Genomic DNA, 229,319 nt, shown 5'->3' on the forward strand with positions numbered 1-229,319 from the left:
CCGGCGGCCCCGGCGGCCCCGGCGGCCCCGGCGGCCCCGGCGGCCCCGGCGGCCCCGGCGGCCCCGGCGGCCCCGGCGGCCCCGGCGGCCCCGGCGGCCCCGGCGTTCCCGGTGTTTCCCGCGTTCCCGGCGGGCGGGCCGGCGCTGCCGGCGCCGCCGTTCGCGGACTCGGCGAAAGACCCCATCACCGGTCCTCCTTCGGCCTCGGCGGAACGACGTCCAGTCGTTCCAGGAAGTAGAAGAACGCGTCGGCCATCGGCTCGTCGCCGCAGGCCCGGCGCACCCGGTCCCAGTCGACCCTCTCCCGGAGCACACGGGCGACCGGCAGGACCGCCCCGAAGTCGCAGTGGTGCTCGGAGAAGGCGGCCACCCGGCTGTGCACCAGGTCGGTCGGCGACAGGACCGGCATCAGGACCGAGTCGACGGAGAGCCGTTCGGCCCGCTCCAGCAGCTCCGTGTCGACCGGCCGGTGGGCCAGTTCGAAGATGAGGTCGACCTGCTGGCCGAGGCAGCCGGCCTTCAGCAGCCAGTCCTCCGGCGGCTCGTACACCGTCAGTCCCGCCTCCCGCAGCGTCTCGGCGACGGCCTCCGCGTCCTCGGGACGGATGGCGAAGTCGACGTCGTGCTGGAGGTTCTGGGTGCCGCCGTGGGCGTACACGGCGACGCTGCCCGCCAGGGCGAACGGGTGCCCCTTGCGCTTCAGGAGGGAACCGATCTGCTTGGCGGCCTGGAGGATCGCCTGGTTGCGGTCGAGCGGCAGCTCCTGCGCGGGCGCGTCGTCCGGTGGGACGGGATCCGGTCCTCCCGCCGCCAGCCGCAGTTCCGCGACGCCCGCGGGCTGATCCAGAGCGTCGTCGTCCGCGTGCTGCGTCATCACTGCCCCCTTGTTCCTGGACGGTCCGTCACCCGGCGCGTCCGGCGGGCCGGGTCCACAGGACCGTGACGTCGAGATCTCCGGGTACCCGGCGTGACGCCGTCGACACGAGTGCCTCGCGGGGGCCGGGCCTCAGACGCCGTGCCCCTGCCCCGCGAGCCAGCGGTGCACGGCGTCCTTGTCGGCCGGGGTGATGCGGGCCGGCCCGTCGACGTGCGGGCCCTCGTCCTCGTTGAAGCCGGTGTCGGTGACCCTCGCGGTGACCCAGGTGGCGAGGTCCTCGGCCGTGCGGGCCGACAGGGAATCCCGCTCCCACTCCGTCCGGGCCCGGCGGGCCGCTGCCGGATCGTGCCGTTCGGTCTCCGCCAGCCAGGCCGGGACCAGCCGCTCCACGACGTCGCGCTCCTCGGACGGGGGGACCCGCCGCGAGCCCCCGCCGTCCCCGCCGTCCCCGCCGTCCCCGCCGTCCCCGCCGTCCACGTCGTCCATACCGCTCACGTCCGTCCGCCCTTCCCGCTCCCCGCGCTCCTCATGTCCTCCACGAGGTCCGCGTCGCGCGTTCCGTTCACGTCGTTCACGTCGTTCACGCGGGCCGGGTGCCCAGAAAACGGCGTGTCCCGCGTCCGTCTTGCCCGTGCCCCGCCCCTGGCGCACGCTGGACGCATGGGTGCGCAGGGCGGGCCGACGCTGATCACGTCCGTCCAGCGGGCCTTCCGCCTGCTGGAGGCGGTCGGCGCGCACGAGAACGGCGCCCCGGCGAAGCAACTCGCCCGCGAGACCGGCCTGCCCCTGGCGACCGCCTACCACCTGCTGCGGACGCTGGTCCACGACGGCTACGTGAGCAAACTGGAGGACGGCGGCTTCGTCCTGGGCGACAAGCTGCGGACGCTGCACTCGACGGGCCGCGGGCAGGCGCTGCTCCACCGGGTCCGCCCCGTGCTCGCCGCGCTGCGGGACGAGCTGGCGAGCGCCGCCTACCTCACCTTCTACGAGGACGGCGAGATCCGGGTCGCCGAGATCGTCGACGGCCCCCGGACGCCCCGCGTCGACCTCTGGGTGGGTTTCGAGGACGCCGGGCACGCCACCGCGCTCGGCAAGTCCGTCCTGCGCGAACTCGACGACGCGGCCCGCCGCGAGTACCTCTCCCGCCACCACCTGCGCGACCTCACCCCGAGGACGGTCACCGATCCGGCCGAACTGCTGCGCCGCCTGGACGCCGCGCCGATGGCGCCGGCCGTCACCGACCTGGAGGAGTACATCCTCGGCACGGTCTGCGTCGCCGTCCCCGTCTACAGCGGGGACACCCTCGGCTCGCTCGGGGTCTCCCTGCCGGCGGACCGGCTGCACCGGCTGGGGGACATCAGGGAGCGGCTCATCCCGACGGCGGGCCGCGTCACCAGGGGGCTGTCGCTCACTATCTGAAAACCCTCTCCTTGTGACGCGCGGGCCGAACCCGTATTCCTGGATGAAACAGGCGTTCCGGGGGCGATCCACTCCTGCGCGGATCCGCAGGCACGGATCCCCCCTGCACAGACGAGGACTGCGGACACCCATGAGCCAGGCCCGAGACCGCCGTGACGGCCACCGGACCGCTCGGCCCCTCGCGAGACGCGTGCGGGTCCCCGGGGCGCCGGCGGTCAGGCGGGCCGCCGCGTGGGCGGCCGCGGTGGCGGCCGTACTGCCGGTGCTGCTCGTGACCGTCGTCGTGCTGGCCGTGGACCTCGCCGGCGGAGCCGGGGTGATCTGGCTGTCGCTGCTCGCGGCCGGGCCCGCGCTGGCCGCCACCACCAACGGTCCGCGCGGTGTCCTGTGCGTCGGCCTGCTCGCCGCGGTGCTCGGCGTGGTCCACGGCCTGCGGCACGGGGTGCCGGGAGGCGATCTGGCCGCCGTGCTCTCCGTCCTGGTCGCCGTCACCCTGGCGAGCGGTCTTGCCAGCGTGCTGCGCGGACGCCGGGAACGGGTCCTCGCCGCCGTGCGCTCGGTCGCGGAGACCGCCCAGCACGCGCTGCTCGTGCCGGTGCCGCCCACGGTCGGCCCGTTCCAGGTCGCCGTCCGCTACAGCGCCGCCGCGGCCGAGGCCCGGATCGGCGGCGATCTCTACGCCCTGGTGCCCACCCCGTACGGCGTCCGCCTGATCGTGGGCGACGTGCGGGGCAAGGGACTGCCGGCCGTGGGTACGGCCGCGCTGGTGCTCGGCGTCTTCCGGGAGGCCGCGCACGACGAACCGGACCTCCTCGCGGTCGTCGACCGGATCGAGCGCAGCCTGGCGCGCAACCTCGGCCCCGACGACTTCGTGACCGCCGTGGTCGCCGGGTACCCGCGTCCCGGACAGCTGGAAGTGGTGAACTGCGGACACGCACCCCCGCTGCTGGTCCCCGCGTCCGGCGGCATAGTCCCGGTGGTACCGCCGAGTCCGGCCCCGCCGCTCGGCCTGCGCGCCCTCACGGACCAGACCCCCGACCTGCACGTCCTGCCGTTCACCGACGGCGACCAGTTGCTGCTCTACACCGACGGCGTCACCGAGGCGCGCGACCGCGACCGCGAGTTCTACCCCCTCCACGACGGGCTGGCGCGGACGCTGACCGAGGAACCGGCACGCACCCTCACCGCGCTCCACGACGATCTGCTCGCCCACGTGGGCGGCCACCTGCACGACGACGCGGCGCTGATCCTGATCCGCAAACCGCTCCTGCCCCACCAGTCGGCTCACGCGTCGGCGCGCGGCGGTCGGGGACCCGTCGCGCGGGTGGCGGACTGAAGGCCGGCGGGCCTTGCCGCGTAGCGCGCCGGAAGGGGCCGCCGGCCTCGGGGCGCGAGGTGGTCACGTCAGGACGTGGGCGGGCCGGCGGCGCGGCGTCGACCGGACGCCCGGCGGGAGCGCGCTGAGCCGCTCGACGGCCTCACGGTCGCCGGGAGTGACTCCCCCGCCCCGGCCCCCGGTTGCGGTACGCCGCCGGAACCACCCGGACGCGGGGGGGGGGCCCCCCCCCCCGGGGGCGGGGGGGGGGGGGGCGCCCCGCCCCGGGGGCCGGCGGGGGCGCCGCGCCCCGCGCGGCCCCCGGCGCGGGGGGGGGCGCGGGGGGCGCCCCCCCCCCGCCCCCCGGGGGGGGGGGGGCCCCCCCCCCCCCCCGGCCCGGGGGGGGGGCCCCCCCCCCGCGTCCGGGCGTCCGGCCGGCCCGGGACGCCCGGGACGCCCGGGACGGGGCGGCGCCGTCGCCGCCCGACCGTCAGTGGTGGGCGTGGACGACGGCGTGGCCCTTGCCGCGGCCGATCATCCACTTGTTGACCGGAGTGGTGATCAGGAAGGCGACCGCGAAGCCGCCGAGCAGGGACGACCAGAACAGCCCCTCGGACAGGTGGGCGTCCATCGCGCCGGGGACGAGGGCGATGATGCCGTTGTCGACGAGCTCCATCACGGCGATGGAGACGGTGTCGGCGGCGAGCGCCACCTTGACCGCGCTCCCGAGGCCGAGCCCGGCCCGGACGACGGCGAACAGGGTGAAGGAGTAGCCGAAGAGGAACGCCAGCGCGATCGCCAGGACCATGGTGGCCACGTTGCCCCACATCAGGGCGGTGCCGATGACCATGCCGAGGATCTCGCCGACGGCGCAGCCGGTGAGGCAGTGCAGGGTCGCCCTGACCGCCGTGCTCCAGGACGCCCCCGGGCCCGTGTGCGGTCCGTGATCGGCGTGGTCCGCACGGCCGTGGTGGCCCTCGTGCGGCGCGTGGTGCTGCCCGGTCGTCGTGTGGTGAGCGGTGTGGTCCATGACCGTCATCCCCCTTCCCGTCGGGTGCGGCCCGTCTTCCGGAGCCCCACAGCCATCGACTGTATACCCCCAGGGGGTATATGGCAAAGGGGTTCCGGAGGCTTGCCGCCCTGCTCGCGCGACGTCTTCGCGCGACGTCTTCGCGCGACGTCCTCGTACGGCGCACTCGTGCGGCGGCTCAGTGCACGTGCGGGACCCCGCTCGTCCGCGGCCTGCCGCGCGGTACGAGCACCGCGGCCGCCGCGGCGCTTCCCGCCGCCGCGAGGGCGCAGACGGTGAAGGCGTCCGTGAAGCCGTCGGCGGAGCCGGACTCGATGCCCGCGGCGGCGACCGTGGAGACGACCGCGACGCCGATCGAACCGCCCACCTCGTGGAAGGTGTTGACCACTCCGGAGGCGAGACCGGCCTCCTGGGGGTCGACCATGCCCAGCGCGGTGGTGGTGGCGGTGACGAAGACCGCGCCGAGGCCGAACGAGGCCACCGCGAAGCCGGGCAGCAGGCCCGCGTACACGCCGCCCTCGGCGGACAACCGGGTCAGCGGCACGGAACCGAGGCCGGCGACGGCCATGCCGGCCACGGCGACGAGGCGGCCGCCCACCCGGCCGACCAGCCGGGCGCCGAGGTGGGCGCCGAGGCCGGTCGCCACCGCCGCGGGCAGGAACAGCAGGCCGGTCCGCAGCGGGCCGAAGCCGCGGAGGTGCTGGAGGTACACCGACCCCAGGAAGAAGTACGCGATCAGCAGCGCGGTGGCCGCCAGCATCAGGAACGCGCCCGCGAGGACCGGGCGCCGGGTGAACATCCGCAGATCCATCAGCGGAGTGCGGGTGGCCCGTTCGACCGCGGCGAATCCCGCGTAGAGGACCGCCGAGGCGACGAGCGGCAGCAGGGCGCGCGGCGCGCTCCAGCCGGAGTCGCCCGCCTCCACCAGGCCGTGGACGAGCGATCCGGTGCCCGCGGTGACCAGGAGCGCGCCCGGGACGTCGAGTCGGGCCGGCCGCGGGGCGCGGGCGGGGACGAACGCGGGCAGGACGGCGAGGACGGCCAGGCCGACCGGCACGTTGACGAAGAAGACCCACTGCCAGCCCGGCCCGCCGGTCAGGACGCCGCCGGCCAGGACGCCGACCGCCGCCCCCGAGCCGCCGATCGCGGCCCACACGCCGAGCGCCCTGGTGCGTTCGGGGCCGTGGAAGGTGGTGGTGACGATGGACAGCGCGGCGGGGGAGAGGAGGGCGGCTCCCACCCCCTGGGCGATCCGGCCGCCCAGCAGCGTGGTGGCGTCCTCGGCCAGTCCGGCGACCAGGGACGCGGCGGTGAAGAGGGCGAGCCCGGCGAGAAGGGTGCGGCGGGCACCGAGGGCGTCGGCGAGGCGGCCGCCGAGCAGCATCAGCCCGCCGAAGCACAGGGTGTACGCGGTGACCACCCAGGTCAGCGTCGCCCGGTCGAGGCGCAGGTCGGCGGCCATGTCGGGCAGGGCGACGTTCACCACGGTGACGTCCAGGACCAGCATGAACTGGGCGACGCAGAGGAGCGCGAGGGCCGTCCAGCGCCGAGGGTCCGGCGCCGGGTCGTCGAGGTTCGGGGCCCGGTGCAGGTGACCGGCGGGGTGCGTCATGGCGCGTCCTGTCCGTGAGGTCCGTGGAGTTCGTGAAGTCCGTGAGATTCGCGGGACTCATGAGGTTCATGAGATTCGCGAGATTCGCGAGAGGGGAGGGCGGTGGCGGGTGCCGTCCACCGAAGTGAACTGTACTGCTCAGTTCATGTGAACTCAACTGTTCAGTTCAGTCGATTGCTAGGATCGGTCCATGAGCGTGGAGAACGGCAGACGGCCCCCCAGCGGCCCCCGGGCCGAACGGAAACGGCAGGCCATCGTCCGGGCCGCGCGCGAGCTGTTCCTGCGCGACGGCTTCGCGGTCGGCATGGACGCCATCGCCGCCGGGGCGGGCGTGTCCAAGGTGACGGTCTACAACCACTTCGGCAGCAAGGAGGCGCTGTTCACCGCGGTCATCACGAGCGCGCTCGACGAACCGCTCGGCCATGCCTCCTCGGCGGCCCTCGCGGGGCTGCCGGACGCCGAGGACCTGCGCGCGGCCCTCGTCGACGCCGCCCGCACCTGGGTGCACGCGGTCAGGACGAACGAGGACGTCATCGCCCTGCGCAACCTGGTCGCCGCCGAACAGCACCGTTTCCCCGAACTCGGGCAGGCCTGGCACGGCCGCGGTCCGGAGGTCCACCACCCGGCCGTCGCCGGCGCCCTGCGCGCCCTGGCGGACCAGGGGCGGCTGGTCATCCCCGACCTGGAGGCCGCGATCATCCAGCTCTACGCGCTGCTGGTCTTCCCCCACATGGTCTTCAGCACCTATGGCACCCACGTCGACGACGGACTCACCGACCGCCTCGTCGTCAGCGGGGTGGACATGTTCCTCGGCTACTACGGTCCGGGGCGGGACGGCTGAACTCCGCGACGGGGCGGGCCCGCGACGGGACGGCTGGACTCCGCGACGGGGCCGGCCGCGCCCGACCCGTACGCCGCCGCCCGGCCCCGTCCTGGAGGACGGCGGCCGGGCGGCGGTGAGCAGGCGGCGGTGAGGGTGAGTGCGGGCGCGGGCGGCTACCTGAAGGAGCGCAGCCGCAGGCTGTTGGTGACGACGAAGACCGACGAGAAGGCCATCGCGGCGCCGGCGATCATCGGGTTGAGCATCCCGAAGGCCGCGAGCGGCAGGGCGGCGACGTTGTAACCGAAGGCCCAGAACAGGTTGCCCTTGATGGTGGCCAGGGTCCTGCGGGAGAGCCGGATCGCGTCCGCCGCCACCCGCAGGTCGCCCCGTACGAGGGTCAGGTCGCCCGCCTCGATCGCCGCGTCCGTGCCCGTGCCCATCGCCAGACCGAGGTCGGCGGTGGCGAGGGCGGCCGCGTCGTTGACGCCGTCGCCGACCATGGCGACCGTACGGCCCTGCGCCTGGAGCCGCTTGACGACGTCGACCTTGTCCTGCGGCAGCACCTCGGCGATCACCTCGTCGATGCCGACGCTCCGGGCGACCGACTCGGCGACGAGCCGGTTGTCCCCGGTCAGCAGCACCGGCGTCAGTCCCAGCCGGCGCAGCTCGGCCACCGCGGCGGCGCTGGTCTCCTTGACCGCGTCCGCGACGGTCAGGACACCGCGCGCCTCGCCGTCCCAGGCCACGGCCACCGCCGTGCGCCCCTCGGCCTCCGCGGCGGCCTTGGCGTCGGCCAGTTCGCGCGGCAGCTCGATCGCCCACTCCTCGAGGAGCTTCTCGCGGCCGACGAGTACGGCGTGCCCGTCGACGACGCCCTGGACGCCGAGACCGGCGACGTTCTCGAAGTTCTCCGGCACCGGCAGATCTCCCGTCCGGTCCGCGGCGCCGGCGGCGACCGCCTGTGCGATCGGGTGCTCGGAGGCGTGCTCCAGCGCGCCCGCGAGGCGCAGCAGTTCGTCTTCGCGCACGCCCGGTGCGGTGAACACGTCGTGCAGCCGCATCCGGCCGGTCGTCACGGTGCCGGTCTTGTCGAGGACGACCGTGTCGACCCGGCGGGTGGACTCCAGGACCTCGGGCCCCTTGATCAGGATGCCGAGTTGGGCGCCGCGGCCGGTGCCGACCATCAGGGCGGTCGGCGTGGCGAGACCGAGGGCGCAGGGGCAGGCGATGATCAGGACGGCCACGGCGGCGGTGAACGCGGCGGTGGCATCCCCGGTGGCGCCGAGCCAGGCGCCGAGGGTGACGACGGCGATGAGCAGGACGGCGGGGACGAAGACGCCGGAGATCCGGTCGGCGAGGCGCTGCACCTCGGCCTTGCCGGTCTGGGCGTCCTCGACGAGCCGCGCCATCCGGGCGAGCTGGGTGTCCGCGCCGACCCGGGTCGCCTCGACGACGAGTCGGCCGCCGGCGTTCACCGTCGCCCCGGTCACGCTGTCGCCGACGCCCACGTCCACCGGTACGGATTCGCCGGTCAGCATGGAGGCGTCGACCGCGGAGATCCCCTCGACGACCGTCCCGTCGGTCGCGATCTTCTCGCCCGGGCGCACCACGAAGCGGTCGCCCGGCACCAACTGAGCCACGGGGACGCGCACTTCGGTGCCGTTCCGCAGCACGGAGACGTCCTTCGCGCCCAGTTCCAGCAGCGCCCGCAGCGCCGCGCCGGCCTTGCGCTTGGACCTCGCCTCCAGGTAGCGCCCGGCGAGGATGAACGTCGTCACGCCGGCCGCGGCCTCCAGGTAGATGGAGGACGACCCGTCGGAACGCGAGACGGTGAACTCGAAGCCGTGCCGCATGCCCGGCATGCCGGCGGTGCCGAAGAACAGGGCCCACAGCGACCAGCCGAGGGCGGCGAGCGTGCCGATCGACACCAGTGTGTCCATGGTCGCCGCGCCGTGCCGAGCGTTGGTCCAGGCGGCCCGGTGGAAGGGGAGCGCGCCCCAGACCACGACCGGGGCGGCCAGGGTCAGCGACAGCCACTGCCAGCTCTCGAACTGCAGGGCCGGGACCATCGCCATCAGCACCACGGGCACCGAGAGGGCCAGCGACACGAGCAGACGCTGCCGCAGGGCGGCCGACTCGTGGTCGACGGCGGGCGCGGCGCCGTCGGCCTCGTCCTCGCCACCCGGGGGAGCGGGCGGGGGTGGGGCCGCGGCCGTGTAGCCGGTCTTCTCGACCGTGGTGATGAGGTCGGCGACCTCGATCCCGTCCGGGTAGGAGACCTTCGCCTTCTCCGTGGCGTAGTTGACGGTCGCCGTGACGCCGTCCATCCGGTTGAGCTTCTTCTCGATGCGGGCCGCGCAGGAGGCGCAGGTCATGCCGCCGATGGAGAGCTCGACCTCGGAGACGGGCGAGGGTGCCCGGCCGGGAAGCGTCTTCTCGGGAGCCGTGCTGGTCATGGAGGTACTCCTGGGGAGGGCCGGGACGTGCGGCGTCCGTATCAGCGGAGCGGCACGCCCCGGCGGGGAGGAATGCGCGTGCTCCGGGGCCGTCGGGCCCCGGACGGGCTCATGCCGTGCCGGCGAGCTCGTAACCGGCCTCGTCGACGGCGGCGCGGACGGCCTCCTCGTCGAGCGGGGCGGCGGAGGTGACGGTGACCTCACCGGTCCCGGCGACCGCCGTGACCGCGGTGACGCCGTCGAGTGCGGAGATCTCCCGCGAGACCGCGCCCTCGCAGTGCCCGCAGGTCATGCCGGACACCTGGTAGACGGTGGTGACGGCGCCGTCCTGGGTGCCGGCCGCGGCGCCGGAGTGGCACGAGCCGTCGGTGGAGCAGCAGGAGCCGGAGTTCTTCGGGTCGGTCATGGCTTCTTCCTCGCCTGTCGATGTACGGGTCGCTTCCGGAGGGGGTGATCCACCCTCTCCCGACAAGACCGACTCTATACCCCTGGGGGGTATATCGGAAGTCGGGGGGTGCGCGGTGTCGATCTGCTTGCTCCTGGATCCGGTAAACCGGCCGTGGCCGTAGCCGAGAGCCGGGAGCCGCCCATACGGGATCCTGGTGTCCGGCCGGTGCCGGCCGTCACCTCTCCGGCCGAAGGTCGTTGCTGCCGGTACCGGCTGATCTCCGGGCCCGGGGCGGGGCGTGCGACTGGGGACGCCCGTGCTGTTCTGCCGACGGCAGAGCAGCGGCCGGACCGGGCTCGACGATCACTACAGTCCGGTCTCATGACGAGGATCACGACGCGTACGGTCGAGTACCCGGCCGACGGTTCGACGATGACCGGGCACCTCGCGCTCCCGGCCGGTGTCGGCCGTCGGCCCGCGGTGCTGCTCGGACCGGAGGGCATGGGGCTCAGCGACGTCGAGCGCCGCCGGGCCGATGCTCTCGCCGGGCTGGGATACGTAGTGCTGGCCTTCGACCTTCATGGCGGGCGCTATTTAGGAGACCCCGAGGAGATGCTGGCCCGTTGCCTGCCGCTGCTCGCCGACCCCGACCGGATGCGGGGGATCGGCCATGCGGCGCTCGACGTGTTGCGCACCGAGCCCCGGGCCGACCCCGACCGGATCGCCGCCGTCGGCTACGGAACCGGGGGCGCCGTCGGGCTGGAACTCGGGCGCGACGGCGTCGACCTGCGCGCGATCGGGACGGTCAACGCACTGACCACGGGCCGACCGGGCGAGGCGGCGCGCATCCGCTGCCCGGTGTGGGCCGGGGTCGGGTCGGAAGACCCGATCATGCCGCCCGCGCGACGCGACGCGTTCACCGCCGAGATGCAGGCCGCGGGCGTCGACTGGCGCCTCACGGTGTACGGCGGCGCCTTGCACGCCTTCCACCACCCGCCGGTCGACCACCCCACGGTCCCCGGCGTCGGCCACCACCCACGCCACGCGCAGCGCGCCTGGCGCGATGTCGTCGACCTGCTCGCCGAGTGCCTGCCCCTGACGGAGGACCTGGGGGCATGACCCGGGCGAACCTGCTGGTGCCAGGCCTGGTCGGCGTCGCGCACCGGCAGCCTCCTCCCCCGAGCCCTCACAGCGGACCCGCATGCGGACGGTTGTGCGGTCACGGAGGCGTACTACCGACTACCGCATTTCCTGCCGGATCCACGGCGACGGAGCCCTGGCCGTGCCCGTCGCGACCTGCGGCGGACCGTTCCGGGTGTCGCACAGCCGGGCGGGTCGGACGGTGATGGTGCAGAGGCGCTTGGTGGCACGGGTCAGGGCTACGTACAAGTCCCTTTCCCCGCCGGGGCGGGCCGTGGTGATCTCCTCCGGGTCCATGACGACGACCCCGTCGAATTCCAGGCCGCGCGCTTCGGACGCCGGCACGATGCGTGCGTGGTGGGCGATGCCCCGGGCCGTCAGCTCGCTCACCCTGGTGTCCGCGCAGATCACCCCCAGAAGCTCGCCCGGGTGCGCGGTGCTCTGGGCGCGGAGTTCCCGAACGGCCGCGGTCACCAGTGCGTCCGGAGGCGTGGTCACGGTGCGGGGGCTCTCGCCGCTTCGCAGTGACCGTGTGGGCTTCTGGTCCGGAGCGATCCGCGTGAGCAGGTCCCGGACGCTCTCCAGGATCTCCTGCGTGGTGCGGTAGCTGACGGTCAGGTGGTGCAGTGCGAACCGCGGTCCGACGTGGGGGCTCAGCGCTTCCTTCCAGTCGCGTGCCGTCGCGACCGGGCCTGCCTGGGCGAAGTCGCCCACCAGCGTCATCGCCCTTGCCGGGCAGCGGCGGACGATCATCCGCCACTGCATGGCGGTCAGTTCCTGCGCCTCGTCGACGACGACGTGCCCGTACGTCCGCTCGGGAGGACCGTCGACCAGGCACGCCGCCTCGTCCAGCAGCGGCACATCGGCATCGGTCCACGGGCCGTCCGGACCGCGCAGCAGAAGGGACCGCTCCTGCGCGGTCAGACGGGGCAGGCGTTCGGCGAGGGCACCGGCGTCCGTCAGGAGCGCCTTCACGAGGTCACCGGGCACCAGCCGCGGCCACAGCTCCTCGACCGCTCGGTCCACGCCGGCGTCGTCGAGGAGATCGGCTCGGACGGCGTCCAGGTCCAGCTCGTGGGCCGGACGCGGGGCGGCCGCGCCTTCGGTACGGTGCCGGGCGGCTCCCGTGAATCGGTCGAGGTCGATGCCCGTCATCCTTTCGGCATCGGCGTCGATCTGCTCCAGGAGGTCGCCCAGGTCCCGTCGCATCGCGTCGGTGACGGCGTCGACCAAGAGCTCTTTGAACACCTGGCGCGCGGGGTTGTGCCCCGGTGCGGCCGCCACGGCCGCGTCACGTGCCGTGGCGACCTCCTCGTCGGAGAGGCGAACCGGTTCCCGTCCGACCCGCACGGTGAAGTCACCGGCGGGGGCCTGGTGGACGCGCAGCAGGCCGGCCAGGGCGCCGGCGAGGCCGGAGCCGCCCTTGAGGCGCGCCGTGCCGAACGGGTCCACCGCGTCCGTGGACACTCCGGCCAGTTCCCGGCAGGTCGCCAGAACGACGTCGTTCTCTCCGAGCGAGGGAAGGACCTGGGAGATGTAGTCGAGGAACCGGGCGTTCGGGCCCACCACCAGGACGCCCTCCTCCGCGGCGCGCGGGAACGCGTACAGGACGTAGGCCGCCCGGTGCAGGGCGACCACCGTCTTGCCGGTGCCGGGCCCGCCCTGCACCACGGTCACCCCGCGGTGGGCGGAGCGGACGATCTCGTCCTGCTCGGCCTGCAGCGTCGCGACGGCCGCGTGCATCCTGCCCGTACGCCGCGCCGACAGGGCCTCGGCCAAGGGGCCGTCCCCCACGACGTCCTCGTCGGTCGGGGCGGTCCCGTCCAGCAGTTCGTCGCTCACCGAGACGACCGTGCGCTCCTCGAGGCACAGGTGCCGGCGCCGCCGCAGGTCCATCGGGTGGACCGGTGTCGCCTCGTAGAAGGGCCGTGCCGCGTTCGCGCGCCAGTCCACGAGCAGAGGCAGGTCGTCCTCCTCCGTGTGCAGTCCGATCCGCCCGATGCGCAGGGCCGTGCCGTCCGTCCGGTCGATGCGCCCGAAGACCAGCCCCTTCTCGGCGCCCTCCAGCCGGCCGATCTCCTCGGCCAGGCGCTCGGCGGCGATTTCCCTCTCGTATGCCTCGCCGGCGCTGTCCGCCGGGGCCTTCAGCACGCTCGCTCGGTTTGCTCGCGCCTCGGAAAGCCGCTCGGTGAGCAATTCGTATAAGGAGGACACGTAATCCCGCTCCGATTCAACCGCACGCACAGCGGGATCATTCGTTTTCGACAACAGGGGGCTCCTTCGATTCGAGCCACACCATACGGTCAAAGCTCTCTGAAGGTAAGTCTTGACTTACTTGGGGCGTCATGGCCCTGTGGCCGAATCCATGACGGCTGACCGTATGGCATATCGCGCGTTCCGCTGTTCCGTATATCGCCGATTGCGTTTTCGGCGCCCGCCTGCCTTGTGGGCGAGTCCGCTCCGGGACGCCGGCGATGTTTTGCCGTGCCCGGGAAAGGACCGAACGGGGCAAGCCCTCGACCGGCCCACCAGTGCCCGGCCGGCTCGTCGCCCGGCCCGTGCCGACGGCCCCGTCTCGGACCGCGGCACCCCGCCGTCGTTGGTCGCCGTCGACCCGGAGAACGGATCGGTGGACTCCCACCCCGTTCGCCGCCGTGACGCCCGACGGCAGGCCCGCCCGTGCCCGGAGCATCCGGCCCGGCCCCGCCCGGCCTGAATTCGCTCGACCCGGAGCCGCTCGGCCTGAATTCGCTCGACCCGGAGCCGCTCGGCCTGAATTCGCCCGGCCCGGAGCCGCCGGTCTTCTTCCTCCGCGTCTTCGACGTCGTCAAAGGAACGAATGCCGGCAGGCGCGGCGGGTGTCCAGCGGACCCGGGCTTTCCGGGGGCCGGCGGCGGAGCCGATTCCATCAGATCCGGTGACGGCCGATGATCGGAGGGGAGACGGGAACAGGCGTTCCGTTTCCCGGGTCCCCGCCCGGCCGGAGCGTCTGGCTCGCGGCCAGCTCGCGGTAGAGGGCGCTGCCCGCCAGCAGTTCCTCGTGGCGTCCGGAGGCGCCGGCGCGGCCGTCGTGCAGCACGACGATGTGGTCGGCGTGCTGCACGGTGGACAGGCGGTGCGCGACGACCAGCAGGGCGCACTCCTGGGCGACGTCCTTCATGACGGTGGTGAGGGCCGACTCGTTGATCGCGTCGAGGTGGGAGGTGGGCTCGTCCATCAACAGCAGGGCGGGGCGCGCCAGCAGGGCGCGGGCGATGGCGACGCGTTGCCGTTCGCCGCCGGAGAGGGTGCTGCCGCGCTCACCGACGACGGCGTCCAGGCCGCCGGGGAGCCGGTCGACGACCTCCTCGAGGCGGGCCAGTTCCACGACGCGCCGGATCTCCGCTTCCGGAGCGCCGGGCACGGCGTAGGCGATGTTGTCGCGCAGGGTGCCGCGGACGACGTGGGCGTTCTGGTCGACCACGGCCATGCGGCGGCGGCACTCCGCACGGCTGAGCCTGGCCGCGGGCACCCCGTCGAAGAGGAGGTGGCCCGCGTCGGGCTCGTAGAACCTCGCCACCAGGGCGAACACCGTGCTCTTGCCGGCTCCGGACCGGCCCACCAAGGCGACGTGCTGCCGGTGCGCGACGGTGAACGAGACGCCGCGCAGGACCGGCCGGCCGGGATCGTGTCCGAAGCGGACGTCGCGCAGCGCGAGCGCCGGCTGATCGGGAACGGCGAACGCGGACGGCGAGAGGGCGGGGGACGGTGACGGGGAGTGGGAGGGGGACGGTGACGGGGAGAGCGACGACGAGGGCGAAGGTGAAGGGGACGGGGACGGCAAGGGCGAGGGGGCGTCTGCCTCCGGCAGCCGGGGTGCGGTGGGTTCGACGGGCAGCCGGAGGGCCTGGTCGATGCGCCGGTAGGCGCCCATCCCGCGTTGGATCAGGCCCACGGCGTGGAAGACGGAGGACAGCGGCAGCGCGAGGTACGAGGCGTACAGCAGGAAGGCGACGAGGTCGCCGAGGGAGCCGGCGTGGCCGTTGACGCGCAGGCCGCCGACGACCAGGACGACGAGGAAGGAGCCCCGGACGGCGAGTTCGACGGCGGGGCTCATGATTGAGGCGAACGTCGCGGTGCGCACCCCCGCCCCGTAGGCCGCGTCGACGCGTGCGCCGACGACCGCCGCCTCGCGCTCCTCGGCGCGGTGGACGCGGACCATCGGCAGGGCCCCCAGGGCGCGTTCGAGGTCGGCCGCGACGGCGCCCACCGCGTCCTGCATGCGTTCGGACGCGCACCGGATGCCCTTGAGCAGGGAGGCCACGACCAGGGCCGCCGCGGCCACGACGGTGGCGACCAGGAGCAGCAGCAGGGGGTCGAGCCACGCCATGAGGACGATCGCCCCGGCGGCCACGAGGCTGCCCGTCACCAGGTCGACCAGGGCCTGCGACACGACCTCCCGGAGCAGGGTGGTGTCGGTGGTCACCCGGGAGATGAGGTCGCCGCGCCGGTGGCGGTCGTACTCCCTCATCTCCAGCCGGAGCAGCCGTCCCACCAGCCCGTGCCGCAGTTGCCGTACGACGCCTTCGCCCGTCCGTTCCAGGAGGAAGCGCCCCGCGGCTCCCGTCGCCGCCTCGGTGACGAACAGCGCGCCGAGGAGCGCCAGCGGCGGCCAGAGGACCTCCCCGCGGCCGCTCGCGTCCACGACGTTTTTGGCGACGAGCGGCTGGGCCAGTCCCAGGGCGGAACCCACCAGGGTCAGCACGGTGGCGACGGCGACCGCGCCCCGGTGCCCGGAGACCAGCCGGCACATCGTGACCACCGCCGCCCGGGTGGATCTGTCCCCCTCCGAGGCCGCGCTCCGGCCGTCGTCCGGGTCCGGCGTGCCGGTCATCGGTCCGTCGGCCGGGACGGCGGGGCGACGGCCACCAGCCGGGCGAAGTAGTCCTCCGGCACGCCCTCGCCCACCGGGCGGCCCTCCGCCTCGATCCAGGCGTGCGCGGTGAAGGGCGGCACGACGCGTACGCCGGTGCACCAGGTCGGCCACGACCCGCCGAGCCGGCACAGCAGCACCGCTCCCAGGGAACGCGGCAGGCACCCCTTCGGGCCGGCGCAGTGCAGGCTGGCCGCGCACATGGCGTCGCGCGCCCTCTGCGCCTGGAGGGCGGTGGCGGGAGCGGCGCCGCGTCGCAGGAAGCCGAGCACGGCGCGGATGCGACGGGGCGGCAGGAGCGCGAGGACCACGGCCGGCAGCAGGACGAGGCGGGCGGCCAGGCGCCGGGCCCGGGGGACGCCGGTGGGCCGCTCCAGTGCGCTGGGCGTCGTCACGAGGCGAGCCCCGAGTCCCGCAGCTCACGTACGAGCGCCTCGACGTCCGTCAGCGCCTGCGCCCGGTCGATGTCGAACTCCCGGACGAGGGCGGCGGCCGCCTCCGCCTCCGCTCCGCCGTCGAGCAGCGTCCGCACGATCAGGGTGGCGGTCGGATTCAGCTCCCAGTAGGCGCCCGCTCGTTCGTCCAACAGGACCGTTCCGTAGTCGGTCTCGGCCGTGGAGACGTCGTCACCGAACCGCAGGGTCATGGGAAGGCCTTTCTGCCGGGTCGCCGTGGGGCGGGCGTGATCAAGGGGGACGTGGTCGGTACGGGTGTGGTCGGCACGGGTGTGGTCGGGGGCGGACGTGGTCAGGGGCGGGGTGCGCGGGCGTGGCCGGGGGTGAGGCCCCGCAGCCAGACCTCGGCGGCGATCGTGGAGTAGAGGACGGCGTCGGACAGTCCCGGAGAGGCGGGCCGCCGGGCGAGGCGGCGCAGTGCGGCGCCGTCGACCAGGCCCAGCGCCTCCAGCCGTGAGTCCTCCCACAGGGCCAGCAGGTCGGCGCGGTGTTCCCGCAGCCCGTTGGCGGCGTCCATGGAGGCCGCGGCCTTGTCGGCCCGCCGCAGACACGCCTCGGGCACGATCCCGCGCATCGCGGCGCTCAGGACGGGCTTGTACGTCCAGGGCGAGACGCGCTCCCCCGGACGGACCGCGAGGCAGGCCTCGATGACGCGGTCGTCGAGGAAGGGCGAGGCCATCGGCAGACCGGCGCGGGCCGCCATCCGGTCCCACTGGCGGATGACGCGGGTGCACGAGCGGATCTGCTCCAGGTCGCTGTGCATGCCCCGGTCCGGATGCAGCGGCGAGACCCCGGCCGCGGACGTGAGCAGCGCCCGGCGGGCCATGCGTTCGGCCTCGGGCGTCACCCAGTCGAACAGGCGCGGGGCCCTGCCCCAGCCGAGGCCCGTCGCGACGGACGGCGGCGACGGGGCGCGCAGCCGGCCGGCCGCGTCGGCGAGCCACTTCCCGTACGGCCGCGAGTCGGCGAGGGCGCGGACCGTGCCGCCGAGCGGCCACTGCCACAGCGCCCGGAACCCGCGCAACTGCCGTACGGCCAGCAGGGGGCGGGTGCGCAGCAGCCGGTGGTAGTACGCCTCGGAGCACCACGCCACGTGGTCGCCCCCGATGCCGGTCAGGTGCAGCCGGCTGCCCCGTGCGGCCAGACCGGGCAGGTGGTGCAGGACCCGGGAGCGGTCCATGACGCCGATGGTGGGCTCGTCGAGGAGGTCGTCGACGGTGAGCAGGTCCTCGTAGACCAGCGGCGAGGCGTCGGCGTCCCAGACCACGTGCTCGACGTCGGGCAGGTGCTCCATCGCCCTCTCGGCCCAGCGCAGGTCGGTGTCGGCCGGATCGCGTCCCGGCCACGTGCTGGCCAGCACGCGGGCGGGGGAGCGGTCGGCGAGGAAGCAGACGGAGGTGGAGTCGAGGCCTCCGGAGAGGTCGCAGCTGACCACGCCGCCCTGCCGGGTACGGGCGTCCACGGCCTCCCGCAGTGCCTCGCGGATCAGGGGCGCGGCCTCGGCGAGCGGCCGGTCCGGCTCCGGCGGTGTCCACCAGCGGGTGTGCCGGACGGTGCGCCCGTCCGGCGCGACGATCACGGCGTCCTGCGGGGGAACGGCGGTGACCGCACGCCACAGCGACGTCTCGGACAACGGGTAGGGGGCGGGCCACAGCAGCCTGACGGCCAGCTCCTCGACGTCGGGGTCGAGTCCCAGGACGGCGGCGAGCGTGTCGGCGCGGGTGGCGGCCACCCGTACGCCGTCGATCTCCGCGTGGAAGACGAGCCGCAGCCCGGAGGCGGTGCCCTGCACCCTGACCCGTCCGTCGAGGGCACAGACCAGGTGGAAACTGCCGGGAAGGGACCGGGCCAGGGCGTCCAGCTCCGCGAGGTCCCGCAACCGTGCGGTCCGGCGTTGCAGTTCGTCGGCGTCGATCGGACAGCAGCCGACCACGGCGAGCCGGACGCCGCCGGCGGACGCCGTGACGACCTCGTCGTCGTGCCAGTGGCCGACCAGCCAGGGCCGGCCCGACGCGTGCGCGAGGGTCCGGCTTCCGGGACGGGCGAAGGAGCGGGCCACGGCGGCCGCGTCCGCACGGTCGGTGAAGACCGCGAAGTGCGCGTCGCCGGGGCCCGTCCCCGCACTTTCGTGCAGTTCAGTCATGACGTCGGGTCAAGGACCGTCGCTCGTCAGTTCTTGCTCAGGATCAGCCGGTCGTTGCCGGAGTGTCCCAGGAGCCCCGTCTCCTTGCGGAAGGTGCCGAGCCGGACGAGCGTCGGCGCCTCGTAGGCCTTCTTCATGGCTTCTCCTCACGTACGGATCTTCTTCCGCCGACTTCCCCGCCCGGCGGCCCCGGGACCGCCCGGTGTGCCGCCGGCCCGACCGAGGGTTCGTCCGGAACCCGGTCCAGGAAGTGGGCGCAGCACATAGCTAGCTGCAGACCGTGAGCGCCGGGCAAGAGCGTTCCCGAAGCTCAGCTCATATGAAGAAACTGGATTCCGTCGGGTTCACGTCTCGCCGTTTTCCTCCGTTCCCCTCCGTTTCTTCGATGAGTTGTTCGGCGATCGGGTGTGCGATGAACTGCAGGAACGTTTCGACCTGCGGCCGGCCGCGCGCTCGCCACTCCGCTCGGACACCCCGGACGGCGGGCGGGGGCGGCGCCGCCAGGCGCACTTCTCGCCCCCGGCCGCGCGCCGTTTGCCACGGTCCGCACCACCACCGACTCCGCGGACACCGTCACCGGCCGGGGTGATGTCCCCGCCCGTCCGGCGACCGTCCCGTCCGGCGACCGTCCCGTCCGGTGGCGGTCCGGACCGGTGGCGGTCCGGACGGGTGCTCACGGGGCGACAGGGGGCGAGGTTCCGTAGCCTGAAGGAACGAGGGCTTGAAGGAACGGGGGCCTGAGAGAACGAGGCGCGCGAAGGCCGTGGGACAGCAGGTGCGCCGGGCTCGTCCCCGGCACGGGCGGCCTCCGGGGACCCGCGTGGCCATGACAGGCGACCGGATCCGCCGGCCCGTCGCCCTCCCCGGCCGCTGCCCGCCGGACCGCGCCGTTCGTCCGGCCACCGGGAGCCGCCGGGCCGAGCGCCGTCCCCTTCGACTTCGACGCAGCCGCGCCCGACCCGGCGAGGAGGAGATCGTGACCACGTTGACCCAGCAGGTGCACGACGAGCACGCGCACCTGCTGCCACACATCGAAACCCTGCGTACGGTCGCCGACACCGTGGGCCGCACGACGCCCGAGGAACTCGGCGCCGCGCTCGTCGACCTCCGGCGTTTCCTGACCGGTCACCTCGTTCCGCACGCGGAGGCCGAGGACCGGGTGCTGTATCCGGCGGTCGCCCGGGTGATGGGCGCCGCCGAAGCGACCGCGACGATGTCCAGGGAGCACGTCGAGGTCGGCCGGCTGGCCCGCGAGCTGGACACCCTGCACGAGGCGATGGACCGGGAGGGCCTCGACGACGGACGGCAGGCCGCGCTGCGACGTGTCCTCTACGGCCTGTACGCGCTGCTCAAGGTCCACTTCGCGAAGGAGGAGGAGATCTACCTGCCGCTGCTCGAGGCGAGGCTTCCCGGCCCGGAGGCAGAACGGCTCCTCGCCGAGCTGGCCCACGCCGGTCACCACGGGTGAAGTCCCGGGCCCGCGCACGGGACAGGCCGAGCCGTTGCCCGGAGGGCCCGCCGCTCGGAGGATTCACCGCCGGGAGAACCCACCGCCGTGAGAACCCGCTGGTCGCCGCTTCGGTTGTCGGTCGCCCGTCGCCCGTCGCCCGTCGCAGGCCACAGGCCACAGGCTGAGGAGGGCGGTCCGGGTGGCGTCGCCGGGCCCGACGAGCGACGCTCGGGGTGTGAGCGAACACCGCGTCGCCCTCGGGCCGGCCACTGTCACCGCCGCCGTGGTCGCCTCCGCGGTGCACGGCCTGGTCCTGCGGCCGAGGATGCTGGCCCGGGGCGCGACGCGGGAGGAGGCCGCGCGTCCCCTTCCCGGAGACGATCTCGTCCCCGGTGCCGACAGCCGCTCGACCATGGCCACGACTCTGCCCGCGCCCCCTTCGCGGGTCTGGCCGTGGCTGGCCCAGATGGGCTGTGACCGGGGCGGCTGGTACAGCTGGGACCGGCTGGACAACCGTGGACGACCGAGCGCGGATCGCCTCGTCCCCCGGTGGCAGGGCGTGGAACCGGGGCAGCGCCTCGCCTCGGTACCCGGCGGCAGCGCCTGGTTCACGGTCGCGGTCCTCGTGCCCGAGCGGACCCTCGTGCTGCGGGCCGACATGCGCCTGCCGTCCGGCCGCCCGTTCGACCCCCTCCACGAGCCGACGCCACCGGCGTTCGTCAGCTCCGTCTGGGGCTTCCACCTCGAACCGGCCGGCACGGAGACCCGCCTCGTCGTCCGCACGCTCGGTCGCAGCCGCCCGCGCCTGCTCACCAGGCCGATCGACCTGCTGTTCTGGGAACCCGCCCACCTCGTCATGCAGAGCCGTCAGTTCCGCAACCTGCGCGTGCGGCTCGTCGGAGCCGCGTGACCACGTGCTCACGCCGCCGGATGCCCTGGCCGGGCACAGGTCGTAGCGGCTGTCCTGCCATGTCCCTTCGGTCCGGGACATCCGGGACAGGGGCGTGACCCCGGATCAGGACGCTCCCGTCCGAGGACCGCGTGCCGCCGCACTCCTCGGCGTCGAGGCGGGTGCCGTGCGGTGTCGTGGAGCGCCGTGCGATCTCGTGCCGTGGGGCGCCGTGCGGTGCGGGATCCGCGTGGAGAGGAACCGGCGGATCCTCGCCCACCGCCTCGACCCGGCCGGTGCCCTCGTGGCCGAAGAGCATCGGGGTGAGCCGCCGGGGCCAGGTGATGTCCAACGCCCTGGCGCTGGACGCCGCGGTGGAACTGCCCCCGCACGTCGAGCACATCTGCTATCTGCCCTTCGCCCACATCGCCGAGCGGATGCCGGGCATCCACCTGCCCTGCCACCGGGCCTCGCACGTCCCTCTCTGCACCGACCCGACGCGCGTCGGCACGATCCGCCGGGCGGGTCCTAATCGCGGGGGAGGGTTCCGACGACGACCGTGCAGTACATCTCGTCGCTCGTCGACACGCGCGGGACGAGCCCGTGGTCGGCCATCGCCCGCGCCGTGAGAGGCGCCTGCTCCTCGCTGGTCTCGATCAGCAGGCTGCCGCCCGGCGCCAGCCACGCCGGTGCGCCGGCGGCGACCCGCCGGTGCATCCCGACACCGTCGGCGCCGCCGTCGAGCGCGTGCTTCGGTTCGTGGTCGCGTGCCTCGGGCGGCATCATCGCGATCTCGTCCGTCGGCACGTACGGCGCGTTGACGACCAGGACGTCCGTGCGGCCGCGCAGCGAGTCGGGCAACGCGTCGTAGAGGTCGCCCTCGTACACGTGGGCGTCGGGGCCGACGTTCAGCCGGGCGCAGCGGACCGCCTGCGGGTCGACGTCGGCGCACGAGAGGTCGATCCCGGGGACCCGCGCGGCGACGGCGGCGCCGATCGCTCCGGTCCCGCAGCACAGGTCGACGACGACCGCGCCCGGCCGGGCCAGCTCCACCGCGAGGTCGACCAGGAACCGGGTGCGCTGACGCGGGACGAACACACCGGCGTCCACCCGGACCCGCAGGCCGCAGAACCCGGCCCAGCCGACGATGACTTCGAGCGGTTCGCCTACGACGCGACGGCGGACCAGCGCGTCCAGTTCGGCGGGCGTCGCGGCGGCCTCGAGGAGAAGCCGCGCCTCCTCCTCGGCGAACACACATCCGGCGGCTCGCAGTGCCGTCACCGTGCGTGACAGCACCTCGTCGGCAGGAGTGAGCGACATCGAAGCCTTTCGGGAAGGAGACCGGCCGGGCCGCCGGCCGCGGACGCGCCACACGCCGTCAGGCCCGGGACGAGGTATGCCCGTCAGGCCCGGGACGAGGTATGAGGGAACGCCGACTCACGGTGATCGGCGGACGACCCGGGCAGCTTAGCAGGGGAGGTCAACGGGGCTGATGAACACGAAAGTTGGCGCCGCCCCGTCGCCTGGACCGGGCCCGGCCGGCTCACCACGCCGTCAGGAGCGCGGCGAGGCACCGTCCCGGTCCACGACGGTGGCGGAGACGGCCGGCCCCGCTCCGGCGGGACCACCGGCACCACCGGGACCGTCCTGTTCCTTCAGGGCCTTCGCCTCGCTCTTGAAGATCCGTGCGGCCTTGCCCGCCGAGCGCGTCAACTCGGGCAGTTTCCTGATCCCGAGGACGACCACCACGACGAGGAGGATCAGGGCCAGTTCACTCATGCCGAACATCGTGTGCTCTCTCCCGGGGTTCACGGCGGCCGATCGGCGGACCGGTGACGCACGGAAATCTACGTTGCTGTAGAAGTCTCTCCTGGGGCAGGACCGCTCGACAAGTCCGCCTTCCAGCCCGCTCGGCCGAGACCGTCACCCCGCACCGGGAGCAGGGACAGCAGGATGCAGGACCGCTACGACCCCACCGCCGACACGGCGGCCCAGCCCGCCCGTCCGGAGCTCGCCCACCGCTGCCGCGCCCTCACCGAGGCCCGCTGGTTCGCCCTCACCGGCCTCGAGGTGTCCCGCTGGAGCCTCGTCTGCTACGCCTCCTACGTCCTGATCGCCTCCTTCGTGCTGGTCAACGTCCTCATCGGGGTGGTGCTCACCTCCCTCGAGGAGGCCAAGGAGGGGGAGGACGAGGAACCGCGGCCCCTCCCGGAGGAGCGGGCGTCCGGCGACGGAGCCCCGCTCCTGGACCGCATCACCGCGGCCCGCCACGCCCTGGACGAGCTCGAACGGGAACTCGCCCGGACCCCGTCGCCCCGCTCCCGGAACCGACGGCGGAGCGCGGAGTCCGAACGCCCACCGGGACCCTTTGCGGGGAACCGCGAAGGCGCGGGGCACACTCTGCTTGTCGTAGTCACTTTGAGACAAAGGAATGAGCCACACATGATCACCCTCACCAAGGAAGACGGCCCGGCCGACCTGGACGGAGTGACCCACCTGTCCATCGGGGTCTCCTGGGACCCCACCGCCGGCAGCAGCGGTGGGGTGCTGGGCAAGCTGCGTCGCAACACCGGCACCGACCTCGACCTGATAGCCGTCGCCATGCAGGGCGCGGACCCGGTGCGCCTCGCCGGGCTCGACTCGCTCGACCCCATGGGCAACGGCTCGCTGGTCCACAGCGGCGACAACCAGACCGGGCGCGGTGACGGGGACGACGAGACGGTGACCGTCGAGTTCGCCCGGGTACCGCCCAACGTCACGTCGATCGTGTTCGTCGCCGCCGCCTACAAGAAGGGCAGCTCCTTCCAGAAGGCGCGCAACATCAGCTTCAAGGTCTACGACGGGACCGGGGGCAGCTCCCAGCAGGTCGCCGACATCTGGCCGAGCCTGCTCACTCACGACAACGGCTGTGCCGTGGCCAAGGCCGTCCGGGTCGGCGGCAGCTGGAAACTCGAAGTGATCAACGTGACGGGCAAGATCAAGCAGGGCGACGAACACGCCCTGATGCGTTTCGCCGTCAGCAAGTGACACCTGACCGCGGCGGCCCCCCACCGAAGCGGTGTCCGGGCTCCGGGGAACGACCCGCGCCGCCGGTCGACGGCGCTGTGCGACGCCGCGACGGCCGCCGCGAGCGCTCGGCGCGCTTCCCCCCGCCGCGGTACGCCGGCGGGCGGCCGGCCTTGCGGAGCCGGCCCCGGGCGGGGGCACGCCGTGCCCGGGGCCGGGCGGATCCTTCGCTGTCGGCTGTCGGCTGTCGGCTGTCGGCTGTCGGCTGTCGCTGTCGGCGGGAGCGGCGTTCCGCGTCCGTCGGTGTCCCGCGTCCGTCGGTGTTCACCGTGCCCGGCTCCGCCGTGCACGGTGAACCCGCGCGGGGGTTTTCCCGGTCGGCCGCCCCCGTGGTGGCGTCCCGCCGGGGTGTGTGAGGCTGGGACCGGCCGGACCGGCCACGTACGTACGGGGGATGGTGTTGAGCCAGGTGCTCTATGGCGAACGGTCGTGGAATCCGCTGGCGCGGACCGTGGAGTTGACCGAGGACCGACTGCGGATCGGTGGCAGGACGATGCCGCCGCACGAGCTGAACCTCGGCGCCATGGCCGAGGCGTTCCAGCGGGGACGCTGGCTCGGGGGCGGCGGGACGGAACGCCCGCTGGAGCAGCTGCCGGAGGGGACCGGGGTCGTCCCGGTGACCCGTGCCACCGGCACCACCAGGCCGGTGAGGGTGCGGCAGGCCGCCGGGTTCGCCCGCGCGCTGGGGGAGCTGGCGACACGGCGGTGCGGCGGGCCCGGCCAAGTGGCCGCCCTGGCGGACCGGGCCCGGGCCGAGGGCGTACCGCTGTGGATCGCACGGCGCTTCGCGCCCGGCCCCGCCGGGCCGATCACCGTCGCCGTGGACCGGCGCCTGGTGCGCGTGGACGTCTGGGGACCGCACGCCCCCGTCGTACGGATCCGGGCGTCACACGGCTTCCACCGCGACGCACCCGGACCGTCCGGGGGCCTGCGTCTGACGATCGGTGACGCCACGGCGGAGGTCGTCCTGAAGAAGAAGCTGCGCAGGTCCAAAAGTTCCGTGGAGGTGCTACTGGCCGGGCAGCACTGGGTGCTGCGGCGGGAGAACGCGGTGAGTTCGTGGCTGCTGCGCGGCGAACGGAGAGTGGCGCTGCTGACGCGCCCCCCGCGCCGCCCGGTGCCCGAGCCGGGCTCGGTACTGCTGCCGTTGGGCCCCGTGCGCCACGAGAGCCCCGATCCGCTGGATGCCGTCATGGCGCATGCCTTCGCCGTTTCGTTCGGACTCGGCGACACGACGGGCCTGGCACGGTTCCGATCGCAGCGGCGCCCGGCGAACGGGGACGAACCGATCGCCGCCGACGAGATGTGGAACCGACCCTGGTTCAGCAACCTCGGGCAGGGGAGGGACGACAACGAACCCGGCAACGGCCACGGCGACGGCTGGGGCGCGGACGGCGGGGACGGCGGAGACGGCGGCGGAAGCGGCGGAAGCGACGGCGGCGGGGGAGGCGACGGCGGCGGGGGAGGCGATTAGGGCCTGCCCGACGTCCGTCCACGGAACGGCAGAAGACGCGGGCGGATGCGCCCCGGCCCCGACGGGTACGGCGCGGCGCGGCGGCACCGGTTCGGCGTGCGTGCCCGTCCGTGGGAGCGGCGTCAGCCCCTCCGGGCAGCACAGGGGCCGATCGGCACCCGTCTGCCGGTCGGTCGCCCCGGGGCTGCCCGGGACCGGCGGACCCGGGCGCGCGCCGATGCCCTGAACGCTTCCGCGTGACCGACGCCCGAGGTCTCTGCCCGCACGGCCTTCCCCACCGGCAGAGACGTTCGCCTACTGCGGCCCGTCGGGCTGGTCCTTGGCCCACCACAGGAACGCGGCGGAGTGCTGCTGGTTGGCGAACCCTTCGCCGACGAGGGCACGCAGGAGGTCGTTGCTCCAGAGGATGAGCCGGCCGAGCGTCCAGTTCACCGACTCCGGCGTCGGCAGCTCCAGACCGTAGACCAGCCGCGCGATCTCGCGCTTGCCGCCCGCCTCCGTCGTGTACTTGAGGATCGACAGGAACCGTTCGGGCTCCGTCACGCAGAGAACCCTCGTGAGGAGGGCTTCCTTGAAGCCGGTCATGGCGAACGGCTGGGTGCCGCTCAGGAGTTGCTGCAGCCGGTCCTCGACCGGGACGTCGGCAGGCCCGTGCAGGAGGTACGCGATGGTCTTGCTCGTGGCCTCCCCGGCCGCGGTGTCCCCCATGGCGTTCCAGGCGGAGTTGAAGGTCGCCTGGTTGCCCGGGTGGGCTCCGACGTCGGAGTTGGCGAAGTCCTTGAGGAGCCTCGGGTCACTCGTCCGCAGCCCCTCGGGAGAGAAGATCTGCCGGTACTTCGCCCAGTAGGCCGCCACCTCGGGGTCGAAGCCCGGTCTGGTGGCGAGGTACCGCTCCTTGAGCCGGGCCGCCCGTTCCCGCCACCGGGGCTCGACGTCCTCGGGCTTCGGGAAGCGGGCCTTGAGGTCGCTGAAGGAGCGGGGGGAATTCCCCCGGGGGGTGACGGCGACCCGGTGCTTCCACTCGAAGCCGCACCGGTGTCTGACGAGTCGGCGTCCGTCGTCGAGGACACCCACCATCTCGACGTCCTCGTCGTCACTGCACAACGGACACATGACCACCGCCATGGTTACCCCCGACTCCCGACGCGGCCCGTACCTCGGCGCGAGCCCGTGCGTGTTCGCTCAAGGACGGCATTCTCGCACCCGACCCGACCCGACCCGACCCGACCCCGGCAGCCCCGTGGGGACCCGGCCTCGAGGGCGGCGATGGCGGACGACGCGCTCTGTCCGAACACCGAAGGGTCGACAGCTCCTCGGACCTCCCGCCCCCCGGGACCGAGTGGCTCCGGGCACATCCGGACGAGGGCCGTGATGCGGCTCCGGACGTCGCCACCCCGCCCCTGCCGGTTCCCCGACCGGTCACGCGAGAGTCGACGAACCGGTGGGCGACACCGGTGCGGTCAGCACCTGTGATGCCACCACGCCGACTCCGTTTCTTCTGACGGCTCGTGATGCGTTCGCCCGAGGAGCACCGCGTCCAGGCGCTCGACCTGCACCCGAAGTTCGCCGGCGGCCCTCGGCGGAAGCATGAACAGAGCGTCTCGCAGCTTGTCCCGGGCCCAACCCTCACCGCAGCAGGGGCAGGTGAACTCCGTCTCCGCTTGTCTCCACCGGCGCCTCGTGCCGTGGACGCGCACGGACCACACGCTCAGCGCCACCGCCACGATGCCCGGAGACAACCGCTCCCGTTCGAGCACACGGACAGCGGCATTCGCCGCTCCCGACAGACCCGGGACATCGCGACACCGCACCCAGGGGCTGCCCCAGCCGCGTTCCCGCGGCCGAAGTGAAGCCGGTGTTCTACGAGGCACGGCCCCTTCGGATGTAAGCCACGGGCGGCATCCTCCCACAACCCGGGATCGGCCGGACGGAACCCGGAAGAAGCCCGGCTTCTTCGGCGAGTAGGACACCAGAGGGTTCTTCGTCCGCCCGTGCTGCACGCTCGCCGCCGCCCCTGACCTGCGGCAAAGGGGGGAATCGTTTGCCGCTGAGCCGAGTCGGCCGGCACCTGGTCCGGATCGAGCACGGGAAGCCCCGTCGGGGCAGGGTGGCCACATGGGTCCCCTGCCCCGACGGGGCTCGGTCGGCCGGGCGGCGGGTCACCGGCGCCCGGCCGAGGCCGGTGCCGTGTGCGGCGCTCCCCGGCTCAGCCGAAGTTCACGTCGCTGCACCACATGTAGGCCTGGTCGAGGTGCGAGGCCTGCCAGATCACGAACAGGACGTGGTGTCCGGTGTAGCCGGAGGTCTGGACGGGGAACGTGATGTCCTGCGCCGGGGCGAAGCGGCCGGTCTGCGTGATGAAGTCGAGGTTGCCCCATCCCAGTTTCTGGGTCTTGGGGTCGAAGCCCTGCTTGCTCACGTAGACCTTCAAGTAGTCGGCGCCGTGGGACGCCTGGTCGTGCAGGTGGACCGAGAAGTTGTTGCCGACGTTGGTGGTCCTCCACCGCCCGGGCTTGTTCAGGCTGTCGTTCCTCGAGAGGTTGTTGCTGCAGAGCGTCCCGTCGGGGGTCCGCGCCTGGAACTGACCACCGAGACCGTCGCGGAGCGCGCTCATCCAGTTCCACATGGTGTCGGAGTTGGCCTGGAAGGCCTGCCAACACATGGGGTCCTCGGTCTGCATGGCCGGGTTCGTGTGGTTGCTGCCCCACGTCTTCCAGCACTGGTACGCGCGGGAGGCGGGGTCGACGACGGTGCCGTGGGCTTGGGCGGGGGCCGACCAGGTCAGTGCGCCGGCAACCACGGCGAACAGCATGACGAGCGCCTGGAGGGGCCGGCGGAGGGGCGACCGTGAACGCCCGGCTAACGAAATCTGTTTGCGCATGTGGGGGGAACTCCTTCCAGTGGCAAGCTGTTATGGGAGCGCTCCCAACATGAGGGTCTCCGGATGAAATGTCAATGAAACGGTCAAAGTTGATCACAGGGGTGGGCGGTGAGCAGGGAATCTGCCGCGAGTCGGGAGTCCGACCCGGGGCTCGCGAGTTGCGCAGGGCGGCCTGTGCGGCCCCGCACGCGTCCCCGCGACCCGAACGGCAGGCAGAGGACCGGTCCCGTGCCGCCCGCCCGCGTGCCGCCACGTTCCTTGACGGTCTTCGGAAGCAGGCGAACCGTTTCATTGAGCGGTCCACGAACGAGTGGCGGCGCGTCGACCAAGGTGACGTACCCGGGGGGCGGACCGGGAGCGTGGTCCGCGACTGGTCCGGAGGCACTGGCCGGGAGGGGCGCGACCGTGGGAGGAACCAGGAGCCGGCGCACGAGCCGGGCCCGGTCGGGAACGGGCCCGGCGAAGGGCGCCTGACGGGTCAGAACCCAGGTCGGGCGCCCTTCCCGCGCGTCCAGAAGAAGCCCGGCTTCTTCGGCGAGTACGACACCGGCAGGTTCTTCGTCTGCTGGGGGTCAGAGCTCGGACGTCGCTCGACCAGCAGGAAAGCCGCGGTCGCCGCAAGCTGCGGACGGCTGGTCCGGACATGGTCCGGATCTGGGTTCGGCAAGCCGTGGGGTCGAGTGCCGCTCGCGACGGGTGGATCACCACCGATCCGTCACAGGCGCTTCCTTGAGGGCCGAAGGTTCCACTCGTGGCTCGCGAGATCGTGACCTGACATCCGGTGGGGCTTCTCGTCGGTGAGGAACCGCACTGTCGGCAGTCGAGGCGCCGTCCACGCGGAAGCTGCTCACCCTCTCGATGAGCGGACATGGCGTTTTGCGCCATGATCAAATGAGGCCCTGATGCCCGCGGAAGGCTGGTTTGTTCTGCGCTCGACTGTCGCTCCGCCCGGAACGATTGCGCCACCGTCGCACGGTGTTGACTTTCGCTTGCGGGAGATCCCTTCCAGCGCTTCTGCGGTCGGTCCGCTTCGGACGACTCGATCTTGACCTCGTGAGCGGCCCGAGGCCTATGAGCGGATCCTGGGGCTGTGCCCCGTCGCGGGGCGGGTTTCCCCTAGGATGGACCTCTCCGATGGGGGGGGGAACGGGAATGTATGCTGCTGGATACTTCTGGTCCAATGATTCCTTGAACATGCTTTTCTCTTTTATTGGTGGAATCATAGTGGCGCTCCTCAGTGGGTGGTGGGCCTATGTGGCCACCAATCCTCGACGGCGGATCTCTTGGCAGGTCAGCTCGGGGACCTCCTTGCTGCCCGATGACGCGCCGAATGTCCAGGTGTTCAGCGACGCCGTGCGAGTGGAGAAACCCAGGTTCTGCCGCCTCTCCATAAAGAATGACGGGCGCAAGGCGATCACGCCGGGTGACTTTCATAGCGGCGATGAATCGTTGATATTCGATTTGGGGCAGCCTGTCATTTCAGTCACTCCTGAAGTTCTCCCGGTCTCTGCGCCGACGCCGCCCATCCTCTTTTCGCGAAGTTGTCTACGGATCGGGCCTTCACTCATTCAGCCCAAGCAAGTGATTCACCTCTTGGTTCTCCTTGATGGGGACAGGGGGAGCGTGCATTGCACTGCTTCGCATATCGTCGAGACCCGGGTGGTGAAGAGCCTTAGGGAGATAACCGATGATGTCTCGTCCAAGCTGATGATGCTGAAAATCATCGGGAGTGCTTTCTCTCTTGTCGTCGCGGCTTTGATTTTATGGCTGTATGTTCCCTCCTCCGGTGAGAGAACGTGTTGGGCTGAAACGCCGGAAGGCGAAAAGGTTGAAATCGTGTCGCAGGCGTTCGGATGCGAAAAGGACTGGGACTGGCCCTGGTGAATGCGCCGGCCGCGATCGACGGCGCAAGAATTTGGGGCCGGCGCCCAGCGAGTTCGTCAGCGTCGGACTCCATGCGGTCACCGTGGACACCGTCGCGTACGTCCAACGGTGCGAGAGGTCTGACGGCGGACAGCTCTTGCAGCACGTGCCCGAGGTGGACGGGAAGAACGACTGCGACCACTGACGAGTACGACATCGGATCCGGCGCTTGCGGAGGCCGGCGCGGGTTCCTCGGTCCGGCCCTACCGCCGTGGCACTGTCCTCGCCCGCGACGACACCGCGTTGATCAAGTCCGGGGCGGCGCGTGAAGCGCAAGCGCATCGCCCGAGTGATGCGGGAACGCGGCATCCGTGGCGTCACCCGCCGCAAGCGGCGTTCGCTGCGTGGAGAAGGACGTCAACGACAGCCTGCTGGTGTACTTCAAGCTCATCGCGGCACAGGCGGCCGCGGCCCGCACCCCGCGGATCGGCCTGACCGTCGGCCCTATCGGCGGCCGGCCCCAGGTGAACGTCAACTCCTGGACGTCCTCGGCGCCCGCCGCATCGACGCAGCCCTCCACCCGCTCGTGAACCCGCTGCGCATCGGGCGGGTGCCGGTGGCACCCTCATCACGACAACCCGGGCGCGGCGCCCCGCCGGCTGCCTCGCCCGGGCGGATGCCGATGCCCGGACGGCCCACCCCCTGGCGTGCCGCCGGTCGCCCGACACCTCGGACCGCTAGCTTTCTGCGCGCCGCCACCAAGCGGCACGGTTTCCGGCATGGCCGGACGATCCGGAGAAGAGGTCGGCATGGTCTTCTTGAGCACCCGTCTGCTGGCGATGGGGTCGGTCTGCGCGGTGGCCGCTTCGTGTCTCGTGCTCGGCGCCGAAGCCTCCCGGGCCGCCGGGCGGACGAAGGGCGCGACGGCGGCCCCCGTGCCGGGTCCGTTGAACGCCGTCACCGACGTCCCCGGCATCAGGGTCGGTCAGGTGCAGTCCACCCGACCGCCCTACCTCACCGGATCGACCGTCGTCCAGATGCCGGACAAGGCGCTCGCCGGCGTCGACGTACGCGGCGGATCCCCTGGAACGTGGACGACCGACACCCTCGACCCCGTCAACGCCAACCCCGGTGTCGACGCGATCGTCCTGACCGGTGGCAGCGACTGGGGCCTGGACGTCGGCGTCGGCGCGATGCACTGGCTGGAGGACCGGAAAGGGGTCTCGCTCCCCATCGTGCCGGGAGCGGTCATCTACGACATCGGACGAGGGGGCAGCAACCGGGCACGGCCGACCGCCTCCTGGGGATACCGGGCGATGGAGGCGGCCGAGGACGGCCCGGTGCGCCAGGGCACCGTGGGTGCCGGAACAGGAGCCCTCGCCGCGGCGAGCACCCTCAAAGGAGGCGTGGGAACGGCCAGCGTCACACTGGCCGACGGGACCGTCGTCGGGGCACTCGTCGTGGTCAATGCCCTCGGAAGCCCCGTGGACCCGAGGGACTGCACCCTGCTGGGAGCCGCACCGGGCATCGGCGACGAGTTCGCCGGACTGCGCAGGCCCTCCCGCGCGGAGTGTCGGCCGGCCCCGGGGGTGCCGCAGACCGGGGCGGACCGGGGCCGCAACACCACGATCGCGGTCGTCGCCACCAGCGCGGGGATGGACAACGCGGCGCTGACCAGGATGGCCGCCGCCGCCCAGGACGGACTGGCCCGGGCGCTCAACCCCTCGCACACCCTCTCCGACGGCGACACGATCTTCTCCGTGTCCACCGGCACCGGCCGGCGCCTGTCGAACGACGAGCCGGACGACACAGGCGCCCTCACCCGGATCGGCTCTGCGGCGGCCGACACCCTCTCCAGGGCCGTCGCGCACGCGATGCTGGAGGCCACGTCCGTGCGGCAGTACAAGAGCTACTGCGACACCTACCCCTCGGCCTGCGCGCACCTGCGGCGGAAGCAGCCGTGACAGCAGGGGAGTCCCCATCGGTACGTGTACGGTCCGGGGAGGCTCGTTCGACGGTCGCGCACTCACTCTAAGTGTTGATGTCGTGACGCAAAGTAAGTGCTGTGGAAGTTGCCTGGAGGGCGATCGCGGCTCCAGGCAAGCGATGTGAGTCCTAGAAGAAGCCCAGCTTCTTCGGTGAGTACGACACCAGCAGGTTCTTCGTCTGCTGGTAGTGCTCCAGCATCATCTTGTGCGTCTCGCGGCCGATTCCCGACTGCTTGTAGCCGCCGAACGCCGCGTGCGCCGGGTAGGCGTGGTAGCAGTTGGTCCAGACGCGGCCCGCCTGGATGGCCCGTCCCGCGCGGTACGCCGTGTTGATGTCCCGTGTCCACACGCCGGCGCCGAGGCCGTACGGCGTGTCGTTGGCGATCTTGACGGCATCCTCGAAGTCGTCGAACGAGGCCACCGAGACGACCGGGCCGAAGATCTCCTCCTGGAAGATCCGCATGCGGTTGTCGCCCTCGAAGATGGTCGGCTGGACGTAGTAGCCGTCCTTCAACTCGCCGTCGTAGTCGGCTCGTTCACCACCGGTGAGGATCTTCGCGCCCTCCTGCCGGCCGATGTCGATGTACGAGAGGATCTTGCTGAGCTGGTCGCCGGACGCCTGGGCGCCGATCATCGTGTCGGTGTCCAGCGGGTGTCCGGGCCTGATCAGTTCGGTGCGGGCCACGGCGGCCGCCATGAACTCGGAGTAGTTGCCGCGCTGGACCAGCCCGCGCGACGGGCAGGTGCACACCTCGCCCTGGTTCAGCGCGAACATCGTGAAGCCCTCCAGGGCCTTGTCGCGCAGGTCGTCGTCCTTCTCCCAGACGTCGTCGAAGAAGATGTTCGGCGACTTGCCGCCCAGTTCCAGCGTGACCGGCTTCAGGTTCTCCGCGGCGTACTGCATGATCAGCCGCCCGGTCGACGTCTCACCGGTGAACGCGACCTTCGCCACCCGCGGGCTGGACGCGAGCGGCTTGCCCGCCTCCTCGCCGAAGCCGTTGACGATGTTCACCACGCCCGGCGGCAGCAGGTCCGCGACCAGACTCATCCAGTAGTGCAGCGACACCGGCGTCTGCTCGGCGGGCTTGATGACCACCGCGTTGCCGGCGGCGAGGGCCGGCGCGAGCTTCCACGTCGCCATCAGGATGGGGAAGTTCCACGGGATGATCTGCGCGACCACCCCGAGCGGCTCGTGGAAGTGGTACGCCACCGTGTCCTCGTCGAGTTCGCTGAGGGAACCCTCCTGCCCTCGGACCGCCCCCGCGAAGTAGCGGAAGTGGTCGATGGCCAGCGGGATGTCCGCCGCCAGCGTCTCGCGGACCGGCTTGCCGTTCTCCCAGCTCTCCGCGACCGCGAGCGGCTCCAGGTGGGCCTCCATGCGGTCCGCGATCTTCAGCAGGATGTCGGAGCGCTCGCTCGCCGACGTCCGGCCCCAGCCCGGCGCGGCCGCGTGCGCCGCGTCGAGCGCCCGCTCCACGTCCTCCGCCGTGCCGCGGGCCACCTCGGCGAACGGCTGCCCGTTCACCGGGGACGGGTTCTCGAAGTACCGGCCGCGGGCCGGAGGCACGTACTCGCCGCCGATGAAGTGGTCGTAACGCGTCTGGTAGGAGACGATCGCGCCGTCGGTTCCGGGCGCCGCGTAACGGGTCATGGTGGAGGGCCTCCCTCAGCAGCGCTGCCCGCCGTTGGACAGCTCTGTGCGCGAGGCTAGGCAGGCCGACGTTGCATGCACGTTGCGCGGGGCGCGGCCGCGACCGGACCGGGGCGTTCCGGTGGAGTGTCCGCCGACCGTGCCGGAGCGGGCGGGCGGCCGGTGATCAGCGGCGCGTCCACGACGCCGGCGCCGCCAGCTCCGACTCCAGGGCGGCCAGCCGGGCCCGTACCGCGGCCGTCGGTCGTGCCGCTGCCAGCGCCCGCCACACGTCGATGTCGTCCTCGCCCCACGGCGCGTGCGCCCAGTCGGCGAGCAGGTCGGGGTCCCGGCCGGCCAGCAGGGCGGCGCGCAGACCGTCGGCCAGGCGGCTGCGGAGCCGCACCACCGCCGGTGCCCGCGACGCCGGCAGCGGCGGCCCGGTGTACGCCGTGATCGCGGCCGTGACCGCCCCGGCCGCCAGCCGCCGTTCCACGACGGTGACGTCCGACTCGACGGGGACGGTGAGCCGGTACGGCCGCGAGGCCAGCAGTCCCGGCCCCAGCACCCCGCGCAGCCGGGCGAGTTCGACCCGCAGCGTCACCGGCGTCACCGACTCGTCCTCGTACAGCGCGCACAGCAACTCGTCCCCGGTCAGGCCCTCCGGATGGCGGGCCAGCAGCACCAGGATCTCGCTGTGCCGTCGGCTGAGCCTGATCCGCCGCCCGCCCGCGGTGAGGTACGCCTCGTCGCGCCCCAGCACGGTCAGCTCGGGCGGGTCGGTCTCCGGCCGCTCCGGGGCGAGCAGCGCGAGGTGCGACTCCGCGGCCCGCGCGACCGCCTGGACGAAGCCCAGGCTGTGCGGATGCGCCAGCCCGTCGCCGCCGGTGATGTCCACCGCGCCCAGTACCCGCCCGGTCCGCGGATCGTGCACCGGCGCCGCCGCGCACGTCCACGGCTGCACCCGCCGGATGAAGTGCTCGGCCGCGAACACCTGCACCGGCCGGTCCACGGCGACCGCCGTCCCCGGCGCGTTCGTCCCCACCGCGGTCTCCGACCACCGCGCGCCCGGCACGAAGTTCATCCGCCCCGCCCGCCGCCGTGTCGCCGGGTGACCCTCGACCCAGAGCAGCCGGCCGTGCGCGTCGCAGACCGCGAGGAGATGTTCTCCGTCGGCGGCGAACGTGCCCATCAACTCCCGGAACAGCGGCATCACCCGCGCCAGCGGATGCTCGGCCCGGTAGGAGCCGAGGTCCGCGTCGGTCAGCTCCACGTCCGCGGTGCCGTCCGGCCCGACGCCCGCCCGCGCCGACCGCCGCCACGAGTCGGCCACCACGGACCGTACCGGTCGCGGCACCCGGCCCGCCTCGGTGAACGCGTCGTGCGCCCGCCGCAGTGTCCGTACACGTTCGGCGGGGTCGGCCCCCGGTTCCAGGGCCACCCAGGGATCGGTCACGTCGTCCTCCGGAGGCGATGCGGCTGGGGACATCGTCACGCCGGGGGTGCGTCCCGACAACCGTTTGGACCGGGGTCACCCGAAAGAGGGAGAGGGGACGAGGGGGAGGCGCAACCCCAGAGAGACGCCCGAGGGAGACGAGGGGAAACAGGAAGGGGACGCCGCCCGTGGGGACTCCCTCACCCTCCGGCCCTGTCCGCACGGCGGGCAGCGGCAGGCGGCAGGAGCGGCGGGCGACAGGCGGCAGCGGACCGTGCTGGACGACCCGGCGGCCGTGCTGGAAGACCCGGCGGCAGGCGGCAGGCGTCGGGCCGCGGCCCCGGGTGCTCAGCCCCGTCCCGCCACTCCCGCCGGGTCGTCCAGCACCGCCCGCACCACGGAGTGCGCCGCGCCGAGCAGCGGGCCCTCCGGCCCCAGCAGGGAGACGGACACCGGCCAGGGCGGGCCGGCCGTGCGCCGGGCGAGTTCTGACTCCAGGGACGGCAGCAGCCAGGGCGCCAGCCCGGCGAGGGCCCCGCCGAGCACGACGGCCTCCGGGTCCAGCAGGTTGAGGGCCCCGGTGAGGGCGACGCCCAGCGCCGTGCCCGCCTCGCGCAGCGCCCCGCGCACCTGCTCGTCGCCGTCCGCCGCGCGTCGGGCCAGCAGTCCGACGCGGTCCTCGTCCGGTTCCAGGCCGGCCGCGCGCAGGACCGCCTCCTCGCCGGCGTACTGCTCCAGGCAGCCACGGCTGCCGCACCCGCAGTCCGGCCCGTCGGGACGGACCGGAACGTGCCCGAGCTCCCCGGCGAAACCGCGGGTCCCGCGCAGCAGGCTGCCGTCGACGACGAGTGCGGCACCGATGCCGATCTCCGCCGAGACGTGCAGGAAGTCCCGCGGCGTGTCCGCGCCGAGCCAGAGTTCCGCGAGACCCCCGAAGTTGGCCTCGTTGTCCACCGTCAGCGGGAACTCGTCGGGCAGCAGGGCGCCGAGATCGACGTCCTGCCAGTCCAGGTTCGGGGCGCGGACGACGGTGCGGGCGTCCCGGCCCACCAGGCCGGGGACGGCCACCGCGAGCCCCGCCGGCCACAGCCCCTCACGCTCCCCGTCGGCCACGACCCGGCGCACGAGCGCGGTGAGTTCCCGCAGCACCGGTCCCGGGGCGCGGCCCCGGTTCGTGCCGTGCCGCACGGCGCGCGCCCGCACCTCGCCGCGCAGGTCGACGGCGCAGACCGCGAGGTGGTCCACGCCGATCTCCGCGCCGATGCCCGCCGGGCCGCGCCCGCTGATCGCGAGTGCCGACCCGGGCCGGCCCACCCTGCCCGGCCGCTCGGGGCCGAGTTCCTCGATCAGGCCGGTGCGTATGAGTTCGTCGACGAGCGTCGAGACCGCCGCACGGGTCAGACCGATGTGCGTGGCGACCGCCGCCCGTGACAGCGGTCCCTCGGCGCTGACGGCGTGCATCACCCGGGCGAGGTTGCGGCGGCGCATGCCCTGCTGGGTGTCGGGCAGCGTCCGCCCGGGACCGGCCGGGCGGGCCTCGTGCGGCGGTGCGCTCATGCCTGCGTCGATCCTCAGTGGGTGTCCGTGTCCCGCTCCAGCAGCGGGGACGCGTCGGAGAGTACCCCGGCGATCCTGGCCAGGGCCGCCTCGTCCCGCTCCACGGCGTCGAGCACCGGGCCCCGCGCGATGTTCCAGCGCCGGGCGACGGCGGCCGGGTCCTCCCCGGTCAGCAGGCCCGCCGCCTGTGCCGCGGCGCCCAGGGCCACGAGCTCCTTGGCGTCCGGGATCTGCACGGGCCGCCCGGACAGCCGTCGCACGGTCTGCTGCCAGGCCGCGCCGCGGGCGCCGCCGCCGATCAGCAGCAGCGGGGCGGAACGGTCCGCGTCCTCGTCGAGGACCAGGTCGAGCGCGCCGAGCAGGGAGTGCACGGCACCGTCGTAGGCGGCCTGGAGCAGCTGGCCGGCGGTGGTGTCGTGGCGCAGGCCGTGCAGCAGGCCGGAGGCGTTCGGCAGGTTCGGGGTGCGCTCGCCGTCCAGGTAGGGCAGGAGCGTCAGACCGGCGGCGGGCTCGACGGCCTCGCGGTCGAGGCCGAGCAGGGCGGCGACGCGGTCGACGGCGAGGGTGCAGTTCAGCGTGCACGCCAGCGGGAGCCAGGCGCCGTGCGCGTCGGCGAAGCCGGCCACCGTGCCCGTCGGGTCGGTGGGGCGCCGCTTCGAGACGGCGTACACCGTGCCCGAGGTGCCGAGGCTCAGGACCGGGGCGCCGGGGCGCAGTCCGAGGCCGAGCGCGGCCGCCGCGTTGTCGCCGGTGCCCGCGGCGACCAGGGTGCCCTTGGAGAACGGCAGGTCGTGGCCGTCGCGCACGGTGCCCGCCACCTCGCCGGGCCGCACCACGCGCGGCAGCAGGGCCGGGTCGAGGCCGACGTGGGCCAGGATCCCGTCGTCGTACGCCTCGGTCGCGGACGCCCACCAGCCGGTGCCGGAGGCGTCACCGCGGTCGGTCGTGCCCTCGCCCGTGAGCCGTTCGGTGAGGTAGTCGTGGGGGAGGCGTACGGCCTTGGTCGCGCGCAGGGCCTCGGGCTCGTGCTCGGCGAGCCACGCCCACTTCGTGACCGTGAAGGAGGCGGCCGGCACCGATCCGGTGCGCTCCGCCCAGAACTTCGCGCCGCCCAGCTCCTCCGTCAGCCTGCGGGCCTGCGGGGCCGAGCGCACGTCGTTCCACAGCAGCGCCGGGCGCACCGGTTCGCCGTGCCCGTCCAGCGTCACGAGCCCGTGCTGCTGTCCGCCGATGGACACGGCAGCCGCTTCGCGGGCCGCGTCACCGCACTGGCGCAGGGCCTCGTGCAGGGCGTCCCACCACTGGCGCGGGTCGCTCTCCCGGCCGGCGCCGGAGGTCACCGTGTGCGGTGCCTGGCCGCTCGCGACGACCTGGCCGGTGGCCGCGTCGACGACCAGCACCTTCGTGGACTGGGTGGACGTGTCCACGCCGACGACGAGCGGACCCTCGGCTGCTGACATCGGGATCTCCCTAACTTTTTCCGCGGCTCCGCGGGATCTGACTTCCCAGAGATGCTTCCGCATACTAATTTGTAAACGGCCATGACGAAATAGTCAGCGAGTCAGTCTTCAAGCAAGGAGCCGCGGCATGAGCTACCAGCCCACCCCCGATGACAAGTTCACTTTCGGTCTGTGGACCGTCGGCTGGCAGGGACGCGACCCGTTCGGTGACGCCACGCGGCGCGCCCTGGACCCGGTCGAGACGGTGCGGCGCCTGGCCGAGCTGGGCGCGCACGGCGTGACCTTCCACGACGACGACCTGATCCCCTTCGGGTCCTCCGACAGCGAGCGCGAGGAGCACGTCAAGCGCTTCCGCCAGGCCCTGGACGCCACCGGCATGAAGGTGCCGATGGCCACCACCAACCTCTTCACGCACCCGGTCTTCAAGGACGGCGCGTTCACCGCGAACGACCGCGACGTGCGCCGCTACGCGCTGCGCAAGACGATCCGCAACATCGACCTGGCCGCCGAGCTGGGTGCGAAGACCTACGTGGCCTGGGGCGGGCGCGAGGGCGCGGAGTCCGGTGCCGCCAAGGACGTGCGCGTCGCCCTGGACCGCATGAAGGAGGCCTTCGACCTCCTCGGCGAGTACGTCGTCGAGCAGGGCTACGACCTGCGCTTCGCCATCGAGCCCAAGCCGAACGAGCCCCGCGGCGACATCCTGCTGCCCACCGTCGGGCACGCGCTGGCGTTCATCGAGCGCCTGGAGCGCCCGGAGATGTACGGCGTCAACCCCGAGGTCGGTCACGAGCAGATGGCGGGCCTGAACTTCCCGCACGGCATCGCCCAGGCGCTGTGGGCGGGCAAGCTCTTCCACATCGACCTCAACGGCCAGTCCGGCATCAAGTACGACCAGGACCTGCGCTTCGGCGCCGGTGACCTGCGCTCGGCGTTCTGGCTGGTCGACCTGCTGGAGAGCGCCGGCTACGAGGGCCCCAAGCACTTCGACTTCAAGCCCCCGCGCACCGAGGACCTCGACGGCGTGTGGGCGTCGGCCGCGGGCTGCATGCGCAACTACCTGATCCTCAAGGAGCGTGCGGCCGCGTTCCGCGACGACCCCGAGGTCCAGCAGGCCCTGCGCGACTCCCGTCTGGACCAGCTGGCCCAGGCCACCGCCGCCGACGGGCTGCAGGCCCTGCTCGCCGACCGTTCGGCGTTCGAGGACTTCGACGCCGACGCGGCCGCCGCCCGCGGCATGGCCTTCGAGCGCCTCGACCAGCTCGCCATGGACCACCTGCTCGGCGCCCGCGGCTGACGGCACGCGCGCGTGGGTGCGCCCGGGCCCTTCCCGGCGCCCTCACGCGCGCCGCGCGTCCTGCTGCGCGCGCGTGCGGCCGACCAGGTACGCGCGCGTCGCTCATGACGACGTCATCACGTACGCGCGTGCGCCGTCGAGGCACATGCGCGCGCGTGCCGTCGAGTACGCCGTGCCGGTGGCCTCCGCGGTGAGCACGTCGTGTCGACGGCCTCCGTGGTGCGCACGTCGTACCGGTGGCCTCCGTGGTGATGACGCCGGAACGGTGCCGTCCACGGCATGAGCCGGTATCAACTTCCGTGCGGGGGTCGCGCGTCGGCGCGCCCACCGCGATCCTGGACGCCATGGCCATGCCGCCCGTACCGCCCCAGCCGCCCGGTCCGCCGGGTGACACGCCGCCTCCGGGCGGCTTCGGACCACCCTCCCCGGGCTTCGGCCCCGACCACGGCTCGGGAGGCGGCGACCGGCCGCCGCCCCGGCCGTCCTCCGCGCCGCCCGGTCCTCCCGGTGGCCCCGGAAGGCGCAGGAACCCGCTCTTCGCCGTACTGGCGCTGCTGGTCGCCGCCGCGGCCGTCGTCACCGTGGTGCTGATGACCTCCGGGGACGACGATTCGCCCGACGGCGACGCACCGGCGGGCACGGGCTCCTCGCCCGCCCCCTCGTTCCGCCTGCCGAGCGGGCTGCCGAGCGGCCTGCCCAGCGGGTTGCCGAGCGGCTTCCCGACCGAACTGCCGTCCCGGCTCCCCACCGGGCTCCCCGACGGGCTGCCGACCGTGCTGCCGAGCGATCTCGAGTCCCTCCTGCCGTCCGTGGGGGAGCTGCTCCCCTGAGCCTGCCGTCGTACGGCGCGCATGAGGCCGCGTGCCGCATCGCGTGTCGCCGCACGCGCGGGAGGGAGGCCTCACACCGCATCACGCGTGACGGCGTGTGCGGCACACGCGCGTGCCGCACACGCACACCGTCGCCGCCCGGCCGCGTGCCGCCCGGTCCGGTGTCACCGGTCGGCCGTCACAGCCCCCTCGGCAGCCGCACGTACGTCACCTTCGTCTCGATGCCGCTGTCGACCAGCCGGCCCCGGGCGTCGAACGCGCCCGCGCCGTCCGTCATCCCGAAGTCGTTGTCGTTGATCAGGGCGAGTGTGTCGCGGTTCACGAGCGCGACGCCCTCGATCTTGCCGGGCACTCCGGCGACCGTGCCGAGGTCGACGACCAGTCGCTTGGAGAGCACCGGGACGCCCGCGGCCGCCGGGTCCGCCAGCTGTTCCAGCGACGGCGACGTCGCCCCGTCGTCCCAGCGGTCCCCCAGGATGTCCGCCCCGCGGTCCAGCCGCACCAGGTGCAGGCGGGCGGCCTTGTCGGTCCGCTCCTCGACCAGCAGCCGGTCACCGCCCGCCGCGACGACCGAGGAGATCTTGAGTTCGGAGGTGTCGTCCTCGCTCGGGTCGACCACCGCCACCGGGTCGAAGCGGTACGCGTACTCGGCGGTGACCGCCTTCTTCTTCGGCGAGAAGCGCAGCAGGCGCACCGTGCGCGAGGCCTCGCCGGCGTCCTTGTCCGGCAGCGACAGCGGGCTCTGCACCGCCAGCACGAGGTCGCCGCCCGGCAACTGCGCGAGCCCCTCGAATCCGCGGTTGACCTTGCGGTGCAACAGCACCCCGGGCAGCGCCTCCACCACCGGATAGTCGGCCCCCGTCAGGTTCAGGCCCTCGGGCACGTAGCGGGTGAGGACCCTCCCGCGCGCGGAGACGTGCACGAGCGAGGGCCCGTACTCGTCGACGAGCCAGAAGCCGCCGCCCGCCGCCGGCACGACGCCCTCGGTGTCCAGCCCGTTCGGATCGAACGGCAGCGGCGTCCGCGCGTCGTGGGAGTACGGCGCCTCGTCGCGTTCCGCCTGGTTCGGCAGGCCCGTCACGGGCTTGCCGGACGAGGTGGTGAGCGGGATCGACCGGAGCACCCTCACGGTGTCCCCGGACACCTTGATCCGCACGATCGCCGGATCGAAGCCGGGCACCGGGAACGTCCGGCGCTTCGTACCGTCCACCTTGATCTGGCCGTTGGGACCGCGGTCGGTGACCGTCCAGTACTCGCCCTCGCGGCCCACCGGGTGGATGTCGCTGCCGATGCCGCCGAGGTCCACGCCCCGGTCCTCGGCGACGGTGCCGGGCAGGAGCGCGTTGCTGAACGTCCCGAGCGGGATGTCGCCGAGCGTCGCCGTCGCGATGACGCGCGCCTCCCCGGGCCGCGGGTGGGCGGACGCCGGGTCGGCGGCCGTGAGGGCGGTCAGCACGGCGAGCGGTACGACCGCCGCGACGGAACGCCGGACCGCGCGTCGGCCGGTGGCATGCGGGGACATCGAGCCTCCTGGGGAACAACGGTGGTGACAGCGGACAGCGTCGGTTCACCCGCGGAACGCCGTGCGACGCCCCGGTGAACGCGTTCCGTCCGACGACCGTCGGTCCCGCCCGCACGCCTCCACCGGAGCGGCCCTCACCTCAGCAGGGCTCTCCCGCCCCGTCGGACCCGACGGCGGCCAGGGCCGTCGCCGGATCCCCGGCCGCGCCCCCGGCTGGAACCCAGCGCCCGCGCTCCTTGCGATACGGCCACCAGCGGCCGTCCCGCCCCAGACGCAGCTGAGCGGCCGACCCGGCCACCGTCCACCGGTTGCCCCGTGCCCGCAGCGCCGGCCGCTCGTCCTCCGCCCAGGCGGCGTCCAGAGCGGCACGCGCGCGTGCGAGGGCCTCGCCCTCGACGGTCCACTCCTCCTCGAGCACCGCCAGCGCGGCCCCACCGCCGATGCGCCAGGCCCGGACGGCCAGTTCCAGCTGCTCCCGGTCACGCCCGGAGCCGGCGGCGAGCCGGTCCGACACGGGGCGCGGCGGCCCGGCGTCTCCGGGACCGTCCGCCGCCAGCCGCACCGCGTCCTCCCCGACCGTCAGTGCTCCGGCCGGAGCCCGCCGTTCCGTCCCGCCCCGCAGGGCCTCCGCCAGCAGGGCGCGGGCCCGTACGGCCGTGCGGGCGGCCAGGAGTTCCAGGGCGGCCGGTTCCACCTCGCCGACGGGCGGGACCCCGGTGTGCAACGAGGGCGGCACGCCGGGCCGTCCGGGCAGCTCGGGGACGGCGGGCAACGGGGGCAGGACGTGCCCGGCGAGGTACGCCTCCAGCGCGTCCACGCCTTCCCGCGGGGCGGGCGCGGTCGCGGCCGGTGCCGCGGCGGTGCTGCGGTCCTGGAGGCCGGCGAGGAGGGCCCGTTCGGCGCCGCCGCGCAGGAGCAGCAGGACGAACGGATCCTCGTCGAGCAGTCGCGCCACCTGATAGCACAGGGCCGCCGTGTGGCCGCAGTGGTCCCAGGCGCCGCAGCCGCACTCCGCCTCCGGCTCGCCCGGTCCCGGCAGCAGGTCGACACCCGCCGTCCCCGCGTCCTCGACCAGGTGCGGCGGCAGTTCACGGTCGAGCAGCGCGGCCACGTGCCCGGCCCTTTCCACGGCCAGGTCCAGGAACCGGTCCCACTGGCCGTCCGTCAGGACGTCGAGCAGCACATCGGCCCGGTACCCCGTGCCGTCGCGGTCCCTGACCACGGCCGTGACGCGCCCCGGCCGTACCGACACGGCGCCCACGGCCCCCGCGCGCGCGAGCCCGCGGCCCGTCCGCATCGGTTTCTCGTCCAGCGCCCCGTCCTCCAGGGCGGCCAGCCACGCCCGCCCCCACCACGACCGCGCGAAACCCTTTCCCCGCGGGGGTGGTGGCGGCTGGAAGACACGTTCCCGCTCGCTGTCGTACGACGTCATCGCGTTCCCCCTCGCAGTTCCACCAGCTCGGCCAGTTCGGCGTCCGACAGCTCGGTGAGCCCCGCCTCCCCGGAGCCGAGCACGGCGTCGGCGAGTTCGCGCTTGCGGCGCAGCATGTCGGCGATGCGGTCCTCGACCGTGCCCTCCGCGATCAGCCGGTGCACCTGCACCGGCCGGGTCTGCCCGATGCGGTGGGCCCGGTCGGTGGCCTGTGCCTCGACGGCCGGGTTCCACCAGCGGTCGTAGTGCACGACGTGCTCCGCGCGCGTCAGGTTGAGTCCGGTCCCGGCCGCCTTGAGCGACAACAGGAACACGGGCACCTCGCCGTCCTGGAAGCGCGCCACCATGGCCTCGCGCTCCGCGACGGGAGTGCCGCCGTGCAGGAGTCGGGTCGGCACGCCCCGCGCCGCCAGATGGCGCTCGAGAACCCGCGCCATGCGCACGTACTGCGTGAAGACCAGGACGCTCGCCCCCTCGGCGAGGATCGTGTCGAGCAGCTCGTCCAGCAGTTCGAGCTTCCCGGAGCGCCCGGCGGTCCTCGGCCGTTCCTCCTTGAGGTACTGCGCCGGGTGGTTGCAGATCTGCTTGAGGTCCGTCAGGAGCTTCACGACCAGTCCGCGCCGTGCCATGTCGTCCGCCCCGGCGATCGTCGCGAGCGTCTCGCGCACCACGGCTTCGTACAGGCCCGCCTGTTCCCCGGTCAGGGACACCGGGTGATCGGTCTCGGTCTTGGGCGGCAGCTCCGGCGCGATGCCCGGGTCCGACTTGCGGCGGCGCAGCAGGAACGGGGTCACGAGCCGGGCGAGCCGTTCGGCCGCGGCCGGGTCCCCGCCCTCCTCGACCGCCCGGGCGTACCGGGCGCGGAACGTGCCCAGCCGGCCCAGCAGTCCGGGGGTCGTCCAGTCCAGGATCGCCCACAGTTCCGACAGGTTGTTCTCGACCGGCGTTCCCGTGAGCGCCACGCGCGCGCGTGTCCTGATCGTGCGCAGTGCTCGCGCGGTCTCCGCGTACGGGTTCTTCACGTGCTGCGCCTCGTCCGCCACCACCAGCCCCCAGGACACCCCGCCGAGCCGGCCCGCGTCCGTGCGCAGGGTGCCGTAGGTGGTGAGGACGAACTCCCCGTCGGCCAGGTCCGCGAGATCGCGGCGCGGCCCGTGGAAGCGGCGCACGGGTGTGCCGGGGGCGAACTTCTCGATCTCCCGCTGCCAGTTGCCCATGAGGGACGTCGGGCAGACCACCAGGGTGGGGCCGGCGGCCGAGGGATCCGTCCGGCGGTGCAGGTGGAGGGCGATCAGCGTGACGGTCTTGCCGAGGCCCATGTCGTCGGCCAGGCAGCAGCCGACCCCCAGGGACGTGTTCCTGGCCAGCCAGCCGAGGCCGTACCGCTGGTAGTCGCGCAGCGTCGCGTGGAGCGCGGCGGGCTGTTCCACCGGTTCCTGGTCCTGCGGGCGCGTCAGACGCTCCCGCAGGACCGCCAGCCATCCGGTGGGCCGCACCTCGACCAGACGGCCGTCGACCTCCGTGGAGCCCGTCAGGGCGGCGCCGAGCGCGTCGACCGGGGTCACCTCGCGGTCCCGCCGGTCGTGAGCACGGCGCACCTCCCGGGGGTCGATCAGCACCCACTGGTCGCGCAGCCGCACGAGCGGCCGGTTCGCCTCGGCGAGGCGGTCCAGTTCCTCGCGCGTGAGGCGACGGTCGCCCAGCGCGAACCACCAGCTGAGGGTGAGGACCGCGTCCGCGGACAGGAACGACGGCGTGTCCGAGGCGGCCCGGTCCGGCCCGGCGGCGTCGTCGGGCGGGCCCACCACCGCGCGGGTGGTGAGCGTGCGTGCCAGCTCCCTGGGCCAGTGCACCTCGACTCCCGCCGCGGCCAGCGCCCGCGACCCCTCTCCCAGGAGTTCCGAGACCTCCTCGTCGACCAGGTCGACGGCGTCCGGTACGGCCGTCGACAGCAGGGGCGTGAGGGCGGGCCACGCGCGGGCGGCGCGGCGCAGGGCGAGGAGCGCGTCCCGCCGCGCGCGGGGGCCGAACGCCGTCCGGTCGGCGCCGGAGTCCCGCCAGATCGCGGTGGCGTCCGCGACGAGCGCGGGATCGCTCACGCTGTGCACCTGCGGCACGGCGCGGAAGGACGGCGCCGCTCCCTCGGCGTCCCGGGTGAGCCCCGAGACCTCGATCCGCAGCGAGACCCGTACGCCGGCGTCGTGGCCGGCCGCCACGTCGGCGGCCCAGGCCCGCAACCGCGGCACGTGCAGGGGCTCCGGGGCCGCGTAGGCCGGTCCGCCCGCCAGGAGCGGTGCGGCGGGGGAGCGGGGGAGGGTGTCCGCGACCGCGTCCAGGAAGGCCCGCAGCAGTCCTTCCCGGTCCGGCAGCCGCAGGGGCGGGACGTGGTCCAGCGGCAGGGCGTGTGCCTCGGGAGGCATGGCGGCGGCCAGCCGGCGCACTCGCTCGACGTCGTCCGGTCCCAGGGGGCCCGCGCGCCAGGCGTCGTGATCGTCGGGGGACAGACCGGGCAGCAGCAGCCCGCGCGCGGTGAGGTCCAGGGCCGTCAGGGCCGCCGCGCCCCAGAAGGCGACCGCCCGGTGCGCCTCGCGCACGGCACGCGCGCGCGTGAGGAGGGTCAGGGCCTCGTGCACCGGAAGCAGCACGGCCGGTACGCGCACCAGCGCCACGCCCGCGCCGGAGGGCCGCACGACGGACAGGTCCTCCGGCGAGCCCGACCCGGGAAGGGGCGGGGCGTCGCCGTCGTGCTGCCAGAAGGCGAAACGGCCGGTGCGCGCGGGCACGCCGGGCACGAACACGGCGGGCCGGCGCGCCAGTTCCTCGATCTCGGACGGTGTTCCCGCGGAAACCCACTGCACAGAGATGCCTGCTCCTCAAATTTGACTACTGGTGTCGGCGGCCGAGGGTACAGCACTCCGCCCCCCGGCGTGTGCCACTGCCGGAAGGACTCCCGGAGGAGGCGCGGCCGAGGGGGTCTCAGGGGCATCTCGGGGTGGACGTCAGGGACGTCTCAGGGAGGATGCTGGAACCGGACACCGCGCGGAGCCGTTCTCACATCAGAGAGCGGCAGTGGCCGCGGAGGAGGCGACGCACATGTCGAAGAACGCGAAGATCGCCGCAGGGGGAGTGGCCGTAGGGCTCCTGCTGCTGATCTGGCTGCCCCTGTGGGCGGTTCTGCTGATCGTGCTGGGGGTTCCGGCCGTGGCGTACCTCACGCTGGATCCCTCGCAGCGGCGCAGGCTGCGCCGGGTCACGCGCAAGGAGATCGGCCGCTGATCCGCGGGGGCCGCGTCGCGGCCCCCGCCGTCCGGCATGCGTCCGGGCTCCGCCGTCCGGGTTCAGCTGGGCCGTACGGCCATCTTGTCGAGCGCCTCGAGCAGGCCGGGCAGTTCGGGTCCCCGCCCGACCGGCAGCACCTCGCCCGGTTCGTCGTCGAGCAGGACGAAGGCGATGTCGTCGGTGCGGGCCACCAGCGACCAGCCGGGACCGTCCGCGCGCAGCGTGCGCGCGTCACCCGCGGCGAACGACGAGCGCACGCGTCCCGGCGGAGGCGGTGTCTCCACGTAGGCGCGGACCTCCGCGAGGACACGTCGTACGCCACCGTGTCCCGCCGTGGCGTCCCCGCCGTCCTCCGCCCCGCCGTCGCCCGGCCCGGCCGCCTCCGTCCCGTCCGGTGCGGGCGCGAACTCGGAGTCGTCGATCTGCTCCCGCCACAGCGCCCACTGGAGCGCGATCTCGTCGGCTCCCAGCCGCCGCTGCGCGGGGCCCCAGGCGGTCGTGTCCGGCGGGCGCAGAGCGGGACCGTCCGTCTCCTCCGGTCCGGGGTCGTGAGGCGCCGGCACGCCGGGCGCCGCGACGGCCACCGCCAGGGGCCAGCCGGGCAGGGCGGCGACCACCGTCCGCTCGTCGGGCGACAGGTCGTACTCCATGCCGCAGTCCCACGACGCGATGGCGACGGCCACCAGCGACACGTCGTCGATGACGACCGTCCACCGAGCGCCCTCACCGTCCTGGCCCAGCACCAGGCCGTAGCCGTCGGCCAGCGGCGCGAGGCCGAGCGCCGCGCAGGCCTCCGGGTAGTCGTCGCCCAGCACACTCGGGAACTTCGCCGGCGTCAGCAGCACCGCCGTGAGCACGTAGAGCGCATCGTCGGCGGCGGCGACGGCGTCCTCTTCCGTCCCTGCCATCCCAGCCTCCCCATCGGTTCGTCCGTCGGCGCGCACCCTAGTGCGGCGAGAAGGTGCTTGTCACGACTCCCCGACCCGCCCGGAGCTGCAGTTCTCCCACCGGACGGGGGCGAATCGCCCTCAGGTCGCCCTCAGGTCGCCGACAGCGTCACGCCGGCGGCAGCCCGAGAAGGGCCCGCGCCACCGCCCGCGGCGACTCGTCGCGCTCACGCGCGAGTGCGATCACCGCCCGGCACGCCAGTTCGTTGACCCCGAAGGACAGCGCCTCGGGGGACACCCAGCCCGCCGCCTCCTCCATCCCGTCCTGATCGTCCTCCGCGCACGCCGCCACGTACGCGGCGGCCGCCTCGAACAGGTTGGGCGCGCGCCCCGTGCCGGATCCCCGCGGCTTTCCGGCGGGACGCGCGTCGCCCGGCCGCGGCCGCCCGCGCGTGGCGCCGAGCAGCCGCTCCCGGATCCTGCCGACCGAGTCGAACATCGCCGACCGCCTTTCCTCACATGGTTGCGCCGACCGAGCGTCCACCGGACGTCACTCACAGTAGAGTCGTGGTTCCGGCGGCAGAAGGGGGACGGAGCGGTGAAGCGCTACGAGCGGCTCGGACGGATCCGGCGCATGGACCCCGTGACGGAGGCCTCCGAGATCTACCGGCTGACCGTCGCCCACGAGTTCCCCTGGGACTTCACCCGAGCCCTGGAACTCGCCCTCTACCGCACCTACGCGGTGCCGAGCATCGGCGGTCTGCTCGCCCGCACGGCGGAACTCACGGAGCGTTCCCAGAAGCGCTACGACGACACCGCGCTGCTCCTCGACGCCGTCGTCGAGCACGGATTCGACAGCGAACAGGGCCGGACGGCCGTGCGCCGCATCAACCGCATGCACCGCAGCTACGACATCAGCGACGACGACATGCGCTACGTGCTCTGCACGTTCGTCGTCGTGCCCAAGCGCTGGATCGACGCCTACGGATGGCGCAGGCTGTCCCGCCACGAGATCGTCGCCTCCACCGTCCACTACCGCACCCTCGGACACCGGATGGGCATCAAGGACATCCCCTCGTCCTACGAGGAGTTCGAAGCCTGCCTCGACGCCTACGAGGAGGCCCACTTCGGCTGGGACGAAGGCGCACGGGCGGTCTCGGACGCCACCCTCGACCTGATGGCCTCCTGGTACCCGAGGCCGCTCGCCCCCGTGCTGCGCACCACCACCCTCGCCCTGCTGGACGAACCGCTCCTGCGGGCCTTCCGGTACACCCCGCCCGGCCCCCTCACGCGCGCGCTGGTCCGCCGGGCCGTACGCGCGCGCGGACGTGCCGTCCGTCTCCTCCCGCCGCGCCGCGCACCGCACTTCGCGCGCCAGAACCGGGAGATCAGGAGTTACCCGCAGGGCTACCGCCTCGAGCAGTTGGGCACCCGGCCGACACCCGGCCTGCGGGGCTGCCCCGTACGGCACGGTGACGGCTCGGCCGCCCGGTGACGTCGGCGTCCCGCGCGCGGGACCGTGCCGGCCACCGGGCACGACGCCATGTCCGACGGCCCCGACGGCCCCGACGGCCCCGACGGCGTCGTGAGGGCGGTCGCCGAGGACGCGTGGGGCTCAGCCCTCGCGCACGGCCAGCGCCAGGAACCGGGCGTCCTCGTCGACGTACGACGTCATGCGCCACCCCGAGCCCGCGAGCAGCGACCGCAGGTTCGGCTCGGCGCGCAGGTCGTCCGGGGTGACGCCACGCCCCTGGCGTGCGGCGAGGGCCGCCCTGCCGATCGGATGGAAGAGCGCCAGCGCGCCGCCGGGGCGGACCACCCGCGCCAGTTCGCGCAGGTCCCGCGAGGGGTCGGGCAGATGGGCGACGAGACCGGCGGCGAACACCGCGTCGAGCGAACCGGAGCGCAGGGGGAGCGCGGTGACGTCGACGAGCAGCAGGTGCCCGGCCCGGTCACGCCCGGCTCGCGCGGCGGCCTCCAGCATCGCCGGGGTCAGATCCGCCCCGACGACGACCCCGGAGGATCCCACGGCGCCGCGCAGCGCCGGCAGGGCCCGTCCGGTGCCGCAGCCCGCGTCCAGCACGCGGTCGCCCTCGCGCAGACCGAGTTCCGTGACCGCGGCCGCGTAGGCGGGGCCGTCGTCGGGGAACCGGCTGTCCCAGTCCGCCGCGCGCGGGGTGAAGAACTCCTGGACGTGTGTGTGGTCGTCGCTCATGTTCCGCATGATCCCCCACCGGCGCGGAGGGCGTCTCGGACCGAGCGGGCCGCCCCTCGCGTCAGTCCGCCACGGCCTTCTGCGCCAGGACCTTCTCGATCCCGACGCGGACCACCAGCTCGCCCGGGACCCCGTTGCGGGCGCCGAACGCCTCGGCCCGGTCGTCCCCCATGTACCGCGCCGCGATGCGGGTCGCCCACAGCCGCACCTGGTCGAGGTCCTCGGAGATCCGGGCGCGCCCCCGCAGCACGACGAAGTCGAACGGCGGCCGGTCGTCGTCCACGCACAGGGCGACCCGGCCGTCCCGCGCCAGATTGCGCCCCTTCACCGTCTCCTTGCCGGTGTTGAACACCACCTCGTCCCCGTCGAGCAGGAACCAGACGGGCGCCACGTGCGGGCTTCCGTCGGCCCGTACCGTCGACAGCTTCGCGGTGCGGGTGCCCTGCGAGACGAACGCCCGCCATTCCTCGTCGGTCATCTTCTGTGCCATGCCCCCATCCTCCTTGCCCGGCGGCCGGAGGTGGGGAAGGCTGGCGGACGGACCTGTCGGCCAGGCGGGCACACCACGCGGGGAACATCACACGGGGAACGTCACGGGGAGACGGAACATGGCACAGAAGCAGAGCCTGGGGTGGCTGCTGGACGACCTGACCGAGCGCGTCGAACAAGTGCACCACGCCCTGGTCCTGTCCACCGACGGACTGGTGGCGGGCGCGAGCACGGGACTGCGCAGGGAGGACGCCGAGCACCTTGCCGCCGTCGCGTCCGGACTGCACAGCCTGGCCAAGGGATCCGGCCGTCACTTCGGTGTCGGCCGGGTGCGCCAGACGATGGTCGAGTTCGACGACGCGGTGCTGTTCGTCACGGCCGCCGGCAGCGGCAGCTGTCTCTGCGTGCTCAGCGCGGCCCAGGCCGACATGGGACAGATCGCCTACGAGATGGCCCTGCTCGTCAATCGCGTCGGAGAGCACCTCACCGTCGACGCGCGGCGACCCGGCAGCGACCCCCACCCATAGCTCTGACCTGGGCTTCCGTCCCTCCGGTGGACTTATCCACAGGCCGCCAGGAGTTTCGCGAACGGGGCTACGGTTCTTCCCGAGGCCACCGCGGACGGCGCGGGGCCCTTCACTCCACGGGGGAGACCGGCCATGTCGGACCACACCGTCGCGCCACCGCGCGCCCTCTTCTGCACCTACAGCCGCGCGGCCCGGGAACTGGGCATCGGGCGGCGTCAGTTCGACCTCGCCGTGCACCTCGGACGCATCGGGACCGTGCCCGACGAGGGAGGAGGGGGCCGGCGGGTGGCCCGTGCCGAGATCGACCGCCTGCGCGCGGCGCCCGGCTTTCCCGACGCCCTGACCAGGAGCGTCGAGGCCGTCGGCACCACCGAGGCGGCGGCCGTCATGCGGGTGCCTCCGAGCCGGTTCACGCGCCTGGCGAGGATGGGGTTCCTGGTGCCCGTGACGTTCTACCTGAACCGTTACCGCGCCGTCGTATGGCTCTACCTCGCCGATGAACTGCGGCAGTTCACCGCCGACGAGGGCAACGCGACCCTGCTGACGGGCCGTGCGCCCGAAGGGACGCGGGACCGGTTGGCCGCCGGACTGGACCTACGGGCCCGGAACTGGCGCGGGCGGCACCTCGGAGCCCTGCTGCGGCAGGCCGAGGACCCCTGGCAGCGGGCGGGCGCCCTGGCCGCCCTCCTGGACCCGGCACAGATCGCCGACATCGCCGGGGACCCCTACGAGCGTTCCCACCTGAACCGTTTCCGGCCCGGACCGCCGACGCACGGCGCCCCGGGTTCACCGGCCGCGCTGCTGGCGGAGAGGATCACGACGGCGGCCGACCCCGACGAGATCGCCCGGCTGCGCTCCGACCTGGCCCACGCCCTCGACCAGGCCCGCGCACACCGGCCGGCCCCACGGCCCACCGCGAAGCCCGCCCCGCCGCGGCCGGCCGGAAACCCGGAGCGGACCCCGCGGGCCGAGCGGCCCGGGACCGGACTGCTGGGCCGGCTGCTCCGCAGAGGCGTCCGGGGCGCCGGGGCCTACAGCTTCCGGAACAGCCCCTCCTGCACGACGGACACCAGCAGCCGCCCCTGAAGGTCGTAGATCCGCCCGCGTGCCAGACCGCGGCCCCCGATCGCGACGGGTGACTCCTGGTCGTAGAGGAACCACTCGTCCGCGCGGAACGGCCGGTGGAACCACATCGCGTGGTCCAGGGACGCCATGTCGAAGTTCCGGGGCCCCCACAGCGGTTCGACCGGAAGGCGCACGGCGTCCAGGAGAGTCATGTCGCTGGCGTACGTCAGGGCGCAGGTGTGCACCAGCGGATCGTCACCCAGCGGACCGACGGCACGCATCCACACCGCGCTGCGCGGCTCGGCGTCCTTGATCTCCTCGGCACTCCAGCGCAGCCGGTCCGCGTACCGGATGTCGAAGGGCTGCCGACGCGCCATCCGCTCCAACTGCTCCGGCAGCGCGCCCAGGTGCGTCCGGACCTCCTCCGTGACCGTCGGGAGGGACTCCGGATCCGGCACCTCGCGGGCCGGCGGCAGCTGGTGCTCGAAAGGACCTTCCTCGGGCTTGTGAAAGGAGGCGGTGAGGTTGAAGATCGTGCGTCCCTGCTGCACCGCGGTGACCCGGCGCGTCGTGAACGACCGCCCGTCCCGCACCCGTTCGACCTGGTACACGATCGGCACCCCCGGCCGGCCCGGCCGCAGGAAGTACGCGTGCAGCGAGTGCACGGGCCGGTCGCCCTCCGTCGTCCGGCCGGCCGCCACCAACGCCTGGCCGGCGACCTGTCCGCCGAAGACCCGTTGCAGTGACTCCTGCGGGCTGCGGCCGCGGAAGATGTTGACCTCGATCTGCTCGAGGTCCAGCAGGTCCACGAGGCTCTCGGCCGGGTTCGTCATGTGTGTGCTTCTCCTGTGCCGCGTCCGTCCGTTCCCGTGCTCACAACTGACCGACGTCGGTGACGCGGACCACCGCGCGACCCTCGGCGTCCGACGCCGCCAGGTCGACCTCCGCGCTGATGCCCCAGTCGTGATCGTCGTTCGGGTCGTCGAAGATCTGACGCACCCGCCACAGCCCGTGCCGCGGCTCCTCCTTGATGACCAGCAGCTTGGGACCGCGGGCGTCCGGACCGGTACCGAGGTCGTCGTACTCGTCCCAGTACTTGTCCATCGCCTCGCCCCACGCGTCGGCGTCCCAGCCCGACTCGCCGTCCATCTCGCCCAGCTCGTCGACGTGGTCGAGGGCGGCGAGTTCGACCCGGCGGAACATGGCGTTGCGCACGAGGACGCGGAAGGCGCGCGCGTTGGCGGTGACGGGCTTGACCTCGTCGGCCTTCTCCTGGGCCTCCTCGGCGGTCATCTCCTCCGGGTTGGCCAGCTGCTCCCACTCGTCCAGCAGACTGGAGTCGACCTGCCGCACCATCTCGCCGAGCCACTCGATCAGGTCCTGCAGGTCCTCCGACTTCAGGTCGTCCGGGACCGTGTGGTCGAGCGCCTTGTAGGCGCTCGCCAGGTAGCGCAGCACGATGCCCTCGGTGCGGGCCAGTTCGTAGTGCGACACCAGCTCGGTGAACGACATCGCCCGCTCGTACATGTCGCGGACGACCGACTTCGGCGACAGCGGATGGTCACCCACCCACGGATGGCTCTTGCGGTACGTGTCGTACGCGTGGAACAGCAGCTCCTCCAGCGGCTTCGGGTACGTGATGTCCTGGAGGCGCTCCATACGCTCCTCGTACTCCACGCCGTCCGACTTCATCGCGGCCACCGCCTCGCCGCGCGCCTTGTTCTGCTGGGCCGCGAGGATCTGCCGCGGGTCGTCCAGCGTGGACTCCACGACGGAGACCATGTCGAGCGCGTACGACGGCGACTCCGGGTCCAGCAGCTCGAACGCGGCCAGTGCGAAGGTGGACAGCGGCTGGTTCAGCGCGAAGTCCTGCTGGAGGTCCACCGTCAGGCGCACGATGCGGCCGGTGGCGTCCGGCTCGTCGAGCTTCTCCACGATCCCGCCGTCCAGCAGCGAACGGTAGATCGCGATCGCGCGCCGGATGTGCCGCAGCTGCTGCTTGCGCGGCTCGTGGTTGTCCTCCAGCAGGTGCCGCATCGCCTCGAAGGCGTTGCCGGGACGCGCGATGACCGACAGCAGCATCGTGTGCGTCACCCGGAAGCGGGAGGCCAGTGGTTCCGGGGCGGAGGCGATGAGCTTCTCGAAGGTGCTCTCGGTCCAGCCGACGAAGCCCTCGGGCGCCTTCTTGCGGACCACCTTGCGACGCTTCTTCGGGTCGTCGCCGGCCTTCGCGAGCGCCTTCTCGTTCTCGACGACGTGCTCGGGTGCCTGCGCGACCACCAGCCCCGCCGTGTCGAAGCCGGCCCGGCCGGCCCGGCCCGCGATCTGGTGGAACTCACGGGCCCGCAGCGTACGGACACGGCTGCCGTCGTACTTCGTCAGCGCCGTGAACAGCACGGTGCGGATCGGCACGTTGACGCCGACGCCGAGCGTGTCCGTCCCGCAGATCACCTTCAGCAGGCCGGCCTGGGCGAGCTTCTCCACGAGCCGCCGGTACTTGGGGAGCATGCCGGCGTGGTGCACGCCGATGCCGTGCCGTACGTAACGCGAGAGGTTGCGGCCGAACTTGGTGGTGAAACGGAAGTTGCCGATCAGCTCGGCGATCCGCTCCTTCTCCTCGCGCGAGCACATGTTGATGCTCATCAGCGCCTGCGCCCGCTCCACCGCCTGCGCCTGAGTGAAGTGCACGATGTACACGGGAGCCTGCCTGGTCTCCAGCAGCTCGGTGAGCGTCTCCGTGAGCGGCGTGAAGCGGTACTCGTAGGACAGCGGTACGGGCCGGGTCGCCGAACGGACCACCGCGGTGGGCCGGCCGGTGCGCCGGGCGAGGTCCTTCTCGAAGAAGGACACGTCGCCGAGCGTCGCCGACATGAGGACGAACTGGGCCTGGGGCAGCTCCAGGATCGGGATCTGCCAGGCCCAGCCGCGATCGCCCTCCGCGTAGAAGTGGAACTCGTCCATGACGACCTGGCCGACGTCCGCGTGCCGGCCGTCGCGCAGCGCGATCGACGCGAGCACTTCGGCGGTGCAGCAGATGACCGGGGCGTCGGCGTTGACGGACGCGTCACCGGTGAGCATGCCGACGTTCTCCGTGCCGAAGATCTTGCACAGCTCGAAGAACTTCTCCGACACCAGCGCCTTGATCGGAGCGGTGTAGAAGGTGACCTCGTCGCGGGCGAGAGCCGCGAAGTGCGCGCCCGCCGCGATCATGCTCTTGCCGGAGCCGGTCGGCGTCGACACGATCACGTTCGCCCCGGAGACCGCCTCGATCAGCGCCTCCTCCTGATGGGGGTAGAGCGTCAGACCGCGCTCCTGGGCCCAGGACTCGAAGGCTTCGTACAGGGCGTCGGGATCTGCGGTCGGCGGCAACTGATCGATGAGGGTCACGCCCCCATCTTGCCTGCCCCGGTGCGCAACGGGGGAATCGGATGCGGGACCGAAGATCACGGCGGCTACGCTGTGTCGCCGACGGAGCGTTATCGCACCCGGTCAACTGGACAGCGGCGCACGAGGAATGGGGCGGGCAACGGCCATGATGGGACCAGCACACTCACTGTCGGGCGCCGCCGCCTGGCTCGGCGTCGGCGCGGCGGCAGCCGCGGCCGGCCACTCGATGCCGTGGCCGGTACTGCTCGCCGGTGCGCTGATCTGCGCCGGAGCGGCTCTGGCCCCGGACCTCGACCACAAGGCCGCGACGATCTCCCGGGCCTTCGGACCCCTCTCGCGCTGGCTGTGCGAGATCGTGGACAAACTCTCCTACGCCGTCTACAAGAGCACCCGCAAGCAGGGCGACCCGCGCCGTTCCGGCGGGCACCGCACCCTGACGCACACCTGGCTGTGGGCGGTGATGATCGGCGCGGGCTCCTCGGCGCTGGCGATCACGGGCGGACGCTGGGCGGTCCTGGCACTGCTCTTCGTCCACATGGTCCTGGCGATCGAGGGCCTGCTGTGGCGGGCGACGCGGGGATCCAGCAGCGATGTGCTGGTGTGGCTGCTGGCGGCGACGAGCGCGTGGATCATCGCCGGTGTGCTGGACGAGCCGGGCAACGGGTCGGACTGGCTGTTCACGGACCCGGGCCAGGAGTACCTCTGGCTCGGGCTGCCGATCGTGCTCGGCGCGCTGGTCCACGACATCGGGGACGCGCTGACCGTCTCGGGCTGCCCGGTCCTGTGGCCCATCCCGATAGGGCGCAAGCGCTGGTACCCGATCGGTCCGCCCAAGGCGATGCGGTTCCGGGCCGGAAGCTGGGTCGAGCTGAAGGTGCTGATGCCCGTGTTCATGGTGCTCGGAGGGGTGGGCGGCGCGGCCGCGCTCAACTACATCTGAGCCGTGCCGGGGCGAGTCCCGCCGGGGCCGACGGGATCCGCTCAGGTCGGGGTGCCCTCCCCGTAGCGCCGCTCGAAGCGGGCCACGCGGCCTTCCGTGTCCACGGTGCGGGCCTTGCCGGTGTAGAACGGGTGGCTCTCCGAGGAGATCTCGACATCCACGACGGGGTAGGTCTCCCCGTCGTCCCATTCGATGGTCTGGTCGCTGACCGCGGTGGACCGGGTCAGGAAGGCGTAGCCGGCGGTGCGGTCGCGGAAGACGACCGAGTGGTAGTCGGGGTGCTCGTCCTGCTGCATGCGGGCTCCTCGGAGGGTGCGTGCGGTGGGTGCGGGGCCGATCGGCGCGGGTGCGCCGCGGCGGCCGGACCGGGCGGCCGGCGCCCTTCAGCCGGGCAGGGTGTCCTCGTCGACGATGTGCATCGCCGCCTCCTCCGCGGAGGAGGCGGCGCCGTCGATACCGACGTCGGTGGCGACCAGGGCGCTCTCGTCGTCCTCGTGGGCTCCCTCGTCCGGTGCCACGAGCCGGCCGGAGCGGGCGGCGCCGACCTCGTTGTCCAGGAGTTCCCCGTCGGTGCCGGCGCTGTCGCCGAGGCCGTCGCCGTCGGGGAGGACGGGGTCGGGCAGCTCTTCCGCGAGCCGCTGGTCCAGGGTCTCGCCCCGCCGGCGCTCCGCGGCCGTGACGCCGTGGTGCTCCACGGCCCAGGGCCGCTCGGGAGGCGACCAGCCACGGTCCAGGGGGTCCCCGACGCCGTCGTTCTCCAGGGTGTCCTCCGCGTCGAGGAGTCCGGCGTCGTCCTGGATCTCGGAGGCGTCGGGCTGGTAGACGTCGTCCCCCCATCCGTCTGCGCTGTTCACGGATACCTCCAGGGGGTGACGGGCCCGTCCTCACCGCGGGTCGGCGGTGGGCGACCGTGGCACGGGACACCGGCCGGTGGCGGGTGCGCCGGACCGGGCGGCCCGGCTGCCTCCCGCGGGGGTGCCGATCTCCAGCGTTCCACCCCCCTTCGGGGGTGCGCAACGCCAGAGCCGTGCCGGCGCGTCCGGACGCGGGCGGAGGGCCCCTTCCCGGCGCCACCGGCGTGGCGACTGCGGTGGTCCGCCGACGGGGATCCGACGGGTCTCACGCGGCGTGGCCGCCCCGGCGCGGTGCCCGCCTCCCGCTCGTCCGGCAGTGGTCCGGTCTCGTGGAGCGGCCGCCCGTCCCGCGGTGGTCCGGCCGCCGTGTCCGCCCGGAGTGAGCCGGGCGGCCTGTCCTCACCCGCCCCTCCGGTGGCGGGCCGGGCACGACCGGTTCCCGTCCGGTCGAGTCCCGTATCCGTCTCCTCAGCCGTGCCAGGACCGCCACAGCGCCGCGTAGGCACCGTCCGCGGCGACCAGCTCGGCGTGGCTGCCCAGCTCGCTGATGCGGCCGTTCTCCACGACGGCGATGACGTCGGCGTCGTGCGCGGTGTGCAGGCGGTGGGCGATGGCGACCACCGTGCGGCCGTCCAGGACGCGGGCGAGGGAGCGTTCCAGGTGACGTGCTGCGCGGGGATCGAGCAGCGAGGTCGCCTCGTCGAGGACCAGCGTGTGCGGGTCGGCGAGGACCAGGCGGGCCAGCGCGATCTGCTGGGCCTGCGCCGGGGTGAGCACGTGTCCGCCCGAGCCGACCTCGGTGTCCAGACCGTCGGACAGGGCGCGTGCCCAGCCGTCCGCGTCGACCGCGGCGAGTGCCGCCCACAGCGCGGCCTCCTCCGCCGGCCGGGCGTCGGCCGGATCCGGCCGGTCCTCCTCGACGCGGGCGTGGGGCAGGGCCAGCCGGAGGTTGTCGCGCAGCGATCCGACGAAGACGTGGTGCTCCTGGTTGACGAGCGCCACGTGCGAGCGGACGCGTTCGGCGGTCATCCGGGACAGCTCCGCGCCACCGAGGGCGACCCGGCCGTCCCGGGGCGCGTAGATGCCCGCGAGGAGCCGGCCCAGTGTGGACTTGCCCGCGCCGGAGGGGCCGACGAGGGCCAGCCGGGTGCCGGGCGCGACCTCCAGGGACACCTGCCGCAGCACGTCGACGCCCTCGCGGTAGCCGAAGTGGACCCGGTCGGCGAGCACGTCCCGCCCGTCCGGCTCCAACGTGGAGTCACCGGCGTCCGGCTCGATGTCGCGCACCCCGACGAGCCGGGCCAGCGACACCTGCGCGACCTGCAGTTCGTCGTACCAGCGCAGGATCAGGTTCACCGGATCGACGAGCATCTGGGCGAGCAGCGCGCCCGTGGTCAGCTGACCGACCTCGATCCAGCCCCGCAGGACGAACACCCCGCCGAGCATCAGGACCGAACCCAGGACGGTGACGTGCACGAGGTTGACGACCGGGAAGAGGACCGACCGCAGCCACAGGGTGTAGTTCTCCCAGGCCGTCCACTGCTTGATCCGCAGCTCCGACAGTGCGACGCGACGATCGCCCAGGCGGTGGGCCTCGACGGTACGGCCGGCGTCCACGGTCTCGGCGAGGGCGGCGGAGACGGAGGCGTAACCGGCGGCCTCCGAGCGGTAGCCGGCCGGGGCCCGCTTGAAGTACCAGCGGCAGCCGGCCACGAGCAGGGGCACCGCGACCAGCACGGCGGGCGCGAGCGGCGGAGCGGTCACGACGAGTCCGCCGAGCAGCAGCGCCGCCCACATCACGCCGATCGTCAGCTGGGGCACGGCCTCGCGCATGGCGTTGGCCAGCCGGTCGATGTCGGTGGTGATCCGCGACAGCAGGTCGCCCGTGCCGGCCCGCTCCAGCACGCCCGGCGGCAGCCGCACCGCCCGGACGAGGAAGTCCTCGCGCAGGTCGGCCAGCATGCGCTCGCCGAGCATCGCGCCCCGCAGTCGCACCTGCCGCACGAAGACGGCCTGGACGACGAGCGCGAGGGTGAACAGCGTCGCGGTGAAGCCCAGGTGGAGCTCGCGGGCTCCTTCCGTCAGCCGTTCCACGACGTCGCCGAGCAGCCACGGGCCCACCATCGAGGCGACGGTGGCGACCGTGTTGACGGCCAGGAGGATCCCGAACGCACGCCGGTGCCGGCGCAGCAGTTCGGCCACGTAGGCGCGTACGGTCGCGGGGGCGCCGACGGGCAGCGTGTGGGCTGTCGTCGGCGCCGCCGGGTCGTGGGCGGGTGGTGCCACGCCGATCATGCGGACTCCTCGATCTCGTGCCGTCCGGTGTCCCGCAGCCCGTGCAGTTCGTGCACTTCGTCCAGCACACCGCGCGGTGCGGTCTCTTCGCTCGGCGCGCGCTCTTCGTCGGTCTCGCGGGTGACCACCGCGCGGTACCGCGGTTCGGTGTGCAGCAGCTCGCGGTGCGCCCCGGCGGCGACGGCCAGGCCCTCGTGGACGAGGACCACGCGGTCGGCCCGGTCCAGCAGCAGCGGGGACGAGGTGAACAGGACCGTGGTGCGCCCCGTCCTGATCTCCCGCAGCCCCTCGGCGATCCGTGCCTCGGTGTGCGAGTCGACGGCGGAGGTCGGCTCGTCCAGGACGAGGACCTCCGGGTCCGTGAGCAGCGAGCGGGCCAGCGCCAGCCGCTGGCGCTGGCCGCCGGACAGGGAACGTCCCCGCTCGGTGATGTGGGCGTCCATCGGATCGTCCACGTCCAGCGAGCCCTGCACGAGGGCGTCGAGGACGTCCCCGCACCGGGCGGCCGCCAGCGCCTCGGCCGCGCCGACCGCGCCCGAGGCGGGCACGTCGAGCAGGTCGCGCAGGGAGCCCGACAGCAGCACCGGGTCCTTGTCCTGGACCAGGACGGCGGTGCGCGCGCCGTCCAGCGGCAACTCGTCCAGCGGGATTCCCCCGAGCAGCACGGACGGGCCGTTCTCGGCGGGGTGTCCGCCGAGGCGTTCGGCCAGCCGTCCGGCGGCGTCCGGGTCGCCGCACACCACGGCGGTGAGCCGGGCGGCCGGGGCGAGCAGGCCGGTGGCCGGGTCGTACAGGTCACCGCAGGGCAGGTCCGCCGCGCGTGATCCGCCCACGTCCGTGATCCGCTCCATCGACAGGACCCGGGCGGCGCGTTTCGCCGACGGACGCGAGAAGGAGTACGCCATCGCGATCTCCTCGAAGTGCCTGAGCGGGTACGCCAGGACCATGACGGAGCTGTAGACGGTGACGAGTTCCCCGACGGAGATCCGGCCCGTGCGGGCCAGGTGGACGCCGTGGAACACGACCGCGATCAGCAGCAGCCCCGGCAGCAGGACCTGGACGGCGCTGATCAGCGACCACATGCGGGCACTGCGCACGGCCGCGTGACGTACTTCCTGGGAGGCGCGGCGGTAGCGGTCGAGGAAGAGGTCCTCGCCGCCGATGCCTCGCAGCACCCGCAGGCCCGCCACGGTGTCGGAGGCCAGTTCGGTGGCGCGTCCGGCCTTCTCGCGCTGGAGGTCGGCCCGACGGGTCGCGCGGGGCAGCAGGGGCAGAGCCGCGAAGGCGACGACGGGCAGGCCCACGGCGACGACGACGCCGAGGGCCGGCTGGTAGACCACCAGGCCGACACAGACGAACACGACCGTGAGGGCGGCCGCCGTGAAGCGGGAGACGGCCTCGACGAACCAGCCGATCTTCTCGACGTCACCGGTGGAGACGGAGACGACCTCCCCGGCCGCGACCCGCCGGCTGAGCGCGGAGCCCAACTGTGAGGCCTTGCGGGCGAGGAGCTGCTGGACGCGGGCGGCCGCGGTGATCCAGTTGGCGACGGCGGCGCGGTGGAGGAAGGTGTCCCCGAGCGCGATGGCGGCGCCGAACAGGGCCATCAGCCCACCGGCGAGGGTCAGCCGGGCGCCGGACCGGTCGACGACCGCCTCGATGGCGAACCCGACGCAGAACGGCTGCGCCGAGACGGCCGTGAAGTGCAGCAGGCCCCAGGCCAGGGAGGTGAGCTGGCCGCCCAGCTGATTGCGTCCGAGCCACCACAGGAATCGTGGCCCCGAGCGGGCGTCGGGCACACCCGGGTCTGGATACGGAAGGTCTCGGATCTTCATGACGTCCCAGTGGCTCGTGTCGGGCTCGTGTCAGAAACGGGGAGGGGACCGCGGGAAGCGGCGACAGCAAACCGTGAAAGGTTCGCTTCGCAGGGTGGTGGGAATCAACCGGTTTTCCGCGGGACCGCGTGGTTCCGGCTGCCACCGGAAGCGGTCGTCGCCCCGAGGAGCCCGCCGCCGGCGACCGGGTGCGGCCGGCCCGTCGCCGGAAAGTCGTCCCCAAGGCGACGGCCGCCCCTCCGGCATCCCGGAGGGGCGGCCGTCGCCTGCCCTCGTGCGCTGCGTGGACGCCTCAGCAGTGGGGAGCCGCCGTCCCGCCGATCAAGGTGTCCAGCAGGTCCCCGAGCACCGCCCGTTCCACGTCCGTCAGGGGGGCCAGGATCTCCCGGGCCGCCGACTGACGCGCCCGGTGCAGTTCACGCAGCGTGGCGCGGCCCGCGTCGGTCAGCTCGATCCGGATCACCCGGCGGTTGGTCGGGTCGGGCACCCGGCGCACCTTGCCGTGCGCCTCCAGCCCGTCGACCAGCGTGGTCACCGCCCGCGGCACGACCTCCAAGCGCTCGGCGAGGTCCGCCATCCGCGGCGGTGCGCTGAAATGGGAGAGGGTGCGCAGCAGGCGGGACTGGGCGGGCGTGATGCCCAGGTCCGACAGCTCCAGATGGTGCTTCTGGATGCGGTGCACCCGACGGGTGAACCGCAGCAGCTGCTCGGCGAGCGCGCCGTCGGGATCGGAGGTGGTCATGCGGGAACAATATCAGGACCCCGTTCATTGTGAGTATAGGTAACAATGAGCTACGCTCTCTGTGTCTCGCTCGTCCCGTCTCACCTCCCGTAGGAGCCCATGCATCCCGACACGCCAGATTCCTGGAAGCCGACCGGCGACACCGGGGAACACCCCCGGCAGGTGCGCCGCATCCTCAGACTCTTCCGTCCCTACCGCGGGCGGCTCGCGATCGTCGGCCTGCTCGTCGCCGCCTCCTCGCTCGTCTCGGTGGCCACGCCGTTCCTGTTGAAGGAAGCCCTCGACGTCGCCATCCCCGAGGGCCGCACCGGCCTGCTGAGCCTCCTCGCCCTCGGCATGATCCTCAGCGCCGTCCTCGCCGGGGTCTTCGGCGTCCTCCAGACGCTGATCTCCACGACGGTCGGCCAGCGCGTGATGCACGACCTGCGCACCGCCGTCTACGGCCGCCTCCAGAGCATGTCGCTGGCGTTCTTCACCCGCACGCGCACCGGTGAGGTCCAGTCCCGCATCGCCAACGACATCGGCGGCATGCAGGCGACCGTCACCTCCACCGCCACCTCCCTGGTCTCCAACTTCACCAGCGTCGTCGCCACGATCGTCGCGATGGTCGCCCTCGACTGGCGTCTCACCGTCGTCTCGCTGCTCCTGCTGCCGGTGTTCGTGTGGATCAGCCGCCGCGTCGGGAACGAACGGCGGAAGATCACCACCCAGCGGCAGAAGCAGATGGCCGGGATGGCCGCCACGGTGACCGAATCGCTCTCGGTCAGCGGCATCCTGCTCGGTCGCACCATGGGCCGCGCCGACTCCCTCGTCCACTCCTTCGCCGACGAGTCCGAGCGGCTCGTCGACCTCGAGGTGAGATCGAGCATGGCCGGCCGCTGGCGCATGGCCGTCATCGGGATCGTCATGTCGGCCATGCCGGCCGTCATCTACTGGACCGCCGGCCTGACGATGGAACTCGGCGGTCCCGGCGCCTCCCTGGGCACGATCGTCGCCTTCGTCTCGCTCCAGCAGGGTCTGTTCCGTCCGGCCGTCAGCCTTCTGTCGACCGGCGTGCAGATCCAGACCTCCCTCGCGCTCTTCCAGCGCATCTTCGAGTACCTCGACCTGCCCGTCGACATCACCGAGCGGGCGGACCCGGTCCGTCTCGACGAGGTCAAGGGCGAGGTCCGCTTCGAGCACGTGGAGTTCCGCTACGACGGCGACGACGACACGGTCGCTCCCGTCCTCGACGACATCGACGTGACCGTCCCGGCCGGCAGCAGCCTCGCCGTCGTCGGGCCGACCGGCGCGGGCAAGTCCACACTGGGCTACCTGGTGCCGCGTCTGTACGACGTGACCGGCGGCCGGGTCACCATCGACGGGGTCGACGTCCGTGACCTCGACTTCGACACCCTCGCGCGCGCGGTCGGCGTCGTCTCGCAGGAGACGTACCTCTTCCACTCCTCGATCGCGGACAACCTGCGCTTCGCCAAACCGGACGCCACCGACGAGGAACTGCACGCCGCGGCGCGGGCGGCCCAGATCCACGACCACATCGCCGCACTGCCCGACGGGTACGACACGGTCGTGGGTGAGCGGGGCCACCGGTTCTCCGGCGGTGAGAAGCAGCGCCTGGCCATAGCGCGCACCATCCTGCGCGACCCGCCGGTGCTGATCCTCGACGAGGCGACCAGTGCCCTGGACACCCGGACCGAGCACGCTGTCCAGGAGGCCATCGACGCGCTCTCGGCCAACCGCACCACGCTCACCATCGCCCACCGGCTGTCCACCGTCCGTGGCGCCGACCAGATCGTGGTCCTGGACTCCGGCCGACTGGCCGAACGGGGCACGCACGAGGAACTGCTGGAGCGCGACGGGCGGTACGCCGAGCTGGTGCGCCGGGACGCCCGCCTGGAGCCGACGAGATGACGAGAATGGCGAATGATGAATGACGAAATGACGAGACGACGATAGGCCGGGTTATGTCGGAATTGCAGTGATATGCGGGTTACCGTGCCCGCATGCAGATGAACACTCCGCCACGGAGCGCGATCCGACTGACGCGCCGGGGCCGTCTCGTCCTCATCGCGATCGGAGCCGTCGCGGCCGGTACCGCTGTGGCCGTGCCGCTGCTGAGCATGGACAGCTCCGAGGAGAACAGACCGACGGCACTGGTGATCCCGGAGGGCCGCCGCGCGAGCCAGGTCTACGAGGCCGTCGACAAGGCCCTCGCCCTGCCGCCCGGAACCACCAGGAAATCGCTGCCGAAGGCCGGCCTGAAGCTGCCGGCCGACGCCGAGGGCAACCCGGAGGGCTACCTCTTCCCGGCGACGTATCCGCTGGACGGGCAGCCGACGCCGCAGGAGCTGCTCGCCCGGATGGTCGACACCGCGAACAGGAAGTTCAACGGAGCACCCGTCGCCGCCGGTGCCCAGCGCAACGCCATGAACGTCTACCAGGCCGTCACCGTCGCCAGCATCGTCCAGGCCGAGGCCGCCACCGAGGCGGACATGGGCAAGGTGGCCCGCGTCGTCTTCAACCGCCTGGAGCGCGGCATGCCGTTGCAGATGGACTCCACCATCGGCTACGCGCTGAACCGCTCCACGCTCAGGACGAGCACGGCGGACACCCGCATCGACAGTCCCTACAACTCCTACCAGCGCATGGGGCTGCCCCCGACCCCGATCGGCAACCCCGGGGAAGAGGCCGTACGCGCCGCGATCACCCCGACCCCGGGCGACTGGCTGTACTTCGTCACGGTCAAGCCGGGCGACACGCGCTTCACCGCCAGCTACGAGGAACACCAGCGCAACGTCGCGGAGTTCAACAGGATCCAGCAGAGTGCCCAGACCTCGGCGAGTCCGTCGAAGGCCCGCTGACCCGACGGCGGCGCATCAGGCGGCGGCCCGCTCGCCGGCCCGCTCGGCGAGCAGCCGCCTGATGTCCCGCACGGCGGCGCGCCCCGCCCGGTTGGCCCCGACGGTGCTCGCGGAGGGCCCGTAGCCGACGAGGTGCACACGCGGGTCGACGACCGTGCGCGTGCCCTCGAGGCGGATCCCGCCGCCCGGCTCGCGCAGCCGCAGCGGCGCCAGGTGGTCCACGGCGGGCCGGAAGCCGGTCGCCCACAGGATGACGTCGGCGGGCACCCGCCGCCCGTCCTCCCACTCCACGCCGTCCGGGGTGATCCGGTCGAACATCGGCAACCGGTCGAGGACCCCGTCCGCCAGCCCCTGCCGGATCGCGTCGTTCAGCGGCAGGCCCGTCACGGAGACGACGCTCTTCGGCGGCAGCCCCCGCCGTACCCGCTCCTCCACGAGGGCGACCGCCGCGCGCCCCGCCTCCTCGTCGAAGGGGCCCTCGCGGAAGACCGGCGGGCGCCGCGTCACCCAGGTGGTGGCGGCCGCGTACGGGGCGAGTTCCAGCAGGTGCTGGGTCCCCGAGGCGCCGCCGCCCACCACGACCACCCGCAGCCCGGCGAACGCCTCGGGCCCCGGATAGCGCGCGGTGTGCAGTTGCCGGCCCAGGAAGGTCTCCTGCCCGGGGTAGCGCGGCCAGAAGGGCCGGTCCCAGGTGCCGGTGGCGTTGATCAGCGTCCTCGTCGCCCACGTGCCGGCGGTGCTCTCCACGCGCAGCCGCCCGTCCGTCCCCTCGTGCACCGCCGTCACCGCGACCGGCCGCCGTACCCGCAGGTCGAAGGCGCGCTCGTACGCCGTGAAGTACTCGGTGATCACCTCGGAGGAGGGCCGCGACGGATCCGCGCCTGTCAACTCCCTGCCGGGCAGCGCGTGCATGCCGTGCACCTTGCCGTACGTCAGCGAGGCCCACCGGAACCGCCAGGCGCCGCCCGGGCCGGGGGAGCGGTCCAGCACCACGAAGTCCCGCTCCGGCTCGAAGCCGGTGCGCCGCAGGTGATGGGCGGCGGCCAGTCCGGCCTGCCCGGCGCCGATGACGGCGACCTCGACCTCACGCATGTCGTTCACATGTGAACCAACAGTGGCGAGGTCGTGGATCTTCCCGGGAACGTGTCGGGTCTCCTGCGCGCCAAGGTGGTCGTGGCCGTGACGGTGGTCGTGGCCTGTATCTGTGTTCGGGACATGGTCGACGGGCGTCTCGCGGACCGGGCTCCGGGCAGGGTCCGGGCGGACACCGGCCCGGGGAATCCGGTGTACGGGGCCGGAGAGGGGTCAGGATGGAGGCATGTCAGACGCGTTCACCACCCGGGTACTGCCCATCGCCTCCGGCGCACAGGAGAGGGTCGTCGACCTCACCCGAGACTGCGAGGCCTTCCTGCGGGAGGCGGCGGCCGGCCGCGACGGCCTCCTGAACGTCTTCGTCCCGCACGCCACGGCCGGCATCGCGATCATCGAGACCGGCGCCGGGAGCGACGACGACCTCCTGGCCGCCCTCCACACCCTCCTCCCCGCCGACGACCGCTGGCAGCACCGCCACGGCAGCCCCGGCCACGGCCGCGACCACGTCCTGCCGGCCTTCGTGCCACCCCACGCCACCCTGCCGGTGGTGGGCGGCGTCCTGCAGCTGGGAACCTGGCAGTCGGTGTGCCTCGTGGACACGAACAAGGACAACACCGACCGGCAGGTGCGGCTGAGCTTCCTCGGCTGACGCGGCGTTCCCTCACGCTCCGTGTTCACCGCGCGCTCCGCTGGTGTGGGCGAAGCGACCCCCGGTGTTATTCAATGAGGTGTGCGGTCAGGGCCCTCGGGGGCCCCGTCGCACGGGTCCGAGTACGGCCCCGGTGCTGTGCCGGGGATTGCCGAGAGAGCCGCATGGACTCCACACCGTCTCCGTCGTCGCCCTTCGAACTGGTGAGCAGCGCCCTGGGGCGCTACATGCCGCGCGGGGGAACGGACGCCGCCGACGAGCAGGACGACCGCACCGGCCGCCGACGCGTGCCCGACGGCCCGTCCGGCGACCGACCCGACGGCCGGGCCGACGACCCGGGATCGGGCCGGCAGGACCAGATCCTCGGTGCGGTCAACCTGGACCGGGACCTGAGGATCACCCGCCGCAACCTGGACGCCCCCGTGTTCGCCGGCCTGGCGGCCGAGACCGGAAGTCCTTTCGTCGATCTCCTGCCCTCCGGGGACGTACCGACGGTCACACGGCGGTTGCGGCAGGTCCTGGAGACCGGTGAGGCGCACGTCGCCCGGATCCAGCGCCTGCGGCGTGGCGACGGATCGGAACTGGTGGTCTCCCTGAGCATCCTGCCCGCCGCGGCACCCGAGGAGGGCCTGACCGTCTCCTTGATCGCCATGGCCAGGAGGCTGCACCTGTACGCCGCCGAGACCGCGATCGGCATGTCGCTGGACATCGGCGAGACCGCGCAGTCGCTGGCGGAGTCACTGCTGGCCTGGGGGGACGTGGCCGCCGTCGACCTCGATTTCGCCGTGTGGACGGGCGAGGGAGTCACCGGGCAGGCGCAGGGGCGCCTGCGGCTCCGGCGGGCGGCCCTCGTGCCGGACCGCGCGTGGCCCGACGGCTACGCGACGCCGGGCGACGATCTCCCCGGTGACGCGAGCCGCCTGCTGGCGCAGGTGGTACGGCGGGACGACGCCCCGCAGACGATCGTCATACCCGACCGGGAAACGGTCGAGCGGGTGCTCGGCAGTCCGCGAGTGGTGCGCGCCCTGGTGCCCGGCGACCGGTCGGCGGGCGTGGCGTGCATCCCGCTGGTGCTGGACGGCGCGCCGCCCCTCGTGCTGGGCGTGGCGGAGGTCTGGCGGCGGGCGGACCGCCCCTTCCGTGACAGCGAGCTGCTGGACCTGCAGGAACTGGTGGCCAGGACCGCCCATCACGTCGACCTGGCCCGCCAGCACCAGCGCGAGCACACGCAGGTCCTGGCGTTGCAGCGCCGGCTGCTGCCCCGGACCGGCGGCGACACCGTCGCGGTTGCCAGCGTCTACCAGCCCGCCACCCCCGACAGCGCCGGCGTCGGCGGCGACTGGGTGAACAGCTTTCCCCTGCCGGACGGCCGTACCGCGCTGGTGGTCGGTGACGTCGTCGGGCACGGCCTGGGAGCCGCGGCGACCATGGGCCAGCTGAGCATGGAGGCCCGCGCGCTGCTGTCCGCGGGGCTGGCACCCGACGAGGTGCTGGAGCACCTGGACGAGACCGTGACGCTGCTGGACGACGCGGAGTCCGGACTGGCGGCCGGCTACAGCGCCCTCGGGTCGACCTGCTGCATCGTCCTCTACGACCCGGTCAGCCACCAGGTGACGCTGTCCAGCGCCGGCCACCTGCCGCCGGTCCTGGTGTCGCCGGACGGGCGGGCGGACCTGCTCGCGGTCCGCCCCCATCCCGGTCTCGGCGCCGAGTTCGCGCTGCGGGAGCCGTTCGACCTCCACACCTTCGACGCGCCCCCGGGCTCCCTGCTCGCCCTCTACACCGACGGCCTGGTGGAGGATCCGGCCCTGTCGATCGACGAGGGCATCGGCAGGCTGGCGGAGACCGTGTCCACGGTGCACCCCTGGGACTCCCTGCAGCAGGCCGCGCGCAGCGTCGTCTCCGCGCTGGCCCCCGCGCGCCAGCGCGACGACGTGACCCTGCTGCTCGCCCGCACCATCGGCTACCGCAAGGAGGACACCGCGACCTGGCGGCTGCCCGCCCGCGACGACGCGCCCGCCCGCGCCCGCGCGCACGTCTCCGCGCTGCTGCGGCGATGGCGCACCAGGGAGGACACCCGCGACACCGTGTTGCTGCTGGTCAGCGAGCTGGTCACCAACGCGGTGCGCCACGCCACCGGTCCGGTCACGGTACGGCTGATCAGGGCCCGCCACGGACTGCTGTGCGAGGTGGGCGACACCGGCAACGGCAGACCGCGCCTGCGCCTGGGCGGCCTGCTCGACGAAGGCGGTCGTGGCCTGCACATCGTGCACAGGCTCACCACCCGGTGGGGGGTGCGGTGGACGGAGACCGGCAAGGTGGTCTGGGCGACCGTCGTGAGATGACGCGGCCGGGGACGGCGACGCCGCCGTGCTGCGCGAGCCGCCGTACCCGTTCGGCCCGGCGGGCGGTCACCGGGTCGAAGCGGACCACGTGGAGGAGGATTCCGCCGAAGTGGGTCCCGCCGAAGAGGACCAGGCCGAAGCGAGCCCCGTCGAAGTGGGCCGGCGTACCGGAGCGCGGTGCCGGTCCGGGCGGTGTGCGCGCCGGCCGGCACCACGGTGGGCACGGTGCTCCTCGGCGGTGGCGGTGGCGGTTGCGGTGGCGGTTGCGTGGCGCGGCCGGTGCCGCGGACGGACCGTCTCCGCCAGGGTGGCGCGGGCCCGTCCTACAGCCACTGCCCTTCCAGGGCGGTGGCGGTGAGGCCCGGCGCCGCCGCGTACAGCACGGCGCGGCTGCCCGGCTTCTGCCCGGCGTCGTGCGCCCGCCGCAGGATGTCGAACACGGCGGCGCCCCCACGGTTGCCGCTGGTGTAGCTCTCCCGGCTGTGGTCCAGCAGTCCCGACGGCCAGGAGTCGGGCATCGTCTGCTCCATGTACTCCAGCACGCGGGTCCCGCCGGGGTGCGCCAGCAGCACGTCGGGGTGCCAGGCGGAGGGGTCGTCCTGGTAACGGACGCGCAGCCACTCCCACATCGCGGTCACCGTCTCCTGCACGGCCCGCGGCCCGCGCCGGTCCATCACGAAGTGGGTGCCGTCCGCCCGCGTCTCCAGGCGGTGCAGGTCCTGGGTGCCGGGCAGGGTGTGGTGCCAGGCGGAGTCCAGTCGCAGCACCGACTCGTGCCGTGGACGGCCCGTGACCACCGCGGCGACGGCGGTGTCCGCGAACAACAGGCGGACGATCAGGGACTCGAGGGTGTCGTCCGCGGGCTGGTAGGTCGTGCTCAGGGCCTCCGCGATGACGACCAGGACCACCCGGTCGGGGTCCGCCGCCACGAGATCCGCCGCCAGCGCCAGTGAGCGGGTCCCCGCGACACAGGCCCACTGCGTGGCCGGGAGCAGCATCGTGTCGCCGCGGAGCGGGAGCTGGTCGGCCAGAGCGACGTCCAGGCCCGGCAGTGCCGGGGTGGTGGAGTGACTGGTGATCAGGCAGTCGACGTCCGAGGTCTCCAGCCCGGCGATCTGCAGGGCCCCGCGTGCCGCCCGTTCGCCGTAGGACCGCACGGCCTCCCAGGCCGGCGCGGTGCGTTCCTGGACGGTCTGCGGACCGGGTATCGCCTCCAGGGTGGCGATCACCCGCTCCGCGTCCTGCTGGGCGAAACCGGCGCGTGCCAGGGCCTCTTGGGCCGGTTCGGTGCCGACGGCCGACAGCCCGCCGCCGTTGCCGGGCGCGACGGCTGCCTCCAGCGGCAGCATCCACCCGCGGGTCTCGATGCCCGTGGCGGCCGCGATGCCGTCGATGCGCGGCGCCCACGCCGCATGCGGATGCCGGGCGCGCACCTCGGCCACGATCTGGCTGGTCCGCACGGCGTGTTCGCCATGGATCACGGCAGGAGGGCAGAGGTATGCGGCCATCGTGGGTCACCTTTCCAGGGGAACGAACGGGAGTGTCGTGAAGGTCACGAGTGCTGTGCCATGGGTCACTTCGGAGTACGGCGCCCAAGACGTCGCCGGAGGGCTCCAGTTCGGGAGCCGGCGACTGCCTCGAGCATGGACGATAAGGGGCATTTGCGCTGTGATGCAGACGACTTGGACGGCCATGGGGTACGTGACACCGCACACACCGCTGGGACGCGCCCCGAGGGGGTTCCCCGGAGGCGCCTGATCCACCATCAGCCGGTGGTGACCGGCCACCGGGCCGGGCCGAGCGGACTCCGACTCCGCGGCACTCCGGGCAGTGGCAGTGGCGGTGACGGTGGCAGTGGTGGTGGCGGTGTGCCGCTCTGCGAAGATCCGCCCATGGATCGCACGCTCGCCCTCGCCGGACTCGACGACCGCCCCTGGGCGCAACTGGACCACGCCTACGGAAGCGCGGAGGATCTGCCCGCCCTCCTGCGCTCCCTCGCGGGTGACGACCACGACGCCGCGGACGGTGCCCTGGACGAGCTGTACGGCAGCATCCTGCACCAGGGCACCGTCTACCCGGCGACCGTCGAAGCGGTGCCGTTCCTCGCGCGCCTCGCGGCGGCCGGCCACCGCGGCGCCGACCTCCTCGGCCTGCTCGGCGGCATCGCCGAGAGCACCGACGAGTACGGGGTGGCACCGGGCGCCTGCCGTGCGGCGGTCGTCCGTCAACTCCCGTCCGTCCTGGCCCTGACGGGCGCCGGGGAGGCGCCGGTGCGGCAGGCCGCCGTGTGGGCGGCCGGGCACACCGGCGCCTCCGCCGAGGCGTGGCCCGTGCTGCGGCGACGGTGGGAGGAGGAGTCCGACGAGGTGGTCCGGGCGGAACTGGTGACCGCCCTGGTCCGGCTCGACCCGGCACGCGGTGCCCCGACGGCCCTGGCCGCCCTCGCGCCGGACGGTCCGGCCCGGTTGCGCGTCACCGCCGTCCTCACCTGCCTGGCGGCGGGCCTGCCGTGGGACGCCCGGCAGCACGACGCCGTGCTCGCCGCGCTGCCGGCCGACGGCCTGGTGTCTGCGTTCGAGCAGTGCGAGCCCCTCCGGGCCGTGGTCGGCGCGCTGTTCCGGCGGGACACGGCCGAGGACCGGGAGGCCGCCTTCGTCCTGCTGGTGGACGCCCTGCGCGTTCCGGCGCCGGACGCGCGCGCCGAAGCCGTGTGGGCGGCGGACCACGCGTGCATGGTGTCCCGTTCCGCGCCCGCGCGACTGCTGCCCGCGCTGCTCCCGCTGCTCGACGAACCGGAGCCGCCGCACGCGGTGGTGGCCCTGCTCGACAAGGTCGCGGAGCAGGCGGGCGCCGCCGGTGCCACGCTCGCCCGGCTCGCCGAGGGTGACGGAGACCTCGCCGACCGGGCGCTCGCCGTGCTGGTGACGGCCGCCCCCGGCCCGGCGGCCCCGCTGCTCGCCGGGCGGCTGCCGGAGCGCCCCCTGGCGCTGGCCGAGGCCGCCGGGGCCCGCGCCCTCGGTACGGCCGTCAGCGCCCCCTTCCCCTACGACGCCGCGCTGCTCGACGCGGTCCGGCGGCGCCTCGCCGACCCCCGGGCGCAGGGGAACGAGCTCATCCATCTCGCCCTGCTGCTCGCCTCCTGGGGACGGCGGGCGGCCTCCGCCGTCCCCGAACTCCTCGACGCGCTGCCGAGGATCCCGCTCGCCGGTCCCACCGCGCTGGCGGCGGTCTGCCCGCACGACGGCGAGTCCCGGACCCGCGCGGCGGAGGCCCTGTGGGCGGCCGCCCTGCACGGTCCCGAGGAGGGACGGCTGTCCGCGGCACGCGCCCTGCACGGGCTGACGGGCGAGAGCGGACCGCTGCTCGCCGCGATACGCGCCGAACTGACCGGCGGAGGAAGGAACGTGCGGGAGGCCGCCCGACTCGTCACCGGTCTCGGCGAGACCGCGGGGGAACTGGTGCCCGCGATGCGCGACGCCCTGCGGGACCGGCCCGAAGGCCGGTCGACGCCCAGGGGCGACGCCCTCGCGGAACTCGCCGCAGCACTCTGGGACGTCACGGGCGACGCCGCCGCGACGGTCCCGGTGTTCGACGCCGTCATCAGGGCCGACGACGGCCCCTGGACCCGGTGGACGGCCCTGCGGACGGCGCGCCTCGCGGTCCGGCTGGGGCCCGCGGCCCGGCCGTTGCGCCCGGCGCTGGAGGATCTCCTCGCCACACCGCTGCACGCACCGGCCCCGGTCCTCGCGCTGCTGGCCGCGCTCCCCGAGGAGGAGCTGCGCGGCCCGCTGGAGCGCACCTCACTGGCCGGGCGGGTGCTGGACGCGGCGGAGGCCGGCGTCGACGCGGCCGGCGCGTTCGAGGCCCTGTCGGCGCTGGGCCGGGCCGCCCTGACCGACGCGCACCTGCACCGCGTCGAACGCCTCGCCCGGGGTGACCGGCGGGTGGTGACCGGAGGGATCGAGAGCCGGATCATCCGCGCCGACGAGCAACTGGCCGCCCGCGCCCGCGAAACGCTCCTGGCGCTCACGGCGGATACGTCGGATGCACCGGATACGTCGGACGCGGTGGGCCCGATGGGCCCGGTGGGCCCTGTCCTCACGGCCGGTACGGCGCCGTCCGGCCCGCCGGAGCAGGCGGCACGGACACCCGCTCGGGACTGACGCCCGGTCTCCACGGAGGGAGCCCGGCCGTCCGGCGGAACTTCCCGTCGCATGTCCTCGGGCCGGCCGGCCCGAGGACATGCGGGCCCGGACCGACGCCGTGCGACGGTTCCGGAGCGCGCTCCGGAAGGCCGGCGCCGACGGCGTCCCGACCTCGGCCCGTCGGCACGGCGGGCCTCGCAAACGGTTCAGCAGGCGACGGCCGGGGCGGGCCGTGTGACGACGGCCGGCCCGGCAGCGGATGCGGCGGCGGCCGGCGTGGCCGCTCCGCCCCGCGGGCCCCCGGCCGCCCCGCTCCGCGCGCGGTCCGCGAACACGAACAGGCGCAGCACCACGAAGCGCCCCGTGCCCGCCAGGGCGGAGGCGCCCAGGTAGACGGCCTGCTGAGTGACGAGACCGGGTGACGACCGCACCGCGTACAGGACCAGCACGGCGGCGCAGGTGACCCCGTACGCGGCGGTCGCCGAACCGGCGGACTGCAGGTGCCGGCGCCACCCGGCGCGTCGTCCGGTGCCGAAGGTGAAGAGGGCGTGCAACTCGGTGCACAGCAGGGTCGAGACCACGGTGATCACCGCGTTCGCCAGGGCCCAGGGAACCAGCGTGGCCACCAGCGGGACGGCGGCGCCGGAGAGGAGCCCGACCCCGCCGCCGCAGACCACGAACCGCACGAAGGAGGCGAACGGGCCGGGCGTCGTCGGGGGAGCGGCCGCCGCGGGGCCCGTGCCGGTCGGGTCGCCCGTGCCGCCCGTGCGCGGCGGCCGCGGTGCCGGCTGCCGCCGCGGCGGCAGCGGGGGCCTCGGCCGGGGCTTCGACAGGACGGGCGACGTCATCAAGGGTTCCTTCCGGGGCGATCGGACCTACCGGCGCGCGGACCTGGGAACTCGGGCCACTCGGACCTCGACCCCCCTGCGGAACCGCCGCGTCGAACGATGCCGTGTTCCCCTCCCCGGCACGAGGGAGCGGCCCACCGGACCGAGGGTGGGGCCTGCCCCACCACGACGGTGGGGGCAGGCGACAGGGCACCCCGTCTCCGAGCGCGGAACGTGCCCGCACCGGCCGCACGGAACGTGCCCGCACCGGCCTCGCCCGCCTCACGGCCGGCCCCCGAGGGCACCGCCCCGGTCCCCGCCACCCGTGCCGGCGGGGTCCTCGGGACGGTCCACGGGGCCGCACGCCGCGCCCGACCGGCCTGCTCACCTCGCGGACGTACGACCGCGAGCGCGACGAACCGGCCGGCCGGGACCTCCTCGTGGACGTCGGACCCCGCCGGGGCAGCTTTTCCAGGCCTCCTGACGAACCGTCGGTTCGACGGGCTCGACCGGTTTGACCGGGGGACCGGTTCGACCGGTCCGGCCCGCTCATCCCATGGTCTTCGCGCCGTCCAGGGACTCGCGGATGATGTCGGCGTGCCCCGCGTGCTGACAGGTCTCGGCGATCACGTGCAGCAGCACCCGGCGGGCCGACCAGTGCTTACCCGGCTCGAACCACGGCGCCGGCGGCAGCGGGTGCGACGCGTCGAGGTCCGGCAGCGACGCCACCAGTTCGTCGGTACGGCGGGCCGCCTCGGCGTACTCCTCCAGCACCCCCGCCAGCGTCTCGCCGGGCAGCATCCGGAAATCGTCGGCTCGTCGGGCGAAGTCCTCCTCGGTCATGGCGTCGAAGTCGCCGAGCGCCGACGGACCCTCCACGATGAAGGAGGCCCAGCTCCGCTCGACCGAGGTGACGTGCTTGATCAGCCCGCCGAGACACAGCTCGCTGTCGGTCGTCCGCAGCCCCGCCTGCTCGTCGGTCAGGCCGTTGGTGGTGAAACGCAGGAAACCGCGGTGGCCGGCCAGGGTCTCCAGCAGGTCGGCGCGCTCCCCGTCGAGGACCGGGGCGAGGGGGGCGGGGGTGTTGAGGGACATGACGTGTCTCCGTCTCCGAGAGGCGTGTTCCGCGTTCGTGGACCACGTTAGGAGGGATACAGGTCAGTTCCTGTCCTAGACGGACGGGAGGCGCGGACCGTCCTCACGCCGGGAGCGCGGCCACCCCCCACGCCTGCGCGCACAGTGCCCGCTCGACCTCGCCGGTGTACAGCGCCGCCGCCAGCCACGCGCCCGCGAAACGCCCCGAGTCCGACGGCAGGAGCCGCCCGAACGCGTCACGGGCGCGGTCCGCCGCGGCGGCGTGCAGCGCGTCGAGGAGGTCACCCGCCGTGCCGAGCCCCACGCGGCGGAGCCGGGCCCCGTCGCCCGCCGCGCCGCCCGGGAAGGCCAGCACCCGGCGGCCCCCCGACACGGCCTGGTGGACCCGCCGGCGCAGCAGGTGCAGCGGTGCCTCGTCCACGTACGGGGCCGGGGCCGGGATCCCGGCCCCGTACGTCCGCGCGGGCAGATCCGCGTGCTGGAGCCGGTCCAGCCCCAGGTCCACCCGGGCGCCCGGGTCGCTCGGGTGCTCGGCGGCCAGCAGCAACGCGCGGGGAACCGGTCCGGGTGCCAGCCGGGCCACGACCCGCAGGGTGCCGCCCCCGGCCGCCGCCAGCAGACGCAGGTTCTCGCGGTACGGCAGGGCGGGCGCGTCGTGGGCCGCCGCCAGCCGCAGGGGCACGCCGGCGCAGTCGGCCAGCAGACAGTCGCCCGCCGCCTCCCGGACCGTGCCCCGGAGGGTCACCTCGAGGAACAGCAGGTCGTGACCGTCCCCGAGGGCCCGCGCCACCTGATCGGCGACGGGCACGGTCCACAGCCGGTCCAGTGGCTCGCCGCGCCATGCCGCGCCCGAGGCGCGCACCGCCCGCACCCCCGCGCCCGCGCCGAGTCGTCCTGTCGGCGAGACGGTCGCGCCCGACACGGCGAGGCCCGCGCGCGCCAGTTCACGGTGCGTCAGGGAGGTGTCGCCGATCCGGACGGCCCGGTCGGCGGCACCGGTCGCGCGGCCGGGGCCGCCGGGCGCCACGTCGGAGACCGTGTACAGGCGGCCGTCGGCATCGGCGGTCCAGGTGACCGCACCCGCGTAGCCGGTGGCCGTCAGGACCGGCTCGGAGAACAGTCCGTACAGGCGCAGGGAGCCGTCGGGGCGGTAGGGCTGCCGTGCCGTACCGCGCAGTTCGGCCAGGTCGGCACCGGTGGCGCGGGGAAGGCGGTGCGCCACGGCCAGGACGGCGCGGAGCGCGTCCGCGAGGTCGTCGAGACGGTGGGCCGGATCGCCGGAACGGGCCGCGCGCACCCGGGTGACCACGGAGACCGCGGCGGCCGAGGCGCGGGGGAGGCCCGCGAGGCGTGCGGTGTGCGCGGCGCGCAGCAGCTCCGACTGGAGCACGGCACCGGACCCGTCGGTGCCGGCCTCCAGGACGGCGGCCGCCGCCTCGAACACCGCACGGGCGGCGGTGAGTTCCTCCGGGTCGGCACACTCCGGTCCGGGCTCGGGTCCGGTGCCCTCCCGCGACTCCCGTGCCGCGTCCGCCGGTTCGCCGGCCGGGGCGGCCGACGGGACGTCCTCGGCGACCGGCGCCGCCGAGGCGGCGGCCGCGCGGTGCAGGCAGTCCGGTGCCAGCAGGCAGCCGCAGCGGATGGCGTCCGCATCGGTCACCGCCCCGCCCGGGGCGTGCAGTTCGAGGTCGGTGTCGTCGTCGACGGCGATCCGCACGACGTCGCCGTCGCGCGCCACCGGACGGGCCGCGAGCTTGGCCACCCCCGCGTCCAGCCGCTTGCGCAACCGCGGCGACAACGCCCCGACCAGCTCGGCGGTGACGGACGGGGCGACCGGGGGCAGCCCCGCGCCCGGGTGGTCCGAGGCGCCTGCCGGGCCCGGCGGACCGGAGGCCCCTGCCGGGCCGGGGCGACCCGATGGCCCGGCCGGGCCCGGGTGCTCCGTGGACAGGTCCCGAGTCATGCGATCTTCTCCCCTACCCAGCGGGCGAGTTCGAGTGGACTGAGGGCGGCCACGGGCATGCCCGCGGCGACGAGCTGACCGGCGACGCCCGTGGAGTAGCGGGGCCGGCCCGTGTCGTCGAGGCTCGCGCAGCCCAGGACGTGACAGCCCGCCCCGACCAGCGCGCGGACCTCGGCGAGCAGCCCGCCGAGCGGATGGCCCTCCTCGAAGTCGCTGACGACCACGACGAGGGTCCGCGAGGGGACGGTGACCAGCTCACGGGCGTGCCGCAGTCCCGCCGCGATGTGCGTGCCGCCGCCCACGCTGACCTCCAGCAGCAGCGACAGCGGGTCCTCGACGTGTCCCGTGAGATCGATGACCTCGGTGGAGAACGCCAGGAAGTGCGTGGACAGGGTCGGCACCCCGGCCAGCACCGACGCCGTGAGCGCGGCCCAGACCGTGGACGCCTCCATGGACCCGGACACGTCGGTGACCAGGATCAGCCGCCAGTCCGCGGACCGCCGCGCGCGGGCGCGGAACACGGGATGCTCGGGGATCACCCGGACCGTGCCGTCGGGGGCGCGGCGCGCGGTCGCCAGGTTGGCGCGCAGGGTGCGCGGCAGGTCGAGGCCACCGCCCGGGCGCCTGCTCGGGCGCGGCAGGGCCGTACCGTGCAGGGCCGGCCGCAGCCGGGTGGCCAGTTGCCGGGTCAGGGCCTCCACCAGCCGCCGGACCAGCGGACGCAGCACGGCCAGCCGCGCCTCGGGCAGACCGCCCGCGTGACTGAGCACGGTACGCAGCAGGTCGACCGAGGGGCGCACGCTGTCCGCGTCCAGCTCGGCGAGCACGTCCCTCCGTCCCGACACGGCGGCCGCCGCCAGCACCTCCTCCCGGATGCCCGGCCCGAACAGCATCGCCAGCTCCTGCGACCACTCCCGCACACCGGGATAGGGCGCCTCCCGGCCGCCGCCCGAGCCGCGCCCGGTCAGGTCGCCCCGGCTGCCCTCCCCGCGTCCGCTGCCGTACAGCTCGTCCAGCGCGGTCGCCAACGACGCCGCCGAGGAGGGGAGCCGTTCCCTCCCGCGGCCCAGGACGAGTCGCCAGCGGTCGCCGGGGGCGAGCACACCGCCCGCGGCCCGGGCCGCGGGGGCCCCGGCGAGGACGTCCGCCCGCGCCGCCGCGGGCGCGGGCAGCAGCCCCAGGGCCCGCAGGGTCTCGCGGCCGGCGAGGTCCGCCCGCGTCCAGGCGGCGAGCGCGGCCGGATCGACGCCGCCGGTGTCCGCGACGTGCGAGACGTCGAGGCGTTCCTCGACGGTCGCCAGCAGACGGTCACGGGCGGCGGGGCTGAGGGCGTCGAAGCCGCCGCGCAGCGCCGGGAGCCGGTCGAGGAACTCCCGGTCGGGCAGCTCCGACACCCGGTCGAGGAGGGGTTCCAGCGCGGGCGCCGCCGCCTCCAGGAGGGGACCGGCGGCGGTCAGCAGCCCGCCGAGCCGCGCGGTGAGCGCGGCCCGCGAGTCGGCGTCGACGGCCCCGTCGACCCAGGACGCCACCCGGTCCCCGAACACCCGCGGATCCTCCTGCCCGAGCAGCACGCGCACGGCCCCGGCGGCGCCGCGCATCAGGGGGGAGCCGTCGGCCGCCAGCCGGCCGAGGGCGTCGGCGAGCCTGATGCCGCCCGACAGGTCGGCGCGGTGGGCCAGTTCGAGCAGGGCGCGGGCGTCCGCCGGGTCCTCGGAACCGGTCAGGCCGTCCACCTGCCGCACCGCCGCCGACGTGAGCAGCTCGGCCACCCCGGCCGCCCGCGCCGTACGGTCCCCGGCGGCGCCGAGGCCGGGGACGTGTCCGGCCCGCAGCCGGTCCAGCAGGGCCAGCCCGGCGAGCAGCTCGGGCAGGGTGCCGGCGCCGGGGAGCACCTCGGCGAGGTCCTCGAGACGCTCGTCCGCGAGCCCGGACAGACCGCACTCGGCGGCCTGCGCCAGCCCGTCGAGAGCCTGCGCCGCCGTCGGCCCGCCCGCGTCCTCCTCGGTGCGCCGCCGCTCGCGCAGCACCCCTTCGGCCGCCTGGGCGGCGGTGACCCCGCGCACGCCGGCCGCGGTCAGCATGGCCGCCGTCGCGGGCGTCCAGCGCACCTCCCAGCGCGAGGTGAGCGCCTCGGCACCCCCCGTGCCGGCCACCTCCTTCGCCTCCCCGTACGGCACCCCGCACACCGCCAGCCGGCGCAGCAGCAGCTCACGGCGCCGGTCGAGATCGGAGCGCAGCGGGTCCAGCCGCAGGTCCCGCGCCGCACCGGGCACCCCGTCGGCCGGTCCCGGCAGGCCCAGCTCCGCCGCCTCGGCCTCCACCGCCGGGGCCAGACCGCAGCGCGGCGCGTCCGGCGCGGGCCGCCCGGTGCGGGTGCCGACCAGCACCCGCTCCATCGCCCGCGCCACGGCCCGCCCCCGCCCGTACGGCTCACCCTGCGTCAGCACCGTCTGCACGGCCTCCACCAGCTCACCCCGGCCCGCCGCGGGCAGCCCGCGCAGCCGGGACAGGTCGGAGGCGAGCCGGACGATCTCCCGCGCGTCGGCGGGCCCCGAGGGGTGGCCGAGGAGACGCAGCTCGGCACAGACGCGGACGGCCGCCCGCGTCAGCGCCTCCTCCAGTGCCTCGGGGACGCCCGCGGCCCGCAGGACCATGTCCTGCCACTCGGGGTCCCGGATGCCCGCCGGATAACCGGACCGTTCGTCCAGCAGGGCGTAGGTGTAGGGGATGAGGGACGTGGTCCACGCGGGACGGTCCACGCCTGCGGCCCGACCGGTCCCACCTGCGGCCTGACCGGCCTCACCCGTCTCGTCCGTCCGCTCCGCGTGCCGGCCCACCAGCGCCGGGGCGTGGAAGGCCCCGACCACCACGGCGGCCCGCTCCCCGTGTGCGGTGGCCCGCGCGATCCGCGCCCGCATCCACCGCTCCCGCCGCAGGTCCAGCTCGGGCACGCCGCCCGCCGCGGCCGCGTCCTCGCGCAGCGCCCAGCCGGTGAGCAGGGCCGCCCGGCGCAGGGCCTCCGGCGGCGAACCGGGCGCGGTGGCCTCGACGAGGCGGTCCCACAGGTCGTCCCCGGGACGGCCGCTCACCCCGGCCCGCAGCGCGGCGGCCAGCCCGGGACCGCCCGCGCCCGGAGCCGGGGCGGCGGCCCGGCCCGCGTCCCAGGCCCGGTCGGCCAGCGGCAGGTCGCAGGCGACCACCGGTACGCCCCGGCGGTTCGCCCAGCGCACGGCGGTCAGCTCGGGCGAGAAGTCCGCGAACGGATAGAACGCCGGCCCCGCGCCGCCGCTCCCGTCACCGGGGGCGGCGGCGAGCGCGACCGGAGCCCGCGTCTCCTCGTGCCCGAGCCACGGCAGCCACTCCTGCATCTCGGCCGGCAGCTCGACGAGCAGCACGTCCGGCTTCGCCGCGTCCAGCAGCGCGGGCACCGCCGCGGCCAGGGAGGGCGCGTGGTGCCGTACGCCCACGAGATAGGGCGCCGCCGGGTCGGTCAGGGCGGCGAGCGCCTCCTCGGGAGGCACGGAACCGGGGCGGGAACCCGACGGCACCCGTTCCGGACCGGAACCCGGCGTGTCCGGCCCGGGACCGGAACCCAGCGTGTCCGGCCCCGGGTGGGGGGAGAGGCGGGAGAAGGACACGGCCGTCAGCCCTCCAGAACCGTGCGCAGGTCCCACAGGGTGCGCCAGGTGGCGGAGCCCTGTTCCGCGCGGCGGCGGACGGGACCGTCCCAGTAGCCGCGCAGCCGGGCCGCGTCGGCGGGGTCGTCCTTGCGGACCACGCCCAGCAGGTGCCCCGGCAGCAGACCGAGCACGTCGCGGTCCCCCGGGAAGTACGCCGCCGCCAGAGCCAGGGCCCCCGCCACGGACACGGCCTCGGCGGTGCTCATCACGGTGGACGGCCGCTCCACCTCCCAGCCCTCAGCCGACCGGCCCTCGCGCAGATCCCGGAAGGCCGTCACCAGCGCCTCCAGCACCGCGTCGTCGACGTGGAACGGCGCCCCCGCACGCTCCACCGACGCACGCGCCTGGCCGCGCACGAGCGCCGTCTCCGCCTCCACGTCCGGGATGGGGCCGACCGTCTCGAAGTTGAAACGGCGCTTGAGGGCCGCCGACATCTCGGAGACGCCCTTGTCGCGCAGGTTGGCGGTGGCGATGAGGTTGAAGCCAGGCGCCGCGTGCGCCAACGCGTCCTCGGAGCCCGCCAGTTCGGGTACCGCGATGCGCCGTTCGGAGAGCAGCGACACGAGGGAGTCCTGCACCTCGGGCAGACAGCGGGTGACCTCCTCGACCCGCGCGATGCCGCCCCGGTGCATGGCGGTCAGCACCGGCGAGGGCACCAGCGCCTGCCGGCTCGGGCCCTGCGCCAGCAACAGGGCGTAGTTCCAGCCGTACTTGAGCTGGTCCTCCGTGGTGCCCGCCGTGCCCTGCACGACCAGACCGCTGGTGCCGCACACGGCGGCCGACAGCAGCTCCGACAGCATGGACTTCGCGGTGCCGGGCTCGCCGACGAGCAGCAGACCGCGCTCGCCCGCGAGGGTCACCACGCACCGCTCGACCAGGGCCCGGTCGCCCACGAACTTGCCCTCGATCACGAGCCGGCGCGGTACCCCGGCGTCCGTCCCGGCACCGTCGGGCAGCTTCAGGGCCCGTCCGTCGCTGCCCATGACGAACGTGACGACCGCCCGCGGGGTCAGCCGCCAGGCGGGCGGACGCGGCCCGTCGTCATAGGCGGCGAGGAAGGCCAGTTCGGTGGCGTGCTGGTCCTCGGGCGGGACGATCTGGCGGGCCGGGGCAGGGGAGAGGGCGGTGGTCATCGGCACGGTTTCTTCCGGGTACGGGGGGACGGCGGTCATCGGCGGCGGCCCTTGCGGGTGGCGCGGGTCGTGAGTTCCTCGTAGGCCGGGCCGTCACCGGCGCGGACGTGGTCCCACGCGCGCGCGAACAGTTCGGGCACGGGCACCAGCGGCATCGCCCGCGCGCGTTCGCGGACGGGGTAGAGCCGCTCCTTCCAGACCTCCACCGGCAGTGCGGGCGCCTTCGGCTCGCGCCAGCCGCACGGCAGGAAGAGGGTGCGCCCGGCGCGCGGCCGCTTGGCCTCCACGACCAGGTCGGTGGCCGCGAGTTCCGCACGGGCCTTCTTCGTCCGGGCGGGCTTCCAGCCGGTCCAGCGGACGCAGTTGCGGTCCGTGGGGTCGGGCAGCGCGAGCAGCTGGAGGTACAGCGCCGCCGCGTCCTCGCTCAGACCGTGCGCCCCGGCGACCTCCGCCACCAGCTCCGGCACCGTGGCGGTCGGGTCCTGGGCGTGCCCCACGGGCTCCCCGGGGCCGATGCCGACGGAGAGCGCACGGGCGAGGCCGTCGCCGAGGACGGTCCGCAGCGCACGCAGGCCGTCGCCGCGCCCCGGCCCGGCCAGCCCCTCGACGAGTCCGAACACGGCGTCGTCGGGCCCGGTCAGCCCGGCCGGCCGCACCAGGACCGCCTCCTGGTCCTGGTACCAGGGCCGCAGCACGAGCGCGTCGCCCAGCCGGGTCAGGCCGTCCGCGTCGCGGCCGCCGGTGGCGGGCAGACCGTAGGCCTTGCGCAGTGCGGGGGCGGTCATGCCCTTCTCCGCCCAGGTGACGTCGAGGTCGAGCAGCAGTCCCGGGTCGGTGAGGCGGCGGCGCACCGCGGCGAGCCCTTCGGGCAGGGCGGCGCGCAGCGGATGGCCGTAGGGCAGTGTGTAGGAGAGCCCGGCCAGGGCGGTCACGGCGCTCGACAGGTGGTGGCGGCCGGGCAGCGCCCACGCGTCGTCGGGGACGAGGTCGCCGTTCCTGCCGGGCCGCTGGACGGTGGTGCGGCTGATCCAGGGCGTGCGCGTCGGGTTGAGGACGTCCTCGGCCCCGCGGGCGGAGACCCCGGCGAGTTCGAGGTCGGCGGCGAGGTCCTCGGGGAGCCGGACGAACCCGTCGAACCGCTCCCGCCAGACCTCGCCCGCGGCCGCCGTGTCCGGGCCGGCGGTCCACAGGTCACCGGGGCTGTCGGGCAGCAGGGCGCCGACGAAGGCGGCCACGTCGCCGAGCCGGAAAGAAGCCAGCAGGCCGTCCCCGAACGTCTTCTGACGAGGCTTCAGGCCGATGGTCGCGAGCCGGTCCGTGGCCACCTGCACCGGCTTGCCCGCCAGCAGCAGCGCCGACTGCACGGGCCCGAGCCCGCCCCCCGTCCCGGCGGCGAGCGCCTCCGGCGCCTGCGGCTGCCAGGGCGCGGGGCCCTTGTCCCGGATCAGCCCGGTGACGGCGGCCAGGGCGTCGGCGGGGAACACCGGCGGGTGCGCGGTCTCCCGCTCCAGCACGAAGTGGGCGATCGCTCCGAACGACCCGGAGGGGTCGTGGTCCAGGGCCAGCCAGTGCACCCGGCCCTTCTCCCGGTCGACCTGCCGGCAGCCGAGCACGACGACCGTGCGGCCGTCGCGGCGCAGCACCTGGCCCAGACGCTCGTGCTTGTCCTGCGGCTCGCTCAGCACCACCTCCCGCAGAACGGCGCCGTCGGCCGCGGCCAGCCGTCCGTCCGCGATCACCTCGAACAGCACCAGGAGGGCCTCCCGGTGCGCGTCGGAGAGGAGGGGGGAGGCGGCACGGTAGGCCAGGGGCCGCAGCGCGTCGAGGAGGGACGGCCACAGCACCCCGATGCCGGGGACGGTGAACTCGTCGCTCCGCCACCCCTCGGCGGACCCCGCCGACCGGCAGCGCTCCGGCAGCGGCCTGCCGTCGGCGGGCCTGCCGGACAGCACGTGGTTGACGGCGCGGATCTGCCGCACGGCGCTCCACTGCTGCCCGCCGCCCCACCAGCCCTGATGGTCGGCGAGGCCGGCGGTGGCCTCCCGCAGCGTCTGGTCGTCGGCGTGCCGGGGACTGTAGTCGTCGAACATGCCCTCGACACGCCGTCGCTGCACCGGCTTCGGCTCCACCGGAGGAGCCACGAACGCGGCGGTCGACTCCGCGAGCCGCAGCACCGCGCGCACCAGCGCGGAGACCCCGATGAGCAGGCGCCGCTCGCTCAGACCGGGCAGGCAACGGGAGACCGCCTCACGCAGGACCTCGTCGGCGTTCGGCAGGGCGGGCGTGCCGCCGGCGGCGCCGCTCGACGCCGCGGACGTCCCCGTCGCGGCCGTCGCCGGTCCTTCGGTCCCGCCCGCCGAGGCGGCCCTGGCCGCCGCCACGCGCGCGGCGTGCTCGGCGAGCGCCGCCGCGCCGGTGCGCAGCACCGTGGCCGCCTGCTCGTCGTCCAGTGCCCGCAGGACCGCCGACGCGGCCTCGTCCCGGGGCCGCAGCGCGTGCCAGAAGTCGACCGGCGGGACCAGTCGCGTGCCGGCGGCGAACTCGCCGCCCCGCTCCAGCGGGGTCACCCGCCCCGACTCCCCGGAGGCGGAGGTGTCGTCCGAGGTGTGGAAGGCGATCTGCCGGTGCAGGGCGACGACGACGGGCTCGGCCCCGCCGGGAAGCCGCAGCGCGCCGACCGGTACGCCGCGCGCGACGCCGTCGCGGTCCTTCGGCAGGGAGACCGTGCGCCCGTCCGGCGTGCCGGCGGTGAGGCGGGCCCCGGCGCCCTCGCCCTCCTCGCGCACCCAGCGCCCGAGGACCGTGCCGTCCGTACCGAACGGGCTGTGCTCCAGACCCGGCTGGAGCGGCAGCACCACGCAGTGCTGCTGGAGGAGCGTGGCCTCGTCGCTGACGCCCGACCGCAGGAACGCGGGCAGCGAGGCACGCCCGTGGGTGCCGGTGGCCGGGTCGTACTCCAGCCACACCTGCTTGCGCCCCTGCCGGCCCTGACGCCAGTACGAGGTGCCGTCGCCGAGGATGCGGCGGCTCGGCGGCAGGACGGTGTCACCGGCGTGCAGCGTGCGGCCGCCGGTGGCCCGGCCGCCTCCCGGCAGCGGGATCGAGGGTTCGCCGGCGTCGTTGGCGCCGTACCAGTGGGGGACCCGCTCGCCGCTCAGGGGGAAGACGTCGGAGGGACGGGCCGACCAGTAGCCGAACTGCTTGCCGTCCTTGGGCCACGTGACCAGCAGCTCGCCGTCCGTGAAGCGGAACGACGGACGCTGCCAGCGGTCCAGGCCGTCGGGCAGCCGCAGGTCGTGCTCGAGGAGGACGCCCTCGGGGCCGACGACGATCACCTTGTGCCTGCGGGAGAGGATCAGCGCCGGCCAGGCCTCGTCGACGCGCAGGGTGTCGTCACGGTCGCGCCGGGTCTCGGCGTCGAGCCGCGTCAGCGCCTCCTCGAGGGCGGGCCAGACCAGTTCGTCCGGGATGCCGGCGCGCAGCGTGCGGCCGAGCAGCGGCGCGGCCTCGTGGGCGGCGACCTCGGCGACGGCGGCCGGGGCGACCCGGGCCGCGACCGTGCGGAACGGCCGCAGCCGCTCCAGCGCCGCGCGCGCGGCGGGCAGGCCGGCCGCGGCGGTCAGCTCCCCGGCCGCGTCCTGCAGCCACTCGCGCAGCACGTCGGCCAGGACGGGATGACCGGCCAGTCCCTCCATCAGCCGCGCGTCCGGCCGGTGGCCGCCGAGCGCGCCGACGGACAGGTACAGCAGCCGGCGGTGGCGCGGGTGGGCCGCGAGCGCCGTCAGGTCCCGCCGGTCCGGCGCCTTGTCCTGCAGCCACTGGTTCAGAGGAAGGAAGACCTGCCGGCCGGTGCCGGGGTCCGCCAGCGGCACGTCCTCCGCCAGGCACAGGTCGAGCAGGTCCAGGTCGGCGCCGGGGTGCCAGCGCCCGGTGAAGAGGTCGACGGGCCGGCCGCGCTCGCGCAGCCGCGGCGCCATCCGCCGGACGAGCGCCAGGGTGGCCGGCGACCGGTCGCAGGCCGAACTGCCGTGCTTACGGTGCAGCGACCAGCGGCTGAGCCAGTCCGCCGCGTCGACGTCGGACTCGGTCTCTCCGGTGAGCAGCAGGTCCGCTCCGCACTCGGTGAGCAGGTCCAGCCAGAACTCGTCGTCGCGCGTGGAGCGGCCCAAACCGGCCGGCATGATCTCCAGCAGCCGGGCCCGCACGGCGGGCTGCTGCCGGCCGAGGAGCACCAGCGTCGCCCGGTAGGTGTTCCAGAAGGACGCGGGCGCCCGGACCGCCGCCGGGGAGGCGATCAGGTCGGCGACCAGCGCGCACTCCTCGGTGTCCCGGTCCAGGCCCGCGGCCTTGATCAGCCCGCGCGCGTCCTGCGGGAGCGAGGCGTACGGCGGCATGCCGGCCGCGCAGCGCTCCACCGTCAGCTGCCGGAACTGGGCCCAGGCGTCGGCGGGGCTGAGGCGCGCCGCGAGGGCCTTGACGTGCTCCTTGAGCGCCTTCACGGTGAGCGCCCCGGCGAACGCGAACTCCAGGAACACGGCGCGCTGCCGTTCCTCGTCCACCGCCAGCGCGTGCACCCGCTCGGCCTCGCGGGCCTTGCCGAAGAACGCGGCGGCGTACGTGGTGTTCTCGTGCTGGAGGAAGACGCGGGCGGCCTGCTCGTAGAAGGTGGGCAGGAAGTGCGGCACGGCCCGGCCGAGCCGTTCGCCGAGCGCCTCGAAGCCCTCCTTGGCGGTGCCGGGGCGGGACTTGGCCTGCCGTGCGAGGCGCTCGACGTCCTTGACGAGGGCCAGCGCGTGGTGGCCGTTCGCCGGGTCGTTGACCAGCGCCCAGGCGGGGAAGCCGAGCGTCTCCCGGCGTATCTGCCCGACCTGCGGGGTCTCGGGCTCCCGGACCAGGCCGAGGAAGTCCAGCGCCAGGTCCTCCGCCTCGCCGAGCGTGCCCGGCACCAGCCGCACGATCCTGCGCCCGTCCAGGGCGGGATGCGTGTACGTGCGCACGGTGAGGACGTCGGCGTCCTCCCGGCCGGTCGTGCCCGGCGGCAGGATCGCGCCGGCGTCGAGCAGTGCCGCGGAAGCCGTCTCGTCGTACGTGGTCATGCCGCCTGCTCCTCGTCCTCGATGTTCCGCCCGGCGTACAGCGAGGCCGCCATGCGCATGCCTTCCGACCAGGCCACCGGCCCCACCTGACCGAGCCTCAGCGTCCGGCCGGCGGGATCGGTGAAGGTGAGGGGGCCGGTCTCGGTCTCCTCGTAGCCCTCGTAGTCGCCGATCCACACCCGGGCCTCGACGCCCCGGCCGTCCTCCAGGACGGAGCAGACGGCGTTGCCGCCGCGCACGCGGTAACCGAGCTGGGCGGCCCTGCCGTGCAGGAAACGCAGTTCCTTGAAGGCGCCGCCGGCGTACTCCTCGACGGAGGTGCTCTCCGCGTCGAGCGTGGCGGGCCGGTGCCAGACCTCGCGGAACAGCTGCTGGGCGCGCTGCTCGACACCGAGTTCGACGGCGAACTCCCTGAGGTCCTCCAGGTCTTCGAGGAGCACCGGGTGCGGCAGGCGGACGAGGCCGGGAGTGATGCGGACGGTGTCGCCGTCGAGGTCGACGAGGCCGAGGCCGCGCTCGGGGTCGGCGTCCCGCAGGAATCCGGCCACCTCGCCGTCCTCCCCGGTGACGACGAGGTCGCGCAGGGCGGCCTGCCACGCCGGGTCGGGCCACACTCGCGCGAGGACGGCGAACGGCACCGGCAGCGAGCGCACCATCCAGCGCTCCACGTCGGTCAGGCACCGCTGTTCGTGCCGTTCCAGCCATTCGACGAGCTGACGCAGGCCCACCACGGCCGGATCGTCGGCGATCTTGGGCGGAACGGACTTCAACCGTCGCCCCGCCGCGTTGCGGCACACCACCTTGCCGTCATCGAGGGCGACTTCATAGCCGCCGGCCGACACCCACCCCATGCGTGCCTCCCGCACCCGCAGTGATCAAGTGACGGGAACTCTAGATCAAGCCACTGACAACGGGTCCGTGACGAGGGGCCGGCGTTCGGGCGGCCGTTTTCCCGGCACCTTCGTCGTGAGCGCCACCGTCACTGTCACCGCCGTCGTGAGCGCCACCGTCGCTGTCACCGCCGTCGCGATCGTCACCGTCGCTGTCGCCGTCGTCGCGAGCGGCGTCGCGCCGCGCGGCCCGCGGGCCGGCCGCGGGCCGCGCGCCGACGGGGAGCCACGGGGTCGGCAAGGGCCGGTGGGAGCCCGAGGAGGGCCCGAGGAGAGCCCGAGGGGGAGGAGGTCAGCCCTCGACCCAGCCGTTGTCCTTCGCGAACCGGGCCAGCGCGGAGCGCACCTGGAGGATCTGCTCGGCGGTCAGCGAGGGCGCCGCCGCCAGCAGGGTCTCGGTGACGTCGCGGGTGAACTCCTCCGTGCTGAGCACGTCGCACAGGACGTCGTCGTCGGCCGCGAGCGGCTTGCCGTCCGCCCCGCGCGCGAGCCGTACCCCGGAGGCCTTCGGGCCGCGCTCGCCGTCCTCGATCTCGAACTCGACGACGATGCCGCGGCGGACCTGCGACTCGGGCATCAGCATGTCGTTGACGTGCAGGAAGACGTCCTCCCCGCCGTCGTCGGGCGCGATGAACCCGTAACCCCGCTGGCTGTCGAAGCGCACCACACGACCAGCAACCATCCCAACCCCCAGCGACCTCGCACACCCACATCGGTGAACCTGACCAGATCGTAGTCACCCCGGCGGCCGGGGACGACCTTCACGGGCGCGGGGGCCGGGCTCCCGCGGGAGCGGGCCGGTCTCCCGCGCCGCACAAGAGCGGGGGCCGGGCCCCGACGTCCTGCCGGAGTCGGGTCAGGACTCCGCGCCGGCGGCCTTCTCGGCGTCGCGCTGCCGCAGGCGCGCCGCCTCCTTGCGGACCTCGGCCTGAGTGGCGCGCTCCTTCGCCAGCCACTCGGGCCCGGCGTCCTTGATCTCCTGGATCTGTCCGGTGGTCAGCGCCTCCGTGACGCCGCCGCGCGCCAGTCCGGCGATGGACACGCCGAGCCTGGCCGCCACCACCGGGCGGGGGTGCGGGCCGTTCTCCCGCAGGGCGCGCAGCCATTCCGGCGGGTTCGCCTGGAGCTCGTTCAGCTCGGCGCGCGTGACGACACCCTCCTGGAACTCGGCGGGGGTGGCGGGGAGGTACACACCCAGCTTCTTCGCCGCGGTCGCGGGCTTCATCGTCTGGGCGCTCTGGTGCGACGTCATGCCGTCCAGGGTATCGGCCGTGAACCGGACCGCCGACCACAGCCGGTAACCTGGCCGGATGACCGACTCGGCGGATTCCCCCTCGTTCCGGCTCGCGTACGTCCCCGGAGTGACCCCCGCCAAGTGGGCGCGGACCTGGCAGGAGCGCCTGCCCGACGTGCCCCTGGTCCTCCTGCAGGCGACGCCCGCCGAGGCTTCCGCGATGCTGCGCGAGGGCACCGCCGACGCGGCCTTCGTCCGGCTCCCGGTGGACCGTGCGGTGTTCAGCGCGATCCCCCTCTACACCGAGACCACGGTCGTCGTGGTCCCCAAGGACCACGTGATCACGGCGGCCGACGAGGTGACCCTCGACGACCTCGCCGACGAGGTGGTGATCCACCCGCTGGACGACGTCCTCGACTGGGAGCGGCTCCCGGGGGAGCCCGCCTTCGAGCGCCCGGCGACCACGGCCGACGCGATCGAGCTGGTCGCGGCGAACATCGGCGTGCTGGTCGTGCCCCAGTCGCTGGCCCGGCTGCACCACCGCCGCGACCTCACCTACCGCACCCTCGTGGACGCCCCGCAGTCCGGCGTCGCCCTCGCCTGGCCGGAGGACGCCACCACCGACCTGGTCGAGGACTTCATCGGCATCGTCCGGGGCCGCACGGTCAACAGCACCCGCGGCCGGGACCGGCAGCCGCCCGCCGAGCCGAAGGCCGAGCGCCCCCGGCAGAAGACCGGCGGCGCCCCGCGCAAGGCCGCCCCGGGCGGAGCCGGGCGGGGCCGGGCCGGCGGCGCCAAGGGAGGCGGCGCCAAGGCGGGCGGCCGGCGCGGCACCGGCGGCAAGCCCCGCCGCCGCTCGTAGCGGCACCGGCCCCGGCGGTACCGGGCGTCACGGCACGAAGGCCGCGCCCCGCGCGCGGTGCTCACCGCCCGCTCCCCATCGGCCCGCCCGAGCAGCCCCGCGGCCACTCAGGCGTCCACCACGTTCCGCACCCGGCTCACCAGGGCGTCCTTCCCGCTGACGGCGCCCTCGCCCCGACCTCGTCCCGGTGATCTCGTCGGCGGTCAGGACGCGCGACCACACGTCGAACCCGCCGAACGCGCCCGCGAAGACCGGGGCGGAGGCGTGGTGGGAGCGGCCGAGCCAGTGGTGGTCGAGGCCGCCGGGAGCGGCCGGGGTCAGGGTCATCGCGGTGTTCCGGGCGAGGGCCGTGCCGTTGACGTGGAGTGTTCCGGTGCCGCCGCCGATCGTGACCGCGAGGTGGCTCCACCGGTCCAGGGGCAGCGGGGCGGTGCCTCCGGCGCCCGGTACGGCGGCGGCGAGGATCGCGTTCCGCAGAAGGGTCCGTCCGGTGAGGGGCGGCGCCCTGTGCTGCTCCTCCGGGGTCCACGGCGTTCGACACCACGGACAGCATGCGGACGATCGACCAGACGGTGGAGGGCGTGGCGGAGGGCGTCAGTGGTACGGACGGGATCGACGAGGAGTCGCCGCCGTTCGCCGTCAGCCGCCGGGCGTGCGGCCGATCGACTCCACCAGCGGCAGCAGGCGGTACGGCACCCGCTCGCGCAACGCCACCTCGGTACGGGTGCGGACCACGCCGGGCAGGCTGATCAGCTTCTGGATCACGTCCTCCAGGTGGGCGTTGTCGCGGGCCACGACCCGGGTGAGGAGGTCGCCGCCACCGGTGATCGAGAACACCTCCACGATCTCGGGCACGGCGGCCAGCGCGTCACCGACGTCGTCGAGGTGGCCCTGGGTGACCTCGATGTGCACGAACGCGAGCACGGGATGGCCCAGCGCGGCGGGGGAGAGGGAGGGGCCCGAGCCGGTGATCACGCCCTCGCGCTCCAGCCGGTCGAGGCGGGCCTGGAGCGTGCCGCGAGCCACGCCGAGGATGCGCGCGTACTCCCGCACGCTGGTGCGGGGCTGCTCGAGCAGCAGGCGCAGGATGCGGGTGTCGAGCTGGTCGACGGCCATGGTGCCCGGACTCCTCGTGTGTCGTCGGCGATCGCTGACGACTGTACCAATGGCCCAGGGGGGCGCATTCCGGGTGTACCGGCTTTTCCTGGTCCGTTGGCCCGGCAATGGCCCTTCTCGGCGGGCTTTCGGTGAGCCAACGGATCAGTCGATTTCCGGCCACTTGAGCCAGCGGCGGTACGGATGTTGTCATGGAGGCGTCGATGGCGCTGCGGATCCCGCGGCGCCTTTTTCATGCCGGTGTTCACGGGTGACCGTTGGGGGCGAGAAGTGCTGAAGAGGGTGTTCACGGCTCCGGATCCGGGGCGGGTGCGGCTGCGGTTCGCCGCGCGGGCCGTCCTCGGCGTCGGACTGGCCGTCGCGGTTTGCGGCCTGGCCGGGCACTCCCTGGTCGGCGCCGTCACCGGTGGGCTCGCCGCGCTGCTCGCCCTGTTCACCGTCACCGACACCACCGTGCGCGGCCAGGCGGTCACCACTGCGCTGCTGCCCGCCGCGGGCCTGCCCGTCCTGGCCGCCGCGGCCCTCCTGCACGACCAGCCCCTGGCCCGCGACCTGACCTTCCTGGCCGTCACCGGCGCGGGCGTGTACGCCCGCCGGTGGGGGCCGCGCGGCCACAGCCTGGGCGTGTTCGCGTTCATGATGTTCTTCGTCGCCCAGTTCCTGCACGCGACCCCGGGACGGCTCCCCGAGCTGGCCGCGGCCGTCGTCCTCTCCGTCCTCGGCGCTGCCGCCGTGCGCTTCGGCCTGTGGTGCTACGAGCGCCACCTGCCCCCGGCCGCCGTGCCCGCCCCGCCGGGCGGCCGGGGCCTCGCCCGGATCACCACCCGGCAGGCCGTGCAGGCGACGGCCGGCGCGGGCTTCGCCCTCCTCGTGGGCCAGTCGGTCTCCGGGGAGCGCTGGTACTGGGCCGTCGGCGCCACGTGGTGGATCTTCGTCAACACCACCTCCCGCGGCGAGACCCTGGTGCGAGGCTTCCGCCGGGTGCTCGGCACGGTGACCGGCATCGGCCTCGGCCTCCTCGTCGCCGTCCCCGTGCACGGCGCCGGCGCACCCACGGCCGCCCTGGCCGCCGTCTGCGTCTTCGGCATCTTCTACACGGCCGCCGTCTCCTACACCTGGATGATGCTCTGGGTGACCCTGCTCGCCGAGCTGCTCTACGGGCTCCTCGGTGTGCTCACCCCCGGCCTGCTGGCGGTCCGCGTCGCCGAGACCGGCGTGGGCGCGCTCGGCGCGTGGCTGGCGGTGCTGTTCGTGCTCCCCGTCACCACCCACGCCGTCACCGACGCCTGGATCCAGCGGGCGCTGCGCTGCGTCCACGCCTGCACCGCCGAAGCCGCCGCCCGCCTCGCCGGCGACCCCGCCGCCGACCCGGGCGCGCGTGTCGCCGAACTGGAACAGCTCCTCGGCCGGGTCCGGATCTCCGTCGCCCCGCTCACCCACCCGCTGAACCCCGTGCTCGGCCGCAAGGCGCGCGCCCGCCGCGTCCTCGACCTGCTCGACGAGTGCGCGCGCGAGATCCGCGGACTCGTCGCCGTCGCCGCCGACCCGGAGGCCTCCCACGACGCCCGCCTCGCCGCCGCCTGCTGGCGCGTCCAGGCCGCGGTGGAGGCCCTGACCGACGGCGGCACGGAACACCTCGCCCCCGCCGAGCACCCACCGGCGGCCGGCCCCGCCCTGGCCCACCTGCACGGTCTGGAACGAGCCCTGGCGGAACTGGCCCACCCCCTGCGCGCCCCGTCGGGCTCCCCCCTGGTGGGAGCCTGAACGCCCTCTGAGCGCCCTCTGGAGCGCCCACGGGCCGGCCGGTCCCCGCCGCGTCCGGCCGGTCCTCACCACGCCCGGCCGGCTCTCACCGTGCCCGGCCGGTCCCCGCCACGCCCGGCCGGTCTCCACTCCGCCCCCGGTCACGGCCGGCGTCGCCCGTCGAAACCCCGCGGCACGCTGCCGTGTCGCCCGCCCCTCTTGGTCTAGACCGCACGTGGCCGACTGCTACCGTCACCCCGGACAGCGGCGGCACGAGAGGGGACAGCGGTGGCAGACGTCGGCAGGCGGCCCCGGCGGGCGTTCATCGGGTCGTTCACGGCGGCCGGAGGGCCCGGGATCGTGGCGGCGGCCGTGGACCCGGGCGACGGCGCGCTGACCGTCCTGAGCAGCGTGAACGGCCTTCCCGATCCCTCGTACCTGACCCTGTCGCCGGACGGCGGCACGCTCTACGCCGTCAGTGAGACCGCCGACGGCGCGGTGGCCGCGTACAGCCTGGCCGGGGACGTCCCGGAGCAGGTCGGACCGCCCGTGCCGGTCGGCGGCGGTCCCACCCACCTCACCGTGTTCGACGGCCACGTCCTGACCGCCGACTACGGATCCGGCAGCGTCACCGCCGTGCCCGTCCGGCCCGACGGCACCCTCGCACCGGCGCCCTCCGGCGTGCTCCGGCACAGCGGCTCCGGCCCGCGCACCCCGCGCCAGCAGGGGCCGCACGCCCACCAGGTCCAGGCGGATCCGAGCGGGCGCCGGCTGGTCGGCGTGGACCTCGGAACGGACTCGGTGCGGGTGTGCGACCTGCGCGACGGCAGGCCGGTCCTGCACCGGGAGTTCGCCCTGCGACCCGGCTCCGGCCCCCGCCACCTGGTCTTCCACCCGGACGGCGGCCACGCGTACGTCGTCAACGAACTCACCCCGACCGTCACCGTCTGCCGCTGGGACGCCCCGGAAGGCTCCCTGAAGCCGCTGGCGGAGGTACCCGTGCTGCCGGGCGCGCCCGCCGGGGACGCCTATCCGTCCGGCATCGCCGTCTCGCCCGACGGACGGTTCGTGTGGACGGCCACCCGCGGCGAGGACGTGCTGTCCGTGTTCGCCGTCGAGGGCGGCGGGGAGACACTGCGCCTCGTCGGCACCGTGCCCTGCGCGGGCCGCTGGCCGCGGGCGCTCACCGAGTCCGCCGGCTTCCTGTACGTCGCCAACGAGCACTCCGGCGACGTGACCTGGTTCGCTCTCGACCCGGCCACCGGACTGCCCCGGCGCGGCGGCTCGATCCCGGTACCGGCGGCGTCCTGCGTGGTCCTCGACCAGGGCGTGTGACGAAAGCCCCTCCCCCGGAGGGGCCCCGGCCCGGCCCGGCGACGCCTGGCACGCACTCCTCCGGAGGGGCTGCCCCGGCCGCGTTGTCGGGACCGTGCCGCTGCGACCGGTACCGGGGCGGCCCTCCGCCCTGCGATCGCAGGCACCGGACGCCGCCGGGCCCGCCCCTCGGGCGGATGCCGCCGCTTTCGCACCACGCCCCGGCACCTGCCCGGCGGATCGCGCCGAAGACGCCGGGCCCGGCACGCCCCCTCCCGGCGGGGCGCCCCGTCGCGTCGACGTCCTCCTCCGCCCCGCGGCCGGACGTACCGGCCCCGTTCACCTCGACGGCAAGGAACCGCCGGTCTCCTGGGGCGTCGTCCGCCGGCCGGGCCCCGGGGTCCGGCCCCGCCGGGAGCCCTTCCGCTCCGCACCCCGGCCCCCAGGCACGACGAAGGGTCCGCTCCCCGGAGGGAGCGGACCCTTTCGGCGTCCGTGCAGGTCGGTACGGGCTCGCGCCCGCGCCGCTTACGACTGGCGGGCAGGAGTGCCCTGCGGCTGCTGCGGAGCGATCCCCAGCGCCGTCGTGTACTTGGCCAGGGCGAGCTTGCCGATGGCCGGGTACGGACCGAGCGCGTCGGCGGACGCGCACCCCGCCTCCCGGGCCGCCTCCTCCAGAAGGGTGGAGTCGATCTCCGGACCGATGAGGTACGGCGCCAGGGCCAGCTGCTGGGAGCCGGAGCCGCGCAGCTGCTCGGCCACGGAGGCGAGGGAACCCTCCTGGTCGAGGGCCGCGGCCATCACCGGCACGGCGAGGCGCGCGGCGAGCAGCATGCCGGTGATCCCGGCGGCCTGCACCGCCTCCTCGCCGCCCACGGTGGCGAGGATGATGCCGTCCGCGGCCGTGGCCACGGTGAACAGGCGGGCGCGGTCGGCGCGGGCCAGACCGGCCTCGGACAGCCGCACGTGCAGCGCCTCGGCGAGCAGCGGGTGCGGGCCGAGCGCGTCGGTCAGGTCGGCCGCGACGCGGCTCTCCATGACGGCCTGGCGGACCTGGCGCAGCAGCGCGCTGTCCGGCCCGGCCAGCAGCGGTACGACGACGGCGACCGGGCCGTCGGGCTCCTTGGCGTCCACCCCGGCGGCGAGGGCCTGCTCGTAGCGGGCGGTGCGCTCGTCGGCGGCGTGCGCCAGGACGGACTGGAGGCTGGGGAACTCGGCGTCGTCCCCGTCGAGGTACCCGATGCGCGCGTCGAGGCCGGGAAGCTCGGAGCGGGCGATGCTCACGACCTCCTCGGCGAGGCCGCGGGTGGCGGCGCTCGGCGTGCCCGGCACCGCGAGGACGAGCGCGGGCGCGCCCTCGGGAGCCGCCAGGGGCTCGGGTCGGCGGTGCCGCCCGGGCTGGCGGGGGCGCGGCATTCGTACAGGGAGGCCGGACGCGGGCCCAGTGGGGGAGCTCATGACGCCGCATGTTAGTGGCTTCCTGGGCTCCCCTGTTCGGGGAGGGTGCAGGTGAGCGGTATCCGTCCGGTTTTGTCTGATGAGTTACGTACGGATCAGAAGTGATCAGCGTGTGTTCCGGGCGACTTGCCCTCGAAGGGCGCAATCCCCCTTTTCCGTCATGACGCGTCGTTCACCCGCGCAGCCACGCGGAGCATCGTCCCGTCGACCGGCAGGCCGAGCGTGCCGGCCGTCAGCGCGAGGGCGATGCGGACGGCGCCCTCCAGCGGATCGCCGGCGGCCGCCACCCGCCGGGCGTACGGCAGCCGGCGCGCCAGTTCCTCCGCCAACGGCACGAGGAGGGGGTCGCCCAGTTTCACGAGACCGCCGGTGACGGCGACGCGGGGGCGGCATCCGGTGTCCGGCGGGCAGACCGCGGCGGCCGAGTCGGCCAGGTGCCGGGCCGCCGCGCGCAGGATGCCCGCGGCGACCGGATCGGCCGGCGCGCAGGCGGCCACGCGGGGCGCGAAGGAGGCGAGGACGGCGGCACGGTCGGAGCGCGGGTAGAGCAGGGCGGGCAGACCCGGCATCGGCCCGAACCGCTCCTCGGCTCCGGCCAGGAGAGCGGCGGAACCACCGGACCGGCCGTCGTGGGCGCGCAGCGCGGCCTCCAGGCCGGCCCGCCCGATCCACGCGCCGCCACCGCAGTCGCCCAGCAGATGGCCCCAGCCGTCGGCCCGCCGCCAGGCCGTCAGGTCCGTGCCGATCGCGATCAGTCCGGTCCCGGCGGCCACCACGGCGCCCGGACCGGTGCCGAGGGCGCCGGCGTAGGCGGTGACGGCGTCGGCGGCCAGGGCGGTGGTGCCGACTCCGAACTCCCGCGCCAGCGCGCCCGGCAGCTCGGCCCGCAGCGCACCGCCGAGGGTGGCGAGACCGGCCGCGCCGACCACCGCCGTGACCGGCCGGGACACCCCGGTCTCCGCCGTCAACGACCGCACCATGGGAACGAGTCGTTCCATGAGGTGCCCGGGGTCGATGCCCCGCGCGCCGGTGCGCACGGGACTGCGTGACGACCGTACGGCGGGCGCGCCGCCGTCGGTCGCGGCGATGGCCACCCGCAGCCCGGAGCCCCCCGAGTCCACGGCGAGGACGCCGGGGGAGGGCGCCGGAGCCGCGGAGGAGGTCACGGCAGGCGCCAGTCCACGGGTTGACCGCCCTGCCGGACCAGCAGGTCGTTGGCCCGGCTGAACGGCCGGGAGCCGAAGAAGCCGCGGTCCGCCGACATGGGCGAGGGGTGCGCCGACTCCACCGAGGGCAGGTCGCCGAGGAGCGGGCGCAGATTGCGGGCGTCGCGGCCCCACAGGACGGACACCAGGGGCTTGCCGCGGGCGGCGAGCGCCCGTATCGCCTGTTCGGTGACCTCCTCCCAGCCCTTGCCGCGATGGGCCGCGGGTTTGCGCGGGGCCGTGGTGAGCGCCCTGTTGAGCAGCAGCACCCCCTGCCGTGTCCACGGTGTCAGGTCGCCGCTGGACGGCTGGGGCAGCCCCAGGTCGGTGTTCAGCTCCCGGTAGATGTTGACGAGGCTGCCGGGCAGCGGCCGCACCTCGGGTGCCACCGAGAAGGACAGGCCCACCGCGTGACCCGGCGTCGGATACGGGTCCTGTCCGACGATCAGGACGCGGACCTCGTCGAAGGGCTGTTGGAAGGCCCGCAGGACGTGGGGTCCGGCGGGGAGGTAGGTGCGTCCGGCGGCGATCTCCGCGCGCAGGAAGTCGCCCATCCGCGCGATCTGTCCGGCCACGGGTTCGAGGGCCTTCGCCCAGCCCGGTTCGACGATCTCATGCAAGGGTCGTGGTGCCACGGTCGTCACCCTACTGCCGTACGGGCGGCGGTGATCAACCGGTGGCCAGGGCCCCACGCCCGCCCCGTCGGACTCATCCGACCACCGCGGCCCGCACGCAGAGCACGTCCGGCAGGTGCGAGGCCAACTGCCGCCAGCTGTCGCCGTCGTCGGAGGAGGCGAACACCTCGCCGTTGCGGTTGCCGAAGTACACGCCGGCCGGGTCCGCGTCGTCCGTGCAGAGCGCGTCGCGCAGCACGGTGCCGTAGTGGTCCTCCTGCGGCAGGCCGGCCGACAGCGGCTCCCAGGTCCCGCCCGCGTCCGTCGTGCGGTAGACCCGGCAGCGGTGGCCGGCGGGCACCCGGTCCGCGTCGGCGTTGATCGGGAAGACGTACGCCGTGCCCCCGCGGTGGGGGTGCGCGGCGGCGGCGAAGCCGAAGGTGGACGGCAGGCCGGCGCCGATGTCCGTCCAGTGGGCCCCGGCGTCGTCGCTGCGGTACACCCCCCAGTGGTTCTGCAGGTACAGCCGGTCCGGGTCGGCCGCGTCCCGCGTGACCTTGTGCACGCACTGGCCGAACTCCGGGTCCGGATCCGGCAGGAACACCGCGGATACACCGGAGTTGGAAGGCGTCCAGCTCGCGCCGCCGTCGGTGGTGCGGAACACGCCGGCCGTGGATACGGCCACCGTCACCGCCCGTGGGTCCCGACGGTCGGTGAGCACCGTGTGCAGGCCCTCGCCGCCACCGCCCGGCACCCATCGGGAACGCGTCGGGTGCTCCCACAGCGGGCGGACCAGCTCGAAACTCTCCCCGCGGTCCTCGGAGCGGTACAGCGCGGCCGGTTCCGTGCCCGCGTACACCACGTCCGGCTCGCCGGCCGCCGGGTGCAGCTGCCACACCCGCTCCAGCGAAGCCCCCGTGTCCTGGGGGAACCTGACGGCCGGTTTCGCCGGTTCGGTCCAGGTCCGGCCGAGGTCGTCGGAGTGGAACACCGACGGCCCCCAGTGAGAGCTGTCCCCGCCGGCGAGGAGGCGTGTGCGGCCGCCCCGTGTGTCGATCGCGACCGAGTAGATCGCCTGTGCGTTGAAGCAGGGGGACGCGTCGAACTCCCAGGCGCCCCCGCGCCTCCGCCCGATGAACAGGCCCTTGCGCGTGCCCACGGTGAGCAGTACCTCGGTCATGCCGGCCACCTCCGCTGTGCTGTGACGTCCTTGTCCCACCACCGGTCAGTCTGCACCCGGCCACTGACAGTCACCCCTGAAGCCGCCGTCGCCGCAGGTCGGCGCGGCGTCGCGCACCGCCTGCGCCGGGTTCCGGCAGGAGGTGGCGGCCCGCATGCGTGAACACGCCTGAGCGCGCCCGGCCGCGCGGGAACGGGCGTGAACGCGGACGACGGCCGGAGGGGGCGCGCGGGGCGCCTCCTCCGGCCGCCCGTGGGGGGAACGCCCGGTCTGCGGGGTGCTCGGCCTACTTGTAGGTGATGTCCGAGCCGGAGTACTTGCAGTACGTGCCGTCGGGGCCCGAGCCGTTCGTCGTCGGCTCCTTGCCGGTGTTGTTGCCGATGTACTTCTGGCAGGGGACGATCTTCTTGCCGCTGTCCCCGACGATCGTGATGCCCCGCAGGGTCGCGCTGTCGCCGTAGTTGGTGTTGATGCCGACGAGTTTGCCGCCCTTGTAGGTGGCCTCGATGGTGTTGAGGTTGATCGTCCGCTTGTACTGCGTGGAGCAGTTGCCGCACGAGCGGATGAAGGTGCCGAAGTTCTTGACGGCGAAGTTGGAGACGTTCAGCGTCCCGGCGCCGTTGAACTGGAAGACCTTGTCGCTGGCCTCCTTCGCCCCGCCGCCGACGACGCTGTAGACGTTGGACGACGACGAGCCGCGGAAGGTCGCCGCGTCCTCGCCGACGTCCTCCCACCAGACGTTCTGCAGCGTGCAGCTGCCCTTGCAGTGGATGCCGTCGGCGGCGGGCGCGCCGATGATGACGTTCTTGAGGACCGCGCCGGCGGCCAGCTCCAGGATGGGACCCTGGTCCTCGTCCTGGCTGCCGCTGCCCAGGTCGCCCGTGCCGTACAGGCGCTTCATCCCGTAGTCCTTGGTGCCGGAGACGGAGATGGTGGCGGAGACGCCCTGGCTGCCGTTCGCGGTGGGCCAGGTGGCCGCGCTCGCCGGAGTGAGCGCCCCACTGGTCATGATCATGCCAATCGCGAGACCGGCGGCGGCCAGTGAACCCGTCAGGGCGCGTCCGCGAGGATGCCTGGGTGCTGGGGAAGTCATGTCCCGATGCCTTCTTCCAGGTGGGGGATGGTCGAAGTTCTCCGGTGGTCACGCCGGTCGTCGCCGACGTGACGACGGATTCGAGCTGATGAATTCTGTTCTCGATGTTGAACGCATTGTTCGGTCGGTGGGGAGAATCCCGCATTGCGGCGAGCGGCTCGTCCACACTTCTGAACGGAAGGTAGAGGGCAAGCGCTTTCTAGTCAACGCCTCGCACAGAAGACGGCGGAAGTCCGGCCACCCCTCGGGTGCGGGGGCCGGTCGGCGGCTCCGCCCCGGGGTTTCTCGCCGGTGCGGCGGGGCCGGTCGCGAGGGAACGGGCCGTGGGGGAGTGGTACGGCGGCCGGCTCGCCGCCTCCCCGTTCCGCGAGGCGTGAGAGCTCGGGCGTGCGCCACGCGCGTGAGTCCCCGCGCAGGTGGGCCCCGTCACTTCCGAATACCCCCCGGGGCATAAACCGGATCCTGTTACGGTTGGACCCAGACATACCCCCCCGGGTATTTCTGAAGGCAAGTGAGCAGGAGTTCTCCGCATGGTTCCCGAGATCGACCAGCAGCGGTTCGCCGAGGCGCACGCGGCGGGCGCCCTCGTCGTCGACGTCCGCAACGGCGGCGAGTACCGCGCCGGCCACGTCCCCGGCGCCCGGTCGGCACCGCTCCCCGACCTCCCCCTCGAACTCGCCGGCCTGCCCAAGGACCGTCCGGTGCACGTGATCTGCCAGAGCGGCGGCCGCAGCGCACAGGCGGCCTCCCTGCTCCGCGCCCTGGGCTACGACGCCCACAGCGTCAGCGGCGGCACCGCCGCCTGGATCGACGGGGGCCGCCCCACGGCCACCGGCGACGAGCCCGGCACCCCCACCGCCCCCGCCACCTCCGAGGAGACGCGATGATCACCGTTCTGCCCGTCGAGACCCCCGGCCTGGGGGACCGCACCTACCTCGCCCACGACGGCTCGGTGGCCCTGGTGGTCGACCCCCAGCGCGACTACGACCGCGTCACCGCGCTGGCCACCGCCGCCGGAGTGCGGATCACCCACGTGTTCGAGACGCACATCCACAACGACTACGTCACCGGCGGCCTGGCCCTGGCCCGCGAGGTGGGCGCGCAGTACCTGGTGAACGCCGACGACGAGGTCTCCTACGAGCGGACCCCGGTCCACGACGACCAGGTGATCGAGGTCGGCGACACCCTGCGGGTGCGGGCGATCCACACCCCGGGCCACACCCACACCCACCTGTCCTACGCCCTGGAGGCCGACGGGGAACAGGTCGCGGTGTTCACCGGCGGCTCCCTGCTGTACGGCACCACCGGACGGCCCGACCTGCTGGGCCCGGACCACACCGACACCCTCGTGCGGGCCCAGTGGCGCTCGGCGCACCGGCTGGCGAAGGAACTGCCGGACGAGACCGCCGTCTACCCCACCCACGGCTTCGGCTCGTTCTGCTCCGCGACCCAGGCCACCGGCCTGGCCAGCACCATCGGTGAGGAGAAGCGGACCAACACCGCGCTGACCGCCGACGAGGAGGCCTACGTCGAGCAGCTCCTGGCGGGCCTGGACGCCTACCCGGCCTACTACGCCCACATGGGACCGGCCAACTCCGGCGGGCCGGGCAAGCCGGACCTGTCCGCACCGTCCGTGGCGGACCCCGCCGAACTGCGGCGCAGGATCGAGGCCGGCGAGTGGGTGGTCGACCTGCGCGACCGCACCGCCTTCGCCGCCGGACACCTGGCCGGCAGCCTCAACTTCGGTCTGGACGGCCAGTTCGTCACCTATCTGGGCTGGCTGATCCCGTGGGGCACCCCGGTCACCCTGCTCGGCGAGACCGCCGGGGACGTGGCCGAGGCCCAGCGCGAGCTGGTCCGCATCGGCATCGACCGCCCGGCCGCCATGGCCACCGGCGGCCCCGAGGACTGGGCCGGCGGCGAACCCCTGGCCTCCTACGAGCGCGCCACCTTCGGTGACCTCAAGGCCGCCCTCGGCGGCGACGACCTCGTCGTCCTGGACGTACGCCGTCACCAGGAGCGCGACGAGGCGCACATCCCGGGCTCGGTGCACATCCCCGTCCACGAGGTGCCGGGCCGCCTGGACGAGATCCCCGCGGGCCGCGTCTGGGTGCACTGCGCCGGCGGATACCGCGCCGGAGTCGTCGCCGCCCTGCTCCACGCCCGCGGCCGTGACGTCGTCGCCGTCGACGACAGCTTCGACAACGCCCTCGACCTCGGGCTGTGCCCCCGCCCCACCGACACCCCCGACACCCCCGGAACCTCCGGCAACCGACAGGAGACCGACGCGTGACCGCCCTCACCACCCCCCGCGGCCTGACCACCGACGAACTGCGCGCCGAGCTCGACTCGGCGAACCCGCCGCGCCTGCTCGACGTCCGTTCCCCCGCCGAGTTCGAGGGAGCGCACATCCCCGGCTCCTACAACGTCCCGCTGGACACCCTGCGTGAACACCGCGAGGAGCTGACGAGGCACCTGGACGCCGACGTGGTGCTGGTGTGCCGCTCCGGCCAGCGTGCCGGTCAGGCCGAACGCGCCCTCGCCGAGGCCGGGCTCCCCGGCCTGGCGGTCCTGTCGGGGGGCATGACCGCCTGGGAGAAGTCCGGCGCCCCGACCAACTACGGTCAGGAGCGCTGGGACATGGAGCGCCAGGTCCGCCTGGTCGCGGGCTCCCTGGTGCTGGTCGGCGCCCTCGGCAGCTTCGCCGTCCCCGGCCTGCAGGCGCTGTCCGCGTTCGTCGGCGGCGGACTGGCCTTCGCCGCCCTCAGCAACACCTGCGCCATGGGCGTGATGCTGTCGAAGATGCCGTGGAACCGCACGCCGTCCTTCGACCCGCGCAAGGCCGTCGCCCAGCTCGCCGGCGGCAGGTGATCACCATGACGCTGACGCTCGTCCTGGTCCTCGCCCTGCTGGTCGGCCTCTCCCTCGGCCTGCTCGGGGGAGGCGGGTCGATCCTGACCGTGCCGCTGCTGGTCTACGTCGCGGGCATGGACGCCAAGGAGGCCATCGCCACCTCCCTGTTCGTCGTCGGCGTCACTTCCGCCGTGGGCATGATCAACCATGCCCGCGGCGGACGGGTCCGCTGGCGCACCGGTGTCCTGTTCGGAGCGGCCGGCATGGCCGGCGCCTACACCGGCGGACTCGTCGGCGGCCACATCCCCGACGCCGTCCTGCTGATCGCCTTCGCCGTCATGATGATCGTCACCGCCGCCGCCATGCTCCGGGGCCGCCGGGGCGTCGACCCCGACCGGGCCCACCGGCAGCTCCCCGTGGGGCGGGTCCTGCTGGACGGCGCGGCCGTCGGCCTGGCCACCGGCCTGGTCGGTGCGGGCGGCGGCTTCCTCGTGGTCCCCGCCCTGGCCCTGCTGGGCGGCCTGCCCATGCCGATCGCCATCGGCACCTCGCTGCTGGTCATCGCCATGAAGTCCGCCGCGGGCTTCGCCGGCTACCTCTCGAGCGTGCAGATCGACTGGACCCTGACCCTGGCCGTCACCGGGTTCGCGGTCGCCGGCAGCCTCGTCGGAGCCCGGCTGGCCGGGCGCGTCCCCGCGCACGTCCTCTCCCGCCTCTTCGCCTGGTTCGTGCTGGCCATGGGCACCTTCGTCCTCGTCCAGCAGGCCCCCGCCCACATCGCCGTCCCGATCCTCGCCGCCCTCGCCTCACTGGGCGCCGGAGCGGGCGTCTGCTACGGCTTCGTCGCCCGCTGCCCGCTGCGACGGGCCGTGCACCGGGTCTGACCCCCCCCGGCCCACCGTTGCCCCGGCCCACCGCCCCTCGGCGCGCCGGGGCAACGGCATGCCGCGACCCCCGCACGGGGTCCTCACGCGGTCCCGCGTGACGGACGGCACCGGAGCGCCACCGGAATACCTCGCCCCGCCCCGCCGTTATATACCCCAGGGGGTATCAAATGCTCCTGGCGTCGCACACCGGAAGGAACCCTCACATGAGCACCGTCGCTCTCACCGCCGCGGACTTCGAGAAGACCGTCACCGACAACGACATCGTCCTGGTCGACTTCTGGGCGGCCTGGTGCGGGCCGTGCCGGATGTTCGCCCCAATCTACGAAAAGGCCTCCCAGGCCCACTCCGACATCGTCTTCGGCAAGGTCGACACCGAGGCCGAGCAGGCTCTGGCCGCCGCGGCGGACATCACCTCCATCCCCACCCTGATGGCCTTCCGCGAGGGCGTCCTGGTCTTCTCCCAGCCCGGCGCCCTGCCGCCCCAGGCCCTGGAGCAGGTGATCACCGCCGTCCGCGAGCTCGACATGGACGAGGTGCGCGCCTCCCTCGCCACCCGGAGTCCCGGTCAGTGACCCCGGCCGGTCCCGTCCGGCCCTTCGAGAGGAACACCCCATGGTCCAGCTCCCCGCCGACCAGGTGCGGTCTGCCGCCAACCGCCTCAAGCGCGCCCAGGGCCAGCTCGCCGGCGTCGTGCGCATGCTGGAGGAGGGGCGCGACTGCGAGGACGTCGTCACCCAGCTCGCCGCGGTCAACCGCGCGCTGGACCGGGCCGGCTTCGCCATCGTCGCCAGCGGCCTCAAGGAGTGCCTGACCCGGGAAGGCGGAGCCGACAGCCTCGACACCCAGAAGATGGAGAAGCTCTTCCTCTCCCTCTCCTGAGGCGCTGCCGCCCGGCGCACGACAGGGCCGACGGGCCGGTCGGCACTCCGCCGCATCCGGCCCTTCGCCGCACCGGGGGCCCTTCCGGGCCCTTCGTCGCGTCCGGCCTTTCGCCGCTTCGCGGCAGCCTTGCGCGGCCGCACACCCCGGTGCACGGATGCGTTCCGGCCCGGGTGGGCTGCCGTGCGCCTTCTCCGCCGCGAAGGCGAAGACAGGGTGTTCGCCTTTCTGGCCGCGAAGGCGAAGGCGAAGGCGGAGGCCTGGGCGGGAAGACACCCGCGAGTCCACACCGGAGGGGCTCGGCGCCGTGCTCCGCGAGGGTGGGTGCACGCCGCCCCGCCGCCCTCCGGGCCGGAGAGGCCCTCCGGCCCCGAGGCCGAAATCGTCCCGTCGTGACGGCCGACGGACGGGGCTTCGTGGAGCGGGGCCGTGGGAGCGCTTCCACGAAGGGCATGCGCATGCCACCATGCGAAGTCCGGACGGACTCCGCCCGCTGAACCCTCCTTCCGTGCACGACGAGCCGTCAACAGAAGGGACCAGCGTGATCACCCCCCACTCCCTCGGGAGAGCGCTGCGTTCGTCACTCGCGGTGCTGCTCCTGCTCACCGGTGCCCTGCTCGCCGTCCCCACCGCCTCCGCCAGGCCGCTCTCCGAGCCGTCGGCGGTCCCGCCCGCCACCCTCACCGAGGTCACCGGCTTCGGCACCAACCCCAGCGCCCTCCGGATGTACGTGTACGCGCCGGCCGCCGTCACCGCCCACCCCGCCGTCCTCGTCGCCGTGCACTGGTGCGGCGGCTCCGGCCCGGACATGCACGCGGGCACCGAGTACGCCCGACTCGCCGACCGGTACGGCTTCGTGATCGTCTACCCGTCCGTCACCCGGAGCAGCAAGTGCTTCGACGTCTCCTCGCCGCAGGCGCTCCGCCGCGACGGCGGCAGCGACCCCGTCGGGATCAAGTCGATGATCGACTGGGTGAGCGCCGCGTACTCCGCCGACGCCTCGCGCGTGTTCGTCACCGGCATCTCCTCCGGCGCGATGATGACCAACGTCCTGCTCGGCGACTATCCCGACGTGTTCGCGGCGGGCGCCGCGTTCGCCGGGGTCCCGTTCGGCTGCTTCGCCACCACCGACGGCTCCGAATGGAACAGCGCCTGCTCCGGCGGCACCGTCGTCCGCACCCCGCGGCAGTGGGGCGACCTGGTGCGGGGCGCCCATCCCGGCTACACCGGGCCCCGGCCGCGCGTGCAGTTGTGGCACGGCACCGAGGACGACGTGCTGCGCTACCCCAACTTCGGCGAGGAGATCAAGCAGTGGACCGAGGTGCGGGGGACCGGCCAGACCCCGTCCGCCACCGACTCGCCGCAGGCCGGCTGGACCCGCACCCGCTACGGCGGCACCGGTGACCGGGCGCCGGTGGAGGCCGTCAGTCTCCAGGGTGTCGGACACAACGTGTACGCGTGGGGCATGGCCGCCCGGGTGCTCACCTTCTTCGGCCTGGACGCCGACGGCGGGCCCGGACCGGACCCCCAGCCCACGGGCCCCTGCCGGGTGACCGTGTCCACCAGTGCCTGGAACACCGGTCTGACCGCCTCGGTGACGCTCACCAACACCGGCACCTCGACGGTGGACGGCTGGCGGCTCGGCTTCACCCTGCCCGCCGGGCAGACCGTCACCAACGGCTGGGGCGCCACCTACACCCCGGCCTCCGGGGCGGTGACGGCCGCGAACGCGTCGTACAACGGCACGCTCGCACCGAACGCGAGCGTCACCCTCGGCTACCAGGCGAGCCATACGGGCGACAGCCGGGCGCCCTCCTCCTTCACGCTCAACGGGACGCAGTGCGCGCTGGGTTGACGTCCCTCGCCGGGGGCGGCGCGGCCGACCGCGTCACGCCGCGCCGCCACCCGGTCGGCCCGCACCGCCCGGACCGGCGGGACGGTGTCCACCGGCGCCCGCCCGAGCGCGCCGCGGCGCCCGCCCGCCCGAGCGTGCGATGGTGCTCGGCCGACCGGGCCCAGGGCTCACACCGACCGGGCACGAGGCTCACACCGGCCGTGGACCCAGGGCTCACACCGACCGGTGGTACTGGTCCGGCACCCGTACCTCGGCGCCCCTCTCGCGTGCCGCCTGCCGTGCCCAGGAGGGGTTGCGCAGCAGCTCGCGGCCGAGCAGCACCGCGTCCGCCTCGCCGTTGACCAGGATCTTCTCGGCCTGCCCGGCGTCGGTGATCAGGCCCACCGCGGCGACCGGCATCGGCGTCTCGGCCTTCACCCGTGCGGCGAACGGGACCTGGTAACCCGGACCGGCCGGGATCCGCACGTCCGAGGCGTTGCCGCCGGTGGACACGTCCAGCAGGTCCACGCCGTGTGCGTGCAGCTCACGGGCGAAGCGGACCGTCTCGTCGGGGGTCCAGCCGCCCTCCTCCAGCCAGTCGGTCGCGGAGATGCGGAAGAACAGCGGCTTGCCGTCCGGCCACACGGCCCGTACGGCGTCGACGACCTCCAGCGCGAACCGGGTGCGGTTCTCGTAGGAGCCGCCGTACTCGTCGGCGCGGTGGTTGGAGTGCGGGGAGAGGAAGTTGCCGATCAGGTAGCCGTGGGCGCCGTGGATCTCGGCGATCTCGAAGCCGGCGGCGAGAGCGCGCCGCGCCGCGTCCTGGAACTCACCGACGATCCGCGCGATCTGAGGGGCGGTCAGCTCGCTCGGCACCGGGTGGGTCTCGGCGAAGGGGACCGGGCTCGGCCCCACCGGCTGCCATCCGTGCGCCTGCGGCCCCACGGGCGCCCCGCCCTTCCAGGGGCGATCGGTGGAGGCCTTGCGGCCGGCGTGGGCGAGCTGGATCGCGGGGACGGTGCCCTGCCCGACGAGGAACCGGGTGATCCGGCGGAACGCCTCGACCTGGGTGTCGTTCCAGATGCCGAGGTCGTACGGCGAGATGCGGCCCTCCGGGGACACGGCGGTTGCCTCGACGACGATCAGGCCGGTGCCGCCCGTCGCGCGGGCCGCGTAGTGCGCGAAGTGCCAGTCGGTGGCGACGCCGGTCAGCGGCCCCTCGGGGGCGGCCGAGTACTGGCACATGGGCGGCATCCACACCCGGTTGGGGATCGTCACGTCGCGCAGGGAGTAGGGCTGGAAGAGCGCGCTCACGGCGGACTCCATTCGTCGCGGGGCCGGTGGTCGACTCGTACGATAGGCATCGTAGTACGTTGAGTGTCAAACTACGATGGATCTCGTACCATGGGTGTTCCCGACGAAGTGGAGCCGCCGTGACCGCCCCCGCAGTGAGCAGCCGCGATCTCCCGCATCCGGCGTGCGAGGAGATCCGGCTGGAGGCCGTGCTGCACGCGCTCTCCGATCCGGTGCGCCTGCGGATCGTGCGAGAGCTCGCCGCCGACGGCGACGAGCTCTCCTGTTCCCGCTTCGACCTGCCGGTCACCAAGTCGACCACCACGCACCACTTCCGGGTGCTGCGTGAAGCCGGCGTCCTGCGGCAGGTCTACCGGGGCACGGCCAAGATGAACGGCCTGCGCAAGGACGACCTGGACGATCTCTTCCCGGGGCTCCTCGACGCCGTCCTCGAGGCCGCCGACCGCGAGGACGGGCGTCTTCGCGCGGGGTGAACCGCCGCGCCCGGGCGGCGGGCCGAGCGGGCCGAGCAGGCCGAGCAGGAGGGGACGCCGCCGTCGGGGCCCGGAGCGTGCGTCAGAGCATCGCGCGCATCCGCGTGATCTCCGTCGTCTGCTCCGCGACGACGTCGTCGGCCATCTCCTCGATCCGTACGTTGTTCCCCTGCGCCTTGACGTCCGCGGCCATGGTGATCGCTCCCTCGTGGTGGGTGATCATCAGGGTCAGGAAGAGCTGGTCGAAGGCCTTGCCGTTCGCCGCCCGCAGTTTCCTCAGCTGCGCCTCGGTCGCCATCCCGGGCATCGCGGCGTGCTCGTGTCCGCCGCCCGCGCCGCCGCTGCCGTCCTTGTCGTAGGTCGCCAGCCAGCTCTCCATGGCCTCGATCTCCGGGCCCTGCGCCGCGGTGATCCGGGAGGCGAGCGCCTTGACCTTCGCCGACTCCCCCTGTTCCGGGGCCAGTCCGGTCATCTCCAGGGCCTGGCGGTGGTGCTCGATCATCATCCGGGCGAAGTCGATGTCCGCGCTGTTGGGGGTGTCGTCGTCGACGCGCTGCTTCGCCGCGTCCTCTGCGGAGAGCGTCCGGTTGGCCTCTCCCGGCTTCCCCGGCACGATCACCGACGGCCCGGCCGCCGCGCCCGACTCGGAGTCCGGCCCGGCGTCACAGCCCGCCAGGGCCAGGGCGAACAACGCGGCGGCGGCGAGGGGCGCACGGCGGACGGGCACAACGACCTCCAGGTGCTGGCGAGTTCAGAACCGGCCATGAGCGGGCGGACGGTCCCGGACCGTCCTGGTACGAGTCTGCGCCTCACCGGTCGAAAACATTCATGACGAATGCGTTGCCGACTGTTGATATGTGCATGATGAAGACGATACTTCGGAGGACCGTGAACCGTTCCCCGTGGACGGCGACTAGGGAGGACGCAGTGATCCTGTCGAACGAATCCCGAACGCGGCACAGACGGCTCGGAGTTGTCGCGGCCTGTGCCGGACTCCTGGCCACGCTGCTCTCGGCGGTACCGGCCGCCGCGACCCCCGACCCGGGGGACGGCCCGGCCGTGGAGCGCGAAGTGTCACAGGAGGCGCGGGCCGATGTGGCCGAGGCGATCGCCAGCGGCGAGATACCCGGCCAGGACGAGATCGTCCACTCCGCCAACATCGAGCATCTCGCCAACATCCCCAAGGACCTGCTGCCCGGCACCAACACCGACCTGGCCTTCCAGGGCACGTACGCCTTCTCCGGCAACTACGACGGCTTCCGCGTCTTCGACATCAGCGACCCGAAGGCTCCGAAGACGGTCTCCCAGGTGCTGTGCCCCGGCTCGCAGAACGACGTCTCCGTCTCCGGTGACCTGCTGTTCCTGTCCACCGACTCCTCGCGCAGCGACAGCAGTTGCCACAGCACCACGCAGCCCGCGACCGAGAAGTCCTCGTGGGAGGGCATGAAGGTCTTCGACATCAGCGACAAGGCGAACCCGAAGTACGTCGCCGCCGTCGAGACCGCCTGCGGTTCGCACACCCACACGCTGGTGCCCGAGCGCAAGAACGTCTACGTCTACGTCTCGTCGTACTCGCCCAACGCGGCCTACCCCGACTGCAGGCCGCCGCACGACGGCATCTCGATCATCAAGGTGCCGCGCAAGGCGCCCGAGAAGGCCGCGGTCGTGAACTTCCCGGTGCTGTTCCCGGGTGAGGGGGTGGACGGCGGCGGCAACCCGGGCGGGCCCACCAACCCCGGTGTCTCCAAGACGACCGGATGCCACGACATCACCGTGCTGCCGGAGAAGGACCTGGCGGCGGGCGCCTGCATGGGCGACGGCATCCTGTTCTCGATCGAGGACCCGGAGAACCCGAAGGTCATCGACCAGGTCCAGGACAACGTGAACTTCGCGTTCTGGCACTCGGCTACCTTCAACCAGAAGGCGAACAAGGTCGTCTTCACCGACGAACTGGGCGGCGGCGGCGCGGCCACCTGCACCGCGGAGATCGGCCCGAACAAGGGGGCCGACGGCATCTACGACATCGTCGGCAAGGGCGACAGGCGCAAGCTCGTCTTCCGCAGCTACTTCAAGATCGACCGCCCCCAGGCGCCGACCGAGGTCTGCGTCGCGCACAACGGCTCGCTGATCCCGGTCAAGGGCAAGGACATCATGGTCCAGGCCTGGTACCAGGGCGGCGTCTCCGTCTGGGACTTCACCGACTCCGCCCACCCGAAGGAGATCGCCTACTTCGAGCGCGGCCCGGTCAACACCGAGCGGCTGACGACCGCCGGCCCCTGGTCGGCGTACTACTACAACGGCTACATCTACTCGAACGACATCGCCAAGGGTTTCGACGTGCTGAAGATCAACGACCGGCGCACGGACCCGGCGAGGCACGTGCGGCTGCGTGAGCTGAACGTCCAGACGCAGCCGGACTACTTCGACTGATCGACGGCTTTCGGCCCGCCCCCGGGCTCCGTCCGGTCCGCGGACCGCGGACCGGACGGAGCCGGCCGGCCGGTCGCGAAGAAACGTGAGAAATCGGTGTCGCGCGCCCCGTCGGACGCCCCGCCGGACGCTTCGGTGTCCGGCGGGAACCCCTGGGCCCAGTCCAGCCGGTACCGCCTGAACAGTTCGGCCCGCAGCGGCGTCAGGGGCATGTCCAGGTTCGGCAGCACCATCGCGTAGACGGCGCCCATGAGCAGGGAGCGCAGCATCGGGTAGTCGGTGTCGGCGTCCGGCGAGCCGTGCCGGGACACCGTGTCCCGCAGCAGTTCGGCCAGCCGCTGTTGTTCGGGGCACTGCACGAACCCCTCCGCCTGGAGCAGTCCCGCCATGTGCTGGCGCATCAGCACCGTCCGGTCCCGCGCCAGCCCCAGGATCGCGTCGAGGGCCCGCGCCATCCGCTCCCGGCCGTCCTCGACGCGCGGCTCGCGCTCCAGCGCCTCCTCCAGGGTGCGGTGCATCAGCCGGTGCACGGCCGACTGCACCAGCTGGCGCTTGCCCGGGAAGTAGTACGACACCAGGCCGCGGGCCGATCCCGCCCGGTCCGCGATGTCGCCGAGCGTCGTCGCCTCGTACCCGCGCTCGCTGACCAGCTCGACGGCCGCCTGGAGGAGCCGTTCCCGGGAACGCCGACGCAATTCTTCATTGACCGAGGCGCTGCGCGGGGACATCCTGTAACTCCTGCGTTGACTGGCTGCCAGCCAACTATACTCAACGCGGCCCGGTCGGCTCCGTCGCGGAGGCGTACCGGGAGCCGCCTGCTCTGGGCGACGCGGGGGATCGTCCAGAGCAGGTGCCTTCTGGCCCGATGGTATCCTCGGGCACCTTTTCGAGGGCTCGCCCGTTCGGTCGCCGCGCGACCCGGCCGTTCCTGCGGTGGGCAGCGGTGCCGGGCCGAGGGGCGCGGCGCCGTGGCGGCCGGCAACGGACAGGGCCGGAAGATCCTCACCGGAGTACGGCGCTGGCCGAGGACGAGCGCAGGCTTCGGGAGGACCTGGCGGCCGGTCGGATCGACGGCACCACCGGACAGCAGCGGCCCGGCGAACCGGAGCGCGCTCTCGACCAGTCCCGGCAGTCCCGGGACCTGCTGCGCCGACGGCGTGCCAAGGCCTGGTCCGGGAAGGCCCCGGACGACGCGCGGGTGCGGTCCTCGTCGCAGGCGGAGGGCCACCGCAGCCGACCCACCACGTACCTTCAGCCGGTGGCCGGTGGCCGGTGGCCGGTGGCCGGTGGCCGGTGGCCGGTGGCCGGAGTGCGGTACGCAGTGCGCGGTGTGCGATGTCGGTGGGGTGACCGGCGGTTCTCAGCCCACCAGGTCCAGTACCGGCCGCAGGCCGTCCGGTCGTTCGGCGGTCGGCAGATGGTCGACGAAATACACCGAGCAGCCGAGCGCCGCCGCCCCGCCGTCGGCCGGCCGGCTGTCGCCGACCATCAGCGTGGCACGCGGATCGGCGCCGAGCGCCTCGCACGCCGTCGCGAACAGCCGCGGGTCCGGCTTCTGCACCCCGTGCTCGTACGACAGCACGTAGGCGTCGACGTAGGCGTCGAGGCCGTGCTCACGGAACACCGGCCGCAGGTCCCACCCGATGTTGCTCACCACGCCCACCCGCACCCCGCGTTCGCGCAGGCCGCTCAGCACGTGCGGGGCGTCCGGGTACGGCGCCCAGGCGGCCGGCAGCATGTGCCGGTCGTACAGCGCGTCGTGCAGGGCGGGGTCGGACAGCGGCACCTGGCGGGAGAGCCCGGTGTAGGCGGCCCGGTGCAGCTCCGCACTCTCGTCGCGCACCTGCCACAGGCCCGCCAGCTCCTGCGGTATCCGCGCCGGAGAGGCCCCGCCGGGCAGCGCGCCGGCCGCCTCCAGCGCCCGGGCCGTTCCCCGCAGTTCGCCCTCGGGCAGCTCGGCACCGGCCGCGTCGAGCACGGCCCGCAGCCACGACTCGGCGGACTCGATGCGGAAGAGGGTGCCGGAGAAGTCGAACAGCACGGTGGAGGCCATGGTGTCGATCCTAGGAAAGCGGCGGGCCCGGGAGGTGCGCCTTACCAGGATCCGGGTCGGGGAACACGCGGACGAACAGATCCTCGCCGATCACGGGGCGCGCACGGCCGTCGCCGTACGGGGGACGTGGTCGTCCGGCGGGTCATGGCCGCCACTTCACGTGCGCCGCGATCGCCAGGCACACGAGCGTCGCGCCCATGAGCCAGCCGCCGAGGACGTCCGTGGGCCAGTGGACCCCCAGCCAGACGCGCGTCAGCCCGACGCCCGCCACCGAGACGACGGCCACCGTCACCGCCGTACGCCACAGGACGGGGCCGGCGCCGTGGCGGTGCAGGAGCCACAGGAGGAGCCCCAGGACGACGGTGGCGGTGAGGGCGTGGCCGGAGGGGTAGGCCGCGTAGTGGGCGGAGTCGACGGGGTCGGTCCAGACCGGGCGTGCGCGGTCGACCCCGGCCTTGAGCCCCTGCTGGAGAGCGGTGCCGATCGCCGACACCGTGATCAGCCACACCGCCGTCCACCACGCCGAGCGGCGCCACACCAGCCACACGGCCACCGCCGCGCACAGCAGTCGCATCGTCAGCGGGTCCCAGACCCAGTCCGTCAGGATGCGGCCGGCATGGGTGAGGTCGGGGTCGGCGACCGCCCAGCGGTGGGTCGTGCGCGCGATGTCCCCGTCGGCGGAGATCAGGGGGTGCCATCGGGTGGCCACCAGGATCAGCAGCACGAACGAGCACAGGCCCAGGACGATCGCCGTACGGACGGCGGTGCGGTACGGCGAGGGGGCGGGCGGGGAGTCGACGCGGTGGTGGTGCATGAAGCGATCCTCGCCGAACCGCGGGGTGCCGGGCCAACCCGTCGGCCGGGCCGCCTCAGCCGAGTGTCCGCAGCGCCGGCACCAACGTCACCAGTACCGGGAGCACCGGGACCAGCGCGGCCGCGGCCGTCAGCCGCAGCCGGCGGGCCGCGGTGAGGCGGCCCGGGGCCGCCAGCAGCCGGTGCACCCGCTGCGGGACGTGGGCCTGCGGGCCGGGGGAGGGGCCGAACACGCCCCGGTCCTCGTTGAGTTCGACCAGCGCGAGCGCGGTCGTCAGTCTGCCGAAGCGGCGGGAGGCCGTGTCGTCGGCGGCCAGTTCCACCAGCCGGTGCATCTCGGCCCGGAACGCGGCGAACACCGGCACCTGCGGGAAACCGGCGGCCAGCGCGGCCGAGCAGCGCAGCAGCCAGTCGTGCCGAGCCCGGGCGTGTCCCTGTTCGTGCGCGAGGACCGCGTCCAGCCGGCGCCCCTTCAGACGGCGCAGCGCGGCCGTCGTGACGACCAGCCGGGGCACCCCGCCGGGCAGCCACCAGGCCTCCGGCCGCTCACCCTCCAGCACCACGAGCCGTCCGGCCGCGGGCTCCTCGCCCGGCAACAGGGGTGCCCGCAGGCTCAGTTCGTGACGCTGGTGACGCAGTCTGGTGCGCGCCGCGGCGATCTCGCGGACCAACATCGCCCCGCTCCACAGTCCGGCACCCGCCAGGACCAGCGCGGTCACCGCCGCCCAGGGACCGGACCCGTTCAGGGCGTACGCCTCCACGACCGCGCGCGGGGCGGGCGCGAAGACGTGCCCGCGCACCGCCTGCCAGGCGGCCGCGGCGCTCAGCGTCATCGCCAGCGCGCAGCACACCAGCACCGCCGCCACCACGCACTGCCAGACCCACAGCGCGACCACCGGTTCACGGTCCGGCCAGTCCGCCCGCGCGAGCAGCCGCGGGGCGACGACGGCGGTCAGCGCACCGAGCAGCAGCAGCACCGCGGGGACCATCATGGGGAGCACACTATGAGCGCCGCGCCGCTCACAGGTACGACTCGGTACGGCAAGTGACGCAGACCACGGCGTCCCGCCCCGCGATGCCTCGTCCCGTGGTCCCCCACCCTGCGGCGTCCCGTCCCGCAGTGCCCCGCCTCCCGGTGACCCGCCCCACGGTCTCCCGTCCCGCCCCGTCCCCTCCCGCCCCGTACCGTTCCGCCCCGCCGGGCCGGCGCCTCAGAAGGCCGACAGCATCGCCAGCATCCCGATCCCCATCGACAGCCGGCAGGCACGCGCCAGCTCGGGCCGGTCGCCCCACGCCACGGCACTCCCCGCGGCGCGCCCGGTGGCACTCCCGGTGGCACTTCCCCTGGCACCGCTCCGCGCGGTCGCGCTCCCCGCCGCCGTGCCGGCGCCGCCCGGCACCCCGGCCACCGGCAGCAGCCGCGCTCCGGAGACGAGGACGTACGCCGTGAAGTAGACCAGCAGGCCGCCCGTGAGCGCGGGCACCCCGGAGCCACCGTGCCCGTGACCCGCCGCCGGGGACGCCGCCGTCACGGCCGCCATGTAGACCATGGCCGCGGCGCCCACCAGGTGGTGCAGATGGTGCGAGCCCGTCCGGGTCGCCCACAGGGCCCGCAGCGCGACCCCGCCGAAGACCGCCGCGTACACCGGCCAGACCCATGCCGGCGGGGTGAACGCGGTGCCCGGCACGGCCATCGCGGCCATCCCGAAGCCCATCAGCGCCTCGTCGCCCGCGGCCCGGCGCTGTGTCTCGTCGCTGCTCCGCATCCGCAGCAGGCAGTAGGCGCCGGTGGCCGCGCACACGGCGACCAGCAGCCAGCCGGGCGATGCCGGTCCGTGCACGCGTACCTCCCCGTTCGACGGACGGTCCAGGAAGGCGATGCCCGCGGCACGCGGTGCGCACGCGAGCGCAAGGATGTACACGGGGAGCACTCGGCGGAGCACGGTGGGTCGAGGAGCACCACGACGGCGTCGCGACATATTATTCACGAGTAAAACACCTGCTAAATTAGTGCGGGTGAGTCCGAGCAGCACGACCCCCCGGCACCCCGGCGGACACCCTCGTCCCGGCGCCCGCCACGCCCCCCGTCCCGGCCCCGAGCCCCGTCCCCGGACCGGCTCCCGGGTCCGTCTGCCGCTGGCCGGGGTGCTGAGACTCGGGCGCCCTTCCGACATCTGGTTCAAGCCGGCGCTCAGCGTCGTCGCCGCCGTCGCCCCGCCCAACCTGATCCTGCTGGCCCTCGGCCGCCTCGACCTGGCGATGTACACCATGGCCGGATCCCTGTGCGCGCTGTACGCCCACAACCGCCCCTACGCCGCCCGCGCCCGCGTCCTGGCCCTGGTGGTGCTGGGCATGACGGGCGGGCTCGCCGTCGCGCTCCTCGCGGCCGCCCTCACCGCCGACGCCGTCGTCCTCGTCACCGTCGGCGCCCTCCTCGCGGCCGCGCAGAAGACGCTCTGCGACGTCACCCGGACCGGGCCGCCCGGCAACGTCATCCTCACCTTCATCAGCTCCGCCGCGCTGTTCGCTCCGCAGACCCCCGGTCAGATCCCCGGCCACCTCGGTCTCGCCCTCCTCGCGGGCGCGTGGTCCTGGACCGTCGGCATGGCGCCGGGCCTGCTGCGCCCGCACGGCCCGGAGCGCCGTGCCACCGCGCAGGCGCTGAACGCCGCCGCCGCGTACGCCGCCACCCGCGGCACCGGCGAGGGACACGCCCGTACCCGCGCCGCCGCGGCCGCCGCCGTGCACGCCGCGTGGCAGACCCTGCTGTCGGCCCGCGACGGGGACACCGGACGCGCGTTGGAGCGGCTCGTGGTGCGCGCGGAGGTGGCCCTCGCCGCGCCCGCCGACACCGACCCGGCACGACTGCGCGACTGGGCCCGCGCCCTGCACGGCACAGGGGCCGTGCCGCGCCCCGACGACCTGGTGGACGACGACGAGTTCCTCGGAGTGGACAGCGAGACCGCCGTGCCGCCGACGCCGTGGTGGCGCCGTCTCGGCCCCCTCTCGCCGCTCGCCGTCCGCACCGCCCTCGGCTGCGCCCTGGCCGGCTACGCCTCCCTCGCACTCGGCGTCGGGCGGCCCTACTGGGCCCTGGTCACCGCCGCCTCCCTCTACCAGGCCAACGTCACCCTGACCTGGAGCCGCGGCGTCCAGCGCGTCGTCGGCAACCTCGTCGGCGTCCTCGCCTTCGCCGCGATCGTCCCGCTCGCCCACCTCCACCAGGCCGCCCTGGTCCTCAGCTGCCTCGCCCTGAACTTCGGCGCGGAGGCGCTGATCAGCCGCAACTACTGGCTCGGCAGCGTCTGCGTGACCCCGATGGCGCTGCTCGTCACCGAGTTCGCCCGGTACGAGGACGCGGGCACGCTGATCGCCGAACGGGTCGCGGACACCCTCGTCGGCGCGCTGGTCGGCTTCGTCGCCGCCGTCGCCGTCACCAACCGCCGCTCCGGCGACCGCCTCGAACAGGCCCTGGGGGCGGCCGAGCGCGCCGCCGACAGCGCCGCCCGCCTCCTCGCCCGGCCGTCCCCCGCCCCGGCGGCGCTGGAGTCCGCCCGCCGCGGCCTGGCCGCCGCACTGGTCGATCTGCGCGCCACCGCCGATGCCGCGGGCGGCGAGTGGTGGCAGCGCGCCCTGCCCCAGGAGCGGGTCGTCGCGGCCGAACAGGACGGACACCGTACGCTCGCCGCTACGGTCCGGCGCCAGGGACTCCACCTGACCGGGCACAACGAGGCGAGACCGGAGGACGTACGGCCATGACGGCGACGCAGGGACAGCCTGTGGACGGGGACGACGCGGGTGAGCCGACCGGCGACGACGAGATGCGGGGCCGGCCGGCCGACGGGGGCGGCACGGCCTCCCGCGGGGCCGCCGCCCGTGGTGACACCGTCGCCTCCGTGGTGCGGCAGTGGCGGGCCGTGCGGCCCGAGCTGGACACCGCGCCCATGGAGATCATCGGGCGGGTCAACCGCTGTGCCGCGCTCCTCCAGCAGGCCGAGGACGCCCCGCTGCGACGTGCCGGGCTCACCCGCGCGGAGTTCGACCTGCTCGGGGCGCTGCGCCGTACCGGCCACGAACTGACCCCCGGCGAACTCGTCCGGGAGACGTTCTCCTCCGGGGCCGCCGTCACCAAACGCGTCAAGCACCTCACCGAACGCGGTCTGGTGGAGCGCCGCGGGGACGCCCGGGACCGCCGCGTCGCCCACCTCCGTCTCACCGAGGCCGGCCGCGCGCTGGTCGACGGCATCATGCCCGAGCAACTCGCCTACGAGAGCGCCGTGCTGGCCGCCCTGGACGCCGACCGGCAGGGCGAACTCGCCGACCTGCTGGGGGAGCTGCTCAGCCGGCTGGAGGGGCGCATGCAGGCGCTGCGGATCTGATCGGAGCCGGAACCGGAGCCGGCACCGATTCCCACTTTGGCGCCGGGCCAAGGGCCGGAGCCCAGGTCGGCCCCGGCTGTGCCGCGTCGGGCCCCGCGCCGCTGTGCCGCGCCGGGCTCAGGGCTCGTCGCCGGTCCGGTACACGCCGAACAGGGCTCCCCGCGGGTCCCGCAACACCGCGATCCGCGGGCCGTCCGGCACCGAGGTCGGCTCCATCAGCGCCGTGCCGGCCGCCCGTCCGGCCGTCGCGGCCGCGGCGTCCACGTCGGCCACCGCGAAGTACGGCAGCCAGTGCGGCGGCACCTCGGGCGGGAACTTGTCGTCCATCGCGATCATGCCGCCGAAGTCGACGCCGCCGACACCCCACCGCGTGTAGTACTCGGAGGTGCCCACGGTCCACCCGAACACGGTGGTGTAGAACGCCTCCGCCCGCGCGGTGTCACGGGTCAGCAGCTCCACCCAGCCCAGCGAGCCGGGCGCGTTGAACAGGCCCGCCCCCGGGAAGGCCTGCGCCTGCCACAGCTGGAAGGCGGCACCGCCGGGATCGAGGGCGACGACGAAACGGCCCATGTCGAACACGTCCATCGGACCGACCAGCACCTTGCCCCCGGCCTCCTCGATCATCCGCGCGGTGACATCGGCGTCGGACACCCCGAAGGACACGTTCCAGGCCACCGGCTGGCTCTTCTGGTAGAGGGGGCTGAGCGCGGCGACGGCGGCGTCCCCGAGGTGCGCGACGGTGTAGCCGCCCGCCTCCTCCCGCGGATCGGTCTCGCACCGCCAGCCGAACAGCTCCGCGTAGAACCGCTGGGCGGCCGCCAGGTCGTCGGTGCCCAGCTCGGCCCAGCAGGGCCCGCCGGGCACGGGCACGTCGAGCTTCATGGCGTTCCTTCCGGCAGAGGGAGCACCCCCTCAGCACGCTAGACCCGGGCCCGCTCCCCGGCATCCGCTGAGGTCAGATGCCCGGCCGGTACCGCAGCGGATGATCGCCCGGCACCTCCACCAGCACGATCGGCGTCCCGTCCGGGTCGGCGATCCACATCTCCACCAGGCCCCACGGCTCCTTCACCGGCGGCCGGACGATCTCCACCCCCGCCTCCACCAGCTCCTCGTGGGCCGCCGCCGCGTCGGGGACCTGCATCCACAGCCGTACGGCGGGGTCCGACGGGGTCCGGGCCCGCCCCGAGACCTCCAGGAACCCGCCGCCGAGGAAGTAGACGGTGCCCCGCTCCGGCCCCGTACCGAACTCCCGGTACACGGCGAGACCCAGCTGCCGTCCGTAGAAGGCGCGGGAGCGCTCGGGGTCGGTGGGGCGGAGCAGGATTCGACTGCTGAGTACATGCACCATGCATCCGGAGCGTAGGCGACGGTTAGGCTCGGCGGTGCCCAGCCGCGCCACAGATCCGGAGAGCCCCGTATGGACACCACCGCCACCGATGTCAGCTTCCGTGACGCCGCCGACGCCGACGTGGACGCGCTGGTCGCGCTCGTCGAGTCGGCCTACCGCGGGGACTCCAGCCGGGCCGGCTGGACCACGGAGGCGGACATCCTGCAAGGGCGGCGCACCGACCCCGAAAGCGTCCGGGAGATCATCAAGTCGCCCGACGCCCGCCTGCTCACGGTGGAGCGGGACGGCCGGCTCGTCGCCTGCTGCCAGCTCGAACACCGCGGCGAGTACGCCTACTTCGGCATGTTCGCGGTCAGCCCCACCGTCCAGGGCGGCGGTCTCGGCCGGACGGTGCTGGAGGAGGCCGAGCGCCGGGCCCGCGCCGAATGGGGCGTCGCCGAGATGCACATGACGGTGATCTCGGTGCGCGACGACCTCGTCGCCTGGTACGAGCGGCGCGGCTACCGCCGTACCGGCCGGATGACACCGTTCCCCTACGGCGACGAACGCTTCGGCATCCCGCAGCGCGACGACCTCCAGTTCGAGCTGCTGGTCAAGCCCCTCGGATGAGCCCCGCGCCGTGGGACGGCGGAGTGCCCGGCCTCCGGCCGGCCGGGCGGGCGCCCGAGCCGGGGCCGACCGGTGACCTCGCTGCCGGACCGGCCGGTGTCGCCCTCCCGTACCGGCCGGTTATCCCGCCTGACGACCGGCCGCTGTCCCCGGATGCGGCCATCGGGTCCACCCGCTGCGGCCGGCGGGCGTGCCCGCTGTCCGGCCGGCGGCGTCGGACCTACGGCAGGCCGGCGTCCCCGACCCCTGGCCGGTCGGCATCCCCGGCCTTCGGCCGACCGGAGCCCTCGCTCCCGCCCTGACCCGCATCCCGGGCCTCCGGCCGGCCGGAGCTCCTGCTCCCGATCCCGCCCCCGCCCCCGACCCGGCCCCCGGCCTCAGGCCGACCGAAGCCCCTGCTTCCGCCCCCGACCCGGCCCGCGCCCCCGATCTCCGGCCGGTCCGTGGTCACGCCGTCCAGTCCGAAGGCCCGGGCCAGGCGCAGCTGGTCCGGGGTGTTGACCACCCAGCCGATGATCCGCAGGTCGTGCCCGCGGACCTCCTCGACGATCTCCAGGGTGAGCCGCCGCAGTTTCAGGCACACGGTCGCGGCGCCGACGGCCACCGCGCGTTCCGCGACGCCGGGGTGCTGGGGGAGCCGCCCCTCCGGGACGGTCCGGACGGGGTGGAGGCCGTCGATGAGCGCGGTGCGCACGCCGGGAACCAGCCGGGCGATCTCGGCGACGGCCTCGTCGTGGAACGAGGACACCTCCACCCGCCCCACCAGGTCCCGCTCCACCATCACCTCGGCGAGCGCCCGCGCCGCCTGCACGTCCTTGATCTCGGCCTGGATCGGCACCGACACCGCCGCCAGGACCTCCTCGAAGACCGGCACCCGCTCGCCGAGCCCGGCGTCCAGGGCACGCAGTTCCGCGAGCGTGTGGTCGGCGACCGGTCCGCTGCCGTCCGTGGTGCGGTCCACGTCCGCGTCGTGCATGACCACGAGCGCGCCGTCCTTGCTCAGGTGCAGATCCAGCTCGACCGCGTCGAGACCGGCCCGCTCGGCGGCGACGAACGACCTGAGGGTGTTCTCGGGCTCGACGCCCATGACTCCGCGGTGGCCGATGGCGGGGACGTTCACGTCGCGACTCGCTTCCCTGGACGAAACAGGTGCGGTCGGCGCGCACCGCGGGGACCCCTACCCGGCGGACCGCGCCGGAATCCTCCGACCGCTCGATGACGTGCAGGAAAAAACGCGGTGACCATGGGGGTGAGCAGGATATTTTCCCGAAGGTCATCTTGCTGGAAGAAACCTCTTATGCCTACGGTGTCCGTACGTAAGGTTCTTCGTGGAGGATGGGACATGACGGAAATTCTTGTGCAGGCGGGTTCGGAGGGGCACGTTCCTCCCGTGGTCAGGGTGGTGGAGCACCCGGCCTGGCCCGTGCTCAAGGATGCCGTGGAGCGGATCCGGCCCTGGCAGGCGAAGGACGGATCGATCGACTTCGCGGCCGAGGGCGCCCCCGAGCGCGCCGACGCCGAACAGGCCGTGCGGCGCGTGACGGCCGCGGTCGAGGAACTGTCCCCGCTGCTCCCGCACGACGCCGACTACCACCGCGCCCTGGTGCAGGACCTGCGCCGGTGGGCCGAGGGCGGCTTCGAGGTGCCGGACTTCCTGGACTCGCTGCTGGCCTTCCAGCCCGCCGCCCACCGCGCGGACGGCCTCCAGCACCTGGTCGTCTTCCCGATGTACACGCAGAACGGCAACCCGGACCGCAACCTCGAGGCGGTCGTGCTGCGCATGGTCTGGCCGGACTGGCTGGCCGAGCTGGAGCGCACCCGCTACGACAACCCGCTGTTCTGCGGCATCACCTTCGAGGACTTCACGGCCGGTTACGACACCAACTCCGCCGTGCTCTTCCCGGAGACCATCGCCGTCCGCGAGGCGCCGGAACGTTTCTCCTGGGGTGGCATCTTCTGCGACCGCGAGGCCGCCCGCTTCCGTCGCGTCACCGACGCCGCGGTCGGCGTCCTGGGCCTGGAACTGCCCGAGGACATCGCCGCCATGGTCCACGACCAGAAGCGCTGCGAGGAGGCCTTCGTGCTGTGGGACATGGTCCACGACCGCACCCACAGCCACGGCGACCTGCCCTTCGACCCCTTCATGATCAAGCAGCGCCAGCCGTTCTGGATGTACGGCCTGGAGGAGCTGCGCTGCGACCTCACCGCCTTCAAGGAGGCCGTGAAGCTGGAGGCCGACGGCGTCCCGCAGGCCCGTGACGTGCAGTACGCGGTCCTCTTCGACCGCATGTTCCGCTTCCCGGTCACCGGCGAGCGGGTGCGCAACTACGACGGCCTCGGCGGCCAGCTCCTCTTCGCCTACCTGCACCGGCACGACGTCGTCCGCTGGACCGACAACAAGCTGCACATCGACTGGCAGCGCGCCCCGCAGGTCACCAACGAGCTGTGCGCCGAGATCGAGAAGCTCTACCGCGACGGCATCGACCGCCCCAAGCTCGTCCACTGGTTCGCCGGTTACGAGCTGGTCTCCACCTACCTCGCCCCGCACCCCGGCTCCAAGTGGGCCAAGGGTCCGGACGCCCTGGACCTGACCCAGCCGCCCCGCAAGCTCGTCGACGACGTGCTTCCGGACGAGTTTCCGCTGAGCATGTTCTATGAGGCGCTGTCCAAGAAGCTGAAGAACGTGATCGCCTCCACCCGGGGCATCACGGCGGACGCCGCCGAGCGGATCGCCGCGTGAGCGACCTGCGTACCGAGAACACTGCTCAGGAGGCGAAGACCATGGGGAACGGGGCTCTCAGCGGTGCGGTGATCGCGGTGGCCGGCGCGGGCGGACCCGCCGGCCGGGCGGCGATGATCAGGCTCGCCGAGGCGGGCGCGACCGTGATGGGTGCGGACAACGACCCGGAGCGGCTCGCGGAGGCCGTCGACGCGGCGAGCTACGCGTCCGGCGGCGCGACCGTCATGGGCGAACCGGTCGACCTGCTCGACCTGAAGTCCACCCAGGACTGGGCCGCCCGGATCGAGAGGGATCTCGGCCGGGTGGACGGCCTCGTGCACCTCGTCGGCGGCTGGCGCGGCAGCGAGACCTTCACCAAGACCAGCCTCGACGACTGGGACTTCCTGGAGCTGCTGCTGATCCGCACCGTGCAGCACACGTCGCTCGCCTTCCACGAGGCGCTCCAGCGCAGCGACCGCGGCCGCTACGTCCTGATCAGCGCCGCGGGAGCCAGCAAGCCCACCGCGGGCAACGCCGCGTACGCCGCCGGCAAGGCCGCCGCCGAGGCGTGGACGCTCTCGATGGCCGACTACTTCCGCAAGGCGGGGGGCCCCGACGGGCCGACCTCGGCGGCTGCGATCCTGGTGGTGAAGGCGCTGGTGCACGACGCGATGCGCGCCGAGCGGCCCAACGCGAAGTTCGCGGGCTTCACCGACGTCAAGGACCTGGCCGAGGCCATCGCCGACGTCTGGGAGAAGCCCGCCGCCGAAGTGAACGGACACCGTCTGTGGCTCACCGAGAAGCCGTGAACCCACCCAGGACCGACGCGCGTCGTCATCACGACCCGGAGGTCCGCGGTTTCGCCAGCGACAACTACGCCGGCGCCCACCCGGAGGTGATGGCCGCCCTGGCCCTGGCCAACGGCGGCCACCAGGTCGCCTACGGCGAGGACGACTACACCGAGAACCTCCAGCGGATCGTCCGCGGCCACTTCGGGCCGACCGCGGAGGCCTTCCCGGTCTTCAACGGCACCGGCGCCAACGTCGTCGCGCTCCAGGCGGTCACCGACCGCTGGGGTGCGGTGATCTGCGCCGAGAGCGCCCACATCAACGTGGACGAGGGCGGTGCGCCGGAGCGCATGGGCGGCCTGAAGCTGCTCACCGTCGCGACGCCGGACGGCAAGCTCACCCCCGAGCTGATCGACCGGCAGGCGTTCGGCTGGGAGGACGAGCACCGGGCGATGCCGCAGGTCGTCTCGATCACCCAGAGCACCGAACTGGGCACCCTGTACACGCCCGCCGAGATCCGCGCGATCTGCGAGCACGCCCACGCGCACGGCATGAAGGTGCACCTGGACGGCTCCCGCATCGCCAACGCGGCCGCCTCCCTGGACGTGCCGATGCGCACGTTCACCAACGCGGCCGGCGTCGACATCCTCTCGCTCGGCGGGACGAAGAACGGCGCGCTGTTCGGCGAGGCGGTCGTGGTGATCGACCAGGACGCCGTCTCCCACATGAAGCACCTGCGCAAGCTGTCCATGCAGCTCGCCTCCAAGATGCGGTTCGTGTCGGTGCAGCTGGAGGCCCTGCTGGCCAAGGACCTCTGGCTGCGCAACGCCCGGCACGCCAACGAGATGGCGCAGCGGCTGGCCGAGGGCGTGCGCGCGGTGCACGGGGTGGAGATCCTTCATCCCGTGCAGGCCAACGGCGTCTTCGCCAAACTGCCGCACGACGTGGGCGAGCGCCTCCAGAAGCGGTTCCGCTTCTACTTCTGGGACGAGCCGGCCGGCGTGGTGCGCTGGATGTGCTCCTTCGACACCACGGAGGAGGACGTCGACGCCTTCCTGGCGGCGCTCAAGGAGGAGATGGCCCGCTAGGGCGTGTTTCGAAAGTCCCTCCCCCAGAGGGGGTGCCCCCAGCCCGGCGACGCCTGGCACGCACTCCCCCAGAGGGGGCACCCCCAGCCGCGTTGTCGGGATCACCCCGATACAACCAGTATCGGGGCGACCCTCCGCCTTGCGATCGCACGCACCAGACGCCGCCGGGCCTGCCCTTCGGGCAGACGACGCCACTTTCGAAACACGCCCTAGAGGCGAGCGCGACAGCAAGCGCACAGCATGAATAGGTATGCGGTCACCTGAAAAGTAATTGACGCTCGGGTGGCCGCGTTCCTATGCTCTCCCGGCATGCAGCTGATCCAGGAAAACCCTGACCTGTCCGCCTACTTGGCCGCCGACGAGGTCATCGACCACCACCATCCCCTGGTGCGGGACACCGCCGCGCGGTTGGCCAAGGGGGCGGACGACTCGTATTCCTATGCGCGGGCGGCCTTCGAGTTCGTACGGGACGCCATCCCCCACTCCCAGGACTCCGGCGATCTCCGGGTCACCTGGCGCGCCTCCGACGTGCTGGAGCTGCGCACGGGCATCTGCTACGCCAAGGCCCATGCCCTGGCCGCCCTGCTGCGCGCCGAGGACATCCCGACCGCCCTGTGCTACCAGACGTTCGACGTGGTCCACGGGCTGGTCGCCGTCCGCTTCGACGGCGCCTGGCACCGCCAGGACCCCCGCGGCAACAAGCCCGGAGTGGACGCCCGGTTCTCCCTGGACGGCGAACGACTGGCCTTCCGCCCCGACCCCGCCGCCGGGGAACGCGACCACCCCGTCCTGTACGCCGCACCGCCCCCGCCCGTCCTGCGCGCGCTCCGGGCCGCCCCCGACCGCGCCCGGCTCTGGGGAACCCTCCCCACCTCCCTGTGACATCCCGCCGCACACCCGGTCGGTCGCGGTCGCCGGCCTCCCCGGCGTGCGCGACGGGGGAGAGGCCAGGGAAGCAGACGAGGGCAGGGACGGAGGCGGGGGTCAGCGGGTCTCGGCCGCGCGGACCTGCTCCGGGGTCGGCGCCGTGCCGCCCAGGTGGGCCGGCATCCACCAGGTGTCGCTCGCGTCCTTGGGGCGGACCGGGTAGGCGCGCTGGGCGGCCTCCAGCAGTTCCTGGACCCGCTCGCGCAGCTGCCGGGTGAGGGCGCCCGCGTACTTGTCGCGGGACGCCTCCAGGGCCTCGCCGACCCGCATGGTGATCGGGGTGTGGCTGCGCTTGAAGTTGCGCGGGTGGCCCTTGGTCCACAGCCGCTGCGTCCCCCACACGGCCATCGGCACCAGGGGCACGCCCGCCTCCTGGGCGAGCCGCGCGGCGCCCGACTTGAAGGACTTGAGCGTGAACGACTCCGAGATGGTGGCCTCGGGGAAGACGCCGACGATCTCGCCGGAGCGCAGCGAGTCCAGGGCGTGCGCGTAGGCCGCCTCGCCCTGCTCGCGGTCCACCGGGATGTGCTTCATGCCGCGCATCAGCGGGCCGGAGACCTTGTGGCGGAAGACGGACTCCTTCGCCATGAAGCGGACGAGGCGTTTCTGCGGGAGCGCCGCGAGGCCGTTGAAGATGAAGTCGAGGTAGCTGATGTGGTTGCTCACCAGCACGGCTCCGCCCGAGCGCGGGATGTTCTCCGAGCCCTTGCAGTCGATCTTGAGATCCCAGACCTTGAACAGCGTCTGGGCGAGGCCGACGACGGGACGGTAGACAAGCTCTGCCATGGGCGGCGCGAACCCTTCCTGATCTCTGCCCGGGAGCGGCTCCCCGGCGGCAAAGTTACGCAGCCGTAGGTTTACGGCATGTCGCAGATCGTGCCCGAAGAACGGCCGGGTAGCCAGTCCTGGTGCCCGTCGGCCGCGAGATTCTTGTCACGTCCGCCTCCCGTGGTCCACCTCGGGCTTTTAGGTCTTCTTTACTCCGCTCGTACCGTGACCCGCCGCACGAGCAGGTGCATCTCGGCAGGGGGAGGCGGGAATCTTTGCAGTCCGATGAATGCTGGTGCGGATGACGACCGGACTCATGGTGTGCGTGGCGGTGCTCGCGGCGGCGAGCGTCCGCGGAGCGCCGCACCGGCGGCGGAACGGGAGGGTGTGCGTGCGCGGGCGCGACGAAGGACAGCGGCTCGGGGCCGACCGGCTGGGCGGCGAACTCGGTGAGCGGGCCACGCTCGTGCAGTTCTCCAGCGCCTTCTGCGCCCCCTGCCGGGCGACCCGCCGGATCCTGGACGAGGTGGCGGGCCTGGTCCCCGGGGTGGCCCACATCGAGATCGACGCCGAGGCGCACCTCGACCTCGTCCGGGAACTCGCGGTGCTCAGGACCCCGACCGTGCTGGTGCTGGACGCCGACGGCCGCGTCGTGCGCCGCGCCACCGGGCAGCCCCGCAAGGCCGACGTCCTCGCGGCCCTGGGCGAGGCGGTGTGAGTCCGTGCGGCCGGCGGTGAGCCCGCTCCCGGATGCCGGGGCGTACTTGACTGCACGCGCCATCCATCGTCAGCCTGACCGTATGCCTGAGGAACTCCTTCTCCACGGACGGGTGCACGTCGACCTCGTCCGCACTGCGAGCGCGTGCTGTCCGAGCCGTTGAGCAGCCACGCATCCGCACGTCACCTCCGGCACGAGGACCAGGACCACTCCATGACGGCCACGCCCGAACTCCGTACCGCCCAGATCGCCTCCCCCGACCTGCTGCGCTCCGTCTTCCGCCGCCACGCGGCCGGTGTGGCCGTCATCACGGCGCCCGGCGGGACCGGACCGGTCGGCTTCACCGCCACCTCGCTCACCTCCGTCTCCGCGGAGCCGCCGATGCTGTCCTTCGGCGTCGGCACCGGCGCCTCCAGCTGGCCGGCGATCTCGGAAGCCGACCACGTCGGCGTGCACATACTCGGCGAGCACCAGCGCGAACTGGCCGCCACCTTCGCGCGCAGCGGCGCGGACCGGTTCGGCGCGCCGACGTCCTGGCGCGAGGGGCCGGAGGGCGTCCCCGTCCTCGACGGCGTGCTGGCCTGGCTGGTGTGCCGGGTCGTCGCGCGCGTGCCCGCCGGCGATCACCGGATCGTCCTCGCCGAGGTCGTCCTGGGCGATCCCGCGGGCGCGGGCCGCCCGCTGCTCTACCACCAGGGGCGGTTCACGGCTCTGCGGGATTGATCACCTCCGGGTGCGCCCGCGGAACCGTCCGGTTCCGGTTACGCTGCGTTGCGGAGGTCACAGTTCAAAGCGCTTGCTTAGCGAGCGGGAACTGGGTGTACTGGTGAGTAATATTTCGTTCGGGGACGCAGGCCGCCCCGATCGGGATCGGCCGCTTGTGGCGCCTATGCTGCCTGAAAGAAGGCAGCCAGAACTGACGATGCAGTAGGAGAGCCGGCGTGAGCTTGAGGATCGTTGTCACTGTGAAGTACGTGCCCGACGCCACTGGCGACCGGCACTTCGCCGATGACCTGACCGTCGACCGGGACGACGTGGACGGTCTGCTCTCCGAGCTCGACGAGTACGCGGTCGAGCAGGCGCTGCAGATCTCCGAAGCCCGTCAAGAAGCAGGCGACGACGTCGAGGTCACCGTCCTGACGGTGGGCCCCGAGGACGCCAAGGACGCGCTGCGCAAGGCCCTGTCCATGGGCGCCGACAAGGCGATCCACGTCGAGGACGACGACCTGCACGGCACCGACGCCATCGGCACCTCCCTGGTGCTGGCCAAGGCGATCGAGAAGGCCGGCTACGACCTGGTGATCTCGGGCATGGCCTCCACCGACGGCACCATGGGTGTCGTCCCGGCCCTGGTGGCCGAGCGCCTCGGCGTCCCGCAGGTCTCCCTGCTGTCCGAGGTCTCCGTCGAGGACGGCACCGTCAAGGGCCGCCGCGACGGCGACACCGCCTCGGAGCAGCTCGAGGCCTCCCTGCCGGCCGTCGTGTCGGTCACCGACCAGTCCGGCGAGGCCCGTTACCCGTCCTTCAAGGGCATCATGGCCGCCAAGAAGAAGCCGGTTCAGTCCTGGGACCTGTCCGACCTCGACATCGAGGCCGACGAGGTCGGCCTGGAGGGCGCCTGGACCAAGGTCGAGTCCGCGACCGCCCGTCCGGCCCGCACCGCCGGCACGATCGTCAAGGACGAGGGCGAGGGCGGCAAGCAGCTCGCCGAGTTCCTGGCGGGCCAGAAGTTCATCTGAGCCCCGCTCGCCGACCGCCCCTCAACTTCGTTTCGCAGGAGAGCAATCCCATGGCTGAAGTCCTCGTCTACGTCGACCACGTGGACGGTGCCGTCCGCAAGCCCACCCTGGAGCTGCTGACCCTGGCCCGCCGTATCGGCGAGCCGGTCGCCGTGGCCCTGGGCAACGGCGCCGCCGACACCGCCGCCGTCCTCGCCGAGCACGGCGCGGTCAAGGTCCTGACCCACGACGCGTCCGAGTACGCCGACTACCTGGTCGTGCCGAAGGTCGACGCGCTCCAGGCCGCCGTCGAGGCCGTGTCCCCGGCCGCGGTGCTGCTGTCGTCCTCCGCGGAGGGCAAGGAGATCGCCGCCCGTCTGGCGCTGCGCACCGCCTCCGGCATCATCACCGACGCCGTCGACCTGGAGGCCGGCGAGGAGGGTCCGGTGGCCACCCAGTCGGTGTTCGCCGCGTCCTTCACCTCCAAGTCCCGGGTCGTCAAGGGCACCCCGGTCATCACCGTGAAGCCGAACAGCGCCGCCGTCGAGGCCGCTCCGGCCGCCGGCGCCGTCGAGGCCCTCGCGGTGACCTTCTCCGCCCAGGCGACCGGCACCAAGGTCACCGCCCGCACCCCCCGCGAGTCGACGGGCCGCCCGGAGCTGACCGAGGCCGCGATCGTCGTCTCCGGCGGCCGCGGCGTCAACGGCGCGGAGAACTTCGCGATCATCGAGGCCCTCGCCGACTCGCTCGGCGCGGCCGTCGGCGCCTCGCGCGCCGCGGTGGACGCCGGCTGGTACCCGCACACCAACCAGGTCGGCCAGACCGGCAAGTCCGTGTCGCCGCAGCTCTACATCGCCAACGGCATCTCCGGCGCCATCCAGCACCGGGCCGGCATGCAGACCTCGAAGACGATCGTGGCCGTCAACAAGGACGCCGAGGCCCCGATCTTCGACCTGGTCGACTACGGCGTCGTCGGCGACCTCTTCGACGTCGTCCCGCAGCTCACCGAGGAGATCAAGACCCGCAAGGGCTGATCCCCGGCCGCCGCAGTGCGAGGCCCCCGCGACCGGACCGGTCGCGGGGGCCTCGGCTCGTCCCGCCCGGCTCGTCCCAGGGACACCGGGCTCATCCCAGGGACACCGAGGCACACACCGGCAAGTGGTCGCTCGGGTACCGGCCGCCGAGCGAGAAGGTGTCCGCCCACGCCCGGTGGACCACGACGTCCGGCGTCGCCAGGATCCAGTCGATGCGGTCCCCGCCCGGCCGCGGACCCCGGTACGCGTGGAACGTCCCGTACGCCGGACCACGCCGTCGTGCCGTCTCCCAGGTGTCGACCAGACCGGCGGCCAGCAGCGTGCGGTGGACCGTACTGCGCCGGGCGGCGGCGTTGAAGTCGCCGGTGACCAGCAGGGGCAGGCCGGGACCGAACGCGGCGAGGCGTTCGGCGATCATCGTGGCGGCCCGTTCGCGGGCGTACCGGCCGGCGTTGTCGAGGTGGGTGTCAAGGAGGCGGAACTGGCGTCCGGACGCCTCCAGGTCGCGGAAACGGACCCAGGTGACCATCCGGGGATGGGCTCCGCCCCAGGTGTTGGAGCCGCGCACCTCCGGGGTGTCGGAGAGCCAGAAGTGGGCGTGCTCGACCGGGGCGAGCCGCCGGGTGTCGTAGAAGACGGCCATCGACTCCTCGTCGCCGCCGCCCCGGCCGGTGCCGATCCACTCGTAGTGGGGTCCCAGGTCGGCCCCGATGTCGCGCAGTTGGGGCGGCTCGCCCTCCTGGGTGCCGATGACGTGGGGCGCCGCCGCGCGCAGCAGGGCGCGCATCGCCGGCCGGCGGGCCGCCCAGCTGTGGGGTCCCTCGGTGCCGGGGAAGCGCAGGTTGAAGGTCATGACCTCCAGGCGCGGGACGGCGGTGGTCGTCCGGTGCGGCGCACCGCCGGCCGAGGGCGCGCGGCCGGCCGAGGAGGCCCGGAGCGTCCCGGCCAGGGGGACCCCGACGGCGGCGGCCAGCGCGGTCCGCAGTCCCGTGCGCCGCGTGAGTCCTCCGTCGTCCGCCATGCGGCCTCCTTCCCGCTCTCACGCCAGGGTGGACGCGCGGACGGGCGGACGGAAGGGGGCCTGGGGGCGGAAGCGGGACCGGGTGCCGGGGCGCGGGCGAGGTGTTGACCCCGGAGAAGCCCCACGGTTAGCTTCCTTCAACGGATTGTTGATTCCGTACACCGGAAAACAGGAGGGTGCGGGAATGGGTCAGGGCCGGCAGGAGACCGTGGCGACGAGCCTCGCGGACGCCGTCAGCGGGGAGATCGGCGCCTCCCTCGCCCCGGTCGACGCCGACCTCGCACGCCGCTACCCCGGAGACCCCGGCACCCGCCAGCCCGTCCACACCGTCTACGTCCCCGGCGACGTCTTCGCCGCCGACACCGTCCGCTCCTGGGGCGACCGCGCCCTCGCCGCCCTCGACGAGCACGCCCCCGACGCCGCGTCCTTCGCCGCCGTCCTCGGCCTCCCCGGCGAACTCGCCGAGCCCGTGTACGCGCGCGTGCGCGCCAAGCTGGAGCGCGAGCCGGTGGAGGACCTGCGCGTCGACTTCGAGGACGGGTACGGCCTCCGCCCCGACGCCGAGGAGGACGAGGCGGCCGCCCGCGCCGCCCGGCTGATCGCCGAGGCGTACGCCGAGGGAACGGCGGCACCCCACATGGGCATCCGCATGAAGTGCCTGGAGGCCGCCGTCCGCGACCGGGGCATCCGCACCCTGGACGTCTTCCTCACCGGCCTGATGGACGCGGGCGGCCTGCCCGACGGGCTGGTGCTGACCCTGCCGAAGGTGACCTACGCCGAGCAGGTCACCGCCATGGTCCGGCTCCTGGAGGCCTTCGAGGAGGCACGCGGGCTCGCCCCCGGCCGGCTCGGCTTCGAGATCCAGATCGAGACCAGCCAGGCCATCCTCGCCACCGACGGCACCGCCACGGTCGCCCGGATGATCCAGGCCGCCGAGGGACGCGCCACCGGACTGCACTACGGCACCTTCGACTACAGCGCCTGCCTCGGCGTGTCCGCCGCCCACCAGTCCGCCGACCATCCCGCCGCCGACCACGCCAAGGCCGTCATGCAGGTCGCCGCCGCCGGCACCGGCGTGCGCGTCTGCGACGGCTCCACCAACGTCCTGCCGGTCGGCCCCACCGCCCGGGTCCACGACGCCTGGCGCCTGCACCACGGCCTCACCCGCCGTGCGCTGGCCCGCGCCTACTACCAGGGCTGGGACATGCACCCCGGGCACCTCCCGACCCGCTACGCGGCCGTCTTCGCCTTCTACCGCGAGGGCTTCGCGCAGGCCGCCGAGCGCCTCTCCCGGTACGTCGGCCGGACCGGCGGCGACGTGACGGACGAGCCGGCGACCGCCCGGGCCCTCAGCGGACACCTCCTGCGCGGCCTGGACTGCGGCGCCCTCGACGCGGCCGAGGTGACCGCCGCGACCGGACTGACACGGACCGCCCTGGAGGCCTTCGCGGCACCGCGCCGGGTCGGTCCGACGGCGCCGGGGCGGTAGCCGCGGAAGCGGACGGGCGGTACGGCCGGCCGGAAGGGGTGCCCCGGCCGGCCGCGGGCCGTCAGGCCCTGCTCCGCCTACCGCCGCTGTCGCTGCTCGGGAAAGGTGTAGGGCGTGGTGATGATCTCCATCCCGTGCCCGGCGGGATCCAGGAAGTACAGGCCCCGCCCGCCGTGGTGGTGGTTGATCTCGCCCGGCTGCTTTCCGTGCGGGTCGGCGAAGTACGCGACCCCGGCCTCCCTGATCCGTCCGAACGCGGCGTCGAACTCCTCCTCGGAGACGAGGAACGCGTAGTGCTGCACGGTGATGGACTCCACCGGGACGGTGGCGAAGTCCAGGGTGACCCCGTTGCCGGTGTCGACCGGGACGAACGGGCCCCATGCGGTCCCGACCTCGAGTCCCAGGACGTGGGCGAGGAACTCGGCGGACTCCCGGTTGTCACGGGAGTGGACGATCGTGTGGTTCAGCTGTACCGACATGTGTGGAATGCCTCCGTAGGGCAGACTCACGGGCACCTCCATGCCTCACCCGACCGGTGACCGACACGCGATGCCGTGCGGCGACCCTAACCGGCGCGCGGACCGCCGGGCCCGCCGTCCCGGCCCGATCCGGCCACCCCCGGCCTCGGCGACGCTCGTTGTCGACGCCGGCGGGGCGGCAGCGGGAGCGGGAGAACGCCGGGACCGCGTCGAGGGCCCGGCCGAAGTCCGGCAGGTCGGCGGCGCCCCGGGGCCTCGCGGCCGTGTCCGGACCGGCCGTGGTGCGGGCGTACCGGTGCTCCCGGGCGCGTCCCGCCCGAGGGGTGCGGACGGTCGCCGGAAGACGGCCGGATCGTGCCCCGCCCGGCCGTGCCCCGCCCGTGTCCGGCGCCCGCGAGGGGCGCGACGTGCCGCGGGGGCGGGCGAGTCGGGCGGACGGACGCGCCGCGCTCCGTGGACCTGTCCGGGGGCCGGCTCAGTCGGCCGGCGGCAGTTCGCCCGAGCCGCGGGCGATGAGCCGGGTGGGCAGGGTGATGCGCTCCGGGGCGATGAGGGTGCCGTCCAGCTGCCGGAACAGGCGGTCGGCGGCGGTACGGCCCAGGGCGGCGGCGTCCTGCGCGACCACCGTGACGCCCGGCTCGAGCAGGTCGGCCAGCTCCAGGTCGTCGAAGGCCACGAGGGCCACGGGGCGGCTCTGCTCGGCGAGCACCCGGATCACGGTGACGGTCACCCGGTTGTTGCCCGAGAAGACCGCGGTGACCGGGGCGGGCCCGGAGAGCATCTCCCGGGCCGCCCGGCGCACCCGCGCGGGATCGGTGACGCCCAGGGACATCCAGGCGTCCTCCACGGTTATCCCCGCGTCCTCCATCGCCGCCCGGTAACCGCGCAGCCGCTCGGCCGCGGTGTGGATGCGCGGCATGTCCCCGATGAAGCCGATCCTGCGGTGCCCGTGCGCGACGAGGTGGGCGACGCCCTCCCGGGCCCCGCCGAAGTTGTCCGACAGGACGCAGTCGGCGTCGATGCCCCCCGCGGGCCGGTCGACGAACACCGTCGCCACCCCGGCCTTGATCTCCGGTTCCAGGTAGCGGTGGTCGTCGCCGGCCGGGATGACCACCAGCCCGTCGACCCGGCGCGCGCACAGCGCCAGCGCCAACTCCTGTTCCCGGTCCGGGTCCTCGGCGCTGGAGCCGTTGATGAGGAGCGCGCCGTGGGCCCGTGCCACCTCCTCCACGGCTCGGCTGAGGGGACCGTAGAACGGGTCGGCGAGGTCCTCCAGGACCAGGCCGATGCTGGCGGTACGGCCCTTGCGCAGGACCCGCGCGCTGTCGTTGCGGCGGAAGCCGAGCGCCTCGATGGCCTCCTGGACCCGCCGCTCCGTCTCCGGCGTGACCCCCGATTCGCCGTTCACCACGCGGGAGACGGTCTTCAGGCCCACCCCCGCGCGTGCCGCCACGTCCTTCATGGTGGGACGATTGCCGTAGCGGTTCGCGGAGATGCCGGTTGCGCGGCGGTGCGTCTCGGGCACGAGGCGGGTCCTGTCCTGTTGTCCGCGAGGACGCGTGCGGTGCGGGCGTCCCGGGAGGCGTTTGAGGATGTGCCGACGAGCATAGGCCCTGGACAACGTTGTCAGATGCGGGAGAGACTGTCCACCGCGATCCCGGCCCACGTCCCCACCGCTGGACCGGCCAGCCCTTTTTCCGATGGTTGACGGGGAGAACCGAGACTGATGCACACCGACCTCGTGGCCGCGCTGGACATCGGCGGCACCAAGATCGCCGGCGCCCTGGTGGACGGCGGCGGCACGATCCTGGTCCGCGCCCGACGGTCCACGCCGGCCCGGCAGGACGGCGACACCGTGATGCGGGCCGTCGAGGGGGTGCTCGGGGACCTCACGGCCTCGCCCCTGTGGGAGCGCGTCCGCGCCCTCGGCATCGGCAGCGCCGGTCCGGTGGACGCCTCCACCGGCACGGTCAGCCCGGTCAACGTGCCCGGCTGGCGCGACTACCCGCTGGTCGAGCGGGTCCGGGCCACCACCGGGAACCTCCCCGTCGAGCTGATCGGCGACGGTGTGGCGATCACCGCCGCCGAGCACTGGCAGGGCGCCGCGCGCGGCCACGACAACGCCCTGTGCATGGTGGTCTCCACCGGTGTCGGCGGCGGTCTGGTCCTGGGGGGCCGACTCCATCCCGGTCCCACCGGCAACGCCGGTCACATCGGTCACATCAGCGTCGATCTCGACGGAGACCCGTGCCCCTGCGGTGCGCGCGGCTGCGTGGAGCGCATCGCCAGCGGGCCCAACATCGCCCGGCGGGCCCTGGAGAACGGCTGGCGGCCGGGACCGGACGGCGACGCCTCCGCCGCTGCCGTGGCCGCCGCCGCCCGCGCGGGCGATCCCGTCGCCGTGGCCTCGTTCGAGCGCGCCGCCCGGGCGCTGGCCGCCGGCATCGCCGCCACCGCGACCCTCGTCGAGATCGACATCGCGGTGGTCGGCGGCGGCGTCGGCGAGGCGGGCGACGTCCTCCTCGAGCCCCTGCGGCGGTCCCTCGCCGACTACGCCACGCTGTCCTTCGTGCGGCGGCTGACCGTGGTGCCCGCCCAGATGGGCACCGACGCCGGACTGGTGGGAGCGGCCGCCGCGGCGCTGGCGACCGGACCGGAGAGGGCGGCGGCGGGAGTCTGAGGGGCCGGGGACGGACACTCTGGAGGAACGTTCCCTCTGGAGCGCCCGCCCCGGCCCGCTCGGGAAGCTCGGGAAGGGGACGCGGTCGGCGCGTGACCTCACGCGGGCTGTGCAGTTGATCAGGCCATGAAGAAGCGCAGCATGCTCGCCCTCGCCTCCCTCGCCACCGGCTTCGTCGTCGCGGCGATCACCCCCTCGCACGGTACCGGCGGCGAGGACCTCGACGGACTGAACGTGGGGGACACCCTCAGCAGCCTCGACCACACGATCGCCGACGACAGCCTGGCCGTCGACGAGAACGCCCTGGGCGGGACCGGCTGACGGTCCCGCGCACGCGGCCGCGGCGCCGGTTCCCGCCCCGGGGACCGGCGCCGCGCCGTTCGGCGCCCTCGTCCGGCGCCCTCAACGGGAGGTGGTTTCCGTGGCAGGGTGGAGCGGGCAAGCCACAGGGGGCCGACAGCAGAGGGGGAGACGTGACCGTCGTCTGGATCAACGGCGCGTTCGGCGCGGGGAAGACGACCGCCGCACGGGAACTGATCGACCTGATCCCGAACAGCACGCTCTTCGATCCCGAGGACGTGGGGGCGGCGCTCGCGCACCTGCTGCCGCCCAAACGCCTCGCCGAGGTCGGCGACTTCCAGGACCTGCCGATCTGGCGCCGGCTCGTGATCGACACCGCGGCCGCGCTCCTCGGCGAACTGGGCGGCACCCTCGTCGTCCCCATGACCCTGCTGCGCCAGGAGTACCGCGACGAGATCTTCGGCGGCCTCGCCGCCCGCCGGATCGCGGTCCGGCACGTGCTGCTGACCCCGGCGGAAACGATCCTGCGCGAGCGGATAGCCGGGCGGGACCTCCCGCCCGGCCTCCCCGACGGCGAGACCCGGGTACGGCAGTGGTCGTACGACCACATCGAGCCGTACCGCGCCGCCCTCGGCGGCTGGCTCACCGCGGACGCCCATCCCGTCGACTCCGGCGGCCTCACCCCGTACGAGACCGCCCTGCGCATCGCGGAGGCCGTCGGCAGCGGGGCGGCGGCCGCCTGCGACATCGTGCAGACCCCCGAGCCGGGCGCCGAGACGCTGGCCGCCGGGGTGCTCCTCTTCGACGAGCGGGACCGGGTACTGCTCGTCGACCCCACCTACAAGCCCGGCTGGGAGTTCCCCGGCGGTGTCGTGGAGCCCGGCGAGGCGCCCGCGCGCGCGGGCATGCGCGAGGTCGAGGAGGAGACCGGTGTCCGGCTGGCCGACGTACCGCGGCTGCTCGTCGTCGACTGGGAGCGGCCGACGCCTCCCGGGTACGGCGGGCTGCGCCTGCTCTTCGACGGCGGCCGGCTCGACTCCGCGGCGGCCGAGGGGCTGCTGCTGCCCGGCCCCGAACTGCGGGGCTGGCGCTTCGTCACCGAGGAGGAGGCCGCCGGCCTGCTGCCACCGGTCCGCTACGAACGGCTGCGCTGGGCCCTGCGGGCGCGGGAACGGGGCGCCGCGCTCTACCTGGAGGCCGGGGTCCCCCTCGGCTGACCTTCAGGCCGCCGCGCGGCGCAGCGCCTCCGCCGGGTACGGGGCCGACCGGCCCTCCTCCCGCAGCCGCCGCTCGAAGCCGGTCATCACCTCGGCCACCCGCGCGTGGCGGACCAGGAGGGCGGCGGCCCCGTCCGGGATCCCCGTGGGGCGCAGGCCCTCGGCACAGGCGCGCACGAACGCCGCGCGTTCCTCGCCGCGGTGGCCGTAGAGGTCGGTGGCCAGCCATTTCACCAGGTAGGTGGTGGCGTAGTGGCGGTCGTAGTCCCGGTGCCGGTCCAGGAAGGCCCGTTCCCGCGCGGTGAGCCGGAAACGGGCCGAGAGGGCGAGACCGTGGTCGGTGAGGTAGAGCCGCCGTCCGTCGGTGAGGACGTTGTGGAAGTGGACGTCGAAGTGGGTGAGCCGCTGTTCGCGCAGGAAGCCGGTCAGGGCCGTCAGCTCCCGTTCCACCAGCGCGCAGGCGGCGTCGGCGCCGTCCGTGCGCAGCCGTGCGCCCAGCCAGTCGTGGAGGGGCGTCGGGAGGTGTTCCAGGAACAGGGTGAGGCGGGCCGGTGCCGAACGCAGGGCCTCGATCCGCGCCCGCAGGGCCGGACCGCCGCCCCAGTGGGCGGCGGCACGGTCGACGTCGGCCAGGCCCTCGTGCAACGGCTGCGGGGCGGCCGGCAGCACCCGCCAGTGGTGCGTCAGCGGGAAGTTCGGGAGCCGGCCCGACCGGACCCAGCCGGTGGTCATGGTGTGCACGGCCAGTTCCCGCCACGCCCCGGTGCCGGGACTGGGAACGTCGCCGACGCCGTAGTGGCAGAAGGGCGGCAGACCGAACAGGTTCGCGGTGGAGCGGGCGTTGCCGGGGGCGAGCTCGGTCTCCGTCATCCGGACGCGCTTGACGAAGACCGGCCTGCCCTCCACGTCGACACGCAGCACCTCTCCGCCCACCCCGGTGCCCAGCGGCACGCCGGTCGCCACGAGGGCGGCCAGTTCGCGGTCGTCCAGCCGTCCGAGGGCGCCGGCCAGAACGTGATGGGCGCCGAGGCGCGAGGACGCGGTCACGTCACCATCCTCGGTGCGCGGGGCGGTGCCCGTCCGCGGCTTCGCGCAGGAGGGCCGAGGCCCGCCCGGTCACCGGGTCGCCGTGACCGAAGCACGCCACGTCCGCGTCGAGCGCGGCGAGCCGGTGGAGGGCGGCGACGGTCCGCGAGCGGTCCAGGTCGAACACGCCCGGCATCACCGATCCGTCGACGGGAGAGGCGGCGACCGTGTCCCCCGTGAACAGCACCCCGTGGCCCGGGAGATGGAGGGCGATGCTGCCGTCGGTGTGGCCGGGGACGTGGACCACGTGTGCTCCGCCACCGAGGGGGAGCACGTCGCCGTCGGCCGACTCCGTGATCGCCGACGGAGGTTCGACGCCCCGCCCGGGCAGGTGACGCAGAGCGGCGGCGTGCAGCGGCCGCTCCCACTCCGCCGGCACCGGTTCCGGAGCCGGGACGTCCCGGCGCGGCACCGCCGCGTCCGCGGCGTGCGCCAGGACCTCCGCACCCGTCAGGGCGGCCAGTCCGGCCGCGCCGCCCGCGTGGTCCTCGTGGAAGTGGGCGAGCACCACACGCCGTACGGCGGCCGGACCGTGCCCCGGGGCGGCGACCGCGTCGGCGATCACGCGGCCGGAGCCGGGTGGTCCCGCGTCGACGAGCGTCGACTCGTCGCCGTCCTGCCGGAGATACGCCTGGCCGACCGGGAAGCGCGGCAGGTGCAGACGGGAAGGAGCGCGACGACGTCCACGGGACGACCGTAGAGGGGCCCCGCCCGGCGGGCGAGACCCCTCTGCCGAGAGCGGAGGACGGCCGGGGCGGAGCGGAGCGTGCGGCTCAGTCCGCCGCGTACGTGCGCAGGAACAGGGCCTCCGCCACCGACAGGCGCTCGAGCTCCTCCGGGGAGACGCTCTCGTTGACCGCGTGGATCTGGGCCTCCGGTTCGCTCAGGCCGATGAGGAGGATCTCCGCGCGCGGGTACAGCGCCGTGAGGGTGTTGCACAGCGGGATGGAGCCGCCCTGGCCCGCGTACTGCATTTCCTGGCCGGGGTAGGCCACCGCCATCGCCTCGGCCATCGCCGCGTACGCCGGGCTCGTGGTGTCGGCGCTGAACGGCTGGCCCTGGCCGATCTGCTCGGTCCGCACCCGCGCGCCCCACGGCGTGTGCGCCTCCAGGTGGGCCTGGAGCAGCTTCGTCGCCTCGGCCGCGTCGACGCCCGGCGGCACCCGCAGGCTGATCAGCGCTCGGGCGCTCGACTGCACCGACGGGGTGGCGCCGACCACCGGCGGGCAGTCGATGCCGAGCACGGTGACCGCGGGACGGGCCCAGATGCGGTCGGCGACCGTGCCGGAACCGATCAGCGAGACGCCGTCGAGGACCTTGGCGTCCTTGCGGAACTGCTCCTCGTCGTACTGGAGTCCCTCCCACGCCGGGCCGTCGGTCAGGCCGTCGACGGTCGTCGAGCCGTCCTCCGCGCGCAGCGAGTCCAGTACGCGGATCAGCGCGCCCAGCGCGTCGGGGGCGGCGCCGCCGAACTGGCCGGAGTGCAGGTTGCCCGCGAGGGTGTCGACGCTCACCCGCATCATCGTCATGCCGCGCAGCGTGGACGTGACGGTGGGCAGACCGACCCGGAAGTTGCCCGCGTCGCCGATCACGATCGTGTCGGCCGCGAGCAGTTCGGGGTGCTGCTCGGCGTACCGCTCCAGACCGCCCGTGCCCTGCTCCTCCGAGCCCTCGACGATCACCTTGACGTGGACGGGCACCCCGCCGTTCGCCTTGAGGGCGCGCAGGGCCAGCAGGTGCATGATGAAGCCGCCCTTGCAGTCGGCGGTGCCCCGCCCGAACCAGCGGCCGTCGCGCTCGGTCAGCTCGAAGGGCGGGGTGGCCCAGCCGGCCTCGTCCAGGGGCGGCTGCACGTCGTAGTGCGCGTACAGCAGAACCGTTTTTGCGCCCTCCGGCCCCGGCAGGAGGCCGTACACCGACTGCGTGCCGTCGGGGGTGTCGAGGAGGGCCACGTCCTGGAAGCCCTCGGCGCGCAGGGCGGCGACGATCCAGTTCGCCGCGGCCTCGCTCTCGGAGCGCGGGAACTGGTCGAAGTCCGCCACCGACTTGAAGGCCACCAGTTCGGTGAGCTCCGCCTTCGCCCTGGGCATCAGCGAGGCGACGGTCTCGGCGACCGGATTCGACGACATGGGCACGCTCCTTGTGGGTGCGACGTTGTACCGATGAGTGTTGACGATCCTCCCACAGCCGGCCGCGGCGATCTCGGTCGTAGGATGCGGGGGACAGGTGCGGCAGGCGGCTTGATCGGGAGCAGTAGACCATCGTGAGCAGCGAGAACTCTTCGGCGGACGACGTGCAGCAGGTGTGGGACGTCGTCGTGGTGGGCGCGGGACCCGCGGGGGCTTCGGCCGCCTACGCGGCGGCGGTCGCGGGGCGGCGCGTGCTGTTGCTGGAGAAGGCGGAGCTGCCCCGCTACAAGACGTGCGGCGGCGGCATCATCGGTCCCTCCCGCGACGCCCTCCCACCGGGCTTCGAGCTGCCCTTCCAGGACCGGGTGCACGCGGTGACGTTCTCGAACAACGGACGCTTCACCCGCACCCGCCGTTCCCGGCAGATGCTGTTCGGGCTGATCAACCGGCCCGAGTTCGACCAGCAGCTCGTCGAGCACGCGCAGAAGGCCGGCGCCGAGCTGCGCACCGGCGTCACGGTCACGCGCGTCGAGCAGCACGGCTCGGCCGTGCCCGACCGGCGTACGGTCGCGGTCGTCCTGCAGGGCGGAGAGGCGGTGCTGGCCCGGGCGGTCGTCGGCGCCGACGGCAGCGCCAGCCGCATAGGGGCACACGTCGGCGTCAAGCTCGACCAGGTGGACCTCGGCCTGGAGGCGGAGATCCCGGTGCCCGAGACGGTCGCCGAGGACTGGAAGGGCCGGGTCCTCATCGACTGGGGCCCGATGCCCGGCAGTTACGGCTGGGTGTTCCCCAAGGGGGACACGCTGACGGTCGGGGTGATCTCCGCGCGCGGCGAGGGCGCCGCCACCAAGCGGTACCTGGAGGACTTCATCGGGCGGCTCGGCCTCGCCGGCTTCGAACCGAGCATCTCCTCCGGCCATCTGACCCGCTGCCGGGCCGACGACTCGCCGCTCTCGCGCGGCCGGGTGCTGGTGTGCGGCGACGCGGCGGGACTGCTGGAGCCGTGGACGCGCGAGGGCATCTCCTTCGCGCTGCGCTCGGGCCGGATCGCCGGCGAGTGGGCGGTGCGCATCGCGGAGGCGCACGACGCGGTGGACGCCCGTCGCCAGGCTCTCAACTACGCCTTCGCGATCAAGGCGGGGCTCGGCGTGGAGATGAGCGTGGGCAAGCGGATGCTGGCCCTCTTCGAGCGGCGTCCGGGGCTCTTCCACGCGGCCCTGACCGGTGTGCGTCCTGCCTGGCGGGCGTTCACGGACATCACCCGCGGCCGGACGACCCTCGGCGAACTCGTGCGCTCGCACCCGCTGGCCCAGCGCGCCCTGAACGTGATGGACCGGCGGCAGGCGGCGGTGGACCGGGGACCGGACGCGGACGCGGAAGCGGACGCGCCGGAGAAGGCCGGTTCCTGAGGCGTCGGTCGTCGGCTGTCGCCGGCGGGCGGCGGGTGAGCGGCGGTTGACGGCCGCGATCGGCCGTCGATCAGCGTCCGTCGTTCTTCGTCCGGTGTCCGGTGTCCGGTGTTCGTCGTGCGGTGTTCGTCGTTGTTCGTCCGTCGTCCGTGGTCCGGTGGAGTGGTCCGCGGTGCCGGTTCCGTGAGTGTCCGGTCCGGGGACCGGGGCGGCCGGACGCCGCGGGTCACCGGCTCCCGGTGACCGTGATCCGGAAGACCGGGTGGTCGGGGGCGATGCGGCGCAGGTCGGCGTCGGGGGAGTCGGGTCCGACACCGTCGAAGAACACGCCGACCTCCGCCTTCCAGCGCTTGAGGTAGGCGCGCAGCAGCGGCACCTTCTCGTCGTCGCCGACCTCGGCCGCGGTGAACTCGTCCACCTTTCTGCCCAGGTGCAGTTCACCGCCGCCGGCCGCGCGCATGTTGTGCGTCCACTGGACGTGACCGCGCGGGGCCACGAGGTACTGCCGCCCCTCCGACGTCAGCAGGTTCACCGGCGTGGTCCGCCACTGACCGCTCTTGCGGCCCCGGACCGCCAGGACCCTGGACCCCCACACGCTCAGCCCGCGCCGGGTCAGCCAGGCGACGGCCCGGTTGAGGACGTTGACGGTGAACCAGCCGGGCTTCTTGACGTGGGCGGCGGACATGGATGCCTCCTGGGCGGTGAATGTGAGCACTGCTCTCGCTCTGTGGTGGAAGTCTGCACCGACTCGGCCCTCTTTCGCAAGAGCGCTGCTCTCTTTTTGGCTCGCCGCTCTTTTCTCGGTTCACCGCTCTCGATCGTGTGCACCGCTCCCGGATCGTGGAACACTGGTGCCCATGAGCAGCACCACCCGAGGGGCTCGCGCCCGCGCCAGGACCGAGATCACCGCCGCCATCAAGGAGGAGGCCCGTCGGCAGCTCGCCGCCGAGGGGGCTGCCAAGCTGTCCCTGCGGGCCGTCGCCCGCGAACTGGGCATGGTCTCCTCCGCGTTGTACCGCTACTTCCCCAGTCGCGACGACCTGCTCACCGCGCTCATCATCGACGCCTACGACTCCCTCGGCGAGCGCGCGGAGGCCGCGCACTCGGCCGTCGCCGACGCCGACCCCGTCCGGCGCTGGGTCGCGGTCTGCGAGGGGGTCCGAGCCTGGGCGCTGGCGCATCCGCACGAGTACGCGCTGATCTACGGCTCGCCGGTGCCCGGCTACAGCGCACCGCAGACGACGGTGCCCGCGGCCGCCCGCGTCGGGCTCCTGCTGATCGGCATCGCCCGGGACGCGGGCCTGGCGGACCCGCCCGCCGCACCGCCGCTGCCGGCCGAGTTGCGCGCCGAGGCGGAGCGGCTGACGGCCGACGTCGCGCCCGAACTCTCCCCGGAGACGGCCACGGCGCTGGTGGCGGCCTGGGCCCAGCTGTACGGGCTGGTCGGCTTCGAGGTGTTCGGCCAGTTCAACCGCATCGTCGAGGACCGCGAGCCGTTCTTCCGCCATGCCGTGACGGGGCTGGCCAGGGGAGTGGGGCTGGGGTAGCGCCCGCGGGGGCCGGTGCCCGCACGAGCCCGGCCGCACCGGACGCGGCCGCACGAGCCCGGCCGCACCGGACGCGGCCGCACGAGCCCGGCCGCACGAGCCCGGCCGCACCGGATCCGGCCGCACCGGACCCGGTGGTCCGCGGGGCCGGTCGTACTGCGCGGGGAGTACGCGCCGTCACCTCGCCCGGCTGACGTCCGTCCTGGCCGGTGGCGTCTAGCGTGGCGGACATGGACGAGCGACGGGTGCGCGGGCGCGGCGGGCCGGTGCGGTGGTGGCGGCACGGACCGCCGTGGCCGGGACGCCGGGCGGACGGGGAACCGGCCGGCCGGTGGCCCTGGCGGTCGACGGTCCTGCTCGCCGCCTTCGTGCTCATCGGCTCGGGCTTCGCGGCCCACGGGCAACAGGACGGACGCGTGGCGCTCGACCCGTTCGCGCGCGTGCTGCTGGTCGTGGCCGCGGGCCTGCTGCTGTGGCGGCACCGCCGTCCCGTGCCCGTCGTGTTCGGCACGGCCGCCGTCACCGCGGTCTACCTGGCCGCCGGCCACCCGTACGGGCCGGTCCTCCTGACCGTCGCCGTGGCCTGCTTCGCCGCCGTCGTCGCGGGGCACCGCCGGGCCGCCTGGACGGCCCTGGGCATGCTGGGGGCCGTCCAGCTGCTGGTCGCGCACTGGCTGTACCGGTGGCTTCCGCCGTCCGGGGACGGGCCCGCCTCCCTCGCCCAGGAGACCGTGGCCGCCACCTGGATCGCGGTCGTCGTCGCGGTCTCGGAGCTGGCGCGGGTCCGGCGCGAACAGTGGGCCCGGGAACGGGCCGAGCGCGCCCAGGCCGCCCGCAGGCGGGCCGACGAGGAGCGGCTGCGCATCGCCCGCGAACTGCACGACGTCCTCGCCCACAGCCTCTCCGTCATCAACGTGCAGGCGGGCGTGGGCCTCGCCCTCCTCGACTCCGACCCGGCGCAGGCGCGCACCGCGCTCACCACGATCAAGTCCGCCAGCAAGGAGGCGCTCGGCGAGGTGCGGCAGGTGCTCGACACCCTGCGCGCCCCCGGCGACGCCCCGCGCGCCCCCGCGCCCGGCCTGGACCGCCTGCCCGAACTGGTGGAGCAGGCGGCGCGCGCGGGCCTGACCGTCGAGGTGACGGGACGACCGCCCCGGCTGCCGCCCGGCACGGACCTCGCCGCGTTCCGCGTCGTCCAGGAGGCACTCACCAATGTCGTACGGCACTCGGGGTCCCGGCACGCGCGCGTGCACCTCGAGCAGGCGGGCGGGGTGCTGCGGCTGACGATCGACGACGACGGACCGGCGGTCGGCACGGACGCCGGCGGCAGCGGCAACGGCCTGGCGGGGATGCGGGAGCGGGCCGCGGCGCTCGGTGGCACGATCGAGGCGGGCCCGAGGGACGACGGCGGCTTCCGGGTGCTCGCCGTCCTGCCGTCGGCGCCCGGGCCCGAGCGGTGAGCCGCCCGCTGCCGTCCGCCGTCCCCACCGAGGAGGTCCGGTGATCCGCGTACTGCTGGCCGACGACCAGTCACTGGTGAGGGCGGGGTTCCGGGCGCTGCTCGACGCCCAGCCGGACATCGAGGTGACGGGGGAGGCGGGCGACGGCGAGGAAGCGGTGCGGCTCGTGCGCGAACTGCGTCCGGACGTCGTCCTGATGGACATCCGGATGCCGCGGCTCGACGGGCTGGCCGCGACCCGTCGCGTCACCGGCGATCCGGCCCTCGACGGCGTCAAGGTGGTCGTGCTCACCACCTTCGAACTCGACGAGTACGTCTTCGAGGCGATCCGCTCCGGCGCCTCCGGCTTCCTGGTCAAGGACACCGAGCCGGCCGAACTCCTGCGTGCCGTAAGGGCGGTGGTGGCGGGGGACGCCCTGCTGTCGCCCGGGGTGACACGGCGGCTCATCGCGGAGTTCGCCGCCCGCTCCAAGGAGCCCGCGGCCGCCTCCGGACTGGACCGGCTCACCGAGCGGGAACGGGAGGTGATGGCGCTCGTCGGGATCGGTCTGACCAACGAGGAGATCGCCCGCCGCCTGGTGGTCAGCCCGCTCACCGCGAAGACCCACGTCAGCCGCACCATGGTGAAACTGGGAGCCCGCGACCGGGCCCAACTGGTGGTGCTGGCCTACGAGTCGGGGTTGGTCAGACCGGGCTGGCTCGGCTGAGCGGGTTGGCCGGGCCGACCGCCACGGCGTTCGATCGCGCCGTCGCCGTCGCCGTCGCCGCTGCGGCCGGACGCCGCGTCGGTGGAGGCGGTCGTGGCCTGCGCGCGGAACCGGACGAGCACGCTCGCCACCCGGACCAGGAACACCACGGGGGCGACCCCGAGCCCCGCCCGGAGGAGCACCTTCTCCAAGGCGTCAGGGAGTTCGAACAGCAGCGCCGGCCCGGCGACCGCCCCGAACAGCACGGCCGCCGCGAAGGCCGCGCTGAACAGCGCGTACCCGATCTCGACGGTGATCGCGTCCCGCTCCGCCTGTGTGCGGCGTCCCCCGTGGCCGGTCATACCGGCAGTCTCACAGGCGTGCCCCCGGCGGGGCAACAGGCCTGCCGGGCGCGCGTGGAGACATCCTCCGTGCCCTCTCGTCACCTCGCCACCCGCCCCGCGGGCGACGAGACGTGCGGTGCTGCCGTGACCGGTACGTATCCGCGTCCGCGCCCGTGCCGCCGGAGGCCCGGCGGTGACGGGCCGTGAGCGGGACCGGGCCGGCTGCTAGAATGGACCCGTTGGCCTTCGGCGCCCCGACGGGTGTGCTCGGAGGCTTTTTTCATGCCTTCCGACTTCATGCCTTCCGACACGTCCGCGTCCGGCACACTTCCCACCACCGGCTACCGTGACCTGCTCCGCAACCGTGAGTTCGCCGGGTTGTACGCCGGCTTCACCCTGACGGTCGCCGCGAGCACCTTGTCGGGCTTCGCCCTCGGCACGCTGGTCGACCATCAGACCCGGTCCCCGTTCCTGACAGCCGTGAGCATGTACGGTGCCACGTTCGCGACGGTGCTCGGTGCGCTGACGCTGATGTCGGTCGCGGACGGGAACCGTCCTCGCCGGACCCTCGTCGCGCTCCAGTGCCTCTCGCTCGTGAGCGTCGCCGCGCAGGCGGTTCCGGGGCTGCCGCTCGCCGCCCGGTTCGGTCTGCTCCTGGTGCTGGGATTCTTCCAGTCCCTGGGGACCGGAACGCGGATGGGGCTGCTCGCCGAGGTGGTGCCGACCTCCGCGTACGCACTGGCGCGTTCGCTGATGAACATCACCTCGGGCGGCACGGCCGTCCTCGGATATGCCGTCGGCGCCGTCCTTCTGCGGTACCTGAGCCCGTACGGGGTCTTCGTCGCCGCGACAGCCCTGACCGGAGCCGGATCGGTCATCGTGGCGGTGACGGTCCGGGAACGCTCGATCCGTCTGACCCGCCGCCCCGGACTGCGCCAGACCTGGACGACGAACACCGCGCTCCTCTCCCGCTCCGGCCAACGCGCGCTGCTGCTGAACCTGTGGGTCCCCAACGGCCTGATCGTCGGCTGCGAGGCCCTGTTCATCTCCTACGCCCCCGATCACGCCGGCGCCTTCCTGGCCGCCGGATCGGCGGGGATGCTCCTCGGCGACCTGACCGTCGGGCGACTGCTCACCGCCGGGCAGCGACGCCGCTGCGCGTTCGCCCTGCGACTGCTGCTCGCCCTCCCCTACCTGCTGTTCGCCCTCCACCCGCCCGTGCCGGCGGCGACAGCCGCGGTGTTCATCGCGAGTGCCGGGTTCGCCGCCACCCTGCCGCTCCAGGAGCAGCTTCTGGAGGCGACCCCCGATCCGGTCCGCGGCCAGGTCCAGGGAGTCGAGTCCGCCGGCCGGATGACGTGGCAGGGTGTCGGAGCCGCGATCGCCGGCGGCCTTGCCCAGTGGTTCACCCCCGGCACGGCCATCACCGCCGTGGCCGCGGTCTCCGTCGCCGTCACCGTCCTCTCCCGGCCCTTCGTGGTCCGCGCCCGAGCCGTCCGCGTCGAGACGGTCGACACCTGAGCCGGCCCGAACCGGTGGCCGATGACACGGGCCTTCCACGACGGCTGGGCGGCGGGCCCGTCCGGACCCGCCCGCCGTGCTTCGCCGCTCGCCGGCGGCGTCCGGCTCACGGAGGGGCCGGAAGCCGCCGGGCGGGCCGGGGAGCCGGAAGGAGCACCGGCCCGGCATGTCGGTGTGGTGACGGACGAACGGGAAGAGGCGGGCCCGTCCTCGTCGCGGACGCCGAGGCCGTCCGCGCGAAGCCGGGTGACGGCGGCGTCCACGCGGCGGGGACGGGAGAGCACGAGTGCGTTCAGCACCAGGCCCGGCGCACGGTCTGACACGGATGTCCCCCGGCCCCGTGCCGCACATACTGCATGTATGCGCATTGAACGCAAATGCATTTAATTCTGGCGCAATGAATCCGGTTCTCTGCTACGGTGCCGCCATGGCGGCGGACAAGGGCGAACAGGCGCTCGTGGAACAGTGGCGGGGGATGCTCGCGCTGCACGCCCGCACGCAGTGCGAACTCGACCGCGCGCTGCACGGACACGGCTTGTGCGGCAGCGACTTCGAGGTGCTCGACGTGCTCGCGGGAACCGCCCCGGCCGGCGCGTGCAGCTTCCGCGTCCAGGAGATCGCCGAGCGGGTCCATCTGAGCCAGAGCGCGCTGTCGCGGTTGATCGCCCGATTGGAGCGGGACGGTCTCGTCGAGCGCACCATGTGTGCGGAGGACCGCCGGGGCGTCCGGGTGACACTCACCGGGAAGGGGCGCTCGTTGCACGGTGAGGTGCTTCCCGTGCAACGCTCGGTGCTCACCCGCATGCTGACGGACTGACCCCCGTCGGCTTCAGGTCACGGCCGACCTCTCCCGCCACAGCTCGGCCAGCGCGGCGTCCCCGCTGACGGCGGGGTACGGCAACCGGTTCCACAACGACAGGTAGAGCTGTGCCGCGGGGCCGGCCACCTCGCAGTCCGCGTCACCCTCGCCGCCGCGCTCCGTCACCGGCGGCCGCGCGGACAGGCGTACGGTCCACACCGCGTCGTCCGTGTCCGTCGCCCGCACCCGCAGCACACGGGGCACCTCGGTGCGCACCTTGCTCCTGGGCCGTGTGTGGAAGGCGCGCAGCAGTTCGTCGATGCCGTCCGCCGCGAAGGCCGGGGAGAACGTGACGGCACTCTCGCCGACGCTCCGCCCGACGGCCGTGCCGCGCGCCGCCTCCGCGTCCACCCGGTGGACGGCCGTCTCGTGCGCCTGCCGCCTGGCCCAGAACGCCAGAGGGGAGGGCGCGGGCAGGAAGTGCCAGCACTCCACGTCCGCGGGCGCGGCGGCGAGCGTGTCGACCAGCCGCCGGTGACCGGTGCGGAACCAGTCCAGCAGCTCGTCGCCGTCGAGGTCCGGAAGGCCTCCTCCGGCGTGCGGGGCGGTGCGGCCCTCGGCGACGAACGAGGCCGCCCAGCGATGCACCGTGCCGGTGTGCCGCAGCAGGTCCCGCACCTGCCAGCCCGGACAGGTCGGAACCGTGGCGTCGGGCCCCGCCTCGCTCGCCGCGACGGCGAGGGAGCGGCCTTCCTGGTCGAGGACGCGGATGAACTCGGCGGTCTCCATGCGGGTGAGTGTGCCCGATGGGTGCGGCCGGGGGAATCGGGGGAAAGGGGGTGGGGCGGAGGCGCGCCGTCCTGCGCGATGCGGGGGGGGGTGACGTGTGGGGCGGTGTGCCGGGCGGCGGCACCGCGTCTTCAACCCGCTTCAGTCCAGGGGGAGTTCCTGCCGCGGTTCCTGCTTCCGTTCGTGCGGTGGTGCTGCGGCCTCACGGGCGGACGGCGGTCTCGTCCCCTCGGCCGTGGGCCGTGCTCCGCAGGGTGAGGCCGATCAGTGCCGCGACCGCCGCGAGTGCCGCCACGCTGGTGAGGGCCGTGGGGAGGGAGAACCAGTCGGCCATGAAGCCGATCGCGGGTGGACCGAGGAGCATGCCGCCGTAGCCGAGGGTGGAGGCGACGGCCACGCCGGTCGGGCCGGCGAGGGTGCCCGCGCGTTCGACGGCCACCGGGAAGAGGTTGGCCAGGCCGAGCCCGGCGACGGTGTAGCCGGCGAGCGCCGCCCAGGGGTCCGGGGCGAGCGAGCCGAGCAGCATGCCGACGGCCGCCACGGTGCCGCCGGCGACCACCGTGCGGGTGTGGCCCAGCCGCTCCAGGAGGGTCGTGCCGGTGAGCCGGCCGACGGTCATCGCGAGGGCGAAACAGGAGTAACCGGCGGCGGCGAGCGCTGCCGAGGTGCCGAGGTCCTCCTGGAGGTGCAGGGCGCCCCAGTCGGCCAGGGCCCCTTCGCCGTAGGCCGTGCACAGGGCGATCAGGCCGAAGACGACGACCGGGCGGCGGGTGCGGGCGGCCGGACGGGACGGGCGGGCCGGACGCACGTCCTCGACGGGGTGCGGGACGGCGCCGGCGGGCGCCTGGCGCAGCAGGGCGGGTCCGGCCAGCGCCGTCACCAGCAGGCCGATGAGGCCGAGGCCCAGGAGATGGCGCGCGGGGGAGAGGGAGCCCGCGACCAGCCCGCCGAGCCCGGCGCCGATCATGCCGCCCATGCTGAAGGCCGCGTGGAAGGTCGGCATGATCGGCCTGCCCAGGGCCGCGACCAGGTCGACGGCCGCACTGTTGAAGGCGACGTTGATCCCCCCGTAGGCCGCGCCGAAGAGGAGCAGCACGGCGCCGAGCGCGGGTGTGGAGTGGGCCAACGGGGGCAGGGTGACGCTCAGGGAGAGCAGCACCGCGCAGACCACGGTGACCGGATGGCTGCCGTACCGCCGGCAGAGGCGGCCGGTGATCAGCATCGTCACCACCGCGCCGGCGGAGACGCCGAGGAGGGCGAGGCCGAGACCGCTGGCGGAGGCGCCGGTCTGCTCCTTGACGGCGGGGATGCGCACCACCCAGCCGGCGAAGACGAAGCCGTCGAGCGCGAAGAAGACGGTGAGGAGGAAGCGGAGCCGGCTGAGGGAGTGGCCCCGCACGACGGTGTGCGAACGGGCTTTGTTTATTAACGGCACAAAGTGAGGCTAAGTGGAACCTCGCGACCCCGGCAAGGTGGTCGCGCGGTACACCGGCCGGGCCGTCCCCCCGACCCGATCGCCGACTCGGCCGCCGACCCGACCTCCGACTCGGCCGCCGGTCCGCCTGCCGACCCGGCCGGGGGGCCGGCGGAGGCGGCGCATGCGGTGATCGCCTCCGCCGGCGGTCGCCGGCCGCGGGCCGTCACCGTGGTGGGCGACGCCGGGCCGGTGGCGTGCGGCCCACGACGTGCGGCCCACGACGTACGGCCCACGACGTACGGCCCACGACGTACGGCCCACGACATGCGGCTCACAGCAGGCGGTCCGGGTTCCCGGCGTCACAGGCGTCACAGGCGTCACAGGCGTCACAGGCGTCACCGACGTCACCGGGGCCAGTGGGGGCGCCGCACTCCGGGCCGGTGCGCAGGCCTCGGCGCCGGTGCCGGGTCCGGTGGCGCCTCAGAAGACGCCCTGGCCCGGCACCAGGATCCGCCGCGGGTCGTACCTCCGCTTCGCCGCCTCGAGCGCCGGCCAGGCCGGCCCGAAGTGGGTCCGCCAGTCCGCCCGGGTGAACGGGACGCTGCCGACGGGATACTGGGTACCGCCGACCGCGGCGACGGCCTCGTAGGCGGAACGATTCGCCGCCAGTCGGCGGTCGACGGCGGCGGTGTCGTCGGGCGGGGTCGCGCTCAGGATGTCGAAGAGGTACGACACCGGCTCGTCCGAGCTGCGCAGCAGCGGGGTGGTGAGCCGCTCGCGCAGCAGGGGGTAGAACAGCACGACGCCGGGGCCCAGGTCCGCCGGGGTGAGCGCGTCCAGCAGCGGAGCGCTGACGGCGGCGGCGGACGCGCCGGGCACCATGAGGTTCAGCCACGGGTGCGCGTACGTCCAGAGGCCGGTCTCCTTCAGCATGGCGACGAAGGGGGCCAGCCGGTCGAGGAAGTCGAGGTAGGAACGGTCCTCGTACCGGACGCCGGAGGGCGTGTGACGCAGGCCGCGCAGCAGCGTCGCGTCGTCCGGGGCGGGGCCGACCGGCGGGCCGTAGGCCACCGCCTCCAGGGTGTAGGCCCGGAAGGCGCCGTCGGCGTCCGCGGCGACCTGGCCCTCGACGTAGTCGAAGCGGCCCTCCTGGACGAGGATGCGCTGGTCGTCGAGGAAGGTCCCCAGGTCGTCGTAGGCGAGGTGGTAGTGGCGCACGGTCCGGGGGGCGGGCACCAGGCGGAGCGTGGCCTCGACGATGATCCCGCACTGGCCGAGGCCGGCCAGGACGGCGTGGAAGAGGTCGGGGCGGCGGGACGGGGAGCAGCGGACCAGTTCGCCCGCCCCGGTGACGACCCGCAGTTCGGTGACGTTGTCGACCTGGGCGCCGTACCGGTGGGCCTGGCCGCCGAGGCCGCCCACGGACAGGGTGCCGCCGACGGAGAGTTCGATGTAGTCGGTGAAGACGGGCGGGGTGAGCCCGTGCGCGAGGGTGGCTCCGGCCACCTCGCTCCACCGGGCGCCCGCGCCCACCGTCACGGTGGTGCTGTCCGGCCCCACGGGGCCGATGTCCGCGAGCGTCGCGGTCTCGACGACCAGACCGCCCGGCACCTGTGCCTGGCCGAACGGGGAGTGCCCCTGCCCGCGCGGCGCGACCGGCACGCTGTGCTCGTTGCAGAACCGGACCATGGCGACGACGTCGCGGACCGAGCCCGGCCGCAGGACGGCCGCGGGACGGTGGTGCACGATGTGCCCGTAGTCGTCCGACGCGGCGCCGAGCGCGGCGTCGTCCCTGGTGAGCGTCCCGTCCAGGCGGGGAGTCCCGGCAAGCCGGGCGTCCGTCCCCGAGGCGTCCGCGGCCCAGCCGCGGGCGGCGGGGTCGAAGCCGGCCACCGCCGCTCCGGTGACGGTGAGTCCGCGCAGAACGGTACGTCTGGAAGGTGTGCGGGGCATGCCCACGTGAATCTCTCCCTCTCTGCGAAATTTTCTTCACGGAATCTTCGGATCCCGAAATCCTCGACAGGTTAGGGCAGTTCGATCCGTCACGTACGGTGTTTCGCCGGTGATCCCCTGTGGTGGCGATCTCCCGCGGTGCTGGTCCGCTGCCGTGACGGTCCGCCGGGACGGGACGGGCGCACCGGTCGTCCTCCAGGCCGGTGAGAACGCCGTCAGGTTCCGCCAGGGACGCATCCGCTCGCCCGCTCGCCCGCTCGCCCGCTCGCCCGCGCGGCCGTCGCCGCCGCTGCCGAGCGGGCTGCCGTGTCCGTCGCGTCGCACCTCGACCACGTGCGGACCGAAGCCCTGCTCCGGGAGGCGGCGGACGCCGGATTCAGCTCCGTGACGTACGACGCCTCGCGGCTCCCCTACGACGCGACCTCGCCGCCACCCGCGCCGCGGCCGACCCGGCGCACGCCCGAGGGCTCTGGATCGGGGCGGAGCTGAGGGGGATCGACGGCGCGGACGGCAGGGCCGCGCGAGACGCCCACGCGCCCGGCGCCCGCACCGACCCGGCCGAGGCCCGCGCCTTCGTGGCCGATTCGCGGGTGGACGCCCTGGCGTCGCCGTCGGCAGCGTCCACGCGACGACCACCCGCACCGCCACCCCAGACCACCGGCTGCTCGCCCGGCTCCGGGCCGGCGTGGACGTACCGCTCGTCCTGCACGGCTCCTCCGGCGTGCCCGACGACGAGCCGGGGACGGCCGTCGCGGGGGCATCGCCGAGGCCGACGTCGGCACCGCCCTCGACCAGGCGACGACCGGCGCCGTCCGCGCCTACCTGACCGCGCATCCGCGGGCGGTCGACTCGCGCGGCCACCTCGCCGTCGGACGGGAGGCGACGGCGTACGCCGTCCAGCGGGTCAACGGTGCCCTCACCCCCGCTTGACGGCCTTCAGCACCACGAACTTCGGGTCACCGGCCACCAGTTGGCTGTTGCCGAACAGCCGCCGCAGCTTCACGTGGTACCCGAGGTGCCGGTTGCCCACCACCCACAGTTCGCCGCCCGGCCGCAGCACGCGCCGCGCCCCGGTGAACATCCGCCAGGCCGTGGCGTCCGTCGTGGCCTGGTGGGAGTGGAAGGGCGGATTGTTCAGCACGAGGTCCACGCTGTCGTCCGGCACCCCCGTGAGCCCGTCCCCGACCCGGAACTCCCCTTGACCCGGCACCCCGTTGGCCCGGTACGTCGCCTCCGCCGAGGCCACCGCCTGGAACGACTCGTCCGTGAACAGCACCTCGGCCCGCGGGTCGGCCAGCGCCACCGCCGTCCCCACCACACCGTTGCCGCACCCCAGGTCGACCACTCGGCGGACCCCCCGCGTCGGCGGCAGGTGCCGCAGGAGGAAGCGGGTGCCGATGTCGAGCCGGTCGGCGCAGAACACGCCCGCGTGGTTGACGACCGGACGCCCCGACAGCGGACCGAGGCCGGCGGGGAGGTCGTAGCGGTACGGCCACGGGTTGGCGGGACGCGCCCGCGCCGGGTCGGGAGCGCACAGGATCAGCCGGGCCTTCTGCTCGGCCAGGGAGGTGCGGGTGGGGCCGAGGATCCGCTCGAACAGCCGCAGGGTCGAGGTGTGGATCTCCTTGACCATGCCGGTGCCGACCACGACGGTCCCCGCGTGCACCGAGGGAGCCAGCCGCAGCAGCTGGTCCTCCAGGAGCGCGAGGCTCTTCGGCACCCGCACCAGCAACACGTCGACGCGCTCGGGCGGCGGGTCCTGGGTGGTCAGCAGCCGGACGGAGCCGGGCTCGACGCCGTTGCGGGCCAGGTTCCGCCGGGTCGCCTCCTGGCCCAGCCAGGAGTCGGTGATCTGCGTCGGCCGGTGCGCGGCCAGTGCCGTCACCAGCGCGCCCCAGCGGTCACCGAGCACCACCACCGTGCCGGACAGCGGGACCTGCTGCCCGGCGAGGTGGCGGAGCAGATACGCGTCGGAGGCGTCCCAGGCGCGCAGCCGGTCACGCGGGTCCTCGGGGTGGCGGGTCAGTGCGACCTCGCCCCACGGTGTCGTCATACGGTCGTTCATCGTGGGTCAAGGCTAGGCCCTGCCGTCACATCACCGCCCGCCCCCGCGACGACGGGGCCCGGCCCGGCCGCGGCCCGGACCCGGTGGGGCAGGATGGTGCCATGGACACCGAGCTGTTTCCCCGGGAACGCGCGGAGGTCGCGCCGGGCGCCGTGCACCTGCCGGACTGGCTGGACACGACCGCCCAGCACGAGCTGCTGGAGGCCTGCCGGGACTGGGCCCGGCCGCCCGCGGGGCTGCGCACGGTCCGCACGCCGGGCGGCGGCAGCATGACCGCCCGCCAGGTCTGCCTGGGCCGGCACTGGTACCCGTACGGCTACGCCCGCACGGTCGTCGACGGCGACGGCGCCCCGGTCAAGCCCTTCCCCGCCTGGCTGGGCGAACTGGGCCGCCGGGCGGTGAGCGACGCGCTCGGTCCGGAGGCGGCCCGGCAGGCGGCGTACGACATCGCACTGGTCAACTACTACGACGGCGACGCCCGCATGGGCATGCACCGCGACGCCGACGAGAGGTCGGACGCCCCCGTGGTGTCCCTCAGCCTCGGCGACACCTGCGTGTTCCGCTTCGGCAACACCGAGACCCGTACCCGTCCCTACACCGACGTCGAGCTGGTCAGCGGCGACCTGTTCGTCTTCGGCGGGCCCTCCCGGCTCGCCTACCACGGTGTGCCCCGGGTGCGTCCCGGTACGGCTCCGGCCGGGCTGGGGCTGACCGGCCGCCTGAACCTGACCCTGCGGGTCGGCGGCTTCCCGGACGGCGCCTGACGACCGCCGGCGCCAGGGCGGGGCGGATCGGACCGGCTGGGATCGGACCGGCCCGAGTCGCATCGGATCGGACCGGCCCGAGTCGGATCGGGCCGGGCCGAGTCGCATCGGGCCGAGGGAAACGCCCCCGCGGATCATGGGACACTCACCCTCATGAGCGGCAAGGCGGACCCCCGGCCGGCGGGGGAAGGGACCACCTCGAGAGCGCGGTTGGACCGGGGGCGCGGCGCGCTGGGGCCCGCGTTGGAGCTCGTGCACACCGGGCGGGCGCCGACCCGCGCGGTGCTCACCGCCGAACTCGGCGTCACCCGCGCCACGGCCGGCGCGGTCGCCGCGGAACTGGAGGCGCTGGGGCTGATCCGGGTCGACGCGCGGCCCGGCGCCGCCGCCGGTTCCCAGGGCCGGCCCTCCCACCGGCTCGACGTCGACGAGGACGGCCCCGTCGTCCTGGCCGCCCAGGTGCACGCCGACGGCTTCCGGGCCGCCCTGGTCGGCCTCGGTGGACGGATCGTCGCCACCACCCCCAGCTGCGAGGCCGTCGACGCCGACCCGGCCAAGGTGCTCGGTGCCGCCGTGGACGCCGGAGCCGACCTGCTGCGCCGTACCGGCCGGCGCTGTGTGGGCGCCGGTCTCGCGGTGCCGTCCGCGGTGACCGCGCCCGACGGACTGGCGCTCAACCCGCTGCACCTCGCCTGGCCGGTGGGGGCGCCGGTGCGGGAGATCTTCGCCGAGCGGGTCCGCGCGGCCGGCGTCGACGGCCCGGCGTTCGCCGTCAACGACGTCAACGCCGCCGCCCTCGCCGAACACCGGCACGGCGCCGGACGCGGCGCCCGCGACCTGCTGTGCGTGGCCACCGGGCACCGCGGCGTCGGTGGCGCGCTGGTCCTCGACGGGCGCCTGCACACGGGCAGTTCGGGTCTCGCCCTGGAGGTCGGGCACCTCACCGTCAACCCCGAGGGCCGTCCCTGCCACTGCGGCAGCCGCGGCTGCCTCGACGTCGAGGCCGACCCGCTGGCCCTGCTCACCACCGCCGGCCGCGAGCCCGGCCCCGAGGGCTCCCTGCTCCAGCAGGCCAACGAACTGATCCGCGAGGAGTACGCCGACCCGGTCGTCCGTACGGCCGCCGAGGCCCTGATCGACCGTCTCGGCCTGGGCCTGGCCGGCCTGGTGAACATCCTCGATCCCGACCGCATCATCCTCGGAGGACTGCACCGCACCCTCCTGGACACCGACCCCGACCGGCTCCGCGCGGTCGTCGCCGACCGCAGCCTGTGGGGCCGCAGCGGCGGCGTCCCCGTCCTCGCCTGCTCCCTCGACCACAACAGCCTGGTCGGAGCGGCGGAGCTGGCCTGGCAGCCCGTACTGGACGACCCGCTGGCGGCGCTGGGCGTCAGGTGACCGGATGAGGGGACCGACGGGTGGCGACGACCAGGGTCGTGCCGCCCGGACCGCGTCTCCTCCAGCGGCGGTTCGGGCAGCCCCCGGGCGACCCGCGGCCGGAGCCCGTCGTCGGCGACGAGCGGCGCCGGCGCCGGCGGCACCCGTACCCACAGTGGCTCCGACGGGCCGGCCGGGCGCACGGGCGCGGCCCGCCCGCCCAGCGGACCGCCGCCCCGGCCCGGGAGCGGACCGATCCGATGCCGAACGGTCACCAGACGCGGCCGGACGGGCCGGTGCGCGCCGCGTCGAGGTGACCGCGTCCGGTCCCGTACCGTCCGCAGTGTCCCCGCTCGAGGATCAGGAAGTACACAGGAGGTCGACGCCATGACCGACAAGCTGACCGTGGGGGTGCTGGGCACCGGCATCATGGGTGCCGCGATGGCCCGCAACCTCGCCCGCGCCGGACACACCGTCCGCGCCTGGAACCGCACCCGCGCCAAGGCGGAGCCGCTGGCAGCCGACGGCATCGTCCTCGCCGACACCCCGGCCGACGCCGTCCGCGGCGCCGACGTCGTCCTCACCATGGTCCACGACGGCCCCGCCGTCCTGGAAGCCGTGCGGGCGGCGGCCCCCGGACTGCGCGCCGGCGCCGCCTGGGTGCAGTCGACCACCGTCGGTGCCGACGCCGTCGAGGACCTGGCGGCCTTCGCCCACGAGCACGGCCTCGTGTTCTTCGACGCGCCCGTGCTGGGCACCCGCCAGCCCGCCGAGGCCGGCCGGCTGACCGTGCTGGCGGCCGGGCCGGAGGCCCACCGCGCCGCCGTCCGACCCGTTCTGGACGCCGTGGGCGTCCGCACGGTGTGGACCGGCGAGAACGGCGCGGCCGGCAGCGCCACCCGCCTGAAGCTGGTCGCCAACAGCTGGGTGATCGCGGCCACCGCCGCGGCCGGCGAGGTCCTGGCCCTGTCCAAGGCCCTCGACGTCGACCCGGACGACTTCTTCGCGCTGATCGCCGACGGCCCGCTCGACATGGGCTACCTCCGCGCCAAGTCCGCGCTGGTCACCGAGGACCGGCTCACGCCGCCGCAGTTCGGCGTGGCGACCGCCGCCAAGGACGCCCGTCTGATCGTCGAGGCCGGAGCCAGGCGCGGCGTCCGTCTGGACGTGGCCTCCGCGAGCGCCGACCGCCTGGAGCGCGCCGTCACCCAGGGCCACGGCGACGAGGACATGGCCGCCGCCTACTTCGCCAGCTTCGAGGACCAGCCGCCCGCCTGACCGGCACACCGGCCCCGGGCACGGCGGGGCGCCCCGCCGGGCGCACCCGTACGTGACGACGCCCGCCCCAGGGGTACGCCGCACGGGGTGACCGCGCTCGCTCCCGCGGTACGCCCCGGCGCCCGGCGGCCACACCGCCACCCGAGTACGCCGGGTACACCGAGTACGCCGGGTACACGCGCGACACCACCCGTCCAGCTCACCGAGGAGGAACCGATGTCCAAGCCGCCGCTGCCGCCCGAGGCCGTCGAGCTGCTGAGCCGCCCCAACCCCTGCGTGATGGCGACCCTGCGCTCCGACGGCACCCCCGTGTCCACCCCCACCTGGTACGTGTGGGACGACGGCCGGGTCCTCATCAGCCTCGACGAGAGCCGGGTCCGGCTGAAGCACCTGCGCCGCGACCCCCGCGTCACCCTGACCGTCCTGGACGGCGAGAACTGGTACACCCACGTCACCCTCATCGGCCGGGTCACCGGGTTCCATGACGACGAGGGCCTGGCCGACATCGACCGCATCTCCTCGCACTACACGGGCAATCCCTACCCGGACCGGGTCCGGCCGCGCGTCAGCGCCTGGATCGAGGTCGAGCGCTGGCACGGCTGGGGCGCGATGAAGGACAGCGACCAGCCGTCCACGTGACGCGGGCCCGGCCGCGCCCGCACGCCGGTACGGCGCGGCGCGGCCGGGCACCGGCTCGCCCCCCCCGGCCGGGGCGCGCGCGGGAACAGGTCCGGGCGGCCGTCACCTCCCCCGGGGGACGACCTGTACGCCCGCGTACTTCCCGGGAGGTAGCGGCACTGCCGCTCCCCGTACGACGACTCCGCCCTCTCCCTGCGGGAGTCTCGACACATCACCGCAAGACCTACCTGGGAGATGACCCGCGATGCAGACCCTGGCGAACTGGGACGGCGGCCCCGGCCCGTGGATCCTGTTCCTCCCGCTCATCTGGGCCGTCGTCGTGATCGGCGTCGTGACCCTGCTGCGCCGCACCGTGCGGTCCGGCCACCGCGGTCCCTGGGCAGCGGGCCCCCGTACCGCCGGTGACTCACCGCTCGAGGTCCTCGGCCGGCGCTTCGCCTCCGGCGAGATCGACGAGGACGAGTACTGGCGCCGACTGTCCGTCCTGGACGAGCAGTTCGGCGGTGACCGCGGCCGGTGACGGCCCGGCCACCACCACGCGATCCCGCCGTACGGCGAACCCGCGCCATGTGCTTCCGCCGTACGCGGCCCCGCGCCGCACGACCCCTCCGTACGCCCTGGACCGCAGGCGCACGACCCCGCCGTACGCGCGGACCACCACCGGGTGAGGGCGGGTCCGGCGTACGGCGAAGGGATCACCGCCCGGTCAGCCGACGACGGCCGGCCGGGCGGGAGCGTGTGCGGGGCTGAGGTCGTCGACCGCCACGACCTCCGGGAACAGCCGGTCCGCGACCAGGCGGCGCGGCGGACGCGCGGACCGCTCGGGTGCCGCGACGGGTGCCGGGAGGGTGAACCAGACGACCTTCCCGCGCTCGCCGTCCGGCCGGGCGCCCCAGTCCTCGCTGACCGCCGCCACCATGGCGAGCCCGCGCCCGCACGTGGCGAACGAGTCGGCCACCTCGAGGTCGTCGACGACCGGAAGCCGGGGATCGTGGTCGCGCACGGAGACCGTGAGCCGGTCGAGCAGCAGCTCCATCTCCACCGTGCACGTCTTGTCGGGCTGGGCGTGCAGGTGGACGTTGGTCAACAGCTCGGTCACACCGAGCGCCGCCCGGTCGATGAGGGGATCGAGATGCCAGTAGCGCAGTTGCGCCGATACGATTCTGCGGACCTGGCCTATCCGCGACGGCAGGGCTTGGAGCTCTACCGTGCAGTGCCTGCTTGGGTTGCTGATCACGGCTGCGACTCCCCGACGTGAGGTCCGGAAGAACACGGAGTTCGGATCGATCGGAGCAGTGCGTCTGCGCTAGGGCGGCCGCCTGCTTTCGTGGCCGGCGGGCTGGTTCGCAGCGTTATCGCCGGTAAACCCAGAGTGACGTGAGATCAGCGTGGCGCAAGGGACGGAAGAGCGCAACTCGCGGTGCCCGTCCGGCCGCTGCGGGTCGGCCACGCCGCTTCCTCCGCGGCCCTCAGGTCCCGCGTCCCGCCGCCCTGCGCACGGCCTCGATGAACCGGCGTGCCGCGGGCGGCCCCGGCTCACCGGGTGCCGGGTCGTGGTCGCCCAGGGTCAGCAGGTACCGGTTGCCGTTGAGGTCGGCCAGCGCCCGGTCCTCCGCGGCGAACCAGGGCCGGGAGGCGCGTACCGCCTGCACCGGCGCGCTGTCGATCTCGCTGCCGTAACTGGTGAGCAACTCCAGCCTGCCGTCGTTGATGCGGACCTGTCCGGCCCGGGTGAGCGAGCGCAGTCGCTTCCCGATCCGCACGCCCGTCGCCGTGAACTCCGGCTCAGCCATCCCCGCCCCCTTGCGCGTGGGTGTGCCGGCCCGTGCTCCTGAGCGGGCCGGAAACCAGCTCGTGTCGTGATCCCGTGTGCGTCCCCGTGCGGAACCTCCGCCCGCCGGGTGCAGTCTGCCCGTGCGGGGCGTCGAGCACCAGTGTGCGCGACACGTGCTCCGCGACCACCCGAAGCACTCGCGGAATGCGCCCCCGTCGGTGAACGGTGCCGTCCCCAGGGCCTCCTTTGGGGCGCTCAAAGATGTGTTTATGCAGGTGGGAAGCGTGTGGAAGGTGTCTATGATCGAGGCGTCGGCCGCGTGCGGCGCTGCCGGCGCCCCGCACGAAGGAGCCCGCCGTGACCACCTCCCAGCCCCTGCGGGCCGGCGTGACCCTCGACGTCGACCGCAGCGACACCGCCTTCCGCGGCTGGCTGAAAGAAGCCGTCCGCAAGGTCCAGGCCGACGCCAACCGCTCCGCCGACACCCACCTGCTGCGCTTCCCGCTGCCGGAGCGGTGGGGCATCGACCTCTACCTGAAGGACGAGTCGACCCACCCCACCGGCAGCCTCAAGCACCGGCTCGCCCGCTCCCTCTTCCTCTACGCCCTGTGCAACGGCTGGATCAGGCCGGACCGCCCGGTGATCGAGGCGTCCAGCGGCTCCACCGCCGTCTCCGAGGCCTACTTCGCCAAGCTGATCGGTGTGCCCTTCATCGCCGTCATGCCCCGCACGACGAGCGCCGAGAAGATCCGCCTGATCCAGTTCCACGGCGGGCAGTGCCACTTCGTGGACGACTCACGGGAGATGTACGAGGAGTCCGCCCGCCTCGCGGCCGACACCGGCGGCCACTACCTGGACCAGTTCACCTACGCCGAGCGGGCCACGGACTGGCGCGGCAACAACAACATCGCCGAATCCATCTTCCGCCAGCTGGAGTTGGAGCGGTTCCCGGAGCCCGCCTGGATCGTCGCCACGGCCGGCACCGGCGGCACCTCCGCGACCCTCGCCCGCTACGTCCACTACACCCAGCGCGACACCCGCATCTGTGTCGCCGACCCCGAGAACTCCTGCTTCTTCGAGGGCTGGACCACCGGCGATCCGGACGTCACCTGCGACTGCGGCTCCCGCATCGAGGGCATCGGCAGGCCCCGCATGGAGCCGAGCTTCGTGCCCGGCGCCGTCGACCGGATGATGAAGGTCCCCGACGCCGCCAGCGTCGCCGCCGTCCGCGCCCTGGAACGCGCCATCGGCCGCAAGGCGGGCGGCTCGACGGGCACGGGCCTGTGGAGCGCGCTGAAGATCGTCGCCGAGATGGTGGCCGAGGGCCGGCAGGGCAGCGTGGTCACCCTGCTCTGCGACCCGGGCGACCGCTACCTGGACAAGTACTACTCCGACGCCTGGCTCGCCGAACAGGGCCTGGACATCGGCCCGTACAGCGCGGTGATCGACTCCCTGCTGGCGACGGGGGTGTGGCCGGACTGAGAGGGCAGCGGTGTGCCGGCATCCGCCGGCCGGCCGTCCCGCACGCCCGCTCCGCGGCCCTCGGACCGGGCCGCGTCACGGCGCTCCCGGAGCTCCCGCCCGCGCTCCGCCGGCCGGCCGTGTCACCGCCCCCCGAAAGCTCCGCCTGGGGTCCCGGCCGGGCCGGCCGCGGCACCCCGGAAGGCCGCCGTGCCGTCCGCGGCGAACGCCCACCGCACCTGCCTCCCGCACCGTCGCCGGCCGGCCGGACCGACCTCACCACGGGGAAGCGGGCGGTCCACCCGACCGTGTCCTCGGGCGGGGCGGGGAAGGCCCGCTCCGGCCCCGCGGAGCTCTCCGCGGCGAGGACGAGCCGTACCGGAGCGGTCCCGACGAAGCCGGGCCCCCGGAACGGCGACGATGAGCCGTACGGACGGCCCCTCGGCGCCGGGGAGACGCGTACGCCGTCCCGGCCGGCGCCCCGTCAGGCGTCCGCACCCCCGGCACGCTCCGCACCCTCGGCGGTCTCACCGGCGACCACCAGCCGCCGCAGGTGCTCGGAGATCTCCGCGCGGACCGCGCCCGGCAGCCCGGCGTCCGTCACCAGCGTGTCGACCTGCTCCAGCGCCGCGAAGGAACTCAGACCGACCACACCCCACTTGGTGTGGTCGGCGACCACCACGACCCGGCGGGCCGACTGCACCAGGCGCCGGTTGGTCTCGGCCTCCGCCAGGTTCGGCGTGGACAGACCGGCCTCGGCCGATATCCCGTGCACGCCGAGGAACAGCACGTCGAAGTGGAGCGCCGCGATCGCCTGATCGGCGACCGGCCCCACCAGCGAGTCGGACGGCGTGCGCACGCCGCCGGTCAGCACGACCGTCGCCGCGCCCTGCCGGGGACCCGAGGTGCGCTGCGCCACGTGGAAGACGTCCGCCACGCGCACCGAGTTGGTCACCACCGTCAGATCCGGCACGTCCACCAGCCGGTGGGCCAGCGCGTACGTCGTCGTGCCCCCCGACAGCGCGATCGCGCTGCCCGGCGCGACCAGCTCGGCCGCGGCCCGCGCGATGTCCTCCTTGGCGCTCAGCTCCAGGCCCGACTTGGCCTCGAAACCGGGCTCGTGGGTGCTCGCCTCCACGACCGGCACCGCACCGCCGTGCACCTTCTCCAGGACACCCTGACGGGACAGCGCGTCGAGGTCGCGGCGCACCGTCATGTCCGACACGCCGAGCTTGCGGGTCAGCTCGTTGACCCGGACGCCGCCCCGGCGCCGGACCTCGTCGAGGATCAGTGCGCGCCGCTGCTCCGCGAGGAGGTTCTGATTCTCGCTCACGTACGCTCCGGTCCTCTCGACTCAGGTCGGCCCACTCCGTCCGACACGCCCGCCCACCTGCCGCGACAAGGACATGCTGCCGGTCGGCGGCCGTGCGGGCGTCCCATCCTCGCACGGGCCGCCACCGGCCGTACCACCCCCCGCCCGTCGCGGGCATGTCACAACCGTGACACCCCGCGGTCCCGATCCCCGCACGGAACGGTGATATCCGGTGACAACGCGTGCGCGCCCGTCGCGCAGCGGTCATCCTTGTGCCGCACGCACACGGAGCTACGGCGCGTCACGGGGGAAGTGCGAGAACAGTGGAACGTGCGCAGGAACGAACCTCGACCGGCCCGGCGGCCTCCGCCGCCCTGGAACTCCTGGTCCACGGCGTGGGCGGAGCCACACCCGAGAAGATGCTGAACGATCCGCGCACCGTGCGGATCACCGGCGACGACACGGCCGCCGTGTACCGGCGCGAGGCCGACGTGGACGCCGAGAACACCGAGAACGCCGCGACCGGCGGCCCGGGGGACCGGCCGGTCCCCGAGGCCTACGTCTGGTCCAACCTCACCTCCGGCAACGGCACCCGCGCCCTGTGGCTCCTGCTGCTGCCGTTCATGGTCGTCAACCTCGCGCACTGGATGCGTCCCGCCGCCCGGCAGGGCACCCGCGCGGTCCGCCTGTACGGACTGCTGGTGCGGCTCACCGGCCTGACCCTGACGGTCCTGCTCGTCGCCGCCGTCTGCGAGGTCGCCCTGGACCTGACGGCCTGGCAGTGCGCGGGCACCCGCGCGTGCGCCGAACGGCACACCTGGCTCGGCTTCCTGTCCCCGGCCGTGTCCGACGGCGGCTGGTGGAGTCCGCCCGGCCGCCGCCTCGCCCTCGCGGCCGTCGTCCCGACCGTCCTCACCGTCCTGCTCTGGTACCTGTCCCACCGCACCTGGCGGGCGTACGAGTCCCAGGAGCCGCCGAACGCCCGCACCGAATCCGAGGACGTGCCCGGTCACACCGCCCTCGGCCGCCCCGGCTTCTGGTACGGGCGCCGTCTGGTCGCCCGGCTGCGCGCGGCCCACACCGCGGCCGGCCTGCTGACGGTGGCCGCCGCCGTCGGCACCGCCGCCGCACGCCAGGACCACGCGCCCGGCGGGCCCGCCCCGCTCGACGTCCTCGGCCGGCTCCTGGAGGCCGCCCTGGCCGCCGGCGCGCTCGCCACGGTCTGGGTGGTGTGCCGCCGGGGCCGCAGCGAGCACCGCCTCGACCGCCGCCTCGACGCCCACCTCGTACGGCGCCTGCCGCTGGCCGCCCTCGGCCTGCTCGGTCTCACCTGCGTGTACGCCGGGTGGGAACGCCCCGCGTGGCGGTCGGCCGGCCGGCTGCCAGGGGACGCGACCTTCGGAGCCATCGCCCTCGTCCAGGGCGCGCTGGTGATCGCCCTCGCGCTCGTCGCCTCGGTCCTGTACCGCGGGGCCGGGAGCGATCCGCAGGGCCGTGCCGCCCTGAAGGGCCTGGGCGGACCCGCCGTCGCGATGCTCGCCTGCGCCCTCGGCAGCGTGATGTCCGGCGGGGTGTCCCAGCGCGTCTCGGACTGGCTGGACGGCACCGGCACCTTCCTCGCCGGACCCCCGGTGCTGCTGACCTGGCAGGCGTCCGTGATCCCGGCGGTACTGATCGTGCTGCTCGCCCTGTGCGGCCTGCTCGCCCGGAGAGCAGCGCTGCTGGCCCGTGCCGAGCGGGCCGCGGTGGCCCGCGAGTACGGCGCCGGCCCCGGCGACCAGGCCCTCACCCGGCGCATCGCCCGCGCCCGCGCCATGGCCACGCTCACCGACCGGGCGCCGCTCCTCGTCGCCGTCACCTCCACCGCGACCCTGCTGCTCGGCGCCGGCGCGCTCGTCGGCGCCCTCGCCACCGGCCGGACCCCCGAGCGGGCCGCCGCGCACGCCCACCCCCTCGTCCACGGCGCGGCCCAGACCGGTCAGGCACTCGGCTCCTGGCTGATAGGGCTCGGTTTCCTGCTCTTCGTCACCTGGGGGCGGCGCGCCTACAAGGACGCCTCCGCGCGCCGCACCATCGGCATCCTCTGGGACGTCGGCACCTTCTGGCCGCGCGCCGCGCACCCCTTCTCCCCGCCCTGTTACGCCGAGCGCGCGGTGCCCGACCTGACCTGGCGCATGGCCACCTGGACCCGCGCCACCGGCGGACGCCTGGTGATCTCGGGCCACTCGCAGGGCAGCGTCCTCGCCGCCGCCGCGGCCTGGCAACTGAGTCCCGCCGACCGCGGCCGCGTCGCGCTCCTGACCTACGGCTCCCCGATCGAGCGCCTCTACGGCCGCTGGTTCCCGGCCCACTTCGGCCCCGCCGCGCTGCACGCCCTGCACGAGGACATGGACTGCTGGCGCAACCTCCACCGCCCCACCGACCCGATCGGCGGCCCGGTCCGGTTGTCCGGCGACGACTGCGGCCCCGAGGTCGACCGCGCCGCCCTCGCCGACCCCCTGGCCTACGGCCGCACCGAGGCCCACCCGCTGCCCTCACCGATCCTGGGCCACTCCGACTACCAGGCGGACCCGGCCTTCGCCGAGGAACGCGAACGCCTGCTGTCCCGCCTGCAACCGGACCTCCCGGCCCAGCGCGCGCAACCGTCGGCGGACGGCTAGGGCGTGTTTCGAAAGTAGCGTCGTCTGCCCGAAGGGCAGGCCCGGCGGCGTCTGGTGCGTGCGATCGCAAGGCGGAGGGTCGCCCCGATACTGGTTGTATCGGGGCGATCCCGACAACGCGGCGAGCGTGCGTGCCAGGCGTCGCCGGGCAGACGGGACTTTCGCAACACGCCCTAGGGCCGCGGCGGGCAACCTTCGCCCGTCGAGGAGCGGCGTCCGGTGCGTGCTCCCGGCGTGCCGGCCGGAAGTCCCCGTACCGGACGTACTCGGGCTTTCGGCCGGTGCGGCGAGTGGAGGGGTCCCCCTCCGGGGGAGCGTGCCGGGCGTCGCGACGGGGCGGACGTCGCCTGTTGCGGCACCAGGGTCCGTCCGGCGTGATCCGCCGGAGCCCTAAGGCAGCTCCGGCAGGTCCTCCGCGTACAGGAGGGTCAGGTCGTCCGTGCTCGGGTCCGGGACGTGGGCGACGCGGCTCGCGTGGCGCTCCACCATCGCCTCGAAGGTCTGGCGGGCGGTGCGGCCGTTGCCGAAGGCGGCGCCCTTGGGGATCTCCGTGAAGTACTTCAGGAGTGCCTCCGGGGCGCCCGGCGCCAGCCGGTACTCGTGCTCCTCGGCCTGCTGTTCGACGATCCGCAGCAGTTCGTCGGGGCCGTAGTCGCCGAAGGTGATGGTCCGCGAGAAACGCGACGCCACACCGGGGTTGACCGACAGGAACCGCTCCATCTCGGCCGTGTACCCGGCGACGATCACCACCACGGCGTCCCGGTGGTCCTCCATCAGCTTCACGAGCGTGTCGATGGCCTCCTTGCCGAAATCACGCCCGGCGTCCTCGGGGGAGAGCGCGTACGCCTCGTCGATGAACAGCACACCGCCGCGTGCCCGCTCGAAGGCCTCCTGGGTGCGGATCGCGGTCGAGCCGATGTGCTCGCCGACCAGGTCGACGCGCGACACCTCGACCAGATGGCCCTTCTCCAGGACGTGCAGCGCGGCGAGGATCTCGCCGTAGAGCCGCGCGACCGTCGTCTTGCCGGTGCCGGGGGAGCCGGTGAAGACCAGGTGCCGCTTGACCGAGGCCGCTTTCAGACCGGCCTGCTGCCGGCGCCGGCCCACCTCGATCATGTCGGTCAGCGCCCGCACCTCGCGCTTGACGCTCTCCAGACCCACCAGGGCGTCGAGTTCGCCCATCACGTCCGTGGAGGCCCGCACCTGCCGCTCCGGCTCGGCCACGGCCGGCCGCGCCTCGGGCACGGTGGCACGCTGCCCGGGGAGCGCGCCGAGCAGCCCCGGCGAGGAGGGCGCCGCTTCCACGGCGGACTCCCGCGTGCCCGGCGTCGGGACGCCGGCGCTCTCGTCGCTCGTGCAGTCCTCGACCACGGGACCCGAGCCGGCCGCGGCGTCCGGACCGGCGTCCGCGAACTCGTACCCCCGCCGCGCGCAGCGCTCGGTCCGGCACTTGCGCAGCGTCGTACGGCAGCCGTCTATCACGTGGAAGCCGTAGCCGCCGCTGTTGGTGACCCGGCAGTTCAGGAAGCTGCCGCGGCCGCCCGCCGACACGTAGAAGCCGGCCTCGGCCGGGGAGTCGACGGTGCAGCGCTCCACCGTGGGGTCGGCGCCCTTGGTGACGATCACGCCGGTCTGGGTGCCGTCCACGGTGCAGTTGTTGAGCGTGCCGCCGCTGCCGTGGTCGCGGAACCAGGCGCCGGTCGCCGCGTCCCGGATCCGGCAGTCGTCGAGCTGGGCGGTCGCGCCGTCGCTGACCGACACGGCCGTGTTGCGCACCTGGAAGAGGTCGCTGTCGACGACGTCCGCGCGCGAACCGCGGTCGAGGACGAACAGCGCGTCCGGCACGTCGTGCACCCGGCAGGAGTCGAGGACCACGGTGGCGCCGTCGCTGACCCAGACGGCCGGGTAGTCGCCAGTGCTGTCGAAGATCTCGCACTGGTTGGCGTCGACCCGGGTGCCCGGGTCCCACACCGACAGGCCGTTGCGCCCGAACTGACGCACCGTCGTCCGCGTCAGCGTCAGCACGGAGCGCGAGCGCAGATCGATCGCGTTCTCCGGGATGTCGTGGATCCGGCAGTCGGCGAGGGTGAGCACGGCGTCCGTGTCGAGCGTGACCCCGTCGGCGGTGGTGCGGTGCACATCGCAGTCGGTGAGGTGCGCGGTGGCGCGCGCGGTGATCTGCACGCCGCTGCCCCGGACCTCGTAGACCTCGCAACCCACCGCCTCCAGGGCGGAGTTCTCGCCGGTCGCGCTCAGGCCGGCCCCGGAGGTGCGGTGCACCCGGCAGCGCTCCAGCCGCGGATGGCCGCCCCCGCGCACGGCGACCCCCGCCTGTCCGGCCGCGACGACCTCGCACTCCTCGAAGACCCCGCCGCCACCGTCGACCACGGCGATGCCGATGCCGGCCGGGTTGTCGACGGTGCACCGCCGGACCGTGGGACGCGCGCCGCCGCGCACCTCGATGCCGGCCGCGGACCGCGTCACGATCCGCAGGTCCAGCAGCTCGGGAGTGCCCTCCTCGACGAGCACCGCGGGCGCCGCCGCGTCCTGGCCCTCCACGTGCAGGTCCTGCACCACGGCCGGGGCCCGCACGGTCAACGGCACGCCGTCCACGGGCGCGATGCGGACGGAGCCGGGCGCGCCCTCGGGGCCGCGCAGGGTCACCGCGCGCTGCACGACGAGGTTCTCCCGGTAGGTGCCGGGAGCGATCGTGAGCACGTCGCCCTCGGCCGCGGCCTCCAGGGCTGCGGCGAGCGACGCGTACTCACCCGTGCGGCGCCGCCACCTCGATGTGCCGGTGTGCGTCACCTGGACCGTGCCCTGTGCCATGGCGTTGCTGTGCCCCCACCTCGGTCTTGCTGATCACTCGGTCGTCCGCGGGGGTGCTCCGGCCGTGCCGCACCCCTGCGGCTCCCTCGCGCGCGGGTCGATGCCGAATGCTCGGCCGGTCCACCGTAGCGTGCGCGCGGGCGGTGGGTTGACCACAGACGGAAGGCCGTCAGCTGCCGGCGCCGGTACGGCCCCGGTCCGGGCCCGCCCGGTTCCATGCCTGGTCCCAACGGGCGTACCGGCGGCGGACCATCTGCCGGACGGCGAGTCTTCGGAACGCTTCGACGACGCCCGCGGTGAGCAGGGCCGCGCCGCATCCGGCGACGACGGCGTGGGTGGTCGCGGTGGCGGAGTCCAGGGGGCGGCCCACCGGGCGGCCGCGCGTGTCGGTCCACAGGAGGAAGCGGTCGCCCCGGTGGGCGGACGTCAGGCCGGCGAGGACCGTGCCGTGGTGCGGGGTGCCGTCGGGAGCGGTCCAGTCGGCCACCACGCGGGTGCGGCCGTCCCGCCCGGGGACGCTCTCGGGCTCCGACCCCAGCATCGAACCCCCGAGCTCGCGCACCACGGTCGCCGGGACCTGGTGGCGGGAGAGGCGCTGGTCGCGGACGGTGCGCTGCAACGCGTCCTGCGCGACGGCGTCGACGAGGGCGCCGACGACGGGCGCCGCGAGCAGCATCACGAGCAGTGCCGCCAGCGCCACCCAGGCCTCGGCCAGATCCGTCGTACGGCGCAGCGGATTGTGCCGCCAGCGCCAGAGTCCACCGATCGCCCGCACCACCCGCACCCCCTTCCCGCTCCGTGACACCCCCCGTAGAGCCGTTCACACGCGGGTCCGGGCGAAGGGGGAGCGACATCACCCGCGGCCGGGACCTCTCATGGACGTCTCACGAAAAGCACAACGGCCGGAGGGCGGGCGGAGGTTCCCCTGGAGTCTCCCCGGAGCGCCACACCCGCCTCTCCGCCGCCGGGAGGCCGGGAGACACCCCGCCCCGCGCCGCGTTCGTCAGCCCACGACGGTGACCGGGTCGCCCACCCGGACGGTGCCGCGGGAGAGGGGCACCAGGTTCTGTCCGAAGACCAGCTTGCCGCCCAGCCGCCGATGCCGTCCCAGCGTGTGGAGGGGCTCCTTGCCGCGCTCGGCGGTGCTCTGGTCGGTGGTGGTCACCACGCACCGGCCGCACGGTTTGGCGACCCGGAAAGCGACCTCGCCGATGGTCACACGCGACCAGCCGTCCTCGGCCCACGGCCGGGTGCCCGTCACGACCACGTTCGGCCGGAAGCGGTTCATCGGCAGCGGTCCCTCCGCGGCGTGCTCGCCCCGCGCGATCAGCGAGTTGAGGGCGTCGAGCGAGGCGACCGTGGTGACCAGCAGCGGGTATCCGTCGGCGAACGCGACCGTCTCGCCGGGCAGCCCGTACTCGGGGTCGACGGCACGGCGCTTCGCGGGGTCGTCCATGTGCACCAGGCGCACGTCGGCGCCGAGATGGGCGCTGCACCAGGCGTGCGCGTCCTCGTCGGCGAGGACCCCCTCGACCTTGTCGCGGAAGATCTCCAGCGAGACCGTTCCGACCGGCTGCGGCACGGAGACGGTCAGTGGCGGCAGACCGGGCGCGGACAGCCGGACGCCGCCGCCGGGCAGGAGCTCGGCGGCGGCGTGCGCGAGCCGCGGCTGCTGACGCTGGGTGACGACCTTTCCCCCATGGTCGATCAGCGCCCAGCGTCGGTCTCCGGCCAGTCCCCAGGGCTCCACCTCGGCCTCCCGGGGCGCCTGGCCCCGGAACGCCTTGACCGGATGAACGTGGATCGACAGCAGCTCGGCATTCCCCATGGCCTCATCCTGCCAGGCGACGGCGGCTGTCCCCGGGGCGCCTCAGTAACCGCGGTACTGCTGGTTGTTGTACGGGTCCTGGTACTGGGGCGCGGCGGGCCGGGGGGCCGCGGGGCGCATCGCGTCGTACCCCGTGCCGGGACCGGCGGGGCGCGGCGGCTGCATCTGCGGGCCGGGATAACCGCGCGGCGCGGTGGCCTGCGGCGGGATGTAGGCGGTCGGCGCCTGCTGCAGCGGAGCGGGCTGCTGCGCCTGCGGGTAGCCGTAGCCGTAGCCGTACGGGGACGGGGCCGCCGGGAGGGCGGGCAGCGCCGACGGCAGCGCGGGCAGGTGGCTGCCCGTGTCGTAGGCGGCGGGGACCCGGATCGGGGCGATCTGCGGGGTGCCCCGCTCGGCCACGAGCGAGTCGTAGATCGGAGTGTCCGGGAAGGAGGCGGAGTAGTAGCCGCCGCCATAGGTGGAGCGGGGGGAGGTCATGGCACATAAGTTAAGCCCACGATGTGCTGGTTGGGGAGACCGATAAGAGGGTTGTTTTCCGCGTCGGCGGGGCCTCCATGTACCCAATGCGAGCGAACTTGGCAAAAAGGGGCGGCAATCATGGTTTGGATCGTGTAAAGGCCGAGTTCCTGATGGGTTACCGGCGGTTGGCCAGGGATCTTCCGGCCTCACGGATGGGCGTTCCCGGCCCGGGCGAATAAGTTGACGAGCAGGCAGTCCGAAGGGTGCCGGGGCGTGTGGTCCGGCCGCTGGAGATGAGGTGGCGAGCATGTCCATGTCCATGTCCAAGGGATCGAATGTCCCGGTACCGACGACGGTGCTACGGGTCGAGGTGGGCCGCCGGTCGGGGCCGGGCGTGCCCGACGCGGACGCCTCGGCCCTGCTGCTGGTCGCCGGGAAAGTCCGTTCGGACGCAGACTTCGTCTTCTACAACCAGCCGGCCCATTCCTCCGGCGCGGTCCGGCACGAGGGCAAACGGGACCTGGGCGGCAGGGTGACCGACACCCTGCTCGTCGACCTCGCGCGCGTGGAGCCCGCGATCGAGACCGTCGTCCTGGCCGCCTCGGCGGACGGCGGCACCTTCGGGCAGGTGCCCGACCTCGCCGTCGAGGTGCGGGACGCGGGGCGGAACACGGTGGTGGCCCGGTACGACGCCACCGGTGCGACCGTCGAGACGGCGTTCGTGCTCGGCGAGTTCTACCGCCGCCAGGGCGCCTGGAAGTTCCGCGCCGTCGGCCAGGGCTACGACAGCGGCCTGGAAGGTCTGGCCACGGACTACGGGATCACCGTCGACGAACCGCGGCACGCCGCACCGCTGCCCCCCGTCCCGCAGCCGGTCACCGCCCCGCCGCCCCCGCCCGCCCCGCCGACCGTGCCGGCCTTCCCGGTCACCGTGCCCCCGCCCGCCCCCGTTCCCGCCACCCCGCCCCCGCCGCCGGCTCCGCCCGCGGCCCCGGTCCGCCTCACCAAGGTGACGCTCACCAAGGCCGCTCCGTCGGTGTCGCTGACCAAGCAGGGCGGCACCTCGGGCGTCATGCGGGTGAACCTCAACTGGGAGGTGCGCAAGCAGTTCTCCCAGTGGGGCGGCAAACGCGGCCGCGCGGTCGCGCTCCACGACGACCTCGACCTCGACCTGTGCGCGCTGTTCGAGCTGGCCGACGGACGCAAGGGGGTCGTACAGGCCCTCGGCAACGCCTTCGGCGCCCTGCACCAGCCGCCCTACATCCTCCTCGACGGCGACGACCGCACGGGCGCCGTGGCCGCCGGGGAGAACCTCACGATCAACCTCGACCACAAGGACGCCTTCCGGCGCCTCCTCGTCTTCGTGACCGTCTACGAGGGCGCCCGCTCCTTCGCCGACCTGCACGCCACGGTGACGCTGCAGCCGCAGTTCGGCGCCGCGATCGACTTCTCCCTGGACGAGTGCACCGTCCCCTCGACCGTGTGCGCGCTCGCGCTGATCACCCGTACCGGCGACGACCTCGTCGTCCAGCGCGAGGCCCGCTACCTGGTGCCCGAGCGCGGGGTGAGCCCGCAGCGGACCGTGGACCACGCCTACGGCTGGGGCATGAACTGGACGCCGGGCCGCAAATAGGCCGCCGCGGCGGTGGAGGCGGACTCAGCCCTCGTCGGCCACCGTGTCCGGACGGGCGTAGGTGCGGCCCTTCCAGGCCGCTCCCCGCCCCCTGCGGTGCTGCACCGCGGAATCCACCGTCATCAGGAGATAGAGGAGGGCGGTGAACGGCAGCAGCGGGGCGAGCCACGACGGCTGGCGGTAGTAACGGAGCATCGGGAGGTACGTCCCCGTCATCACCAGCCATGCGAGGCCGCCCGGCACCGCGACGGCCGGGACGGCGAGGGCGAGCCCGCCGAACAGCGCGAGCGGCGGCACCAGATAGACCAGCACGAGGCCCAGCACCGTGCCGAGCAGCAGCAGCGGGTTGTGCCGCAGCTGCGCGTAGGCGCTGCGCGAGACCATCCGCCACAGGTCGTGCAGCCCCGGGTACGGGCGCACGCTCTCGACCCGGTCGGCCAGCCCCAGCCAGACGCGGCCACCCGACCCCTTCACCGCACGCGCGAGCGCCACGTCGTCGATGACGGCGTGCCGGATGGCCTCCGGGATCCTGGCCCGCCCGGCCGCCTCCGCGCGCAGCAGCACGCAGCCGCCCGCCGCGGCCGCCGTCCGGGTCCCGGGCCGGCCGATCCGGCGGAACGGGTACAGCTGCGCGAAGAAGTAGACGAACGCCGGCACGACCAGCCGCTCCCACACGCTCTCCACCCGCAGCCGTGCCATCTGGGAGACGAGGTCGAAGCCGCCGGTGCGCGCCGCCGCGACCAGTTCCCGCAGGCTGTCGGGCGCGTGCGCGATGTCGGCGTCCGTCAGGAGCAGATACTCCGGTCCACGCGCGCGTGCCAGCGCGATGCCGTGCCGCACCGCCCACAGCTTCCCCGTCCAGCCGGGCGGCGGCTCGCCCGGCGAGTCCACGGTCAACGCCAGCCCGCCGTGCCGCCGGGCCAGCTCGCGCGCCAGCTCCCCGGTGCCGTCGGAACTGCCGTCGTCGACGAGGAAGACCTCCGCCCGCCCCGGATAGTCCTGCGCGAGCAGCGACGGCAGACTGGCGGGGAGCACCGCCGCCTCGTCGCGTGCGGGGACGACCACGCAGACCGACGGCCACCCACCGGGCCCCGCGGACTCCGCGCGCGGGGGCAGCCGGACGTCCGTGCGCCAGAAGAAGCCCTGGCAGAGCAGCAGCCACAACCAGGCGGCGAGAGAAACGGCGGAGATCCACACGACGGCGCTCACGCGCGCAGTCTGCCCCACCGGACCGGGCCCCAGGGGCACATCGTCTATCGTGGCCGGGTGAAGATCGCGCTCATGGACTCCGGAATCGGGCTGCTGGCGGCCACCGCCGCGGTACGGCGCCTGCGACCCGACGCGGATCTGGTGCTCTCCCTGGACCCCGACGGCATGCCCTGGGGCCCGCGCACGCCCGAGGACCTCACCGCGCGCGCGGTCGCGGTCGCGCAGGCCGCCGCCGCCCACCGGCCCGACGCCCTGATCATCGGCTGCAACACGGCGACCGTGCACGCGCTGCCCACCCTGCGGGACCACCTCGAACCGGACATCCCGGTGATCGGGACCGTGCCGGCGATCAAGCCCGCCGCGGCCGGTGGCGGCCCCGTCGCCATCTGGGCCACCCCCGCCACCACCGGCAGCCCCTACCAGCGCGGCCTCATCGACGACTTCGCCGACGGCGTCACGGTGACCGAGGTGCCCTGCTGGGGGCTGGCCGAGGCCGTGGAGCACGCCGACGAGAGGGCGATCGACGCGGCGGTCGCCGCGGCCGCCGCGCTGACCCCCGACGAGGTCACCACCGTCGTCCTGGGCTGCACCCATTACGAACTGGTCGCCGAGCGCATCCGCGCCGCCGTCCAGGGCGCCGGCCGCCCGCCGCTCGTCCTGCACGGATCGGCCGGTGCCGTGGCCGCCCAGGCACTGCGCCGCATCGGATCCCGTCCCGAACCCGGGGCCCGGACCCTCGGCACGGTGACGGTTCTCCTCAGCGGTCGCGAGGGCGTGCTGCCGGCGCCGGCGCTCGCCTACGGGGAAGGCCGGCTCCTCCAGGAGGCCAGCCCCGCCCGGTGACAGCGGACGACCGGGCGGGGATCACCGGGCGGACGCGCGCGGTCCGCCCCGTCGTCCGGCCGGCCCAGTCACCCTCCGCGACGCGTTACCGGCGGAGCGGAACCTGAGTAACCTCGTACCTATGAGGGACCACCACCCCCACGAGGAGACCGCCCGGCATCCCGATGAGTGGCACGGGCGGGCCACCAACCGGTTCCAGTGGCTGCTCGCGCTCGGTGGAGCGGCCTGCGTGGCGCTCGGCATCGAACTGGCGGTCGTGTCCGCTTGGACGTCCTCCATCGCGCCGCTCGCCATGGCCGTGGTCGGCTGCATCGCCGCGGGAATGCTGGTCCTCTTCGGCACCCTCGCCTTCGTCCACGTCGACCTCAAGCTCGACAAGGACTCCCTCGAAGTGCGCTGCGGGCACATCGGCGTACCGCGCCGCCGCATCCCGCTGTCCCACGTCGCCGGCGCCGACTTCGAACCGCACGTCACTCCGCGCCACTGGGGCGGCTGGGGCTACCGCTGGCGCCCCGAGAAGGGCACCGCCGTCGTCGTGCGGCGCGGGGAGGGCGTGGTCCTGCGGCTCTGGGACGGGCACACGTTCACGATCACCGTGGACGACGCGGAGTCCGCCGTACGCGTCATCCGCGCGCGTCTGCGACAGGACACCCCGGACGCGAAGCGCTGACCCGGACGGCCGGACGACCTGACGGCCGTCGCGGGACCGCAGGCCCCGTCCCGAACCGGGTGGGACCGCGTCCGGTGCCGGTCCGACGGCGAGCGGACGGCCCGTGGCCGGACCCGTCGGCACGCCCGCGCCGACCGAGACCGCGATGAAGCTCAGCGCGTCGCCGACCGGGGCCACGGCCGCCAGACCCGTCAGCGCGGCAGCCGCGCTCAGCACGACCGGCGCCGCACGGGCCGCGCACCACTGGGCGAACAGCACCCGGCCGAGGGCCGCGGCCTACAGCCGCACGCCGGAGACCGCCCCGCCGCGTGACCGACCAGGGCCGGCACCGCCGGCAGAACGCCCTGGTGACGCCCGCCCCGCACGGCGGCGGTCACCAGGGCCCAGGTGGCGCAGCTCCCGAGGACCCTCACCCCCACGGCACCCCCACGGCGTCGGGGACGACACGTCTTTCCCCGTCCCCGTCCGTGTCCTCGCCGCGCGCGGACGCCCTCACCCCCGGCCTCACGCCCCACCCCCGTACCCGGTCGCCCCAGGACCGTGAAAACCTCCCCGGCCGCCCCGCGCGACAGGAGCGGTGCCTCACCGCAACGACTGCCGCGCGCTTCGGGCACGAGTCGTGCGGAGGGCACCGGCGGACCGTCCTGTCTGCCGGAAGGCGACCCGCCGTACACTCCCGGAGTGACCGTCACCGCTACTCCCGTGGACCGGCCGGACCAGCTGGAGCCCCCCACCGCGCCGTCGCGCCGCGCACGGCTCCTGCGTCTGGTCCCGGCAGCCACCGCGGCGCTCTCCGGAGTGCTCCTGTACGTCAGCTTCCCGCCGCGCACCCTGTGGTGGCTGGCCCTGCCCGCCTTCGCCCTCCTCGGCGGGCTGCTGCGCGGCCGGGGCTGGAAGGCGGGGTTCGGTCTCGGATACCTCTTCGGTCTCGGCTTCCTGCTGCCGCTGCTGGTGTGGACGGGCGTCGAGGTGGGCCCCGGCCCCTGGATCGCGCTGGTGCTCATCGAGGCGGTCTTCGTCGCGCTGGCCGGCGCGGGGATCGCCGCGGTCTCGAAGCTGCCGGCCTGGCCGGTGTGGGCGGCGGCCGTCTGGATCGCCGGAGAGGCGGCACGCGCGCGCGTGCCCTTCCGCGGCTTCCCCTGGGGCAAGATCGCGTTCGGCCAGGCGGACGGCGTCTTCCTGCCGGTGGCCGCGCTCGGCGGCACCCCGGTCCTCGGTTTCGCGGTCGTCCTGTGCGGTTTCGGCCTCTGCGAGGCCGTCCGGACGGCGCTGGAATGGCGCCGCACGCGCGAGGTGCGGCGCTCGGCCGCCGCGGTCGCGCTGATCGGCATGGCCGTCCCGGCCCTGGCCGCGGTGGCCGCCCGTCCCCTGGTCAGCGACGAGGCCGAGGCGGGCACCGCGACGGTCGCGGTCATCCAGGGCAACGTGCCCCGCCTCGGGCTGGACTTCAACTCCCAGCGCCGGGCCGTCCTCGACTACCACGCGCGCGAGACGGAGCGGCTGGCCGCCGAGGTCAGGGCCGGCAAGGCGGACCGGCCCGACTTCGTGCTGTGGCCGGAGAACTCCTCCGACGTCGACCCCTTCGCCAACCCGGACGCCGCCGCCGTCATCGAGCGGGCGGCCGCGGCGATCGACGCGCCCATCTCGGTCGGCGGCGTCGTCGAACGCGACGGCAAGCTGTACAACGAGCAGATCCTGTGGGACCCCGACAAGGGCGCCACCCAGACCTACGACAAGCGGCAGGTCCAGCCCTTCGGCGAGTACCTCCCGCTGCGCTCCCTCATCGGCGCCGTCAACGACGAGTGGACCTCGATGGTCCACCAGGACTTCAGCCGGGGCGCCGAGCCCGGCGTGTTCGACTTCGGCGACGTCCGGGTCGGCCTCGCCACCTGCTACGAGGCGGCCTTCGACTGGGCCGTGCGCGACACCGTCACCCACGGCGCGCAGCTCATCTCCGTGCCCAGCAACAACGCCACCTTCGACCGCAGCGAGATGACCTACCAGCAGCTCGCCATGTCACGCGTGCGTGCCGTCGAGCACAGCCGGACCGTCACCGTGCCGGTGACCAGCGGGGTCAGCGCGATCATCATGCCCGACGGCAGGATCAGCCGGAAGACCGGCATGTTCGTCGCGGACTCCCTGGTCCAGAAGGTCCCGCTGCGCTCCTCGCAGACCCCCGCGACGAAGCTCGGCGTCCTGCCCGAGGCCGTCCTCCTGCTCGTCGCCGCCGGCGGGCTCGGGTGGGCGATCGGGGCCGGGGTGCGCGGGCGGCGCGCCGGTGGCGTGTAACCGTACGCCCGGCGAGCGCATACCCCACGCGCGCGGCGACGCCGGAGCGCCTCGCTAGGGTCGGGCCATGCCTACTCCTGACTTCATCCGCGAGATCCGGGCCGCCGCGGGCCGGCAGTTGCTGTGGCTGCCCGGAGTCACCGCCCTCGTCTTCGACGACGCGGGCCGAGTGCTGCTCGGCCGTCGCTCGGACACGCGCGAGTGGGCGGTGATCGGCGGCATCCCCGACCCCGGGGAGCAGCCCGCCGCCTGCGCCGTGCGGGAGGTCTTCGAGGAGACGGCGGTGCGGTGCGTGGTCGAACGGGTCGTCCTGGTCCAGGCGCTGGAGCCCGTCACGTACGACAACGGCGACGTCTGCCAGTACATGGACATCACGTTCCGCTGCCGTGCCGTCGGCGGCGAGGCCCGCGTCAACGACGACGAGTCGCTGGAGGTGGGGTGGTTCGCGCTGGACTCCCTGCCCGACCTCGACGAGTTCGCGCTCTTCCGGATCAAGCAGGCGCTGTCGGACGAGCCCACATGGTTCGACGCCATGAGTTCCGGTTGAAGTGTGGGGGCAGACCATATGGGGTGAGGCGGCAGTGCTGCCTAGGGTCACAGACATGACCACGCCCCACGCCGCCCCTGGTCCCACCGCCCCCTCCCTCGACCTCCACGGTCGCACCGCCCTCGTCACCGGCGCCGCCGGCGGTATCGGCCGCGCCTGCGTGCTGCGGCTGGCCGCCGCCGGGGCCAAGGTGCGCGCGGTCGACCGGGACGCGGCGGGCCTGGAGACGCTCACCGAGAGCGCCGCGGGCCTGCCGGGCATCGTCGAGCCGCACGCCCTGGACCTCACGGACCTCGACGCCGCCGAACTCGCGGCCGCCGGCACCGACGTCCTGGTCAACAACGCGGGCCTGCAACTGGTACGCCCCCTGGAGGAGTTCCCGCCGGACGTCTTCCACACGGTCCTCACCGTGATGCTCGAAGCACCGTTCCGGCTCATCCGCGGCGCCCTGCCCCACATGTACGGGCAGGGCTGGGGCCGCATCGTCAACATCTCCTCCGTGCACGGACTGCGCGCCTCGCCCTACAAGTCGGCGTACGTGGCGGCCAAGCACGGGCTCGAGGGACTGTCCAAGACGGCCGCCCTCGAAGGCGCGCCGCACGGTGTCACCTCCAACTGCGTGAACCCCGCCTACGTACGCACCCCGCTGGTCGAGAAGCAGCTCGCCGACCAGGCGCGGGCGCACGACCTGCCGCGGGAGCGCGTCCTGGCCGAGGTGCTCCTGCGGGACAGCGCGCTCAAGCGGCTCATCGAACCGGAGGAGGTCGCCGACGCCGTCGCCTATCTGTGCGGCCCCGGCGCGTCCTTCGTGACCGGGACCTCCCTGGTCATGGACGGCGGCTGGACGGCGCACTGACCTGCCCGGTGAGCGGCGGGCCCGGAGTTCTCCACAGGCCTGACGGGCCGGCCCGGTCATGAGGAATCCTGTGAGCATGTCCCGCGATCCCATGGAGCCGGTCGAGCGCTCCGTCAGCGACGCCGAGGCCGCCGCGCACGGCGCCCAGGCGGACCCCGGCGTGCCCGGTGCGGCGGGTGCGGCGGGCGTGCCCGACGGTCCCGGCGGCGCCGAGGCGCCGTTCCTGGAGCTGCTCGCCCGCGGCGCGTCCGTCGAGGCCTACGACCGCCCGGTGCTGCTCGCGCGCGCCGAAGGGCTGCCGGCCGAGCGGATCGCCGCGCTCGAACACGCCAAGAGGCTCGCCCTGCGGGTGCGCTCCGAACTGGAGGGCCGCCGCCGGCGGGAGGCCGAGCTGTCGGCACTCTTCGAGACGGCCCACGACCTGGCGGGCCTGCGCGACGTGGACGCCGTCCTCCAGGCGATCGTGCAGCGGGCCCGTTCCCTCCTCGGCACCGACGTCGCCTACCTCAGCCTGAACGACCCGGTCAGGGGCGACACCTACATGCGGGTCACCGAGGGCTCGGTCGCCGCCCGCTTCCAGCAGCTGCGCCTCGGCATGGGGGAGGGCCTCGGCGGCCTGGTCGCCCAGACGGCCCGCCCGTACGTCACCGACGACTACTTCCGCGACGCCCGCTTCCGGCACACCACGACCATCGACGCGGGTGTGAGCGACGAGGGCCTGGTCGCCATCCTCGGCGTCCCGCTGATGCTGGGCGCCAACGTCATCGGGGTGCTGTTCGCCGCGGACCGGCGCGCCCGGGTCTTCGAGCGCGAGCAGATCGCCCTGCTCGGCTCCTTCGCCGCCCTGGCCGCGGCCGCCATCGACACCGCGAACCTGCTCACCGAGACCCGCTCCGCGCTGGCGGGCCTGGAGCGCGCCCACGAGATCATCCAGGACCGCAGCGCCGTCATCGAGCGCGCCTCCGACGTCCACGACCGGCTCGCCGAACTGGTCCTGCGCGGCGGCGGGGTCCACGACGTGGCGGCGGCTGTCTCCCAGGTCCTGGCCGGCACGGTCGACTTCACCGAGGCCGCCGCGGCCCCGGCCGCAGCACTGGAGACGTCCCGTGCGGAGGGTCACGCCGTACGGCACGAGGACGACTGGATCGCCGCCGTGACCGCGGGCGGCGAACTGCTCGGCGCCCTCGTCCTGCGCGGCCACCCCGGTCTCGACCCCGTCGACCAGCGCACGCTGGAGCGGGCCGCGATGGTCACCTCCCTGCTGCTGCTCGCCAGGCGCTCCGCCGCCGAGGCCGAGCAACGCGTCCGCGGCGAGCTGCTGGACGACCTGCTCGACGCCCGCGACCGCGACCCGCGCGTGCTGCGTGAGCGTGCCTCCCGGCTGCGTGCCGACCTCGACGCCACGCATGTCGTCCTCGCCGCGCGGCTGGAGGCGGACGCGGCCGACGCCGACCAGGAGGCGGCCGCGCGGCGGCGGCTGTGGTCCGCCGCCTTCCACCTCGCCGCGACCCGGCACGGCCTGGCCGCCGCCCGGGACGGCGGCACCGTCCTGCTGCTGCCGCTGGCACCGGGCGACACCGCCACGGAGCTGGCCCACCGCACCGCCCGCCAGCTGGGCACCGCCGTCCACGAAGCGGTCACCGTGGGCGCCTCCGCACCCGTCCGCGGCCCCGCCGCCCACCCCGACGCGGTGGTCGCCGCCTACGAGGAGGGCCGCCGGTGCGTCGAGGCACTGCGACTGCTCGGCCGCTGCGGTGACGGGGCGGCCGCCGAGGACTTCGGTTTCCTGGGACTGCTGCTCGCCGGCGACCGGGACGTGGCGGGCTTCGTGGAGCGCACCATCGGCGAGGTCGTCTCCTACGACGAGCGGCGCGGCACCGATCTGGTGCGCACCCTCGACGCGTACTTCGCGTGCGGCATGAGCCCGGCCCGAACCAAGGACGATCTCCACGTCCACGTCAACACCGTGGCCCAGCGCCTGGAGCGCGTCGCCCGCCTCCTGGGCGAGGACTGGCAGAGTCCCGCCCGCGCCCTGGAGATCCAACTCGCACTGCGGCTGCACCGGTTGGCGGCCCGAATACCGAACTGACGGTCCCCGTGCTCCCTCGAGGGAGCACGGGGACCGGGTCGGGCGCGGGGACCGGGGTCACCGGACGCGGGCGTCCTCCGTCCGGGCCGTCGTGTTCCGCACCTCGGGGGCGGTGTCCATGGCGCCCAGGTCGCGGTGGCGGGTCTCCTTGGCCAGGCCCACGGCGACGACCGTCAGCACGGAGGCGGCGATCACGTACAGGGCGATCGGCGTGGAGCTGTCGTAGTCGGCCAGCAGGGCGGTGGCGATGAGCGGGGCCGGAGCACCGGCCGCGACCGAGGCGAACTGAGCACCGATGGAAGCGCCGGAGTAGCGCATCCGGGTCGCGAACATCTCGGAGAAGAAGGCCGCCTGGGGCGCGTACATCGCGCCGTGCAGGACCAGTCCGACGGTCACGGCGAGGACGAGGTTGCCGAAGCCGCCCGTGTCGATGAGCGAGAAGAAGGGGAACATCCACAGTCCGATGCCGACCGCGCCCAGCAGGTAGACGGGACGCCGGCCCACCCGGTCGGAGAGCGCGCCCCAGGCCGGGATCACCGCGAAGTGCACGGCGGAGGCGATGAGCACGGCGTTGAGGGCGGTCTGCTTGGAGACCCCGGCCGAGGTCGTCGCGTACACGAGGATGAAGGCGGTGATGACGTAGTAGGAGATGTTCTCCGCCATGCGCGCGCCCATCGCGACGAGCACGTCCCGCCAGTGATGCCGCAGCACGGCGACGAGCGGAAGCTTCTCGGCCGCGGCCGCTTCCGTCGCCTTCCGGGCCTCGGCGTGCGCCAAGGCCTCCTTGAAGACCGGGGACTCGTCGACGGAGAGACGGATCCACAAACCGACGATCACCAGCAGACCGGAGAGCAGGAACGGTATGCGCCAGCCCCAGCTGCCGAAGGCGGCGTCCGACAGCACGGCCGTGAGGAAGGAGAGCACACCGGTCGCGAGCAGTTGCCCCGCCGGCGCCCCGGTCTGCGGCCACGAGGCCCAGAACCCGCGCCGCCGCGCGTCCCCGTGCTCGGACACCAGCAGGACGGCCCCGCCCCACTCACCGCCGAGCGCGAAGCCCTGCACCAGACGCAGCACGGTCAGCAGCACCGGAGCGGCGGTGCCGATGGTCGCGTGCGTGGGCAGCAGGCCGATCGCGAAGGTCGCCCCACCCATCATCACCAGGCTGAGCACCAGCAGTTTCTTGCGCCCGAGCCGGTCCCCGTAGTGTCCGAAGACCAGCGCCCCGAGCGGACGCGCCGCGAACCCCACGGCGTACGTCAGGAAGGACAGCAGGGTGCCGACGAGGGGATCGGAGCCCGGGAAGAACAGCTTGTTGAAGACGAGCGCCGCGGCGGAGCCGTACAGGAAGAAGTCGTACCACTCGATGGTGGTGCCGATGAGGGACGCGGCGACGATGCGCTTGAGGCTGGACGGGGCTGGTGGAGCGGCTGCGGGCGACGACATCGGCACCACTTCCTGGGGTGTGACGGGGACGTTTGCGTATCGCCACACCGTAGGAATCCGCAGGTCAGGCGCACATGTGGCGGGGCAACATAGTTCGAGGGTCAGCTATGCGTGTGGCCACCATGCCGATTCATGGAACGGAGGTTCAGGGGAGCGATGATGGCCGAAACGAGTGCCGTCCGGGACGCGCGGTTCAGGGTGATTTGACGGTGCGGTGCTGACTCCCGTGCCGACTTGGTCCTGACTGCGCTCCGTTGAACTCGAGTATCCGGGCCTGGACGCCGGCCCTACTCGTTAGTCCGGATCGACGCACTCACCCGGAAGGTCCGAGAAGTCGGCCGCATCATCAACGTTCACGCCTTGGTCGCGGTCGGCGTCAACGCCGACGGCTGAGCCAGGACATCGCAGGTCCACCTAGCGCACGGTTCTGGCATAGCCACCTGCGCTCATGCCGAATTCCCGTCGGAAGTGCCGATTGAGCTGGCTCTGGTCACAGTAACCAAGCTCGGCGGCGGTCTCTGCCACGGATCGTCCCGCTGCCAGCATGGACTTGGCGCGTGCCAAGCGCAACAGGGTCCGGTAATGGTGCGGTGGAACCCCGTAAGCCTGCCGGAAACTCCTGATCAAGTGGCGTTTGCTGCAACCGGCGACTGCCGCGAGGTCGTCGAGCTTGATGTTGGAGTTCAGCTGGCTGTGGAGCATCTCCCGTACTTGACGAAGCGCTCGAGGACGAAGTGCCGGACTCGCTGCGCCGGGAGCATCCGCATGCCTGGCGAGCAGGACGGTCAGCAAGCGGATCAGCGACGACTCGAGATCCAACTCGTCCTCGCCGTGCGCCAGACCCCTGTGCAGCGCAGCGATGCCGTCGAAGAGGCTGCGGTCTGGATAGGTCACCTCGTGAAAGCGCGGCCGGCCTGTGCCGACTGGCATGAGATCGGCGTCGATGAACATCAGTTGCACGATGGCCTGGCCGTCAGCGGCGGCTTTGTCCTGATCGAGGCAGCTCACGACCTCATGGGGCTCGATCACCGTCACCGCGCCAGGAACAGGGGGACCCTGGGTTCGCCCGAGGTACTGAAAAGGGGGTGCAGAGCCGCCATGCGTGATCTTGACGGTGTACCCGCTGTTCACAACGGTCGGGAAGTCACCATCGGCAACGCGCACAACCAGGCTCTCGACTCCGAACCGTGCTCTTCTGTGACGCCCATCGATCGCGGACTCGGTCATGTCACTTTCGCCCTAGTTCGGTTTGTTCGGTTGATCTTACAGTTCCCGGCAAGACAAGCGCGTCCGTCGAGCCAGGGAGGCATGACAGTCGATGGTTGAGCCAGTCGCCCTCCTCCTGCCGTCAGACCGCGGGACGGACACCTGACGAGATCTGTGCACCGCTGCGGAGATCACCGTCCACACCGATCCAGGTGCCGGTCGGCCGTTCCTGGCCCATCAGGCTCGCGGCCACGACCGCCAGTTCCATGCCTACCGCCAGTCACGACAGGCGCTATGTCGACACCGATCTCGAAAGGGCTCCGATGAGCAAGCCGTACAGCGACGCCGCCAACATCCCGGTCAACGCGTCGCAACCCGTCCTCACCTACCACCCGGTCACCCTCGACGTTCCCGGCCGGCCCGTGCCGCTGGAGGTCAAGGTGTCGATCCCCGCGACCGGCACCGACCTGCCGCTCATCCTCCTGTCCCACGGGCACGGGCTGGCGAACTTCCTGTCCTCCTACAACGGCTACGGGCCGCTGGCGAACTTCTTCGCCGCCCACGGGTTCGCGGTCGTCCAGCCGACCCACCTGGACTCGACGGCCCTTGGCCTGCGCGACACCGACCTCAAGGACGCGCCCCTGTTCTGGCGTGACCGCGCCACCGACATGCACAACATCCTCGACCGCCTCGACGACATCGAGGCCGCCGTCCCTGGTCTCGCCGAACGGCGGATCGACAGGGACCGTGTCGGTGCCGTAGGACACTCCCTGGGCGGCAACACCGTCTCCCTCCTCCTCGGAGCCCGGATGCTGGACCCGGAGGACGACCGGCCGAAGGACCTCTCCGACTCCCGTGTCAAGGCGGGAGTGCTCATCGGAGCCCCGGGCATCGGCAACGACGAGCACTTCGCCGAATGGGCCAGGACGAACTACCCGGTGCTGTATCACACCGACTTCGAGCACATGACGGGCACCGGCCTGATCATCGTGGGCGATCAGGACCTCAACCCCAACTTCTCCGATCGGCTCAGCTACCGTGCCGACGCCTACTCGGCCAGCCCCGGCGGCAACAAGACCATGGTGACCATGTACGGCGCCGGTCACATCTTCGGTGGCATATCCGGATACGACGCGGCAGAGACGGACGACGAGAATCCCGAGCGCGTGGCGACTCTGCGGGCTCTCGTGTGGGCCTACCTGCGCAGCCGGCTCTACTCGGGCGACCCGTCCTGGAAGAACGCGGTGAACGCTCTGGAGAACGGTGAAGACCCGATGGCCAAGGTCGAAACGAGGTAGTTCCGCGAGGTGGGCGGCGGTGCGACGGCCGCTGCCCACCGCACTTCATCGCACCGAGACCTTCCACCCCGGCACGGATCGCACAGGAGCAACCGCCATGTGGACCACGTTCGCCGCGACCGTCGGCGGAAGCGCCGCCGGCCTCACCGGCCTCACCTTCATCGTCGTCGCCTTCCGCTTCGACGTCGTCGCCACCTCCCAGGAATACCGCAACCGCGCCGCGCAAACCGTCTCCCTGTTCCTGACCACCACAGTCACCGCCTCGCTGGTCACCCTGCCGCAACCGACCTGGGCGCTCGGGGCCGAACTGTCGGTCGCCGCGGCAGCAAGCGCAAGTCTGCTCTCGGTGCTCGACCACGCGGCCCGCCGTGGCACGTCCCAGCATGCGCGGCCCATCCTCGTCGTCGCGCTCGTCGTGTTCGCGGCGGGTATCGCCGCCGCCGGACTGTTCGCCGCCGTCGGCTCCACCGACGGAATGGGCTTCTACGCCGCGAGTTCGCTGCTCGGCCTCACGTGGGGCGTCTACGGGACGTGGGTCTTCCTCACCCAGGCGGGCACGGATCAGATCAACGCGGCAGCAAACGTGCATGACCAGCCCGGCACCGTGCCGGCCGCCTGACCGGCCCCGCACAGTGAGGCGGTGCGGGACTGCGACGGAGTGCGGGTCTGTACGGTGAATGGTGTGACTCCCAGGCGGGAAGAGCCAGTTGAGTGTGGTGTCTCGGGTCCTTGGTTGCACGAAGTCCTCGAAGGTGAGCTGCTGCGGGATGTCCGAGAGTGGTTCGGGCGGCTGGCCAAAGACGATCCGGTGGTCGCTCCCGGCGGTCCGGCTGATGGGCGGTCGGCCGCCGAGCGCGGCGTGCGGCCGCTCGTGGTGGTAGTAGTTCACGAACTCCACGGGTGCGACGCGTCGTTCACGCTCGGTCGTGTAGTCGCGGACGTACGCCCACTCGCGGGAGAGCGTCCCGTCGTACCTCTCCACCTTCCCGTTCGTGCGCGGCGTGTACGGCCTGGTCCGCTTGCGCTTCGTACCGGTCGCGGCGAGCCGGGCCGGCCCCTGCCTGGTCCGCCGCCGCAGCGCCTCCACCAGGTCGGCGATGTCCTCGGGGGCGCGGGCGGGGCTGGCAGCGGGGCGGGGAGGAGTGGTCGAGCAGTCCGCTCTCGCCGTGCGCCCGCCGGCGGGCGCACCACTTGGCCAGGCAGCGGCGCGAGATCCCGGCTTCCGCAGCGACGTGCGCGATCGGACGTCCGGCGTCGATCCGCAGGCACAAGCGCAGACGTCCTTCGGGGGGCAGCGGTGCGTTCCGGTGCCCCCTGCTGGTGGCGCTCCTGGACTCGGCGGCCGCGTTCACCGGGAACCCTGGGATCTCAGGGCTCCCGCGTGAGCGGCTGTGCGCGGCGTCAGCGTGCGAACTTTTCGACAGCCGCCGGGGTGACGGGGGTGAAGAAGTTGACGAGGTTGCCGTCGGGGTCACGGAACAGCAGCGACCGGTTGCCCCAGGGCATCGTGGTGGGCTCGGTGACGAAGTCGGTGACGAAGCCGGTCAGGTTCTGGTGAACGCGGTCCACGTCGTCGACGAGGAACTCGGTGATCACGCTGTGGTTGTCCGCCGGGCGGGCAGAGCCCGGGCCGAACAGCGGGACGGTGCGGGTGCCGGCGATCGCGAGGGTGGCGCCCGGGGTCTTGAGCTCGGCGAAGTCCTCGGTGGCCCACGTCGCCCGCACTCCTGTGGCTCGCTCGTAGAACTCGACGAGACGCGCTACGTCGCTGGTGATGATGCGGATCGAGACGAAGTCCATGGGGATCTCCTTGGCTGTGTGGAGTCGTGCACGTCGCAGGCTAGGAGAAATAGTGGACAGAATCGGTCCTGTATTCGCGTTAGGTTGTGCACATGCCTCGACCCGCTGGCCGCGTGCTGACACTCCTGGAGCTGCTGCAGTCGGGCGGCACCCGGACGGTGGCCGAACTCGCCGACCGGCTCGGCGTCGAAGGGCGCACCGTGCGGCGGTATGTGGACCAGCTGATCGACCTCGACGTGCCCGTGGAATCGGTGCGCGGCCGCTACGGCGGGTACCGGCTCGCCCCCGGATACCGCTTGCCTCCGCTCATGCTCAGCGACGACGAGGCGCTGGCCGTGCTGCTCGGCCTGGTCGCCGGCCGCCGGGCAGGGCTGACAACGACGCAGCACACGGCAAGCGAGACGGCATCGGCCAAGATCCGGAGGGTGCTGCCCAGGCACATCGCCCGCCGGCTCGACACACTCCTGGAATCCCTCGCCTTCACGGACCGGCCCGGAGAGTTCGACACCCCGGACGCCGGGGTCCTGCTCACCATCGCCGATGCGGTGCGCCACCGCCGACCGGTCTCGATCCGCTACACCGACCGCGACGAACGGCGCAGCGAACGCACACTGCACGCGTACGGGATCGTCGCCCATGCGGGCCGGTGGTACGTCACGGGCAAGGACGCCCGGATCGGCGAGGACCGAACCTTCCGGCTCGATCGCATCGCAGACGCGCGGACCCTGCCCGGCTCATTCGAAGCGCCGGCGGGCCCCGATCCGGCACAGCGCGTGTTGTCGGGCTTCGCCACGGCTGACTACCGGCATGAGGTGACCCTGCGGATCCACGGGACGGTCGAGCAGATCCGCGCCCACCTTCCCGCCGGCGTCGCGAGCCTGGAGGAGCACGAGCCCGCGGTAGGCGAGGACCGGGCGACCGAGCGCTGGCTGCGCGTCGAGCTGCGGGCGGAGCGGCTCGACTGGGTGCCTCCGGTACTCGCCTCACTCGACCGGCCGTTCGTCATCGAGCGCCCCGATGAACTTCGCGACCTCGTCGTCGAGCTCGCCGATCGCCTCGCGTCCTACGCCCGCCGAGCCTGACAGCGAGGAACCAATGTCATGAGACGGCACACGCGCACCAGGCCGAAGACGCTGGTTCCGTAGACGTGGCGGATCTGGTCGGCCGTCGTGTCCTCGCAGGCGGTCACTTCGCCGAGGATCCCGCCGTTGTCGACGAGAGTGTCCAGGTGGCCCGCCCGCGCACGCAGCCTCTCGACCGCCGCGCCGGCCGACGCCGACGGCCGACGCCGACGGCCGACGCCGGCGGGCGTCCTGCTCTAGTGGGCGGGGCGGAACGGACGCAGCAGGCGGATGCCGTCCTCGATGGATCCGTCGATCAGTTCGAGCATCTGCGGGACGAGTTCCCGCATCCGGGGCGCGGCGAGGTGTGCGTCGAGGTGGGCGCGTGTCTCCCAGCGTTCGTAGATGACGAACTCGCCGGGTCGGCCCTCGACTTCGTGGGACTCGTAGTCGATGTTGCCGGGGTCGTTGCGCGAGGGGGTGACGGCGGCGGTGATGAACGCCTTGAGGTCGTCCTCCCTGCCCGCCTTCGCTTTCGCGTCCCAGACGACGGTCACGTAGCCGGTGGGTGTTGCGGTCATGGTGATTCCTTTTCTGTTCCGTGTCGTGTTCGTTGTGTTCCGTGCTGACGGGCTGTGCGTCGGTACCGAGCCGGGTCAGCTCCTGATGAAGCCGAGGAGGTCTGCGTTGACGGTGTCGGCATTGACGGTGCACATGCCGTGCGACAGGCCCGGGTAGACCCTCAGATCCGCGTGTTCGACCGACGTGACCGCCGACCGGGCGGAGTTGGCGATCGGGACGATCTGGTCGTCGTCGCCGTGCAGGAGGAGCGTGGGCACGTCGATCGCCCGGAGGTCGTCGGTGAAGTCCGTCTCCGAGAACGCTCTGATCCCCTCGTGGTGCGCCTGCGCGCTGCCGGCCATCCCCTGGCGCCACCAGTTCTGGATGATGCCCTGGGAGACGTCCGCGCCCGGACGGTTGAACCCGTAGAACGGCCCGGAGGCGATGTCGAGGTAGAACTGGGAGCGGTCGGCGGCCACGCCCTCGCGGAAGCCGTCGAAGACCTCCACCGGCAGCCCTGCGGGGTTGGATTCCGTTTGGACCATGAGCGGCGGGACCGCTGCGATGAGGACGGCCTTGGCAACCCGGCCGGCACCGTGCCTGGCGATGTACCGGGCGACCTCTCCGCCACCGGCGCAGTGGCCGACGTGGACGACGTCGCGCAGGCCGAGGTGCGCCACCACGGCGGCGGCGTCCGCCGCGTAGCGGTCCATGTCGTGCCCGTGGCCGACCTGGGCGGAGCGCCCGTGCCCGCGGCGGTCGTGGGCGACGACGCGGTAGCCCCGCCGGACGAGGAACAGCAACTGGGCGTCCCAGTCGTCCGAGCTCAGCGGCCAGCCGTGGTGGAACATGACCGGCCGGCCCGAGCCCCAGTCCTTGTAGAAGATCTCGACTCCGTCGCCGGTGGTGACGAACGGCATGGTCCGCTCCTCGTGGTCTCGCCCGGGTACCGGGCGGATTCGATGTCTCCACGAGAATGGCTCGGCCACCGTGCCGACAGCCTCCGTCAGATGACTGACATCCGGCCGCCGGCTCGCTCACGTCAGTACCGGGGCAGTGCCGAGACCCGACCGGTGGCTCTCACGGCCGGGTGGCCGGAGGCTCGGGAGGCAGCGCCTCCAGAGCGTCGCGGAGCCCGGCCCGCGACGTGATCCCCAGCTTCGGGAACACACGGTAGAGATGCGACGACACGGTCCGCGGCGAAAGGAACAGACGCGACGCGATCTGCGGGTTCGACAGTCCCGTCGCCGCCAGCCTGGCGACCTCCAACTCCTGCGGGGTGAGGGCCTCACCAGCCTTGTTCCGGCCGGTCCGCGTCATCCCGGTGGCGCGGAGCTCCGCCGCGGCCCGGGCCTCCCACGAACGGGCTCCGAGCTCCTCGAAGCGGCCGCGGGCGGCGGCCAGCTGCACCCGGGCCTCGCGGTTGAGCCCCTGACGGCGCAGCCTCTCGCCGTACGCCAGATGAGCACGGCCGGCCTCGAAGGGCCACTGCTCGACGCCCGGCAGCCCGAGCGCCTCCTCGAAGCACCGGACCATGTCCCCGGCAGCCGATGTCATCGCCGTGACCGTGGCCGCGCTCAGCGCGAACCGCGACGAGAGGCGACCGACACCGGCGTCGCGCAGCGCGTCCGCGTGCCGTCGCGCCTCCGCGTGCCGCCCGGAGCGCACGGCGGCCTCGACGAGGTCCGGCGCGGACCACACGGCCTCGGGGTTGAACGACGGCAGCACACCCGGGGCGCAGATCGCCGTGGCGTGCCGGAACGCCGTCTCGAAGTCGGCGGCGCCGAGGGCCCCTCGGGCCGCCGCCTGGTGGGCGCAGTTCTCCAACCGCCGCAGGCCCCTGGGACCCGACCACCCCCAGATGTCCTCGCAGTGCTCCCGGCACGCGTCGAGGGCGCCGCGCTGGGCCGCGGCCATCGCAGCGACGTAGTGCCCCACCTGGGCGAACAGGTGGTACCCCGTCGCCTCGGACAGTGCGATGAGCTCGTCCGCGGCGCCGGCCGACGCCTGCCACCGGCCGGCGTACAGGTCGTCTAGGGCGACGAACATCAGGGCCGGCATGCTCGACCCCACCGCGCCGCCGTCGCGTATGACCCGGGACACGGCCTCGCGACAGCCCGGAAGCCGGTCGAGGTACGAGGCGGTCAGGGCGGTGCGGATGACCACGTCGGCGTCGCTCTGGTCCCTCAGCCCCGCGATCTCCTCGTCCAGGCGGCGCAGCATGCCGTCGGTGACGGAGCCGAGGTCGTGGTGGACGCGCCCCAGCGACGCCGCCGCGGCGGGCGCCGCCTCGGGGAACCGGGCGAGCACGTCGACCAGAGGCCGCCAGTGCTCGGGCCGGGCCGAGTACTGGCAGGCGAGGGTGAGGGTGAACAGCGCGGTCTCCAGCTCCTCATGCGGCGGTCCGGGCATCACCGGGGCCTGCTCGACCGCGTCCATCAGGAGTGCGTGGGCCGTATCGGCGTCGCCTTCCGTGACGAGCACCAGGAAGCCGGCCGTCGCGGCCGCCGAGAGCGACCGGGACGCCGGACTGCCCTCGACCTCACGCATGATCTCGTGGCTGACCTCCAGATGGCCCGCGACCCAGGCGGCGGCATAGGCGGCCTGCGACAGGCGGCGCCTGCGGTCCGCTCGGTCGGGGCTCAGCTCGGCCGCGCGCCGCAGTCTCGCTATCGCGCCGTCGGCGTCACCGCGCCGCAGGCTGCTCCGGGCCGCCGACTCCACGACGGCGGCGACCGCCTCGTCGGGCGCCGTCGTGGCTCTCGCGAGGTGATCACCGCGCCGCTCGGGCTGGTCGGCCAGCGCGTCGGCCAGCCGCCGGTGGGCGCCGCGCCGCTGTTCACCGGTGGAACCGTCGACCACCGCGGACCTGACCAGCGGATGCCTGAAGCGCACCGCGCTGCCGTTCTCCGTGACCATGACCAGGTGGTCACGCTCCGCGGGAGCGAGTTCCTCAAGGCTGCCCGGCCCGCCGGCCGCCTCGAGGACGCCGATGTCTCCGGAGCCCTCGAGAGCCGCGAGCAGCAGTACCTCACGCGTTCCCCGCGGCAGCCGTCCGACGCGGGCACCGTACAGAGCGCGGACATCCCGCCCCGGGCCGCTCGCCCACCCCGCCCCTTGGCCGTGTCGGTCGCCGGACACCCCGGTGGACCCGGCGAACTCGAGCAGCGCCAGGGGATTTCCCTGCGCCTCTCGGGCCACGGTCGAAAGAACCCGGCGGGGAAGGTGGGCAAAGCGTCGGGACAGCAGCCGCAGGGCGTCCGCGTCACCCAGCGGCGCGATCTCGAGCTCCGACAGACCGGTGGACCGGAAGGATTCGCCGGACTCCGCCCGCTGCGCTCCGAGCAGCCCGATGCGGCGGCCCCCCAGTCTTCTGGCGACGAAACCCACCGCGGCCCGGCTCGCCTGGTCGACGACATGAAGGTCATCGACCACGAGGAGCAGCGGCCGCCCCTTCGCGGCCTCGTCGAACAGGGACAGTGCCGCGTTCAGGACGGCGATCCGGCTCGGCGCGGGACCGGCGCCGAGACCGAGGGCGACCTCGAGGGCCTCCCGCAGGGAACGCGGCAGACGACCGAGCTCGTCCGGCAGCGAGCCGACGAGCTGATGGAGCCCCGCGAAGCTGATGTCCGTCTCGTACTCGACACCGCTCCCGCGGACGACCCGCACTCCCTTCGCCACCGCCAGCTCGGCGGTCGCGTCCAGGAGTGCCGTCTTCCCCACGCCCGGATCACCGGTGAGCAGCAGGACAGCTCCGTCCGTCCCGGCCATGTCCAGGAACGCCGCGAGCTCGGCGAGCTCGCCCTCCCGGCCGACCAGCCCGGTCGGGCCGACGCCCATGCCTGTCCCTGACTTCGCCCACATCCGCCGCGTCCCTCGTCCTGCCTCGCGAAGCAGCCGAAACACCAGCCACGCGCCTGACCAGGAAGTATCGCACCCACCGGCAGACGGAGCCTGAAGCCGTCTGCTTCGCCGACACCCGCAGCTCCCGGACGAAGACTGCGGGGTGCCGAGCGGGTGCGTCCCCGTCGTCGGCGTGAACAACGTGTCGCCGTCGTCGAGCAGGCGCACCGGGCGCACGGCACGGGCGCCGTCGTACGCCGTGCCGGCCAGGTTCCCGCGGCGGCGAGGGTTCCCTCACAGAACCGGCACCGCGACGCCTTCCTCGCCCCTCCCGCTCTCCGGGCCCGCCCCGAGCGCCGTCAGCGGGGTTCGGCGTTCGCGAACGCGTTCCGGCTCTGCTCCCGGAGCGTGTGCCGGATGTCTGTCACTGCCGGTGGGCTTGGCAGTCCAGGATCGCCGGCACCGTGGGCAGGGGAGACAATTCCCTCGTTCATGGACCACTCCACATCGAAATGCTGCGTGTCGTTTTGATTCCATCGGTTCCTGCGCGACCGAGGCGACGTTGGCGCTGCGTGAGGGGCTGCCCCGCGCGCAACAGCGGCAGCAGTCGCCGGTGAGCAGCACAGGGCCTTCCCGCGTAGGGAGACGGCCCGGCGTCCAGGTGGGCGCCGGGCCAGGTCATGATCTGATCAGTGAGCGGACTGGGTGTGGTCCTGCTCCACGTACACCTTGAGGGCCTGGAACTCCTCGATCGCGCGCGGGCCGCACAGGTAGCCGTAACCGCTTCCCTTGACGCCGCCCTCCTCGAAGTCCTCGCTGATGGCTCCCCAGGTGTTGATCCATACCGTGCCGGTGCGGATGCGCCGGGCGATCCGGCGGGCCTTCATCGAGTCCGAGCTGAACACCGAGGCGGCCAGGCCGTAGACGGTGGCGTTCGCCTTGGTCACGGCGTCGTCCTCGTCGTCGAAGATCTCGAACGTCTGGACCGGACCGAAGACCTCCTCCTGCACGATCCGGACGTCGGTGCGGTCCACCTCGATCAGGCTCGGCCGGTAGAACGCGCCGGCGGCCAGCGGACCGTCGGTGACCACACCGCCGCGCAGCAGTACCGTGCCGTACGAGGTGGCTTCCTCGACGATCGCGTCCACCCGCTGGGCGGACGCCCGGTCGATCACCGGGCCGAGCTGGGCCTTCTCGTCGTCGCCCGACCCGAGCCGCACCTGCGCGAGCGCGGCGGTGAGCCGGGTGCGCACCTGGTCGGCGATGTCCCGGTGAACCAGTACACGGGAGCCGGTGCAGCAGAACTGCCCGTTCATCAGCACCAGCGACTGCACCACGGTGGGGATCACCATGTCCAGATCGGCGTCGGGAAAGATCACCATGGGCGCCTTGCCGCCCAGTTCCAGACCGAGCCGCTTGAGTGTGGTGGAAGCCGCGGCCGCGATACGGCGCCCGACCGGCGTACTGCCGGTGTAGTTGATCACGTCGACCTTGTCCGAGGAGACCAGGAACGGGGCCCCGGTGTTGCCGGACTCGGTGAACACGCTGACCACGCCCGCCGGGATCTCCGGGACCGAGGCCAGGACCTGCGCGAAAAGCTCATTGGTCAGTGCCGTCTGAGCCGGAAGTTTGACCACGACGGTGCAGCCGGCGGCCAGCGCCGGGCCCAGCGCCCGCACGGTCAGCATGACGGGCGAGTTCCAGGGCGAGATGATCCCGGCGACACCGAGCGGCTCGGGCACCGAGTGGGTGTACTGGCCGGGTGCCGTCTCGGCGGCGCGCCCGGCGGTCTGGGTGCGCACAGAGGCCGCCGCGTACCGCAGCCACCCGACTGCACCGCTGACCTCCCACGTGGTCTCACCCAGCAGCTTGCCGTTCTCCCGGGACAACATGGCCGCAACCTCGGGCACCCGGGCCTCGAGGGCGTCGGCCAGCCGACTGAGCGCGGTCGCCCGGAGCGGGGGAGTGCGCGCCCATCCGGTGGTCTCGAACGCGGCGGCGGCTGCGTCCACGGCGGCCGAGGCCTCTGCCTCGCCACCGTCGTAGAACGCGCCGACGACGGTGCCGTCGGCCGGGTCGATCGATTCCAGAACCGAACCGGAGCCGGTCCACTGTCCGTTGATCCAGTGCCGCGCGATGGTGTTCATGGTCCGCTCCTCGTGGTCTCGCCCGGGTACCGGGCGGATTCGATGTCTCCACGAGAATGGCTCGGCCACCGTGCCGACAGCCTCCGTCAGCTGACTGACATCCGGCCGACGGCTCGCTCACGTCAGTACCGGGGCAGTGCCGAGACCCGACCGGTGGCTCTCAGCGGACGTCAAGGGGTCCTGACAAAGGCGTCGGACGCGACGGTGGGTGATGGGGCAGGTGGCGAGGCCGAGGAAGGCTTCATGGATGTCGTCTCGTCTGTCCCAGCGGATGCGCAGGCGGCGGAAGCCGTGCAGCCAGGAGATGGTGCGTTCGACGACCCAGCGGAAGACGCCCGGGCCGGAGCCGTGCGGCCGGCCGCGTTCGGCGATCACGGGCCGGAGGCGGACGGCGGAGTGCGGACCCCGAGCGGTCCGTGGGCGGGGAGGCCGAGCCGGGCGAGGATGTGCTGGGGAGCGTGGCGGGCCCATTGCCCGGTCGTCAGGCAGGAGCGGGTGCCGGTCAGGGCCGCGCGGGCGGCGGTGAGGAGAACCGCGACCGGCGAGTGTCGTCGTCCGCGGCGGTCGCGCCGGTCGGGCAGAGCCGTCGACCGATCCGTCGACACGGACGGTTCGCGTGTGGCGGGGCTGGGCGACTGGATCAGGCAGACGGTGGCGGACCGGCGGCACACCGAGGCTCCGGTGACGCAGGGCGACTTCGGTCGGTCACCCCGTCGACCGGGGACTCCTTGCGTTCGTGACGGTCTCGCCGGCCCCGTCACCCTCCGGTGACCCGCACGACGCCCACCACCCGGACCATGAGTCGGCCCTGACCCCGGACCGGGGCCCAACAGCCCCTCTGGGTAAGCCTTCTGGGCCGGTGCCCACAAGACCGGTACGCTGCCGTGGACGGCCTGTGCCGTCGTCGATGCAGGGGGGTCGCACATGTCGAACACCGTGGTCCTGCTCCTCTCCCTCGGCCCGCTCGCCATGGTCCTGGCGATGATCGCCGCGCACGCATCGGGCGAGAGCAAGGACGCCTACACCGGGAAGGTCACCGGCCGGGGGGTGAGCAGTTCGACCGGTACCTACGGCCCGACGGGCCACTACATGATGCACATCCGCACCGACGAGGGGCGGGAGCTCAGCATCGAGGTGAACAGCCGGACGTATCGGTCGCTCGCCGTCGGCGACCGGGTGGTCAAGGAGCGGGGCAGGCGCTGGCCGGAGCGGTCGGAGTGACGGAGCGGACAGCTCTGCCGCACCGTCCGGCACGCCCTCGCCGCCCGCGACCACCTCACGGCCCTGCACCAGGCACTCGGCTCGCGGCAAGGCGTCGTTCCGCGCGTGGATCCGGCGGGCCGGACTGCCCGAGTGGGGGGTCGCGCCGGCCGGACCGGAGAACTTCCTGGTCGTCCTGGGGGAGGGTTTGCGTTCCTGCGGTCTGCCGGTCCTGGACGACATGCTGAAAAGATCGACGGGAACGCCGACACCGTGATGACCGGTGTGACGAAGGGCTACGTCCAGCGTCTCCAGGGAGGTTGAGCATGACGGACGTCGACATCACCTACGACGCGGTGGCGAACGCGGCCTACATCCATCTCACCCGCGCGGGTGAGCACCCGCGGTCGGCGCGCATGTACCCCTGCGACCCGGTCGCGGTGAACGGGATGATCAACCTCGATTTCGACGCGGACGGCGTCCTGATCGGCGTCGAGGTGCTGGACGCCCGCTCCAAACTGCCGCGGCACGTGCTCGACGCGGCCCGACGGCTGGACACCGGCGGCGTGTGAGGCGGCCCTCGGCGAGTACGCCGCCGGGTACGGGGTGAGGCGGCGGCCGCGCCGCCGGCGACACCCCGCACACCATCGTGCCGTTCCGCATCGGACCCGGACCTCTTCCGCAGACCGTTTGCCGGTCTGTGGAAGCTTCGTCGAGCACGGGCATGGACCTTTTGACGCGGGGCAGTCGCAGAGCTGCCGGACGTTGTCCGGTGGTGAGCCGTGGCGTCGGACGCCACGGGTGCGACCAGTTCCTGGTAGTGCGGTCGGCTGCCCTGTGGGAGGGGCTGTGAGGGGAGAGGTGTCACCATGATTGTTCCGGCGGAGAAGGACCTGTGCGCCGTGCTGGCCCGGTTCGCCCAGGCACGTATCGAACACGACGTGCGTCCCACCGGCCGTACCAGCCGGGCTCTGGAGGACGCCACGTACACGCTGTGCGTGATGACCGGAGCCCGCACCGCCGAGCAGGCTCTGCTCGCGGCGGACGCGCTGCTCGAGCAGTACCGGGAGGGCTGTGCGAGTGTCTCCCGAGAGGACGAGGCACTGGCCGCGTAGGGCTGGATCCCCGCCGGTCCGTTGCGGGTGTCGCTGCCCACGGAGTCCAGGGGCCGGTGGGGAAGGCCCGTGACACGGCGCTCAACGGTGCGGTGCCGAGTCTGCCGATCTGCTGCCTACGGCCCGGCCGGTCCGGCACGTCAGCGGCACCACGACGCCGTTGCCCGCGGCGGAGCACACCGCGGGCGGGACGGGAACGCATCCCGGATTCCCCGCGGGGACGTCGACTGTGCGAAGGGGGCTCTTGATGGTTGCCCCCTTACGCAGTACGGGTGAATGAACCGACGTTCCGTTCGGGGGCAGGTGTCAGGTCTTTACGGTTGCCGAAAGGAACCGATGGCTGCGGGGGGGGGGCCCTGCGGGCGGGAGACCGGTGGAAAGGCGCGCCTGATGTCGGGGTTGGGGAAGGCGCCGAGCGTGCTCGGGTCCGGGACGGACCGCTGCCGTCGGACCTGGGGCGCGGTCGGCGTGGCCTGTCTCGTGGGAGCGGTGCTGACGTTCGGCATCTCGTGGGCCGTCGGCAGCGGGACGGCGTGGACGGAGGGTTTCGGGCCGTCCGCCGGTTGCTGGGGGCTGGCGGCCTCCCTGATGCTCCGGGCGAGGGGAACGAGCGGACGGGTGCGGGCGCGTCTGCTGCTGTTGGGGGGTTCCGCGGTGGCCGCGGGCATGTGCCGGGGAGCGGTCACCGTGTCGTCGGCTCGGCCTCCGGCTTCGGGGTGGGACGCGCGGTCGTCGCTGGATTCGGTGGTGATCGCCGGAGTGACGCTGATGGTCGGCCTGGGGACGGCCGGTCTGGTGGTCGCGGCCGACGCCGGTACGGGCCGGCGCGTGTTGCTGCGGCGCGTGCTCGACGGGGTCGTCACCGCCGGGGCCGTGTTCATGACGGGGTGGGTACTGCTGCGGGGGGCCGGTGACGGCCGGCGGCCGGGGACGGGGATGGCCGGTGTCCTGTGGTCCGCCGAAGTCGTGTTCCTCAGTTTCCTGTTCGCCCTGCGCCGTCTCGTACGGAGCGACCGGAGGGCCACCTTGGGGGTCGGGATCGCCGGTTTGTCCCTCCTGCTGGTCGGCGACACCCTGCGACTGGGGGCGGTCGGCCCGCACTGCCCGGATCCGATGTACTGCCGGTTGGCCGACGCCTGCGCCACCGCGGGTCTGCTGGTGGTCGCCGTCGGCCCTTGGGTGCCCGGCGGGGCGAGCTCCCTGAGCGCCGCTCGGCCCGCGCTGCGATGGGGGATGGAGGGTGCGGCGGCGTTCGTTCCCCTGACGGTCTGCACGGCCGCGGCGCTGGGGTACGTGCTTGCTCCGCTCGCCCGGGACCCGGTACCGCTGTTGGTCGGCGGAACCGCACTGCTGAGCCTGTGGGCTCGCCAGAGGTTCCTGCCGAGCGGGAACACCAGAAATGACGACTGAGTGCGGCCGCGTAGCCGCCGTGGGCGGCATCGCCGCCGCGCTTCGGCGGAGTCGGTTCGCGGCCCGAGGGCGGGGCCGTCCCGCCCCGTCCTGCGCGCGCCCGGGCACCCCGGCACCGGGCCGGGTGCCGGCCTGACGTGCTCCTTCCGCAGCCGGTCCGGGACCGACGCGCACGGAACAGAGCGGGGACGGAGTCGTCGAGGACCGTGAAACCCTGGGTGAAGTCCTTCGCCGACCCGTGTTCCCCGCCCGCAGGGCCCTTGCCGTGGCGGGGCGGGGAACAGGTCGGTCAGCGGTGTCCGGCCCTCTTGCCCAGGCGCTCCAGGACCGCGCTCGCCGTGGTCTCCATGCCCTTGGCGTTGGGGTGCGCGGGGGCGGCGGGCGCGGTGGGCCGGAGCGGTTCGACCCAGCGGTCGGCCGGGGCCTTGCACATGTCGTGCCCGACGGACGGACCGTAGGCGTCGACGAACTCGGCCCGGTTCAGCCACGCCACCAGGCGCAGCATCCGGTTCAGGCGCTTGCCCGTGTCCCGCAGGTAGGGGAAGTCCTTCGCGGCGAAGGGAACCGAGGGGTAGCAGCCGCTGCCGTCGTCGGGCAGGAGCGCGGGATAGCCGACGACCAGCACGCGTGCGTGCGGTGCCCGCGCGTGCACCGCACGCAGCACACGGGCGACCTTCGGCGCGGTCTCGAGGATGTTCAGCGCGAGCCGGTCGATCCCGGAAGACGTGTAGTACTGCCGGCACGGGTCGCCGGACGGATCCTTGGAGCTGAGCGCGGCGCAGGTGCCGATGATGGGGCCGAACCCCATGTCGTTGCCGCCGATCTGCAGCGTCACCAGGTCGGTGTCCCGCTTCAGGGCGTCCAGTTGGGGTCCGTTGGTCCCCTGGGCCTTCCCCATCTCGTCGGTCTTGGCCCCGCTGCAGCTGACGTCCGTGAACGAGGCGACCTGGTACCGGGCTGCCACCAGCGAGGGGTAGTTGTGGTCCGAACGCGCGCAGCCGGCGTCGACCTGGCGCGGAATCAGCGGACCGGACGTGTACGAGTCGCCGAGCGCCACGTAGTCCACGGGGCGGGGGGAATGCCGCTCCCCGGCCGAAGCGGGGCCCGAGGCGGCGCCGACGCCGGCGACGAGCGCGCAGCTGCTCAGCGCCGCGCCCAGTGCCATGGTGCGGCGCCGTCGCGGGCGGTCGCCGCCCGGACGCGTGTGATGGTTCATCGTGCCCCTTCCTGGAAAGCCGGCCGGCCCGTGGCACCGGACCGGCCGTCGGAGCGCACGGAAGATCGCGGCACCGCGGCGGCCTGACACGCTCCTGTCCCGCAGGCCCGACATCGCTTGTATACCGGCCGGTAGGCTCGCGGAACAGAGTCTGGTCAACGCCGGCTTGTTCGACTTTCGTCCGACCTGACGGAACGGTGCGGTCCCCGGCAGACCGTCCACGAGCGTCATCGACGCCGGCCGGCCGACGGCACCGGGAACGCCGTCCTCCAGAAGCCACCGGTCGAGGCGGACGCCGGTGACCCGGACGGGGCGCTCACTCGCCGGGCGGACCGGCAGGCGGCGACAAGGCCCGGTGCCGCGTCAGAGGACGTCCACCCCGTGACTTCGCCGGGCGGGGCCGGCTCCGGGTGCACGGCGGCGCGGCGGGGGAGGGGCTTCACGGCGCGGAGCTACCGTCATGAGGTGACGGGAATCAATGCCGACCGGCGATGGTCCGAGTCCATGCCGGCGGCCTACGAGCAGTACCTCGTGCCGGTGGTCTTCCGGCCCTTCGCCGAGGACCTGGCCGCCCGGGCGGCTGTGCTCCGCCCCGGGCGGGTCCTCGAACTGGCTGCGGGAACCGGTGTGTTGACGTCGCGTCTGCTCACGGCGGCGCCCTCGACCGAGGTGACGGCCACCGACCTGAACGAGGCCATGGTCGCCTTCGGGGCGACCCGGGCCCCGGGCGCGGTGTGGCGGCAGGCCGACGCACAGCGGCTGCCGTTCCCGGACGAAGGCTTCGACCTGGTGGTCTGCCAGTTCGGCGTGATGTTCTTTCCCGACCGCGTCGAGGCCTTCACCGAGGTCCACCGGGTGCTGGCACCGGGCGGCCGGTTCCTGTTCAACACCTGGGGCCCGCTCGGGACGCACGCCTTCGAAGCCGCGTTGCAGGCCGGACTGGAGCGGGCCCTTCCGGTCGACCCGCCGCGGTTCTTCCCGACGGTTCCGCACGGCTACGCCGACCCCGCTGTCGTGGCCGCCGACCTGACGGCCGCCGGGTTCGCCGTCGAGGACGAGCAGGAGCTGACGCTTCAGGGCCGGGCGGCGTCGACCGCCGACCTTGCCACCGGGTACCTCACCGGGACACCGGTGCGCGTGGCCGTCGAGGAGCGCGGCGACGGACCGGCCGTCCGGGCCGCCGTCATCGAAGAGATGACGGCCCGCCTGGGCCCGGGGCCGGTCACCGCCCCGATGACGGCGTACGTCTTCCGCGCCGCGGCCTGAACGCAGAGCACGCCCGCGTCGAGGACGTGCCCGGGCCGAGGACCGGCGTGAACCGGGATCGGCCCACCGGGCGATCTGCGCTCCCGCAGGCTCCGACAGGGCGAAGCGGAGACATACTTGGCACGCGGGGACCATCCCGTGGTGACGGGACAGCGGGAGAGGCGGCGATCAGGTGAGCAGTGGCGGCAAGGGGCTGGGGAAGGTCGAGGTACGGCTCAAATGGGACCCGAGTCCCCTGGGCCGGCCGCCTCACCATCTCGACATCATCGCCGCCACCTACTCGGCGGACGCTCCCCACGGGCGGCCGGTGTACGTCGTCCACTACGACAGCCGCTCACCGGACGGCACCATCAACATGAGCCGGCACAGCCGGACCGGGCAGGGCTTCGGTTACGTCGAGGCGATGACCCTGGAGCTCGACCGCCTCGCCCCCTCCTTCGCACGGGTGGTCGTGGGGGTGGCGATCCACCAGGACACCGGCTCCAAGACCTTCGGCGACCTGTCCAACGCCGGGGTCCTGGTCGTCGAGGGGTACACGGAGCTGCTGAAGGACGACTTCGCGCGGATCGCCGGATCCACCGCCGGGACGGTCGCGGAGTTCACCAGGGACGCCTCCGGCGCGTGGGAGTTCCACGCGACGGTCCGGGGGTTCGACAGCGAGCCGGTGGTCTTCAGCACGGAAATGGGCTCCGCCCCGCGACGCTGACCGGGCGACGGCGCCAGGCACCGCGGTCGGCGGGCCTCCCGGCTCTCCCGCACGGTCGCCGACAACGTCGCCCAGGGCGTCGAACTCCTCGGCTCCACCACCGGGGTCGACCTCGCGGAGCTGCTGAAGAACATCACCCGGCGCAACGGCGGCGCGCAGCCCGAGGCCGCGGCGTCCGCCGAGGCGAACGGCAAGATCGAGATCACGGGCTGACACCGGTACGGCAGGGGCGCGGGCCCGGGCGGCCGACAACCGTCCGGGCTGCGCGGACGGATGCGCCGGGTGGCCGTCCGTGCGCTCAGGCGTGGGACTCCCGGTGGGCGCGGATGATCTCCGCGTACCTCAGTCCGCTCGTCTTGACGGTCCGGGCCTGCGTCGCGTAGTCGACGTGGACGAGGCCGAAGCGCTTGTCGTAGCCGTAGGCCCACTCGAAGTTGTCGAGCAGGGACCAGGCGTAGTAGCCGGCCAGCGGCACCCCCTTGCGGACCGCCCGGACGCAGGCGTTCACGTGCTGCTCCAGGTAGCGGGCCCGGTCGGGGTCGTGGACGGTGCCGTCGGGCGAGACGGTGTCCGGGAACGCGGAGCCGTTCTCGGTGACGTACAGCTTGCGGACCCCGTAGTCGTCGGTCAGGCGCAGCAGCAGGGCCTCCAGGCCCCCGGCGTCGATCTGCCAGTCCATGCCGGTGCGCGGTGCGCCGGGCAGCCGGACCTCACGGGCGTACGGGACGGGGCCCAGGGGGTCGTCGGTGACGGTCGCGGGGAAGTAGTAGTTCAGGCCGTGCCAGTCGAGGGGGGCGGCGATCGTGTCCGGGTCGCCCGCGCGCTCCGGGAGTTCGACGCCGTAGACCTCGCGCATGTCGGCGGGGAAGCCGCGGCCGTAGACGGGGTCGAGCCACCAGCGGTTGGTGTGGCCGTCCATGCGGGTGGCCGCCGCGATGTCCTCCGGGCGGGTCGAGGCGGCCTCGACGGTGGAGTGGTTGGTGACGAGGCCGACCTGCGCCCCGGGGGCCGCCGCGCGGATCGCCCGGGTGGCGAGGCCGTGGGCGAGCAGCAGGTGGTACGAGGCGTGCACGGCGGCGGTCAGGTCGGTCAGGCCGGGTGCCATGCGGCCCTCCAGGTGGCCGATCCAGCCGGAGCAGAGCGGTTCGTTGAGGGTGGCCCACCGGGTGACGCGGTCGCCGAGCCGGGCGGCGACGGCGGAGGCGTAGTCGGCGAGGTGCTCGGCGGTGTCGCGTACGGTCCAGCCGCCGCGGTCCTGGAGGGCCTGGGGGAGGTCCCAGTGGTAGAGGGTGATGTTGGGGGTGATGCCGGCGTCGAGGAGGGCGTCGACGACACGGTCGTAGAAGTCGAGGCCCGCCGGGTTGACCGGTCCGTCACCGGCGGGCATCACGCGGGGCCAGGCGACGGACATGCGGTAGGCGTCGGCGCCGAGCCGCTTCATCAGGCCGATGTCCTCGGGCCACCGGTGGTAGTGGTCGCAGGCCACGTCGCCGTGGTCGTCGCCCGCGACCCTGCCCGGGGTGTGGGAGAAGGTGTCCCAGATCGACGGTGCCCGGCCGTCCTCCGTGACGGCGCCCTCGATCTGGTAGGCGGAGGTGGCCGTGCCCCAGGTGAAGTCGGCGGGGAGGACGGCGAGGTCGAGCGGTTCGGACACGGGGAGCCTTTCCGGGACGGGCTGGTGGGAGCGGGGCACCGGTGGCGCCCCGGCGGTCACTTGACGGCGCCGGCGGTGAGGCCGGTGACGAGGTAGCGCTGCAGGAGGAGGAAGCCGGCGACGACGGGCAGGCTGACGACGAGTGAGGCGGCCATGATCTGGTTCCAGTACACGTCGTTCTGGGTGGAGTAGCCCTGCAGGCCGACGGCGAGGGTGCGGGTGGCGTCGTCGGTCATGACGGAGGCGAAGAGGACCTCGCCCCAGGCGGTCATGAACGCGTAGACGGCGACGGCGACGATGCCGGGGACTGCTGCGGGCACGATGACCCGGAACAGGGCGCCGAGCGGCCCGCAGCCGTCCACCTCGGCCGCCTCGTCGAGGTCTCTGGGCACCGAGTCGAAGTATCCGATCAGCATCCAGATGGAGAAGGGCAGGGAGAAGGTGAGGTACGTCAGGATCAGCCCGCCGCGCGAGCCGAACAGGGCGATGCCGGTGGCGTTGCCGATGTCGACGTAGAGGAGGAACAGCGGCAGCAGGAACAGGATGCCGGGGAACATCTGGGTCGACAGCACCGTCACCGTGAAGACGCGTCTGCCGCGGAAGGAGTAGCGGCTCACCGCGTAGGCCGCGAACACGGCGATGGTGACGGAGCAGGCGGTCGCCGCGCCGGCCACGATCAGCGAGTTCACGAAGTAGTCGGCCAGCGGCACCGTCTCCCAGATGTCGAAGTACGGCCGGACGGTGAGGCCCGAGGGGATCCACGTGAACTTCCCCGACACGTCCTCCAGCGGCTTCAGCGAGCTGGAGACCATCACGTACACCGGCAGCAGCACGAAGCCGGTGAGCAGGGTGAGGAAGATCCGGCGGCTCCACACGAAGGACCGCGGGGCGGCCGTCGGGGAGCGGGGCCGCCGGGCGGCCGGGCTAGGCATCGGTGGTCTTCCTTCCGCGGGAGGTGAGCCACAGGTAGGCGCCCGTCACCACGAGCAGGAACAGCAGGAGCAGGACCGACATCGCGGAGCCCGCCCCGAAGTTCCAGGTCTGGAACGAGGACTGGTAGATGTGGAGGGAGATGAGGTCCGCGGCTTCCGGCGCCGCCTTCCCGAACAGGACGAAGGGGGTGTTGAAGTCGTTGAAGGTCCACAGGAACAGCACCAGGACGAGGACCTGGTTGACGGGGCGCAGCGCCGGCAGGGTGATGCGGCGGACCTGCTGCCGGACGCCCGCGCCGTCGAGGGCGGCGGCCTCGTAGAGGTCCTTCGGGATGTTCTGGAGCCCGGCCATGACGACGAGGAAGGCGAAGGGCCAGCCCTTCCACACCGAGACGACGAGCAGCGCGACGAAGCTGTTGTCGCCGATCAGCCAGAACGGAGGGCTGCCGGTGAGGCCGAGCTGGTCGTGCAGCACGTGGTTCACCAGGCCGTTGTCCCGCTGGAACATGAACGCCCAGGTGATGACGGCGGCGTAGACCGGCAGGGCGTACGGCACCAGGAAGAGCGTGCGCAGGACGCCCCTGCCGCGGAAGGTCTCCTGCATGAAGATCGCCGCGGTCGTTCCGAGCAGCCAGCACAGGCCGACCGAGAGGACGGTGAACAGGCAGGTGGTGAGGAAGGACTTCAGCAGCGCCTGGCCGACGGGGGCGTCGAAGTCGACCGTCAGGGAGTAGTTGTCGAGGCCGGCCCAGGGCGCGGTGCCCCAGTCGCGGAGGTAGAACTGGGTCAGCTCCTTGAAGCTGACGACGATGCCGATCACCATCGGCACCAGATGGACCAGCAGTTCGAGCAGCAGGGCGGGGAACAGCAGCAGGTACGGCAGTCCGATGCGGCGCAGCCGCCCGGGGCGGCGTCCGCGCGGTGTCGCCCCGGAGCCGTTCCTCCGTGCCGTCCGCTCACCTGCGCCGGGGGCGGCGGTGGTGGTCATGGCGGTGTCCGTGCTCACTTCTCGGGCATCTGCTGCTGGGCCTTCTCGAGCTCGGCCCGCACCGACCCGGTGGTCACCGCCCGGCCGGCCGCGGCGTCGGCGAAGAGTTTCTTGACGGCCGTACCGACGACGGTCTCGAACTGCGATTCCTCGGGGACCTGAGGCAGCGCGGTGGCGCTGGTGGCGAGGGTCTGCCTGAGCACGGCGAGCGCCGGGGCGCTGAAGGCCGGGTCCTGCTGGGCGGCCTTGACCGGCGGGATGGAGCCGTAGGCCTTGTTCAGGATGACCTGCTCCTCGTCGCCGGTCATGAACTTCACGAACTTCTTGGCGCCGTCGATGTTCCTGGTGTTCTTGAAGACGGCCATGTTGATGCCGGCGACCATGGAGTTGGCGGCCCTGCCCGGGCCGGGCTCGCCGGACTGCACGGGGGCGGGCGCGACGCCCCACTCGTCCTCGTTCATGCCCTGCGAGGCGAACGTGGCCGACGCGGTCTGCCACAGCACCATGGCCGTCCTGTCCTTGGCGAAGTCGCTCAGGGACTGGTTCTGCGCGTACTCGGCGTTGCCCGGCGCGATGATCCTGTCCTCGGCCATCAGGTCGACGTACTGCTTCACCGCCGCCACGGCGCCGTCGGAGGTGAAGTCGGCCCTGCCGTCGGGGGTGAAGAAGTCCGCGCCGTGCTGCTGGGCGAGGACGAAGACCTGGTGGATGTTGTTCGACAGGTTGGAGCCCTCGGCGCCGAGCCCCCACGTGCCGTCCCCGGAGAGCCTCTTGCCGGTCTCGGCGAGCTCATCCCAGGTCGCCGGCGGCTTCTCGATGCCGGCGTCGGCGAACATCTTCTTGTTGTAGTAGAGCGCGTAGGCCATGGAGTACAGGGGCACGGCGGCCGGGTCCTGGCCCCGGGCGCCGGTGGAGCCGAGCGCGGAGTCCACGAAGCGGTCCTTGCCGCCGATCGCCTCGAAGTTCTTCGCGTCCCAGGGCAGCAGGGCGCCGCCGGCCTGGAGCGAGGCGCTCCAGGTGTTGCCGATGTTGAGGACGTCCGGGCCCTGGCCGGAGGTGGTGGCGGTGAGGATGCGGTTGAGCAGGTCCCCCCAGGGCACCACCTCCAGCTTCACCTTGATCCCGGTCTGCTTCTCGAACTTGTCGAGTTCCGGCTGGAGGACCTTCTTGTCCACCTCCAGGTTCGCGCCCTGGTTGGAGGCCCAGTACGTCAGGGTCTTCGGCTGCTCGTCGGAACCCTCCGTGCCGGACGACCCCCCGCCGCAGGCCGCCGCGGTGAGGGCGAACGAGAGGGTGACGGCGCCGACGGCTGCGGCTCTGATTCTGCGCATGGCTCCAGGGACCTTCCGGGAAGGGACGGGGCGTCCGCGAGGGCGGGTCGGAGCGGCGTCCCGCCCCTCCTGAACCCTCCACGTCTTAATTTAGGGTGTGAGTTAAGCGGTGGGTGAAGAGCGCGTCAAGGGCCCGGACACAGGTGGATCGCGGTGACGACTCCGGAGTCGAGGGACGGGGGACGGTGCGCGGCGACCGCGCGGCGCGTGACCTGCGGCGGGGGAACCGCGCCGCGGTACGGCGACGGTCGCCTCTCGGCAGGCCGCTCGGCCGGTTCTCCCGAGGCCGGCCGTCGGGCCGGACCGGAGCGCGCGGAGCGCGGCGGCGACGCCCTTGCGGGCGGCCTCGGCGGCGAGCAGGCCCCCGAGCCGCTCCACCAGGTCCCCGTCGGCACCCTCACCCCCAGCGGTGATGTCGCAGATCTGCCAGCCCCCGCCCCGGTCCGCCTGGTGAACTGATCGCCCACCGGCACACGCGTCACAGGACGGAATCCATGGCTTCATCCACCACCGCCACGACGCACGACTCCGGCGGGGCCGCTTCGCCGCACGGATCCCCGGTGACCGGATGGCCGGCCGTCGTCGCGGTGATGCTGGGCATCTTCTCGATCGTCACCACGGAGATCCTTCCGATCGGACTTCTCACCAGGATCGGCGCCGACTTCACCGTCTCCGACGGCATGGCCGGGCTGATGATGACCATGCCCGGCTTCCTCGCGGCGATCGCCGCACCGGTCGTCACCGTGGCGACCGCGAGGATCGACCGTCGCCTGATGCTGTGCGTTCTCATGGCCCTGCTGGCCGGAGCGAACTTCCTGGCGGCAGCGGCGCCCGACTACTGGCTCGTCCTGGTCTCCCGCGTCGTCGTCGGCATCGTGATCGGCGGCTTCTGGTCCATCGGCGCCTCACTGGCCGAACGCCTGGTGCCCGCCGAATCCGTCGGACGCGCAACAGCGGTGATCTTCTCCGCCGTGCCACTGGGCTCCGTCCTCGGCGTGCCCGCCGGCACGCTCATCGGCGACCTCGCCGGATGGCGCACCGCGTTCGTCGCCATGGGCGGCCTCACCGCAGCCGTGCTGATCATGCTGCTGATCGTCATGCCGGCGCTGCCGCCCCGCCGGACCACCCGCCTGACCGTACTGCGCGGCATGCTCAACGGCGCCGCCACCCGCTTCGCGCTGCTCCTGACCGTTCTGGTCGTCCTGGCGCACTTCGGGACCTACACCTACGTCACCCCGTTCCTCGAGCAGGTCACCGACGCCGGCTCCGGGCTCGTCACCGTCTTCCTGCTCGTCTACGGCGCGGCGGGCATCCTCGGCAACTTCCTGGGCGGCTCCCTGGTGGCCCGCCACCCGCGGGCCGCCTTCGGCACCGCCGCCGGCATGATCGCGGCCGCCACGCTGCTCCTGCCCGCAGTGGGCCAGTGGAAAGCCGGAGCCGTCGCTCTGCTCGTCGTCTGGGGCGTGGGGTACGGGGCGGTCCCCGTCTCCTCCCAGACCTGGTTCGCCAAGGCGGCCCCCGACACCCCGGAAGCCGCTTCCGTCATGTTCACCGCCTCCTTCCAGGCCACGATCTCGCTCGGAGCCCTGGCCGGCGGACTCGTCGTCGACGGCAGTTCACCCTCGACGGTCATGACCCTGGGCGGCACGACAGCCGCGCTCATGGTCGTGGCCGTGTGGGCCCACCGCGCCCGGCGCCAGGCACGGCCGGACAACGCCTGAGCCGTACGGCCTCTTCGACCCCTCGGCGAGCCCCGGACCCCGGCGACCGGCCCCGGCGACCGGCCCCGGCGACCGGTCGGCCCGAGGCTGCGGCCGGGTTCTTCCGTTCCCGGTCGGCTCTCGGCCGGCGCGGCTCGGTCCGGTGCGTGGCGTGAGGGAACGCCACGCACCGGACAGCGCGTTTGCCGGTGGAGGCGCGGGGCCGAGGAGCCCGGCGATGGGGTCGGATCAGCCCTCCGGCCCGGAAGTTCGAGGCGGGAGGCGGGAACGGCCCTCCGGTGGTGCGGAGTTCGGGCTTCAGTGATCACTGGCGTCCCCGGTGTCGCTCCGACGTCGTTTTCTGGTCATCTTCTGATCACTTCGTGCGGATGAACTGGTTAAACAATTGACGTGATTTGACGAACGATGAGAGCGCGGAGAGACGACATGGCCGAACCGGTCGAGGCGATGGCGTTACCCGCGCCGATCGACACGCTCCTCGCCGCCGCCGTCGCCAGGCGCTTCTACCTGGAGCACCGGTCGAAGGTGGAGATCGCCAAGGAGTTCGGCATCAGCCGGTTCAAGGTGGCCCGCCTCCTCGACGCGGCCGTGGCCCACGACATCGTGCGGATCGACATCACCGTCCCGGCCGAGATCGACGTCCCCCTCGGGCGGGCGCTGGCGGAGCGGTTCGGACTCCGCCACGGCATCGTTGTCAACCTGGGCCGGAACGAGAGCGGCCCGGCCTCCCTCGCGGACCAGCGCCAGAGCGGCCGCTGGCTCGGCACGGCGGCGGCCCGGCTGCTCTCGGAGATCGCCGAGGAGGGCGACGTCCTCGGGCTGGACGGCAGCCCCGCGGTGGACGCGCTGAGCGAGGCGGTCACCCGGCTGCCGCTCTGCGACGTGGTCCAGCTGACCGGGGTGCACGGGCAGGACCTCGCCCACGACGCCGCGATCGCCGCGGTCCGCCGTACGGCCGCGGCGGGCGGCGGCAGGGCGTTCCCGCTCCACACCCCGTTCCTCCTGCCCGACGCGGCGACGGCCGCCGTCCTGCGCAGCCAGCCCGCCACCGCCGAGACGCTGGACCGGTTCGGCCTGGTCACCAAGGCCGTCGTCGGCATCGGCGCGTGGGACGCCCCGCACTCCCCGGTGTACGGCGCCCTGGCCGAGCGGGAGCGGGAGACGCTCCGGGCGGCGGGAGCGTGCGCCGAGGTGGCCGGCCACGTCCTGGACACCGCCGGCCGGGTGCTGCCCACCGAGCTGGACGCCCGCACGATCACGGTCGGTGCCGCCGAACTCCGCGGCCTCGCGGAGCTGATCGGCGTCACGGCCGGCGGACGCGGCACCGGGGCGGCCCGCGCCGCACTGGGGTCCGGACTGCTCACCGGAGTCGTCACGGACGCCGCGACCGCGCGCCGCCTCCTCCGGCACGACACCCCGGACGACGCGGCACGGACCGCGGTGTCGTCCCGATACACCGAATGAGGACAGTGATGAGCCAGCAGGACGAGGCGCTTCCGCCCGTTCCGGACGACATCCGTGAGGCGGGCCGCCTCGCCCCGGACCACTGGCTGGGGGTGGTCGACCCGATGTGGTCCGGAGCGGGGAAGCCCCCGGAGTGGGCCATGACCGGCCGGTGGCGGTCCGGCCTCGACGGCGAGATCGTCGAGTGGGAGGACAACCCGGCGTACCGGCCGTCCCCGCGTGCGCTCGGCTGGCCCGAACCGCAGGACGAGGTGGACCGCGCCGTCCAGCTCGCGTCGACCGGATACGGGCCCGGCGAGGCGGTGCCGGCCGCACTGGTGGGGCGCGAGGTGGCCGTGCTGACGGCACCGGCCGGCGGCCCGCTCGGTGCTGCGGCGCCGGACGGGACGCCGGTGGTGCCGGTGTTCACCTCGGCGGTGTTCCTGCACACCGCGGGCCGCTTCGCCTTCGAACTGCTCGGCGTGGACGACCTCCTGACGCGCCTTCCCGAGGGGCACGTGCTGTACCTGAACCCCCCGGCCGCGGTGAGCATGCTGCTGGACCCCGACGCCGTGCGCGACGCGGCCCGGGACGGCGCGGGGGAACGGACCCCCGCCGCGCCCGCGCGCCGCACCGCGCGGGTGCTGACCGAGGCCGTCCACCCGGTCCGGGGGGCGGACGCGTGAGCCGCTGGTCCTCCGTGATGCCGGGCCGGGGACGCAGGCCGGGCTCCGGCGCGGGCCGCCGCGGCACGGCGCTCCCGGCCGGCGGCGCGAACGGCGCCGGAAGCGGGGGCGCCGGAAGCGGGGGCGCCGGAAACCGGGGCGCCGGCGGCCCGCCCGTCGAGGACGTCGACGGCGTGCTGCTCGTGCGCTCGGTCGACGACGACTCGTTCCCCCTGGACGTGGTGGCCGAAGTGGCGGGCGCCGTCGGCAGGGAGGCGGACGTCGTCACGGTGATCGTGGGCTCCGCCGCCGGGGGCGGGGCGCCCGACGCCGACCACTGGGCACGGCTGGGCGCGCTGCTGGACTCCCTCCGCGCACGGGGCACCGACCGGATCCGGCTCGTCATGTCCGGCGCCGGTGACGACCGGCCGGAGCGGCCCTGCGTCGCCCGCCGGATCGCCGACGCCTGGGAGCTGGAGGTGACGGCTCCGGACGGGGCCGTCCTGATCACGCCCGGGGGCGTCCTCTTCGTCCACGGCGACTCCCGCCCCGGGTGCGGCTGGTGGAGGTTCGCGCCCGGCGCGGAACCCCGGAAGCTGGGCCGGCGTGCCCCGGCGCCCGCCTGGGAGGAGGCGCTGGGCGCGGTGCCCGAGCGCACGGCCGGCGGCTGTGTCGTGGACCGCGTCCCGGCGGGCGTGGTGATCCGCCCGGCCGAGGCACCCGGTCCGGCCCCCGACGACCTGTGCTTCTCCGTGCCCGTCGACTTCGACCGCCTGACGGTACTGGTCGGTGCCCCGCAGGCGGAGGACGTCGCCGCCGACGAGGTCGCCGCCGTCCTCGCCGGGCTGTCACCGGCACAGCGCGCCCGTACCCGGCTCGCGCCCGGCGGCCGGCGCGACCTGCTGCGGCTCGGCCAGTCGGTCGCCGACCTGCTGGGCACCGAGGTGGAGGTACTCACCGGCCTGCCCCTGCTCGACGACCACGCCCCGCCCGGAACGCCTCCCCGGCCCACCCTGGTCGGGCTGGACGGCAGGCCGAGCTGGCGGCCGTTCGTGTCGTCCGTGGTCTGCGGACCGGTCGACGCGAAGGGGCGGGCTCCCGTGCCCAGGCCGACGGAGCTCCACCCGCCCGACTGGATCCTCGGCGGCGGCGAACGGGGGACGGTACGGCTGACGGACCGCTGGCAGGCCACGGTGACCCGGGCCGGACTCGCCCTGTGGGCACCGGACGGCCCCCGTCCCGGGCCGCTCGGACCGGCCGTCGACCCGGAGACGTGCGCCGTCGAACTGGGCATGCCGGGGCAGCCGTTGGACGACTCCCTGCTGCCCGCGCTGTCCCGCCTCCTGGACGGCCTCGGGACCGACGTCCGGTCCCGCACCACCCTGCTGGTCCGCGGCAGACTCCTGGCGGGCGACGGCCCCCTGCGCCGCCTGGCCGCCGAACACGGCGTACCGGCCATCCGCTACGTCACCGGCCGGCCCCCGCACCCCGGCACGGCGGCCGGCCGGCCGGGCGCGACCGCGCGGCCCGGCCGGGTCCCGCCGCCCGGAGCGGTGCTCCACGGGCCCGGTACGGCAGCCGCCCCGCCGGCCGCCGCCCACGGGCGGCCGGCGCCCGCGCCCGGGGCGCGCCCCGATGTCCTCCGGGACGGCGGGGCCGCCGAAGCGGGCGGTGCCGTCGGTGGGCCTCCGGTCGCCGAACCCGTCGCGCCCCAGGATCCCCGGGCGGACGAGGGCGCTCCCGGCCGTCCGGCCGCCGGTGCCGGGGGACCCGTCCCGCCGGTGTCCCTCCGGGCGGGCGGGCCGGTTCCGACGCCGGACCCCCCTCCGGTGTCTCCTCCGGACTTCCCTTCGGAGGCGGACGTGCCTGGGGGAGCGGGGCCCGGGGTGGTCGTGCCCCGGGAAGTGGGGCCCGGGGTGGTCGTGCCCACCGCGTCCTCGGAGCCCCGTCCGCAGGGGCGGCCCGCAGAGGAGGCCGCGCCTGCCGCGTCGCCGGAGACTCCGCCCGGGACGTCGCCGGAGACTTTGCCGGAGACCGGGGCGGGTGCCGGCGGCGGGCAGAGGGCCTCCGTGCCCGTTGCGCCGCCGGACGCCGCGGCCGGTCCGGGAGCCGCGCGGGTCCGGCCGACGGCCACCTCCCCGGCCGGGGCGCGCACCGGAGCCGGTGCCCAACGGCGCGACGGCGGCGAACGGGACGACGGCGGCGAACGGGACGACGGCGGCGAACGGGACGGCGTCGGCGAACGAGGCGGTGCCGAACAGGGCGACGGCGGAGTCGGCGGTGCGGGACACGATGCCCGCCGGGGAGACGCTCCGGAGCCGGAAGGCGGCCGGGCCGGGCGTGCCGAGGCGGGGAGGGGACCGCGGGGGCGGGCCGGCGAAGCGCCCGCCCCGCACCGTGCCGCCCTCCCGTTCGTGCCCGGGCACGTCAGCGGTGCCGCGGAGCGCACCGCGTTCCGGGATGCCGCGGCCGGTGCCTGGGAAGTGCACGCCGCCGCGGTGTCCCGGGTGCTCACCCGGATGCCCGCGCTGCGCGGGCACGAACTGGAGGCGGCCCGGACCGACCTCATCGCCGCGCACGCCTACCTCACCGCCGAGGAAGGACCGCTGCACCACCGCGAGTTGGTCCGGGACCTGCACACCGGCGAGGGGCGTCTGCTGCCCTACGCCGGCTGTCTGGCGTCCGCTCTGCGCAGGCTGCCCTCCTACCGGGGCGTGGCCCTGCGCGGCGGGGAAGCCGACGGCCCCGAACCCGCGGTCGGCACGCTGCTGCACGACCCGGCGCCGGTCAGCGCCCTGGCGGGATCGTCGGCGCTCCCGGCCGGAGCCCCCGGGCGCTACGCGATCTGGTCCGTCACCGGACGCAAGGTGCGCCAACTGCTCGACCGGCCGGGCGGTTCCACGGAGACGTACGAGGAGATCGTCTTCGTGCCGGGGACCGGCTTCCGGGTGCTGGGGGTACGGACCGTGCCCGCGGGCCCCTCCGTCGTCCTGCTGCGTGAGCTCCCCGGGAACGCCACCGCCTACATGGACGGGTCGGAGGAACTGAGCGGGCTGGACCTCAAGGCCCTCGCGTACCTCGAGGAGGCGCTGGCCAAGGGCTTCCGCGCCGGCGACGACCCGCAGTGGCCGGAACGCTGTTCCGGGCCCGTGGGCCAGGAGGGATAGCGCGCGGCGAGCGCACCGTACGACCACCCGTCACGCCACAGTCCACACAGATCGAGGAGAACGATGGCACGTCAGAAGAAGCCGCCCGTCCCCCACGGGCCCGACGGCACGGGCGGTTCGTCCGTCCGCAGGGCCGTCTCCCTCGGGTCGGCGGCCGACCCCGGCGCGATGCTGGCACCGGCCGCACGGCGCACGCCCGCGCCGGAGCCGGCCGAGGGCGGCACCGGGGGAGCGGGGACCGCACGGCCGGCCCCGGAGACCCCGGACACCGCCGAGATCGAGGCCGCTCCCGAGCCGCCCGCCACCACCGGCACCACCGGGAAACCGGCTGCGACGGCTGCGACGGCTGCGACGGCTGCGACGGCCGCGACGGCCGCGACAACGGCGACGGCCGCGACGGCCCCCGCGTCCGCCGCGCAAGAGCGGCCGGAGACGGAGAGCGAGAGCGCCGCCGAGCCGACCGCTGCCGTCCCGGACGCCGAGGCCCGCAGGGCCACCGGAACCGCGGCGGCCGGAACCGCGGCGGCCGGAGCCGGTGCGGACGAACCGCCGTCCGGGAAACCGAAGAAGCCCCTGCTCGCCGCCGCCGGCATCGCGGGCGTCGTCCTCCTCGCGGTGCCGCTGCTGATCTGGGCCACGGACGAATCGCGGCAGAAGAAGGACGACGTGGCGGTGGCCGTGGGGTCCGACACCCTGCTCGAGGAGGAGCCCCCGGAGGTGCCGAAGGGCGACTACGCCCCCGCGCAGCCGACCCCGGAGCCGTCGACCGAGAAGCCGTCCGCCAAGCCGAGCCCCGTCGTCGAGAAGGCCGACCCGGTGCCGAGTTCGGCACCGCCGGCGAGCAAGCCGGCCGAGGCGCCGAAGAAGGCGGAGGCCCGGGCGAAGGTGAAGGAGTACGAGCCGCCCAAGCTCCCGCCGAACACCGCCGCCTACGCCGTTCAGCGGCTGGCCGCCTCGAACCCCGGCCGGCACATCTGCTACCGGGTCCACGTGAAGGGCGCCGGCTGGACGGCCCCCGTGTGCGACGGGGCCACCGCGGGCCAGGAGGGCAAGGGGCGGCCCGTCACGGCCATCAACGTCGCGGTGGCCGAAGCGAAGAGGGTGAACGGCAACGAGTTCATCCAGAAGGACGGCTGGACGACCGCGTGGTCCGGTGCGGCCGACGGGACGGACCTGGTCCTGGGGAGCGCCGCCTCGAACGCGCCCAGCCTGAGCGGCTTCACCATCGGTGTCGATGCGGGCAACGTCTGCCAGAACCACAAGCTCGGCGGGCACGACTGGGGCGGCCTGGCGTGCGAGAAGTCCGAGGGCTGGATCTTCGGCGGGTCGACGGAGCCGCAGTTCTGGCTGGAGGCCGTCAGGTTCACCGTGTGAGGGACGCGTCCACCGTATGAGTGGCGCGACAGCGCAGCGAACGCCCGCCGGTGCCGAACCGGCGGGCGTTCGCCTTCGACAGGCCGATCGACAGGCCGATCGACAGGCCGATCGACAGGCACTCGACAAGCCGATCGACAAGCCGCTCAGCGGGTCACAGGGTGGCCTCCCGCCGTCGCGCCTGCGGCAGGTCCTCCGGCAGCAGCGTGGTGAGGTCGGTGAGACTGGGCGAACTCAGCCCGCCCAGCCGGCGGGCCTGGCTCGTCATCATCGTCTCCAGCAACTGCCGGGCGAGCCGCGCGTTGCCGAAGGACCGGTCGCGCGGGAGGGCGTCCACATGAGCGCGCAGCACCGCGAGGGTGGCGTCGGGGCACTCGTACCCGGAGGCGGCGGCGTGCCGGGAGACGATGGTGACCAGTTCGTCCGTGCTGTAGTCCTCGAACCGGACGAACTTGGAGAACCGCGACGTCAGACCGGGGTTGGAGGCCAGGAAGCGCTCCATCTCCTCGGTGTACCCGGCGACGACGACCACGATCTCGTCGCGGTGGTCCTCCATCAGCTTCAGCAGGGTGTCGACGGCCTCGCGGCCGAAGTCGTTGGACGAGCCCTCGGGGGTCAGGGTGTAGGCCTCGTCGACGAACAGCACCCCGCCCAGCGCGCTGGTGAAGACGTCCTTGGTGCGCTGGGCGGTGTGGCCGACGTACTGGCCCACCAGGTCCGCCCGCGCCACCTCCACCAGGGAGTCGCGGGGGAGCACTCCCAGCGAGTGCAGGAGCTTCGCGTACAGCCGTGCGACCGTGGTCTTGCCGGTGCCGGGCGGCCCGCTGAAGACCAGGTGGTTGCTGATCCGGGGGGCGGGCAGCCCCGCCGCGACGCGCTGGCGTGCGTTGGTCAGCAGACTGACCAGGTCGGCGACCTCCCGCTTCACGGCGCCGAGACCCACCATGGCGGTGAGTTCGGCCATCGGGTCGGACGCGTCGCCGGCGTCCTGTGCCGTGCCGCCGACGGCCGCGGCCTCCGCGTCGCCCACGTCCAGCGGCAGCAGCAGGGTCAGGTCGTTCTCCGCCGGGTCGGTCATGGCCGCGAGGCGGAACGCCTGCCGGTCCACCATGTCCTCGAACACGGCGCGGGCCGCGCGGCCGTTGCCGAACGTCGCGTCGCGCGTCATCCGCTCGAAGCGCACGGCGAGGGCCTCCCGGGTCAGCGGCCCGAGCTCGAACTGGTGCCGCCGGCAGAGGCTCTCGGTGATCGTCACCAGTTCGTCCACCGCGTAGTTGCCGAACTCGACGGTGCGGGTGAAGCGGGAGGCGAGGCCCGGGTTGGCGGTGAGGAACGACTCCATCTGCTCGGAGTAGCCGGCCGCCACCACGACCACGTCGTCGCGGTGGTCCTCCATCAGCTTCAGCAGGGTGTCGACGGCCTCGCGGCCGAAGTCGTTGGACGTTCCCTCGACGGTGAGGGTGTAGGCCTCGTCGATGAACAGCACGCCGCCCAGCGCGCTGTTGAAGGCCTCGGTGGTCTTGATGGCCGTACCGCCGATGACCTGCGCGACCAGGTCGGCGCGGGCGACCTCGACCAGGTGCCCGCTCCTGAGCACGCCCAGGTCCGCCAGGATGCTGCCGTAGAGGCGGGCGACGGTGGTCTTGCCGGTGCCGGGCGGCCCCGCGAAGATCAGGTGCCGGCTCATCGACGGGACCGGCATGCCGAGCCGGCGCCGGCGCTCCGCGAGCTGGTTCAGGTTGACCAGCGTGTTCACCTGGTGCTTGACGTTCTCCAGGCCGACGAGCGCCTCCAGTTCGGCCAGCGGGCCCTCGGGCTCCGGCTCCTTGTCGGGCCCGCCCGGGGCGCCGTCCTCGCCGGTCGTCCCGGCCGACTCGCCCCAGCTGTCCGGCACGCCGTTGTCCGCGCTGGTCAGCAGCTCGACCGTGAGCCGCTCGCTCGCGCGGCCCTGGCGCAGTCCCGCACCGCGGTTGTCGCGTACGACGCACCGGGTGACGTCGACCGGCTCGGCGCTGTCGACCCGTACGCCGTCGCCCGTGCTCCCGCTGATCTCACAGGCGTCGAGGACGGCCCGGCCGCCGCGCGACACCTGCACGCCGTGGGCCCTCGAACCGTGCACCCGGACCCGCTCCAGGGTGATCTCCGCGCCGTCCCGCACCCCGACCCCGGCGTCGGCGCTGTCGCCGATCTCGCAGTCCCGCAGGGTGCCCCGGCCGCGTTCGCCGACGAGGACGCCCGAGCGGGCGGCGGAGCGCAGCACGGTGTCGCTGATCTCGGGCTCGGAGTCGTCGTCGATGCTCAGCGCGCAGCCGCCGGCGGACTCGACCTCGCAGTGCTCGAGCCGGCCGCGGCCGTCGTCGGTGAACTCGACGCCGTGGCCGCCCGCGCCGGTGACCCGGGCGCGGCGCAGCAGGGGGTTGGCGGCGGAGCGCACCGAGATGCCGACGCCGGCCGCGTCCAGGACCTCCAGGCGTTCGAACTCGGCCGTGGAGTCGTCCCAGAGCTGCACCGCCCCGGCGGTGTCGGCGCAGTCGCTCACCACGGTGTCCCGCAGCAGCGGGGCGCTGCCCTCGACGACCCGCACGGCGGCCTCGGTGGAACCGTGGAACGAGCAGTCCTCCAGGGTTCCGCGCGAGCGGTCCAGGACGAGCAGTCCGCTCTTCTTGGTGCGCCGGGTGACACACCCGCGCAGCATCGGGTCGGCCCCGCCGGAGATCACGATCGCGCTCTGCGCGAGGGACTCGAACGACGTCTCCTCGATCTCCGGGCGGGACATGCTGGTCACGAGCAGGCCCACCGAGGTGTGGTGCACGACGCACCGCAGCACCCGGGTCGAGCTGTGGCCCTCCAGGGCGATGGCCGGCTTGTCGGTGCCGGAGATGTCACAGCCCTCCACGATGCCCCGGGACTCGCCGCTCGCCAGGACGCCGTTGGCCCGCGCGCCCCGGATGCGGCAGTCGCGGACGAGCGGCCCGGCGGTCTCGCCGATGACCACCGCGGAGGTGCCGAAGTTCTCGAACACGCAGTCCTCGACGATGCTTTCGCTCTCCGAGGAGTCGACGAGCCCGGCGCCGCCGGGGTTGCCGATCCGGCAGCCGCGGGCGGCGAGCGAACCCTTGCCGCGCACCAGCAGCGCCGTCCACCCCGCACCGGTCACGGTGCAGCCGTCGAGCGCGGCCTGACCGGCCGGCACGTCCACGACCGCGGCCTCCTTGTCGCGGCCCCGCAGGGTCAGGGCGCTGAGCATCACGGCGTCGGCCATGAGGGTGACGGCGGTGCCGTCCCGCGGGCAGATCTCGACGGTGCCCGGCTCGCCCTCGCCGACGATCGTCACCCGGTGCCGGATGACGAGGTTCTCGGCGTAGCGGCCGGGACGGACCCGGATCACCGCCCCGGTACGGGCCTGGGCCAGTGCCTCACCGATCGTCTGGAAGCCGTCCGACCGTTCCGGGCCGACCGTGAGTATCTGACGTGCCACGCCTCGAACCTCCTTGTGCTGCTGCGGTAGTTGGCGTTGTGCGCCGTACATCCTGTGTGCATATCATGCGACTCATGCGGAATGTCATGAAAGGCCGGAGTGCGGGTCTCGTGCTGGCGATCGCCGTGGCCCTGCCGGTCGCGGGCGGGCCGGCCCTCGCCGTCCCCGCCGTCCCCGCCGGGCCGGCCGCGCCGACCGCCCCGGCCGCCCCGGACCCGTCGTCGGGGAGTCCCGGCTCCGGCGATCCGGGGGCCACACTGCTGCCCCCGCTGCCCGTCCGGCTCGGCGAGGGCAACCCGTGCACCGGGGCCTCGGACCGGACGGCCACCGGAGCGGCGTGGTCGCAGACGGCGCTCGGGCTGTCCCGGGCCCAGCGGATCTCCCGCGGCGCCGGGGTGACCGTCGCGGTGGTCGACACCGGCGTCGCCCCCGGCGTCCCCAGCCTGTCCGGCAGGGTGGAGGCCGTCGACGGGGCGGGCGAGGACTGCGTGGGCCACGGCACGTTCGCCGCCGGACTGATCGCCGCCGCACCGGAGAAGGGCAGCGGCATCACCGGGGTCGCCCCGCAGGCGCGGATCCTCGCCCTGCCCGGCACCGACGACCGCGGCGTCCCCTCCGCGCGACGCGTCGCCGCCGGCATCCGCACGGCGGCGGACCGCGGCGCACAGGTCATCTACGTCGGCCAGGCCCTGCCCGCCGGACGCTCCGAACTCACCGCGGCCGTCGCCCACGCCACCCGGCGCGACGCACTGGTCGTCGCCCCCGCCGCGCCGGACGCCGTGTCCCGCGAGGAGCAGGGGCCCGACGGCGAGATGCCCGAGGGGCCGTACTGGCCGGCCGCCGCGCCCGGCGCGCTCGCCGTCGTGGACTTCGGCCCCGGCGGCGTACGGCAGCGGAACGCGCCGCCCGCCCACGAGCCCGACCTGTCCGCGCCCGGCAGCGCGATGGTCAGCGTCGGCCCCGAGGGCACCGGCCACTACATCGGCTCCGGCGCCTCGCTGGCCGCGGCGGGCGTCGCGGGCACCGCCGCGCTCGTCCGCGCCTACCACCCCGACCTGACGGCGGCGGAGGTCGCCCGCCGGCTGCTGGACACCGCCTACCCCTCGGACATCCCCCGGCTCGACCCGTACGCCGCGCTGTCCCTGCTCCAGGACCGCGCGACGCCTCCCGCGCAGACCCCCGCCCCCGCACGGATGCCGGCCCCCACCGACCCCGCCCCCCACCACCGCTCCCTGACGATCGCGGCCGTGGGCCTGGCGACGGTCCTCCTGCTCGCGGCCCTGGCCGCGGTCGTCCCCCGGGGCCGCACCAGGAACTGGCGCCCCCCGACGGTCCCCTAGGGCGTGTTGCGAAAGTAGCGTCGTCTGCCCGAAGGGCAGGCCCGGCGGCGTCTGGTGCGTGCGATCGCAAGGCGGAGGGTCGCCCCGATACTGGTTGTATCGGGGTGATCCCGACAACGCGGCGAGCGTGCGTGCCAGACGCCGCCGGGCAGACGGGACTTTCGCAACACGCCCCAGGGCGTGTTGCGAAAGTCCCTCCCCCAGAGGGGGTCCCCCCGCCCGGGCGGAGCCGGGAGCGGGGGAGGCGGCCCGCCGGTGCCGGGCCGCGTGAGCACCGTCCGGCACCCGCCGACGCGGCGCGTCCCGCGGATCCCGGGCCGCGCCGCACCGCCCGGCGGTCCGCCGCACGGGCACCCGGTCCGCATCCGGACGCGTCACCGCGCGTCCCCCACGAGCCCCGTCTGCACCTGCAGGGTCTTGCGGCGGGCGATCCGGACCGCCCGCCCCGGAATCAGCTCCCGCCCCTTCACGCTCCCGAAGAGGTACCCCTCGCTCGGCGGACACGACATCAGCAGCCCGGGTGTGTTGACCTCCTGCAGCCTGCGCAGCAACGCCTCGTTGAGCCCACGCCCGGCGCCCGCCGAGGACCGTGCCACCACCAGGTGCAGCCCCACCTCGTGCCCCAGCGCCAGGTGGTCCAGCAGCGGAGCGAACGGCTGTGTCATCGGCCCGCCGCCCACCATGTCGTAGTCGTCGACCAGGATGAACAGCCGCGGCCCCTGCCACCAGTCGCACAGCCGCATCCGCGACGGGGCGATGTCCTCGCCCGGAACCCGCTGCCTGACCGCCCGGGCCGCCCCGTCCACCAGGTCCCGCAGCATGTCCAGGGACACGGCGTGCCCGAGCCGGTACGCCTCGGGGACGCTCTCCACCAGCTCCCGCCGGTAGTCCACCGTCATGATCCGCGCCTCGGCCGGCGTGTACCGCTCGGTGATGCCCCGCGCGACCAGCTTCAGCAGGTTCGTCTTGCCGCTCTCCGTGTCGCCCACCACGATCAGGTGCGGGTTCTCGGTGAAGTCGTGCCACACCGGCGCCAGTTCGTTCTCGTCCAGGCCGATGGCGATCCGCAGGCCGTTCTCGCCCTCCGGGTCCGGCAGCTCCTCGACCGGCAGGCTCGCCGGCAGCATCCGCACCCGCGGCGCGGTGGGCCCCGCCCAGCTCTCGGCGATCGCGGCGACCAGCCCCGCGACCCCGTCCGCGAGGTCGTCGGCGTCCTCGACCCCGTCGACGCGCGGCAGCGCCGACAGGTAGTGCAGCTTGTCCGAGGTCAGTCCCCGCCCCGCGCTGCGCGGGACCGTCGCCGCCTTGCGGGAGTCGATCTGCGAGTCCATCGGATCACCCATCCGCAGCTCCAGCCGGGTCCCGGTCTGGTCGCGCACCGAGGACGACAGCTCCACCCAGCGGGCCGTGGTGATCAGCAGGTGGACCCCGTAGTTGAGGCCGCGGGCGGCCAGCGCGTTGAAGGTGGGGATGTGCCGGTCGAAGTCCTGGCGCACGGTGGCCCAGCCGTCGATCGCGAGGAACACGTCCCCGTGCGGCTCCTCGGGGAACTCACCCGCCGCGCGCCGCTTGCGGTACGTGGCCATGGAGTCGATGCCGTGCTCCAGGAAGAACCGCTCCCGCCTCGCGAGCAGTGCGGTGACCTCGGCGATCGTGCGGCCCACCCGCTCGGTGTCCACCCGTGCCGCGACCCCGCTCATGTGCGGCAGCCCGTCGAGCGCGGCCAGCGTGCCGCCGCCGAAGTCCAGGCAGTAGAACTGCACCTCGCGCGGCGTGTGGGTGAGGGCCAGCGCGGTGATGAGGGTCCGCAGCAGGGTGCTCTTGCCGCTCTGCGGGCCCCCGGCGACGGCCACGTGGCCGCCGGCCGCCGACAGGTCCACGGTCAGCAGATCGCGCAGCTGGTCGAAGGGGCGGTCCACGACGCCCACCGGCACCGTGAGGCGGCCCCGCAGCGGCCAGTCCGCCGTGGTCAGGCCGTACCGCGGATCGGGCGTCAGCGGGGGCAGGATCTGGTCCAGGGTGGCCGGCCGGCCCAGCGGCGGCAGCCACACCTGGTGGGCGGGCGGGCCCGAACCGCGCAGCCGGTCGAGCGCCACCGACAGCAAGGTCTCCCCGCCGCCGTCCCCCTCGCCCTCCTGCTCCGGCTCCGGCTCGCCGGGGCCGCCCGCGGCGTCCGGGTCCGCGGGCGCGCGCGGCACCACCCACTCCGCCGTCCACGGCACCACCTGACGCGCCACCTGCGCCTGCACGACGGCCCGGCGCCGCCGGTACGGCCCCGACACGTACGCGGCCCGGAACCGGGTGAGCGCGTCGACGCCGCTCTTGAGGAAACCGGCACCCGGCTGCGCGGGCAGCTCGTAGGCGTCCGGCACCCCCAGCACACCCCGGCTCTCCATCGCGGAGAACGTCCGCAGACCGATCCGGTACGACAGGTGGCTCTCCAGCTGGTGCATGCGGCCCTCGTCGAGCCGCTGCGAGGCCAGCAGCAGATGGACCCCGAGACTGCGACCGAGCCGGCCGATCATCACGAACAGCTCCATGAAGTCGCGGTGCGAGGCCAGCAGTTCGCTGAACTCGTCGACCACCACGAACAGGCTGGGCAGCGGCCGCAGCGGCGCCCCGGACTGCCGCGCCTTCTCGTACTCCAGCGCGGAGGTGTAGTTCCCGGCCGCGCGCAGCAGCTCCTGCCGCCGGATCAGCTCCCCGTGCAGGGCGTCCTGCATCCGGGCGACCAGCGCCACCTCGTCGGCGAGGTTGGTGATGACCGCCGAGGTGTGCGGCAGTTCGTCCAGGCCGAGGAAGGTCGCGCCGCCCTTGAAGTCGACGAGGACGAAGTTCAGCGTCTCGGAGGAGTTGGTCAGCGCCAGTCCCAGCACCAGCGTGCGCAGCAGCTCGCTCTTGCCGGAGCCGGTGGCGCCGATGAGCATGCCGTGCGGCCCCGTACCGCCCTGCGCGGACTCCTTGATGTCCAGCTCCACGGGCCTGCCCTCACCGCTCACCGCGATCGGCACCCGCAGCCGGGCGCTGCCCGTCGACCGCTCCCACAGCGTGGCCGGGTCGTGCCGGTGCAGATCGGGGATGTTCAGCAGCGAGGTCAGCTCGACGTCGTCGGCGAGCGGCTTGGAGTCGTCGCCGCCCACGCTCATCCGGTACGGCGCCAGCAGCCGGGCGAGCGCCAGCGCCCCCACCGTGCCCAGCCGGTCGGGCCGGCCGAGCACCGTCGACTGCTCCTTGCGGTCGCGGTCGGTGCGCACCAGCGCGACACCGTCGTCGCCCACCTCCAGGCGCAGCGTGGTCCGCCCCGGCTTCCAGGCGAGCGCACCGGTGACGTCGAGCACCACCGCGTTGCGGAACCCGTGCCCGTCGAAGCGGTGCCCCGCCGGCACCGTGCAGCCGTCGATCACGACGACCGTGTACGGCTCCTCGCGCCCCGGCACCGCGTCGGGGTCGGCGCCCGGCCGCTCCAGGAACTCCGCGCCGAGCAGGTTCTCCAGCTCGGTGAAGGCCGAGGCGATCATGCGGGCCGGTCCGGCGCCGTCCTCCTCGTGCCGGTGCAGGCTGTGCGGCAGCCACTTCGCCCACTCCCACTCCGCGCGCCGCTCGTCCGAGACGCACAGCGCGATCCACAGGTCGTCGGGGGAGTGGAACACCGCCAACTGCGCGACCAGCGCCCGGACCTGGGCCCGTATCCGCTCCTCGTCGCCGCGGAACAGCACCTTCGACCAGGCCCGCAGATAGATCGCGATGGGCTGGTCCCTGACGGTGGAGTAGGCCCGGGTGAAGCTGCGCAGCGCGTGCGCCGACAGCGGTTCCAGGTCCTCGACGGGCTTGGTCGACAGCGGCGTCAGCTTCATCGCGAGCCGCTGGTCGCCCACGCCCATCCGCACCTCGGCGAAGTCCTCGTCGGACGCCCGGCGTTCCCACAGCCGGGTGCTGCGCACCAGCGACGACAGCGCGTCGGGCTCGGGATGACGCCAGGCGAGGGCGCGCTGCTGCTCCACGACGGACGCCCGCACCATGCGCCGGGTCTGCCGCAGGTACCGCAGGTAGTCGCGGCGCTCGCCCTTCATCCGCTGCTTGCGCTCGCCGTTGCGGCGCATGACCTGACCGAGCATCATGCCCGCCGACGCGATCACCATCACACCGAGCGCGATGTAGATGAATCCGCCGCTGCTCTGGCTCATCCCCGGCCGCATGAACATCAGCATCATGGAGACCGACATCAGCGCCATCGGCAGGTACGTCCACACCGCGGAACTGTCCGGCACGACCTCGGGAAGCGTGGGCGGCTCCTGAAGGCTCAGTTCCCCCGACGGCATTTCCGGTCCTTTGCGACGGGCCGGGCGGCGGAACAGGATCACGCTCAACGAACGTCCTCCTCAATGATTTCGGAAGGAATGCCAGGGGAACTCCGCGGGAACGTCGCGGGTTTTCCCGTAAAGAACGTAAAGAATCAGAGTCCCGCGCGACGGCGGCGGGAGAATTGCGGTGGGGTTCCGTGACGCTGAACTCCCGGAGTGGTGTTGCGAAAAGACCGGCGTACGGTCAAACTCGTCGGCGCATGCCCCGTCCGACTTGTTCGTCGCGTTCGGCGACCGACCGGTGTGCCTGCCACCTTCCAGCCACCGCGCGTCCCGTGGCCCGCCAGAAAGTGTGAACCCCGCATCCATGACTGAGATTCAGACGGCAAGCCTGTGCCGCGTCACCGTACGGGCTCCGGCCAGGACCGTCGACCTGGCCGTGCCCTCCGACGTCCCCGTCGCCGACCTGCTGCCCACAGTGATCGGCTACGGAGGGGACGGCCTGGAGGAATCCGGCCTGGAGCACGGAGGCTGGGTGCTCCAACGCCTCGGCGGTCCACCGCTCGACCCCGAGAGTACCTTGGACTCCCTCGGTCTGCGGGACGGAGAGGCGCTTTACCTGCGACCGCGCACCGAGGCACTGCCCGAGGTGCACATCGACGACCTGGTCGACGGCATCGCCGACGGCATGGGCCGCAGGCCGCACGGCTGGAGCGACCGGGCCGGCCGGCGCCTGCTGCGCGGGCTGGCCGCGGCCACCCTCGCGCTGGGCCTCGTGCTGCTGGCCATGCCGGGCACGGCGGGCTGGGTGCGGGCCGTCGCCGCCGCGGCCGCCGGCCTGCTGCTGATCGCCGGCGCCGGCTCCGCCTCCCGCGCCGTCGGGGACGCCGGAGCCGGCTCGGTGCTCGGCCTGGCGGCGGCCCCCTATTTCGCCCTGGCGGGCTGGCTGCTGCCCGGCGGCGACCTGGGCGGAGCCGACGGCGACGCCGTCCTCGGCGCCCGGCTCCTGGCGGCGTCCGCGGCCGGCGGCGCGGGCGCGGTGCTCGCCCTGGCGGCGGTCGGCGTGTACCCGGCGCTGTTCGTCGGGACGGCCTGCGTCGCGGCGGCGGGCGCCCTCGGCGCCGCCCTGATCACCCTGGACCTGGCGCCGCAGCAGGCGGCCGGCGTGGTGGCCGTCGTGGTGGTGCTCTTCGGCGGGTTCGTCCCGACCCTGTCGTTCCGGCTGGCCGGCATGCGGATGCCGCCCCTGCCGACCAACGTCCAGCAGTTGCAGCAGGGCATCGACCCGTACTCCTCCTCGGAGGTCGACGCGCGCGCCGCGCTGGCGGACGGCTGGATGACCGCCCTCTACGGCGCCATCGGCCTGGTCTGCCTGCCCTGCCAGGCGGCGCTCATGGCCGTGCCGGACCTCGCCGAGATCCTCACCGTCGTGGCCCTCTCCCTCCTGCTGCTGCTGCACAGCCGGGGACTGGGCAACCTCTGGCAGCGCCTCGCGCTGACCGCCGCCGGGGCCTGGGGCGCGGCCCTGCTGCTGTTCGTCTCCGCGCGCGCCCTGGCCCCGGTGGACCGGCTGACCCTGACGGCCGGCCTGATGGGGCTGGCCGCCGCGATCACGATCGCCTCGTGGACCGTGCCCGGACGGCGGCTCGTCCCGTACTGGGGGCGCGCGGCCGAGCTGCTGCACTCACTGGCCGCCGTCAGCATCCTGCCGCTGACGCTCTGGTCGATGGGCGTCTACGGCCGGCTCCGCGGCATCAACGGCTGACCCGGGAGAACGGCGACCATGCACAGCAAACGCGACCAGGTACAGGCACACCTCTTCATCATGGGACGGCTGGCCTCGGCCATGCTGCGGGCCGAGCCGGACTCCCCGGAGAGCCCGCTGGGACGGACCAACCGCGGCGCCGCGATCGGCGTCGTCATCGCCGTGCTGGTGTGCGCCGGCGCGTTCGTCTTCGGACTCATCAGGCCCGGCGGCAACGACTCGTGGCGCTCGGGGGAGAACCTGATCGTCGACAAGCAGACCGGCGCCCGCTACCTGTACCTGGACGGGCGGCTGCGTCCGGTGCGCAACTACGCGTCGGCCCGGCTGCTCACCGGCGGCGACGTCGGCGTCACCACGGTGGGCACGTCCTCGCTGGCCGGCACCCCGCACGGCACGCCCGTCGGCATCCCCGACGGGCCCGAGGCACTCCCGGGCGCCGGCGACCTGGACCGCACGCCGTGGCTGGTGTGCTCCCGGACCGTCCCGCGGACGACGGGCGTCGTCACGGCGACCACGACGCTCGCCCTCGGCACCGGCGCCCCGCAGGACGTGCCCGGCGGCAGGCGACTGGGCGAGGACGAGGGCATGCTGGTCACCGGCCCGGACGACGCCGCGTACCTGCTGTGGCAGGGCAGCCGGCTGCGCCTGGACGAGCGGGCGAAGGCGGCCGAGGCCCTCGGGTACGGCGACGTCGCCCCGCGCCCCGTCTCCGCGGCGTTCCTCGACGCGTTCCCGCTGGGACCCGACCTCGCGCCCGCCGACGTGCCCGGCCGCGGCGGGAAGGGGCCCGAACTGGCCGGGCGGAGCACCAGGATCGGGCAGCTCTTCAAGGTCGACGTGCCCGGCTCCGCCGCCCGCTACCACCTGCTCACGCGGGAGGGCCTCGTCCCCCTCACCGACACCGGCGCCACCCTCCTGCTGGCCGACCCGCGAACGCGCCAGAAGGCGTACGGCGGGGCCGCCGCGACCGTGGCGACGCTCGGTGCGGACGCCCTGGCCGGGCATCTCGCCCCCGACGCGCGCCACTCGGGCCCGGGCTCGGCGAAGCTGCCCGCGAAGCCGCCGAAGGCGGTCACCGCCGACACCGGCTCCGTGGCCTGCGCCGAGGTCGACTCCGCGAACTCCGGTGTGCGGGTGGGCACCTCGGTACTGCCCGAGGGCGCCCTCCCCGAGGCCGTGCAGGCGCCGGCGCCCGAGGTCGAACCGGGCTGCCTGAAGGTCGACTCCATCGCGATACGGGCCGGAAGGGGCGCGCTGGTCAGGGCGTCGAGCGCGAGTGGCAGCGCACTGGGTGACACCACGTACCTGGTGACGGACGAGGGCGTGAAGTACCGGCTGCTGTCCCAGGAGGCGGTGAAGGCGCTGGGCTACGAGGGCGCCGAGGCGCGGACGATGCCGTCCCCGATGCTGGCCATGCTGCCCAGCGGCCCGGACCTGACCCCCGAGGCGGCGTCCGAGGGCGCGGCACGCGTGACGCTCCGGTGCCCCGGGCGGTAGGGGGCGGTAGGGGGCGGCAGGGCGGCGGCGGCCGGCAGGGCAGGCCCCCGGTCCCGGTCCCGGTCCCGGTCCGGGTCCGGGGGCGGGAGGGGGAAGCCGGGTCCGGGAGGGCAGGGGCCGGGGTCGCCGGGGTCGTCCGGAAGGGAAATTCTTGGGGTCCGCGTGGTCACCTCGTGTTAAGCCGGGCCCCGGCGGAGCCCGGTGGACCGCGCCCGCTGCCCGATCTGTCCGGCCGCATTCACCGCACCGCTCACCTGAGCGGCGTGAATTCCGGGTCATTGCTCAATTGAGCTTCCGGGCAACGGACTTCGGGGTTTGGCAGGCAATTGCCAAACAAGTTGAGGCCTGCATAACATCTGGCCATCCCATGGTTCCGCGAGTCAGTCATGCTCGCCGGGACGCCCTGTCTGCCCGCAGGGTGACATGGGGATCGAAGCCCGGTGAGTCTCGCCGAAAAGGGAGTTTCCTCATGGCCATGCAGCAGTCCGAAGAACGCGCGACCCGTAATGGAATCATGGCGCTGGAACAGGCCTTCACCGGTGTCCAGCGCTGCCAGCAGGACGTCCAGTCCACGTCGCACACGCTCGCCTCGAACTACGGGGGCGTCGACGGCGGAAAGTACAAGAAGTTGCTGGAGCAGTGGGACGAGCACGTCGACACCATCCTGATCAACCTGGACCGGATGGTCGACGAGCTCAACGGCACCCTCACCGAGCACGGGCTGGTGCAGGGGTCCACCAGCGACGCGATCGACACGGAGTACTCGCGCTCCACGCAGGTGTTCGACGAGCTCAACGGCGCCGGCACGTCGTCGAACTGACCCGGCGCACCCGACGCGCCCGGCAGACCCCCAGACCTTCCACTCCCTTCGCTAACCCGGTGAAACGAGGAATCCGATGGACTTCTCCGACGGCTACATCTACGTCGACTACAACCATGCCGAAGGCGCGGCGGACGACATGGTCGGCCAGTCCCAGGCGATCATGAGCATCCTGGCCAACCTGGAGATGGAGCTGTCCGAACTCCGCAACAGCTGGATCGGTGACGACCGGGACGTCTACAGCGAGGTCCAGGCGAAGTGGGACAACGCCGTCGAGAACATCAAGACCCTGCTCGCCAACCACTCCGGCCTGCTCACCGAGATCTCCTCCAACTACCGCTACACGGAGCAGAACCTGTCGCAGCGGTGGGGCGACATCAGGATCGGCAGCCGCTGAGACCGGCCGGTGACGGAAGGGTGATCACGTGGCCGTCACGGTCCTCGACAGCACGTTCCTGAAGAACTTCATCAACAACCAGATCGACGGCTTCCGTACGACGCTGGAGAACATCCTCAAGGACAGTCCGACCGCCGGGCCGGCGATCTCGTTCATCGCGGACAGCATCTCGACCACGACGATCGACTCCGCGAAGCCGCTCGTCATCGGCCTCATGGCCGGCGAGAACAGCGCGGTCGGCGGAGGTGCCCTGAACAAGGTCATCCAGCAGGGCGCGGGTGAGGTCGTGCGCATCCTCGAGGACCAGACGGTCCTCTTCGAGGATCTCGAGCAGGCGTTGTGGGACACCATCGACGAACTGGCCAAGGCCCAGGGCAAGAACCTCGAGAACATCACCGCGGACGATTTCATGGACATCTTCGAGGACGTCGACAGCGATCTCGACAACCCGGGCGCCACCCAAGAGAAAGAGTGACGGAGTTCGGCGATGGCCAACCCCGAGGACAACAACAACGACAACTGGAAGAAAGCGGTTGACCTGCTCACCGGCTACGTCCTGCCGGAGCGGAAGACGTTGTTCGACGATCTGAAGGGTAACGACGGCATCCCGCTGATCCACGTCCGGCTGGACAAGAGCGGGGGCCCGGAGTACTCGTCGGGGTTCCTGTCCTCCAGCGGCTGGAAGACGCACAACACCGACTACACCATCCCGTTCTACCGCCCCAGCGACGACTCCCAGGACGTCTCCGCGGGGAAGTACCTCTACCGGTACCGCGCCTACATCACCTTCCTCGCGTCCGGCCAGGCCTCGCCGCCGAGCGGGAACGACATCATCCCGGACTACACGAAGACGAGCGAGCGCCTGAAGGACAAGGGCGGCTGGAACAAAGAGGGCGAGAAGCTCGACTGGAACACCAACGCGCTGGTCCGGTACGTCTACGGTTCCGGGGACGCCCTCTCGCAGATCATCACGTGGCCCTACTCGACCCACGGGTTCACCAACCGCGGCTACCCGGTGAACGACGCCGACTACGTCGACCTGCGCACCTTCACGGAAGCGGCCAAGGCCTTCGACCGGGTGGTCAAGTTCTTCGAGGACAGCGCGGACACCGTCGGCAAGTGGGACACCGAGGACATCGGAGAGGGCAGCGAATCCTGGGACGGCACGTCGGCCGCCGTCTTCAAGGAACTCATCCACAAACTGGCCCGGAACTACGAGGGGTACGCCGACCAGCTCGACGGCAAGGGCGGCGACAAGAGCGCCGTCACCGTCGACGGCGTGACGGTGACCTCCGGGCCGGCCCGGGCGCTGGCGGAGGCCCAGGGCGTTCTCCTCGCCCAGGCGCAGAAGCTCTACGACGCCCGGGAGGCATGGAGGGCCGAGAGCAATCCGCAGCGCTGGCTCTACGACATGCTGCAGAACGCCCGGCTGACCCTCTTCGACACCCAGTACGACAAGACGGACATCGAGACGGTGTCCAGCGGCTCCGGGGCGTACACCTCCTGGCACAACTACGTGGTGTCGACCACCGGCTTCCAGAACGACATCGTCATCGAGGGCAAGTCGTACGGCAAGCCGAGCGAGATGACCACGTGGAAGGCGATCGCCGACGAGGCGGTGCGCCGGTGGGAGCAGTCCGTGCAGGACTGGCTCGGTACGGCCGGCGCCGAGGCCGTCGTCGAGATCCACAAGGCCTTCAAGGCCGCCGAGAAGGCCTTCGACACCAGCATCACCGACAAGGACGACCGTCCCCTCTCCGAGATCTCCGCCGAGGCGGAGGCCGACGCCGAGAAGAAGAAGGCGGCGGCCGAAGCGGCGGCCGCCAAGGCCCAGGCCGAGAAGGAGAAGGCCGAGGCGAAGGCGGAGGCGGAGAAGGAGAAGGCCGAGGCGAAGGCGGAGGCCGAGAAGGAGAAGGCCGAGGCCAAGGCCGAGCAGGCCGCCGCGAAGGCGGAGGCCGAGAAGGAGAAGGCCGAGGCCAAGGCGGAGGCCGAGAAGGAGAAGGCCGAAGCGAAGGCCGAGCAGGCCGCCGCGAAGGCGGAGGCCGAGAAGGAGAAGGCCGAGGCCAAGGCGGAGGCCGAGAAGGAGAAGGCCGAAGCGAAGGCCGAGCAGGCCGCCGCGAAGGAAGAGGCGGAGAAGGAGAAGGCCGAGGCCAAGGCGGAGCAGGAGCGCGAGAAGGCCGAGGC

At 73.7% G+C, this 229,319-nt stretch carries 189 protein-coding genes and 11 pseudogenes (1 of these 200 only partly in view); 98 read left to right on the plus strand and 102 right to left on the minus strand.

All coding sequences use genetic code 11. From position 1 onward, the window contains the following. The 3 genes from ACF09K_RS12175 to ACF09K_RS12185 form a co-directional block, all read right to left on the minus strand. Window positions 1-185 (minus strand): hypothetical protein (locus ACF09K_RS12175; RefSeq protein ID WP_392242763.1); only part of this gene is annotated, 185 nt, incomplete at its 3' end. Continuing rightward, the gene (locus ACF09K_RS12180; RefSeq protein WP_392242765.1) at window positions 185-874 is read right to left on the minus strand and encodes a nucleotidyltransferase family protein; all 690 of its coding nucleotides are present in this window, start codon (window positions 872-874) and stop codon (window positions 185-187) included. The genes ACF09K_RS12180 and ACF09K_RS12175, both read right to left, overlap by 1 nt. A gap of 132 nt (window positions 875-1,006) precedes the next feature. Further along, window positions 1,007-1,372, minus strand: coding sequence for a hypothetical protein (locus ACF09K_RS12185; RefSeq protein WP_392242767.1), 366 nt, complete (start codon window positions 1,370-1,372; stop codon window positions 1,007-1,009). A 165-nt stretch (window positions 1,373-1,537) separates the two neighbouring features. Between ACF09K_RS12185 and ACF09K_RS12190 the strand changes: the two genes are divergently transcribed. Next, entirely contained in the window at window positions 1,538-2,296 is a 759-nt protein-coding gene (locus tag ACF09K_RS12190; protein ID WP_392242768.1) for an IclR family transcriptional regulator, read from the plus strand. Between the two features lie 130 nt (window positions 2,297-2,426). Then, entirely contained in the window at window positions 2,427-3,632 is a 1,206-nt protein-coding gene (locus tag ACF09K_RS12195) for a PP2C family protein-serine/threonine phosphatase (protein WP_392242770.1), read from the plus strand. A 469-nt stretch (window positions 3,633-4,101) separates the two neighbouring features. Here ACF09K_RS12195 and ACF09K_RS12200 read toward each other — a convergent pair whose 3' ends face one another. Further along, window positions 4,102-4,641, minus strand: coding sequence for a DUF4396 domain-containing protein (locus ACF09K_RS12200; RefSeq protein WP_392242771.1), 540 nt, complete (start codon window positions 4,639-4,641; stop codon window positions 4,102-4,104). Window positions 4,642-4,819: 178 nt separating this feature from the next. Further along, entirely contained in the window at window positions 4,820-6,253 is a 1,434-nt protein-coding gene (locus tag ACF09K_RS12205; RefSeq protein ID WP_392242772.1) for an MFS transporter, read from the minus strand. Between the two features lie 190 nt (window positions 6,254-6,443). Here ACF09K_RS12205 and ACF09K_RS12210 point away from each other — a divergent pair, with 190 nt between their 5' ends. After that, window positions 6,444-7,094, plus strand: coding sequence for a TetR/AcrR family transcriptional regulator (locus tag ACF09K_RS12210; protein WP_392242773.1), 651 nt, complete (start codon window positions 6,444-6,446; stop codon window positions 7,092-7,094). 155 nt (window positions 7,095-7,249) lie between these two features. On the opposite strand, the gene ACF09K_RS12215 is transcribed toward ACF09K_RS12210, so the two are convergent. After that, on the minus strand, window positions 7,250-9,532 hold the full coding sequence (locus ACF09K_RS12215; RefSeq protein ID WP_392242775.1) for a heavy metal translocating P-type ATPase: 2,283 nt from the start codon (window positions 9,530-9,532) through the stop codon (window positions 7,250-7,252). 109 nt (window positions 9,533-9,641) lie between these two features. Next, window positions 9,642-9,938, minus strand: a complete 297-nt coding sequence (locus ACF09K_RS12220; protein WP_392242777.1) for a heavy-metal-associated domain-containing protein — start codon at window positions 9,936-9,938, stop codon at window positions 9,642-9,644. A gap of 363 nt (window positions 9,939-10,301) precedes the next feature. On the opposite strand from ACF09K_RS12220, the gene ACF09K_RS12225 reads away from it, so the two are divergent. Further along, window positions 10,302-11,039: a dienelactone hydrolase family protein gene (locus ACF09K_RS12225; RefSeq protein ID WP_392242779.1), complete on the plus strand. Its 738-nt coding sequence runs from the start codon at window positions 10,302-10,304 to the stop codon at window positions 11,037-11,039. A 120-nt stretch (window positions 11,040-11,159) separates the two neighbouring features. On the opposite strand, the gene ACF09K_RS12230 is transcribed toward ACF09K_RS12225, so the two are convergent. The 6 genes from ACF09K_RS12230 to ACF09K_RS12255 all read right to left on the minus strand — a co-directional run bounded on the left by ACF09K_RS12230 (window position 11,160) and on the right by ACF09K_RS12255 (window position 18,707). Further along, window positions 11,160-13,274: a HelD family protein gene (locus ACF09K_RS12230; RefSeq protein WP_392242780.1), complete on the minus strand. Its 2,115-nt coding sequence runs from the start codon at window positions 13,272-13,274 to the stop codon at window positions 11,160-11,162. A 694-nt stretch (window positions 13,275-13,968) separates the two neighbouring features. Next, on the minus strand, window positions 13,969-15,933 hold the full coding sequence (locus ACF09K_RS12235) for an ABC transporter ATP-binding protein (protein WP_392242782.1): 1,965 nt from the start codon (window positions 15,931-15,933) through the stop codon (window positions 13,969-13,971). Beyond that, window positions 15,930-16,367 (minus strand): lasso peptide biosynthesis B2 protein, encoded by a 438-nt coding sequence (locus ACF09K_RS12240; RefSeq protein WP_392242783.1) that lies wholly within the window; start codon window positions 16,365-16,367, stop codon window positions 15,930-15,932. Before ACF09K_RS12240 ends, ACF09K_RS12235 begins: the two co-directional genes overlap by 4 nt. Beyond that, the gene (locus tag ACF09K_RS12245) at window positions 16,364-16,618 is read right to left on the minus strand and encodes a lasso peptide biosynthesis PqqD family chaperone (protein ID WP_392242785.1); all 255 of its coding nucleotides are present in this window, start codon (window positions 16,616-16,618) and stop codon (window positions 16,364-16,366) included. Before ACF09K_RS12245 ends, ACF09K_RS12240 begins: the two co-directional genes overlap by 4 nt. A 101-nt stretch (window positions 16,619-16,719) precedes the next feature. Next, on the minus strand, window positions 16,720-18,570 hold the full coding sequence (locus ACF09K_RS12250; RefSeq protein WP_392242786.1) for a lasso peptide isopeptide bond-forming cyclase: 1,851 nt from the start codon (window positions 18,568-18,570) through the stop codon (window positions 16,720-16,722). A gap of 26 nt (window positions 18,571-18,596) precedes the next feature. Next, window positions 18,597-18,707: a keywimysin-related RiPP gene (locus ACF09K_RS12255; RefSeq protein WP_392242787.1), complete on the minus strand. Its 111-nt coding sequence runs from the start codon at window positions 18,705-18,707 to the stop codon at window positions 18,597-18,599. Window positions 18,708-19,546: 839 nt separating this feature from the next. Between ACF09K_RS12255 and ACF09K_RS12260 the strand changes: the two genes are divergently transcribed. The 3 genes and pseudogenes from ACF09K_RS12260 to ACF09K_RS12270 all read left to right on the plus strand — a co-directional run. Continuing rightward, on the plus strand, window positions 19,547-20,038 hold the full coding sequence (locus tag ACF09K_RS12260; RefSeq protein WP_392242788.1) for a hemerythrin domain-containing protein: 492 nt from the start codon (window positions 19,547-19,549) through the stop codon (window positions 20,036-20,038). A 217-nt stretch (window positions 20,039-20,255) separates the two neighbouring features. Next, window positions 20,256-20,930 carry a hypothetical protein gene (locus tag ACF09K_RS12265; protein WP_392242789.1) on the plus strand — a complete coding sequence of 225 codons (675 nt, stop codon included), beginning with the start codon at window positions 20,256-20,258 and terminating at the stop codon, window positions 20,928-20,930. Between the two features lie 317 nt (window positions 20,931-21,247). Then, a pseudogene (locus ACF09K_RS12270) lies at window positions 21,248-21,430 on the plus strand (long-chain fatty acid--CoA ligase); the annotation flags it as partial. Window positions 21,431-21,437: 7 nt separating this feature from the next. Here ACF09K_RS12270 and ACF09K_RS12275 read toward each other — a convergent pair. Both ACF09K_RS12275 and ACF09K_RS12280 read right to left on the minus strand, forming a co-directional pair. Continuing rightward, a complete protein-coding gene (locus tag ACF09K_RS12275) occupies window positions 21,438-22,229 on the minus strand; it encodes a putative protein N(5)-glutamine methyltransferase (protein ID WP_392242790.1) in 792 nt (263 codons plus the stop codon). A 234-nt stretch (window positions 22,230-22,463) separates the two neighbouring features. Then, window positions 22,464-22,697, minus strand: coding sequence for a twin-arginine translocase TatA/TatE family subunit (locus ACF09K_RS12280; protein ID WP_392242792.1), 234 nt, complete (start codon window positions 22,695-22,697; stop codon window positions 22,464-22,466). 273 nt (window positions 22,698-22,970) lie between these two features. On the opposite strand from ACF09K_RS12280, the pseudogene ACF09K_RS12285 reads away from it, so the two are divergent. The 3 genes and pseudogenes from ACF09K_RS12285 to ACF09K_RS12295 form a co-directional block, all read left to right on the plus strand. Next, window positions 22,971-23,085: pseudogene (locus ACF09K_RS12285) on the plus strand (ion transporter); the annotation flags it as partial. Between the two features lie 266 nt (window positions 23,086-23,351). After that, a complete protein-coding gene (locus ACF09K_RS12290) occupies window positions 23,352-23,936 on the plus strand; it encodes a TerD family protein (RefSeq protein ID WP_392243188.1) in 585 nt (194 codons plus the stop codon). 433 nt (window positions 23,937-24,369) lie between these two features. Then, window positions 24,370-25,449, plus strand: a complete 1,080-nt coding sequence (locus ACF09K_RS12295) for a hypothetical protein (protein ID WP_392242793.1) — start codon at window positions 24,370-24,372, stop codon at window positions 25,447-25,449. A 294-nt stretch (window positions 25,450-25,743) separates the two neighbouring features. On the opposite strand, the gene ACF09K_RS12300 is transcribed toward ACF09K_RS12295, so the two are convergent. After that, the gene (locus ACF09K_RS12300) at window positions 25,744-26,574 is read right to left on the minus strand and encodes a hypothetical protein (RefSeq protein WP_392242794.1); all 831 of its coding nucleotides are present in this window, start codon (window positions 26,572-26,574) and stop codon (window positions 25,744-25,746) included. 1,081 nt (window positions 26,575-27,655) lie between these two features. Next, window positions 27,656-28,261: a lytic polysaccharide monooxygenase gene (locus ACF09K_RS12305; protein WP_392242796.1), complete on the minus strand. Its 606-nt coding sequence runs from the start codon at window positions 28,259-28,261 to the stop codon at window positions 27,656-27,658. Between the two features lie 1,257 nt (window positions 28,262-29,518). Here ACF09K_RS12305 and ACF09K_RS12310 point away from each other — a divergent pair. The 3 genes from ACF09K_RS12310 (at window position 29,519) to ACF09K_RS12320 (ending at window position 32,157) form a co-directional block, all read left to right on the plus strand. After that, entirely contained in the window at window positions 29,519-30,214 is a 696-nt protein-coding gene (locus ACF09K_RS12310) for a hypothetical protein (protein ID WP_392242798.1), read from the plus strand. Window positions 30,215-30,597: 383 nt separating this feature from the next. Next, window positions 30,598-30,783: a polysaccharide lyase family protein gene (locus ACF09K_RS12315; protein WP_392242799.1), complete on the plus strand. Its 186-nt coding sequence runs from the start codon at window positions 30,598-30,600 to the stop codon at window positions 30,781-30,783. A 189-nt stretch (window positions 30,784-30,972) separates the two neighbouring features. Then, on the plus strand, window positions 30,973-32,157 hold the full coding sequence (locus ACF09K_RS12320) for a P1 family peptidase (RefSeq protein ID WP_392242801.1): 1,185 nt from the start codon (window positions 30,973-30,975) through the stop codon (window positions 32,155-32,157). A gap of 151 nt (window positions 32,158-32,308) precedes the next feature. Here ACF09K_RS12320 and ACF09K_RS12325 read toward each other — a convergent pair whose 3' ends face one another. From ACF09K_RS12325 to xylB, 4 genes are all read right to left on the minus strand, one after another. Continuing rightward, window positions 32,309-33,832 (minus strand): aldehyde dehydrogenase family protein, encoded by a 1,524-nt coding sequence (locus tag ACF09K_RS12325; protein WP_392242803.1) that lies wholly within the window; start codon window positions 33,830-33,832, stop codon window positions 32,309-32,311. 166 nt (window positions 33,833-33,998) lie between these two features. Next, window positions 33,999-35,267 carry a GAF domain-containing protein gene (locus ACF09K_RS12330; protein WP_392242804.1) on the minus strand — a complete coding sequence of 423 codons (1,269 nt, stop codon included), beginning with the start codon at window positions 35,265-35,267 and terminating at the stop codon, window positions 33,999-34,001. Between the two features lie 327 nt (window positions 35,268-35,594). After that, entirely contained in the window at window positions 35,595-36,803 is a 1,209-nt protein-coding gene (locus ACF09K_RS12335) for an ROK family protein (protein WP_392242806.1), read from the minus strand. Window positions 36,804-36,817: 14 nt separating this feature from the next. Continuing rightward, window positions 36,818-38,263 (minus strand): xylulokinase, encoded by a 1,446-nt coding sequence (xylB, locus tag ACF09K_RS12340; protein ID WP_392242807.1) that lies wholly within the window; start codon window positions 38,261-38,263, stop codon window positions 36,818-36,820. A gap of 127 nt (window positions 38,264-38,390) precedes the next feature. On the opposite strand from xylB, the gene xylA reads away from it, so the two are divergent. Together xylA and ACF09K_RS12350 are read left to right on the plus strand one after the other, a co-directional pair. Then, the gene (xylA, locus tag ACF09K_RS12345; RefSeq protein WP_392242809.1) at window positions 38,391-39,557 is read left to right on the plus strand and encodes a xylose isomerase; all 1,167 of its coding nucleotides are present in this window, start codon (window positions 38,391-38,393) and stop codon (window positions 39,555-39,557) included. Window positions 39,558-39,901: 344 nt separating this feature from the next. Further along, window positions 39,902-40,387, plus strand: a complete 486-nt coding sequence (locus ACF09K_RS12350; RefSeq protein ID WP_392242811.1) for a hypothetical protein — start codon at window positions 39,902-39,904, stop codon at window positions 40,385-40,387. A gap of 178 nt (window positions 40,388-40,565) precedes the next feature. Here the strand turns inward: ACF09K_RS12350 and ACF09K_RS12355 are convergent, their stop codons facing one another. The 3 genes from ACF09K_RS12355 to ACF09K_RS12365 form a co-directional block, all read right to left on the minus strand. Next, complete coding sequence (locus ACF09K_RS12355) at window positions 40,566-41,909, minus strand: esterase-like activity of phytase family protein (protein WP_392242813.1); 1,344 nt, start codon at window positions 41,907-41,909, stop codon at window positions 40,566-40,568. 139 nt (window positions 41,910-42,048) lie between these two features. After that, window positions 42,049-43,341, minus strand: coding sequence for an SWF or SNF family helicase (locus tag ACF09K_RS12360; protein ID WP_392242815.1), 1,293 nt, complete (start codon window positions 43,339-43,341; stop codon window positions 42,049-42,051). Beyond that, window positions 43,338-46,199, minus strand: coding sequence for an SNF2-related protein (locus ACF09K_RS12365; protein WP_392242817.1), 2,862 nt, complete (start codon window positions 46,197-46,199; stop codon window positions 43,338-43,340). Before ACF09K_RS12365 ends, ACF09K_RS12360 begins: the two co-directional genes overlap by 4 nt. Before the next feature lie 235 nt (window positions 46,200-46,434). On the opposite strand from ACF09K_RS12365, the gene ACF09K_RS12370 reads away from it, so the two are divergent. After that, window positions 46,435-46,617: a hypothetical protein gene (locus tag ACF09K_RS12370; protein ID WP_392242819.1), complete on the plus strand. Its 183-nt coding sequence runs from the start codon at window positions 46,435-46,437 to the stop codon at window positions 46,615-46,617. 62 nt (window positions 46,618-46,679) lie between these two features. Here ACF09K_RS12370 and ACF09K_RS12375 read toward each other — a convergent pair whose 3' ends face one another. Continuing rightward, window positions 46,680-47,528, minus strand: coding sequence for a hypothetical protein (locus tag ACF09K_RS12375; protein ID WP_392242821.1), 849 nt, complete (start codon window positions 47,526-47,528; stop codon window positions 46,680-46,682). 148 nt (window positions 47,529-47,676) lie between these two features. Further along, window positions 47,677-48,006 carry a hypothetical protein gene (locus ACF09K_RS12380; RefSeq protein WP_392242823.1) on the minus strand — a complete coding sequence of 110 codons (330 nt, stop codon included), beginning with the start codon at window positions 48,004-48,006 and terminating at the stop codon, window positions 47,677-47,679. A 99-nt stretch (window positions 48,007-48,105) separates the two neighbouring features. Here ACF09K_RS12380 and ACF09K_RS12385 point away from each other — a divergent pair, with 99 nt between their 5' ends. Next, window positions 48,106-49,002: an oxygenase MpaB family protein gene (locus ACF09K_RS12385; RefSeq protein WP_392242825.1), complete on the plus strand. Its 897-nt coding sequence runs from the start codon at window positions 48,106-48,108 to the stop codon at window positions 49,000-49,002. Between the two features lie 120 nt (window positions 49,003-49,122). Here the strand turns inward: ACF09K_RS12385 and ACF09K_RS12390 are convergent, their stop codons facing one another. Both ACF09K_RS12390 and ACF09K_RS12395 read right to left on the minus strand, forming a co-directional pair. After that, window positions 49,123-49,722 carry a class I SAM-dependent methyltransferase gene (locus ACF09K_RS12390; protein ID WP_392242826.1) on the minus strand — a complete coding sequence of 200 codons (600 nt, stop codon included), beginning with the start codon at window positions 49,720-49,722 and terminating at the stop codon, window positions 49,123-49,125. 61 nt (window positions 49,723-49,783) lie between these two features. After that, window positions 49,784-50,212, minus strand: coding sequence for a PPOX class F420-dependent oxidoreductase (locus ACF09K_RS12395; protein WP_392242828.1), 429 nt, complete (start codon window positions 50,210-50,212; stop codon window positions 49,784-49,786). A gap of 118 nt (window positions 50,213-50,330) precedes the next feature. On the opposite strand from ACF09K_RS12395, the gene ACF09K_RS12400 reads away from it, so the two are divergent. After that, the gene (locus ACF09K_RS12400; RefSeq protein ID WP_392242829.1) at window positions 50,331-50,738 is read left to right on the plus strand and encodes a roadblock/LC7 domain-containing protein; all 408 of its coding nucleotides are present in this window, start codon (window positions 50,331-50,333) and stop codon (window positions 50,736-50,738) included. 132 nt (window positions 50,739-50,870) lie between these two features. Continuing rightward, window positions 50,871-51,824, plus strand: a complete 954-nt coding sequence (locus tag ACF09K_RS12405) for a DUF6397 family protein (protein ID WP_392242830.1) — start codon at window positions 50,871-50,873, stop codon at window positions 51,822-51,824. On the opposite strand, the gene ACF09K_RS12410 is transcribed toward ACF09K_RS12405, so the two are convergent. After that, window positions 51,770-52,636, minus strand: coding sequence for an acyl-CoA thioesterase (locus tag ACF09K_RS12410; RefSeq protein ID WP_392242832.1), 867 nt, complete (start codon window positions 52,634-52,636; stop codon window positions 51,770-51,772). The two genes, ACF09K_RS12405 and ACF09K_RS12410, sit on opposite strands and share 55 nt — an antisense overlap. A 40-nt stretch (window positions 52,637-52,676) precedes the next feature. Then, window positions 52,677-55,190 (minus strand): DUF3516 domain-containing protein, encoded by a 2,514-nt coding sequence (locus tag ACF09K_RS12415; RefSeq protein WP_392242834.1) that lies wholly within the window; start codon window positions 55,188-55,190, stop codon window positions 52,677-52,679. Window positions 55,191-55,335: 145 nt separating this feature from the next. On the opposite strand from ACF09K_RS12415, the gene ACF09K_RS12420 reads away from it, so the two are divergent. Beyond that, on the plus strand, window positions 55,336-56,130 hold the full coding sequence (locus ACF09K_RS12420; RefSeq protein WP_392242836.1) for a metal-dependent hydrolase: 795 nt from the start codon (window positions 55,336-55,338) through the stop codon (window positions 56,128-56,130). A 41-nt stretch (window positions 56,131-56,171) separates the two neighbouring features. Here the strand turns inward: ACF09K_RS12420 and ACF09K_RS12425 are convergent, their stop codons facing one another. The 5 genes from ACF09K_RS12425 to ACF09K_RS12445 all read right to left on the minus strand — a co-directional run bounded on the left by ACF09K_RS12425 (window position 56,172) and on the right by ACF09K_RS12445 (window position 61,856). Next, the gene (locus tag ACF09K_RS12425) at window positions 56,172-56,426 is read right to left on the minus strand and encodes a type B 50S ribosomal protein L31 (RefSeq protein ID WP_392242837.1); all 255 of its coding nucleotides are present in this window, start codon (window positions 56,424-56,426) and stop codon (window positions 56,172-56,174) included. An 87-nt stretch (window positions 56,427-56,513) separates the two neighbouring features. Next, the gene (locus tag ACF09K_RS12430) at window positions 56,514-56,984 is read right to left on the minus strand and encodes a DUF5709 domain-containing protein (protein ID WP_392242839.1); all 471 of its coding nucleotides are present in this window, start codon (window positions 56,982-56,984) and stop codon (window positions 56,514-56,516) included. A gap of 468 nt (window positions 56,985-57,452) precedes the next feature. Beyond that, entirely contained in the window at window positions 57,453-59,279 is a 1,827-nt protein-coding gene (locus ACF09K_RS12435) for an ABC transporter ATP-binding protein (protein ID WP_392242841.1), read from the minus strand. Then, window positions 59,276-61,114, minus strand: a complete 1,839-nt coding sequence (locus tag ACF09K_RS12440; RefSeq protein ID WP_392242843.1) for an ABC transporter transmembrane domain-containing protein — start codon at window positions 61,112-61,114, stop codon at window positions 59,276-59,278. Before ACF09K_RS12440 ends, ACF09K_RS12435 begins: the two co-directional genes overlap by 4 nt. Window positions 61,115-61,406: 292 nt before the next feature. Next, a complete protein-coding gene (locus tag ACF09K_RS12445; protein ID WP_366058428.1) occupies window positions 61,407-61,856 on the minus strand; it encodes a MarR family transcriptional regulator in 450 nt (149 codons plus the stop codon). Between the two features lie 99 nt (window positions 61,857-61,955). On the opposite strand from ACF09K_RS12445, the gene ACF09K_RS12450 reads away from it, so the two are divergent. Together ACF09K_RS12450 and mltG are read left to right on the plus strand one after the other, a co-directional pair. Continuing rightward, complete coding sequence (locus tag ACF09K_RS12450; RefSeq protein WP_392242845.1) at window positions 61,956-63,767, plus strand: ABC transporter ATP-binding protein; 1,812 nt, start codon at window positions 61,956-61,958, stop codon at window positions 63,765-63,767. 92 nt (window positions 63,768-63,859) lie between these two features. Next, on the plus strand, window positions 63,860-64,717 hold the full coding sequence (mltG, locus tag ACF09K_RS12455) for an endolytic transglycosylase MltG (protein WP_392242847.1): 858 nt from the start codon (window positions 63,860-63,862) through the stop codon (window positions 64,715-64,717). Window positions 64,718-64,732: 15 nt separating this feature from the next. Here the strand turns inward: mltG and ACF09K_RS12460 are convergent, their stop codons facing one another. Then, the gene (locus ACF09K_RS12460; protein WP_392242849.1) at window positions 64,733-65,818 is read right to left on the minus strand and encodes an NAD(P)-binding domain-containing protein; all 1,086 of its coding nucleotides are present in this window, start codon (window positions 65,816-65,818) and stop codon (window positions 64,733-64,735) included. A 217-nt stretch (window positions 65,819-66,035) separates the two neighbouring features. Between ACF09K_RS12460 and ACF09K_RS12465 the strand changes: the two genes are divergently transcribed. Together ACF09K_RS12465 and ACF09K_RS12470 are read left to right on the plus strand one after the other, a co-directional pair. Next, the gene (locus ACF09K_RS12465) at window positions 66,036-66,458 is read left to right on the plus strand and encodes a YjbQ family protein (protein ID WP_392242851.1); all 423 of its coding nucleotides are present in this window, start codon (window positions 66,036-66,038) and stop codon (window positions 66,456-66,458) included. 164 nt (window positions 66,459-66,622) lie between these two features. Further along, on the plus strand, window positions 66,623-68,803 hold the full coding sequence (locus ACF09K_RS12470) for a SpoIIE family protein phosphatase (RefSeq protein ID WP_392242852.1): 2,181 nt from the start codon (window positions 66,623-66,625) through the stop codon (window positions 68,801-68,803). A 323-nt stretch (window positions 68,804-69,126) separates the two neighbouring features. On the opposite strand, the gene ACF09K_RS12475 is transcribed toward ACF09K_RS12470, so the two are convergent. Then, complete coding sequence (locus tag ACF09K_RS12475; protein ID WP_392242854.1) at window positions 69,127-70,311, minus strand: type III polyketide synthase; 1,185 nt, start codon at window positions 70,309-70,311, stop codon at window positions 69,127-69,129. 384 nt (window positions 70,312-70,695) lie between these two features. Here ACF09K_RS12475 and ACF09K_RS12480 point away from each other — a divergent pair, with 384 nt between their 5' ends. Continuing rightward, complete coding sequence (locus ACF09K_RS12480; protein ID WP_392242855.1) at window positions 70,696-72,966, plus strand: hypothetical protein; 2,271 nt, start codon at window positions 70,696-70,698, stop codon at window positions 72,964-72,966. Window positions 72,967-73,154: 188 nt separating this feature from the next. Here the strand turns inward: ACF09K_RS12480 and ACF09K_RS12485 are convergent, their stop codons facing one another. The 9 genes from ACF09K_RS12485 to ACF09K_RS12525 form a co-directional block, all read right to left on the minus strand. Beyond that, on the minus strand, window positions 73,155-73,796 hold the full coding sequence (locus ACF09K_RS12485) for a hypothetical protein (protein ID WP_392242856.1): 642 nt from the start codon (window positions 73,794-73,796) through the stop codon (window positions 73,155-73,157). 528 nt (window positions 73,797-74,324) lie between these two features. Next, on the minus strand, window positions 74,325-74,870 hold the full coding sequence (locus ACF09K_RS12490; RefSeq protein ID WP_392242858.1) for a DinB family protein: 546 nt from the start codon (window positions 74,868-74,870) through the stop codon (window positions 74,325-74,327). A gap of 103 nt (window positions 74,871-74,973) precedes the next feature. Then, window positions 74,974-76,833, minus strand: a complete 1,860-nt coding sequence (locus tag ACF09K_RS12495; RefSeq protein ID WP_392242860.1) for a hypothetical protein — start codon at window positions 76,831-76,833, stop codon at window positions 74,974-74,976. After that, window positions 76,830-80,381, minus strand: a complete 3,552-nt coding sequence (locus tag ACF09K_RS12500) for a DUF5682 family protein (RefSeq protein ID WP_392243189.1) — start codon at window positions 80,379-80,381, stop codon at window positions 76,830-76,832. The genes ACF09K_RS12495 and ACF09K_RS12500 overlap by 4 nt, the downstream gene beginning before the upstream one ends. 95 nt (window positions 80,382-80,476) lie before the next feature. Then, complete coding sequence (locus ACF09K_RS12505) at window positions 80,477-81,646, minus strand: AAA family ATPase (RefSeq protein ID WP_392242862.1); 1,170 nt, start codon at window positions 81,644-81,646, stop codon at window positions 80,477-80,479. Between the two features lie 35 nt (window positions 81,647-81,681). Then, complete coding sequence (locus tag ACF09K_RS12510; protein ID WP_392242864.1) at window positions 81,682-86,742, minus strand: hypothetical protein; 5,061 nt, start codon at window positions 86,740-86,742, stop codon at window positions 81,682-81,684. Continuing rightward, entirely contained in the window at window positions 86,739-87,593 is an 855-nt protein-coding gene (locus tag ACF09K_RS12515; protein WP_392242866.1) for a DUF4132 domain-containing protein, read from the minus strand. The genes ACF09K_RS12510 and ACF09K_RS12515 overlap by 4 nt, the downstream gene beginning before the upstream one ends. A gap of 331 nt (window positions 87,594-87,924) precedes the next feature. Further along, a complete protein-coding gene (locus tag ACF09K_RS12520) occupies window positions 87,925-88,314 on the minus strand; it encodes a cold-shock protein (protein WP_392242868.1) in 390 nt (129 codons plus the stop codon). 174 nt (window positions 88,315-88,488) lie between these two features. Continuing rightward, a complete protein-coding gene (locus ACF09K_RS12525) occupies window positions 88,489-88,884 on the minus strand; it encodes a DUF5997 family protein (RefSeq protein ID WP_392242870.1) in 396 nt (131 codons plus the stop codon). A 58-nt stretch (window positions 88,885-88,942) separates the two neighbouring features. Here ACF09K_RS12525 and ACF09K_RS12530 point away from each other — a divergent pair, with 58 nt between their 5' ends. Beyond that, window positions 88,943-89,728 carry a LysR family substrate-binding domain-containing protein gene (locus ACF09K_RS12530; RefSeq protein WP_392242872.1) on the plus strand — a complete coding sequence of 262 codons (786 nt, stop codon included), beginning with the start codon at window positions 88,943-88,945 and terminating at the stop codon, window positions 89,726-89,728. Between the two features lie 27 nt (window positions 89,729-89,755). Here the strand turns inward: ACF09K_RS12530 and ACF09K_RS12535 are convergent, their stop codons facing one another. Together ACF09K_RS12535 and ACF09K_RS12540 are read right to left on the minus strand one after the other, a co-directional pair. Continuing rightward, complete coding sequence (locus ACF09K_RS12535) at window positions 89,756-90,205, minus strand: LamG domain-containing protein (RefSeq protein WP_392243191.1); 450 nt, start codon at window positions 90,203-90,205, stop codon at window positions 89,756-89,758. Between the two features lie 162 nt (window positions 90,206-90,367). Next, entirely contained in the window at window positions 90,368-90,844 is a 477-nt protein-coding gene (locus ACF09K_RS12540; RefSeq protein ID WP_392242874.1) for an Lrp/AsnC family transcriptional regulator, read from the minus strand. A 270-nt stretch (window positions 90,845-91,114) separates the two neighbouring features. Between ACF09K_RS12540 and ACF09K_RS12545 the strand changes: the two genes are divergently transcribed. After that, window positions 91,115-92,608 (plus strand): FUSC family protein, encoded by a 1,494-nt coding sequence (locus tag ACF09K_RS12545; protein ID WP_392242875.1) that lies wholly within the window; start codon window positions 91,115-91,117, stop codon window positions 92,606-92,608. A 267-nt stretch (window positions 92,609-92,875) separates the two neighbouring features. After that, window positions 92,876-93,922, plus strand: coding sequence for a lactonase family protein (locus tag ACF09K_RS12550; protein WP_392242877.1), 1,047 nt, complete (start codon window positions 92,876-92,878; stop codon window positions 93,920-93,922). 507 nt (window positions 93,923-94,429) lie between these two features. Here the strand turns inward: ACF09K_RS12550 and ACF09K_RS12555 are convergent. The 5 genes from ACF09K_RS12555 to ACF09K_RS12575 all read right to left on the minus strand — a co-directional run bounded on the left by ACF09K_RS12555 (window position 94,430) and on the right by ACF09K_RS12575 (window position 99,373). Then, entirely contained in the window at window positions 94,430-95,359 is a 930-nt protein-coding gene (locus ACF09K_RS12555; protein ID WP_392242878.1) for a sirohydrochlorin chelatase, read from the minus strand. 158 nt (window positions 95,360-95,517) lie between these two features. Beyond that, a complete protein-coding gene (locus ACF09K_RS12560; RefSeq protein ID WP_392242880.1) occupies window positions 95,518-96,525 on the minus strand; it encodes an N-acetylglucosamine kinase in 1,008 nt (335 codons plus the stop codon). Beyond that, entirely contained in the window at window positions 96,522-97,199 is a 678-nt protein-coding gene (locus ACF09K_RS12565; RefSeq protein WP_392242882.1) for a uracil-DNA glycosylase, read from the minus strand. Before ACF09K_RS12565 ends, ACF09K_RS12560 begins: the two co-directional genes overlap by 4 nt. A gap of 73 nt (window positions 97,200-97,272) precedes the next feature. After that, complete coding sequence (locus ACF09K_RS12570; RefSeq protein ID WP_392242883.1) at window positions 97,273-98,358, minus strand: WD40/YVTN/BNR-like repeat-containing protein; 1,086 nt, start codon at window positions 98,356-98,358, stop codon at window positions 97,273-97,275. Window positions 98,359-98,644: 286 nt separating this feature from the next. Continuing rightward, entirely contained in the window at window positions 98,645-99,373 is a 729-nt protein-coding gene (locus ACF09K_RS12575) for a pectate lyase (RefSeq protein ID WP_392242885.1), read from the minus strand. A gap of 608 nt (window positions 99,374-99,981) precedes the next feature. Between ACF09K_RS12575 and ACF09K_RS12580 the strand changes: the two genes are divergently transcribed. The 7 genes from ACF09K_RS12580 to ACF09K_RS12610 all read left to right on the plus strand — a co-directional run bounded on the left by ACF09K_RS12580 (window position 99,982) and on the right by ACF09K_RS12610 (window position 105,925). Further along, window positions 99,982-100,338 carry a rhodanese-like domain-containing protein gene (locus ACF09K_RS12580; protein WP_392242887.1) on the plus strand — a complete coding sequence of 119 codons (357 nt, stop codon included), beginning with the start codon at window positions 99,982-99,984 and terminating at the stop codon, window positions 100,336-100,338. Then, window positions 100,335-101,744 carry a rhodanese-like domain-containing protein gene (locus ACF09K_RS12585; protein ID WP_392242889.1) on the plus strand — a complete coding sequence of 470 codons (1,410 nt, stop codon included), beginning with the start codon at window positions 100,335-100,337 and terminating at the stop codon, window positions 101,742-101,744. The genes ACF09K_RS12580 and ACF09K_RS12585 overlap by 4 nt, the downstream gene beginning before the upstream one ends. Then, on the plus strand, window positions 101,741-102,322 hold the full coding sequence (locus tag ACF09K_RS12590) for a rhodanese-like domain-containing protein (protein ID WP_392242891.1): 582 nt from the start codon (window positions 101,741-101,743) through the stop codon (window positions 102,320-102,322). The genes ACF09K_RS12585 and ACF09K_RS12590 overlap by 4 nt, the downstream gene beginning before the upstream one ends. Before the next feature lie 5 nt (window positions 102,323-102,327). Further along, a complete protein-coding gene (locus ACF09K_RS12595; RefSeq protein WP_392242893.1) occupies window positions 102,328-103,188 on the plus strand; it encodes a sulfite exporter TauE/SafE family protein in 861 nt (286 codons plus the stop codon). 206 nt (window positions 103,189-103,394) lie between these two features. Next, window positions 103,395-103,763, plus strand: a complete 369-nt coding sequence (gene trxA / locus ACF09K_RS12600) for a thioredoxin (RefSeq protein ID WP_392242895.1) — start codon at window positions 103,395-103,397, stop codon at window positions 103,761-103,763. A gap of 40 nt (window positions 103,764-103,803) precedes the next feature. Continuing rightward, window positions 103,804-104,070, plus strand: a complete 267-nt coding sequence (locus tag ACF09K_RS12605) for a metal-sensitive transcriptional regulator (protein ID WP_392242897.1) — start codon at window positions 103,804-103,806, stop codon at window positions 104,068-104,070. A 541-nt stretch (window positions 104,071-104,611) separates the two neighbouring features. After that, window positions 104,612-105,925 (plus strand): PHB depolymerase family esterase, encoded by a 1,314-nt coding sequence (locus tag ACF09K_RS12610; RefSeq protein ID WP_392242899.1) that lies wholly within the window; start codon window positions 104,612-104,614, stop codon window positions 105,923-105,925. 213 nt (window positions 105,926-106,138) lie between these two features. On the opposite strand, the gene ACF09K_RS12615 is transcribed toward ACF09K_RS12610, so the two are convergent. Further along, on the minus strand, window positions 106,139-107,218 hold the full coding sequence (locus tag ACF09K_RS12615; RefSeq protein ID WP_392242901.1) for an NADH:flavin oxidoreductase/NADH oxidase: 1,080 nt from the start codon (window positions 107,216-107,218) through the stop codon (window positions 106,139-106,141). Window positions 107,219-107,337: 119 nt separating this feature from the next. Between ACF09K_RS12615 and ACF09K_RS12620 the strand changes: the two genes are divergently transcribed. Continuing rightward, entirely contained in the window at window positions 107,338-107,691 is a 354-nt protein-coding gene (locus ACF09K_RS12620; RefSeq protein ID WP_392242903.1) for an ArsR/SmtB family transcription factor, read from the plus strand. 82 nt (window positions 107,692-107,773) lie between these two features. Here ACF09K_RS12620 and ACF09K_RS12625 read toward each other — a convergent pair whose 3' ends face one another. Then, a complete protein-coding gene (locus ACF09K_RS12625; protein ID WP_392242905.1) occupies window positions 107,774-108,418 on the minus strand; it encodes a DUF305 domain-containing protein in 645 nt (214 codons plus the stop codon). A 200-nt stretch (window positions 108,419-108,618) separates the two neighbouring features. Here ACF09K_RS12625 and ACF09K_RS12630 point away from each other — a divergent pair, with 200 nt between their 5' ends. Next, a complete protein-coding gene (locus ACF09K_RS12630; RefSeq protein ID WP_392242907.1) occupies window positions 108,619-110,121 on the plus strand; it encodes an LVIVD repeat-containing protein in 1,503 nt (500 codons plus the stop codon). On the opposite strand, the gene ACF09K_RS12635 is transcribed toward ACF09K_RS12630, so the two are convergent. After that, window positions 110,109-110,849 (minus strand): TetR/AcrR family transcriptional regulator, encoded by a 741-nt coding sequence (locus tag ACF09K_RS12635; protein ID WP_392242909.1) that lies wholly within the window; start codon window positions 110,847-110,849, stop codon window positions 110,109-110,111. The genes ACF09K_RS12630 and ACF09K_RS12635 overlap by 13 nt on opposite strands. Window positions 110,850-110,986: 137 nt before the next feature. Between ACF09K_RS12635 and ACF09K_RS12640 the strand changes: the two are divergent. Beyond that, window positions 110,987-111,340, plus strand: a pseudogene (locus tag ACF09K_RS12640) (DUF2630 family protein); the annotation flags it as partial. 141 nt (window positions 111,341-111,481) lie between these two features. On the opposite strand, the gene ACF09K_RS12645 reads toward ACF09K_RS12640, so the two are convergent. From ACF09K_RS12645 to ACF09K_RS12660, 4 genes are all read right to left on the minus strand, one after another. Continuing rightward, window positions 111,482-112,174, minus strand: a complete 693-nt coding sequence (locus tag ACF09K_RS12645) for an HAD family hydrolase (RefSeq protein WP_392242911.1) — start codon at window positions 112,172-112,174, stop codon at window positions 111,482-111,484. A 142-nt stretch (window positions 112,175-112,316) separates the two neighbouring features. Beyond that, the gene (locus ACF09K_RS12650; RefSeq protein WP_392242913.1) at window positions 112,317-112,988 is read right to left on the minus strand and encodes a phosphatase PAP2 family protein; all 672 of its coding nucleotides are present in this window, start codon (window positions 112,986-112,988) and stop codon (window positions 112,317-112,319) included. Window positions 112,989-113,043: 55 nt separating this feature from the next. Continuing rightward, window positions 113,044-113,979: a M56 family metallopeptidase gene (locus ACF09K_RS12655; RefSeq protein WP_392242915.1), complete on the minus strand. Its 936-nt coding sequence runs from the start codon at window positions 113,977-113,979 to the stop codon at window positions 113,044-113,046. A gap of 219 nt (window positions 113,980-114,198) precedes the next feature. Then, the gene (locus ACF09K_RS12660; RefSeq protein ID WP_392242916.1) at window positions 114,199-114,828 is read right to left on the minus strand and encodes a DUF5134 domain-containing protein; all 630 of its coding nucleotides are present in this window, start codon (window positions 114,826-114,828) and stop codon (window positions 114,199-114,201) included. A 304-nt stretch (window positions 114,829-115,132) separates the two neighbouring features. Between ACF09K_RS12660 and ACF09K_RS12665 the strand changes: the two genes are divergently transcribed. Together ACF09K_RS12665 and ACF09K_RS12670 are read left to right on the plus strand one after the other, a co-directional pair. After that, window positions 115,133-116,746, plus strand: coding sequence for an FUSC family protein (locus tag ACF09K_RS12665; protein ID WP_392243193.1), 1,614 nt, complete (start codon window positions 115,133-115,135; stop codon window positions 116,744-116,746). Further along, window positions 116,743-117,366, plus strand: coding sequence for a MarR family winged helix-turn-helix transcriptional regulator (locus ACF09K_RS12670; protein ID WP_392242917.1), 624 nt, complete (start codon window positions 116,743-116,745; stop codon window positions 117,364-117,366). Before ACF09K_RS12665 ends, ACF09K_RS12670 begins: the two co-directional genes overlap by 4 nt. A gap of 117 nt (window positions 117,367-117,483) precedes the next feature. Here the strand turns inward: ACF09K_RS12670 and ACF09K_RS12675 are convergent, their stop codons facing one another. Next, window positions 117,484-118,248 (minus strand): VOC family protein, encoded by a 765-nt coding sequence (locus ACF09K_RS12675; RefSeq protein WP_392242919.1) that lies wholly within the window; start codon window positions 118,246-118,248, stop codon window positions 117,484-117,486. A 73-nt stretch (window positions 118,249-118,321) separates the two neighbouring features. Continuing rightward, window positions 118,322-118,714 (minus strand): VOC family protein, encoded by a 393-nt coding sequence (locus tag ACF09K_RS12680; RefSeq protein WP_392242920.1) that lies wholly within the window; start codon window positions 118,712-118,714, stop codon window positions 118,322-118,324. 69 nt (window positions 118,715-118,783) lie between these two features. On the opposite strand from ACF09K_RS12680, the gene ACF09K_RS12685 reads away from it, so the two are divergent. Beyond that, a complete protein-coding gene (locus ACF09K_RS12685; RefSeq protein WP_392242922.1) occupies window positions 118,784-119,323 on the plus strand; it encodes a GNAT family N-acetyltransferase in 540 nt (179 codons plus the stop codon). 412 nt (window positions 119,324-119,735) lie between these two features. Here ACF09K_RS12685 and ACF09K_RS12690 read toward each other — a convergent pair. Next, window positions 119,736-120,443, minus strand: a pseudogene (locus ACF09K_RS12690) (glycerophosphodiester phosphodiesterase); the annotation flags it as partial. Window positions 120,444-120,665: 222 nt separating this feature from the next. Between ACF09K_RS12690 and ACF09K_RS12695 the strand changes: the two are divergent. From ACF09K_RS12695 to ACF09K_RS12710, 4 genes are all read left to right on the plus strand, one after another. Further along, window positions 120,666-122,063 (plus strand): DUF6421 family protein, encoded by a 1,398-nt coding sequence (locus ACF09K_RS12695; protein WP_392242924.1) that lies wholly within the window; start codon window positions 120,666-120,668, stop codon window positions 122,061-122,063. A 41-nt stretch (window positions 122,064-122,104) separates the two neighbouring features. Next, window positions 122,105-122,851, plus strand: coding sequence for an SDR family NAD(P)-dependent oxidoreductase (locus ACF09K_RS12700; protein WP_392243195.1), 747 nt, complete (start codon window positions 122,105-122,107; stop codon window positions 122,849-122,851). Next, complete coding sequence (locus ACF09K_RS12705) at window positions 122,848-123,918, plus strand: threonine aldolase family protein (RefSeq protein WP_392242925.1); 1,071 nt, start codon at window positions 122,848-122,850, stop codon at window positions 123,916-123,918. The genes ACF09K_RS12700 and ACF09K_RS12705 overlap by 4 nt, the downstream gene beginning before the upstream one ends. 309 nt (window positions 123,919-124,227) lie before the next feature. Further along, the gene (locus tag ACF09K_RS12710; RefSeq protein ID WP_392242927.1) at window positions 124,228-124,800 is read left to right on the plus strand and encodes a transglutaminase domain-containing protein; all 573 of its coding nucleotides are present in this window, start codon (window positions 124,228-124,230) and stop codon (window positions 124,798-124,800) included. Between the two features lie 102 nt (window positions 124,801-124,902). Here the strand turns inward: ACF09K_RS12710 and ACF09K_RS12715 are convergent, their stop codons facing one another. Beyond that, entirely contained in the window at window positions 124,903-125,631 is a 729-nt protein-coding gene (locus tag ACF09K_RS12715) for a lysophospholipid acyltransferase family protein (RefSeq protein ID WP_392242929.1), read from the minus strand. Between the two features lie 298 nt (window positions 125,632-125,929). Between ACF09K_RS12715 and ACF09K_RS12720 the strand changes: the two genes are divergently transcribed. The 5 genes from ACF09K_RS12720 (at window position 125,930) to ACF09K_RS12740 (ending at window position 129,083) form a co-directional block, all read left to right on the plus strand. Then, window positions 125,930-126,331 (plus strand): TlpA family protein disulfide reductase, encoded by a 402-nt coding sequence (locus ACF09K_RS12720; RefSeq protein ID WP_392243197.1) that lies wholly within the window; start codon window positions 125,930-125,932, stop codon window positions 126,329-126,331. 82 nt (window positions 126,332-126,413) lie between these two features. Beyond that, window positions 126,414-126,494, plus strand: coding sequence for a putative leader peptide (locus tag ACF09K_RS12725; RefSeq protein WP_392243198.1), 81 nt, complete (start codon window positions 126,414-126,416; stop codon window positions 126,492-126,494). Between the two features lie 50 nt (window positions 126,495-126,544). Continuing rightward, window positions 126,545-127,054 (plus strand): flavin reductase family protein, encoded by a 510-nt coding sequence (locus ACF09K_RS12730; protein WP_392242930.1) that lies wholly within the window; start codon window positions 126,545-126,547, stop codon window positions 127,052-127,054. 218 nt (window positions 127,055-127,272) lie between these two features. Next, entirely contained in the window at window positions 127,273-128,070 is a 798-nt protein-coding gene (locus ACF09K_RS12735) for an electron transfer flavoprotein subunit beta/FixA family protein (protein ID WP_392242932.1), read from the plus strand. A 50-nt stretch (window positions 128,071-128,120) separates the two neighbouring features. Continuing rightward, a complete protein-coding gene (locus ACF09K_RS12740) occupies window positions 128,121-129,083 on the plus strand; it encodes an electron transfer flavoprotein subunit alpha/FixB family protein (RefSeq protein ID WP_392242934.1) in 963 nt (320 codons plus the stop codon). 91 nt (window positions 129,084-129,174) lie between these two features. Here ACF09K_RS12740 and ACF09K_RS12745 read toward each other — a convergent pair whose 3' ends face one another. Then, on the minus strand, window positions 129,175-130,104 hold the full coding sequence (locus ACF09K_RS12745) for an endonuclease/exonuclease/phosphatase family protein (protein WP_392242936.1): 930 nt from the start codon (window positions 130,102-130,104) through the stop codon (window positions 129,175-129,177). Between the two features lie 184 nt (window positions 130,105-130,288). Between ACF09K_RS12745 and ACF09K_RS12750 the strand changes: the two genes are divergently transcribed. Next, window positions 130,289-131,593, plus strand: coding sequence for a DUF6986 family protein (locus ACF09K_RS12750; protein ID WP_392242937.1), 1,305 nt, complete (start codon window positions 130,289-130,291; stop codon window positions 131,591-131,593). A gap of 77 nt (window positions 131,594-131,670) precedes the next feature. Here ACF09K_RS12750 and ACF09K_RS12755 read toward each other — a convergent pair whose 3' ends face one another. Both ACF09K_RS12755 and ACF09K_RS12760 read right to left on the minus strand, forming a co-directional pair. Further along, window positions 131,671-132,072, minus strand: a complete 402-nt coding sequence (locus tag ACF09K_RS12755; RefSeq protein ID WP_392242938.1) for a VOC family protein — start codon at window positions 132,070-132,072, stop codon at window positions 131,671-131,673. Between the two features lie 475 nt (window positions 132,073-132,547). Beyond that, entirely contained in the window at window positions 132,548-133,597 is a 1,050-nt protein-coding gene (locus ACF09K_RS12760; protein WP_392242939.1) for a LacI family DNA-binding transcriptional regulator, read from the minus strand. Window positions 133,598-133,798: 201 nt separating this feature from the next. Here ACF09K_RS12760 and ACF09K_RS12765 point away from each other — a divergent pair, with 201 nt between their 5' ends. From ACF09K_RS12765 to ACF09K_RS12775, 3 genes are all read left to right on the plus strand, one after another. After that, on the plus strand, window positions 133,799-134,752 hold the full coding sequence (locus ACF09K_RS12765; protein WP_392242941.1) for an ROK family protein: 954 nt from the start codon (window positions 133,799-133,801) through the stop codon (window positions 134,750-134,752). 126 nt (window positions 134,753-134,878) lie between these two features. After that, window positions 134,879-135,073: a hypothetical protein gene (locus tag ACF09K_RS12770; RefSeq protein ID WP_392242942.1), complete on the plus strand. Its 195-nt coding sequence runs from the start codon at window positions 134,879-134,881 to the stop codon at window positions 135,071-135,073. A gap of 152 nt (window positions 135,074-135,225) precedes the next feature. After that, window positions 135,226-136,269: an NUDIX domain-containing protein gene (locus ACF09K_RS12775; RefSeq protein WP_392242943.1), complete on the plus strand. Its 1,044-nt coding sequence runs from the start codon at window positions 135,226-135,228 to the stop codon at window positions 136,267-136,269. 3 nt (window positions 136,270-136,272) lie between these two features. On the opposite strand, the gene ACF09K_RS12780 is transcribed toward ACF09K_RS12775, so the two are convergent. The 3 genes and pseudogenes from ACF09K_RS12780 to ACF09K_RS12790 form a co-directional block, all read right to left on the minus strand. Continuing rightward, complete coding sequence (locus ACF09K_RS12780; protein ID WP_392242945.1) at window positions 136,273-137,316, minus strand: protein kinase family protein; 1,044 nt, start codon at window positions 137,314-137,316, stop codon at window positions 136,273-136,275. 1 nt (window position 137,317) lies between these two features. Next, window positions 137,318-138,042: pseudogene (locus ACF09K_RS12785) on the minus strand (MBL fold metallo-hydrolase). An 86-nt stretch (window positions 138,043-138,128) separates the two neighbouring features. Further along, entirely contained in the window at window positions 138,129-139,484 is a 1,356-nt protein-coding gene (locus tag ACF09K_RS12790) for a dipeptidase (protein WP_392242947.1), read from the minus strand. A 134-nt stretch (window positions 139,485-139,618) separates the two neighbouring features. Here ACF09K_RS12790 and ACF09K_RS12795 point away from each other — a divergent pair, with 134 nt between their 5' ends. After that, complete coding sequence (locus ACF09K_RS12795) at window positions 139,619-140,893, plus strand: geranylgeranyl reductase family protein (RefSeq protein ID WP_392242949.1); 1,275 nt, start codon at window positions 139,619-139,621, stop codon at window positions 140,891-140,893. 226 nt (window positions 140,894-141,119) lie between these two features. Here ACF09K_RS12795 and ACF09K_RS12800 read toward each other — a convergent pair whose 3' ends face one another. Then, entirely contained in the window at window positions 141,120-141,578 is a 459-nt protein-coding gene (locus tag ACF09K_RS12800) for a nitroreductase family deazaflavin-dependent oxidoreductase (RefSeq protein ID WP_392242950.1), read from the minus strand. Between the two features lie 172 nt (window positions 141,579-141,750). On the opposite strand from ACF09K_RS12800, the gene ACF09K_RS12805 reads away from it, so the two are divergent. The 3 genes from ACF09K_RS12805 (at window position 141,751) to ACF09K_RS12815 (ending at window position 144,606) form a co-directional block, all read left to right on the plus strand. Continuing rightward, window positions 141,751-142,440 (plus strand): TetR/AcrR family transcriptional regulator, encoded by a 690-nt coding sequence (locus tag ACF09K_RS12805; protein WP_392242952.1) that lies wholly within the window; start codon window positions 141,751-141,753, stop codon window positions 142,438-142,440. Between the two features lie 230 nt (window positions 142,441-142,670). Continuing rightward, the gene (locus ACF09K_RS12810; protein ID WP_392242954.1) at window positions 142,671-143,900 is read left to right on the plus strand and encodes a sensor histidine kinase; all 1,230 of its coding nucleotides are present in this window, start codon (window positions 142,671-142,673) and stop codon (window positions 143,898-143,900) included. A gap of 40 nt (window positions 143,901-143,940) precedes the next feature. Continuing rightward, the gene (locus ACF09K_RS12815) at window positions 143,941-144,606 is read left to right on the plus strand and encodes a response regulator (protein ID WP_392242956.1); all 666 of its coding nucleotides are present in this window, start codon (window positions 143,941-143,943) and stop codon (window positions 144,604-144,606) included. Here the strand turns inward: ACF09K_RS12815 and ACF09K_RS12820 are convergent. Further along, complete coding sequence (locus ACF09K_RS12820) at window positions 144,567-144,947, minus strand: DUF6332 family protein (protein WP_392242958.1); 381 nt, start codon at window positions 144,945-144,947, stop codon at window positions 144,567-144,569. The genes ACF09K_RS12815 and ACF09K_RS12820 overlap by 40 nt on opposite strands. A 279-nt stretch (window positions 144,948-145,226) precedes the next feature. Between ACF09K_RS12820 and ACF09K_RS12825 the strand changes: the two genes are divergently transcribed. Further along, complete coding sequence (locus tag ACF09K_RS12825; protein ID WP_392242960.1) at window positions 145,227-146,450, plus strand: hypothetical protein; 1,224 nt, start codon at window positions 145,227-145,229, stop codon at window positions 146,448-146,450. Between the two features lie 87 nt (window positions 146,451-146,537). On the opposite strand, the pseudogene ACF09K_RS12830 reads toward ACF09K_RS12825, so the two are convergent. After that, window positions 146,538-146,761 (minus strand): annotated as a pseudogene (locus ACF09K_RS12830) (hypothetical protein); the annotation flags it as partial. A gap of 116 nt (window positions 146,762-146,877) precedes the next feature. Between ACF09K_RS12830 and ACF09K_RS12835 the strand changes: the two are divergent. Further along, window positions 146,878-147,267 (plus strand): MarR family winged helix-turn-helix transcriptional regulator, encoded by a 390-nt coding sequence (locus ACF09K_RS12835; RefSeq protein WP_392242962.1) that lies wholly within the window; start codon window positions 146,878-146,880, stop codon window positions 147,265-147,267. 12 nt (window positions 147,268-147,279) lie between these two features. On the opposite strand, the gene ACF09K_RS12840 is transcribed toward ACF09K_RS12835, so the two are convergent. The 3 genes from ACF09K_RS12840 to ACF09K_RS12850 all read right to left on the minus strand — a co-directional run bounded on the left by ACF09K_RS12840 (window position 147,280) and on the right by ACF09K_RS12850 (window position 151,408). Then, a complete protein-coding gene (locus tag ACF09K_RS12840; RefSeq protein WP_392242964.1) occupies window positions 147,280-148,038 on the minus strand; it encodes a maleylpyruvate isomerase family mycothiol-dependent enzyme in 759 nt (252 codons plus the stop codon). A 202-nt stretch (window positions 148,039-148,240) separates the two neighbouring features. Next, window positions 148,241-149,473, minus strand: coding sequence for an MFS transporter (locus ACF09K_RS12845; protein WP_392242965.1), 1,233 nt, complete (start codon window positions 149,471-149,473; stop codon window positions 148,241-148,243). 462 nt (window positions 149,474-149,935) lie between these two features. Beyond that, window positions 149,936-151,408: an FAD-binding protein gene (locus tag ACF09K_RS12850; RefSeq protein ID WP_392242966.1), complete on the minus strand. Its 1,473-nt coding sequence runs from the start codon at window positions 151,406-151,408 to the stop codon at window positions 149,936-149,938. A gap of 151 nt (window positions 151,409-151,559) precedes the next feature. On the opposite strand from ACF09K_RS12850, the pseudogene ACF09K_RS12855 reads away from it, so the two are divergent. Continuing rightward, window positions 151,560-152,338: pseudogene (locus ACF09K_RS12855) on the plus strand (class II fructose-bisphosphate aldolase); the annotation flags it as partial. On the opposite strand, the gene ACF09K_RS12860 reads toward ACF09K_RS12855, so the two are convergent. Then, a complete protein-coding gene (locus ACF09K_RS12860) occupies window positions 152,325-153,461 on the minus strand; it encodes a methyltransferase (RefSeq protein ID WP_392243199.1) in 1,137 nt (378 codons plus the stop codon). The pseudogene ACF09K_RS12855 and the gene ACF09K_RS12860 sit on opposite strands and share 14 nt — an antisense overlap. Window positions 153,462-153,574: 113 nt before the next feature. Here ACF09K_RS12860 and ACF09K_RS12865 point away from each other — a divergent pair, with 113 nt between their 5' ends. From ACF09K_RS12865 to ACF09K_RS12885, 5 genes are all read left to right on the plus strand, one after another. Next, window positions 153,575-154,237 (plus strand): alpha-ketoglutarate-dependent dioxygenase AlkB family protein, encoded by a 663-nt coding sequence (locus ACF09K_RS12865; protein ID WP_392242967.1) that lies wholly within the window; start codon window positions 153,575-153,577, stop codon window positions 154,235-154,237. 153 nt (window positions 154,238-154,390) lie between these two features. Beyond that, on the plus strand, window positions 154,391-155,635 hold the full coding sequence (locus ACF09K_RS12870) for an ROK family protein (protein WP_392242968.1): 1,245 nt from the start codon (window positions 154,391-154,393) through the stop codon (window positions 155,633-155,635). 366 nt (window positions 155,636-156,001) lie between these two features. Beyond that, the gene (locus ACF09K_RS12875; protein WP_392242970.1) at window positions 156,002-156,892 is read left to right on the plus strand and encodes an NAD(P)-dependent oxidoreductase; all 891 of its coding nucleotides are present in this window, start codon (window positions 156,002-156,004) and stop codon (window positions 156,890-156,892) included. 216 nt (window positions 156,893-157,108) lie between these two features. Next, window positions 157,109-157,531, plus strand: coding sequence for a PPOX class F420-dependent oxidoreductase (locus ACF09K_RS12880; RefSeq protein WP_392242971.1), 423 nt, complete (start codon window positions 157,109-157,111; stop codon window positions 157,529-157,531). 244 nt (window positions 157,532-157,775) lie between these two features. After that, the gene (locus ACF09K_RS12885) at window positions 157,776-158,051 is read left to right on the plus strand and encodes an SHOCT domain-containing protein (protein ID WP_392242972.1); all 276 of its coding nucleotides are present in this window, start codon (window positions 157,776-157,778) and stop codon (window positions 158,049-158,051) included. A gap of 186 nt (window positions 158,052-158,237) precedes the next feature. Here the strand turns inward: ACF09K_RS12885 and ACF09K_RS12890 are convergent, their stop codons facing one another. Beyond that, window positions 158,238-158,768 (minus strand): ATP-binding protein, encoded by a 531-nt coding sequence (locus ACF09K_RS12890; RefSeq protein WP_392242973.1) that lies wholly within the window; start codon window positions 158,766-158,768, stop codon window positions 158,238-158,240. Between the two features lie 232 nt (window positions 158,769-159,000). After that, on the minus strand, window positions 159,001-159,324 hold the full coding sequence (locus tag ACF09K_RS12895) for a hypothetical protein (RefSeq protein WP_392242974.1): 324 nt from the start codon (window positions 159,322-159,324) through the stop codon (window positions 159,001-159,003). A 338-nt stretch (window positions 159,325-159,662) separates the two neighbouring features. On the opposite strand from ACF09K_RS12895, the gene ACF09K_RS12900 reads away from it, so the two are divergent. Next, window positions 159,663-160,787: a PLP-dependent cysteine synthase family protein gene (locus ACF09K_RS12900; RefSeq protein ID WP_392242976.1), complete on the plus strand. Its 1,125-nt coding sequence runs from the start codon at window positions 159,663-159,665 to the stop codon at window positions 160,785-160,787. Window positions 160,788-161,250: 463 nt separating this feature from the next. Here the strand turns inward: ACF09K_RS12900 and ACF09K_RS12905 are convergent, their stop codons facing one another. Next, window positions 161,251-162,099: a DeoR/GlpR family DNA-binding transcription regulator gene (locus tag ACF09K_RS12905; protein ID WP_392242977.1), complete on the minus strand. Its 849-nt coding sequence runs from the start codon at window positions 162,097-162,099 to the stop codon at window positions 161,251-161,253. Between the two features lie 302 nt (window positions 162,100-162,401). Between ACF09K_RS12905 and ACF09K_RS12910 the strand changes: the two genes are divergently transcribed. Further along, window positions 162,402-164,738 (plus strand): hypothetical protein, encoded by a 2,337-nt coding sequence (locus ACF09K_RS12910; protein WP_392242979.1) that lies wholly within the window; start codon window positions 162,402-162,404, stop codon window positions 164,736-164,738. Window positions 164,739-165,128: 390 nt separating this feature from the next. On the opposite strand, the gene ACF09K_RS12915 is transcribed toward ACF09K_RS12910, so the two are convergent. From ACF09K_RS12915 to ACF09K_RS12930, 4 genes are all read right to left on the minus strand, one after another. After that, the gene (locus ACF09K_RS12915; protein WP_392242981.1) at window positions 165,129-167,567 is read right to left on the minus strand and encodes a right-handed parallel beta-helix repeat-containing protein; all 2,439 of its coding nucleotides are present in this window, start codon (window positions 167,565-167,567) and stop codon (window positions 165,129-165,131) included. Window positions 167,568-167,736: 169 nt separating this feature from the next. Next, entirely contained in the window at window positions 167,737-168,342 is a 606-nt protein-coding gene (locus tag ACF09K_RS12920) for a hypothetical protein (protein ID WP_392243201.1), read from the minus strand. 228 nt (window positions 168,343-168,570) lie between these two features. After that, window positions 168,571-169,395, minus strand: coding sequence for an MOSC domain-containing protein (locus ACF09K_RS12925; RefSeq protein ID WP_392242983.1), 825 nt, complete (start codon window positions 169,393-169,395; stop codon window positions 168,571-168,573). 42 nt (window positions 169,396-169,437) lie between these two features. Next, window positions 169,438-169,872: a DUF6643 family protein gene (locus tag ACF09K_RS12930; RefSeq protein WP_392242984.1), complete on the minus strand. Its 435-nt coding sequence runs from the start codon at window positions 169,870-169,872 to the stop codon at window positions 169,438-169,440. A gap of 301 nt (window positions 169,873-170,173) precedes the next feature. Between ACF09K_RS12930 and ACF09K_RS12935 the strand changes: the two genes are divergently transcribed. Beyond that, on the plus strand, window positions 170,174-171,487 hold the full coding sequence (locus ACF09K_RS12935) for a TerD family protein (protein WP_392243202.1): 1,314 nt from the start codon (window positions 170,174-170,176) through the stop codon (window positions 171,485-171,487). A 24-nt stretch (window positions 171,488-171,511) separates the two neighbouring features. Here the strand turns inward: ACF09K_RS12935 and ACF09K_RS12940 are convergent, their stop codons facing one another. Continuing rightward, complete coding sequence (locus ACF09K_RS12940; RefSeq protein ID WP_392242986.1) at window positions 171,512-172,714, minus strand: glycosyltransferase; 1,203 nt, start codon at window positions 172,712-172,714, stop codon at window positions 171,512-171,514. 39 nt (window positions 172,715-172,753) lie between these two features. Between ACF09K_RS12940 and ACF09K_RS12945 the strand changes: the two genes are divergently transcribed. The 6 genes from ACF09K_RS12945 to ACF09K_RS12970 all read left to right on the plus strand — a co-directional run bounded on the left by ACF09K_RS12945 (window position 172,754) and on the right by ACF09K_RS12970 (window position 179,990). Further along, window positions 172,754-173,539, plus strand: coding sequence for a glutamate racemase (locus ACF09K_RS12945; RefSeq protein WP_392242988.1), 786 nt, complete (start codon window positions 172,754-172,756; stop codon window positions 173,537-173,539). A gap of 121 nt (window positions 173,540-173,660) precedes the next feature. Then, entirely contained in the window at window positions 173,661-174,209 is a 549-nt protein-coding gene (locus ACF09K_RS12950) for a hypothetical protein (RefSeq protein WP_392242990.1), read from the plus strand. 681 nt (window positions 174,210-174,890) lie between these two features. Beyond that, entirely contained in the window at window positions 174,891-176,498 is a 1,608-nt protein-coding gene (gene lnt, locus ACF09K_RS12955; RefSeq protein ID WP_392242991.1) for an apolipoprotein N-acyltransferase, read from the plus strand. 67 nt (window positions 176,499-176,565) lie between these two features. Then, window positions 176,566-177,045: an NUDIX domain-containing protein gene (locus ACF09K_RS12960; RefSeq protein WP_392242993.1), complete on the plus strand. Its 480-nt coding sequence runs from the start codon at window positions 176,566-176,568 to the stop codon at window positions 177,043-177,045. A gap of 55 nt (window positions 177,046-177,100) precedes the next feature. Next, window positions 177,101-177,901 (plus strand): 3-hydroxybutyrate dehydrogenase, encoded by an 801-nt coding sequence (locus tag ACF09K_RS12965; protein WP_392242995.1) that lies wholly within the window; start codon window positions 177,101-177,103, stop codon window positions 177,899-177,901. A 76-nt stretch (window positions 177,902-177,977) separates the two neighbouring features. Further along, window positions 177,978-179,990, plus strand: a complete 2,013-nt coding sequence (locus ACF09K_RS12970) for a helix-turn-helix domain-containing protein (RefSeq protein ID WP_392242996.1) — start codon at window positions 177,978-177,980, stop codon at window positions 179,988-179,990. 57 nt (window positions 179,991-180,047) lie between these two features. Here the strand turns inward: ACF09K_RS12970 and ACF09K_RS12975 are convergent, their stop codons facing one another. After that, window positions 180,048-181,433 carry an MFS transporter gene (locus ACF09K_RS12975; RefSeq protein WP_392242997.1) on the minus strand — a complete coding sequence of 462 codons (1,386 nt, stop codon included), beginning with the start codon at window positions 181,431-181,433 and terminating at the stop codon, window positions 180,048-180,050. Window positions 181,434-181,721: 288 nt separating this feature from the next. On the opposite strand from ACF09K_RS12975, the pseudogene ACF09K_RS12980 reads away from it, so the two are divergent. Beyond that, window positions 181,722-181,823: pseudogene (locus tag ACF09K_RS12980) on the plus strand (transposase); the annotation flags it as partial. 24 nt (window positions 181,824-181,847) lie between these two features. Here the strand turns inward: ACF09K_RS12980 and ACF09K_RS12985 are convergent. Continuing rightward, complete coding sequence (locus ACF09K_RS12985) at window positions 181,848-182,660, minus strand: helix-turn-helix domain-containing protein (protein ID WP_392242999.1); 813 nt, start codon at window positions 182,658-182,660, stop codon at window positions 181,848-181,850. Window positions 182,661-182,962: 302 nt separating this feature from the next. On the opposite strand from ACF09K_RS12985, the gene ACF09K_RS12990 reads away from it, so the two are divergent. Further along, window positions 182,963-183,937 carry an alpha/beta hydrolase family protein gene (locus ACF09K_RS12990; protein WP_392243204.1) on the plus strand — a complete coding sequence of 325 codons (975 nt, stop codon included), beginning with the start codon at window positions 182,963-182,965 and terminating at the stop codon, window positions 183,935-183,937. 97 nt (window positions 183,938-184,034) lie between these two features. Then, the gene (locus tag ACF09K_RS12995; protein ID WP_392243001.1) at window positions 184,035-184,556 is read left to right on the plus strand and encodes a hypothetical protein; all 522 of its coding nucleotides are present in this window, start codon (window positions 184,035-184,037) and stop codon (window positions 184,554-184,556) included. A gap of 207 nt (window positions 184,557-184,763) precedes the next feature. Here ACF09K_RS12995 and ACF09K_RS13000 read toward each other — a convergent pair. Then, window positions 184,764-185,289, minus strand: a pseudogene (locus tag ACF09K_RS13000) (integrase core domain-containing protein); the annotation flags it as partial. A gap of 49 nt (window positions 185,290-185,338) precedes the next feature. Continuing rightward, complete coding sequence (locus tag ACF09K_RS13005) at window positions 185,339-185,737, minus strand: VOC family protein (RefSeq protein ID WP_392243002.1); 399 nt, start codon at window positions 185,735-185,737, stop codon at window positions 185,339-185,341. A 92-nt stretch (window positions 185,738-185,829) separates the two neighbouring features. Here ACF09K_RS13005 and ACF09K_RS13010 point away from each other — a divergent pair, with 92 nt between their 5' ends. Next, on the plus strand, window positions 185,830-186,819 hold the full coding sequence (locus ACF09K_RS13010) for a helix-turn-helix transcriptional regulator (RefSeq protein WP_392243003.1): 990 nt from the start codon (window positions 185,830-185,832) through the stop codon (window positions 186,817-186,819). Here the strand turns inward: ACF09K_RS13010 and ACF09K_RS13015 are convergent. From ACF09K_RS13015 to ACF09K_RS13040, 6 genes and pseudogenes are all read right to left on the minus strand, one after another. Further along, a complete protein-coding gene (locus tag ACF09K_RS13015) occupies window positions 186,801-186,986 on the minus strand; it encodes a hypothetical protein (protein ID WP_392243205.1) in 186 nt (61 codons plus the stop codon). The two genes, ACF09K_RS13010 and ACF09K_RS13015, sit on opposite strands and share 19 nt — an antisense overlap. A gap of 69 nt (window positions 186,987-187,055) precedes the next feature. Next, the gene (locus ACF09K_RS13020; RefSeq protein ID WP_087788960.1) at window positions 187,056-187,379 is read right to left on the minus strand and encodes a putative quinol monooxygenase; all 324 of its coding nucleotides are present in this window, start codon (window positions 187,377-187,379) and stop codon (window positions 187,056-187,058) included. Between the two features lie 75 nt (window positions 187,380-187,454). Further along, window positions 187,455-188,279, minus strand: a complete 825-nt coding sequence (locus ACF09K_RS13025) for an alpha/beta fold hydrolase (RefSeq protein WP_392243005.1) — start codon at window positions 188,277-188,279, stop codon at window positions 187,455-187,457. Window positions 188,280-188,439: 160 nt separating this feature from the next. Further along, the gene (locus ACF09K_RS13030) at window positions 188,440-191,199 is read right to left on the minus strand and encodes an ATP-binding protein (protein ID WP_392243006.1); all 2,760 of its coding nucleotides are present in this window, start codon (window positions 191,197-191,199) and stop codon (window positions 188,440-188,442) included. A 692-nt stretch (window positions 191,200-191,891) separates the two neighbouring features. Continuing rightward, a complete protein-coding gene (locus ACF09K_RS13035; protein WP_392243008.1) occupies window positions 191,892-193,349 on the minus strand; it encodes an aldehyde dehydrogenase family protein in 1,458 nt (485 codons plus the stop codon). 183 nt (window positions 193,350-193,532) lie between these two features. Continuing rightward, a pseudogene (locus ACF09K_RS13040) lies at window positions 193,533-193,721 on the minus strand (transposase); the annotation flags it as partial. Between the two features lie 552 nt (window positions 193,722-194,273). On the opposite strand from ACF09K_RS13040, the gene ACF09K_RS13045 reads away from it, so the two are divergent. The 4 genes from ACF09K_RS13045 (at window position 194,274) to ACF09K_RS13060 (ending at window position 197,074) form a co-directional block, all read left to right on the plus strand. Further along, on the plus strand, window positions 194,274-194,570 hold the full coding sequence (locus tag ACF09K_RS13045) for a hypothetical protein (RefSeq protein WP_392243010.1): 297 nt from the start codon (window positions 194,274-194,276) through the stop codon (window positions 194,568-194,570). A 305-nt stretch (window positions 194,571-194,875) separates the two neighbouring features. Then, window positions 194,876-195,121: a DUF2283 domain-containing protein gene (locus ACF09K_RS13050; RefSeq protein WP_392243012.1), complete on the plus strand. Its 246-nt coding sequence runs from the start codon at window positions 194,876-194,878 to the stop codon at window positions 195,119-195,121. 297 nt (window positions 195,122-195,418) lie between these two features. Further along, window positions 195,419-195,664, plus strand: a complete 246-nt coding sequence (locus tag ACF09K_RS13055; protein WP_392243013.1) for a DUF5133 domain-containing protein — start codon at window positions 195,419-195,421, stop codon at window positions 195,662-195,664. Window positions 195,665-196,054: 390 nt separating this feature from the next. Beyond that, entirely contained in the window at window positions 196,055-197,074 is a 1,020-nt protein-coding gene (locus ACF09K_RS13060; protein ID WP_392243015.1) for a hypothetical protein, read from the plus strand. A gap of 289 nt (window positions 197,075-197,363) precedes the next feature. On the opposite strand, the gene ACF09K_RS13065 is transcribed toward ACF09K_RS13060, so the two are convergent. Beyond that, window positions 197,364-198,290, minus strand: coding sequence for an SGNH/GDSL hydrolase family protein (locus ACF09K_RS13065; protein WP_392243017.1), 927 nt, complete (start codon window positions 198,288-198,290; stop codon window positions 197,364-197,366). Window positions 198,291-198,794: 504 nt separating this feature from the next. Here ACF09K_RS13065 and ACF09K_RS13070 point away from each other — a divergent pair. From ACF09K_RS13070 to ACF09K_RS13080, 3 genes and pseudogenes are all read left to right on the plus strand, one after another. Next, window positions 198,795-199,556, plus strand: a complete 762-nt coding sequence (locus ACF09K_RS13070; protein ID WP_392243207.1) for a class I SAM-dependent methyltransferase — start codon at window positions 198,795-198,797, stop codon at window positions 199,554-199,556. Window positions 199,557-199,728: 172 nt separating this feature from the next. Next, complete coding sequence (locus ACF09K_RS13075) at window positions 199,729-200,262, plus strand: TerD family protein (RefSeq protein WP_392243018.1); 534 nt, start codon at window positions 199,729-199,731, stop codon at window positions 200,260-200,262. Between the two features lie 33 nt (window positions 200,263-200,295). Further along, window positions 200,296-200,475 (plus strand): annotated as a pseudogene (locus tag ACF09K_RS13080) (flotillin family protein); the annotation flags it as partial. 85 nt (window positions 200,476-200,560) lie between these two features. Here ACF09K_RS13080 and ACF09K_RS13085 read toward each other — a convergent pair. Genes ACF09K_RS13085 through ACF09K_RS13100 form a run of 4 tightly spaced genes read right to left on the minus strand, consistent with a single transcriptional unit; the run spans window position 200,561 to window position 205,167 of the window. Next, complete coding sequence (locus ACF09K_RS13085; RefSeq protein ID WP_392243020.1) at window positions 200,561-201,916, minus strand: GH1 family beta-glucosidase; 1,356 nt, start codon at window positions 201,914-201,916, stop codon at window positions 200,561-200,563. Window positions 201,917-201,972: 56 nt separating this feature from the next. Further along, on the minus strand, window positions 201,973-202,848 hold the full coding sequence (locus ACF09K_RS13090) for a carbohydrate ABC transporter permease (RefSeq protein WP_392243022.1): 876 nt from the start codon (window positions 202,846-202,848) through the stop codon (window positions 201,973-201,975). Beyond that, on the minus strand, window positions 202,841-203,836 hold the full coding sequence (locus ACF09K_RS13095) for a carbohydrate ABC transporter permease (protein WP_392243209.1): 996 nt from the start codon (window positions 203,834-203,836) through the stop codon (window positions 202,841-202,843). The genes ACF09K_RS13090 and ACF09K_RS13095 overlap by 8 nt, the downstream gene beginning before the upstream one ends. 14 nt (window positions 203,837-203,850) lie before the next feature. Continuing rightward, window positions 203,851-205,167, minus strand: a complete 1,317-nt coding sequence (locus tag ACF09K_RS13100; RefSeq protein WP_392243024.1) for an ABC transporter substrate-binding protein — start codon at window positions 205,165-205,167, stop codon at window positions 203,851-203,853. A 494-nt stretch (window positions 205,168-205,661) separates the two neighbouring features. Here ACF09K_RS13100 and ACF09K_RS13105 point away from each other — a divergent pair, with 494 nt between their 5' ends. From ACF09K_RS13105 to ACF09K_RS13125, 5 genes are all read left to right on the plus strand, one after another. Then, window positions 205,662-206,888, plus strand: coding sequence for an MFS transporter (locus tag ACF09K_RS13105; protein ID WP_392243026.1), 1,227 nt, complete (start codon window positions 205,662-205,664; stop codon window positions 206,886-206,888). Window positions 206,889-207,314: 426 nt separating this feature from the next. Continuing rightward, entirely contained in the window at window positions 207,315-208,352 is a 1,038-nt protein-coding gene (locus ACF09K_RS13110) for a sugar-binding transcriptional regulator (RefSeq protein WP_392243028.1), read from the plus strand. A gap of 8 nt (window positions 208,353-208,360) precedes the next feature. Further along, window positions 208,361-209,017 carry a type VII secretion system-associated protein gene (locus ACF09K_RS13115; RefSeq protein WP_392243029.1) on the plus strand — a complete coding sequence of 219 codons (657 nt, stop codon included), beginning with the start codon at window positions 208,361-208,363 and terminating at the stop codon, window positions 209,015-209,017. After that, the gene (locus tag ACF09K_RS13120; protein ID WP_392243031.1) at window positions 209,014-212,163 is read left to right on the plus strand and encodes a hypothetical protein; all 3,150 of its coding nucleotides are present in this window, start codon (window positions 209,014-209,016) and stop codon (window positions 212,161-212,163) included. The genes ACF09K_RS13115 and ACF09K_RS13120 overlap by 4 nt, the downstream gene beginning before the upstream one ends. A 63-nt stretch (window positions 212,164-212,226) precedes the next feature. Next, a complete protein-coding gene (locus ACF09K_RS13125; protein ID WP_392243033.1) occupies window positions 212,227-213,537 on the plus strand; it encodes a hypothetical protein in 1,311 nt (436 codons plus the stop codon). Between the two features lie 154 nt (window positions 213,538-213,691). On the opposite strand, the gene ACF09K_RS13130 is transcribed toward ACF09K_RS13125, so the two are convergent. Next, window positions 213,692-217,015: a right-handed parallel beta-helix repeat-containing protein gene (locus tag ACF09K_RS13130; protein ID WP_392243034.1), complete on the minus strand. Its 3,324-nt coding sequence runs from the start codon at window positions 217,013-217,015 to the stop codon at window positions 213,692-213,694. A 74-nt stretch (window positions 217,016-217,089) separates the two neighbouring features. On the opposite strand from ACF09K_RS13130, the gene ACF09K_RS13135 reads away from it, so the two are divergent. Then, window positions 217,090-218,355 (plus strand): S8 family serine peptidase, encoded by a 1,266-nt coding sequence (locus ACF09K_RS13135; RefSeq protein WP_392243036.1) that lies wholly within the window; start codon window positions 217,090-217,092, stop codon window positions 218,353-218,355. A 374-nt stretch (window positions 218,356-218,729) separates the two neighbouring features. Here the strand turns inward: ACF09K_RS13135 and eccCa are convergent, their stop codons facing one another. Beyond that, window positions 218,730-222,674, minus strand: a complete 3,945-nt coding sequence (eccCa, locus tag ACF09K_RS13140) for a type VII secretion protein EccCa (RefSeq protein WP_392243038.1) — start codon at window positions 222,672-222,674, stop codon at window positions 218,730-218,732. Between the two features lie 349 nt (window positions 222,675-223,023). On the opposite strand from eccCa, the gene eccD reads away from it, so the two are divergent. The 6 genes from eccD to ACF09K_RS13170 form a co-directional block, all read left to right on the plus strand. Then, the gene (eccD, locus tag ACF09K_RS13145; protein ID WP_392243039.1) at window positions 223,024-224,421 is read left to right on the plus strand and encodes a type VII secretion integral membrane protein EccD; all 1,398 of its coding nucleotides are present in this window, start codon (window positions 223,024-223,026) and stop codon (window positions 224,419-224,421) included. Between the two features lie 18 nt (window positions 224,422-224,439). Then, entirely contained in the window at window positions 224,440-225,918 is a 1,479-nt protein-coding gene (gene eccB, locus ACF09K_RS13150) for a type VII secretion protein EccB (protein WP_392243041.1), read from the plus strand. Between the two features lie 475 nt (window positions 225,919-226,393). Then, window positions 226,394-226,738 carry a hypothetical protein gene (locus ACF09K_RS13155; RefSeq protein WP_392243043.1) on the plus strand — a complete coding sequence of 115 codons (345 nt, stop codon included), beginning with the start codon at window positions 226,394-226,396 and terminating at the stop codon, window positions 226,736-226,738. A 76-nt stretch (window positions 226,739-226,814) separates the two neighbouring features. After that, a complete protein-coding gene (locus ACF09K_RS13160; protein WP_392243045.1) occupies window positions 226,815-227,135 on the plus strand; it encodes a WXG100 family type VII secretion target in 321 nt (106 codons plus the stop codon). A 28-nt stretch (window positions 227,136-227,163) separates the two neighbouring features. Next, the gene (locus tag ACF09K_RS13165; RefSeq protein ID WP_392243047.1) at window positions 227,164-227,610 is read left to right on the plus strand and encodes a type VII secretion system-associated protein; all 447 of its coding nucleotides are present in this window, start codon (window positions 227,164-227,166) and stop codon (window positions 227,608-227,610) included. Between the two features lie 12 nt (window positions 227,611-227,622). Next, window positions 227,623-229,319 carry the 5' end (the start) of an AAWKG family protein gene (locus tag ACF09K_RS13170; protein ID WP_392243049.1) on the plus strand. The gene runs 1,843 nt beyond the window's last position, so the window shows 1,697 of its 3,540 coding nt (coding positions 1-1,697); it begins with the start codon at window positions 227,623-227,625; its stop codon lies off the right edge, out of view.

Source organism: Streptomyces sp. NPDC014882, from assembly GCF_043081325.1.
In the GTDB taxonomy this organism is placed as follows: domain Bacteria; phylum Actinomycetota; class Actinomycetes; order Streptomycetales; family Streptomycetaceae; genus Streptomyces.

Bases quoted from the DNA above. Each gene is read 5' to 3' on its own strand.
- ACF09K_RS12180 (WP_392242765.1), bottom strand. From the start codon at position 874: ATGACGCAGCACGCGGACGACGACGCTCTGGATCAGCCCGCGGGCGTC.
- ACF09K_RS12190 (WP_392242768.1), top strand. From the start codon at position 1,538: ATGGGTGCGCAGGGCGGGCCGACGCTGATCACGTCCGTCCAGCGGGCC.
- ACF09K_RS12195 (WP_392242770.1), top strand. From the start codon at position 2,427: ATGAGCCAGGCCCGAGACCGCCGTGACGGCCACCGGACCGCTCGGCCC.
- ACF09K_RS12200 (WP_392242771.1), bottom strand. From the start codon at position 4,641: ATGGACCACACCGCTCACCACACGACGACCGGGCAGCACCACGCGCCG.
- ACF09K_RS12205 (WP_392242772.1), bottom strand. From the start codon at position 6,253: ATGACGCACCCCGCCGGTCACCTGCACCGGGCCCCGAACCTCGACGAC.
- ACF09K_RS12210 (WP_392242773.1), top strand. From the start codon at position 6,444: ATGAGCGTGGAGAACGGCAGACGGCCCCCCAGCGGCCCCCGGGCCGAA.
- ACF09K_RS12215 (WP_392242775.1), bottom strand. From the start codon at position 9,532: ATGACCAGCACGGCTCCCGAGAAGACGCTTCCCGGCCGGGCACCCTCG.
- ACF09K_RS12220 (WP_392242777.1), bottom strand. From the start codon at position 9,938: ATGACCGACCCGAAGAACTCCGGCTCCTGCTGCTCCACCGACGGCTCG.
- ACF09K_RS12225 (WP_392242779.1), top strand. From the start codon at position 10,302: ATGACGAGGATCACGACGCGTACGGTCGAGTACCCGGCCGACGGTTCG.
- ACF09K_RS12235 (WP_392242782.1), bottom strand. From the start codon at position 15,933: ATGACCGGCACGCCGGACCCGGACGACGGCCGGAGCGCGGCCTCGGAG.
- ACF09K_RS12245 (WP_392242785.1), bottom strand. From the start codon at position 16,618: ATGACCCTGCGGTTCGGTGACGACGTCTCCACGGCCGAGACCGACTAC.
- ACF09K_RS12250 (WP_392242786.1), bottom strand. From the start codon at position 18,570: ATGACTGAACTGCACGAAAGTGCGGGGACGGGCCCCGGCGACGCGCAC.
- ACF09K_RS12255 (WP_392242787.1), bottom strand. From the start codon at position 18,707: ATGAAGAAGGCCTACGAGGCGCCGACGCTCGTCCGGCTCGGCACCTTC.
- ACF09K_RS12275 (WP_392242790.1), bottom strand. From the start codon at position 22,229: ATGTCGCTCACTCCTGCCGACGAGGTGCTGTCACGCACGGTGACGGCA.
- ACF09K_RS12280 (WP_392242792.1), bottom strand. From the start codon at position 22,697: ATGTTCGGCATGAGTGAACTGGCCCTGATCCTCCTCGTCGTGGTGGTC.
- ACF09K_RS12290 (WP_392243188.1), top strand. From the start codon at position 23,352: ATGATCACCCTCACCAAGGAAGACGGCCCGGCCGACCTGGACGGAGTG.
- ACF09K_RS12295 (WP_392242793.1), top strand. From the start codon at position 24,370: ATGGTGTTGAGCCAGGTGCTCTATGGCGAACGGTCGTGGAATCCGCTG.
- ACF09K_RS12300 (WP_392242794.1), bottom strand. From the start codon at position 26,574: ATGGCGGTGGTCATGTGTCCGTTGTGCAGTGACGACGAGGACGTCGAG.
- ACF09K_RS12305 (WP_392242796.1), bottom strand. From the start codon at position 28,261: ATGCTGTTCGCCGTGGTTGCCGGCGCACTGACCTGGTCGGCCCCCGCC.
- ACF09K_RS12320 (WP_392242801.1), top strand. From the start codon at position 30,973: ATGGCCGGACGATCCGGAGAAGAGGTCGGCATGGTCTTCTTGAGCACC.
- ACF09K_RS12325 (WP_392242803.1), bottom strand. From the start codon at position 33,832: ATGACCCGTTACGCGGCGCCCGGAACCGACGGCGCGATCGTCTCCTAC.
- ACF09K_RS12335 (WP_392242806.1), bottom strand. From the start codon at position 36,803: ATGAGCGCACCGCCGCACGAGGCCCGCCCGGCCGGTCCCGGGCGGACG.
- xylB (WP_392242807.1), bottom strand. From the start codon at position 38,263: ATGTCAGCAGCCGAGGGTCCGCTCGTCGTCGGCGTGGACACGTCCACC.
- xylA (WP_392242809.1), top strand. From the start codon at position 38,391: ATGAGCTACCAGCCCACCCCCGATGACAAGTTCACTTTCGGTCTGTGG.
- ACF09K_RS12350 (WP_392242811.1), top strand. From the start codon at position 39,902: ATGGCCATGCCGCCCGTACCGCCCCAGCCGCCCGGTCCGCCGGGTGAC.
- ACF09K_RS12355 (WP_392242813.1), bottom strand. From the start codon at position 41,909: ATGTCCCCGCATGCCACCGGCCGACGCGCGGTCCGGCGTTCCGTCGCG.
- ACF09K_RS12360 (WP_392242815.1), bottom strand. From the start codon at position 43,341: ATGACGTCGTACGACAGCGAGCGGGAACGTGTCTTCCAGCCGCCACCA.
- ACF09K_RS12370 (WP_392242819.1), top strand. From the start codon at position 46,435: ATGTCGAAGAACGCGAAGATCGCCGCAGGGGGAGTGGCCGTAGGGCTC.
- ACF09K_RS12375 (WP_392242821.1), bottom strand. From the start codon at position 47,528: ATGGCAGGGACGGAAGAGGACGCCGTCGCCGCCGCCGACGATGCGCTC.
- ACF09K_RS12380 (WP_392242823.1), bottom strand. From the start codon at position 48,006: ATGTTCGACTCGGTCGGCAGGATCCGGGAGCGGCTGCTCGGCGCCACG.
- ACF09K_RS12390 (WP_392242826.1), bottom strand. From the start codon at position 49,722: ATGAGCGACGACCACACACACGTCCAGGAGTTCTTCACCCCGCGCGCG.
- ACF09K_RS12395 (WP_392242828.1), bottom strand. From the start codon at position 50,212: ATGGCACAGAAGATGACCGACGAGGAATGGCGGGCGTTCGTCTCGCAG.
- ACF09K_RS12400 (WP_392242829.1), top strand. From the start codon at position 50,331: ATGGCACAGAAGCAGAGCCTGGGGTGGCTGCTGGACGACCTGACCGAG.
- ACF09K_RS12405 (WP_392242830.1), top strand. From the start codon at position 50,871: ATGTCGGACCACACCGTCGCGCCACCGCGCGCCCTCTTCTGCACCTAC.
- ACF09K_RS12410 (WP_392242832.1), bottom strand. From the start codon at position 52,636: ATGACGAACCCGGCCGAGAGCCTCGTGGACCTGCTGGACCTCGAGCAG.
- ACF09K_RS12420 (WP_392242836.1), top strand. From the start codon at position 55,336: ATGATGGGACCAGCACACTCACTGTCGGGCGCCGCCGCCTGGCTCGGC.
- ACF09K_RS12425 (WP_392242837.1), bottom strand. From the start codon at position 56,426: ATGCAGCAGGACGAGCACCCCGACTACCACTCGGTCGTCTTCCGCGAC.
- ACF09K_RS12435 (WP_392242841.1), bottom strand. From the start codon at position 59,279: ATGATCGGCGTGGCACCACCCGCCCACGACCCGGCGGCGCCGACGACA.
- ACF09K_RS12440 (WP_392242843.1), bottom strand. From the start codon at position 61,114: ATGAAGATCCGAGACCTTCCGTATCCAGACCCGGGTGTGCCCGACGCC.
- ACF09K_RS12445 (WP_366058428.1), bottom strand. From the start codon at position 61,856: ATGACCACCTCCGATCCCGACGGCGCGCTCGCCGAGCAGCTGCTGCGG.
- ACF09K_RS12450 (WP_392242845.1), top strand. From the start codon at position 61,956: ATGCATCCCGACACGCCAGATTCCTGGAAGCCGACCGGCGACACCGGG.
- mltG (WP_392242847.1), top strand. From the start codon at position 63,860: ATGCAGATGAACACTCCGCCACGGAGCGCGATCCGACTGACGCGCCGG.
- ACF09K_RS12465 (WP_392242851.1), top strand. From the start codon at position 66,036: ATGTCAGACGCGTTCACCACCCGGGTACTGCCCATCGCCTCCGGCGCA.
- ACF09K_RS12470 (WP_392242852.1), top strand. From the start codon at position 66,623: ATGGACTCCACACCGTCTCCGTCGTCGCCCTTCGAACTGGTGAGCAGC.
- ACF09K_RS12475 (WP_392242854.1), bottom strand. From the start codon at position 70,311: ATGGCCGCATACCTCTGCCCTCCTGCCGTGATCCATGGCGAACACGCC.
- ACF09K_RS12480 (WP_392242855.1), top strand. From the start codon at position 70,696: ATGGATCGCACGCTCGCCCTCGCCGGACTCGACGACCGCCCCTGGGCG.
- ACF09K_RS12485 (WP_392242856.1), bottom strand. From the start codon at position 73,796: ATGACGTCGCCCGTCCTGTCGAAGCCCCGGCCGAGGCCCCCGCTGCCG.
- ACF09K_RS12490 (WP_392242858.1), bottom strand. From the start codon at position 74,870: ATGTCCCTCAACACCCCCGCCCCCCTCGCCCCGGTCCTCGACGGGGAG.
- ACF09K_RS12495 (WP_392242860.1), bottom strand. From the start codon at position 76,833: ATGACTCGGGACCTGTCCACGGAGCACCCGGGCCCGGCCGGGCCATCG.
- ACF09K_RS12505 (WP_392242862.1), bottom strand. From the start codon at position 81,646: ATGACCACCGCCCTCTCCCCTGCCCCGGCCCGCCAGATCGTCCCGCCC.
- ACF09K_RS12510 (WP_392242864.1), bottom strand. From the start codon at position 86,742: ATGACCACGTACGACGAGACGGCTTCCGCGGCACTGCTCGACGCCGGC.
- ACF09K_RS12515 (WP_392242866.1), bottom strand. From the start codon at position 87,593: ATGGGGTGGGTGTCGGCCGGCGGCTATGAAGTCGCCCTCGATGACGGC.
- ACF09K_RS12520 (WP_392242868.1), bottom strand. From the start codon at position 88,314: ATGGTTGCTGGTCGTGTGGTGCGCTTCGACAGCCAGCGGGGTTACGGG.
- ACF09K_RS12525 (WP_392242870.1), bottom strand. From the start codon at position 88,884: ATGACGTCGCACCAGAGCGCCCAGACGATGAAGCCCGCGACCGCGGCG.
- ACF09K_RS12530 (WP_392242872.1), top strand. From the start codon at position 88,943: ATGACCGACTCGGCGGATTCCCCCTCGTTCCGGCTCGCGTACGTCCCC.
- ACF09K_RS12540 (WP_392242874.1), bottom strand. From the start codon at position 90,844: ATGGCCGTCGACCAGCTCGACACCCGCATCCTGCGCCTGCTGCTCGAG.
- ACF09K_RS12555 (WP_392242878.1), bottom strand. From the start codon at position 95,359: ATGAGCTCCCCCACTGGGCCCGCGTCCGGCCTCCCTGTACGAATGCCG.
- ACF09K_RS12570 (WP_392242883.1), bottom strand. From the start codon at position 98,358: ATGACCGAGGTACTGCTCACCGTGGGCACGCGCAAGGGCCTGTTCATC.
- ACF09K_RS12575 (WP_392242885.1), bottom strand. From the start codon at position 99,373: ATGATCATGACCAGTGGGGCGCTCACTCCGGCGAGCGCGGCCACCTGG.
- ACF09K_RS12580 (WP_392242887.1), top strand. From the start codon at position 99,982: ATGGTTCCCGAGATCGACCAGCAGCGGTTCGCCGAGGCGCACGCGGCG.
- ACF09K_RS12585 (WP_392242889.1), top strand. From the start codon at position 100,335: ATGATCACCGTTCTGCCCGTCGAGACCCCCGGCCTGGGGGACCGCACC.
- ACF09K_RS12595 (WP_392242893.1), top strand. From the start codon at position 102,328: ATGACGCTGACGCTCGTCCTGGTCCTCGCCCTGCTGGTCGGCCTCTCC.
- trxA (WP_392242895.1), top strand. From the start codon at position 103,395: ATGAGCACCGTCGCTCTCACCGCCGCGGACTTCGAGAAGACCGTCACC.
- ACF09K_RS12605 (WP_392242897.1), top strand. From the start codon at position 103,804: ATGGTCCAGCTCCCCGCCGACCAGGTGCGGTCTGCCGCCAACCGCCTC.
- ACF09K_RS12635 (WP_392242909.1), bottom strand. From the start codon at position 110,849: ATGTCCCCGCGCAGCGCCTCGGTCAATGAAGAATTGCGTCGGCGTTCC.
- ACF09K_RS12645 (WP_392242911.1), bottom strand. From the start codon at position 112,174: ATGGCCTCCACCGTGCTGTTCGACTTCTCCGGCACCCTCTTCCGCATC.
- ACF09K_RS12650 (WP_392242913.1), bottom strand. From the start codon at position 112,988: ATGCACCACCACCGCGTCGACTCCCCGCCCGCCCCCTCGCCGTACCGC.
- ACF09K_RS12655 (WP_392242915.1), bottom strand. From the start codon at position 113,979: ATGATGGTCCCCGCGGTGCTGCTGCTGCTCGGTGCGCTGACCGCCGTC.
- ACF09K_RS12670 (WP_392242917.1), top strand. From the start codon at position 116,743: ATGACGGCGACGCAGGGACAGCCTGTGGACGGGGACGACGCGGGTGAG.
- ACF09K_RS12675 (WP_392242919.1), bottom strand. From the start codon at position 118,248: ATGAAGCTCGACGTGCCCGTGCCCGGCGGGCCCTGCTGGGCCGAGCTG.
- ACF09K_RS12680 (WP_392242920.1), bottom strand. From the start codon at position 118,714: ATGGTGCATGTACTCAGCAGTCGAATCCTGCTCCGCCCCACCGACCCC.
- ACF09K_RS12685 (WP_392242922.1), top strand. From the start codon at position 118,784: ATGGACACCACCGCCACCGATGTCAGCTTCCGTGACGCCGCCGACGCC.
- ACF09K_RS12695 (WP_392242924.1), top strand. From the start codon at position 120,666: ATGACGGAAATTCTTGTGCAGGCGGGTTCGGAGGGGCACGTTCCTCCC.
- ACF09K_RS12700 (WP_392243195.1), top strand. From the start codon at position 122,105: ATGGGGAACGGGGCTCTCAGCGGTGCGGTGATCGCGGTGGCCGGCGCG.
- ACF09K_RS12710 (WP_392242927.1), top strand. From the start codon at position 124,228: ATGCAGCTGATCCAGGAAAACCCTGACCTGTCCGCCTACTTGGCCGCC.
- ACF09K_RS12715 (WP_392242929.1), bottom strand. From the start codon at position 125,631: ATGGCAGAGCTTGTCTACCGTCCCGTCGTCGGCCTCGCCCAGACGCTG.
- ACF09K_RS12720 (WP_392243197.1), top strand. From the start codon at position 125,930: ATGGTGTGCGTGGCGGTGCTCGCGGCGGCGAGCGTCCGCGGAGCGCCG.
- ACF09K_RS12725 (WP_392243198.1), top strand. From the start codon at position 126,414: ATGCCTGAGGAACTCCTTCTCCACGGACGGGTGCACGTCGACCTCGTC.
- ACF09K_RS12730 (WP_392242930.1), top strand. From the start codon at position 126,545: ATGACGGCCACGCCCGAACTCCGTACCGCCCAGATCGCCTCCCCCGAC.
- ACF09K_RS12740 (WP_392242934.1), top strand. From the start codon at position 128,121: ATGGCTGAAGTCCTCGTCTACGTCGACCACGTGGACGGTGCCGTCCGC.
- ACF09K_RS12745 (WP_392242936.1), bottom strand. From the start codon at position 130,104: ATGGCGGACGACGGAGGACTCACGCGGCGCACGGGACTGCGGACCGCG.
- ACF09K_RS12750 (WP_392242937.1), top strand. From the start codon at position 130,289: ATGGGTCAGGGCCGGCAGGAGACCGTGGCGACGAGCCTCGCGGACGCC.
- ACF09K_RS12755 (WP_392242938.1), bottom strand. From the start codon at position 132,072: ATGTCGGTACAGCTGAACCACACGATCGTCCACTCCCGTGACAACCGG.
- ACF09K_RS12765 (WP_392242941.1), top strand. From the start codon at position 133,799: ATGCACACCGACCTCGTGGCCGCGCTGGACATCGGCGGCACCAAGATC.
- ACF09K_RS12770 (WP_392242942.1), top strand. From the start codon at position 134,879: ATGAAGAAGCGCAGCATGCTCGCCCTCGCCTCCCTCGCCACCGGCTTC.
- ACF09K_RS12790 (WP_392242947.1), bottom strand. From the start codon at position 139,484: ATGTCGTCGAATCCGGTCGCCGAGACCGTCGCCTCGCTGATGCCCAGG.
- ACF09K_RS12800 (WP_392242950.1), bottom strand. From the start codon at position 141,578: ATGTCCGCCGCCCACGTCAAGAAGCCCGGCTGGTTCACCGTCAACGTC.
- ACF09K_RS12805 (WP_392242952.1), top strand. From the start codon at position 141,751: ATGAGCAGCACCACCCGAGGGGCTCGCGCCCGCGCCAGGACCGAGATC.
- ACF09K_RS12810 (WP_392242954.1), top strand. From the start codon at position 142,671: ATGGACGAGCGACGGGTGCGCGGGCGCGGCGGGCCGGTGCGGTGGTGG.
- ACF09K_RS12820 (WP_392242958.1), bottom strand. From the start codon at position 144,947: ATGACCGGCCACGGGGGACGCCGCACACAGGCGGAGCGGGACGCGATC.
- ACF09K_RS12825 (WP_392242960.1), top strand. From the start codon at position 145,227: ATGCCTTCCGACACGTCCGCGTCCGGCACACTTCCCACCACCGGCTAC.
- ACF09K_RS12835 (WP_392242962.1), top strand. From the start codon at position 146,878: ATGGCGGCGGACAAGGGCGAACAGGCGCTCGTGGAACAGTGGCGGGGG.
- ACF09K_RS12840 (WP_392242964.1), bottom strand. From the start codon at position 148,038: ATGGAGACCGCCGAGTTCATCCGCGTCCTCGACCAGGAAGGCCGCTCC.
- ACF09K_RS12850 (WP_392242966.1), bottom strand. From the start codon at position 151,408: ATGCCCCGCACACCTTCCAGACGTACCGTTCTGCGCGGACTCACCGTC.
- ACF09K_RS12860 (WP_392243199.1), bottom strand. From the start codon at position 153,461: ATGACGACACCGTGGGGCGAGGTCGCACTGACCCGCCACCCCGAGGAC.
- ACF09K_RS12865 (WP_392242967.1), top strand. From the start codon at position 153,575: ATGGACACCGAGCTGTTTCCCCGGGAACGCGCGGAGGTCGCGCCGGGC.
- ACF09K_RS12870 (WP_392242968.1), top strand. From the start codon at position 154,391: ATGAGCGGCAAGGCGGACCCCCGGCCGGCGGGGGAAGGGACCACCTCG.
- ACF09K_RS12875 (WP_392242970.1), top strand. From the start codon at position 156,002: ATGACCGACAAGCTGACCGTGGGGGTGCTGGGCACCGGCATCATGGGT.
- ACF09K_RS12880 (WP_392242971.1), top strand. From the start codon at position 157,109: ATGTCCAAGCCGCCGCTGCCGCCCGAGGCCGTCGAGCTGCTGAGCCGC.
- ACF09K_RS12885 (WP_392242972.1), top strand. From the start codon at position 157,776: ATGCAGACCCTGGCGAACTGGGACGGCGGCCCCGGCCCGTGGATCCTG.
- ACF09K_RS12895 (WP_392242974.1), bottom strand. From the start codon at position 159,324: ATGGCTGAGCCGGAGTTCACGGCGACGGGCGTGCGGATCGGGAAGCGA.
- ACF09K_RS12915 (WP_392242981.1), bottom strand. From the start codon at position 167,567: ATGGCACAGGGCACGGTCCAGGTGACGCACACCGGCACATCGAGGTGG.
- ACF09K_RS12925 (WP_392242983.1), bottom strand. From the start codon at position 169,395: ATGGGGAATGCCGAGCTGCTGTCGATCCACGTTCATCCGGTCAAGGCG.
- ACF09K_RS12930 (WP_392242984.1), bottom strand. From the start codon at position 169,872: ATGACCTCCCCCCGCTCCACCTATGGCGGCGGCTACTACTCCGCCTCC.
- ACF09K_RS12935 (WP_392243202.1), top strand. From the start codon at position 170,174: ATGTCCAAGGGATCGAATGTCCCGGTACCGACGACGGTGCTACGGGTC.
- ACF09K_RS12950 (WP_392242990.1), top strand. From the start codon at position 173,661: ATGAGGGACCACCACCCCCACGAGGAGACCGCCCGGCATCCCGATGAG.
- ACF09K_RS12960 (WP_392242993.1), top strand. From the start codon at position 176,566: ATGCCTACTCCTGACTTCATCCGCGAGATCCGGGCCGCCGCGGGCCGG.
- ACF09K_RS12965 (WP_392242995.1), top strand. From the start codon at position 177,101: ATGACCACGCCCCACGCCGCCCCTGGTCCCACCGCCCCCTCCCTCGAC.
- ACF09K_RS12970 (WP_392242996.1), top strand. From the start codon at position 177,978: ATGTCCCGCGATCCCATGGAGCCGGTCGAGCGCTCCGTCAGCGACGCC.
- ACF09K_RS12975 (WP_392242997.1), bottom strand. From the start codon at position 181,433: ATGTCGTCGCCCGCAGCCGCTCCACCAGCCCCGTCCAGCCTCAAGCGC.
- ACF09K_RS12985 (WP_392242999.1), bottom strand. From the start codon at position 182,660: ATGACCGAGTCCGCGATCGATGGGCGTCACAGAAGAGCACGGTTCGGA.
- ACF09K_RS12990 (WP_392243204.1), top strand. From the start codon at position 182,963: ATGAGCAAGCCGTACAGCGACGCCGCCAACATCCCGGTCAACGCGTCG.
- ACF09K_RS12995 (WP_392243001.1), top strand. From the start codon at position 184,035: ATGTGGACCACGTTCGCCGCGACCGTCGGCGGAAGCGCCGCCGGCCTC.
- ACF09K_RS13005 (WP_392243002.1), bottom strand. From the start codon at position 185,737: ATGGACTTCGTCTCGATCCGCATCATCACCAGCGACGTAGCGCGTCTC.
- ACF09K_RS13010 (WP_392243003.1), top strand. From the start codon at position 185,830: ATGCCTCGACCCGCTGGCCGCGTGCTGACACTCCTGGAGCTGCTGCAG.
- ACF09K_RS13020 (WP_087788960.1), bottom strand. From the start codon at position 187,379: ATGACCGCAACACCCACCGGCTACGTGACCGTCGTCTGGGACGCGAAA.
- ACF09K_RS13025 (WP_392243005.1), bottom strand. From the start codon at position 188,279: ATGCCGTTCGTCACCACCGGCGACGGAGTCGAGATCTTCTACAAGGAC.
- ACF09K_RS13030 (WP_392243006.1), bottom strand. From the start codon at position 191,199: ATGGGCGTCGGCCCGACCGGGCTGGTCGGCCGGGAGGGCGAGCTCGCC.
- ACF09K_RS13035 (WP_392243008.1), bottom strand. From the start codon at position 193,349: ATGAACACCATCGCGCGGCACTGGATCAACGGACAGTGGACCGGCTCC.
- ACF09K_RS13045 (WP_392243010.1), top strand. From the start codon at position 194,274: ATGTCGAACACCGTGGTCCTGCTCCTCTCCCTCGGCCCGCTCGCCATG.
- ACF09K_RS13050 (WP_392243012.1), top strand. From the start codon at position 194,876: ATGACGGACGTCGACATCACCTACGACGCGGTGGCGAACGCGGCCTAC.
- ACF09K_RS13055 (WP_392243013.1), top strand. From the start codon at position 195,419: ATGATTGTTCCGGCGGAGAAGGACCTGTGCGCCGTGCTGGCCCGGTTC.
- ACF09K_RS13060 (WP_392243015.1), top strand. From the start codon at position 196,055: ATGTCGGGGTTGGGGAAGGCGCCGAGCGTGCTCGGGTCCGGGACGGAC.
- ACF09K_RS13065 (WP_392243017.1), bottom strand. From the start codon at position 198,290: ATGAACCATCACACGCGTCCGGGCGGCGACCGCCCGCGACGGCGCCGC.
- ACF09K_RS13070 (WP_392243207.1), top strand. From the start codon at position 198,795: ATGCCGGCGGCCTACGAGCAGTACCTCGTGCCGGTGGTCTTCCGGCCC.
- ACF09K_RS13090 (WP_392243022.1), bottom strand. From the start codon at position 202,848: ATGCCTAGCCCGGCCGCCCGGCGGCCCCGCTCCCCGACGGCCGCCCCG.
- ACF09K_RS13095 (WP_392243209.1), bottom strand. From the start codon at position 203,836: ATGACCACCACCGCCGCCCCCGGCGCAGGTGAGCGGACGGCACGGAGG.
- ACF09K_RS13100 (WP_392243024.1), bottom strand. From the start codon at position 205,167: ATGCGCAGAATCAGAGCCGCAGCCGTCGGCGCCGTCACCCTCTCGTTC.
- ACF09K_RS13105 (WP_392243026.1), top strand. From the start codon at position 205,662: ATGGCTTCATCCACCACCGCCACGACGCACGACTCCGGCGGGGCCGCT.
- ACF09K_RS13110 (WP_392243028.1), top strand. From the start codon at position 207,315: ATGGCCGAACCGGTCGAGGCGATGGCGTTACCCGCGCCGATCGACACG.
- ACF09K_RS13115 (WP_392243029.1), top strand. From the start codon at position 208,361: ATGAGCCAGCAGGACGAGGCGCTTCCGCCCGTTCCGGACGACATCCGT.
- ACF09K_RS13125 (WP_392243033.1), top strand. From the start codon at position 212,227: ATGGCACGTCAGAAGAAGCCGCCCGTCCCCCACGGGCCCGACGGCACG.
- ACF09K_RS13135 (WP_392243036.1), top strand. From the start codon at position 217,090: ATGCGGAATGTCATGAAAGGCCGGAGTGCGGGTCTCGTGCTGGCGATC.
- eccCa (WP_392243038.1), bottom strand. From the start codon at position 222,674: ATGCCGTCGGGGGAACTGAGCCTTCAGGAGCCGCCCACGCTTCCCGAG.
- eccD (WP_392243039.1), top strand. From the start codon at position 223,024: ATGACTGAGATTCAGACGGCAAGCCTGTGCCGCGTCACCGTACGGGCT.
- eccB (WP_392243041.1), top strand. From the start codon at position 224,440: ATGCACAGCAAACGCGACCAGGTACAGGCACACCTCTTCATCATGGGA.
- ACF09K_RS13155 (WP_392243043.1), top strand. From the start codon at position 226,394: ATGCAGCAGTCCGAAGAACGCGCGACCCGTAATGGAATCATGGCGCTG.
- ACF09K_RS13160 (WP_392243045.1), top strand. From the start codon at position 226,815: ATGGACTTCTCCGACGGCTACATCTACGTCGACTACAACCATGCCGAA.